Origin of the sequence: Bradyrhizobium sp. STM 3566 (assembly GCF_045571445.1) — a bacterium.
In the GTDB taxonomy this organism is placed as follows: Bacteria; Pseudomonadota; Alphaproteobacteria; order Rhizobiales; family Xanthobacteraceae; genus Bradyrhizobium; species Bradyrhizobium vignae.
Map to the genome: position 1 here is coordinate 7,374,818 of NZ_CP120692.1, position 225,687 is coordinate 7,600,504.

At 64.5% G+C, this 225,687-nt stretch carries 214 protein-coding genes, 2 tRNA genes, 1 other RNA gene, 7 pseudogenes and 1 riboswitch (1 of these 225 running past the window's edge); of the genes and pseudogenes, 84 read left to right on the forward strand and 140 right to left on the reverse strand.

Annotation, left to right across the window (positions count from 1 at the left end; genetic code table 11):
* Positions 1-811: 811 nt before the first annotated feature.
* On the reverse strand, positions 812-1,297 hold the full coding sequence (locus tag P6U27_RS35020) for a Crp/Fnr family transcriptional regulator (protein WP_129144600.1): 486 nt from the start codon (positions 1,295-1,297) through the stop codon (positions 812-814).
* Positions 1,298-1,409: 112 nt separating this feature from the next.
* On the opposite strand from P6U27_RS35020, the gene P6U27_RS35025 reads away from it, so the two are divergent.
* Positions 1,410-2,417: an LLM class flavin-dependent oxidoreductase gene (locus P6U27_RS35025; protein ID WP_209295492.1), complete on the forward strand. Its 1,008-nt coding sequence runs from the start codon at positions 1,410-1,412 to the stop codon at positions 2,415-2,417.
* Positions 2,418-2,583: 166 nt separating this feature from the next.
* On the opposite strand, the gene P6U27_RS35030 is transcribed toward P6U27_RS35025, so the two are convergent.
* The 6 genes from P6U27_RS35030 to P6U27_RS35055 are packed head-to-tail and all read right to left on the reverse strand — an operon-like array spanning position 2,584 to position 7,195.
* Positions 2,584-3,459, reverse strand: a complete 876-nt coding sequence (locus P6U27_RS35030; RefSeq protein ID WP_122405941.1) for an amidohydrolase — start codon at positions 3,457-3,459, stop codon at positions 2,584-2,586.
* 12 nt (positions 3,460-3,471) lie between these two features.
* Complete coding sequence (locus tag P6U27_RS35035; protein WP_129144597.1) at positions 3,472-3,867, reverse strand: RidA family protein; 396 nt, start codon at positions 3,865-3,867, stop codon at positions 3,472-3,474.
* 22 nt (positions 3,868-3,889) lie between these two features.
* Positions 3,890-4,693 carry a 2-oxo-hept-4-ene-1,7-dioate hydratase gene (hpaH, locus tag P6U27_RS35040; protein ID WP_209295491.1) on the reverse strand — a complete coding sequence of 268 codons (804 nt, stop codon included), beginning with the start codon at positions 4,691-4,693 and terminating at the stop codon, positions 3,890-3,892.
* 3 nt (positions 4,694-4,696) lie between these two features.
* The gene (locus P6U27_RS35045) at positions 4,697-5,557 is read right to left on the reverse strand and encodes a fumarylacetoacetate hydrolase family protein (protein ID WP_209295490.1); all 861 of its coding nucleotides are present in this window, start codon (positions 5,555-5,557) and stop codon (positions 4,697-4,699) included.
* Between the two features lie 51 nt (positions 5,558-5,608).
* Positions 5,609-6,226 (reverse strand): flavin reductase family protein, encoded by a 618-nt coding sequence (locus P6U27_RS35050; RefSeq protein ID WP_122405945.1) that lies wholly within the window; start codon positions 6,224-6,226, stop codon positions 5,609-5,611.
* 3 nt (positions 6,227-6,229) lie between these two features.
* Positions 6,230-7,195, reverse strand: a complete 966-nt coding sequence (locus P6U27_RS35055) for a tripartite tricarboxylate transporter substrate binding protein (protein WP_209295489.1) — start codon at positions 7,193-7,195, stop codon at positions 6,230-6,232.
* Positions 7,196-7,334: 139 nt separating this feature from the next.
* Here P6U27_RS35055 and P6U27_RS35060 point away from each other — a divergent pair, with 139 nt between their 5' ends.
* From P6U27_RS35060 to P6U27_RS35075, 4 genes are all read left to right on the forward strand, one after another.
* On the forward strand, positions 7,335-8,135 hold the full coding sequence (locus P6U27_RS35060; RefSeq protein ID WP_162500485.1) for an IclR family transcriptional regulator: 801 nt from the start codon (positions 7,335-7,337) through the stop codon (positions 8,133-8,135).
* Positions 8,136-8,373: 238 nt separating this feature from the next.
* Positions 8,374-9,669, forward strand: coding sequence for an O-acetylhomoserine aminocarboxypropyltransferase (locus P6U27_RS35065; protein WP_209295488.1), 1,296 nt, complete (start codon positions 8,374-8,376; stop codon positions 9,667-9,669).
* 4 nt (positions 9,670-9,673) lie between these two features.
* On the forward strand, positions 9,674-10,456 hold the full coding sequence (locus P6U27_RS35070; protein WP_209295487.1) for an alpha/beta fold hydrolase: 783 nt from the start codon (positions 9,674-9,676) through the stop codon (positions 10,454-10,456).
* A gap of 68 nt (positions 10,457-10,524) precedes the next feature.
* Positions 10,525-11,028, forward strand: coding sequence for a DUF6496 domain-containing protein (locus P6U27_RS35075; protein WP_122405950.1), 504 nt, complete (start codon positions 10,525-10,527; stop codon positions 11,026-11,028).
* A 14-nt stretch (positions 11,029-11,042) separates the two neighbouring features.
* Here the strand turns inward: P6U27_RS35075 and P6U27_RS35080 are convergent.
* A pseudogene (locus tag P6U27_RS35080) lies at positions 11,043-11,988 on the reverse strand (aliphatic sulfonate ABC transporter substrate-binding protein).
* A complete protein-coding gene (locus P6U27_RS35085; RefSeq protein WP_122406964.1) occupies positions 11,985-12,230 on the reverse strand; it encodes a hypothetical protein in 246 nt (81 codons plus the stop codon). Before P6U27_RS35085 ends, P6U27_RS35080 begins: the two are co-directional and overlap by 4 nt.
* 390 nt (positions 12,231-12,620) lie before the next feature.
* Between P6U27_RS35085 and P6U27_RS35090 the strand changes: the two genes are divergently transcribed.
* Complete coding sequence (locus P6U27_RS35090) at positions 12,621-13,352, forward strand: SDR family NAD(P)-dependent oxidoreductase (protein WP_407120672.1); 732 nt, start codon at positions 12,621-12,623, stop codon at positions 13,350-13,352.
* A gap of 172 nt (positions 13,353-13,524) precedes the next feature.
* Here the strand turns inward: P6U27_RS35090 and P6U27_RS35095 are convergent, their stop codons facing one another.
* The 9 genes from P6U27_RS35095 to phnG are packed head-to-tail and all read right to left on the reverse strand — an operon-like array spanning position 13,525 to position 20,499.
* On the reverse strand, positions 13,525-14,136 hold the full coding sequence (locus P6U27_RS35095) for a pyridoxamine 5'-phosphate oxidase family protein (RefSeq protein ID WP_122405951.1): 612 nt from the start codon (positions 14,134-14,136) through the stop codon (positions 13,525-13,527).
* A gap of 28 nt (positions 14,137-14,164) precedes the next feature.
* Entirely contained in the window at positions 14,165-14,758 is a 594-nt protein-coding gene (gene phnN, locus P6U27_RS35100; protein WP_209295485.1) for a phosphonate metabolism protein/1,5-bisphosphokinase (PRPP-forming) PhnN, read from the reverse strand.
* Positions 14,755-15,912: an alpha-D-ribose 1-methylphosphonate 5-triphosphate diphosphatase gene (locus P6U27_RS35105; protein WP_407120671.1), complete on the reverse strand. Its 1,158-nt coding sequence runs from the start codon at positions 15,910-15,912 to the stop codon at positions 14,755-14,757. Before P6U27_RS35105 ends, phnN begins: the two co-directional genes overlap by 4 nt.
* A 12-nt stretch (positions 15,913-15,924) precedes the next feature.
* Complete coding sequence (gene phnL / locus P6U27_RS35110) at positions 15,925-16,623, reverse strand: phosphonate C-P lyase system protein PhnL (RefSeq protein WP_164937042.1); 699 nt, start codon at positions 16,621-16,623, stop codon at positions 15,925-15,927.
* Between the two features lie 8 nt (positions 16,624-16,631).
* On the reverse strand, positions 16,632-17,429 hold the full coding sequence (gene phnK, locus P6U27_RS35115; protein WP_122405955.1) for a phosphonate C-P lyase system protein PhnK: 798 nt from the start codon (positions 17,427-17,429) through the stop codon (positions 16,632-16,634).
* Positions 17,422-18,318 carry an alpha-D-ribose 1-methylphosphonate 5-phosphate C-P-lyase PhnJ gene (locus tag P6U27_RS35120; RefSeq protein ID WP_407193446.1) on the reverse strand — a complete coding sequence of 299 codons (897 nt, stop codon included), beginning with the start codon at positions 18,316-18,318 and terminating at the stop codon, positions 17,422-17,424. Before P6U27_RS35120 ends, phnK begins: the two co-directional genes overlap by 8 nt.
* The gene (locus P6U27_RS35125) at positions 18,315-19,418 is read right to left on the reverse strand and encodes a carbon-phosphorus lyase complex subunit PhnI (protein ID WP_407193447.1); all 1,104 of its coding nucleotides are present in this window, start codon (positions 19,416-19,418) and stop codon (positions 18,315-18,317) included. The genes P6U27_RS35120 and P6U27_RS35125 overlap by 4 nt, the downstream gene beginning before the upstream one ends.
* Before the next feature lie 3 nt (positions 19,419-19,421).
* Positions 19,422-20,030: a phosphonate C-P lyase system protein PhnH gene (phnH, locus tag P6U27_RS35130; protein ID WP_209295481.1), complete on the reverse strand. Its 609-nt coding sequence runs from the start codon at positions 20,028-20,030 to the stop codon at positions 19,422-19,424.
* A gap of 4 nt (positions 20,031-20,034) precedes the next feature.
* Positions 20,035-20,499, reverse strand: a complete 465-nt coding sequence (phnG, locus tag P6U27_RS35135) for a phosphonate C-P lyase system protein PhnG (RefSeq protein ID WP_209295524.1) — start codon at positions 20,497-20,499, stop codon at positions 20,035-20,037.
* Positions 20,500-20,605: 106 nt separating this feature from the next.
* Here phnG and phnF point away from each other — a divergent pair, with 106 nt between their 5' ends.
* Positions 20,606-21,334, forward strand: coding sequence for a phosphonate metabolism transcriptional regulator PhnF (gene phnF, locus P6U27_RS35140; RefSeq protein ID WP_209295480.1), 729 nt, complete (start codon positions 20,606-20,608; stop codon positions 21,332-21,334).
* Positions 21,335-21,492: 158 nt separating this feature from the next.
* On the opposite strand, the gene phnE (P6U27_RS35145) is transcribed toward phnF, so the two are convergent.
* The 4 genes from phnE (P6U27_RS35145) to phnC all read right to left on the reverse strand — a co-directional run bounded on the left by phnE (P6U27_RS35145) (position 21,493) and on the right by phnC (position 25,099).
* The gene (phnE, locus tag P6U27_RS35145) at positions 21,493-22,341 is read right to left on the reverse strand and encodes a phosphonate ABC transporter, permease protein PhnE (protein WP_407193448.1); all 849 of its coding nucleotides are present in this window, start codon (positions 22,339-22,341) and stop codon (positions 21,493-21,495) included.
* Positions 22,338-23,222: a phosphonate ABC transporter, permease protein PhnE gene (phnE, locus tag P6U27_RS35150; protein ID WP_407120669.1), complete on the reverse strand. Its 885-nt coding sequence runs from the start codon at positions 23,220-23,222 to the stop codon at positions 22,338-22,340. The genes phnE (P6U27_RS35145) and phnE (P6U27_RS35150) overlap by 4 nt, the downstream gene beginning before the upstream one ends.
* Positions 23,223-23,293: 71 nt before the next feature.
* Positions 23,294-24,229: a phosphonate ABC transporter substrate-binding protein gene (gene phnD, locus P6U27_RS35155; protein WP_129144583.1), complete on the reverse strand. Its 936-nt coding sequence runs from the start codon at positions 24,227-24,229 to the stop codon at positions 23,294-23,296.
* 60 nt (positions 24,230-24,289) lie between these two features.
* A complete protein-coding gene (gene phnC / locus P6U27_RS35160) occupies positions 24,290-25,099 on the reverse strand; it encodes a phosphonate ABC transporter ATP-binding protein (RefSeq protein ID WP_407193449.1) in 810 nt (269 codons plus the stop codon).
* Positions 25,100-25,272: 173 nt separating this feature from the next.
* On the opposite strand from phnC, the gene P6U27_RS35165 reads away from it, so the two are divergent.
* Genes P6U27_RS35165 through P6U27_RS35175 form a run of 3 tightly spaced genes read left to right on the forward strand, consistent with a single transcriptional unit; the run spans position 25,273 to position 27,851 of the window.
* Positions 25,273-25,944 carry a chloramphenicol acetyltransferase gene (locus tag P6U27_RS35165; protein ID WP_407120666.1) on the forward strand — a complete coding sequence of 224 codons (672 nt, stop codon included), beginning with the start codon at positions 25,273-25,275 and terminating at the stop codon, positions 25,942-25,944.
* A complete protein-coding gene (locus tag P6U27_RS35170; RefSeq protein ID WP_407193450.1) occupies positions 25,941-27,134 on the forward strand; it encodes an alpha-D-ribose 1-methylphosphonate 5-triphosphate diphosphatase in 1,194 nt (397 codons plus the stop codon). Before P6U27_RS35165 ends, P6U27_RS35170 begins: the two co-directional genes overlap by 4 nt.
* Positions 27,135-27,152: 18 nt before the next feature.
* Positions 27,153-27,851: a DUF1045 domain-containing protein gene (locus P6U27_RS35175; protein ID WP_209295476.1), complete on the forward strand. Its 699-nt coding sequence runs from the start codon at positions 27,153-27,155 to the stop codon at positions 27,849-27,851.
* Between the two features lie 3 nt (positions 27,852-27,854).
* Here the strand turns inward: P6U27_RS35175 and P6U27_RS35180 are convergent, their stop codons facing one another.
* The 7 genes from P6U27_RS35180 to P6U27_RS35210 all read right to left on the reverse strand — a co-directional run bounded on the left by P6U27_RS35180 (position 27,855) and on the right by P6U27_RS35210 (position 35,499).
* Entirely contained in the window at positions 27,855-28,448 is a 594-nt protein-coding gene (locus P6U27_RS35180; RefSeq protein ID WP_209295475.1) for a hypothetical protein, read from the reverse strand.
* A gap of 83 nt (positions 28,449-28,531) precedes the next feature.
* On the reverse strand, positions 28,532-29,932 hold the full coding sequence (locus P6U27_RS35185; RefSeq protein WP_407193451.1) for a selenium-binding protein SBP56-related protein: 1,401 nt from the start codon (positions 29,930-29,932) through the stop codon (positions 28,532-28,534).
* Between the two features lie 394 nt (positions 29,933-30,326).
* Positions 30,327-31,265, reverse strand: coding sequence for a dihydrodipicolinate synthase family protein (locus P6U27_RS35190; protein ID WP_407193452.1), 939 nt, complete (start codon positions 31,263-31,265; stop codon positions 30,327-30,329).
* 125 nt (positions 31,266-31,390) lie between these two features.
* Positions 31,391-33,472, reverse strand: coding sequence for a methyl-accepting chemotaxis protein (locus P6U27_RS35195; protein WP_407193453.1), 2,082 nt, complete (start codon positions 33,470-33,472; stop codon positions 31,391-31,393).
* 118 nt (positions 33,473-33,590) lie between these two features.
* Positions 33,591-34,361, reverse strand: coding sequence for an enoyl-CoA hydratase (locus P6U27_RS35200; RefSeq protein WP_122405970.1), 771 nt, complete (start codon positions 34,359-34,361; stop codon positions 33,591-33,593).
* A gap of 13 nt (positions 34,362-34,374) precedes the next feature.
* Positions 34,375-34,839 carry a MarR family winged helix-turn-helix transcriptional regulator gene (locus tag P6U27_RS35205; protein ID WP_209295522.1) on the reverse strand — a complete coding sequence of 155 codons (465 nt, stop codon included), beginning with the start codon at positions 34,837-34,839 and terminating at the stop codon, positions 34,375-34,377.
* 48 nt (positions 34,840-34,887) lie between these two features.
* A complete protein-coding gene (locus P6U27_RS35210; RefSeq protein ID WP_312016188.1) occupies positions 34,888-35,499 on the reverse strand; it encodes a TetR/AcrR family transcriptional regulator in 612 nt (203 codons plus the stop codon).
* A gap of 141 nt (positions 35,500-35,640) precedes the next feature.
* On the opposite strand from P6U27_RS35210, the gene P6U27_RS35215 reads away from it, so the two are divergent.
* Together P6U27_RS35215 and P6U27_RS35220 are read left to right on the forward strand one after the other, a co-directional pair.
* Positions 35,641-36,891 (forward strand): HlyD family secretion protein, encoded by a 1,251-nt coding sequence (locus P6U27_RS35215; RefSeq protein WP_407193454.1) that lies wholly within the window; start codon positions 35,641-35,643, stop codon positions 36,889-36,891.
* Complete coding sequence (locus tag P6U27_RS35220; RefSeq protein ID WP_283811070.1) at positions 36,857-38,458, forward strand: DHA2 family efflux MFS transporter permease subunit; 1,602 nt, start codon at positions 36,857-36,859, stop codon at positions 38,456-38,458. Before P6U27_RS35215 ends, P6U27_RS35220 begins: the two co-directional genes overlap by 35 nt.
* A 39-nt stretch (positions 38,459-38,497) precedes the next feature.
* Here P6U27_RS35220 and P6U27_RS35225 read toward each other — a convergent pair whose 3' ends face one another.
* The 6 genes from P6U27_RS35225 to P6U27_RS35250 all read right to left on the reverse strand — a co-directional run bounded on the left by P6U27_RS35225 (position 38,498) and on the right by P6U27_RS35250 (position 47,526).
* Positions 38,498-40,159: a tannase/feruloyl esterase family alpha/beta hydrolase gene (locus tag P6U27_RS35225; protein WP_407193455.1), complete on the reverse strand. Its 1,662-nt coding sequence runs from the start codon at positions 40,157-40,159 to the stop codon at positions 38,498-38,500.
* A gap of 76 nt (positions 40,160-40,235) precedes the next feature.
* A complete protein-coding gene (gene serA, locus P6U27_RS35230; protein ID WP_209295470.1) occupies positions 40,236-41,480 on the reverse strand; it encodes a phosphoglycerate dehydrogenase in 1,245 nt (414 codons plus the stop codon).
* A gap of 125 nt (positions 41,481-41,605) precedes the next feature.
* Positions 41,606-42,838, reverse strand: coding sequence for a rhodanese-like domain-containing protein (locus tag P6U27_RS35235; protein ID WP_407193456.1), 1,233 nt, complete (start codon positions 42,836-42,838; stop codon positions 41,606-41,608).
* A 71-nt stretch (positions 42,839-42,909) separates the two neighbouring features.
* Positions 42,910-44,103, reverse strand: coding sequence for a PepSY domain-containing protein (locus tag P6U27_RS35240; RefSeq protein ID WP_209295521.1), 1,194 nt, complete (start codon positions 44,101-44,103; stop codon positions 42,910-42,912).
* Between the two features lie 5 nt (positions 44,104-44,108).
* Positions 44,109-46,430 (reverse strand): TonB-dependent siderophore receptor, encoded by a 2,322-nt coding sequence (locus P6U27_RS35245; RefSeq protein WP_407193457.1) that lies wholly within the window; start codon positions 46,428-46,430, stop codon positions 44,109-44,111.
* Between the two features lie 211 nt (positions 46,431-46,641).
* The gene (locus tag P6U27_RS35250) at positions 46,642-47,526 is read right to left on the reverse strand and encodes a dihydrodipicolinate synthase family protein (RefSeq protein WP_164937039.1); all 885 of its coding nucleotides are present in this window, start codon (positions 47,524-47,526) and stop codon (positions 46,642-46,644) included.
* A gap of 178 nt (positions 47,527-47,704) precedes the next feature.
* Between P6U27_RS35250 and P6U27_RS35255 the strand changes: the two genes are divergently transcribed.
* Together P6U27_RS35255 and P6U27_RS35260 are read left to right on the forward strand one after the other, a co-directional pair.
* Positions 47,705-49,117: an FAD-binding oxidoreductase gene (locus P6U27_RS35255; protein ID WP_129144570.1), complete on the forward strand. Its 1,413-nt coding sequence runs from the start codon at positions 47,705-47,707 to the stop codon at positions 49,115-49,117.
* A gap of 7 nt (positions 49,118-49,124) precedes the next feature.
* Positions 49,125-49,820 carry a GntR family transcriptional regulator gene (locus P6U27_RS35260; RefSeq protein WP_122405979.1) on the forward strand — a complete coding sequence of 232 codons (696 nt, stop codon included), beginning with the start codon at positions 49,125-49,127 and terminating at the stop codon, positions 49,818-49,820.
* 6 nt (positions 49,821-49,826) lie between these two features.
* Here P6U27_RS35260 and P6U27_RS35265 read toward each other — a convergent pair whose 3' ends face one another.
* Positions 49,827-50,111 (reverse strand): hypothetical protein, encoded by a 285-nt coding sequence (locus P6U27_RS35265; RefSeq protein WP_129144569.1) that lies wholly within the window; start codon positions 50,109-50,111, stop codon positions 49,827-49,829.
* Positions 50,112-50,212: 101 nt separating this feature from the next.
* Between P6U27_RS35265 and P6U27_RS35270 the strand changes: the two genes are divergently transcribed.
* From P6U27_RS35270 to P6U27_RS35285, 4 genes are all read left to right on the forward strand, one after another.
* Positions 50,213-52,234, forward strand: coding sequence for a YgiQ family radical SAM protein (locus P6U27_RS35270; protein WP_129144568.1), 2,022 nt, complete (start codon positions 50,213-50,215; stop codon positions 52,232-52,234).
* A gap of 776 nt (positions 52,235-53,010) precedes the next feature.
* Complete coding sequence (locus P6U27_RS35275; protein ID WP_129144567.1) at positions 53,011-54,153, forward strand: MBL fold metallo-hydrolase; 1,143 nt, start codon at positions 53,011-53,013, stop codon at positions 54,151-54,153.
* Positions 54,154-54,547: 394 nt separating this feature from the next.
* A complete protein-coding gene (locus tag P6U27_RS35280) occupies positions 54,548-55,138 on the forward strand; it encodes a PAS domain-containing protein (protein WP_164937038.1) in 591 nt (196 codons plus the stop codon).
* 352 nt (positions 55,139-55,490) lie between these two features.
* Entirely contained in the window at positions 55,491-55,712 is a 222-nt protein-coding gene (locus tag P6U27_RS35285; RefSeq protein ID WP_129144565.1) for a hypothetical protein, read from the forward strand.
* Between the two features lie 525 nt (positions 55,713-56,237).
* On the opposite strand, the gene P6U27_RS35290 is transcribed toward P6U27_RS35285, so the two are convergent.
* The 6 genes from P6U27_RS35290 to P6U27_RS35315 all read right to left on the reverse strand — a co-directional run bounded on the left by P6U27_RS35290 (position 56,238) and on the right by P6U27_RS35315 (position 60,615).
* Positions 56,238-56,537 carry a hypothetical protein gene (locus tag P6U27_RS35290; RefSeq protein WP_407193458.1) on the reverse strand — a complete coding sequence of 100 codons (300 nt, stop codon included), beginning with the start codon at positions 56,535-56,537 and terminating at the stop codon, positions 56,238-56,240.
* 160 nt (positions 56,538-56,697) lie between these two features.
* A complete protein-coding gene (locus tag P6U27_RS35295) occupies positions 56,698-56,913 on the reverse strand; it encodes a dodecin family protein (protein ID WP_122405984.1) in 216 nt (71 codons plus the stop codon).
* Between the two features lie 365 nt (positions 56,914-57,278).
* Positions 57,279-58,013, reverse strand: coding sequence for an adenylate/guanylate cyclase domain-containing protein (locus P6U27_RS35300; RefSeq protein WP_407193459.1), 735 nt, complete (start codon positions 58,011-58,013; stop codon positions 57,279-57,281).
* A gap of 127 nt (positions 58,014-58,140) precedes the next feature.
* On the reverse strand, positions 58,141-58,584 hold the full coding sequence (locus P6U27_RS35305; protein WP_407193460.1) for an alpha/beta fold hydrolase: 444 nt from the start codon (positions 58,582-58,584) through the stop codon (positions 58,141-58,143).
* A gap of 277 nt (positions 58,585-58,861) precedes the next feature.
* The gene (locus P6U27_RS35310) at positions 58,862-59,341 is read right to left on the reverse strand and encodes a DUF2269 domain-containing protein (protein WP_122405987.1); all 480 of its coding nucleotides are present in this window, start codon (positions 59,339-59,341) and stop codon (positions 58,862-58,864) included.
* Positions 59,341-60,615 carry an SDR family oxidoreductase gene (locus tag P6U27_RS35315; protein WP_129144563.1) on the reverse strand — a complete coding sequence of 425 codons (1,275 nt, stop codon included), beginning with the start codon at positions 60,613-60,615 and terminating at the stop codon, positions 59,341-59,343. Before P6U27_RS35315 ends, P6U27_RS35310 begins: the two co-directional genes overlap by 1 nt.
* A gap of 385 nt (positions 60,616-61,000) precedes the next feature.
* Between P6U27_RS35315 and P6U27_RS35320 the strand changes: the two genes are divergently transcribed.
* The gene (locus P6U27_RS35320) at positions 61,001-62,536 is read left to right on the forward strand and encodes a PAS domain S-box protein (protein WP_122406972.1); all 1,536 of its coding nucleotides are present in this window, start codon (positions 61,001-61,003) and stop codon (positions 62,534-62,536) included.
* Between the two features lie 341 nt (positions 62,537-62,877).
* Complete coding sequence (locus P6U27_RS35325; protein WP_122405989.1) at positions 62,878-63,900, forward strand: LLM class flavin-dependent oxidoreductase; 1,023 nt, start codon at positions 62,878-62,880, stop codon at positions 63,898-63,900.
* Positions 63,901-63,929: 29 nt separating this feature from the next.
* Here P6U27_RS35325 and P6U27_RS35330 read toward each other — a convergent pair whose 3' ends face one another.
* From P6U27_RS35330 to P6U27_RS35350, 5 genes are all read right to left on the reverse strand, one after another.
* The gene (locus tag P6U27_RS35330) at positions 63,930-65,249 is read right to left on the reverse strand and encodes an aminotransferase class V-fold PLP-dependent enzyme (RefSeq protein ID WP_129144561.1); all 1,320 of its coding nucleotides are present in this window, start codon (positions 65,247-65,249) and stop codon (positions 63,930-63,932) included.
* Between the two features lie 323 nt (positions 65,250-65,572).
* Complete coding sequence (locus tag P6U27_RS35335; protein WP_407193461.1) at positions 65,573-67,099, reverse strand: hypothetical protein; 1,527 nt, start codon at positions 67,097-67,099, stop codon at positions 65,573-65,575.
* A gap of 90 nt (positions 67,100-67,189) precedes the next feature.
* On the reverse strand, positions 67,190-68,344 hold the full coding sequence (locus tag P6U27_RS35340; RefSeq protein WP_244607834.1) for a glycoside hydrolase family 5 protein: 1,155 nt from the start codon (positions 68,342-68,344) through the stop codon (positions 67,190-67,192).
* Positions 68,341-70,482, reverse strand: a complete 2,142-nt coding sequence (locus tag P6U27_RS35345; RefSeq protein ID WP_129144559.1) for an exopolysaccharide transport family protein — start codon at positions 70,480-70,482, stop codon at positions 68,341-68,343. The genes P6U27_RS35340 and P6U27_RS35345 overlap by 4 nt, the downstream gene beginning before the upstream one ends.
* Before the next feature lie 35 nt (positions 70,483-70,517).
* Entirely contained in the window at positions 70,518-70,838 is a 321-nt protein-coding gene (locus tag P6U27_RS35350; RefSeq protein WP_244607835.1) for a hypothetical protein, read from the reverse strand.
* Positions 70,839-70,967: 129 nt separating this feature from the next.
* On the opposite strand from P6U27_RS35350, the gene P6U27_RS35355 reads away from it, so the two are divergent.
* Positions 70,968-71,294, forward strand: a complete 327-nt coding sequence (locus P6U27_RS35355) for a hypothetical protein (protein ID WP_122406974.1) — start codon at positions 70,968-70,970, stop codon at positions 71,292-71,294.
* 74 nt (positions 71,295-71,368) lie between these two features.
* Here P6U27_RS35355 and P6U27_RS35360 read toward each other — a convergent pair whose 3' ends face one another.
* Positions 71,369-72,250, reverse strand: a complete 882-nt coding sequence (locus tag P6U27_RS35360; RefSeq protein ID WP_129144558.1) for a LysR family transcriptional regulator — start codon at positions 72,248-72,250, stop codon at positions 71,369-71,371.
* A gap of 210 nt (positions 72,251-72,460) precedes the next feature.
* On the opposite strand from P6U27_RS35360, the gene P6U27_RS35365 reads away from it, so the two are divergent.
* On the forward strand, positions 72,461-72,997 hold the full coding sequence (locus P6U27_RS35365; protein ID WP_129144557.1) for a VOC family protein: 537 nt from the start codon (positions 72,461-72,463) through the stop codon (positions 72,995-72,997).
* Positions 72,998-73,260: 263 nt separating this feature from the next.
* On the opposite strand, the gene P6U27_RS35370 is transcribed toward P6U27_RS35365, so the two are convergent.
* Positions 73,261-73,794 carry a tripartite tricarboxylate transporter substrate-binding protein gene (locus tag P6U27_RS35370; RefSeq protein ID WP_407120655.1) on the reverse strand — a complete coding sequence of 178 codons (534 nt, stop codon included), beginning with the start codon at positions 73,792-73,794 and terminating at the stop codon, positions 73,261-73,263.
* 101 nt (positions 73,795-73,895) lie between these two features.
* Here P6U27_RS35370 and P6U27_RS35375 point away from each other — a divergent pair, with 101 nt between their 5' ends.
* The 3 genes from P6U27_RS35375 (at position 73,896) to rnk (ending at position 75,835) form a co-directional block, all read left to right on the forward strand.
* The gene (locus P6U27_RS35375) at positions 73,896-74,672 is read left to right on the forward strand and encodes an IclR family transcriptional regulator (protein WP_129144556.1); all 777 of its coding nucleotides are present in this window, start codon (positions 73,896-73,898) and stop codon (positions 74,670-74,672) included.
* Between the two features lie 254 nt (positions 74,673-74,926).
* Complete coding sequence (locus tag P6U27_RS35380) at positions 74,927-75,412, forward strand: GreA/GreB family elongation factor (protein ID WP_209295464.1); 486 nt, start codon at positions 74,927-74,929, stop codon at positions 75,410-75,412.
* 9 nt (positions 75,413-75,421) lie between these two features.
* On the forward strand, positions 75,422-75,835 hold the full coding sequence (gene rnk, locus P6U27_RS35385; protein ID WP_122405996.1) for a nucleoside diphosphate kinase regulator: 414 nt from the start codon (positions 75,422-75,424) through the stop codon (positions 75,833-75,835).
* A gap of 224 nt (positions 75,836-76,059) precedes the next feature.
* On the opposite strand, the gene queD is transcribed toward rnk, so the two are convergent.
* From queD to P6U27_RS35410, 5 genes are all read right to left on the reverse strand, one after another.
* Complete coding sequence (gene queD / locus P6U27_RS35390) at positions 76,060-76,416, reverse strand: 6-carboxytetrahydropterin synthase QueD (RefSeq protein WP_122405997.1); 357 nt, start codon at positions 76,414-76,416, stop codon at positions 76,060-76,062.
* A gap of 208 nt (positions 76,417-76,624) precedes the next feature.
* Complete coding sequence (locus P6U27_RS35395; RefSeq protein ID WP_407193462.1) at positions 76,625-76,975, reverse strand: hypothetical protein; 351 nt, start codon at positions 76,973-76,975, stop codon at positions 76,625-76,627.
* Complete coding sequence (locus P6U27_RS35400) at positions 76,976-77,350, reverse strand: hypothetical protein (protein WP_407193463.1); 375 nt, start codon at positions 77,348-77,350, stop codon at positions 76,976-76,978. It abuts the gene before it with no gap.
* Complete coding sequence (locus P6U27_RS35405) at positions 77,347-77,619, reverse strand: hypothetical protein (protein WP_407193464.1); 273 nt, start codon at positions 77,617-77,619, stop codon at positions 77,347-77,349. The genes P6U27_RS35400 and P6U27_RS35405 overlap by 4 nt, the downstream gene beginning before the upstream one ends.
* A complete protein-coding gene (locus P6U27_RS35410) occupies positions 77,582-78,718 on the reverse strand; it encodes a hypothetical protein (RefSeq protein WP_407193465.1) in 1,137 nt (378 codons plus the stop codon). The genes P6U27_RS35405 and P6U27_RS35410 overlap by 38 nt, the downstream gene beginning before the upstream one ends.
* A gap of 210 nt (positions 78,719-78,928) precedes the next feature.
* Between P6U27_RS35410 and P6U27_RS35415 the strand changes: the two genes are divergently transcribed.
* Positions 78,929-79,471 carry a recombinase family protein gene (locus P6U27_RS35415; protein WP_407193466.1) on the forward strand — a complete coding sequence of 181 codons (543 nt, stop codon included), beginning with the start codon at positions 78,929-78,931 and terminating at the stop codon, positions 79,469-79,471.
* A 132-nt stretch (positions 79,472-79,603) separates the two neighbouring features.
* On the opposite strand, the pseudogene P6U27_RS35420 reads toward P6U27_RS35415, so the two are convergent.
* The 12 genes and pseudogenes from P6U27_RS35420 to P6U27_RS35475 form a co-directional block, all read right to left on the reverse strand.
* Positions 79,604-80,092: pseudogene (locus P6U27_RS35420) on the reverse strand (IS5/IS1182 family transposase); the annotation flags it as partial.
* Between the two features lie 66 nt (positions 80,093-80,158).
* Positions 80,159-81,022, reverse strand: coding sequence for an IS21-like element helper ATPase IstB (gene istB, locus P6U27_RS35425; protein ID WP_407120139.1), 864 nt, complete (start codon positions 81,020-81,022; stop codon positions 80,159-80,161).
* A complete protein-coding gene (gene istA, locus P6U27_RS35430; RefSeq protein WP_122402137.1) occupies positions 81,019-82,278 on the reverse strand; it encodes an IS21 family transposase in 1,260 nt (419 codons plus the stop codon). The genes istB and istA overlap by 4 nt, the downstream gene beginning before the upstream one ends.
* Before the next feature lie 145 nt (positions 82,279-82,423).
* Positions 82,424-83,287 (reverse strand): annotated as a pseudogene (locus P6U27_RS35435) (IS5 family transposase); the annotation flags it as partial.
* 372 nt (positions 83,288-83,659) lie between these two features.
* Complete coding sequence (locus P6U27_RS35440) at positions 83,660-83,794, reverse strand: hypothetical protein (RefSeq protein ID WP_407193467.1); 135 nt, start codon at positions 83,792-83,794, stop codon at positions 83,660-83,662.
* A 71-nt stretch (positions 83,795-83,865) separates the two neighbouring features.
* Positions 83,866-84,036: a hypothetical protein gene (locus P6U27_RS35445; protein ID WP_407193468.1), complete on the reverse strand. Its 171-nt coding sequence runs from the start codon at positions 84,034-84,036 to the stop codon at positions 83,866-83,868.
* Positions 84,037-84,367: 331 nt separating this feature from the next.
* Positions 84,368-84,565, reverse strand: a complete 198-nt coding sequence (locus P6U27_RS35450) for a hypothetical protein (RefSeq protein ID WP_407120229.1) — start codon at positions 84,563-84,565, stop codon at positions 84,368-84,370.
* Positions 84,566-84,752: 187 nt separating this feature from the next.
* Entirely contained in the window at positions 84,753-86,603 is a 1,851-nt protein-coding gene (locus tag P6U27_RS35455; RefSeq protein WP_407193469.1) for a restriction endonuclease, read from the reverse strand.
* 452 nt (positions 86,604-87,055) lie between these two features.
* Positions 87,056-88,420, reverse strand: coding sequence for a hypothetical protein (locus P6U27_RS35460; protein WP_407193470.1), 1,365 nt, complete (start codon positions 88,418-88,420; stop codon positions 87,056-87,058).
* Positions 88,417-90,195, reverse strand: a complete 1,779-nt coding sequence (locus P6U27_RS35465; RefSeq protein WP_407193471.1) for a tyrosine-type recombinase/integrase — start codon at positions 90,193-90,195, stop codon at positions 88,417-88,419. The genes P6U27_RS35460 and P6U27_RS35465 overlap by 4 nt, the downstream gene beginning before the upstream one ends.
* A 169-nt stretch (positions 90,196-90,364) precedes the next feature.
* Positions 90,365-90,441 (reverse strand) — tRNA-Arg (locus P6U27_RS35470).
* A gap of 362 nt (positions 90,442-90,803) precedes the next feature.
* A complete protein-coding gene (locus tag P6U27_RS35475) occupies positions 90,804-92,303 on the reverse strand; it encodes a HAMP domain-containing sensor histidine kinase (protein WP_122405998.1) in 1,500 nt (499 codons plus the stop codon).
* Positions 92,304-92,652: 349 nt separating this feature from the next.
* Here P6U27_RS35475 and rpmH point away from each other — a divergent pair, with 349 nt between their 5' ends.
* The 11 genes and pseudogenes from rpmH to dapE all read left to right on the forward strand — a co-directional run bounded on the left by rpmH (position 92,653) and on the right by dapE (position 101,590).
* Complete coding sequence (rpmH, locus tag P6U27_RS35480; protein ID WP_008542748.1) at positions 92,653-92,787, forward strand: 50S ribosomal protein L34; 135 nt, start codon at positions 92,653-92,655, stop codon at positions 92,785-92,787.
* A gap of 26 nt (positions 92,788-92,813) precedes the next feature.
* Entirely contained in the window at positions 92,814-93,230 is a 417-nt protein-coding gene (rnpA, locus tag P6U27_RS35485; RefSeq protein ID WP_129144554.1) for a ribonuclease P protein component, read from the forward strand.
* 16 nt (positions 93,231-93,246) lie between these two features.
* The gene (gene yidC, locus P6U27_RS35490) at positions 93,247-95,103 is read left to right on the forward strand and encodes a membrane protein insertase YidC (protein ID WP_129144553.1); all 1,857 of its coding nucleotides are present in this window, start codon (positions 93,247-93,249) and stop codon (positions 95,101-95,103) included.
* A gap of 166 nt (positions 95,104-95,269) precedes the next feature.
* Positions 95,270-95,923: a ribosome biogenesis GTP-binding protein YihA/YsxC gene (yihA, locus tag P6U27_RS35495; RefSeq protein ID WP_122406001.1), complete on the forward strand. Its 654-nt coding sequence runs from the start codon at positions 95,270-95,272 to the stop codon at positions 95,921-95,923.
* Positions 95,923-96,288: a DUF423 domain-containing protein gene (locus tag P6U27_RS35500; protein ID WP_162500660.1), complete on the forward strand. Its 366-nt coding sequence runs from the start codon at positions 95,923-95,925 to the stop codon at positions 96,286-96,288. The genes yihA and P6U27_RS35500 overlap by 1 nt, the downstream gene beginning before the upstream one ends.
* A 226-nt stretch (positions 96,289-96,514) precedes the next feature.
* On the forward strand, positions 96,515-97,402 hold the full coding sequence (argB, locus tag P6U27_RS35505; RefSeq protein WP_122406003.1) for an acetylglutamate kinase: 888 nt from the start codon (positions 96,515-96,517) through the stop codon (positions 97,400-97,402).
* A 158-nt stretch (positions 97,403-97,560) separates the two neighbouring features.
* The gene (locus P6U27_RS35510) at positions 97,561-98,547 is read left to right on the forward strand and encodes a DUF1036 domain-containing protein (RefSeq protein ID WP_407194531.1); all 987 of its coding nucleotides are present in this window, start codon (positions 97,561-97,563) and stop codon (positions 98,545-98,547) included.
* Positions 98,548-98,561: 14 nt separating this feature from the next.
* Positions 98,562-99,254: a pyrimidine 5'-nucleotidase gene (locus tag P6U27_RS35515; protein ID WP_129144551.1), complete on the forward strand. Its 693-nt coding sequence runs from the start codon at positions 98,562-98,564 to the stop codon at positions 99,252-99,254.
* Positions 99,255-99,491: 237 nt separating this feature from the next.
* On the forward strand, positions 99,492-100,337 hold the full coding sequence (gene dapD / locus P6U27_RS35520; RefSeq protein ID WP_129144550.1) for a 2,3,4,5-tetrahydropyridine-2,6-dicarboxylate N-succinyltransferase: 846 nt from the start codon (positions 99,492-99,494) through the stop codon (positions 100,335-100,337).
* Positions 100,338-100,427 (forward strand): annotated as a pseudogene (locus P6U27_RS35525) (DUF805 domain-containing protein); the annotation flags it as partial. It abuts the gene before it with no gap.
* Positions 100,424-101,590 (forward strand): succinyl-diaminopimelate desuccinylase, encoded by a 1,167-nt coding sequence (gene dapE, locus P6U27_RS35530; protein ID WP_129144549.1) that lies wholly within the window; start codon positions 100,424-100,426, stop codon positions 101,588-101,590. The pseudogene P6U27_RS35525 and the gene dapE, both read left to right, overlap by 4 nt.
* 169 nt (positions 101,591-101,759) lie before the next feature.
* On the opposite strand, the gene truA is transcribed toward dapE, so the two are convergent.
* From truA to def, 3 genes are all read right to left on the reverse strand, one after another.
* Positions 101,760-102,497 carry a tRNA pseudouridine(38-40) synthase TruA gene (gene truA / locus P6U27_RS35535; protein ID WP_122406007.1) on the reverse strand — a complete coding sequence of 246 codons (738 nt, stop codon included), beginning with the start codon at positions 102,495-102,497 and terminating at the stop codon, positions 101,760-101,762.
* Positions 102,497-103,420 (reverse strand): methionyl-tRNA formyltransferase, encoded by a 924-nt coding sequence (gene fmt / locus P6U27_RS35540; protein ID WP_129144548.1) that lies wholly within the window; start codon positions 103,418-103,420, stop codon positions 102,497-102,499. Before fmt ends, truA begins: the two co-directional genes overlap by 1 nt.
* A 132-nt stretch (positions 103,421-103,552) precedes the next feature.
* Positions 103,553-104,080, reverse strand: coding sequence for a peptide deformylase (gene def, locus P6U27_RS35545; protein WP_122406009.1), 528 nt, complete (start codon positions 104,078-104,080; stop codon positions 103,553-103,555).
* Positions 104,081-104,250: 170 nt separating this feature from the next.
* Here def and P6U27_RS35550 point away from each other — a divergent pair, with 170 nt between their 5' ends.
* Positions 104,251-105,453: a DNA recombination protein RmuC gene (locus tag P6U27_RS35550; RefSeq protein ID WP_122406010.1), complete on the forward strand. Its 1,203-nt coding sequence runs from the start codon at positions 104,251-104,253 to the stop codon at positions 105,451-105,453.
* A 188-nt stretch (positions 105,454-105,641) separates the two neighbouring features.
* Positions 105,642-107,006: an AmpG family muropeptide MFS transporter gene (locus P6U27_RS35555; protein WP_129144546.1), complete on the forward strand. Its 1,365-nt coding sequence runs from the start codon at positions 105,642-105,644 to the stop codon at positions 107,004-107,006.
* A gap of 130 nt (positions 107,007-107,136) precedes the next feature.
* On the opposite strand, the gene P6U27_RS35560 is transcribed toward P6U27_RS35555, so the two are convergent.
* The 5 genes from P6U27_RS35560 to ffs all read right to left on the reverse strand — a co-directional run bounded on the left by P6U27_RS35560 (position 107,137) and on the right by ffs (position 110,619).
* Positions 107,137-107,571, reverse strand: a complete 435-nt coding sequence (locus P6U27_RS35560) for a hypothetical protein (protein WP_122406013.1) — start codon at positions 107,569-107,571, stop codon at positions 107,137-107,139.
* An 88-nt stretch (positions 107,572-107,659) separates the two neighbouring features.
* Positions 107,660-108,262, reverse strand: coding sequence for a recombination mediator RecR (gene recR, locus P6U27_RS35565; protein ID WP_129146171.1), 603 nt, complete (start codon positions 108,260-108,262; stop codon positions 107,660-107,662).
* Between the two features lies 1 nt (position 108,263).
* On the reverse strand, positions 108,264-108,584 hold the full coding sequence (locus tag P6U27_RS35570; protein ID WP_122406015.1) for a YbaB/EbfC family nucleoid-associated protein: 321 nt from the start codon (positions 108,582-108,584) through the stop codon (positions 108,264-108,266).
* A 25-nt stretch (positions 108,585-108,609) separates the two neighbouring features.
* Positions 108,610-110,430 carry a DNA polymerase III subunit gamma/tau gene (locus P6U27_RS35575; protein WP_407193472.1) on the reverse strand — a complete coding sequence of 607 codons (1,821 nt, stop codon included), beginning with the start codon at positions 110,428-110,430 and terminating at the stop codon, positions 108,610-108,612.
* Positions 110,431-110,522: 92 nt separating this feature from the next.
* Positions 110,523-110,619, reverse strand: an RNA gene (gene ffs / locus P6U27_RS35580) — signal recognition particle sRNA small type.
* 183 nt (positions 110,620-110,802) lie between these two features.
* Here ffs and P6U27_RS35585 point away from each other — a divergent pair.
* The 9 genes from P6U27_RS35585 (at position 110,803) to P6U27_RS35625 (ending at position 118,371) form a co-directional block, all read left to right on the forward strand.
* Complete coding sequence (locus P6U27_RS35585; RefSeq protein WP_129146173.1) at positions 110,803-111,648, forward strand: transporter substrate-binding domain-containing protein; 846 nt, start codon at positions 110,803-110,805, stop codon at positions 111,646-111,648.
* A 195-nt stretch (positions 111,649-111,843) separates the two neighbouring features.
* Entirely contained in the window at positions 111,844-112,506 is a 663-nt protein-coding gene (locus P6U27_RS35590) for an amino acid ABC transporter permease (protein ID WP_122406018.1), read from the forward strand.
* Entirely contained in the window at positions 112,503-113,297 is a 795-nt protein-coding gene (locus P6U27_RS35595; RefSeq protein WP_129146174.1) for an amino acid ABC transporter ATP-binding protein, read from the forward strand. Before P6U27_RS35590 ends, P6U27_RS35595 begins: the two co-directional genes overlap by 4 nt.
* Positions 113,297-114,052 (forward strand): SDR family NAD(P)-dependent oxidoreductase, encoded by a 756-nt coding sequence (locus P6U27_RS35600; RefSeq protein WP_129146175.1) that lies wholly within the window; start codon positions 113,297-113,299, stop codon positions 114,050-114,052. The genes P6U27_RS35595 and P6U27_RS35600 overlap by 1 nt, the downstream gene beginning before the upstream one ends.
* Complete coding sequence (locus P6U27_RS35605) at positions 114,049-115,176, forward strand: muconate cycloisomerase family protein (protein ID WP_122406021.1); 1,128 nt, start codon at positions 114,049-114,051, stop codon at positions 115,174-115,176. The genes P6U27_RS35600 and P6U27_RS35605 overlap by 4 nt, the downstream gene beginning before the upstream one ends.
* Before the next feature lie 288 nt (positions 115,177-115,464).
* Positions 115,465-115,884, forward strand: coding sequence for an HIT domain-containing protein (locus tag P6U27_RS35610; RefSeq protein WP_162500491.1), 420 nt, complete (start codon positions 115,465-115,467; stop codon positions 115,882-115,884).
* 11 nt (positions 115,885-115,895) lie between these two features.
* Complete coding sequence (gene nudC, locus P6U27_RS35615) at positions 115,896-116,834, forward strand: NAD(+) diphosphatase (RefSeq protein ID WP_129146176.1); 939 nt, start codon at positions 115,896-115,898, stop codon at positions 116,832-116,834.
* A gap of 6 nt (positions 116,835-116,840) precedes the next feature.
* Positions 116,841-117,794, forward strand: a complete 954-nt coding sequence (locus P6U27_RS35620; protein ID WP_122406024.1) for a sugar kinase — start codon at positions 116,841-116,843, stop codon at positions 117,792-117,794.
* A 67-nt stretch (positions 117,795-117,861) separates the two neighbouring features.
* Positions 117,862-118,371 carry an Lrp/AsnC family transcriptional regulator gene (locus P6U27_RS35625; protein ID WP_122406025.1) on the forward strand — a complete coding sequence of 170 codons (510 nt, stop codon included), beginning with the start codon at positions 117,862-117,864 and terminating at the stop codon, positions 118,369-118,371.
* 163 nt (positions 118,372-118,534) lie between these two features.
* On the opposite strand, the gene P6U27_RS35630 is transcribed toward P6U27_RS35625, so the two are convergent.
* The 4 genes from P6U27_RS35630 to P6U27_RS35645 form a co-directional block, all read right to left on the reverse strand.
* Positions 118,535-120,034, reverse strand: coding sequence for a phosphomannomutase/phosphoglucomutase (locus tag P6U27_RS35630; RefSeq protein WP_122406026.1), 1,500 nt, complete (start codon positions 120,032-120,034; stop codon positions 118,535-118,537).
* A gap of 190 nt (positions 120,035-120,224) precedes the next feature.
* The gene (locus P6U27_RS35635) at positions 120,225-120,737 is read right to left on the reverse strand and encodes a TIGR02281 family clan AA aspartic protease (RefSeq protein WP_164937256.1); all 513 of its coding nucleotides are present in this window, start codon (positions 120,735-120,737) and stop codon (positions 120,225-120,227) included.
* Positions 120,738-120,856: 119 nt separating this feature from the next.
* On the reverse strand, positions 120,857-123,331 hold the full coding sequence (gene hrpB / locus P6U27_RS35640; RefSeq protein ID WP_164937257.1) for an ATP-dependent helicase HrpB: 2,475 nt from the start codon (positions 123,329-123,331) through the stop codon (positions 120,857-120,859).
* A gap of 129 nt (positions 123,332-123,460) precedes the next feature.
* Positions 123,461-124,777: a UDP-glucose/GDP-mannose dehydrogenase family protein gene (locus P6U27_RS35645; protein ID WP_122406028.1), complete on the reverse strand. Its 1,317-nt coding sequence runs from the start codon at positions 124,775-124,777 to the stop codon at positions 123,461-123,463.
* Between the two features lie 193 nt (positions 124,778-124,970).
* Here P6U27_RS35645 and P6U27_RS35650 point away from each other — a divergent pair.
* The 3 genes and pseudogenes from P6U27_RS35650 to P6U27_RS35660 all read left to right on the forward strand — a co-directional run.
* Positions 124,971-126,029, forward strand: a pseudogene (locus tag P6U27_RS35650) (acyltransferase family protein); the annotation flags it as partial.
* Positions 126,030-126,230: 201 nt separating this feature from the next.
* Positions 126,231-129,323, forward strand: a complete 3,093-nt coding sequence (gene polA / locus P6U27_RS35655) for a DNA polymerase I (protein ID WP_129146179.1) — start codon at positions 126,231-126,233, stop codon at positions 129,321-129,323.
* A 221-nt stretch (positions 129,324-129,544) separates the two neighbouring features.
* Positions 129,545-130,180, forward strand: coding sequence for a LysE family translocator (locus P6U27_RS35660; RefSeq protein WP_122406030.1), 636 nt, complete (start codon positions 129,545-129,547; stop codon positions 130,178-130,180).
* 29 nt (positions 130,181-130,209) lie between these two features.
* Here P6U27_RS35660 and P6U27_RS35665 read toward each other — a convergent pair.
* Together P6U27_RS35665 and P6U27_RS35670 are read right to left on the reverse strand one after the other, a co-directional pair.
* Positions 130,210-131,291: pseudogene (locus P6U27_RS35665) on the reverse strand (ISAs1 family transposase).
* 116 nt (positions 131,292-131,407) lie between these two features.
* On the reverse strand, positions 131,408-132,034 hold the full coding sequence (locus P6U27_RS35670) for a glutathione S-transferase family protein (protein ID WP_129146441.1): 627 nt from the start codon (positions 132,032-132,034) through the stop codon (positions 131,408-131,410).
* 171 nt (positions 132,035-132,205) lie between these two features.
* On the opposite strand from P6U27_RS35670, the gene pyrE reads away from it, so the two are divergent.
* Both pyrE and P6U27_RS35680 read left to right on the forward strand, forming a co-directional pair.
* Positions 132,206-132,769, forward strand: a complete 564-nt coding sequence (gene pyrE, locus P6U27_RS35675; protein WP_028176382.1) for an orotate phosphoribosyltransferase — start codon at positions 132,206-132,208, stop codon at positions 132,767-132,769.
* 247 nt (positions 132,770-133,016) lie between these two features.
* Positions 133,017-133,799 (forward strand): DUF2865 domain-containing protein, encoded by a 783-nt coding sequence (locus tag P6U27_RS35680; RefSeq protein ID WP_129146440.1) that lies wholly within the window; start codon positions 133,017-133,019, stop codon positions 133,797-133,799.
* Between the two features lie 119 nt (positions 133,800-133,918).
* Here P6U27_RS35680 and P6U27_RS35685 read toward each other — a convergent pair whose 3' ends face one another.
* The 6 genes from P6U27_RS35685 to P6U27_RS35710 all read right to left on the reverse strand — a co-directional run bounded on the left by P6U27_RS35685 (position 133,919) and on the right by P6U27_RS35710 (position 139,818).
* Positions 133,919-134,350 carry a hypothetical protein gene (locus P6U27_RS35685; RefSeq protein ID WP_407193473.1) on the reverse strand — a complete coding sequence of 144 codons (432 nt, stop codon included), beginning with the start codon at positions 134,348-134,350 and terminating at the stop codon, positions 133,919-133,921.
* A 117-nt stretch (positions 134,351-134,467) separates the two neighbouring features.
* Positions 134,468-135,166, reverse strand: a complete 699-nt coding sequence (gene pdeM / locus P6U27_RS35690; protein ID WP_129145863.1) for a ligase-associated DNA damage response endonuclease PdeM — start codon at positions 135,164-135,166, stop codon at positions 134,468-134,470.
* Positions 135,167-135,317: 151 nt separating this feature from the next.
* The gene (locus P6U27_RS35695; RefSeq protein WP_209295260.1) at positions 135,318-137,894 is read right to left on the reverse strand and encodes a ligase-associated DNA damage response DEXH box helicase; all 2,577 of its coding nucleotides are present in this window, start codon (positions 137,892-137,894) and stop codon (positions 135,318-135,320) included.
* Positions 137,895-137,970: 76 nt separating this feature from the next.
* Positions 137,971-138,336: a nuclear transport factor 2 family protein gene (locus P6U27_RS35700; protein WP_122406037.1), complete on the reverse strand. Its 366-nt coding sequence runs from the start codon at positions 138,334-138,336 to the stop codon at positions 137,971-137,973.
* Between the two features lie 111 nt (positions 138,337-138,447).
* On the reverse strand, positions 138,448-138,798 hold the full coding sequence (locus P6U27_RS35705) for a RidA family protein (RefSeq protein ID WP_027575148.1): 351 nt from the start codon (positions 138,796-138,798) through the stop codon (positions 138,448-138,450).
* A 96-nt stretch (positions 138,799-138,894) separates the two neighbouring features.
* The gene (locus P6U27_RS35710; protein ID WP_129145882.1) at positions 138,895-139,818 is read right to left on the reverse strand and encodes a PHB depolymerase family esterase; all 924 of its coding nucleotides are present in this window, start codon (positions 139,816-139,818) and stop codon (positions 138,895-138,897) included.
* Positions 139,819-140,122: 304 nt separating this feature from the next.
* Here P6U27_RS35710 and P6U27_RS35715 point away from each other — a divergent pair.
* The 5 genes and pseudogenes from P6U27_RS35715 to P6U27_RS35735 form a co-directional block, all read left to right on the forward strand.
* Positions 140,123-140,323: pseudogene (locus P6U27_RS35715) on the forward strand (PAS domain-containing protein); the annotation flags it as partial.
* 277 nt (positions 140,324-140,600) lie between these two features.
* Positions 140,601-141,029: a PAS domain-containing protein gene (locus tag P6U27_RS35720; RefSeq protein ID WP_407194532.1), complete on the forward strand. Its 429-nt coding sequence runs from the start codon at positions 140,601-140,603 to the stop codon at positions 141,027-141,029.
* A 342-nt stretch (positions 141,030-141,371) separates the two neighbouring features.
* Positions 141,372-141,935, forward strand: a complete 564-nt coding sequence (locus tag P6U27_RS35725) for a hypothetical protein (RefSeq protein WP_407193474.1) — start codon at positions 141,372-141,374, stop codon at positions 141,933-141,935.
* Between the two features lie 22 nt (positions 141,936-141,957).
* Positions 141,958-143,625, forward strand: a complete 1,668-nt coding sequence (locus P6U27_RS35730; protein WP_407193475.1) for a methyl-accepting chemotaxis protein — start codon at positions 141,958-141,960, stop codon at positions 143,623-143,625.
* Positions 143,626-143,668: 43 nt separating this feature from the next.
* Positions 143,669-143,974 (forward strand): hypothetical protein, encoded by a 306-nt coding sequence (locus P6U27_RS35735; RefSeq protein WP_122406040.1) that lies wholly within the window; start codon positions 143,669-143,671, stop codon positions 143,972-143,974.
* 37 nt (positions 143,975-144,011) lie between these two features.
* On the opposite strand, the gene P6U27_RS35740 is transcribed toward P6U27_RS35735, so the two are convergent.
* A complete protein-coding gene (locus P6U27_RS35740; RefSeq protein ID WP_129145867.1) occupies positions 144,012-145,670 on the reverse strand; it encodes an FAD-binding dehydrogenase in 1,659 nt (552 codons plus the stop codon).
* Positions 145,671-145,935: 265 nt separating this feature from the next.
* Here P6U27_RS35740 and P6U27_RS35745 point away from each other — a divergent pair, with 265 nt between their 5' ends.
* From P6U27_RS35745 to P6U27_RS35765, 5 genes are all read left to right on the forward strand, one after another.
* Entirely contained in the window at positions 145,936-146,457 is a 522-nt protein-coding gene (locus tag P6U27_RS35745) for a hypothetical protein (RefSeq protein WP_162500495.1), read from the forward strand.
* 110 nt (positions 146,458-146,567) lie between these two features.
* Positions 146,568-146,762 (forward strand): hypothetical protein, encoded by a 195-nt coding sequence (locus P6U27_RS35750; protein WP_122406042.1) that lies wholly within the window; start codon positions 146,568-146,570, stop codon positions 146,760-146,762.
* A gap of 24 nt (positions 146,763-146,786) precedes the next feature.
* Positions 146,787-147,377: an SCO family protein gene (locus tag P6U27_RS35755; RefSeq protein WP_122406043.1), complete on the forward strand. Its 591-nt coding sequence runs from the start codon at positions 146,787-146,789 to the stop codon at positions 147,375-147,377.
* Positions 147,378-147,540: 163 nt separating this feature from the next.
* The gene (locus tag P6U27_RS35760) at positions 147,541-148,473 is read left to right on the forward strand and encodes a transporter substrate-binding domain-containing protein (RefSeq protein ID WP_129145870.1); all 933 of its coding nucleotides are present in this window, start codon (positions 147,541-147,543) and stop codon (positions 148,471-148,473) included.
* A gap of 184 nt (positions 148,474-148,657) precedes the next feature.
* Entirely contained in the window at positions 148,658-150,301 is a 1,644-nt protein-coding gene (locus P6U27_RS35765; protein ID WP_122406980.1) for a lysine--tRNA ligase, read from the forward strand.
* A gap of 111 nt (positions 150,302-150,412) precedes the next feature.
* Here the strand turns inward: P6U27_RS35765 and P6U27_RS35770 are convergent, their stop codons facing one another.
* The 3 genes from P6U27_RS35770 to P6U27_RS35780 form a co-directional block, all read right to left on the reverse strand.
* Positions 150,413-151,360, reverse strand: a complete 948-nt coding sequence (locus P6U27_RS35770) for a 2-dehydropantoate 2-reductase (RefSeq protein ID WP_129145871.1) — start codon at positions 151,358-151,360, stop codon at positions 150,413-150,415.
* A gap of 64 nt (positions 151,361-151,424) precedes the next feature.
* The gene (locus tag P6U27_RS35775) at positions 151,425-151,820 is read right to left on the reverse strand and encodes a helix-turn-helix domain-containing protein (RefSeq protein ID WP_376707290.1); all 396 of its coding nucleotides are present in this window, start codon (positions 151,818-151,820) and stop codon (positions 151,425-151,427) included.
* An 18-nt stretch (positions 151,821-151,838) separates the two neighbouring features.
* Entirely contained in the window at positions 151,839-152,495 is a 657-nt protein-coding gene (locus tag P6U27_RS35780; protein ID WP_122406045.1) for a helix-turn-helix transcriptional regulator, read from the reverse strand.
* 295 nt (positions 152,496-152,790) lie between these two features.
* Here P6U27_RS35780 and P6U27_RS35785 point away from each other — a divergent pair, with 295 nt between their 5' ends.
* Together P6U27_RS35785 and P6U27_RS35790 are read left to right on the forward strand one after the other, a co-directional pair.
* Positions 152,791-153,135, forward strand: a complete 345-nt coding sequence (locus P6U27_RS35785) for a DUF952 domain-containing protein (protein WP_122406046.1) — start codon at positions 152,791-152,793, stop codon at positions 153,133-153,135.
* The gene (locus P6U27_RS35790) at positions 153,132-154,229 is read left to right on the forward strand and encodes a quinone-dependent dihydroorotate dehydrogenase (RefSeq protein ID WP_122406047.1); all 1,098 of its coding nucleotides are present in this window, start codon (positions 153,132-153,134) and stop codon (positions 154,227-154,229) included. The genes P6U27_RS35785 and P6U27_RS35790 overlap by 4 nt, the downstream gene beginning before the upstream one ends.
* Before the next feature lie 130 nt (positions 154,230-154,359).
* Here P6U27_RS35790 and P6U27_RS35795 read toward each other — a convergent pair whose 3' ends face one another.
* The 5 genes from P6U27_RS35795 to P6U27_RS35815 form a co-directional block, all read right to left on the reverse strand.
* Positions 154,360-155,685 carry an MATE family efflux transporter gene (locus P6U27_RS35795; protein ID WP_122406048.1) on the reverse strand — a complete coding sequence of 442 codons (1,326 nt, stop codon included), beginning with the start codon at positions 155,683-155,685 and terminating at the stop codon, positions 154,360-154,362.
* 1 nt (position 155,686) lies between these two features.
* Positions 155,687-156,421: an MBL fold metallo-hydrolase gene (locus P6U27_RS35800; RefSeq protein ID WP_122406049.1), complete on the reverse strand. Its 735-nt coding sequence runs from the start codon at positions 156,419-156,421 to the stop codon at positions 155,687-155,689.
* A 26-nt stretch (positions 156,422-156,447) separates the two neighbouring features.
* The gene (locus tag P6U27_RS35805; RefSeq protein WP_122406050.1) at positions 156,448-156,753 is read right to left on the reverse strand and encodes a DUF6460 domain-containing protein; all 306 of its coding nucleotides are present in this window, start codon (positions 156,751-156,753) and stop codon (positions 156,448-156,450) included.
* 268 nt (positions 156,754-157,021) lie between these two features.
* A complete protein-coding gene (locus P6U27_RS35810; RefSeq protein ID WP_407193476.1) occupies positions 157,022-158,683 on the reverse strand; it encodes an ATP-dependent DNA ligase in 1,662 nt (553 codons plus the stop codon).
* Positions 158,680-159,717, reverse strand: a complete 1,038-nt coding sequence (locus tag P6U27_RS35815; protein WP_129145883.1) for a ligase-associated DNA damage response exonuclease — start codon at positions 159,715-159,717, stop codon at positions 158,680-158,682. Before P6U27_RS35815 ends, P6U27_RS35810 begins: the two co-directional genes overlap by 4 nt.
* A 195-nt stretch (positions 159,718-159,912) precedes the next feature.
* On the opposite strand from P6U27_RS35815, the gene P6U27_RS35820 reads away from it, so the two are divergent.
* Entirely contained in the window at positions 159,913-160,839 is a 927-nt protein-coding gene (locus P6U27_RS35820; protein ID WP_129145874.1) for a class I SAM-dependent methyltransferase, read from the forward strand.
* A gap of 116 nt (positions 160,840-160,955) precedes the next feature.
* Positions 160,956-162,185, forward strand: a complete 1,230-nt coding sequence (locus tag P6U27_RS35825) for an ABC transporter substrate-binding protein (RefSeq protein WP_122406054.1) — start codon at positions 160,956-160,958, stop codon at positions 162,183-162,185.
* A 223-nt stretch (positions 162,186-162,408) separates the two neighbouring features.
* Here P6U27_RS35825 and P6U27_RS35830 read toward each other — a convergent pair whose 3' ends face one another.
* From P6U27_RS35830 to P6U27_RS35880, 11 genes are all read right to left on the reverse strand, one after another.
* Positions 162,409-163,260 (reverse strand): amidohydrolase, encoded by an 852-nt coding sequence (locus P6U27_RS35830; RefSeq protein WP_122406055.1) that lies wholly within the window; start codon positions 163,258-163,260, stop codon positions 162,409-162,411.
* Between the two features lie 3 nt (positions 163,261-163,263).
* Complete coding sequence (locus P6U27_RS35835) at positions 163,264-164,241, reverse strand: aldo/keto reductase (RefSeq protein WP_122406056.1); 978 nt, start codon at positions 164,239-164,241, stop codon at positions 163,264-163,266.
* A gap of 105 nt (positions 164,242-164,346) precedes the next feature.
* A complete protein-coding gene (locus P6U27_RS35840; protein ID WP_407193477.1) occupies positions 164,347-165,279 on the reverse strand; it encodes a sugar-binding protein in 933 nt (310 codons plus the stop codon).
* Positions 165,280-165,372: 93 nt separating this feature from the next.
* Positions 165,373-166,455, reverse strand: a complete 1,083-nt coding sequence (locus P6U27_RS35845) for an ABC transporter permease (protein WP_162500497.1) — start codon at positions 166,453-166,455, stop codon at positions 165,373-165,375.
* On the reverse strand, positions 166,455-167,213 hold the full coding sequence (locus P6U27_RS35850; RefSeq protein ID WP_129145877.1) for an ATP-binding cassette domain-containing protein: 759 nt from the start codon (positions 167,211-167,213) through the stop codon (positions 166,455-166,457). The genes P6U27_RS35845 and P6U27_RS35850 overlap by 1 nt, the downstream gene beginning before the upstream one ends.
* 12 nt (positions 167,214-167,225) lie before the next feature.
* A complete protein-coding gene (gene xylA / locus P6U27_RS35855; RefSeq protein WP_129145878.1) occupies positions 167,226-168,548 on the reverse strand; it encodes a xylose isomerase in 1,323 nt (440 codons plus the stop codon).
* Positions 168,549-170,003, reverse strand: coding sequence for a xylulokinase (gene xylB, locus P6U27_RS35860; protein WP_129145879.1), 1,455 nt, complete (start codon positions 170,001-170,003; stop codon positions 168,549-168,551).
* Positions 170,004-170,085: 82 nt separating this feature from the next.
* Positions 170,086-171,141: a LacI family DNA-binding transcriptional regulator gene (locus tag P6U27_RS35865; RefSeq protein ID WP_129145880.1), complete on the reverse strand. Its 1,056-nt coding sequence runs from the start codon at positions 171,139-171,141 to the stop codon at positions 170,086-170,088.
* Positions 171,142-171,320: 179 nt separating this feature from the next.
* On the reverse strand, positions 171,321-171,794 hold the full coding sequence (locus P6U27_RS35870) for a GNAT family N-acetyltransferase (RefSeq protein WP_164937225.1): 474 nt from the start codon (positions 171,792-171,794) through the stop codon (positions 171,321-171,323).
* A 17-nt stretch (positions 171,795-171,811) separates the two neighbouring features.
* Positions 171,812-172,393, reverse strand: coding sequence for a helix-turn-helix domain-containing protein (locus P6U27_RS35875; RefSeq protein ID WP_407193478.1), 582 nt, complete (start codon positions 172,391-172,393; stop codon positions 171,812-171,814).
* Between the two features lie 174 nt (positions 172,394-172,567).
* Positions 172,568-172,641 (reverse strand) — tRNA-Gly (locus tag P6U27_RS35880).
* Between the two features lie 175 nt (positions 172,642-172,816).
* Between P6U27_RS35880 and P6U27_RS35885 the strand changes: the two genes are divergently transcribed.
* The 4 genes from P6U27_RS35885 (at position 172,817) to P6U27_RS35900 (ending at position 175,209) form a co-directional block, all read left to right on the forward strand.
* The gene (locus P6U27_RS35885; protein ID WP_407193479.1) at positions 172,817-173,395 is read left to right on the forward strand and encodes a methylated-DNA--[protein]-cysteine S-methyltransferase; all 579 of its coding nucleotides are present in this window, start codon (positions 172,817-172,819) and stop codon (positions 173,393-173,395) included.
* A 9-nt stretch (positions 173,396-173,404) separates the two neighbouring features.
* Complete coding sequence (locus P6U27_RS35890) at positions 173,405-174,244, forward strand: helix-turn-helix transcriptional regulator (RefSeq protein ID WP_122406066.1); 840 nt, start codon at positions 173,405-173,407, stop codon at positions 174,242-174,244.
* Between the two features lie 56 nt (positions 174,245-174,300).
* Positions 174,301-174,660 carry a VOC family protein gene (locus P6U27_RS35895; RefSeq protein ID WP_162500498.1) on the forward strand — a complete coding sequence of 120 codons (360 nt, stop codon included), beginning with the start codon at positions 174,301-174,303 and terminating at the stop codon, positions 174,658-174,660.
* 147 nt (positions 174,661-174,807) lie between these two features.
* The gene (locus P6U27_RS35900) at positions 174,808-175,209 is read left to right on the forward strand and encodes an SRPBCC family protein (RefSeq protein ID WP_122406070.1); all 402 of its coding nucleotides are present in this window, start codon (positions 174,808-174,810) and stop codon (positions 175,207-175,209) included.
* Positions 175,210-175,230: 21 nt separating this feature from the next.
* Here the strand turns inward: P6U27_RS35900 and P6U27_RS35905 are convergent, their stop codons facing one another.
* The 3 genes from P6U27_RS35905 to P6U27_RS35915 form a co-directional block, all read right to left on the reverse strand.
* Entirely contained in the window at positions 175,231-176,673 is a 1,443-nt protein-coding gene (locus P6U27_RS35905; protein ID WP_122406981.1) for an MATE family efflux transporter, read from the reverse strand.
* Positions 176,674-176,967: 294 nt separating this feature from the next.
* A complete protein-coding gene (locus P6U27_RS35910; RefSeq protein WP_122406071.1) occupies positions 176,968-177,381 on the reverse strand; it encodes a PAS domain S-box protein in 414 nt (137 codons plus the stop codon).
* Positions 177,382-177,484: 103 nt separating this feature from the next.
* Positions 177,485-178,621 (reverse strand): 2'-deoxycytidine 5'-triphosphate deaminase, encoded by a 1,137-nt coding sequence (locus tag P6U27_RS35915; protein WP_122406072.1) that lies wholly within the window; start codon positions 178,619-178,621, stop codon positions 177,485-177,487.
* Between the two features lie 80 nt (positions 178,622-178,701).
* A riboswitch (SAM riboswitch) is annotated at positions 178,702-178,781 on the forward strand.
* Positions 178,782-178,854: 73 nt separating this feature from the next.
* Between P6U27_RS35915 and P6U27_RS35920 the strand changes: the two genes are divergently transcribed.
* Entirely contained in the window at positions 178,855-180,042 is a 1,188-nt protein-coding gene (locus P6U27_RS35920) for an O-succinylhomoserine sulfhydrylase (RefSeq protein ID WP_162500500.1), read from the forward strand.
* A gap of 115 nt (positions 180,043-180,157) precedes the next feature.
* On the opposite strand, the gene P6U27_RS35925 is transcribed toward P6U27_RS35920, so the two are convergent.
* From P6U27_RS35925 to P6U27_RS35935, 3 genes are read right to left on the reverse strand one after another with little or no spacing between them, the layout of a single operon-like run.
* Complete coding sequence (locus P6U27_RS35925; protein ID WP_122406074.1) at positions 180,158-181,150, reverse strand: SGNH/GDSL hydrolase family protein; 993 nt, start codon at positions 181,148-181,150, stop codon at positions 180,158-180,160.
* 12 nt (positions 181,151-181,162) lie between these two features.
* Positions 181,163-181,942, reverse strand: a complete 780-nt coding sequence (locus P6U27_RS35930; RefSeq protein WP_122406075.1) for an SGNH/GDSL hydrolase family protein — start codon at positions 181,940-181,942, stop codon at positions 181,163-181,165.
* Positions 181,942-183,198 (reverse strand): OpgC domain-containing protein, encoded by a 1,257-nt coding sequence (locus P6U27_RS35935; protein WP_122406076.1) that lies wholly within the window; start codon positions 183,196-183,198, stop codon positions 181,942-181,944. Before P6U27_RS35935 ends, P6U27_RS35930 begins: the two co-directional genes overlap by 1 nt.
* A gap of 196 nt (positions 183,199-183,394) precedes the next feature.
* Here P6U27_RS35935 and apaG point away from each other — a divergent pair, with 196 nt between their 5' ends.
* Entirely contained in the window at positions 183,395-183,787 is a 393-nt protein-coding gene (gene apaG / locus P6U27_RS35940) for a Co2+/Mg2+ efflux protein ApaG (protein ID WP_025033430.1), read from the forward strand.
* 549 nt (positions 183,788-184,336) lie between these two features.
* Here apaG and P6U27_RS35945 read toward each other — a convergent pair.
* Positions 184,337-185,299, reverse strand: coding sequence for an IS110 family transposase (locus tag P6U27_RS35945; RefSeq protein WP_244607735.1), 963 nt, complete (start codon positions 185,297-185,299; stop codon positions 184,337-184,339).
* A 259-nt stretch (positions 185,300-185,558) separates the two neighbouring features.
* On the opposite strand from P6U27_RS35945, the gene P6U27_RS35950 reads away from it, so the two are divergent.
* Entirely contained in the window at positions 185,559-186,659 is a 1,101-nt protein-coding gene (locus P6U27_RS35950) for an IS4 family transposase (RefSeq protein WP_122402213.1), read from the forward strand.
* A 773-nt stretch (positions 186,660-187,432) separates the two neighbouring features.
* On the opposite strand, the gene P6U27_RS35955 is transcribed toward P6U27_RS35950, so the two are convergent.
* The 3 genes from P6U27_RS35955 to P6U27_RS35965 all read right to left on the reverse strand — a co-directional run bounded on the left by P6U27_RS35955 (position 187,433) and on the right by P6U27_RS35965 (position 190,820).
* Positions 187,433-188,440, reverse strand: coding sequence for an Hsp33 family molecular chaperone (locus P6U27_RS35955; protein ID WP_122406079.1), 1,008 nt, complete (start codon positions 188,438-188,440; stop codon positions 187,433-187,435).
* Positions 188,441-188,688: 248 nt separating this feature from the next.
* Positions 188,689-189,612 carry an ornithine carbamoyltransferase gene (gene argF / locus P6U27_RS35960; protein WP_122406080.1) on the reverse strand — a complete coding sequence of 308 codons (924 nt, stop codon included), beginning with the start codon at positions 189,610-189,612 and terminating at the stop codon, positions 188,689-188,691.
* Positions 189,612-190,820: an aspartate aminotransferase family protein gene (locus P6U27_RS35965; RefSeq protein ID WP_122406081.1), complete on the reverse strand. Its 1,209-nt coding sequence runs from the start codon at positions 190,818-190,820 to the stop codon at positions 189,612-189,614. The genes argF and P6U27_RS35965 overlap by 1 nt, the downstream gene beginning before the upstream one ends.
* A gap of 461 nt (positions 190,821-191,281) precedes the next feature.
* Between P6U27_RS35965 and P6U27_RS35970 the strand changes: the two genes are divergently transcribed.
* Entirely contained in the window at positions 191,282-191,794 is a 513-nt protein-coding gene (locus tag P6U27_RS35970; RefSeq protein WP_122406082.1) for a GcrA family cell cycle regulator, read from the forward strand.
* A 260-nt stretch (positions 191,795-192,054) separates the two neighbouring features.
* On the opposite strand, the gene phoB is transcribed toward P6U27_RS35970, so the two are convergent.
* The 10 genes from phoB to P6U27_RS36020 form a co-directional block, all read right to left on the reverse strand.
* A complete protein-coding gene (phoB, locus tag P6U27_RS35975; protein WP_008143479.1) occupies positions 192,055-192,762 on the reverse strand; it encodes a phosphate regulon transcriptional regulator PhoB in 708 nt (235 codons plus the stop codon).
* A gap of 15 nt (positions 192,763-192,777) precedes the next feature.
* Positions 192,778-193,494 carry a phosphate signaling complex protein PhoU gene (phoU, locus tag P6U27_RS35980; RefSeq protein ID WP_122406083.1) on the reverse strand — a complete coding sequence of 239 codons (717 nt, stop codon included), beginning with the start codon at positions 193,492-193,494 and terminating at the stop codon, positions 192,778-192,780.
* 11 nt (positions 193,495-193,505) lie between these two features.
* The gene (gene pstB / locus P6U27_RS35985) at positions 193,506-194,327 is read right to left on the reverse strand and encodes a phosphate ABC transporter ATP-binding protein PstB (protein WP_122406084.1); all 822 of its coding nucleotides are present in this window, start codon (positions 194,325-194,327) and stop codon (positions 193,506-193,508) included.
* The gene (pstA, locus tag P6U27_RS35990) at positions 194,324-195,169 is read right to left on the reverse strand and encodes a phosphate ABC transporter permease PstA (RefSeq protein ID WP_129145930.1); all 846 of its coding nucleotides are present in this window, start codon (positions 195,167-195,169) and stop codon (positions 194,324-194,326) included. Before pstA ends, pstB begins: the two co-directional genes overlap by 4 nt.
* Before the next feature lies 1 nt (position 195,170).
* Positions 195,171-196,160, reverse strand: coding sequence for a phosphate ABC transporter permease subunit PstC (pstC, locus tag P6U27_RS35995; RefSeq protein WP_164937228.1), 990 nt, complete (start codon positions 196,158-196,160; stop codon positions 195,171-195,173).
* 168 nt (positions 196,161-196,328) lie between these two features.
* Positions 196,329-197,342 carry a phosphate ABC transporter substrate-binding protein PstS gene (pstS, locus tag P6U27_RS36000; protein ID WP_407193480.1) on the reverse strand — a complete coding sequence of 338 codons (1,014 nt, stop codon included), beginning with the start codon at positions 197,340-197,342 and terminating at the stop codon, positions 196,329-196,331.
* A gap of 144 nt (positions 197,343-197,486) precedes the next feature.
* On the reverse strand, positions 197,487-198,785 hold the full coding sequence (locus P6U27_RS36005) for an ATP-binding protein (RefSeq protein ID WP_122406087.1): 1,299 nt from the start codon (positions 198,783-198,785) through the stop codon (positions 197,487-197,489).
* Between the two features lie 46 nt (positions 198,786-198,831).
* The gene (locus P6U27_RS36010; protein WP_122406088.1) at positions 198,832-199,887 is read right to left on the reverse strand and encodes a lysylphosphatidylglycerol synthase domain-containing protein; all 1,056 of its coding nucleotides are present in this window, start codon (positions 199,885-199,887) and stop codon (positions 198,832-198,834) included.
* 399 nt (positions 199,888-200,286) lie between these two features.
* On the reverse strand, positions 200,287-200,589 hold the full coding sequence (locus P6U27_RS36015) for a hypothetical protein (RefSeq protein WP_162500501.1): 303 nt from the start codon (positions 200,587-200,589) through the stop codon (positions 200,287-200,289).
* Positions 200,590-200,591: 2 nt separating this feature from the next.
* Entirely contained in the window at positions 200,592-201,986 is a 1,395-nt protein-coding gene (locus P6U27_RS36020) for an OmpA family protein (protein ID WP_407193481.1), read from the reverse strand.
* 165 nt (positions 201,987-202,151) lie between these two features.
* On the opposite strand from P6U27_RS36020, the gene P6U27_RS36025 reads away from it, so the two are divergent.
* Both P6U27_RS36025 and P6U27_RS36030 read left to right on the forward strand, forming a co-directional pair.
* Positions 202,152-203,210, forward strand: coding sequence for a polysaccharide deacetylase family protein (locus P6U27_RS36025; RefSeq protein WP_122406091.1), 1,059 nt, complete (start codon positions 202,152-202,154; stop codon positions 203,208-203,210).
* A gap of 182 nt (positions 203,211-203,392) precedes the next feature.
* Positions 203,393-204,193, forward strand: coding sequence for an SDR family oxidoreductase (locus tag P6U27_RS36030; protein WP_122406092.1), 801 nt, complete (start codon positions 203,393-203,395; stop codon positions 204,191-204,193).
* Between the two features lie 181 nt (positions 204,194-204,374).
* Here P6U27_RS36030 and boxB read toward each other — a convergent pair whose 3' ends face one another.
* The 4 genes from boxB to P6U27_RS36050 all read right to left on the reverse strand — a co-directional run bounded on the left by boxB (position 204,375) and on the right by P6U27_RS36050 (position 210,414).
* Positions 204,375-205,826 (reverse strand): benzoyl-CoA 2,3-epoxidase subunit BoxB, encoded by a 1,452-nt coding sequence (gene boxB / locus P6U27_RS36035; protein WP_122406093.1) that lies wholly within the window; start codon positions 205,824-205,826, stop codon positions 204,375-204,377.
* Between the two features lie 151 nt (positions 205,827-205,977).
* Positions 205,978-207,666, reverse strand: a complete 1,689-nt coding sequence (gene boxC, locus P6U27_RS36040) for a 2,3-epoxybenzoyl-CoA dihydrolase (protein WP_122406094.1) — start codon at positions 207,664-207,666, stop codon at positions 205,978-205,980.
* A gap of 137 nt (positions 207,667-207,803) precedes the next feature.
* Entirely contained in the window at positions 207,804-208,616 is an 813-nt protein-coding gene (locus P6U27_RS36045) for an alpha/beta fold hydrolase (protein WP_122406095.1), read from the reverse strand.
* Between the two features lie 256 nt (positions 208,617-208,872).
* Complete coding sequence (locus tag P6U27_RS36050; protein WP_407193482.1) at positions 208,873-210,414, reverse strand: benzoate-CoA ligase family protein; 1,542 nt, start codon at positions 210,412-210,414, stop codon at positions 208,873-208,875.
* 121 nt (positions 210,415-210,535) lie between these two features.
* On the opposite strand from P6U27_RS36050, the gene P6U27_RS36055 reads away from it, so the two are divergent.
* Positions 210,536-211,444 carry a helix-turn-helix transcriptional regulator gene (locus P6U27_RS36055; RefSeq protein ID WP_122406984.1) on the forward strand — a complete coding sequence of 303 codons (909 nt, stop codon included), beginning with the start codon at positions 210,536-210,538 and terminating at the stop codon, positions 211,442-211,444.
* Between the two features lie 2 nt (positions 211,445-211,446).
* The gene (locus P6U27_RS36060; protein WP_122406096.1) at positions 211,447-211,842 is read left to right on the forward strand and encodes a group II truncated hemoglobin; all 396 of its coding nucleotides are present in this window, start codon (positions 211,447-211,449) and stop codon (positions 211,840-211,842) included.
* A 166-nt stretch (positions 211,843-212,008) separates the two neighbouring features.
* Here the strand turns inward: P6U27_RS36060 and P6U27_RS36065 are convergent, their stop codons facing one another.
* Positions 212,009-212,341: a PRC-barrel domain-containing protein gene (locus P6U27_RS36065; protein WP_122406097.1), complete on the reverse strand. Its 333-nt coding sequence runs from the start codon at positions 212,339-212,341 to the stop codon at positions 212,009-212,011.
* A 64-nt stretch (positions 212,342-212,405) separates the two neighbouring features.
* Positions 212,406-213,191 carry an IclR family transcriptional regulator C-terminal domain-containing protein gene (locus P6U27_RS36070; RefSeq protein ID WP_407193483.1) on the reverse strand — a complete coding sequence of 262 codons (786 nt, stop codon included), beginning with the start codon at positions 213,189-213,191 and terminating at the stop codon, positions 212,406-212,408.
* Between the two features lie 109 nt (positions 213,192-213,300).
* Here P6U27_RS36070 and P6U27_RS36075 point away from each other — a divergent pair, with 109 nt between their 5' ends.
* Both P6U27_RS36075 and P6U27_RS36080 read left to right on the forward strand, forming a co-directional pair.
* Positions 213,301-214,659: an aromatic ring-hydroxylating dioxygenase subunit alpha gene (locus P6U27_RS36075; protein WP_122406099.1), complete on the forward strand. Its 1,359-nt coding sequence runs from the start codon at positions 213,301-213,303 to the stop codon at positions 214,657-214,659.
* A 145-nt stretch (positions 214,660-214,804) separates the two neighbouring features.
* Positions 214,805-216,241 carry a glutamine synthetase family protein gene (locus tag P6U27_RS36080; RefSeq protein WP_122406100.1) on the forward strand — a complete coding sequence of 479 codons (1,437 nt, stop codon included), beginning with the start codon at positions 214,805-214,807 and terminating at the stop codon, positions 216,239-216,241.
* Positions 216,242-216,671: 430 nt separating this feature from the next.
* On the opposite strand, the gene P6U27_RS36085 is transcribed toward P6U27_RS36080, so the two are convergent.
* From P6U27_RS36085 to P6U27_RS36115, 7 genes are all read right to left on the reverse strand, one after another.
* Positions 216,672-217,385 carry an ABC transporter ATP-binding protein gene (locus P6U27_RS36085; protein WP_122406101.1) on the reverse strand — a complete coding sequence of 238 codons (714 nt, stop codon included), beginning with the start codon at positions 217,383-217,385 and terminating at the stop codon, positions 216,672-216,674.
* Positions 217,378-218,145 (reverse strand): ABC transporter ATP-binding protein, encoded by a 768-nt coding sequence (locus P6U27_RS36090; RefSeq protein WP_122406102.1) that lies wholly within the window; start codon positions 218,143-218,145, stop codon positions 217,378-217,380. Before P6U27_RS36090 ends, P6U27_RS36085 begins: the two co-directional genes overlap by 8 nt.
* The gene (locus tag P6U27_RS36095; RefSeq protein ID WP_122406103.1) at positions 218,138-219,082 is read right to left on the reverse strand and encodes a branched-chain amino acid ABC transporter permease; all 945 of its coding nucleotides are present in this window, start codon (positions 219,080-219,082) and stop codon (positions 218,138-218,140) included. The genes P6U27_RS36090 and P6U27_RS36095 overlap by 8 nt, the downstream gene beginning before the upstream one ends.
* Positions 219,083-219,095: 13 nt before the next feature.
* Positions 219,096-220,013, reverse strand: a complete 918-nt coding sequence (locus tag P6U27_RS36100; RefSeq protein ID WP_122406104.1) for a branched-chain amino acid ABC transporter permease — start codon at positions 220,011-220,013, stop codon at positions 219,096-219,098.
* Positions 220,014-220,407: 394 nt separating this feature from the next.
* Positions 220,408-220,626 (reverse strand): hypothetical protein, encoded by a 219-nt coding sequence (locus P6U27_RS36105; protein WP_122406105.1) that lies wholly within the window; start codon positions 220,624-220,626, stop codon positions 220,408-220,410.
* Between the two features lies 1 nt (position 220,627).
* Positions 220,628-221,284, reverse strand: coding sequence for an acyl-homoserine-lactone synthase (locus P6U27_RS36110; protein ID WP_162500502.1), 657 nt, complete (start codon positions 221,282-221,284; stop codon positions 220,628-220,630).
* Positions 221,285-221,369: 85 nt separating this feature from the next.
* Positions 221,370-222,107 carry a LuxR family transcriptional regulator gene (locus tag P6U27_RS36115; protein WP_122406107.1) on the reverse strand — a complete coding sequence of 246 codons (738 nt, stop codon included), beginning with the start codon at positions 222,105-222,107 and terminating at the stop codon, positions 221,370-221,372.
* Positions 222,108-222,280: 173 nt separating this feature from the next.
* On the opposite strand from P6U27_RS36115, the gene P6U27_RS36120 reads away from it, so the two are divergent.
* Positions 222,281-222,457, forward strand: coding sequence for a hypothetical protein (locus tag P6U27_RS36120; RefSeq protein WP_122406108.1), 177 nt, complete (start codon positions 222,281-222,283; stop codon positions 222,455-222,457).
* 303 nt (positions 222,458-222,760) lie between these two features.
* Here the strand turns inward: P6U27_RS36120 and P6U27_RS36125 are convergent, their stop codons facing one another.
* Positions 222,761-223,843, reverse strand: coding sequence for an ISAs1 family transposase (locus tag P6U27_RS36125; RefSeq protein ID WP_122406031.1), 1,083 nt, complete (start codon positions 223,841-223,843; stop codon positions 222,761-222,763).
* Positions 223,844-224,066: 223 nt separating this feature from the next.
* Here P6U27_RS36125 and P6U27_RS36130 point away from each other — a divergent pair, with 223 nt between their 5' ends.
* Together P6U27_RS36130 and P6U27_RS36135 are read left to right on the forward strand one after the other, a co-directional pair.
* A complete protein-coding gene (locus tag P6U27_RS36130) occupies positions 224,067-225,005 on the forward strand; it encodes a LysR family transcriptional regulator (protein WP_122406985.1) in 939 nt (312 codons plus the stop codon).
* A gap of 132 nt (positions 225,006-225,137) precedes the next feature.
* Positions 225,138-225,687 carry the 5' portion of a shikimate dehydrogenase gene (locus tag P6U27_RS36135; protein WP_122406109.1) on the forward strand. The gene runs 329 nt beyond the window's last position, so 550 of the gene's 879 nt are visible here — the first part of the coding sequence; its start codon is at positions 225,138-225,140; its stop codon lies beyond the right edge, outside the window.

The window sequence follows — 225,687 nt, forward strand, 5'->3', positions numbered from 1 at the left end:
TTTCCTTGTCCCTCTTCTGTGAAGAGCCGTCGCCTTGCGAATTGGCGATACCTCCAGGCCCGGTTGAGCCTCGAAGCATCTCCGCAAGGCTTGACCGTAGCAACGACGGTCAGGACCACACGGTTTTGCCGTACGCGTCGGCCCGGCTTCGCTTTAGTAGCTTCGCCGGACACAGCGCCGTCCGTCCGCACGCTAGCCAGGACCTCACGAGGTTCATCTCGCCCTGCTCCCGCTTCGCGTGCCCGGCGCTGCCGCGTCCATCGCACCCCGATCCACGTTCGTTACGACGTACGATCGCCCCTCTTCGAGGACCGGGATGGCGGAATAGTGCAGCAAATCCGAATTTCGGTAAAGCGGAATATTTTTATGAAAAGGGGTTGACGGGTTTGGTTGCGAGGTGGGTATTTTGCCCGACGGGTCAGAAGCGTTGCGATCGATCGGCTTTCGGTTCCGCCTCTACGAAAAGGTGCGGTCACACTGTGCGTTGAACACCTAATTTCATGGTGATAGTCTTCTGGCTCGCGGCCTGTCCGGGAGGACACCATGGGATGGTTTGACCGGCTGTTTGGAAGGATGTCGAAGCCTGCGAGCCCCCTCTTTGCGAGATTTAGGCGGAAATCACGGGCACCGACCGACCCTGACCTTCTGAAAATCGCCAAAGACCGGAAGGGGCATGTCTCGCGGAGAGCCGTGAGAGACGAGTACAATCGGCTGGTCCTGGAGAAATACGCGCACGACAAGTCGTGATCGCTGAGTCCCATCGAGGCTTTGCTCAGTGGCGAAACATGATGGTTTCGCAACTGCTCTGTCCCTACGCAACATCATCGCCGTCATCCACCGACAGTGCCGCGAAACGATCGTCCGCCCGGCGCAGCCGCCGGCAAAGCTCGCGATTGATGTTCTGCAGGACGATCACATAGGCATGGATGTCGGCCTTGTAGCACGCGTAAAGCTTCTGGGCCGTGAGTTCGTACAGCACCGTCGTCGCCTCCGCGACCACCGTAGCGGAGCGGTTCTGCATCTCGATCAGCGTCATCTCGCCGAAGAAATCGCCTGGCTCCAGAACAGAGATCGGAATGACGATTCCCGAATTCGCCCGTTTGCTCACGGCCAGCCGGCCGGATCGGACGATGAACATCGAACGTCCCGGCTCGCCTTCGACAACGACAGTCGCGCCGGCATCGAAGCGGCGTTCGACGAGCATCGACATCAGGAAGTCGAGGCTTGGGTCGGAGAGACCGCCGAAGAAGGGCGTGGCGAGCAGGAACGCTTTCAGATCGGGAGCGCTGACAGCCATCCCGCAAAGCTACGCCTCATCATCATCTGCGACAAGCTACGCTAACATTCCCATGCGCGGCTCCTATATGTGAACCCCGGCGCACATCGCGCGCCCCTCACCGGTTCTCCACATGATCCCCTTCTCCATCCTCGACCTCGCACCGATCCGCCGGGGTGGCGATGCCGCCCAGGCGTTTCGCAATTCGCTCGATCTCGCGCAGCACGCCGAGAAATGGGGCTACAAACGCTTCTGGCTGGCCGAGCATCACAACATGACGGGGATCGCGAGCGCGGCGACCTCAGTGGTGATCGGGCATGTCGCGGGCGGGACCAAGACGATCCGCGTCGGCTCCGGCGGGATCATGCTGCCGAACCATTCGCCGCTGGTCATCGCCGAGCAGTTCGGCACGCTGGAATCGCTCTATCCGGGACGGATTGATCTGGGCCTCGGCCGCGCGCCGGGCACCGACCAGTTCACGGCAAGAGCGCTGCGGCGCGATCTCGCCACCACGTCCGAGAATTTTCCTCATGACGTGCTCGAGTTGCAGGCGCTGCTCGGTGACGTGCAGCCCGGCCAGACGATCCGCGCCGTGCCCGGCATGGGGACGAAGGTGCCGCTCTGGATCCTGGGATCGAGCACGTTTGGCGCGCAGCTTGCGGCGATGCTCGGCCTGCCCTTTGCGTTTGCCTCGCATTTCGCGCCGCAGATGATGATGCCGGCGCTGCGCGAATATCGCGCGCGGTTCGAACCTTCGGCGCAGCTCGACAAGCCCTATGCGATGATCGGCGTCAACGTGTTCGCGGCAGACACCGAGGCGGAGGCGCAGCGGATGTTCTCATCGTTGCAGCAGCAGTTCATCAATCTGCGCCGCGGCACGCCCGGGCCGCTGCCGCCGCCCGTCGACGACATGGACGCGCTGTGGTCGCCGGCCGAGAAGGCCGGTGTTGCGCAAGCACTGTCGTGCTCGGCGGTCGGCTCGCCCGATGTGGTGGAAGAGAGGTTGAAGACGCTGATCGCCGAGACCGGCGCGGACGAATTGATGACGACGGGGCAGATCTACGACCACGCCGCGCGGCTGCGCTCGTTCGAGATCGCAGCCGAGGTGCGGGATCGGCTGGCGGCGCAGCCGGCGGGGTGAGCGACGCACGTCGAGCCTTCTCGAAAGATCGTCATGCCCGGGCTTGTCCCGGGCATCCATGTCCTTGTGCCCGAGCCAACACGTGGATGGCCGGGACAAGCCCGGCCATGACGCTGTCGAGGCTTCAGCGCCCAGCCCTCTCAAGTCACCTTGAAGCCAGCCCCCTTCAATCCGCAAACCCGAACAACTTCGCCGGATTGTGCACCAGAATCTTCTCCAGCTCCGCCTGGTCCGCTGCGTAGCGGTACATCAGCTCCAACAGGTCGGCGTCGTTCGGCGGCTGCTTCACCGACACCGGATGCGGCCAGTCGCTGGCCCAGACGCAGCGGTCGGGCGCAGCCTCGATATAGGCGCGCGCGATCGGGATCACGTCGTCGTAGGGAGCCCCAGTCTTCGAGGTCTTCTCGCCGAGCGACAGCATGACCCAGAAATTGCCCTTCTGGAGCAGCTCCAGCATCTTGCGCAGATTCGGATCGTTCTTGCCGGCTTCCGGATCGGGACGCGCCATGTGGTCGATCAGCACGGGCACGTCGAGGTTCTCGTACTTGTCGACGCTGGACATGATGCCGTCCTTCTCCGGCTGGATCTTGACGTACCAGCCGAGCTCGCGGATGCGCGCGATGGCGCGGGCGAAATCGGCATCAGACAGCACCGCGCCGAGCTCCTGGCGGAAGCTGAAGCGCGCGCCGCGCACGCCTGAAGCGTGGAGCTTGGCCAGATAGGAATCACTCGCCTCCGCAAACACCAGCGCATTGGCGCAGCCTCGATAGTTCGGACCCATCGCCGCGAGGCCGTCGAGCACGACGGCATGGTCGGCGCCGTAGGTCGTGGTCTGGACGATGATGCCGCGCTCGATGCCGAGCGCCTTGTGCATGCGCAGCGCCGCTTCCCAGGTCGCGGTCGGCATCCGATACGCGGCGCCGGGACGCTCCGGGTATTTTTCGATCGGACCTAACACATGGAATTGGCTGTCGATGGTCTTCGGCGGCGGCGCCTTCAGCGGGCGGCGCGGATTGGGATCGAACGGCAGATAGGTCGGCATGCGCAAAACTCCTCAATCGAGCACGGCGGTGAAGTCGCACTGCACCAGCGCACCGCCGTCCATGTTGTCCATAGGCAGCGCGTGGCGCGCGGGCCGCGAATGCTCGTCCGGAAACATCTTGAGCCACTCGACATTGACCGGGCCGCGCTGCGAGCGATCCTTCAGCCACACCGTCATCTTGATGATGTCGGAGGTCGAGCCACCGGCCGCCTCCACCGTCGCCTTCATATGCGCGAACATGTTGGCGCATTGCGCCTCGAGGCTATCCGGCATCGCATTGGTCGCGGGATCGCGCCCCAAGATGACGCCCGACATCACGAGATTGCCGATGCGGCAGGCGTTCGGAATCGGATTGACGTGCTTGAAGCCGCCAATGTGGATGCTCTTGCGCCGCGTTTGACCATTCATGGTGCGCTCCCTGGTTGTTGATTCAGACGAACTGGCACGACACCGAGCCGAAGGCGCCGTAATCGGCATGAAACGTGTCGCCGCGGCGGATGTCGACCGGACGCGTGAACGATCCCGCCAGCACCACCTCGCCGGCGGCGAGATGCTCGTCATGCGGCGCGAGACGGTTGGCGAGCCAGGCGATGCCGTTGGCGGGGTGGTTGAGCACGCCGGCGGCAACGCCGGTCTCCTCGATCTCGCCGTTGCGGAACAGCAGTGCGCCGATCCAGCGCAGATCCGCATCCATCGGGCGGATCGGTCGGCCGCCGAGAACCAGCGCGGCGTTCGCGGCATTGTCCGAGATCGTGTCCATGACTTTTCGCGTCTTGCCGGTCTCGGGATCGACGCGATGCATGCGCGTCTCCAGAATTTCCAGCGCGGGTGTGACGTAGTCGGTGGCGTTGAGCACGTCGAAGATGCTGCAGTCGGGGCCACGCAGCGGCGCCTTCAGCACGAAGGCGAGCTCGACCTCGATGCGCGGCGCGTGGAAACGATCGAACGGAACGGGCGTGGCGTCGGCATAGAACATGTCGGCGAACAGCACGCCGTAGTCGGGCTCGGCGATGCCGACCGCGTTCTGCATGGCTTTCGAGGTCAGGCCGATCTTGTGCCCTTTGATGACGCGGCCGCGGCCGAGCTGAAGTTTTGTCCAGGCGCGCTGGATGGCGTAGGCGTCCTCGATGCCGAAGTCCGGATAGTCCTTCGAGAACATCGGGATCAGCGTCTTGCTGCGCTCGGCCTCGTCCAGCCGCCCGGCAAGGCGTTCGATCGTGGCGCTATCCAGCATGCTCTATTGCTCCGCGACGACGGTGTTGCGCAGCACGCCGATGCGGCTGGACTCGACCTCGACGACGTCGCCGATCTCGAGCCAGCGCGGCGGGTCGAAGCGCGCGCCCGCGCCGGTCGGCGTGCCCGTCACGATCATGTCGCCGGGCTTGAGCGTGGCGAAGGTGGAGAGATAGGAGATCAGGAAATCGAACGGGAACATCAGCCGTTCGGTGGTGTCCTGCTGCCGCACCTCGCCGTTGACGCGCGTGACGATGTCGTGAGGCCCGCGCGGATCGAGCTCGTCCGCCGTGACGATCCACGGGCCGATGCTGCCGGAGCGGTCAAAGTTCTTGCCCTGCGTGACGTTGAACTTGCCGTGGCGCAGCCAGTCGCGGACCGTGCCCTCGTTGCACAAGGTCATGCCGAAGATGTGCGACCACGCCTTTTCGCGCGGGATGTGACGGCCGCCCTGCCCGATCACGATGACGAGCTCGCCTTCGTAGTCGAGCTGGTCCGAGACTCCCGGTTTCTCGATCGGCTGCTCGGAGCCGGTCATCGAGGACATGCTGCGCACGAACAAGCTGGGATATTTGGGCAGGTCCGAATTGTCTTTATATTCTGCATTGCGCTCGGCGTAGTTGACGCCGATGCACCAGAGCTTCTCCGGCGCCAGCACCGGCGGCAACAGGACGAGCTCATCCAGCGCATAGTCCGGCTTCTGTCCGGCCACCGCCTCCTGCGCATCCGCGAGCGCATCGGCTGCGATCAGCGCTTTGACATCCGAGAAGTCGCGACCGATGCGGCTGGTCAGATCGACCACGCCGCCCTCCACGGCCGCGCCGTAGCGCAGCTCTCCGTCCAGGAGATAGCTCAGGAGACGCATTGTATTTCCTCCAATGATCTTGAGGCAGCTTGGCCGACGACTGGCCCGCGCTCAGTCCTTCGATTTGGGAGTCTGGAAGACGGTGTTGAGCGTGACGATCTCACCGAGGCGGGCGTACCGCGGGCCGCCGATACGTGCGATCGGGTCGAGCGCCTTGGTCTCGACCTTGCCGTCGTTCACGAGACCGTCGCGCAAATGGAACATCACGACCTCGCCGACGATGAGCCGGCTCTTGGCCTCGCCGAATTCGAGGCATTGCCGGAAGCGACACTCCATCGCGACCGGCGCGGCGGCAAGCCGCGGTACCTTGATGAGATCGCAAGGCAGTGTTTCGAGCCCGAGATGCTCGACCTCGCTGATCTCAGGCGGATGCTCGACGGAGCTGTCGTGCACCGCCGACATCAGCGGGGTGTCGGCGATATGAATCACATACTCCTCGGTATCGAGGATGTTGTGCGCTGTGTCCTTGTAGTCGGCGCCCTTGCGGCCGACGCTGATGGCGAGCATCGGCGGCTTCTGCGAGACGAAGGTGAAGGCGCTGAAGGGGGCGAGATTGAGCACACCGCTGCGCGACAGGCTCGTGACCCACGCGATCGGGCGCGGCACCACGATGCCGGTCATCAGCCGGTAGATGCGCTCGGCGCCGAGCTCGGTGGGGTCGATCCGCATCGGTCAATCCGCCCTGATATTGGCCTTGCGCACCACCGGAATCCACTTGGCGTCCTCGCGCTCGAGATAAGCCTTGAACTCGGTCGGCGTCATCGCGGTGGCTTCGCCGCCGAGTTTTTCGAATTTGTCGATCACCGCAGGGTCTTTGAGGATCGCGACGAGCGTTTCGTGCAGCTTGTCGACGATCGGCGCCGGCGTGCCTGCGGGCGCGAACAGGCCGGTAAACGTCTGGCCGTCGAAGTCCTTGTAGCCGAGCTCGGCGAAGGTCGGCACATCAGGCAGCGACTTCAGGCGATGCGGACTGGTGACGGCTAGCGCGCGGAACAGGCCGGCCTTGATGTGCTGCAAGCTGACCGTGAGCTGGTCGAACGCGAATTGCACCTGACCGCCGAGGAGGTCATTGATGGCGGGCGCGTTGCCGCGGTAGTGCGCCGTGACCCATTGCAGATCGAGGCTGGACTGCATCAGCTCGCTGAGCAGATGATTGGTGGTGCCGGGGCCCGGCGAGGCCATGGTCAGCTTGCCCGGCTCGCGCTTGGCGAGGTCGATGAATTCCTTGAACGTGTTGGCCTGCACCGACGGATGCACCTCGAGCACCAGCGGCGTCATCGAGATCGTCGAGATCGGGAGAAAATCCTTCTTCCAGTCGTAGGCGTCGCGCTTGTTGATCTCGGTCGCGAACAGCACCGGGCCGTTGGCTCCGACGAACAGGGTGTAGCCATCGGGCGCCGATTTCGCGAAGGCTTCGCCCGCGATCATGCCGCCGGCACCGGCCTTGTTCTCGATGACGAAGGGCTGGCCGAGCTTTTCCTGGAGCTTGTCGGCGATGATGCGTGCGGCGCTATCGACATTGCCGCCGGCGGGATAAGGCACGATCAGCTTGACGTTGCGCGCCGGCCATTGCTGGCCCGACGCCGGCGCAGCCAGCATCGCGGTGGCGGCAGCTATGGCAATCCAGATTGATCTCATGTTGACCTCCCGGCGGCGCTTCCAACTCACGTCGAATCCTTGATGTCGTGCAAGCAGCTCACAAGGCATTCCGATCGGAGCGCAATCTTCAGATGCGCGCTTGCCCTGTCGAGTGAATTGTGGCGTTCTTGTCCATAATATGGACAAGGGACGATCACCTAAATCCGTCCGCAGCGCCGTGGAACCGCGACAGGGCGCGCAGGCGATCCGGCGCGCGCTCGCGGTGCTGCGCATCCTTGCCGCAGGTCGTGAAGAAGGTGTGCCATTGGCCGAGGTGATCCGGGCGACGGGCCTCACCCGCCCGACCGTGCATCGCATCGTCCACGTGCTGATCGAGGAAGGCATCGTCGAGCGACATGGCAGGAGCGGCCGCTACGCGATCGGCAACCAGGTGCCGGAGCTGGCACTGGCACGACCGCGGCCGTCGCGGCTCTTGGTCGCCGCAAATCCGTCGCTGCAGCGCGCATCTGCCGAGATCGGCGACACGCTGTTCCTGACGGTGCGCACCGGGAACGACACGCTCTGCGTCGATCGCCGGATCGGCGTTTATCCGATCCAGGTGCTGTCGATCGAGGTCGGCGCGCGCCGGCCTCTCGGCGTTTCCAGCGCCGGCGTCGCCATCCTCGCCGCAATGCCGGCGCAGGAGGCGCGAAAGATCGTCGCGGCGAACGAGAAGCGGTTCGAGCCCTACCGGACCGACGTCGCGACGGTGCTCGGCGAGGTCACCGCTGCCAGGCGGCTGGGCTACGGCATGAGAGAGATCGGCCTGGTGCAGGGGACGAAATCGATCTCGACCTGGATCAAGACTCCCGACGGACAGCCCGCCGCGGCGATGACCGTCTCCGCCGTTCGGACGAGGCTCGGCCCGCGCCGCGAGCAGGAGGTCGCGGAGATATTGCTGCGGGAGGCGCGGATCATCGAGCAGGCGATCGGAGGCTGAAGCGCGGACGGGACCTGTTCGCGGGGAGAGGCCGGAACTTGCGGGAGCTTTCCGGGTGAGGGGGAGTCTCCGCGAGTCTAACTGCCACCGTCTTCGCGGAGAGAGCCCCTCACCCCAACCCTCTCCCCGTAAGAACGGGCGAGGGAGCGCACCGGCGTGCGGCGCTGTCAATGGCTGACTTCGTGCGTCGTTTTATGGCACAACGCCCGCCATCGCTGACCGACCAACGAGGCCACGCATGCCCGCGCCAAAGCCGCCTGCCTTCGAGACCCTGAGCCTGCATGCGGGCCAGCATCCGGATCCCGTGACCGGCGCCCGTGCGGTGCCGATCTACCAGACCACGTCCTACGTATTCCAGGATTCCGACCACGCCGCGGCGCTGTTCAACCTGGAGCGCGCCGGCCACATCTATACCCGCATCTCCAACCCCACCACCGGCGTCCTGGAGGAGCGGCTCGCGGCGCTTGAAGGCGGCGTCGGCGCGATCTGCACCGCGAGCGGTCAGGCGGCGATGCACCTGGCCATCGCGACGCTGCTGAGTGCCGGCGACCACATCGTGGCGTCGAGCTCGCTCTATGGCGGCACCATCAACCTGCTCGCGCACACGCTGCCGCGCTTCGGCATCACCACGACGTTTGTGAAACCACGCGATCTCGACGCGTTCCGCGCGGCGATCAGGCCGAACACGAAACTCGTGATCGGCGAGACCATCGGCAATCCCGGCCTCGAGGTGCTCGACATGCCCAAGGTGGCGGCGATCGCGCATGAGGCAAAGATCCCGCTGCTGATCGACAACACCTTCGCTACGCCCTATCTCAGCCGGCCGATCGAGTTAGGGGCCGACATCGTCATGCATTCGGCGACCAAATGGATCGGCGGCCACGGCATCGCGATCGGCGGCGCCATCGTCGATGGCGGCCGGTTCGACTGGCGCGCATCGGGCAAGTTCGGCGTGCTGACCGAGCCCTACGGCGGCTATCACGGCATCGTCTTCGACGAGCAGTTCGGCACGGCCGCCTTCATCATGCGCGCCCGCACGGAAGGCCTGCGCGATTTCGGCGCCTGCCTGTCGCCGACCAACGCGTTCCAGCTGCTGCAGGGCGTCGAGACGCTTCCGGTGCGCATGGACCGCCACATGCAGAACACTTATCTCGTGCTGGAAGCACTGAAGGCCAACAAGGCCGTCGACTGGGTGCTGCATCCGTCACTGGAGGACCACCCCGACTACCAGCTCGCCAAGACGCTGCTGCCGCGCGGCGCCGGCTCGATCGTGTCCTTCGGCATCAAGGGCGGGCGGCCGGCAGGCCGCAAGTTCATCGAATCGCTGCGCATGATCAGCCATCTCGCCAATGTCGGCGACGCCAAGACGCTGGTGATCCATCCCGCCTCGACCACGCATCAGCAGATGGACGCCGAGCAGCTCAAGGCCGCCGGCATCGGCGAGGAGCTGGTGCGCCTCTCGGTCGGCATCGAGACCGCAAGCGACATCATCGACGACCTCAACCAAGCGCTCCGCATCTCGCAAAAGGCCTGACACCATGAAGCTTTCCGTCAACGGCACCGAGGTATTCGTCGCAACCGGCGGCCGCGATTTCGACAAGTCCCTGCCCCCGGTCGTCTTCATCCATGGCGCCGGCTTCGATCATTCGACCTGGGCGCTGCATACGCGCTGGTTCGCCCATCATGGTTTTTCCGTTCTCGCGCCGGACCTCCCGGGCCACGGCCGCTCGGCCGGACCTTCGCTCGGCAGCATCGCGGAGATGGCCGACTGGACGGCGGCGCTGCTCGAAGCGGCGGGAGCCGCGAAGGCGCATCTGATCGGCCATTCCATGGGCTCGCTGATCTCGCTGGAGACCACCGCGCGGCATCCCGACAAGGTCTCCGCGCTGAGCCTGATCGGCACCGCCGCGACCATGACGGTCGGCCCGGATCTCTTGAAGGCGGCCGAAGCCAACTCGCAGGATGCCAACGACATGGTCTCGATCTGGGGCCTCGGCTTCAAGGCCGAGCTCGGCGGCAGCCTCGCGCCGGGCCTGTGGATGCATGGCGGTGCGCAGGCGGTGCTGAGGGCTTGCGAGCCGGGTGTCCTGTTCAAGGATCTGTCGGCCTGCAATGCCTACGCCAATGCTCTGACCGCTGCCGCAACCGTGAAGGTGCCGACGACGCTCATTCTTGGCGAGCGGGACATGATGACACCGGCCAAGGCCGGCAAGGCGCTCGCCGCCGCGATCCCGCACGCAAAGACCATCGTGGTGAAGGGCGCCGGCCACATGATCATGGCCGAGCGGCCGGATGAGTTGCTGGCCGCGCTGAGGAACTAAAACGGATCGATCTTCTCCCTTGCGCGTTGCGTCAGATATCCCTGCCAATCACGAAGGGGAACTCGACCATGCCAAGACAAGAAGTCATTCGCAAAGCCAGGCGGGACAAGCGTGCCGGCAAGTCGGCCAGCACGCAGGCCGGCGAATTCGTCAAGGACGAGATCGACAAAATTCGCAAGGGCAAGCACGGAGCGCGCTCGACCAAGCAGGCGATCGCGATCGGCCTGTCCGAAGCGCGTCGCGCCGGCGTCGATCTGCCGCCGCCGCGCAAAGGGCGCACCAAGAAGGCGACACGCCGCAGCGCCAAATATGCCTATGAGGTCGGCCAGGGCAAGCGCACCGCGAAACGCCGCCCGCGCGTGTCACGTGCCGTCGAAGGCGTGTTGAAGAAGGAGCCGCGGTCGACCGCATCGCGCGGCGCGCTGTCGAAGCAGGCCAAGCAGGCTGCAAGCCGGCGAACCGCAGCGTCCCGCTCGGCTGCCGCGCGGAAAGCGAGCCACACCAAGGGATCGAAGGTCCGCTCCGCCGCCGCCAAGAAGGCGGCACGCACCAGGGCGCGCCGCCGGAGTTGATCAGGCGCGCCGGTTCAGGAGCCCGGCGTCCATTTCCAGACGATGTCGGAGATGGTGACCGGCTTCGGGATCAGGCCGAGCTTTGCGAAACGATCAGCGACGGCCTGCTGGCTTGCGACAATTTCGGCATCCAGCGGCACGACGCGGAAGTTGGAGCGATCCACGAAACGCCTGACGGCCTCGATGTCGACGCCGGTCGCGTCCGCCTGCGCTTTGGCGACGTCCTCGTGGTGCTCGTTGGCCCAGACGCCTTCGGACGCGAAGGTCGTGTTGAGCTTCGCGACCAGCGCCGGATACTTCTCCACGAAATCGGTGTTGGCGATGTAGAACGCATTCGGCCTGTGTACGTCCTTGTCGAAGGCGATGACGCGCGCGTTCTCCTTCAATTCGGCAAGCGCCAGATACGGATCCCAGATCGACCAGGCATCGACCGACCCCTTGAAAGGCGGCCGTCGCATCGGCCGGCGCGAGCGGCGCCGGCGTGATGTCGGACCAGGACAGGCCGGCCTTTTCGAGCGCCGCAACGAGGAGATTATGCGCGCTCGATCCCTTGCCGAAGGCGATGCGCTTGCCTTTGAGATCGGCCAGCGAGTGAATCGGCGAATCCTTCGGCACGACAATCGCCTGGGTGTTGCCGTCCGATTTCACCGCGGCGACGTAGCGTATCTTGGCGCCGCCGGCCTGCGCGAAGATCGGCGGGGAGTCGCCGACATAGCCGAAATCGACGCTGCCGACATTGATGGCCTCCAGCAGCGGCGGACCGAACTGGAAATCGACCCACTTGATCTCGATGCCGAGCGGCTTGAAGGCGTTTTCGAGCGTCTGGCGCTGGCGCACCGCCGGGAAGAAGCCGCCCTTCTGCGTGCCGATGCGGATTTCCGCCGGCTTGTCCTCGGCGCGCGCGGCCAAGGCGGTCGCGAGCAGGAGCGTCGTTGCTAGGATGTTTCGTCGGGTGATCATAATGCGGCCCTTTCGGTGAGATCAGTTGGCGAAGGTTGCGAGCTCGCGCGACGGCTACGCTCGGACAACACGGCACGGGCGGCCCGCTCGGCCTCTCGCGCCGAGCGGAACTGGCGGCCCTCGAGGCTGTCGAACAGGCGCTCGGAGGAGAAGAAGCGGAAGCCGCGCTCATCTCTCGTGATGATACCGGCAGCGCGGTCGTGGATTTCGATGATGTAGGCGTTGGACTGGGCTTGGGACATGACTGCTCGCTCGCCGGAATTTCGGCGTTCCTCTTTTGCGTCTTTCGGTGTGCGGTGTTGCCAGGAGACGATCAGCAACAACAACAGGCGCCCGTTGCCACCGAGAAGCAGCACCGCGTCATGCATGCTTGCATGTCGTTCTGATTGCGCTGGCGATCGGTTGTCATGGTGCGGCTTGGGCTCGAGGAGCAGTCTTGACGCTCTGAATATCAAGCGGTTGGCGCGATTGGTCAATGAAATGGCTATCCATATTTGCGACACATGCGCTGGGGCGTTTCTCCCGCCGCAAGCACCGGCAGACGGATTCATCTCGCGATGAGTTCAACGCGCGTGAGCTGCAAGCATGATACGATCGATGCAAGGCAAGCGGATGATTGGGAGGTTCCAGGCATGGCGGATGCTCTGAAGGGGCGCACGGCGCTCGTGACCGGAGGCTCGCGCGGAATTGGCGCGGCCGTCTGCCGTGCGCTGGCCGAAGCAGGCGCGGCGGTGGCGATCAACTGCCGCGAAAGAATCGGCCAGGCCGAGCAACTGGCGAGCGAGATCGGCAAGCGGGGCGGCCGCGCCATCGTCATCGCCGCCGACGTCTCGCAGCGCGAAGCCGTGGCCGGCATGATCGAGCGCGTCACGGCCGGGCTTGGTCCGATCGACATCCTCGTCAACAATGCCGGCATCGCCATCACACGCAGCGTCGACGATCTCACCGAAGACGATTTCGACCGCACCATCCTGGTCAATCTGAAATCCGCCTTTCTGTGTACGCAGGCGGTGCTGCCGACGATGCGCGCGCGGAAATGGGGCCGTATCGTCAACATCTCATCGGGCGCGGCGCGCGGCGCCGGCGCGATCGGCCCGCATTACAATGCGTCCAAGGCCGGCATGGAGGGGCTGACGCGAGGCTATGCGGCGCGACTGGTGAAGGAAGGCATCACCGTCAATGCGGTGGCGCCCTCGCTGATCGAGACCGACATGATGAGCGGCCAACCCGGCCTCGTCAGCCGCATCCCGCTCGGCCGCTTCGGCACGGCGGAGGAAGTTGCGAAAGCCGTGATGCTGCTGGTCGACAACGCCTACATGACCGGGCAGACCGTCGCGCTGAGCGGCGGGATGGCGTTTAACTGAAGCGGAGCGACGGGCTTGCTTCCCCTCTCCCCGCTTGCGGGATCGGATTGCATCGAAGATGCAATCCGGGTGAGGGGATACAGGTCCCACGGCGATCTCACGTGCGGAGAGAGGCCCTCACCCCGCCCTCTCCCCCAAAAGAACGGGGCGAGGGAGACGAGAGAGCGGACGCTCACCACATCGTCGCGGCAGCGCGCTCCGGCCAGATGCGGTCGTACTCCGCGCCGCCGACCTTGTTGTCACTCATCTCGGCGAGAATCTGACCCGGCGTCGGCAGCGTCTTGGGATCGACGCGCTTGTCCGGATTCCAGAGATCGGAGCGGACGATGGCGCGGGCGCACTGGAAGTAGATTTCCTCCACGTTCATCACCATGACACTGCGCGGCGCCTTGCCATCAACCTTGAACGAGGCCAGCACGTCCGGATCGATCGACAGATGCGCGCGACCATTGGCGCGGACGGCATTGCCGGAGCCGGGGATCAGGAACATCAGCGACACCCTGGGATCGCGCACGATGTTGCGCAGGGAATCGACCCGGTTGTTGCCGCGGCGGTCCGGCAGCATCAGCGTCTTGGGATCGTGAATGCGGACGAAGCCGGGCAAGTCGCCGCGCGGCGAGCAATCGATGCCCTCCGGTCCGATGGTGGCGAGCGCGGCGAACGGTGCCTTCTCGATGAAGATGCGGTAGAGCGGCGTGACGTGGTCGGCGACTTTCACGGTCGAGGCGTCATTGGTGGCGCCGTAGATGGCCTCCAGCTGTTCGACCGTTTCGATCACCGTCATTCCACTCTCTCCTTGTTGTTACCCGCAACTAATCTTGCCAGCCTTCATTCCTGATCACGCGCACGAGCTGGCGGCCGTGGTAGTCCGCACTGCCGGCATTGAGGATGGTGACATCGGCCTGCGCCGACGAACCATCGACGCGCGACAACCGCTCGGCGATGTCGCCGTCGCTTTGCCGGGCGCGCGCTGCGAGCCGCTGCGCCAGCACATCGGGCGGCGCCGTGATCGCAACCACAACGACATTAGCATAGGCCTCGCGCAGCGCGGCGATCACGGTGCGTGAGACATTGACGACCACCGCGCGGCCTGCGCGGATGTCATCGTTGATTTCGAGCGGCAGCGCGTAGGCGTGCCCATGCGCCTCCCAGTGCACGGCGAAGTCGCCTTGCTCGCGCGCGCGGCGGAACTCGTCCTGGCTCACGGCGATATTGTCTTCATCGGACGACGATGCACGGGTCACGATGCGGCGCGGGAAGACGATTTCGGGATCATCGATGCAGGCCGCCTGCGCGAGGCGCAGCAGCGTATCCTTGCCGGCGCCGCTGGGGCCGACCACGAGCACGAGCCGGCCGGGGCCGATCGCACCCGCCTCCCCCTGCGCCGTGGTGACCATCTTGCTCATGCGACCCGGCTTCCCTCGCGCCAGACGCTGCGTACCACGGGAACGTGCCCTGCGACATGCACGCGGATCAAATCGGCACGCTTGCCGGTCGCGACCTCGCCGCGGTCGGTGAGGCCGACCGCCTCGGCGGGCGCCTTGGTCACGGTGCGAACCGCGGCCGGCAGGCTGATCGTGGGTACATGCTCGGGCAGTTGCAGCGCGGCCATGAGAAGGCTGGACGGAATGTAGTCCGACGATAGGATGTTGAGCAGGCCTTCGCGGGCGAGATCGACCGCGGCGATGTTGCCGGAATGCGAGCCGCCGCGCACGACGTTCGGCGCCCCCATCAGAATGTCGATGCCGGCCTGATGCAGGCCGCGCGCCGCCTCCAGCGTGGTCGGGAATTCGGCAACCGAAACACGATCCCGCACGGCGTCGGCGACGTTCTCCTCGGTGGTGTCGTCGTGGCTCGCCAGCGGAATGTTGTACTGATGCGCCAGCGCCACGATCTCGCGCATGTTGGCCGCTGCATATTTCTTCTGGTATTCGAAGCGCTTTGCGAACAGCTCGTCGAGCTCGGCATCGGTCTTGCCGCCGCCCTTGCCGCGATAATAGTCGCGCAGCTTGACCTCGTCGCGGAACTGGCGCTGGCCCGGCGTGTGGTCCATCAGCGACATCAGCTTGACGTCGGGACGGTCGATCAGCTCCCTGGCCTCCTCGACCACGCTCGGCATCGGGATTTCGCAGCGCAGATGCAGGAAGTGGTCGGCGCGCAGGAGGCTGGCCTCGCGCGCGGTCGTGATCGCGGCGGCAAGCACGCCGGCGCGGCCATCGACCTCCTCGGCGCCGTCCTCGCGCCAGACCCGGAGCGAATCGAACACGGTGGTGATGCCTGACGTCGCGAGCTGGCCGTCATAGGAGATGACCGCGGCGACCGGATTCCAGAACACCTTCGGCCGCGGCACGTAATGGGCTTCGAGATGGTCGGTATGGAGCTCGATCAGGCCGGGCATGATCAGGTCACCGCCGGCATCCTCGGCGCCGGCGGGCGCAGTCCCATCGCCGATCTCGGCAATGCGTCCGTCGGCAAGAGCCAGCCAGCCCTGCTCGATCACCCGGTCGGCCAGCACGATCCTGGCGTTGGCGATCAATGTGTCCTTCGGCTTGGCGTTCATTTCCCTCTTCCTTCAGGCCGCGGCGGCAAAGCTGGTGACGTCGACGATACGGTCGGCAATCAGATGACGGATTTCGTCGTCATGGACAATGGCGACCATGGCGACGCCCCCGCGCTTCTTCTCGGCAACCAGCTCAACCACGACAGCGCGGTTGGCGGCATCGAGCGAGGCGGTCGGCTCGTCGAGCAGCAGGATCGGCAGGTCCGAAATGAAGCCGCGCGCGATGTTGACGCGCTGCTGCTCGCCGCCGGAGAAGGTCGCGGGCGGAAGCTGCCAGAGGCGCTCGGGAATGTTCAGACGATGCAGCAGGCTGCCAGCGCGCTGCTGCGCTTCGGCCCGGCTCATGCCGTTGACGATCAGTGGCTCCGCGACGACGTCGATGGTGGCAACGCGCGGCACCGCGCGCAGGAACTGGCTGACATAGCCGATGGTGGAACGGCGGATGTTGAGAATCTGCCGCGGCTCGGCGGTGGCGAGATCAATCAGCGCGCCGCGATGGCGGATGCCGATGCGGCCGCTATCGCAGCGGTAATTGCCGAAGATCATTTTCAGGATCGACGATTTTCCGGCGCCTGACGGGCCTGACAGAACGACGCATTCGCCCGGATTGACGTGGAAGGTCACGCCGCGCACGACAGGCAGTTCGATGCCGCCCTGCAGGTGCATCGTGAACGTCTTTTGCGCATCGGTAACGTCGATCATGACGGTCATTGGAAAACTCATGGCGGCAGAATCGAGGAGACGAGGAGCTGGGTATAGGGCTCGCGCGGGTCGTCGAGCACCTGGTCGGTGAGACCGGTCTCGATGACGCGGCCGCCCTTCATCACCATCACGCGGTGCGACAGCAGGCGTGCGACCGCGAGATCATGGGTGACGATGATGACGGCGAGATGCAGCTCGGCAACGAGGCTGCGCAGGAGGTCGAGCAGGCGCGCCTGCACGGACACGTCGAGGCCGCCGGTCGGCTCGTCCATGAACACCAGGCGCGGCTCGGTGACGAGGTTGCGCGCGATCTGGAGCCGCTGGCGCATGCCGCCGGAATAGGTGCGCGGTGCATCGTCGATGCGCGCTGTGTCGATCTCGACGCGGGTGAGCCAGTCCGACGCGGTGTCGCGGATGCGGCCGTAGTGATTCCAGCCCACCGCCATCAGCCGCTCGCCGACATTGGCGCCGGCCGAGACCGCCATGCGCAGGCCCTGTGCTGGATCCTGATGCACAAAGCCCCAATCGGTGCGGAACAGGAAGCGACGCTCGGCCTCGCCCAGCGTCGAGAGATCGCGGGTGACACCGTCGCGCATCCGATACGAGACATGGCCGGAACCCGGCGCGAGCTGGCCGGACAGCATTTGCAGCAGCGTCGACTTGCCCGAGCCGGATTCACCGACGATCGCCAGCACCTCGCCGGGATAGAGCGAGAACGACACATCGCGGCAGGCGGCAATGCGGCCAAACGACTTGCTGAGGGACTCCGCGACCAGCAGCGGCTCGTCGTTCTCGACCAGATTCTGATCAGCCATTCGAGGCCTCCTGCGCCTTCTCCTTGTACGGCGCGGCGCTGAGGCTGCTGCGATGGCCGGCGGCCTGGCGGCCCTCGCAATAATCGGTGTCCGAGCAGACGAACATCCGCCCGCCCTGGTCGTCGGTGACGATCTCGTCAAGGTAGGAATTCTCCGCACCGCACAGTGCGCAGGGCGCGTTGAAGCGGTAGGGCTCGAACGGGTGGTCCTCGAAATCGAGCGAGACCACTTGCGTATAAGGCGGGATCGCGTAGATGCGCTTCTCGCGGCCGGCGCCGAACAATTGCAGCGCCGGGCAATTGTCCATCTTGGGATTGTCGAATTTCGGCGTCGGCGACGGGTCCATCACGTAGCGCGCGTTGACCTTGACCGGATAAGCGTAGGCGGTCGCGATGTGGCCGAAGCGGGCGATGTCCTCGTAGAGCTTCACATGCATCAGGCCGTATTCGGCGAGCGCATGCATGCGCCGCGTCTCGGTCTCGCGCGGTTCGAGGAAACGCAGGGGTTCCGGGATCGGCACCTGATAGACCAGAATCTGGTTTTCGTTCAGCGCCTTCTCCGGGATGCGGTGGCGGGTCTGGATCACCGTCGCTTCGTCCGTCGCCGTCGTCGTGGCAACACCGGCGGTCTTGGCGAAGAACTTGCGGATCGAGATCGCGTTGGTGGTGTCGTCGGAGCCCTGGTCGATCACTTTCAAGACGTCCTGCGGTCCAAGGATCGCTGCGGTCACCTGCACGCCGCCGGTGCCCCAGCCATAGGGCATCGGCATTTCGCGGCTGGCGAACGGCACCTGATAGCCGGGAATCGCGATCGCTTTCAGGATCGCGCGGCGGATCATCCGCTTGGTCTGCTCGTCGAGATAGGCGAAGTTGTAGGCGGGCGCGTTCATTCCGCGGCCTCCTTCATGGCATCTGGCGTATTGGCCTCGGCAAACTCCTGGCGCAGCTTGCGCAGGAGGCCGAGCTCGGACTGGAAGTCGACATAGTGCGGCAGCTTCAGATGCTCGACGAAGCCGGTGGCCTGGACGTTGTCCGAATGCGACATCACGAACTCTTCGTCCTGCGCCGGCGCACGCACCTCCTCGCCGAGCTCGCGGGCGCGCAACGCACGATCCACCAGCGCCATCGACATGGTCTTGCGCTCGCTCTGGCCGAAGGCGAGGCCGTAGCCGCGGGTGAAGCACGGCGCCTCCGTCGCAGACCCCTTGAACTGGTTGACCATCTGGCACTCGGTGAGTTCGATCGCGCCGAGCGGCACGGCGAAGCCGACCTCTTCCGCGAGAAATTCGACCTCGACCTCGCCGAAGCGGATCTCGCCGACAAAAGGATGGTTGCGGCCGTAGCCGCGCTGGGTGGAATAGCCCATCGCGAGGAGAAAGCCTTCGTCACCACGCGCGAGGTTCTGCAGGCGCAGGTCGCGGTCGGCCGGAAAATTCAGCGGCTCGCGGGTGAGATCGCCGACGCTGGCGCCGTCCTCGGCTTCGGGCGAGGATTCGATCAGCCCGTCGCGGCCCAGAATATCCGTCACGCGCGGCGTCGGCGCTGTGGATGCTTCGGCCGTCGACGGAACCTGCGGCACGACGCCTTGCGCGAGCGAGGGATCGAGCAGGCGGTGCGTGTAGTCGAAGGTGGGCCCGAGGATCTGGCCACCCGGAATGTCCTTGAAGGTCGCGGACACCCGCCGCTGCACCTGCATGGCGCCGGTGTCGACCGGCTCGCTGGTGCCGAAGCGCGGCAAGGTGGCGCGGAAGGCGCGAACCAGGAAGATCGCCTCGATCAGATCGCCGCGCGCCTGCTTGATCGCCAGCGCCGCGAGCTCGCGGTCATAAAGCGAGCCTTCGCTCAAGACGCGATCGACGGCGAGGCCAAGCTGCTCCGAGATCTGGTCCAGGGAGATTTCCGCAACGCTTTGATCGCCGCGCCGCTTATGTGCGAGCAGGCGATGGGCGTTCTCGATGGCGCGTTCGCCGCCTTTGACTGCGACATACATGCTTCAGATTCCCTTGCTCACGACGCGCGTGGTGCGGGGGATCGCGACCACGGCATCATCGGCGACCAGCACCATATCGATGCCGTGCGGAAACAGTGCTTCGTTCATACGCAGCCGCTCGAGCAGATCGAGAGGCTTGATCGACGCCTGCAGCGTCGCGACCCCACCGATGCCGGGGCCGCGCAGCTCGAAGCTGCGTCCCGAGTTCAGGCTGTCGACCTGAATGATCACCGTGGTCGAACGGTCCGGATACTCGCTGGTGCCGAGCGCGAATCGCTCGAGCGAAGGCAGCGCATCGCCATCACAGATCAGCGCAAAACTCGCGATCGAGGCGTCCTGCACGACCGGCGCACCGGTGTGGAACTTCAGCCACTTCGTCACATCCGAGTTCTCCGCCATTCCCGCGTCGAGCCAGAGCGGCGTATCGTGGTCGAACAGCGTCAGCGCGATCGCGGCGGTGCCGCGCATCATCGGCCCTGGCGCGCCGACCATCGGCACGATTTGCTGGACGGAGCCCGGCCGTGCCATGGCATCCATGACCGAGCGAAAGGTCGATTGCGCCGACAACACCTTGTCGGCGAAACCCGGCGGCAGCTCCGCAATCGTGGTCATGATCTCACCCCTCACCGCGCACCATGGTGTAGAAATCAACCTTCGTCGCGGCGGTCTCTTCCGCCGCCTGCTTGCGCTTGACCATAAGCTGCTCGCGCAACGGCGCGATAACGCCACGCTCGACGAGCCCGCCGAAATCGCGGGACTGCACCAGCGCATCGCACAGCGCGATCAGCCGCGCCTTCTCACCGTCGCGGCCGAGCGTGTAGCCGAAGCCGACCTCGCCGCTCGCAAGCCGCACCGCCGCGCGCGACACCGTGGCTTCACCGAGATTGAACGGCGCCCCGTCGCCGCCGATCCGGCCGCGCAGCATGACCAGCCCGTTTTCGGGCGCGCGCAGATCCTGATGGGCCGGGAGGGTGAAGTTGCGGAGGCGAGCGGCGATCTCGCCCGCCTCCGCGTGCGCCAGCACGGCCATGGCGGCCTTGCGCTGGGCTTGCTGGCTGTTGTGCTGCGTCACCTGGTCCACCGAACTTGCCGCATCTAAGTTGTCTATGATAATAGACAACTTCATACGGACGCGCCATGACTGTTTCGTGACAATGTTGTGATTTCTGGAGTAGGTTTCGCGCGACATGAGCATGCAGGACACAGCCTCCTCGGGAGTCGCGCTGTGGCGCCTCGTTGCCGACGGCATCGAGCGCGGCATCGCCGACGGCCGCTTTGCGGCCGGCGACAAATTGCCGGGCGAGATGGAGATCGCGGAAACCTATCGCGTCAACCGCCACACCGTGCGCCGCGCGCTGGCCGCGCTTGCCGAGCGCGGCCTGGTGCGCGCCGAGCGCGGCAGCGGAACCTATGTCGAGGCACAGAAGCTCGCCTATCCCCTGCGCTCGCGCACGCGCTTCTCAGAGATCGTCGGCGCGGGCGGACGCGAGCCGCATGGCCGGCTGATCGAGGCGACCGATGACGTCGCGACGCGCGAGCTCGCGCGGGAGCTGGGATTGAAGACCGGCGCGCCCCTGGTGCGGATCGAGGCGATCCGCCTCGCCGACCGTACGCCGATCTGCGTGTCCACGACCTGGCTGTCGGCCGAGCTGTTTCCGGACGCGGGCGCCGTGTTCGCGGCGACGCGCTCGATGACGAAATTGCTCGCGCATTACGGCATCCGCGATTATCGCCGCGGCGCGACCCGGATCACCGCCGGCATCGTCGACGCGACCGACGCCGCAAGACTCGATCTTGCGCTGGGACGGCCGATCCTGGTAGTCGATGCCACCGACCACGATCTCACGGGCAAGCCGCTGGTGACGAAGCATTCGCGCTTTGCCGCGGAGCGGGTCGAGTTTCTGGTGGAGTCGTAGGCCTCTTCCCCTCTCCCCTTGTGGGAGTGCCCACGATCTTTCTCGATCATCAGAAGCGGTGGGCACGCTACGCGTTGACCACCCTACGGCACTGAGGACACGTACCCCTCATCCGGCGCTTCGCGCCACCTTCTCCCACAAGGAAGGAAGAGAGCCGCCTACGCCACCGCCCGCCGGCCGATGATGGCAAACCGCAGCTTGCCCGAGATGAAATCGATTGCGGCGACGGCGACCAGGATCATCAGGATCAGGAACGACACTTTCTGCCACTCCAGCACGCGAATCTGCTCGGCGAGCTGGAGGCCGATGCCGCCGGCGCCGACGATGCCGATGATGGTGGCCGAGCGGGTGTTGGATTCGATGAAGTAGAGCACCTGGCCGGCGATGACGGGCAGGACCTGCGGCAACAGGCCGAAGCGGATCTCGTGCAGCGCGCTGCCGCCGGAGGCGCGGATGCCTTCGACCTGCCTCTGGTCGGCGCCCTCGATCGCCTCCGAGAACAGCTTTCCGAACGCACCGAAATCCGACACGGCGATCGCGAGCACGCCGGCGAACGGGCCGAGCCCGACCACGTTGATCCACACCAGCGCCCAGATCAACGTGTCGACGCCGCGGATCGAATCCAGGAAGCGGCGGACGGGAAAGCGCAGGATGTTCGACGGCACGACGTTGCGCGCCGCGAGCAGGCTGATTGGAAGCGCGAAGACCGCGGCGAGCGTGGTGCCGAGCAGCGCGATCGACAGCGTCTCGCCCAGCGCCTTCAGATAGACCGGCAGCGAAGAGCCGGGATCCGGCGGGATCATCATCAGGCTGATCCAGCCGAGCTGGCTGAGGCCGGCGAAGAAGCGCGACGGCGAGAAATCGAGATCGACGAGGCCGTAAGCGAGGATCGCCAACGCCGCGACGATCATCGCCGGCGTGGCGAGCCGCGCCGAGGCGGGCCGGTCGAACACGTCAGGGTAGCGCGCGCGAATTTGCGCGATATCGACCTGCTGCGGCTTCGTCACGTCCGCGCCTCCTCGCCGAACAGGCGGCCGCGCAGCCAGCCGGTGGTGATGTCGATGATGAAGACCGTGACGACGATGGTGAGCAGGATGGCGCTGACGTCGGAGTAATAGAACTTGCGGATGGCGACGACGAGCTCCTGGCCGATGCCGCCGGCGCCGACGAAGCCCATCACCGAGGCTTCGCGGACGTTGATCTCGAAGCGCAGCAGCGCATAGCTGGCATAGCCCGCCGTCACCTGCGGTACGACCGCAAAACGCATGCAGGAGAGCCAGCTCGCACCTGTCGAGCGAATGCCCTCCACCGGCTTCATGTCGGCATTCTCGACGATCTCCGAGAACAGTTTTCCCAGTGCGCCGGTGGAGTGGATTGCAATCGCCAGCACGCCCGCCATTGGCCCCAGGCCGAAGGCAATCACGAACACCAGCGCGAACACGATGCCGGGAACTGTGCGGGCGAATTCGAGCAGGCGCCGCACGACGAAGCGCAGCCAGGGCGCGGGCGAAGTGTTCTCGGCCGCGAAGAAGTTGAGGGCGAAGGCCAATGTCGCGCCGATCAGAGTTCCGACATAGCTGATGAGCAGGGTCTCACCCAGCATCTTCAGCCATTTGCGCCAGCCCCAGAACCACTCGCCGACATCGGTCCAGACCCGCTGGCCGCTGTCGAGCGTGAGGATGCGGTCGAAATAGCTGACGAAATTGCCGAAATAGGTGAACAGGGTATGCAAATTCACTTCGGCGCCGATCGCGGCGAGCACCAGCGCTGCGGCGAAGACCGCGGCCCCCAACAGGAGACGGAGCCGCCTGCGCGAGACCGCCTGGCGATAGGCGGCATTGAGCGCGGCAAGCTGCTGCTCGGGGAGGATCGAAACCGCTGTCGTCATCGGTCGAAACAGGTCCCGTCAAAGAAAGAGCCGGGTCCTAGGACCCGGCTCGGGTGCATCGTCCCGATGACTCAGGACGCCTTCTTCTTGCGGAGCGCATCGACGAACTTGATCAGCTCGATCGTGCCATCCCAGTCCTTGGTGGTGGCGGGATGAAAGCCCTTCTTCTGGCCGTCCGACAGGCGATCGAACGCGGCCTTGTCCTTGGCCGGCGCGTCGAAGAAAGCCTTGGCGATGGCGGCCTTGGCGTCATCAGGCAGGTCGGAATTGTAGGCATAGGGACCGTTGATGATCGGCGCCGACTTGTGGATGATGCGGAAATCGTCCTTCTTCATCGCCGAGCCGTCGGCGTTCTTCAGCATGCCCTTGGTCAGCATCTGCGCCAGCGTGGAATCGTCGTCGCTGGTCCACTGGTTGGCGGCGACGTCGACCGTGCCTTGCGCCAGCGCGAGCATCGCATTCTCGTGGCTGCCGGTGAAGACGACCTTGCCGAAATAGCCCTCGGCATCGTGGATGCCCATCTTGTCGAGCTCGAAGCGCGGCACGTTGTTGCCCGAGGTCGAGTTCGGGTCGACCAGGCCCAGGTTCTTGCCCTTGAGATCATCGACCTTCTTGTAGGAGCTGCTCGCCTTGACGAAGAACACCGAGTAATAGCCGGTCGAACCGTCGGCATTGATGTCGTTGGCGAACGCGTCGGTCTTGACGCCGGTCAGGCGGGCGCGGGCGAACGAGGCCGAGCCGTAGCTCGCGATGTGGATGTTGCCGGCGCGCTGGCCTTCGATCACAGCGGCGTAGTCGTTGGCGATGCGCAGCGTGACCTTCACGCCCAGCTGCTTCGAGAGGTATTCCACGAACGGGGTCCAGCGCTCGGTGACGCCGGAGGCGTTCTCGGCCGGCACGACCGCAAAGGTCAGTTCGGGATATTTGGCCTTCCAGTCGTTCGCCGAGGCGGACGCCGTGAACGCGAGCGCGGCGGCGCCGGCAAGGATCAGTCTGCGAGTGATCATGGTATCCTCTTCATCGGTTGAGGTCGGTTGACGCAAAGACTTGAACTAAACAGGCGAGGCTCAGGCCGCCGCGGCCGTCCCGAGCGCCGGAACGCCCCCGGGCGCCGGTACAGGCATGCCGCCCATGACGTCGGCGGCTTCGAGATCGTAGAGCTCGCGCGCCACGTGATCGGTCAGCGCGGACGGCGCACCATCGAACACCACGCGGCCCGCGGCCATGCCGATCAGGCGGTCGCAATAGGTGCGGGCGAGATCGAGCGAATGCAGGTTGCAGAGCACGGTGATGCCGAAATGCTTGTTGATGCGCAGCAGTGCATCCATGACGATCTTGGTGTTGCGCGGATCGAGCGAGGCGATCGGCTCGTCGGCGAGGATGATGTCGGGCTGCTGCACCAGCGCGCGGGCAATCGCGACGCGCTGCTGCTGACCGCCGGAGAGCTGGTCGGCGCGCTGGGCGGCGAGCGAGGCAATGTCGAACTGCTCGAGCGCGGACATCGCCAGCGCCTTGTCCTGCTCGGGCCAGGCCTGCGACAACGAGCGCCAGGCGGGCATCGCCGCAAGCCGCCCCATCAGGACGTTGGTCAGAACATCGAGCCGGCCGACCAGGTTGAACTGCTGGAAGATCATCGCCGAGCGCGCGCGCCACTGCCGCAGCTCCTTGCCGCGCAGCAAGGTGACGTCGACGCCGTCGAACAGGATGCGGCCCCCGGTCGGCGTCACCAGGCGGTTGATGGTCCGCAGCAATGTCGACTTGCCGGCGCCGGATCGCCCGATCACACCGACGAAGCCGCCGGGGGACACTTGAAACGAAGCGTCATCCACCGCGGCTTTTGCGCCGAAGCGACACGTCAGACCATCCACCACCAGCATGCAGGGACTCCAGAGTAGCTGGGCCAACCGCTAACGCCGGCGCTTAACACTTGTGTGACAGCGCCGTTGCGGTGCGGCGATCCTACACACCTCATCCGCTGTCATCTCGGCGTCATGATATCGTCATCAAGCCGCTCGAAGAGAGACGCCCGCCCTCGCACCTCGGATGCAACATGGCCGCGAAAGCCCTTTCGGTTCAGCCGACCATCGATCCCTCGGCCAAGCTGCACGAGACCAGGCTCGGCGCCTATACCGAGGTCGGCGCGCGCACGATCCTGCATGAAGTGGCGATGGGCGATTACTCCTATGTCGTGAACGATTCGCAGATCACCTACACGACGATCGGAAAGTTCTGCTCGATCGCGGCGATGACGCGCATCAACCCCGGCAACCATCCGATGCATCGCGCGACGCAGGCGCATTTCACCTATCGTTCGAGCGCTTATTTCGAAGGCGAGGGCGACGATGCCGAGTTCTTCGACTGGCGGCGCCAGCATCACGTTCATATCGGCCACGACGTCTGGATCGGCCATGGCGCCATCGTGCTGCCGGGCCGCAACATTGGTACCGGCGCGGTGATCGCAGCCGGCGCGATCGTCACCAAGGACGTGCCGGCCTACACCATCGTCGCCGGCAATCCGGCGCGGATCGTACGGCGGCGGTTCTCGGAGGAGATCGCGGGGCGCCTCGGGAAGCTCGCCTGGTGGGACTGGGATCACGACAAATTGCGCGAGGCGCTGCCCGATTTCCGCAAGCTCGGGATTGAAGATTTTCTTTCGGCATACGAAGCACGGGCGGGCTCTCTCACCAATTCTCCTGCCAGCAAACGAAGCGCAGTCGCGTGACAGACATATTCCTTGAAGGCGGCCGGGCCCTGATCGGCGCCGAGCTCATCGAAACCTCACTTCTCGTGTCCGGGACAGACATCGCGGAGGTGGGCGCTTCTCGCGGCCGGGCGGGGCTGGCGATTGATGCACGTAACCTGCTGTTGCTGCCCGGCATCGTCGACCTGCACGGCGATGCCTTCGAGCGACAGATGATGCCGCGCGCCGGCGTCGATTTTCCGATCGACGTCGCGCTCGCCGACAGCGACCGCCAGGCGATCAGCAACGGCATCACCACCGTGTTTCACGCCGCGACCTGCTCGTGGGAGCCGGGCCTGCGCTGCGCCGACAATGCGCGCGGCCTGATGGAGGCGATCGAGCGGCAGCGTCCGCAATTCGCCGCCGACACCCGCTTCCATCTGCGCCACGAGACCTACAATCTCGACGCGGAGGCCGAGATCGCCCAATGGCTCGCCGAAGGCCGGGTCGACCTGCTCGCCTTCAACGACCACATGGACGGCACCGTCGCCGACATGGCCAAACCGCGCAAGCGCAACCGGATGGTGGAGCGCACCGGCCTTTCGAGCGAAGAATTCGACCTTCTGGTCGAGCGCGTGATCTCGCGCGCCGACGAGGTGCCGGGTTCGGTGTCGCGCCTGGCCGCTTCTGCCCGCGCGGCGGAGGTGCGGATGCTCTCGCACGATGATGCGACGCCGGCGATGCGGCATGCGTTTCGCGAGCTCGGCGCGACAATCGCGGAGTTTCCGATCAACGAGGAGACGGCGCGGGCGGCAGCCAGCCACGGCGATGCCATCGTCTATGGCGCGCCGAACGTCGTGCGCGGCGGCAGTCACACCGGCTGGACCAGGGCATCCGACATGATTGCCAAGGGGCTCTGCTCGGTGCTGGCGTCAGACTATTATTATCCCGCACAGCTGCTCGCCGCATTCCGGCTCGCGGCAGATGGTGTGGTGCCGCTGGTACAGGCCTGGGATTTGGTCTCCGCCAGTCCTGCCCGCGCGACCGGCCTCACCGATCGCGGCACCCTCGCGGAGGGACGCCGCGCCGACATTCTCCTCGTCGACGACAGCGTCAAGCTGCGGCCGCGGCTGATCGCGGTGATCTCGGGCGGCAAGCTCGTGCATCTCACCGATGCGACACGGCTGCTCACCGCCGTGGCGGCGCCGCGCGAGGCTGTCGTCGCCGCGTAAAACCGCTATGCTGAGACGATGACAGGATTTCCCCGCTACGCGGTCTATTTTGCCGCAGGCGCCGACAGCGCCCTCTCCCGCTTCGGCGCCGAGCTGCTCGGCTACGATGCCTATACCGGCGACGAGCTGCCCTTCCCGCGCGAGGCGCTGCAAATTGCGCCGGACTGGCGTGACATCAGCGCAGATCCCCGCAAATACGGCTTTCATGCCACGCTGAAGGCGCCCATGGCTCTGGCCTTAAGCAAGACCGAAGCCGAGCTGATGGCTGCGTGTGCGGCCTTCGCCGGCAGGGCACGGCCGCTTCCGGTGATCCGTCCCGTCGTGGATGCCATCAGCGGCTTCATCGCCGTCATTCCGGCCGAGCCGGTCGATACGCTCCAGGACCTGGCAGCCGACAGCGTCCGCGATTTCGACGCTTTCCGTGCGCCGCTGACGCCGGAAGATCGCGCACGGCGCAAGCCCGAAAAGCTCGGCGAGCGACAGCGCGACTATCTCGACCGCTGGGGCTATCCTTACGTCATGGAAGAATTCCGCTTCCACATGACGCTGACGGGACGGCTCGATGCGGAGCGGCGCGGGCCGATTCTGCAAATGCTGCGGGGGCGGTTTGCGGCGTTGAAGCTCGATGCGCTTGAGATCGATCGCATCGCGCTGTTCAAGCAGGATGACGCAAAGGAAAGATTCCGCATCATCGGCGAATGGGCTCTGGCACGGTAGACCTCAGCGCCAGCTCGCAAGATTGAAGGCGAGCGCCACCGCGCCGACCAGAACGAGGCTGGTCGCCCAGACCGCATCCAGGTTGAACCAGCTTCGCGAGACGAACTTCAATCCCAGATAGCGGTAGACCAGCCACGCCAGACATCCGCCGGCGCTGATCATGGCGGCAACGTGCACCAGGGACACCAGCACCGCCATCCCGACACTCGCCTTCATCAACTCGCCCGCCGCCTCATGGCCGGCATCGAGCTCGAAGGCCTGGCAAAGCCCGAGATAGATCGGCACCAGCATCAAGGCGGCGCCGTGAGCAATGGCGACGGCAAACGACCAGAGCGCCAATTGCGTCGGTGGGATTCGTGCCAGCGCGCGGGGATGGCGCCCAACGATCAACCGATAGACGCCGAAGCCGATGACGAGAAGGCTCGCGACCAGCTGGATCGGACGCTGCCACTCCGCCAGCACGAGCAGGAACGCGAATGGCAGCAGCACGAGAAGCGTGGCCAGGAGATGCCCGGCCGACAAGGCCCACAAGGCGCGGAGGAGCGCGCGCGGGCTCTTGTCCATGAGCCCCGCCGAAACGGCGAGCGGCCATCCCATGCCAGGATTGATCCCGTGGTAGAGACCGCTCGCAACAAGAGCGAGCCACAGCCAGCCGAGTGCCGGGCTCGCGTGCCCCCAATCTAGACCGACGGATAGCAAAAGGAGTCCGTCGAACAATCGCCGCCCTCGAGCCTGATCTGGTGCGCACGATATCCGTCGGGGAAGCTCACGAAATAGTTCTTGTCGAGCTCGAGGCCGCCGTTGCGACCGACATTGGCCATGACCTCGACGCCCGGAACGCCATCGGGATAGAACTGGTCGTCCCAGGTGGAATAGAGCGAATTGGTCCAGTAGACGCGCTTGCCGTCGCGGCTGATCTCGACCATCTGCGGACCCGCCGCAAATGGCTTGCCGTTCGGATGGGGCGTGCGGCGCGCGATGCCGCCGATGTGGACGGAGCCCGCAAGCTTCGGCTGGCGCGGATCACTGACGTCATACTGGCGCATTTCACCCGTGCCCCAGCACGAGACGTAGAGAAACCGGTCGTCCATCGAGAGGTCGATGTCGGTCACCAGCGGCGGCACCGCGCCAAATCCCTGCAGCAGCGACGGGAGCTTCTCCTTGGGCGCGGGCTCGGGTGGGATCGTCGCCGTCTTCTCGGCATGGAATGTCCCGCCTTCGCGCCACCAGGTCCAGATCGATGCTTCAAGGTTGGTGGTGTCGACCACGACGCCAACGAAGCCGTACTCGCGAACCGGATCGTGCGCCGGTCGCACCTCCAGCGCCATCTGATGATTGGCGCCGAGGTCGATGGTCTGGACGTTGCGACGGGCGCGAAGATCCCAGAAGTGGAGACGATGGCCATATTTGTTCGACAGCAGATCTTCCGGGACGATCCCGTTCTCGAACTGCGGCGGCAATGCCCATTCGCTCGTCACCATGTAGTCGCGCGGCAGGTTCCACCAGAAATCATAATGCAGCGTCTGCGGACCGCGGTCGATCTCCCATCGCCCCAGGACCTCGAAGGTCTCGCAATCCATGATGAAAACGCCGGGAGGACCGTTGGTGCCGTCCTTGCCGCCGCCGCCCAGCGTGCTCACGTAAATGCCGTCCGGCCCGCAATGGATCGTGTGCGGCCGCGAGTAGCCGGTCTTCTTGAAGACCTCCTCCGGCTCGATGATCTTGTGGATCTTGGCCTTCGTCGGATCGGGCTTGGTATCGATGACGTAGATCCGCGACGAGCGGAGCCCTGGGATGATGAGATAGCGCCGCTCGATGAAGGCGTGTCCGGCGAGCGGCGACAGGGCGGAGGAGCAGGCATTCCAGCCAAAGTGATGAAACTCATCGCCCTTGTTGGGCATCGTGACGGTATGGACGATCTGGCTATAGGTCGGCGATCCCGGCTTGACGTCGATGACCGCGAGAGCATCCGGCTTCGAGAAATCCGGACTGAGCAGCAACGTGTAGGCAAAGTTCTCCGCAGGCGCTTCCATCGCAAGCTTGGGCGATGCGTGAAAGGTGGGATCCGGCCTCATCGTCATGGCACTGCCTCCCTGTTCTGTCGGTTCGCGCCAACTTGGCTCGGGATAACGGCATAATGAAGAGGTGTTCGGCGACGTTTCGAGATTGCTCCGCGGGGCCTGGTTGGCGGGCGTACAATATGCCATCGCGGAGCTGCGGGAAACGGCCCGGGGCCGCGCTAATTCGACGCCTTCAGCCCGGCGGAATACGGCCGGAGCTCGTAGCTCACATCCGGTGTCGTCCCGGCCTGGTGCGCAATTGCGCACGGGAGCCAGGACCCGTATCCGCAGCGAGAAGTTTGGCGCGAGCTGGTAACCCAAAGTCTTCGCCAAACCACTCCCTGTGGATATGGATCCCCGATCTGCGCGCGCTTCTTGCGCGCTTGTCCGGGACGACAATGAATGTCTGGCGCCGCTACTTCCCCCACCGCAGCGCCAGCGCGTCGCGTTCCTTGGCGAGTTCCAGCAGGCCGGCGCGCGTCGCCGGATGCAGCGGCTGCAAGGGATGCCGTACCATCTCGGATTTGATCACGCCGCCGGCCTGCATCATGACCTTGCAGGCGATCAGTCCGCATTGGCGGTTTTCGTAGTTGATCAGCGGCAGCCAGCGTTCGTAGGCGGCCTTCGCCTTCTCGCGATCGCCGGCGAAATAGGGATCGATGATCTGGCGGATGCCGTCGGGATAGCCGCCGCCGGTCATGGCGCCGGTGGCGCCGGCGTCGAGATCGGCCAGCAGCGTGATCGCCTCCTCGCCGTCCCAGGGACCTTCGATATCCTTGCCGCCGGCCTCGATCAGGCTGCGGAGCTTCGAAGCCGCGCCCGGCACCTCGATCTTGAAATAGCGGATGTTGGAGAATTCGCGCGACAGCCGCGCCAGCAGCTCGACCGAGAGCGGCGTGCCCGCCACCGGCGCATCCTGAATCATGATGGGAATGTCGATCGCGCCCGAGAGCACCTTGAAGAACTCGACGATGCCCTTCTCCGGCACGCGGAAGGTCGCGCCATGATAGGGCGGCATCACCATCACCATGGCGGCCCCCGCCGCTTCGGCCTGCTTGCTGCGCGCGGCGCACACGGCCGAGCTGAAATGCGTCGTGGTGACGATCACGGGGACCCGGCCAGCGACATGTTCCAGCACCGTATGCAGCACGGTCTCGCGCTCGGCATCGGTGAGCACGAACTGCTCGGAGAAATTGGCGAGGATGCAGAGACCGTGTGAGCCGGCATCGATCATGAAGTCGATGCAGCGGCGCTGGCCCTCGAGGTCGAGCTCGCCGCGCTCGTCGAAGATGGTGGGCGCGACCGGGAACACGCCGCGATACGGGCGCTGGGCCTTGTGGGGGGTGACCGGCATCGAACTCTCCATCCCTGATGTGTCTTACGTCCGTCGCCGCACTCGCGCGGCGTGGCTGACACATCTACCCGTCGCGCGGACCGGCGGCAATGCCCCGCACGACACCTGATGAAGAGACGACGAGATTATGCCGTCTTCACGGCTCCCAAGAAGCCTTCGACCGCGACGCGGAGACGATCGGCATCGGCCGACATCTTCTTGACGGAGTCCGACAGCACCGTGCCGGCGTTGCCGGTCTCCTGGTTGAGCCTCGCGACGCTGCCGATGGTGTCGGTGACCTCGCGGGTGCCCTGGGCTGCCTGCTGGAAATTTCGCGAGATCTCGGTGGTGGCCGCGCGCTGCTGCTCGACGGCGGCGGCGATTGCCGTCATCTTCTCGTCGATGCCACTGATGGCGCCGCCGATCGAGCGGATCGCGGTGACGGCCTGGCCGGTGGCCCCCTGGATCTCCTCGACCTGGCGCGAGATCTCTTCGGTCGCTGTGGCCGTCTGGGAGGCGAGGCTCTTGACCTCGCCGGCGACCACGGCGAAGCCGCGGCCGGCCTCGCCTGCGCGCGCAGCTTCAATGGTGGCGTTCAGCGCCAGAAGGTTGGTCTGGGCCGCGATGGCGTTGATCATCTTCACGACCTCGCCGATGCGGCTCGCGGTCTGATCGAGGATCTCGACGATGGCGTTGGTTTGCTCGGCCTGTGCCACGGCCTCGCGGGCCTCGCGTGCGCTCGACTGTACCTGTGCGGAGATCTCCCCGACGGATGCGGAAAGCTCCTCGGTCGCGGCCGCGATGGTCTCGAGGTTGTTGGTGGCTTGCTCGGCCGCGGACGAGACCGCGGCGGTCTGGCTGCTCGATTCCAGGACCAGCGAGCGTACGCCGGTCGCGGTCGCGTCGAGCTCCCGCGTCGAGGCCACGACGCTCTGGATGACCGCCTGCACGGTATCGTCGAAGCTGCGGCAGGCCGCATCGACGGTGCCGGAGCGGGCGAGCTGAAGCGCCTGCTGCGATTCGCGTTCCTGGCCCAGCCGTTCCGCGGTCGCCGCGCTCTCGCGCAGGCTTTCGAGCGCAGCAGCCATGGTGCCGAACTCGTCGGGATGCCGGGATTGCGGAACCGGTGTCGCATAGTCGCGGGCGCTGATGCGCGCGATCGCGTTGAGGATTGCGCGCACCGGCCGCATGAGGCGATTGCGCACCACGAACACGGCGGCCAGGATCACGGCCAGCGCGAGCAGGAACGCGAAAGACTGCACGATGAGATTGGTCAGGGCCTTCGCCTGCACGGCCTCGGCGTGCGCGATCGACAGGTCGAGCGCTTTGCTGGCGATCGCGACGATGGATGCGAAGGGTGACTGGCACAGCGCATTCCACTCCGCAGCGGGCATCGCGGGCTTGCCGCTGCCGTCGAAATTCCTGGTGATCTCTCCCATCTTCTTGAGCGCGCCGTCGGTCTTTGCCCGCGCCTCCTTCGCCGCCTCGACCAGATCTGCGGCCACGTCGGGCGCGGCCAGCAGTTCGTCCATGCCGGTCCAGCCGAAGGCAACGGTTCCGTTCCAGCCGGCCACCGTCTGCTTCTGGTTTTCGTCGAGCGGCTTGCTGGTGTTGACGTTCGGCCGCAGCGTCGAGCACGGGATGCCGTAGCGGTCGCGCACCTGCCAGGCGAGCCGGCGGACCTGAATCATGCGGGCGATGAACGGATCGTTAATCCAGGCGCGGTTCGACACCGCGGTGGAGACCAGGTTGGCGGTATCGATCACCTTGGTGATGGAATCGTACCAGATGCTGGTACGCTCCAGCTTGCGCTCGGCGCGCGGCTGCTTCGCCTCGTCGTAGAAAAGCTGGAATTTCGGTGCAGCCTCGCTCCAGCGCTGCTTCAGCGTGCTGGCGAGCTTGTCGCGCCGGGCGAATTCGACCGTCGCGAGCGCAGCGACAATCGCGTCATAGCCGGCGTGTTCGGCCTTATCGGCGGCATCGAGCTTGGCGCGTGGATCGTCCTCGCCAAGCAACGCACTCTGGGCGTCGCCGCGATTGTTGCGCAGCGCGACCACGCCATGGAAGATCGCCTTGTCGGCGGCGGCAAGCCGGGCCGTCTCGAGACTGTCGCTGTAGCGGCCGAATGCTCCGGCCATCTGGATCGCCGTGCTGGTGAGCGCGCCAGCCGCCAGCAGAGCCATCAAGACCAGGAGAAGCGTGCTTACCGATTTCTTAAGAATTGACATGGACCGAAGACCTGCTTGTCGCGAGCAGTCATCTTGCACGGCAACATGCCAAAATTTTCGTTAAGGTTTATCTCGAGTGATATGCGTCCCGGAGTTGCCGGCTTTTTAGGCCGCCGGCTCACGCCACCTTCGTGAAGTCCGGCGGCCGGCGCTCGGCAAACGCCGTAAACGCCTCGCGCGCCTCAGCGGTACGCAGGCGCTGCGCGAACTGCTCGCCCTCGGCCTGCATCTGCGCGACCAGTGCCTCGCCGTTGCGCATCAGCCGCTTGGTGGCGATGAGGGCACCGGCCGGTTGGCGGGCGAGACGCTGGGCGAGCGCGAGCGCCTCGGCATCGAGCTTGTCGAGCGGCACCACGCGGTTGGCGAGGCCCCATTCCAGCGCCGACTTGGCAGGAACGGCCTCACCGAGCGCGAACATCTCGTAGGCGCGGGCGTAGCCGATGCGTGCCGGCATCAACAGGCTGGACGCGGCCTCCGGCACCAGCGCGAGGCTGACGAACGGCGTCGACAATTGCGCGTCCTCGGCAAGCACGACGAGATCGCAATGCAGCAGCATCGTGGTGCCGACGCCAACGGCACGGCCCTGCACGGCCGCAACCAGCGGCCGCGTGCAGCGGGCCAGCGACTGGATGAAGCGCACGACGTTGCGGCTGCCTTCGGACTTGCCGGCGGCAACTGCGGCGAACTCGCCGACGTCGTTGCCGGCAGTGAACATGTCGCCCTCGCCGCGGATCAGGATCACGCGAGCGGACGGATCGAACTCGGCGGATTCGATTGCATCCGCCAGCTTGCCGTACATCGCATCGGTCAGCGCGTTCTTCTTGTCGGGACGCGCCAGCGTGAGGGTGAGAATTCGGTCGCTATTCTCGATCCGGACATGCTCGGTCATGGCTCTGCTCCTTCTATTCGTCTGAATGTCTTGCTTCTGAAGATCTTGGAAACTTGTCCTGAATGCTGGTCAGCCAGCGCGCGACGATGTCGATCTCCGCAGCCGTGAATCCGTCCGTCAGCGCCGCGTTGACTTCCGCCGCGGCAGCTTTCGCCTGCGCCAGCACGGTCCATCCCTTCGGGGTCAGCCACACGCGAAAGGCGCGTCCGTCCTCGCGATCGGCCCTGCGCTCGACCAGCCTTGCCGCAGCACTGCGATCAACCAGCCCGGAAATCCCGGCCGGCCCCATGTCGAGCGCCGCGCCCGCCTCGCCCATGAGAATGCCATCCTGCTTGCCGAGAATGAACAGCAGCCCGGCCTGCGCCGGCGTCACCTCATTTTGCGGTTGCGCCGCCATCCAGCGCTGCAAACGCCGCTGTGCGACGTTGAGCAGGTAGATCAGCCGGTGATGCCTCGCCTCTGGCGATTTATTTCGCATGCGAAACATATAGTCGAGCTCCGGCGGATTGTCAAAACCTGCCGTCGCTTAGTTGCCCAACGGCCCGCGACAGCCGTCGAGCAGAATTGCGGCGCATACCTTCGCCCGCTTCTCGATCTCCTTGCGTGAGGGCAATGTCAGGTTCGCATAGATCGCAGCACGCTGCGGCGCCGACACCATCATGCCGATCATCATCCCGGCGGCTTCATCGACGTTTTCGAGCGTGATGCGCTTCTTCTTAACTTGATCGCGGAGCCAGCCCGCGAGTGCCGCCGCCGTACGGGAGATGCCGTCCCTGTAGAAATTCGCGGCAAGGTCGGGAAACGTGGCCGACTGCTGCAGCACCATACGCTGCAGCGCCACGACCTCCGGATCGAGCGCGAGATCGGCACAGGCGACAAGCACGGCAGCCAGGCTCGTTTCGATGTCGGCCTGATTGTTGGCGTGAAGATTGACGTCGGAGAGCAACCGGTCGAGCCGATCTGCGCACATCGCCTCGAACAGCGCCGCCTTGCTCGGAAACAGCCGATAGAGAGTCTTGGTGGAGATGCCGGCGCCACGCGCCAGCTCTTCGGTGCTGGTTGCTGCGTAGCCGTCGACGGCGAAGGCGTGCCGTGCCGCCTCGATCACGATCCGCTTCGTCTCGTCGTCGCTGCGCACCGGCGGTCGCCCGCGCGGACGGCCTTCTGATGACGGGTTTGCCTGAGCCATGTTTTTAGATGATGCCTGTCATTCCATTGACTCTCCCCAAGCTAGTCCTATTTTGGAAATCGTCAAGTTTCCTAATTCAGGGACCCGGCCATGACCGTGCACACCAACCCGTCCAAGAGTGAAACCATCGTGGTGCCAACCAGCCCGCCCGAGGGCATCCTGCCCGCCGCGCCGACCCCCGCTCCGCGCCGAAAGCTGAACCTTCGCAAGCTGTTGCTGGTCGGCGTGGCCGCCATCGCGCTCGCCGGCGCGAGCTGGTACGGCTACGACTACTGGACCGTCGGCCGCTTCCTCGTCTCCACCGATGACGCCTATGTGAAGGCCGACAACACCACCATCGCGCCGAAGGTCAGCGGCTATCTCGACCGCGTCCTGGTCGCCGATAACGAGCATGTGAAGGCCGGCCAGATGCTGGCCCGGATCGACGACCGCGACTTCCGCGTCGCGCTTGATCAGGCCAAGGCCGACGTCGCCGCCGCGAACGCGACGGTGACCAGCAAGCAGGCCCAGCTCGAGGTTCAGGAAGCGGTGATCGCGGCCGCAAAGGCGACCATCGATGTCGACACCGCCGCGAAGATTTTCGCGCAGCAGGAGAACAAGCGCTACACCGATCTCGCCAGGACCGGTTACGGCAGCGTGCAGAATGCGCAGCAGGCGCAGGCGCGCGATGCCGGCGCGGACGCCGCGATCGCGCGCGACAACGCCAACCTCATCTCCGCACAGAAGCAGGTCGATCTGCTCAAGGCCGAGATCGTGCAAGCCAGGGCCGCCGCCGCGCGCGCAGCCGCAGTCCAGCAACAGGCCGAGCTCAATCTCGGCTACACCACGATCGTCTCGCCGATCGACGGCGTCGTCGGCAATCGCACCTTGCGCATCGGCCAGTATGTGCAGGCGGGCACGCAGTTGATGTCGATCGTGCCGGCCACGGGCGCCTATGTGGTCGCCAATTTCAAGGAGACGCAGCTCACCCACGTCCACGCCGGACAGAGCGTCGAGATCGAGGTCGACACGTTCCCGGGCCAGGTCGTGCATGGGCACGTCGATTCCATCGCGCCGGCCAGCGGCCAGGAGTTCGCGCTGCTGCCGCCCGACAACGCCACCGGCAACTTCACCAAGATCGTGCAGCGCATTCCCGTGAAGATCGCGCTGGACGCCGAGACCGCGCCTGCGATCGAGCTGCGGCCCGGCATGTCCGTGATCCCGACGATCGCAACGCGCTCGGCGCCGACCGCTCAGGCGGCAGCGACGCCCAAAGCAAAACCTGTTTCCGGAGGGTCGTGCCATGTCAAACAGCCTCTCAATATCGATGCCAGCACAAGCAATTCCGGCCGCGACGCCTGAGCGCGTCGCTGCCGACCCCAATCGGGCCAGCGCCACGATCTGGATCGCCGTGTTCGCGGCGATGATCGGCGCCTTCATGGCGATCCTGAACATCCAGATCACCAACGCCTCGCTGCTCAACATCGAAGGCGGCATCGGCACCGGCGCCGACAACGGATCCTGGATCTCGACGTCCTACCTGATCGGCGAGATCATCGTCATTCCGCTGACCGACTATCTGTCGCGGGTGTTCTCGTTCCGCAACATCATCCTGGGTTTCGCGAGCCTGTTTGCCGCCTTCTCGGTCGCCTGCGCCTTCACCCACGATCTGCCGTCGATGATCGCGATGCGAGGTCTTCAGGGCTTCTTCGGCGGCGTGCTGATTCCGATGGCTTTCACGCTGGTGTTCACCAAGCTGCCGAAGGGCCAGCAGCCGATCGGTCTTGCCATGTTCTCGCTCGCCGTGACGTTCGCACCCGCGATCGGCCCGACCATCGGCGGCTTTCTCACCGAGAATTACGGCTGGCAGACCATCTTCTTCGTCAACGTGCTGCCGACCGCGGTGATGGTGACCACGCTGTTCTTCACGCTGGAGCGCCGACCGCTCAACCTCACTCTGCTGCGCGAAGGCGACTGGTTCGGCATCGCCACCATGGCGATCGGCCTCGCTTCGCTGCAGGCCGTGCTGGAGGAAGGCAACAAGGACGACTGGTTCGGCTCACCCTTCATCGTGCGTCTCGCGGTCATTGCCGCGGTCAGCCTGTCGCTGTTCATCGTCAACGAGCTCGTGGTGGAGAAGCCGCTGCTGCGCCTGCGCCTGTTGACGCAGTGGAATTTCGGCATCGGCACGATCGCGGCTGTCTTCCTCGGCTTCGCGTTGTTCGGCTCGGTCTATCTCCTGCCCGCTTATCTCGGTCAGGTGCAGGGCTACAATGCCGAGCAGATCGGCAACGTGCTGGCCTGGACCGGCCTGCCGCAGCTCCTGCTGATTCCGCTGGTGCCGAAGCTGATGCAGCGGTTCGACGGCCGCTATGTCGCCACCGTCGGCCTGCTGCTATTCGCCGCGAGTTCCTTCATGAACATCCAGATGTCGCTCGATTATTCCGGCGATCAGTTCCTGGTGCCCAATATCGTGCGGGCGGTCGGCCAAGCGCTGACGCTGGCGCCGCTCTCGGCGCTCAGCCTCGGCAGCGTCGCGCCGCAGGATGCGGCGGCCGCCTCTGGCATCTCCAACATGATGCGCAACCTCGGCGGCGCCATCGGCACCGCGGTGCTCGCCACCATCGTCACCAAGCGCGAGCAATTCCACTCCAACATCATCGGCCATTCCGTCACGCTCGGCCGCGAGGAGGTCCGCAGCCGCATTGTGCAGATGACGGACTATTTCATGGCCCACGGCGTCCCCGATCCCAATGCCGCACGCGAGCAGGCCATCATCGCGCTCGGCAAGACGGTGAAACGCCAGGCGCTGGTGATGGGCTATTCCGACACCTTTGCGGTGATCGGCGTGGTGCTGGTGCTCGCCGCGATCGCGGTGCTTCTGACGCGGCGGGTAAGGGCGGCGGGTGCCGGTGGTGGCGCGCATTAGGCTTTTCACCTCTCCCCGCTTGCGAGGAGAGGTGAAAACTCACGGCGCGCAGGCAAAACTCGACGCGTCCGTCACCGGGCCGCTCTTGTAGTGCGGCCAGGCCGGCCAGCGGCACAGCGGCAACGAGCGGGTCACCGCAAAGGACGGCGCCTCGACCTTCTGCTCGCTGACTTCGAGGTCGCCGGGCGCCTTGCCGTTCTCGACCCAGTCGACCAGCACGCTCAGCATGTCGACATTGGCCGGCGCGCCGGAGCCGACATGATCGACGCCGGGCGCGGTGTAGAGCCGCGCGAATTCCGCCGTCTCTGCCTTGCCGATCTTGCGCTCGACGCTTTCGAAATAGCGGATGCCGGCATAGGGGCTCTGCGCATAGTCGGCCATGTGTTCGAGCATGATCAGCCGGCCGCCCCGCGCGCGAAAGCGGCTGAGATCGGGATCGGTCGAATCCATCAGCTTCGAGACCTCGAGCAGCCGCGCCTTGTGGTCCTCCACCTTGTAGGTGGTGACGTCGAGCTTCGGATCACGCGCGAACACATATTGAATGCCCCCGGCACCGTAGATCCAGGCGATGCCGTTGTTCGGCGCAGGCGGCTGCGCCGGCGGCGCGGTGCCGAGCCACCACGCAACCCAGCCGCCGGTCGGCCCGACCGCCGGCGTGTCCTCGCCCGACACGCCCCAACCCGGATAATCGTCGAGACCATTGGCGAGCACGAACGGAAATTTGTACGTGGCGTGCAGCGTGTTCACCGCCTTGATCTGCGCATCGGTGAGACACTGGTCGCCGCTCTGGCCCGCCGCACAGCGCAGCGTCTCGACCTTGAATGCCGCCTTGCAGGCGACGGGGTTCTGCACCAGCGCGTCGTCGGAGCCGTCGGCCTTGTCGCAGGCCGCGCGCACCGCATCGGCGACCAGCTTCACCTGCGCCGGATTGATCCAGCCCTCGCCCATGCTGACGAGGCCGGAGCGCGTGCCGGCATGCTGCAGGCCGACCCAGTTGATCACGGGCACGCGGGCGAAGATGCCGTCGAAATCGTCGGGGTAGCGTTGCGCCATGGTGAGGCCTTCGCGGCCGCCTTCGGACGAGCCTATGAAGTACATCTTCTCCGGCTTCTTGCCGTAAGCGCGCTGCATCAACGCGACGGCTGCATCGCGCACCGTCTTGTAGGCGCGATGGGCGAAATTCTCGAAAGCCTCGTCGTTCAGCGCGAACAGCTGCGGCGGCTCGCCCGGCTTGGATTCGTGGCCGGAGTCCGTGCCGTAGGTGACGAAGCCGCGCGCGAGCGGCGACGGCTTGTCGAAGGGATAGGCTGGCGGCAGCGCAAGCCCCGTGATCAGCACACCGTTGAAGCCGCCGCCGCCATATTGCAGCGAGCGGCCGTTCCATTCGACGGGAAGGTTGACCTGGAATTTGACCGGCGGCGCCTTGGGATCAACGGGGTCGATATGGCCAAGCACCTTGCAAAAGGCTGGATTGACGGGCGTGATGCGCCCGGACGGGGTCGGCCCACGTTCGGCGACGGCGAGCTGCGAGGGTGCCTGCAACGCTGCGGAATCGATCTTCACGGCGTCAGTGCCGCCATTGAGCCCCTTGCAGACGGTCTCCGCGTCCTTAGGCAATGTCGCGGCGAGCGCGGCGTTCGCGCTCAGCGCAGCTGCCGTCCCCACGAGCCATGCGCACAGCTTCGCCCTCGTCAGAGTCATCGTTTCCACCCAGCTGTTGTTCGATCTGTCAGGAGACCACATTGAATGCGACCTCCCGAGGGCCGTCAACAAGCCTCTAGTGCTCGAACACCAGCCGCGCGCCGACGGTGCCGTCGAGGGCGCGGATCTGCTGGAGGAGCTCGCCGGAGTCCTGACCACCGAGATCGGCGTCGAGCACGACATAGCCGAGGTCGCCGGCGGTCTCCAGATACTGCGCGGCTATATTGATGTCGCGCTGGAGGAAGACCTCGTTCAGCCGCCGCAGCATGCCCGGCACGTTGCGATGGACATGGCTGAAGCGCGCGCCGGAGGGACGAAGATGCAACTGCACTTCGGGGAAGTTCACCGCGCCCATGGTCGAGCCGGTGATGAAATAGTCGACCAGCTTGCGCGCCACCTCGCCGCCGATCCGCTCCTGCGCCTCTTCGGTCGAGCCGCCGATATGCGGCGTGAGGATGACGTTCTCCAGACCCTGCACCGGGCTCTTGAAGCGTTCGGCGTTCGACGAGGGCTCGACCGGAAACACGTCGATTGCCGCACCGGCAAGATGGCCGTCGCGCAAGGCGCGCGCGAGTGCGTCGAGATCGACCACAGTGCCGCGGCTGTTGTTGATCAGGAACGAGCCCGGTTTCATCGCCCGCAGCTCCTTCTCGCCTATCATGCCTGCAGTCTCCGGCGTCTCCGGCACGTGCAGGCTGACGATGTCGCTCTGCGCCAGCAACTCCTCCAGCCTCTCGACCGGCTCGGTGTTGCCGTGACGAAGCTTGTCGGTGCGGTCGAAATAGATCACACGCATGCCCATGGCTTCGGCCAGGGTCGAAAGCTGCGAGCCGATATTGCCGTAGCCGACAATGCCGAGCGTGCGGCCGCGCACCTCGCGGCTGCCGGTCGCCGACTTGTCCCAGCCCCCCGCATGGGCTGACACCGAGCGCGGAAAGATCCGCCGCAGCAGCATCACGATCTCGCCGATCACGAGCTCGGCGACGCTGCGCGTGTTGGAGAACGGCGCGTTGAACACCGGAATACCGCGCTTGCGCGCCGCCGAGAGATCGACCTGGTTGGTGCCGACGCTGAAGCAGCCGACCGCGAGAAGCTGGTCGGCGGCGGCGAGCACCTCATCGGTGATCTGGGTGCGCGAGCGGATGCCGAGCAGCGACACGCCCTTGAGAGTGCGCCGCAGGTCCTCGCCGTCCAGCGCCTTGGTCAGCCGCTCGACATTGCTGAAGCCCGCGCTCCGGAACAGGTCCACGGCGCTGTCATTGACGCCTTCGAGCAGCAGCGCCTTGGCGCTTCGCTCAGGGCTTTGGCCTGGGGCTGACATGGAATCTCCGTAAATAGCAGCTTTGCCGCAGCTCATAGACCGCGGGCGGTGCGCAGCACAATAGGGCTTGGACACGGGGAGAAGATGGCGAGGCGATGGGTGGGCTTGGCATCCCACCGACTCGGTCAAATCACGTAGAACCCGTGCGTGCCGTCGCGGCGGAGCTGCTCGACGAGGCCGTATTCCCAGTCGAGATAGGCCTGCATCGCGGCTTCGGCAACATCAGTGCCTTCGTAGGGGCGGCGGTAGCGGTGTGCCGGATCCGGCTTTGGCAAGAGTTGCGGCGGGCCGACCTCGAGCGCACCGTCATAGCCGCCTTCGAGCACATAGACTTCCCAGCCCATCTGCGCCAGCCAGGACGCCGTCATGTCGGCGCGGACGCATCTGTCGTCGGTCAGGAGGATGCGCGCACCGCGCACGGGCGCGGCCATGTCGGTTTCCTGGACGAGCTGGCCGCCGGGATAATGGCGGAAGCCGGGGAGATGGCCGGCTACATATTCCTCGGCATCGCGTACGTCGAAGCGATACAGCGTACGATGGGTCTGCGCGGCAAGCGCCGACATCTCGTTCGCTCCGATGTGGCGGACACCGGCGCGATAAGCGACATCGCGGGCATTGGCCGGGCCACCCTCGAACGGACCGATTGCGCCTCGCCTGTCGGCGCCGTGATCGAGCGCATGGCGCGCCAGCGTCCAGCCGATGGTGCCGTTGCGCAGCGCGCGGACCCTGTTGGGCACGCCGGCATTGATCAGCGACTGGGTGCCGATGATCGAGCGGGTGCGGCCCGCACAGTTGACGATGATCGTCGTCTCGGGATCGGGTGCGGCTCGTCCCGCCCGGAGCACCAGCTCCGCGCCGGGCACGCTGACCGAGCCCGGGATGTTCATGGTCGCATATTCGTCGAAACGGCGGACGTCGAGGATGGCGATGTTGGCCTTGTCGGCGATGAGCTTTGCGACCTCGTCGGCGCTCAGCGAGGGCGTGTGGCGGCGCGACTCCACCAGTTCGCCGAACGCTTTCGAGTAGGAATTGACGTCCTCGAACAGCTCAAAGCCCGCAGCGCGCCAGGCCGTCAGCCCGCCGTCGAGTGTGCTGATATTGGTGTAGCCGAGCGCCGCCAGGCGCTCGACTCCGGTCGCGACCAGCCCCTCCCCGTCATCATAGAGCACGATCGGCACATCCTTGCGCGGCAGCCGCACCTGCGCCTCGACCGCGATCCGGTCCGCCGCCATGTTGGCGGCGAACAGCGGATGGCCGGTCGCGAAGGCCGCCTCGCATCTGAGATCGAGCAGCGCGATTTCTTCGCGCAGGAGCAGTACGCGGCGGATATCGGCGGGAGTGACGGTCGGGAGCTTCATGGCGTGGACCCTGGGAAGGACAGGCCATGGGCTTTTGAACGATTGAGAGCGCGTTGGCTAGCCTTGCCGGCTCATTCGCCGGGAACGAGGCGCCCAAGCGGGCGCTGTGCCGGGCGCCGCAGCTTGCGGCGCGACAGATAGAGCAGGATGCCCGTGACCGAGAACAGCGGCATCAAGACTGCCGCAATCATGAAAACGAGCTTGCCCGGCCACCCCAGGATCGCGCCGCGATGGATGTCGTAGATCGCCGCGATGATCTTCTCGCCGAACCTCTTGTCGTCGTAGCGCTCGGCGGAGACCAGCTGCCCGGCAGCCGCATCGATGCGAAATTCGTCACGCGTGGCCTCGAGCGTGCGGTCCTTCCCCCACGACCGGATCCGAATCACGGTGCCTGGGCCGGCCGGCAGCGTCAGCAAGGCCCTGGAGAAGCGGTCCCCCTCCTCGCGCTGGAACGTCGTCCATGCCCGATCGAATCCGATCGGCTGAGCCGGCTCGGAACGGTCGGCCCCACGGGACGGTTTTGGTGGCATCTTGGGCGGCATCTTCGCAGCAGCAACCTGCGGACGCGACAACAGCCAGATGAGCCCATCCTTGTACCATTCGAAGGAGAACCACAGCCCGGTGAGCGTCATCGCCAGATAGACCGGAAGGACCCAGGTGCCGATCACCGCATGAAGCGAGCGGTGCAAGCCGCGGCCGCTGAGCCCGAGATTCGGCTTCAGCCACGTCTTGACGCTGCCGGCGCGACGCGGCCAGCGCAGCACGAGACCCGAAATCAGCATGACGACCAGACCGAGCGCGACGGTGCCGGTGATCGGGCGCCCCCAGCCCCTGGCGTCACCGGGGATCAGCAGCCAGCGGTGCAGCCTGCGCACGGTCGCGAAGAACGCCTCGCCACGTGGCAGGCCCAGCACACGCGCGTCGTAGGGATCGACATAGAGCGAGGCCGGCCGGCCGCCGTGTTCGTCGCGCGCGAAGCGGACATGGACGGCCGCCGCCGGATCGCTCGACAGCGTGACGGCCGAGACCTTGCCGACGTCTTGCGCTGCCTTCAGTCGCGCGATCAGGTCATCAGGCGTCAGCGGCGGCATCTCGCGCGGTATGACGCGCATGATGTCGGCGTTCAGATGATCGACGATCTCGTCCTCGAAACTCATGATCGCGCCGGTCAGCGCGATCAGGGCGAGCAGCAGCGCGAGCACGAGCCCCGCGATGGAATGGACCTGGAGCAGGACCGCCTTGATCGTGTGCCCACGCAGCCGCATCATCGCTAGAACTTCACAGTTGCCGACAGCGATACGCGTCTTGCATCGCCGATGGCGACGCCCAGATTGTTCTGAGCGGAGGCATAGTAGACGGTGTCGAACAGGTTCTTGACGTTGAGCTGATAGATGACCGGCAGTGCCTGGTGCTTCGTCTCATAAGTCGCGAAGATATCCGCGAGGACATAGGACGGCAGCACGAACGTGTTCGACGCATCGCCAGGCCGGTCGCCGAGATAGCGCGCGCCGCCGCCGAGCCTGAGCTGGCCAGGAAACACCGTGCCAAGATCGTAGACCAGATAGAGCGAAGCCGTGTTCATCGCAACGTTCTGCAACTGCTTGCCCGCATAGGTCGGATCCTCGGTCACACGCGCATCGGTGTAACCATAGCTTCCGATCATGCTCCAATCGTCGGAGAGCCGGCCGGTGACGTCGATCTCGAGGCCGCGCGAACGGACCTTGCCGGCCGCGGTGTACACGTTGAGACCGGCTACGGTGTTGAGCTGGCTGACCAGCACGTTCTGCTTCTCGATGTCGTAGACCGCGACCGTACCCGAGAGGCGCTTGTTGAGATCGAACTTGAGTCCGGTCTCGTACTGCGTGCCCTCTTCGGGCGCGATGTTCGATCCGAGCACGACGCCACCGCCATTGCTCAATGGAGCAATGGTCGAGTTCGGCTTCAGCGACTGGGTGTAGCTCGCGTAAAGCGAGATCTGTTCGGTGAGCTTGAAGATCGCGCCGCCGAGCGGGAGCACCGCATCCGCCGAAACGTTGGTGTTGGTCTTGAACGGCTTTCCGCGCCCGGCGAGCTGATCATAATCCATGTAGCGCACGCCGCCGACCAGCGCGAAACGCTCGGTCAAATTCAACGTGTCCTGGAAGAACAACGACCACTGGCCGAGCTTGTCGGTCTGGGCGCTGTCGCTATTCGAAACCGTCGTGCCCGGCCCGATCAGACCGTAGACCGGGTTGTAGACATTGAACGACGGGGCCGCCTGCCGGATCAGATTATCGCGGTAGATCGTGCGATACTGGCCGTCGCCGCCGAACAGCACCTCGTTGCGCATGTCGCCGAGCCAGAAGCCGCCCGAGATGTAGGATGTGCCGTAGCTCGAATTGCTGAGCGAACCCTGCGTGCCGTCATTGCTGCGCGTTTCGACGCCGGTCTTCGCGTTGACGCCGGTGACGCGGAGCTGGTTGGCGCTGAAGGTCTCGGTGTTGTAGCTGTAGCCGGCAAAAAGCTTCCAGTCCTGATTGAGGCGATGCTCGATGGAGGCCTGAATCAGGTCGGACGTCCCCCACATGTTGTTGTAGGGCTCGTCGAGCCGACGCGTCGCCGGGATCGCCAGCGGCGCGCCGTTGACGAAGGCCGTGCCGCGGTCGAACGGAGTGATGAACCCGCGATGCTCGTAGTTGAGCTGCACCGTGGTATTCTGGCCGTACCACGCGAGCGACGGTGCAATCAGCATCTCGCGATGGCGGCCGAAATTGCGCCAGTAATCCTCGCTGACGCCATAGCCGATGAAGCGGTAGGCAAGGCCATGATCGCCGATCGGGCCGGTGACGTCGAGCAGGCCGTCGGCGCCGGTTTTGGACGAATTGTAGGCTGAGCCGAGCAGTGTGACGGAGCCGTGCTGATAGAGTTCGGGGCGCTTGCTGATGGTGTTGACGATGCCGCCGGGATCCATGATGCCGTAGAGCAGCGAGGCCGGCCCCTTCAGCACTTCGACGCTCTCGACTGCGGGATTGAGACTGCGGCCCTGCACCAGCGGCATGCCGTTGCGCATGATCGAGCCGTCGCGATTGTCGCCGAAGCCGCGGCGGATCACGGCGTCCTGCGTGCCGGCGAGCGTGTTGGTCTGGGTGATGCCCGAGACGTTGATGAGCGCATCGTCGATGTTGCGCGGCAGCTGGTCCCTCAGCACCTGCTCGGGCACGATGTTGACGGCCTGCGAGGTGTCGAGCGGCGAGGCGCCGCTGCGCAGCGTGGTCGCGCTCGGCGTCGCGCGGTAGCCGAGCTTTGCGGCCTGCTGTGCGGCGGCCTCCGCGGCGGCACGCTCCGAGGGCGTCGGCGCTGCGGGGGCGGGATTATGATTGGGCTGGCGCGCGGCTTGCGTGCGGCGTGAAGACTGATCCGATGCGCGCGCTGACTTCGGCCGCTGTGCCGGCGCGTCCACGGTCACCGGCGGCAGAGCTGATTGCGCCTGCGCGGTCGTCGGGGTGGAGGGGCATTCGGCGAGCAGCACCGCTGCTCCGATGAGAAGACCTGCACGGCTCTTGCCGGCACGAATTCGATGGCCGCTGTCGCGACCACCCAGATGAGCACGCACGTTCGATTCACTTCCAGGTCAGACACCGCATTGAAGCTCGCGCGTCTAACAGCCGCCATGCGTGAAGAGAACCGTGAGCGGACTTGAATCGCTCTAGTGTTGAATCGTTCTAAGAATAGGCGGCGCTGAATGGCAATCGCCAATCGCCGTCACGCCGAGGGCAGGGCGCGGCACGCGCGTTCGCGGCCGCGCGGCGCGATCTTGCGCAGGCTCACGCGAGCGCAGGCGCGATCAACGCGTCGAGCTTCTGCTTGAACGCAGTGCCGTCGGACAACGCGCGGAGCGGCGGGCGCACGCGCAACCAGCCCCTATCGCCGGTCTGCACGGCGAGGATCGCCTTCAACGTCGCGACCAGAGACGGCGTCTTCACCACGACGTCGATCGCCGCCTGCATGCGCGCCTCGACATCCCTGCCATCGAGCATGCCCTTGACCAGCTCCGGCACGACATTGGCCATGCCGCAAATGGTGCCGGCGCCGCCCGCGGCGATCGCGCGGGCGATGTCGGCTTCGTTGCCGACGGTGATGGCGAGCTCGGGCGCGGCATTGCGGAACGCCTGGAACTGTTTGAAGTCGCCGCTGGAGTCTTTCAGGCCGGCGACAATCTTGCCGTAGCGCCGGCGCAGGCTGGCGGCAACTGTCGTCGGGATCGCGACGCCCGAGACCTGCGGGATGTGATAGAGCGAGGCGCGCAGCCGGTCGTCGGCGACACCATCGATGATCGCGGCAAAGGCATCCTCAATGCCTTCAGGCGTGACGTTGCGGTCGAAATAGGGCGGCAGCAGCAGCACGTGACGCAGGCCGAGGCCGAGCACGGCGCGCGTCAGAGCGATGCTGTCGGTGATGGCGGGGAAGCCGCCGCCGATTCCGATGCGCTCCGGCGCGACGCCGGCCTTGAGCATGGCTTCGATGGTTGCGACGCGCTCGCTGGCGTTGAATGAGGTGCCTTCGCCGGTGGTGCCGAACAGGACGACGCCTTCGACGCCCTTGCTGAAGAGGTGCTTGGCATGGCCGGCGAGCCGGGCGTGATCCACACTGCCATCGGCCGCCAGCGGCGTCGCCGACGCCACCCAGAACCCGCGAATTGCCTCCGTCATCACACCGCCCTTTGCTGCCGCCCCGAACTAAGCCGCTGATCCCCAATGATCTTCCGCGCTTCCGAAGCCCTGTTTTTACTTTACTTTTGATCTTGTACCTTACATACAAGGCGGCGTGCAAACCCTTTCCACCGTCACGGCGCGCATGAGGCGCAGCCGAATCCAGAGGAGGTCTCGCATGAACATGGTGACCCCCATTGAAGGCCCTGACCAAGTGTTCGGCGCGTTGCGCGACAGGCTCGGCGCGGCCGCGGTACTGACCGGCAGCGAGGTGCCGGCGCGCAATTGCAACGACTGGAGCGCGAGCCTGCCGCAAACCCCGCTTGCGGTGATCCGGCCGCTCGATGCGCAGGGCGTTGCCGATGCCATCGCGACCTGCCGGCAGGCGCGGCTCCCCTTCGTGCCGCAGGGCGGACTGACCGGCCTATGCCGCGGCGCCTCGCCCGAAGCGGGCTGGGTCGCGATCTCGCTGGAGCGCATGACCGGCATCGAGGAGATCGATCGCGCCTCCGCGACGATGACCGTGAAGGCAGGCACGCCGCTGGAGACGATCCAGAAGGCTGCGGACGAGGCCGGCTTCTTCTTTCCGCTCGATCTCGGCTCGCGCGGCTCGTGTGCGATCGGTGGCAATCTCTCGACCAATGCCGGCGGCAACCGCGTGATCCGCTACGGCATGACGCGCGAGCTGGTGCTTGGCCTGGAAGTGGTGCTGCCTGACGGCACCATCATCACCAATCTCAACAAGCTGATGAAGAACAACGCCGGTTACGATTTGAAGCATCTCTTCATCGGCTCGGAAGGCACGCTCGGCATCGTCACCCGTGTGGTGCTCAAGCTGTTTCCGAAGCCGCGTTCGACCATGGCCGCGCTCTGCGCGCTGAAGGATTATGCCGCGGTGATCGCGCTGCTGGATGCCGCGCGCTCGGGGCTCGGCCCGCTGCTGTCGGCCTTCGAGGTGATGTGGCCGGACTATTGGGACGTGATCACGATGCGCGCCGGCGTGAAGCCGCCGGTCGCAGCAGGTCACGGCCTTTACGTGCTGGTGGAAGCGCAGGGCACCGACGAGAGCATCGATGCGCCGCGCTTCCAAAGCTGGCTCGAAGAACTGATGGAGCGCGGGCTGCTCGCCGACGCCGCTGTCGCGCAATCGCTGGCGCAGACGCAAGCCTTCTGGCGCGTGCGCGACATCTGCGCGGAATTCGGCCAGGTGCTGGGCCCGCACATCTCCTACGACATCGGCCTTGCGGTCAAGCGCATGGACGAGTTCGTCACGCGCTGCAAGGCCGCGCTCGCGGACGGCATCAATGGCTGCGAGAGCGTCTATTACGGCCATATCGGCGACGGCAATCTGCATCTCGTCTCCTGGGTCACCGGCCTCTCCGTCGCGCAGCAGCCGAAGGAGGAGATGGACGCGATCATCTACGGTCTGGTGCGCGAGATGGGTGGCAGCGTCTCCGCCGAGCACGGCATCGGCACGCTGAAGAAGCAGTGGCTGGGCCATGCCAGGAGCGAGGCCGAGATCGCGCTGATGCGCACCCTGAAGGCTGCGCTCGATCCCGATCACCTGCTCAATCCCGGCAAGGTGATCTGAGGGCACCATGCGATCGCTCAAGCTCGATACGCCGAAATCGCTGGCGCTGCGCGTGATGCAGCGGCTGCGCCAGGCCATCATCGATGGCGAGTTCGCGCTCGGCGCCGCCATCTCCGAGGAGATGGTGGCAAGTTCCTTCGGCGTCAGCCGCACGCCGGTGCGCGAGGCGATGGGACAGTTGCAGGCGCAAGGCCTCGTCGTGATCCGGCCGCAGGTCGGCAGCTTCGTGTTCACGCCGAGCGCCGAGGACATCAATGCGCTCTGCACCTTCCGCATCGCGCTGGAGCCCAAGGCGGCCGAGCTCGCCTTCCGCCACGACCGCGACGGTACGATTGCGGCGATGAGCGCAGCGATCGCGGCGATGGAGCCCGCGGTCACGGCGAAGGACAACATCGCCTATGGCCGCGCCGATGCCGCCTTCCACGAGGCGCTGTTCGCCCATTGCGGCAACCGCTATCTCGCCGAATCCTATCAGCTCGTCTCTGGCCGCGTCGCCGCGCTCCGCACCAATTTGACCTCACCGATCGACGTGCGCACCCGCACGTCCTTCGACGAGCATCGCAAGCTGCTCGATTTGTTCGCACGCGGCGAATTCGCCGCCTTCGAAGACCTGATGACGACGCATATCACCAATTCGGGCGTGGTCTATGCCAAGGCATTGAAAGTAGAGGCGCTGAAGGTAGAGGCGCTGAAGGTCGGTTAAGCGCCACTACGTCCCATCCTTCGGTCCCGGCCTGTCCAGGAAATCCAGCGCGGTGTTGATCTGTTCGAGTTGATGCTCGATCCTGTCGCGGTCCTCGACGGCTTGCGCCTTCTCGAGTTCCTCAACGAGCTTCTGTTTCCGCGTCAGCAAGTTCTCTATGACCGTGCTCACAATTCCCCCATCGCCAGAGGCGATGTCACGAACGCCGAGATTGAGGGCGCACGCGACCCGGGCTCGTTTCGAACCCTCAAGCAGAATGTTCGCAGGCGCGGTTGGTTCCTCGGACCGCATCGGTCCGTCGCGTTGCGACCGGAACCCCTCGGCTGACCGTCGCACCCGGCGACACATCGATCGGTTGAATTCGTGGCCTCGGGGCCCTATGCGTAGGCGCCATGGACACCCAGATGATCACCGCCGAAAAACCGCTGATGGCCCGGGCGCAGCCGCGCAAGCCGGCGCCGTTCCTCCCGATGAGCCGCGCCGAGATGGATGCGTTCGGCTGGGATGCCTGCGACATCGTGCTGGTGACGGGGGATGCCTATGTCGACCATCCGAGTTTCGGCATGGCGATCATCGGCCGCCTGCTGGAGGCGCAGGGCTTTCGGGTCGGCATCATCGCGCAGCCGGACTGGCACTCGGCCGAGCCGTTCAAGGCACTCGGCAAGCCGCGGGTGTTCTTCGGCGTCACCGGCGGCAACATGGATTCCATGGTGAACCGCTACACCGCGGACCGGCGCCTCCGCAGCGACGATGCCTATACGGCCGGCGGCGAAGGCGGCAAGCGGCCGGACCGCTGCACCATCGTCTACGCCCAGCGCTGCCGCGAGGCGTTCAAGGACACCCCGATCGTGCTCGGCGGCATCGAAGCCTCGCTGCGCCGGATCGCGCATTACGATTACTGGTCCGACAAGGTGCGCCGCTCGGTGCTGGCCGACGCCAAGGCGGACCTCTTGCTCTACGGCAATGCCGAGCGCGCCGTCGTCGAGGTGGCGCATCGCCTCGCCGCCGGCGAAACGCCGCGCGAGCTGGACGACATCAGGGGCGTCGCGCTGTTCCGCAAGGTCCCCCAGGATTACGCCGAGCTGCACGCCGACGATCTCGATTCCGCCGACGAAGGCGCAACGCGCCAGAAGGGCTTGACCGTGATCCGGCTGCCCGCGCTGGAGCAGGTCGAGCAGGACCGCGAGGCCTATGCGCGCGCCTCGCGCGTGCTGCACCGGGAGAGCAATCCCGGCAACGCACGGCCGCTGGTGCAGCGTCATGGCGACCGCGATCTCTGGCTCAACCCGCCGCCGATCCCGCTCACCACCGAGGAGATGGACGCGGTCTACGACCTGCCTTACGCGCGCGCCCCGCACCCGTCCTACGGCGATGCCAGAATCCCCGCCTGGGAGATGATCAAATTCTCGGTGACGATCATGCGCGGCTGCTTCGGCGGCTGCACCTTCTGCTCGATCACCGAGCATGAGGGCCGCATCATCCAGAACCGCTCGGAAGGCTCGATCCTGCGCGAGATCGAACGCATCCGCGACAAGACGCCGGGCTTCACCGGCGTCATCTCCGACATCGGCGGCCCCACCGCCAACATGTACCGGATGGCGTGCAAGGACCCGAAGGTCGAGGCGGCGTGCCGGCGGCCGTCCTGCGTCTTCCCCGAGATCTGCCCGAACCTCAACACCTCGCATGACGATCTGATCCGGCTCTATCGCAAGGTGCGCGAGACCAAGGGCATCAAGAAGGTGATGGTCGCTTCCGGCGTGCGCTACGACCTTGCGGTCGAGAGCCCCGAATACATCAAGGAGCTCGTCACCCATCACGTCGGCGGCTATCTGAAGATCGCGCCCGAGCATACCGAGCGCGGCCCGCTCGACAAGATGATGAAGCCGGGCATCGGCGCTTACAACAAGTTCAAGCGGATGTTCGATGAAGCGGCCGAACGCGCCGGCAAGAAATATTATCTGATCCCCTACTTCATCGCGGCGCATCCGGGCACGACCGACGAGGACATGATGAACCTCGCGCTCTGGCTCAAGAAGAACCGCTATCGCGCCGACCAGGTGCAGACCTTCCTGCCCTCGCCGATGGCGACCGCCACGGCGATGTACCACACCGGCGTCAACCCCTTGCGCGGCGTGCGCCACGGCGGCAGCGACAAGGTCGAGGCGATCAAGGGTCTGCGCCAGCGCCGCCTGCACAAGGCCTTCCTGCGCTACCACGACCCCGACAATTGGCCGGTGCTGCGCGAGGCGCTGAAAGAGATGGGCCGCGCCGACCTGATCGGCTCGCAGCCCCACCAGCTCGTCCCCGCCCACCAGCCGCCCGGCACCGGCAAGGCCGCCGGCACGCGGCGGCCGGTGCGTCCGGGCGGCAAGACGCAGCGGTTCACGACCAAGGGGCTGAGGGTGATGAAGTAGCGGGCGAAGGCCGGATCAGGTCCGGTTCGGCGTGGCGCTTTCGCACCTCCAAACAAAAAGCTCGAAAACAACCCCATGCACAGTAGCCGGGGGCAGCAAAATCAACGGCTTACAGCGCGATGAAATGGGATGGATCGCCACCGCGCCTTCGCTCGTCGATCAAGCATGATCTTTTCGAAAGGCCGCTGCGCATTCTGCTGATTTTACGAAACTGTTGCACCGTCGGGCAAAACAGGAGCAGGATGGCAGCATCGGAAGAACCAGGATAGCGCGAGCCCCGCGCAGCTCCGTATCAAGAGTTTCCAAGGCTACGCGGAAGTCAGCCGCCTTCAGCGTGATAGGAGGCTCGCAATCCATTGCAGACTTGGCGGCTGCAGGTGAGATCGCCTTGCGAGACCGAATGAGAGCCGAGCACTCGCGGCGGAATGATTGATGCTTCGTCGAAGGCGCAGAGTACCGGTGGGGTGACTCCGGGCCGCACACGCTGAGCAAGCTGAGGTCGCCTGTAGCGCTAAGGCGAAGATCGAGATCGCGTCCGGCACGTCAGCAGTTAAGGCCATACCGGACGCGCCGAGGATGTAGCTAAGTCGACGCGATTGACCCGGAGCAGACCAATGCGACTCGCCACACTATCCCGCGCGGGATAGGATGCGTCCAATCCTCATGTGCGGGCTGCCAGGCGCTGGCGTGTTCGGCACCCCAACGCCTCCGCCCCGGAGCGCGGTTGCGCATGACGCCTTGCGGCAGCGAAGGCGACGCAAGGTGAGGATTTGACCATGTTAATTTGCTCGTGCAACGCAATTCATCGACGCGACGTCGTGTGCGGCGGCGGCGCGGCCCTGTTCAGCGCCATTGTGGCCACGCTGATCGGCAGCGGGAAGCCGGTGCGCGCAGAAACGATCACCGGCAAGGTTCCGGAGATCGAGCGCGTGGCAGTGCGCGTCGTCGTCGACAGCTACCAATTCGCTGTGGCACCGAGCCGGAAGATCGCCGATGTCGACATCGAGCACTTCGGCTGGGGCATCGGCGAAGGCAAGCCGCCCGGCAAGACGCTGATCAGTGAGTTCGGCCTGTCGATGCATGTCGAGTCGCGGCGTGGCGCCGAAACACGAAATATCCTGGTCGACTTCGGCTTCACCCCTGATGCGCTGGTGAATAATGCCCATCTCGTCGGCATCGATCCGGCTGCGCTCGACGCCCTTGTCTTGAGCCACGGTCACTACGATCATTTCGGCGGCCTCGCCGGCTTCCTGAAGCAGAACAACGGCAAGTTCAAAGCCAAGCTGCCGATTTACATCGGCGGCGAGGAGGCATTCTGCTCGCGGGAATGGACGGCTCCGCCGGTGCGCGGCGACTTCGGAGCCCTGGATCGAAAAGCACTCGAAGACGCCAATGTTGCGGTGACGTATGTAGAAGGGCCGGCATCGGTTGCCGACCACGGCTTCTCCACCGGCCCTATCGGTCAGACGAGCTTCGAGAAGCTGCTCTCGCCCAGCGCCATGAAGATCGGCGTGGACCACGGCATTGGATGCTATGCTGACAAGCTTCCGGAGGACGAACGGACGAAGGCTGTCATCCCGGACCAGTTCCGGCACGAGATCGCCACCGCGTTCAATTTGAAGGGTCGCGGGTTGATCGTATTGACCTCCTGCAGCCATCGGGGGGTCATCAACGCAATCAAACAAGCCCAAGCGGCTTCGGGTATTAGCAAGGTTCATGCGGTGATCGGCGGTTTCCACCTCGCACCCTACAAGGAGGACTATGTGCGCGAGACGATCGCAGCGCTGAAGGGTCTCGATATCGACTACGTCATTCCACTGCATTGCACTGGTGAGCCGTTCTACGAAATGGCAAAGGCCGAGATGCCGAACAAGCTCCTGCGCTCCTACACGGGCACACGCTTCATCTTCCATGCCTGAGCGATAAGGACACACGCAATCCTCGCGCGCTCGCCGAACGGGGAGCAATTGCTGGCCGCTCGCGGGTACTCAACATTGGCTCGCGCCCTGTGAGATAGCTTTTTGCATCGCAAAAGCCCAGCGTAGCCCGGCGCAAGGCCGCCGCCACTTCTAAAGCGCGATGAGATTTGGAATCGTCATCGCGCTTCAGGCTGTTGTTTTGCGCATGATCTTCCGGAAAACCGCTTCGCACTTTTCCGGATCATGCTTTAGGGAACGCCGCGCGGCGCAATGGTTCCACCCATTCACAAAGGGTTTGCGACGGCTTACTTTCCGAGCACGGCATTTTGCCCGGAAATCACGAGCCAAAGATATGAGAACTATGCAACCGAACTTCCGGTCCCCGGAAGCTTTGATGGCTGAAGCACAAGACGCGTGGCATCGGCTGTTCGAGCATTCCCCTGTCCCGGTACTGTTGCTCACGCCGGACTTGAAGATAGTGGATGCCAATGAGAGCTATCTTCGAGAGGTATTGCGTACGCGGGACGCGCTGGCTGGCCTGCACATGTTCGATGCATTTCCCGACAACCCGCATGTCGCACTCGCGGATGGGGTAAGTAATCTGGCCGCATCATTTGAGAAGGTGCTCCACGAAGGGCGCGGGCACGTGATGCCTCTGCAACGGTATGATATCCTACCAGACGGACGGCCTTGGCAGGTGCGCTATTGGCTTCCGAAAAACTGGCCTGTGGTGGATGAAAAGGGATCGATAGTCGCGCTCGTCCATCATGTAACCGACGCGACCGCAGCCGTTCTGATGCGAAAGACCAACGCGACCGCATCCGTTCGGACGAGCTCAGACGCACGTTTCTTAGACCTCTTGCAAAGAGCCGATAAGGCAATTTTGGAAGCGGGAGAGACCATAAGGAAAACGCAGGAAGCCATTTTGAGAGCCCGCGCCGAAATGGACTATGTGCGTTCTAGGAGGTTGTTGAAGCCAATATGATTTCGATTTGATCTGGTCAAACCGGGGCGATCTCCCGCCGGTCCAGTAATTTCCGTTATTGGCCCCCGCCCCCAGCTGCCCTTGTCGCCGGCGGTTCTGCGTCCTGGCAACGGGACCTGGTCGCGCTTCCGCCTGTCACAGGGAACGCCGGGATGGTGTTGCCAGGTCTCCGCTTTTTCCGTCTCTCGTCTCTCGACAAAGAGCACGATGCTCGTCACTTGGCGTCGGGACGCGCGGCTATTGTATTGCGCTGGGCCGCAAAGTGCTTTCGGAAAATCCTCGACCCCACATTCCAAAGACCCCGCAGCACGAGATCAAAAAACCATCACCTCAGCAGCCTGATGGCTTTCGGATGCAAGCAGCTGTCGATAGAAAAAGGAAGGCGCAGGAGCGGCAATCTTTTGAGCGGCAACAGCTATCAATTGCCAACAAACACGTAGCGAAAGCTGAACGCGTGATCGAAGAGCAAGTGGCCTTGACCGAGAACCTACGACGCGACGGTCAAGACACGAAGCTCGCGGAGGAAACGTTGCGGGTATTCGAGGCCAATCTCCAAGTAATGCGCGAACACTGAGAACTCATCGTTAGGGCCATCGAGGAGGCCGACGAGGGACTTCAAGGCAACCTCATCAATGGGCCGTCGGTGTTGGCTCCGCATGGGTAAAGAAGGAACCGATTCGGTCGGACCTTGTAAGGTCCAGTGATCAAGCCAGCCCGTTGTCGATCTGCTCAATCGTTCTGACGACTATCTCTCGATGCTCACGCAGTGTCTTTAGATTGTGCTCAAAGCCCGTGAGCATCTCCTCCGCAACTTTGGTGCCGTGACCGTTTCCTCCTCGTCTTCGTCGGGATCCCTGGGTGGCATCACGATGCGCGTCAGCATGAGTAGTGTCCGGCCGACCGCTGCAGTGGAAAATGCTTCGGAGGTGTGTTGCTTCATGTCCGTGTGCTCCTTGAAAAATATGCGCAGTCGCAAAGTCTTTGCCGGCAAACGCCGGTGCCAGGCGCGATCGTCGCCAACGCGATGCGGGTCAGGTTGACTGCGTCATGAGCGGGCGGCAGGCCATGCAGCAGGCAGCGTATTCGGCCACTTGATGCCTCAGGACCCATTAGGCTCTATGTTTACCAAAACCTCGCCGGCAGCGATTTCAGGAACTCCAAGATCGAGGTCAGGTAGACTGGCTTGAACAAATGCCAGTATTTTGGCGTTCGCTGCGTTGGCGCTTTCGCGGTCGTCAAATATCATCACGGCGATACCGACACCATCGCCCGCATCCAGCACATGATAAGATCTGAATCCGTGCGATTGCCTTAGGATCTCACCAACGCCGCTCTTAGCGCGACGAGCGGCGTCCGCTAGCGAACGAACCTTGCTGTACTTGCGAATGACCATGTACATGGAGTCACCACGTGCCATACGCCCCTTCGCATCAAACCATTTCGGTCTTAGTCGGACTAGTGCCAACTTCCGGGATGGGCCACGGCGTCCGGTTGGGCGGATCGCAATGCGCCTTTTCCAACGAGCCATCCTCGCCCGGGAAGGGGCGAGGTACTGAGGCTCAGGAGCCCTCGAACTTGAACGATACGTTGAGCTTGGCGCGATAGGCCTCGACTTTTCCCTTGTCATCCAGTTGCATATCGAGCTTGACGACCTCTGCAATGCGAAGATCCCGGAGAGATCTGGCAGCTTGGTCGACCGCATTAGCGGCCGCCTTCTCCCATGAGTCGGTGCTGGTACCGACCAGTTCTATGACCTTGTAGACGCTATCGGGCATGTTCGTCCTCCTAATCGGTAGGAGCAGGAAGTCTAGCACCAGGATCTCGACTCTGATACGTCTCGGGGATGCCGCGGAAAGGGTCCGATTGGCTGTCACTTTCCTGTTCGACCCAAAGAAGAACTCGGGTTGTCCTGTCGTGGATTACGTTCACATTTTCAGCCCGGACCAACGCGGCTGGATCCCGAGTGTAATTTTGCACGCCAACGTCGTCATTGCCGCTAAGGTTCTGATCCATGACGCGATGGCACCGCGGAAGCATCAGCAGCACGGCTGACTCTGGCGTGTGCCGAGACCTCACGGACTACCAACTCGAAGCGGTGCTTTTGAACCCATTGCAGACCATGTAACGCCGATAGGCGTCTCTATCGCTCCACTGCATAGATGCGCCACTCACCGGGGATACCCTTGAGTGAGCGGGTGCCCCGATCGTTGAAGCGCAAACCAGAGCCGGCCACCAGATCTTTGACTGTGCTCGAAACCAAAACCTCGCTGCCGGCGGCAAGCGCGGCGACCCGCGCGCCTATGTGAACAGCAATACCGCCAACATCACTACCGATCATTTCGCACTCGCCTGTATGAAGCCCAGCACGGACCTCGATCCCAAGCGGTCTCATTTCCTCGACAATAGCGCAAGCGCAGCGAACACCGCGGGCTGGGCCGTCAAAGGTGGCGAGAAAACCGTCTCCAGTCGTTTTCACTTCATGGCCTCGAAAGCGCGCGAGGTTGCGCCGGATCGTCGCATGATGGCCGTCGAGAAGGTCGCGCCAGCGTTGATCGCCAAGTGCAGCGGCTTTCTCGGTTGAGCCTACAATATCGGTGAAGAGAACCGTGGCGAGGACGCGGTCAACCGAGACCGGAGATCTTGAGCCAGTTAAGAATTCTTCGATCGCATCGAAAATTTCGTCTGCGTTTTCTCCCACGTAGAAGATGTGGTCGCTTCCGGGCAGCTCAAAAAGACGGGCTCCAGGAATGTGCGCCGCCACATCGCGCCCACCTTCTACACTAACAGTTTTGTCTCCAGTCCGGTGAATCACGAGGGTTGGTACTCGAACGGCCGGAAGAATGCCGCTGATTTCAATTTGACTGTTCATGCTCATGAGAGCCTTCACGGCGGCGGGGCTGGCACCAAGACGCTCGTTGCGGCCCCACCAGCGTTGAAAAGCGGCGTCGTTTGCGCGCGAAGGCGCGAATTTCTGCACGCTTCCGCCCGTACCCCATGCCTGCTCAACGTAGCCGAAGAACGCTTCGAGTGCCTCTTTGGTCGGAAACCAGTAGTGAAAAGCTGCCGTAAAGTATCAGCGCGCGACACCGGTCGGGATAGGTTGCGGCAAACAGGACCGACAGCGGCGCGCCTTCAGATATCCCAAAGAGTGCCGCTTGCTCCATGCCGGCGGCGTCCATGACGGCTCGAAGATCATCCATACGCTGGTCCAAGCCGGGGAGCTCTCCGCCGCGATCCGACATGCCGGTCCCGCGCTTGTCGAAAGTTACCACTCGGGCGTAGCTACCCAAACGGGTCAAAAAGCGAGCGAGATCGGGCTCGTCCCAATAATTCTCGACGTTCGACACGAACCCCGGAACCATAATCAGATTTACCGGGCCGCTGCCAAACAACTGGTAGGCGATGTGAACGTCACCGCTTTTGGCGTATTGCGTAGCCGGTTGCATTGGTGTCCTCACTGCTTGACCGGATTTACCCTGCCTATTCTGAAGCCTGACCCGACGATTGAAAAGCAGCAAGTCCGCAGTGTCGCCTGTTGGCCCGAATGCAAAGTTCGCGCGGCATTCCGCGTTGTCGGCTCAGGGAGTTAGACCGGAAATGACCGGCCAACCTCCGAACGGCGCTTGTGCCCCATCTCGGACATGACTCATTGCCCGGGCCGCCGGACCTCATCTTCGTTCCTCCGGCTGGTGGAACGCCTTCAATCCTAGAATGGCAGTCGATTTAATCCCAGTACGGAATAGCTGGGCGGGCGATCATCAGCCAGAAGATCACCAGAACGGCTGCGAACGCCGGGAATCCGAAGACGAACCACCAACGGAAGAGCTGATGATAACCGGCTGGCAGCTTGGTGCTGGTCGCGACCGCACCGACGGCAAGATCGCGCATTTGCATCTGCATCCACACCACCGGCAGCCAGAAGGCGCCGGTCACCAGATACAACGCGATGGACGCCGCGATCCAGCCATCCCGAAGCGAATACCCGCTCGACCATGCGAGCCATGTGCCAGTGATGGGCTGCAGGATCACGGCACTCGCCGTAAACAGAAAGTCGGCCAGCACGACGGTCCGCGCAACCCCGGCGATCTCGCGCGGGTCTCCGCGCAGATGTGCCACCAGCATGAAGAAGGCGATGCCGGCACCCGTGCCGAGCAAGACTGCAGCACCGATGATGTGCACCATCTTAACAAGGAGATAGAGCATCAGCGATCTTCCCGGATCGCCATGGCGACCAGATTGAGCATCAGCACCGGCCAGATCTTCAGCATTGGCCCAAGCGGCTCGGCCCACAGCCGCGGCACCAGCGCCGAGCCGATCACGACGTAGGTCAGCGAGATGATCAGTGCTGCCCACAGCCCATAGCGGCACAGAGGCCGCCAAAGAATAGCAAGGCCAATGACGATGTCGGCGAGCGCGCCTGCGAGGACGGTGAGGGCCGCGCCCTTTTCTGGGAGCCCGCCTTCCCGCAGCAACGAGATTCCGATTTCCCAGCCCGGGCCGAGCGAAATGATACCGGTGACGATCCAGAACAGGCTGAAGACGGCGAATATTGCCGGCTTGAGCGCATATAGCCGGGCAAACCAGCGTTCCTGCACCGAGGCGGGTTCGCGTGCGAGCGCGACTTCGAGATCGCGCGGTCTGATGCCGGTAAGCTGACGCCAGGGCTCGGGATCGCCGGTCGCGCCGCGTCGCATTTCTGCCTGCGCGGTCGTGTTGATGGGTGTTGCCCAACCCAGCATCTGCGCGACGTCACCCGCGCGATAGGCGGCCGAGGCCGCCCAAGCCGGCAGGTGCAGGCGGTAAGCGGGCCTCCAGCGCAGCCAGCCGCGAAACAGCGCCACCGCGTCACTGAAGGCCATCCGCGCTGGACCCGCCAGATCAAGTGCGAGGCGGGAGGGCGCGCCCGGTCGCAGGAAGAACACCACCGTCTCAACCACGTCGTCGAGATGCACGGGTTGAACAGCTGCGGTGTCGGGCATGACGGGCAGGATCGGGAGCGACGCCAGACCTCGCAACAGCGCGCTGCCACCATAGGCGGGCCGGCCCACGACGACGGAAGGCCGCAGTATGACCCAATCGAGATCCCTTGCCATCAAGGCGGCTTCGCCTTCCTGCTTGCTGCGGGAAAAATCGGTCAGGGCACCGCGATTGCTGCCGATTGCCGAGAAAAGGATGATGCGGCGCACGCCCGCGCCTTCACATGCCGCATAAAGCGCCGCGCTGCCGGCGACGTGAACGCCTTGAATGTCCTGTCCCTGCAAGGCTCCCGCCGCGTTGATGACGGCATCGATGCCTGCAAGAAGTCTCTTCCATCTCGACGGATCGGTGGTCCGAGCGACGTCCAGGGTGATATGGCGCGTGGCGGGCGCAGCCGCCGGATGGCGCGACACCAATGTGCATTCATGCCCTTCGGAGGACAGCCGCGCGTAGATTGCCGATCCAACAAGTCCTGTACCGCCAACGAGAAGGATGCGCATTGACTCGTCCTTGACCGGCAGCGGGGTAGCGCGAACCGCCGATCAAACTCTGAAGATGCAGACGAATAAAGCGGGGCTGGTGCGATCGTTCCTCGCAGTGGAACTGGTGAATTGAGGAGAGCGGCTGCTCATTTGGCATTTGATGGAACCGGAGTTCAGCGCGCGGGGTGGGCCGTCGCGGCGGCCAGGGACGGCCCGTATACGTCAGTATAATCGTCACGAGGCATATTCCTGGCCGATCATTGGGCGCTGCGAGGCCAGGTTCGGCCCGCCGTGCATTGGTAGCGATCGCCAGCGCTGTTTGCCACTCCGGGCAAGAGACGGGCCCGCACTCCGGTAGAAGAAGTGCCTCGACTGATCCATCGCTCGTGAGCAAGAGGTGATCATGCAACATCCGATTCAAGTGCCGTCGGTCGCGCTCGATTCGAATGAGCGCAAGCGCCCCGAGGAGGCGCTGCGCGAGAGCGAGGAGCGCTTTCGCACGCTGGTGCAATTCTCCTTCGATGTGTACTGGGAAACTGACGCGCAGCATCGCTTCATCCGCCAGGAGTTCGCTGAGACACTTGCCGAGCCGCCCGTCTCCGAAATCGGCAGGACACGATGGGAGGTCCCTTATCTGGAACCTGACGCAGAGGGCTGGCGCAAGCACCGGGAGATACTCGATGCCCACCTTCCGTTTCGCGATTTCGAGCTCGCGCGGCCGACGCCCGACGGCGGCAAGCGTTATGTGTCCGTCTCCGGGCTGCCCATCTTCGACGACACCGGGCACTTCATGGGCTACCGCGGTGTCGGGCGCCACATCACGGAGCGCAAGCGCGCCGAACAGGCGCTGATCGAGAGCGAGGCCCGTTTCCGTACCTTCGTGGACCACGCGACCGACATGTTCATGCTCCACAGCGAAGACGGTCGCGTTCTCGACGTGAATCGAAATGCCTGCGAAAGCCTCGGCTACGGCCGGGGCGAACTGGTCGGGGCAACTGCCTCCTTCTTCGATCTGCAGATGGATCAAGCGGCCTGGCGGATCAACCGCGACCGCCTCAAGGCCGGCGGCATCGCTACGCTCGAGAGTCGCTATTGCCGAAAGGACGGCACTGTGTTTCCCGTCGAAATCCGTATGCGGGAATTCTGCGAAGGCGGCCGGTCACAGATCATTTGTCTGAGCCGCGACATAACCGAACGCAAGCGAACCGCCGAGACGTTACGCGAGATGCAGGCTGAACTAACCCGCGCCAACCGCGCGGCGGCAATGGGCCAGGTCACGGCTTCGGTGACACACGAACTAAGCCAACCAATCACCGCGACGCTCTGCAACGCAGAAGCCGCACTCAGCTGGCTGGAAACGCAACCTCCGGATTTCGAAAAGGCACGGCAGGCGCTCGCATCCATCGTCGCGGAAGCCAACCGAGGCGGCGAGATCATCGGCTGGATCCGTTCCCTGATCAAGAAAACTCCGGCACCGAAGGAGAGCGTCGATATCAATGGTGCAATCCTGGACGTGATCACCATAGCCCGGAGCGAGCTGCTCAAGCATGATGTCTCGATCCAGACCGACCTCGCTCCGGGCTTGCCGCTCGTGAAAGGCTATCGCGTCCAGCTGCAGCAGGTCGTTCTGAATTTGATCCTCAACGCGATCGAGGCAATGAACTGCCTCGACGTTGGCGGACGGGAGCTGCGGATCAGCACGGCTGAAGATGCCTCGGGTCGCGTCGTCGTCGCCGTGCGGGATAACGGTCCCGGACTTGACGGGGCATTGGTTGACCGCCTGTTCGAGCCCTTCTACACCACCAAGCCGGATGGCACCGGCATGGGCTTGTCGATCTGCCAATCGATCATCGAGGCGCACGGAGGACGACTTTGGACGCGTGCGAATGAACCGCGGGGGGCCGCGTTTCTGTTTAGTCTGCCTTCGGAACAGGGGTGATCCACGTCGCTTTTCATGAGCGAGCGCTGCGCAGGCCGGAGCCCACGACCTCAAATCCATCCACGCCACGGACGCGTGGTCCTTCGATCACACCTGCCGGAGCAGCGCAACGGGATCGGCGAGTTCGTTCGCGTGTCAGAGCGGGGAGCGTCCGCCGTCGGCGCGAAGCGGACGTTCCGTTCGTCACGCACGTCTCAGAAAGGTGCGAAATGATGGCGCTGTCTGCTTAGGTCCGCTTCCCCCCAAGAAGCCGCCCTCGCGAGTCCACGCCTTTCCAGTCTGCCCAACTTTCCTCCGGGCGAGGTATCGCAAACTCCCGTGATCATGCTTACCTTGGCGCGATGAAAAAGATCGGATTCCTCTCCTTCGGGCACTGGACGCCCTCGCCGCAATCCCAGACGCGCTCGGCCAGCGATACGCTGCTGCAATCGATCGAGCTGGCCGTCGCCGCGGAACAGTTAGGGGCGGACGGCGCCTATTTCCGCGTGCATCACTTCGCGCGCCAGCTCGCCTCGCCCTTTCCGCTGCTCGCGGCCGTCGGCGCCAAGACCAGCAGGATCGAGATCGGCACGGCCGTGATCGACATGCGCTATGAGAACCCGCTCTACATGGTGGAGGACGCGGGAAGCGCCGACCTCATCGCCGGTGGCCGGCTGCAGCTCGGCATCAGCCGCGGCTCGCCCGAGCAGGTGATCGACGGCTGGCGCTACTTTGGTTATCGCCCGGCAGAGGGCCAGAGCGATGCCGACATGGGCCGGCGCCACGCCGAGGTCTTCCTCGACCTCCTGCGTGGCGAAGGTTTTGCCGAGCCCAATCCGCAGCCGATGTTCCCCAATCCGCCGGGGCTGCTGCGCCTGGAGCCGCATGCGCAGGGCTTGCGCGAACGGATCTGGTGGGGCGCCGGCTCGAACGCGACCGCCGTATGGGCGGCCAAGCTCGGCATGAACCTGCAGAGCTCGACGCTGAAGAACGACGAAACCGGCGAAGCTTTTCACGTGCAGCAGGCCGCGCAGATCCGCGCCTATCGTGCCGCGTGGAAGGAGGCGGGCCACGCCCGCGAGCCGCGCGTGTCCGTCAGCCGCAGCATCTTCGCGCTGATCGACGATCGCGACCGCGGCTATTTCGGCGGCGAGCGCGGAAGCGAAGACCAGATCGGCTTCATCGACCCGCGCACGCGCGCGATCTTCGGCCGAAGCTATGCGGCGGAGCCGGATGTGCTGATCGAGCAGTTGCGGCAGGACGAGGCGATCGCGGAAGCAGATACGCTGCTGCTGACGATTCCGAACCAGCTCGGGGTCGATTATTGCGCGCATGCGATCGAGGCGATCCTGACGCATGTGGCCCCGGCGCTGGGGTGGCGGTGAAATAACGGGAAGGATGCCCTTCCCCGCTCTCACCCCGTCTTCGTCCCCGTGATGACGGCCAGCGCCTCGACGAGGCGGTCGAGATCGGTCTCGTCGGTGAAGAGAGCCGGCGTCACACGGATGCACTGGCCCCTGGCGACGCCCGCCCGGCGCACCGTCATGATCTTGTGGCTGTCCCGGAGCTTCGCAACGATGGCCTCGTTGTCGGCCTTGCCAGTCTTGCCGGCAAGACGGAAGGACGTGATCGCGCCATATGAGCCGGCTTCATCCGGCGTCAGGATCTCGATGTCCTTGAATCCGCGGACGCGGCTCACCCAATGGTCGCGCAAATGGCGCAGGCGGGCTTGCTTCGCCGCCGCGCCGATCTGCTGATGCAGCGCCACGGCCGTGGGCACCGTCAGCACCGTGGCGAAATTGACCGTGCCGGTATGCACCCGCGAGCGGATGTCCTCTTGCGGAAAATCCTCGTCGCCCATGTCGCGATCGATGGCCGCGAGGCGATCCTTCCTGATGTAGAGGAAGCCGACGCCGAGCGGCGCGCCGATCCATTTGTGCAGATTGAAGCCGACGAAATCGGCCTCGAGCTCACTCACCCGGAAGTCGATCTGGCCCCAGGAATGGGCGGCGTCGACGATGGCGTCGATGCCCTTGGCCTTCGCCATGCGTGCGATCTCGGCGACCGGCATGACGAAGCCGGTGCGATGGCTGACATGGGTCAGCAGCAGAAGTCTCGTCTTCGGGTTCGCCTCGATGGCGCGGGCATAGGCGTCGAGCACCGCCTGGCGCGTCGCGGGCTCCGGCACGTCGAACTTGACCACGTCGACGCCGCGGCGCGCCTTCAGCGCGTTCATGGCATATTGCATCGAATCATAGTCGAGGTCGGCGTAGAGCACGGAATCGCCGGGCTTCAGCCTGTTGTAGCCGCCGATGAGGAGCTGCAGCGCTTCGGTCGCGCCGCGGGTGAGCGCGATCTCATCGGGCGCGGCATCGACCGCTTCCGCCACCTTGGCGCGCACGGCCTCGAAATCCGTACCCGCACGCAGCCGCGCATAATAGGTGTTCTGATAGTTGACCATGTCGGACTGGCGGATGAACTCGCGCCTCACCGGCTCGGCCATGATGCCCCAATAGCCGTTCTCCAAATTGACGACATCGGGCGTGACGGAATAGAGCCCCTTCACGGCCGCCCAATAGGCCTTGTCGGTGGCGACAGCGGCCGCCGGACCGGTCGGCTGCGCCGGAAGGCCCTCGGCGGCAAAAGCCGGTGCCGCAAGCGGCGCCACCGCTGCTGCCGCGAGGCCCTTGAGCATCGAGCGGCGGTCAGCCGAAATCGTCTTGATCAGTTGCATGTCAGCTCTCCCCAGAGCGTTTTCGAGCGACGTGGCGTCCGGCTCGCATCAAGAAAACGCGTCAAACGATCATCCAGGGCCCCGTTTCGATGTCAACGAAATGGAAGAGGCCCTGGCGCGCGGCGAAAAGAGCAACGGACGATGCAGCTAGGATGACCGGAGCATGACAATGCGATGATCGGGACGGCTCGGCCAATGTCGGGCTTCACTAAAGCGCGATGGAATCAGGATGAATCACCATCGCGCTTCAGGTTATTGTTTGAGCATGATCTGTTCGGAAAACCGCTGCACACTTTTCCGGATCATGCTTTGGGAGCGCCGAGCTATGTCACGGGCTGGTAGCGCGTGATCTGCTCGAGCCCGGCTTCCTCGCCGGCGACCGTCTGCATCCTCACATGGCTGCCGATGACGAGGCCAGCGAGCGAGAGCATCAGGCCCAGCGCGAGAGGCGCGAACAAGGCCTCTTCCTGAAACAATCCATTGAGCAGCACGACCATGACGCCGAAGCCGGCGAGGCCCTGTGTGAGATAGCCTGACGATGCGTAGAGGCGCCAGGCCTTGAGGGCCATCGCGGAATAGAAGGCCAGTGGCACGAAGGCCGCGATGCCCATCTGGTACAGGAGGACGCCGATCGCGCTTTCGACCGCGCCGTCAATCGTCCCGGCCGCCTGCGCGGCGCCCCAATCGATCGAAAAATAGCTCTCCGACAAATTGCCGCCGACGCCGAGACCCCGGCCGAGCGGTCTCTCCACAAATCCGTTCAAGCCGCCCATGAGACCGATGATGTGATAGTCGCCGATCTGCAGGCCGACGCGAATCGCGAGAATCGCGAACGCGATGAGGCCCAGGATGCCGAGCAACAGCGTCACCACGGCGCCGAGCAGGCGGGTCGACATCCAGGCCGCGGCCACGAAGATCACCACGATGAGCGCTCCCTTCACGCTGCAAAAGACCAGGAGCGGCAAGGCCGCGAGGGCGAGGAATGGACGTCCCACCGAGAACAGGAACAGGGCGAGAAAGCTGATCCCGTAGGCGAAGCTGATCGGATGCATGTTCGGGCCGTGGATACGCAGCATCTTCGACAGGCCGAATCCTTCGAGCAGAGGCGTGTTCAGGAAGTCGAAGCTGAAACGGTCCTTCAGGTCGACGGGCACGTTTCCGGTGGCGCGCATCTGGGCCTCCCAGACGCCCGAATGGGTCGCCTTGAGCTCGTCAAAGCCCCAGAAGGCATGACCGTTGGTGATGGCCAGCCAGACGTCCCGGAACGCGAGCTCGACGTAGCCGCACAGAATGAGGATGACCGCGAGCGTCACCAGGAACGGCGTGATGCGCACTTCATAGGTCGCCGCCGTCAGCAGCGAGACCTGAAACAGAAATAAAGGAAGCACGATGTTGCGCAGATAGACCGCGGCGGCCTGTCCGTTCTGGCCGAAGCCGATCGCGAAATACAGCGACACCACGGCGAGCGTGGCGACACCCCAGCGCATGATCCTGTTCACGTCGCTCGACTGCTTCCTCCGGCCCAGCACGTACAGAGCGAACGTCGCCAGCCACATGACGGAGCAGACGAGGAAATTGTATCCCTTGATGAAGTCGAGATCGGACGGGAGCGGGACCAGCGGCGACAGGATCGAGACGAACAGATTCTGGAAGAACAGGACGAAGATCGCGACGGCCGGCGCATAGGTCGGGACCGCAACGACGATGGCGATGCCGATGAGGACCTCGACGGTGATGGCCAGCGCCGGATTGGCGAGGTGCAGAACCGGCGCAAAGCCGATCGTTGCCGTGGCGATGCAGAAGGTCGGGACCAGCTCGCGCCAGGCCGGCGGCGATGGTCCGGCCTGCATACTCCGACCTTGCGGTGAGTACCCGGCGCTCATCAATCGTCCCTCATCATCGCGCAGGAGCACGGTAGCCGGGCGATGCGTAAAGTTTCGTTAACGATCGCGGCGCGCGGCGGGAGCTCGGGACGCGCCGAGCAGCGCCCGCATCACGTCGGGATCGGCCTTGCCGGTAGCGGCGTCGACCAGACCAAAACCCTGCGCCAGCTCCCAATGCGCCCAGCCCCAGCAATGCTCGCGGGCATAGGCCGTGACCTCCGCCAGCCAGCGCAACCGGCTCTCCCTGGGCGCAGCGGCTTTCAGCACGCCGAATTCGTTGACGATGATCGGCCGTGAGAATTGCTGCTGCCAGGCGAAGGCGGGCGCGAGCCAGCGATCGGCGCCCGGCTTGTCCTTGGCGGCCACAATCGCGGTGTCGAGTATGCCGAGCGCCTTGGTCGCGCTTCTGTCCTGCAAGTCCCGGCGAAGCGCCCGCACGGCCGGATCTGCGGCACTGATCGGGTACGGCAGGTCGCGGATGTCGTGCAGCGGATCCCGCTCATCCCAATGGCCCTGGTGGGTGAACACCATCGGATCGTAGAAGTGGATGGCGTAGACGACGTCGGGGTCTGCCAGCGGACGAAACCCCGCCAGCGAATCCGCGCGCTGCCAGTTGACCGGACCGACGATCAGGGTGGTGGCGGGGAGCAGCCGGCGGACGAAGGCGGCCAGCGCCTCGACCTCCCTTTGCCACCTCTCGGCTTCGACATCGGGCTCGTTGAGCAGCTCGGCGAAGACGCGATCGGCAGGATGGAATCGAATGACCTCTGCAAGAGCGCGCCAGGCCTCCTGCATCTCGCCCATCGCCGCAGCCGGATCATCCTTGTGCAGACGGTTGAAGCGCTCGCCGGGATGAAGATCGACGGACGTGGAGTAGCCGAGCGAGGCGAGCTGCTTCAACGCGCTGTCGAGCACGCGCAAGCTCGCCTCGCGCTCGGCCTTCGCGGCAAAGCGCGGCATCACCCGTTCCGCCGGCACCGGTAAGCGAACATGACTCATGCCCGCCCTGCGCAGCTGCTGCAGCAACGCGCGGCTTGGCGGCGCACCGTTGATCCAGCCGTCGGCATTGAAGCCACGCGACAGCGCAGCAAGCCTCTCCGGCGCGACCGTCGACGGCAAGGACACGCAATTGTCGGCGAAGACCGGCGGGCCGAATGAGATCGACAGCAGCATGGCCGCGATCAGCAGACGGCGGCGCGATGCTGTCGTCAAACCGCAAGACCCAATGCGCCCCCCTCGGGGTGAGGCGCCACCGCACCGGCGGGCACATGATTGACGACGAGGCCGGTCGGCACGGCCGCATATTTCGACAGCGCTGCGGTCACCCTGCGCATCGCGGACGAGCCGAGCTCGCCGGCGCGCGCCACCAGGACGATCAGGTCCGCGTGCGCGGCCAGGGCGATGGCGTCGGGCTGCAAGGCGAGATTGCTGGCGTGGACGATGATCAGGTCGAACTCCGAACGAATATCGTCCTCGGGCCTCGCATCGGGTTTGCGGCCGGCGCTCAGGAGCTCGTCGATCGACTGCAACCCCGCCGTGGTCGAGCCGTCGTGCCATTCGGTCACCGGCGGCTGGTGGCCTGCGAATTCCGGCTGGAGCCGGATCAGCACGCTCATCATGCCCCGATTCACGGCGGCGCGATTGAGGGAGCACGCAACCGTGTTGCCGCCTGCGCTCTTGCCGACCGACAACACCAGCGCGACCTTGCAGCCGCGCACCGGCACACGGTCGATGCGTTCGAGCAGCGGCCGCAGATGGAGGCTGAGATCGAGTTCGGCGGCCGTGGTGATCGGTCTTTGCCAGACAGTGTTGGTCCCGGCCCCTGGCGCCAGCTCGGGAATGCGGGCCCAGACAGGAAGGCTTGGCAGCGCCTCGGCCCGGTGCGCGGCGGCCGGACGCTGGACTTCCCGGACGAGCGCCTCCTCCGCTTCCACAGATCCAGGCGCCTGAACGGATTCGGGCTTTTCGGCCGACACGCTCGTCGTCACTGCGACGGCGGCGGTGGAGGTCAACAGCGAGCCGATCGCCAGTGCCGCGAGCAGCAAGGCGAGCGGCGGACGCGTCGAACGCAGCGGCGGAATGGCGATCGAAGCGATCTTGGTCTGGGACGCCTGCAACTGACGCTGCTCATTGGTGGTCTTGAACCGCGACAGGAACTGCTCGTAGATGTTCCTGTTGGCATCGGCGTCGCGCTGCAGCTCCTGCAGCTTCACCAGCGCCTGGCCGTCGACCAGCATCTTGGTCTCGACCGCCTTGAGCTGCTTTTCCAGCGCGTTCTGCTGCTCCAGCTGCGCCTCGTATTCGGATCTGGCCGTGTCGATGTTCTTCTTCCGCTCGATCTCGATCTGCCGGTTGATGTCCGCCAGCTGGCTGTAGGAGATCGCGAGATCGGGATGGCGGTCGCCATACACCGCCTTCTTCTGCGCGATCTGATCGTTCAGGGCCGAGCGCTGCGCGCGCAGCATGCTCAGGAGGTCCTGCTTCACCGGCCCTTCGACATTGGCCTTGACGTCGCGCTGCGCCTGCTCGTAGCGCGCCCTGGCCTCCTCGGTGCGCGCGCGGGCGGCGGAGACCTGCTGCGTGAGGTCGGTCACCCGCAATTGCTGCGTGGTGGATTCCTTGCCGGCATTGACGATGTTGTGCTCGAGACGGAAGGCAGCGACGGCGTCTTCCGACGCGCGCAGGCGCTCGCTCAGCGTCTTCAGCCGGTCCTTCAGCCAGTCGGCGGCCTCGTCCGTCGCCTCGGTGCGGACGCGGCCCTGGCTGGCAACGAACGCCTCGGCGATGGCATTGGCGTAATAGGCGGCCCGGTCCGGGCGGTTCGAGGTGAAGGAAATCGCAATGACGTAGGTGAGCCCGCGCCGGGTGATCTCGAGGCGGTTGCGGAATTTCTCGAGCAGGCGCGTCATGTCGGTATAGCCGCCCGCGACGTCCTCGTCGTCCGCGATCTTGAGCTGCTCGATCAAGGGGCGGAGAAATCCGTCGGATTTGGCGATCTCGATCTGGCTCTGAAGCGCCGCGGCATCCTGGCCGATGCCGGGCAGCACGTCCTGATCCGAGGTCACGCGCAGCTCGCGCGGATCGAGCACGACCAGAGCCGTCGCGGCGTAGCGGACCGGAAGGACCATCAGAACGACGACGCCGAGGGCGAACAGCGCGAGGGCCAGCGTCAGGATGCGCCGGCCGTTCTCGCGCAGAAAGGCGAGCGTGCCGGAGACCGTCAGCGATCCCTTGATCAGTGCCGGCCCGGTGCCGTCAGGCTTCGCCTTCGCAGCCCGCGGTGCTTCCCACGAAGCCGCTTGCTCCGTCGGGGCGATGCTTCGCGGAGATGCGCGGCTACCGAACGCCATGGGGTTGGACTCGAAATCAACTTGACTGTCAAAGCTCAGAGGCTTGTCACACCGTAAATATCCATGGTTAACCGCCGGTTACGGCCGCGCGAAGCCATCATGGCACGCGGCTCGGCCATGCCGGCGCCGGCCATCGCGGCAAATTGCACGATGTTCAATCCGACGCCGCCGGCCCCGAAAACGACGACGGCTTCGCCAATGGCGATCTGCGCATCGTTGTTGACGACACCGAGCGCGGTCGTCACCGCGCAGCCGAGCAGCGGCGCGCTGGTGCGATCGATCGAGGCGGGAACGGGCGTGACGCAATTCTCCGACACCACGGCATATTCGCGGCGGCGCCGCCAAGAACCGGCCACCGAGCGTGAAGACGCCGGTATACGCCGCGGCAACCGGGCACCACATGCCGAGCGGCTGGCGGCGGCCGCGACATGGAGACGCTGGAACGGGAGCGCGCAGCACGGCGTTCGCCCGCAAGGGAGTCGATCATGCCGACCAAACCGACCATCGCCCGCATCTGGCGCGGCCGCACCCGCCGCGACGCCGCCGACGCCTACCAGGCCTATCTGCAAGCGGAGGGCATTCCGCCGCTGCTGAAGACCGCGCTCGGTGTGCAGCAATTGCGCGAGGACCGCGGTGAGGAGACATGGTTCACGACCATCTCCTACTGGCCGGACATCGCAGCCATGACGGCTTTCACCAAGGGCGAGCCGACCAAGGTCCATCATCTCGCACGCGACGCGGAATTCCTGATCGAGCTGCCCGAACGCATCGAGATCCACCGCATTCTGATCGACGAACAGGGCCTGCGGTGAAGGCCGATCACCCGCGGCGAAGGCTCTGGGCAAGCACCGGCATTCCGATCGAAGCGATCAACGCGCCGCCGAGACTACGGATGCAGGCGCAGGCGGCTCACACTCGTGACTGCAAAGGTGATGAACCTTTTGACCCGCGCTGCCACGTATTTCTGCGCAGGGTAGGCGAAATAGAGTCCGGTCAGGGGCGAGCGAAGAGCTGGCAGCACGCGCACTAGCCGTTGTTGGTCTGCGAAAAAGGCCGGCAGGAATCCGATCCCCAGTCCCATCGCGACGAAGGTTCTTACCGTCAACAGGTCATCGCAGGTCAGGTCGCCCGATAGATCGATGCTGACCTTCCGCTTTCCCATCAGCATGGGCAGAGGACGGGCCCAAGGCTTGCCGAATCCAATCAGGTCGTGGTGTTTGAGATCATCCACATGACTGGGGACGCCGCGTCGGTCGAGATAGTGTTGGCTTGCAAACAGTCCCGACGGGCCCGTCACAAAAGACCTGGTCACCAGGCTGGAATCGCGCAGCGGGCCGACCCGGATGGCGAGATCGACGCCTTCGGCGATCATGTCGACGATCCGGTCCGTTACAATCAGCTCGATTTTCACCATCGGGAACGTTTCGCGAAACGTGCTGATGATGGGCGGCAGTAGACTTTGCGCGATGTCGACGGCCGCTGTGAGCCGAAGGAGGCCACTGAGGCTTCCCGCCTCCGACGTAATTGCAGCTTCGGCTGCCTCGATCTCACGAAGCCCGGCGCGGCACCGTTCAAAATAAGCCTGGCCCGCCGGCGTGACGCGGAGCTTGCGGGTCGTACGCCGGATCAGGCTGACACCGAGGCGCTGTTCGAGCGCCGCCACCTTTGCGCTCACCGTGCTGGCGGGCATGCGGAGCCTTCGGGCAGCGCCGGCAAAGCTGCCTGCCTCCAGCACCTGGACGAAGACACTGATCTCATCGATGCGCATTGCCGTTCATTATGCAGAATTATGGACAGTAATTCCAGATTATCCTGACTTGCCGCGAAACGGCTTCTGCGATCTGCTTCGATCGGGGAAGGCCCTAAACCGCGATGGGATCAGGATGAATCACCATCGCGCTTCAGGTTGTTGTTTGAGCATGATCCTTTCGGAAAACCGCTGCACACTTTTCCGGATCATGCTTTAAGGAGCTGAAGGATGACGGGACTGATCACGCCGGTGGCCGACAGCGAACCGATCGACCCGCGCGTCCGCGTCGGGCATGTTCATCTGAAGGTAGCGGACCTCGAGCGATCACTTGCGTTCTATTGCGGGGTGCTCGGCTTCGGCCTGCACGGACTGATTGGCAACGAAGCAGCGTTCCTCGCCGCCGGCGGCTATCATCACCACGTCGCGATCAACACCTGGGAGAGCCGGGGCGGTTCGCCGCCACCTGAAGGATCGACGGGCCTCCACCACGTTGCCTTTGTCTATCCGACGCGAGCCGCGCTCGGCGACGCACTCCGCCGCCTCCGAGCAGCGGCCGTCCAGCTCACCGGTGCGAGCGACCACGGTGGTTCGGAGGCGATCTATCTCCGCGACCCGGACGGCAATGGCGTCGAGCTCTACTGGGATCGACCTGAGGAAGAGTGGCCGCGCAATCCCGACGGCTCGTTGAAGATTGTCAGCAAGCCGCTCGATGTCGAAAAATTGGCGGCGGAGGGATCGTCCGAATCCCCGATCCAGCAAGGATAGATTGAGCCTCGTCATATCGGCTGATCGTCGACGTGACGGTCGCTTTCGTCATGGCCACAATCGCCCACGCGGACCCGGACGTCGCGAGGTCCCTCGTTCGGGATGTCGTGTCGAGCGCATCTTGAACTGGCGGTCCGCCGCAGTGCGCGAACGCGGCGCCCCTGCACAAGGCTTACGATCAGCTCGTCGGCGAAGGGCGGTGGCTTGCGCCCAAAGGCCCCGGAACCTTTCCGATCCGCTTCCCGGCGACGGAATCCCCTGGACTATTGCACCTCGATGTTCGCGTCCTTGACCAGCTTGCGCCAGCGGTCCTCCTCCTGCCCAACATAGCGATCGAGCTGTTCGGGAGCGCTGCCGACCATGATGAGACCTTCGTTGGCCTCCAGCTGCTTGAAGGCGCCGGACTGAACGGCCTTCGCGACCGCCTGGTTCAGGCGCGCAATCACCGGCGCGGGTGTCTTGGCCGGCGCGTACAGTCCATACCAGGACTCGGCGGCGTAGCCGGGCACTCCCGCCTCAGCAACGGTCGGCAATTGCGGGAACGCGGCTGAACGTTCAGCCGATGTGACGGCCAGCGCCCGGAGCTGCCCCGCAGCCACCAGCGAGGCCGCGCTGGCCACGGTTGTGAACATCACGTCGATCTGCCCGCCCAGGAGATCGCTGATCGCAGGCGCCGCGCCTGCGCGCATGTCGTCGCTCATGGCATTGCGCCGTTCCGGCCGGTTGAAGGCGATCGTCGCAACACCGGCCTCGACGGAAAATTCGATGAGCTGATAGGACATGAGCTGATAGGACATGGCAAGCTCCGTGGCTGGCGTCGGATCGATCACCGATAGCGGCTTGCACCCCCCGGACATCCCCTTAATTCCACTGAGTGGAAATGGCGGGGAGGATGGATGTGGCACAGATGCGCAGATATGCGGGCGGGGTTGATGGCAACCGGTCGCTCGAAAGGGGCATCGAGATCATCAGGGCTTTCCGGCCCGGCGTCGACACGCTGGGCAACGGCGAGATTGCGGAGCGAACCGGATTGCCGCGATCGACGGTCAGCCGGTTGACACGAACGCTGGTCAATTCCGGAATGCTCGACGAGGTCCGCAGCCAGCGGACCTACCGCCTTGCGGCGTCCGTCATCAGCATCGGCCATGCCATGCGCACGGGATCACCCGTGCTCAATGCGATCGGCCCGATGATGCGGGCGGAATCGGCCAAGCGCCGGCTGAACGTCGGGCTCGCGACGGCTGATAGAACCATGATGGTTTATCTGGAGTCGATCCGCTACAGCCCGCGCGCGGCGCTGCGCAACGTCGTCGCCGGCCAGCAGGTCCCGATGGAGCTGACCTCGCTCGGCCGCGCCTATCTCGCCGGCATTCCAGAGCCCGAGCGCGAGCGATTGCTGAAACTGTTCAGACGGCGCAGCGCTGCCGCGACCAAGGCGCTGCTTGCGGACATCAGGAGATCGATCAGCTCCGTCCAACGCGACGGCTATTGTGCGGTGTCGTGGCAGCCCGCCGTTCTTGCCGTCGCAACGCCCATCGTGCTGGACGGGCTTCCGGTCTACGCACTCAACATGAGCCTGCAGAACGTCGAGCGCTCCGACGCGCTGGCGAGCGAGCTTGGCGCGTACCTCAACGCGTTCGCGGCCAAGTGCATGGAGGTGCTGCGAAGCGGATGAAGTACATCGGCATCGGTGGGCGCATGCCGCGACTGGAACCTGCAATCGCTTGCGGCTGTGCGGTTTCGCCGCAATGTTTCCAGCGGAATGAATCACTATAGTGCGCATGTCATGGCATATGTCGTCGACATAGATGCGCGCACCGCGCGTTTTGGTCTTCACGCCGGCCGCCTCCAAGCAGGCGGTTAGCCGGACGGTGTTCGCGCCGTCCGGGCTCTTTTCCAGCTTTCGTGGCCTCCACCCGAGAGGTCGTATTGAAGCCGAAGGAGTGTGCCGTGCTCCCTCTTCCAAGAATCGCGCTCATCGCATCTGACTATCCGCGGCTCGAACAGCTTGCGCGCCGTGCCGCCGAAAAAGGGGACTTGGACGGCATCTTCCTCATGGGTGAGATCAACCGGGCCGAGATCGTGCCGGACGAGTCGGACGATCTCCGCTCGCTGGTGACCGTGGGATCGTGGGTCACCTATTGCACGAACCGGGGCGCTCCGCCCGGCACGGTGCAATTAATGTGGCCCGAGGAGTGCTCGTCGGATCCCGCCCGCATTTCAGTCCTGACACCCCTGGGGGCGGCTTTGATCGGACTGAAGGCAGGCGATCAAATGCCGTACGTCGTTGCCGGCTGCCTGAACGTCGTCAGGGTTCAGAACGTGACCCGATCAGGCCCGAACGTCGTGCCCCTCTTCCGGAGGGCTCGGCGAGGCGAGCCGTTCGATGACGATCCTGGACCAACTGCAGCATAGGAGAGTTCAATGCGCAACTTCGACGCCGGGACTCGGCGAGAACAGCCGGCGTTGCCGCCGATCAAGATCGCAGAAGCCGAATCGCGACGCCTCAGCGCGCTGGCGAATTCAACGATGGATCTGTTTCCCCGTGTCGCCCAATTCCTGGCGCGGGAGCTGGAACGTGCGACGGTCACGGAAGAGAACGACTTGCAAGGCGTGATCAGGATGGGGTCGAAAGTGACCTATCGCGATGACGAGACCGGCGCGAGGCGGGAGATCGTGCTCGTCTATCCGCACGAGGCGAATATCGAGCTCAACCGGATCTCGATCCTGACGCCCGTCGGAGCGGCGCTGATCGGCCTCTCGGCCGGACAGCGGATCGAATTCGAGACGCCCGACAAACGCACCAGAGGCCTGACCGTTCTCGCCGTCCACGAGTGAGGGGCTTCGTCCGACCCGATGGCGCCGTCTTGCTTCCATGACAGAATGGATTTTCGACGGCACGTCCCATCGGCCCCCGACGAGAGCCCTGAATAGAGTGGTCGCTCCGCAGGGAAGGCCAACGGGCCGCGGATCGCCAGGGTGCAGCAGCGCAAGAAGTGCAACCGCGCCATAACCGGCGAAGATGGGCACGACACCATAGTGAGGCCCGGGCAGGGCCGCCGTCACCGCCCCTGATATTCGGCCCAGCAGTCCGCCGTCTCGTAGACGCGGACCGCCCACAGCTGCCGTAGGCTCGGCTGCAACCGATCCCAGATCCAGACCGCGATATTCTCGGCGGTCGGGTTCGCGAGCCCATCGACCTCGTTCAGGCAGTGGTGGTCCAGCGCGGCCATGATGTCGGCGAAGCTTTTCTCGATATCGAAGAAGTCCGCGACGAAGCCGGTGTGCGGGTCCACCGGACCGTCCAACTGGACCTCGACCCGATAGGAATGACCATGCAGCCGGCTGCACCGGTGAGTCTCGGGCACGTTTGGCAGCCGATGCGCCGCTTCGAACTTGAACGCCTGCGATATCCTCATCCAGCTCCTCACACGGCGCGGCCATCCGGTCTCGAGCCGGTCTGGCGACCAGATGCTGCCTTGTCCTGACCTTCCGCCGAAGAATGGCGCGCCCGGAACGAGGCGACCAAAGCGCGGCTTCCACGTTGAAAAATCAACAGAAAAACGCGAGCTGCCTATGCCCTTCGTACCACCGCATGTGACCACCGGCAAGCCGCATCAGGTGAAGTTAGACCGACCAGATGCGTTCCGAGCCATCCCACCGATAGTATTTCCGTTCGAAGGCATTCATGGCCGCAGCTGTCTGGCTGAGTATGAGCACGACATCGCTGTTTTGCGGCAGATCGTCCTCGTTGAGTTCGTCGAGATAGCTACGGTTGGGCTCTCCGTCCAATAGCTGGTGGATGGCCTTCAGCAGCCTGTTCACCATCCGCGCTTTCGTTTGCCCAACTTGACCATCGGGCTTCTTCCGGGACAGTTCCTGAAACTCTTTGTACATAGCATCAAGGAGGGGGTTGAGCGTGGCATACTCGGCCACCTTGTCAGCGGTAGTCTTCGGCCAGTCGGATGAAAGCCCCATTCAGCGCACTCCCTTGGGTGCCACGGCAACAATGTCGGAAGTTGCATTATCGACCACCCAATACCACACGCCATTGAAGTGCCGTTTGATATTCTGCGCTTTAACCTTCTCCGCGCACTCGACAAACTGGCTCACGACGAAGCTGACGTCACTGTTTGAGGGGAGGTCGTCCGTATCAAATCTCTCGAAGCTCAACGTGGGCGCCGACGTCCCAAGCACCTGTTTGGCCGTTTCCAGCACCGAGTTTGCAAGCTCTACCTTGAACTTGCTAACCGGCTTATCTGGTTGTTTCTTGGACGCTGCGGTTGCCTCTTGATGCAGGGCCTCAAGTTGAGCGGCCATTTTCCTAAACTGCTCCACCTCCTCTGCGGTCATGTGGGGCACTCCCGTTTGAAAGTTAAATAGCTTCTTTTCAGCACGTCCAAAGGAGGCCGTCGTTTCTCCTCGAACAGGTCCACCATCACGGAGAGGTCTTCGTCCGTGATCGGAATGATGCAGCGCCGTTGGCCTGACCACAGATCAATGGTGTTCTTGCGCATTGCTCTCAGCAGGGGATTGCGCGTTACGAATACACCAAAACGCCCAAATTCATCCGACAGATAGCGGTTAAGCTGGTTGATGTGCTCCCGCTCGATTTGGCGCACATTCTTGATCTCGCAAACGAGCTGCCGCGTGCCGTAGTCCGCAAAAAATGTCGCTCAGGAAATCTACTTCGCGGTTCATATAGAAGATCAGGTCTCTAATTTGGGCGCCGCTGTCGGTACGAACCTGATCAGCCGCATAGTCAAGATGTGGATAGAACATGGTGGCGAGTAACTCGACAACTAGGTCCTCATACTTGCGATCAGAGTTTTGGTCCTTGCCACTGGGTAGCTTTTTTAAAGCCGCTAGTTTTCGCTTCGCGGAGATTAACGGGAGTTGCAAGAACAGAGGATCGACCGCACAATCCGCCGAGGTTCGCTCCTTGAACGCGATATACTCTTGAACAACGCCATAGTTATTTCTGTTGAAGTTCAATAGCGCGACGCGATCCCAAACCACCTTGTTGTGCTGATCATCCTTCGGGATATAGTTTTTGAAGTAGTCATCAAATCCAATCCAAGGCGAATGTCGCAGCCACCGCTTCGGCACGAGCAAAATGGGAGAGCCACTGGCCGGGTCTACCGGTAGCTCGATATCGTCAATCTGACTGAGTTTGTGTGACTGATGGTCGTAGACACTGGCCAATTTCGTCTTCGACCGAGGTATCCGCAGCTTGTCGCACTGCTCGATTGTGTAGTCGATCAAGAACGACTTGAGCAAGCTACAGGCGATGTCGCTCACTCTGTCCTTTGAAATACCATCTACAAACAGCTGGATTTCTTCGAAATGCGTGAACCCCGCCGAGTAGAGCGGGATCCTTTGAAACAGGCTCAGTATCTCTTGTGCGACGTCCAAACCGATACGTTTGCCCTTTTTCGTCGCAGCGCCGCCCAGTCCAACTTCTTCGCATTCGGACATCTGTTGGATGGTCTGAACAGCCAACTCCGCTTGCCCCCGTTGCGAGAGCATTCCCAGTCGGTTGAACGCGGCTATCATGGCGCCGTGAAGTGATTGATCCTGCAACGAGGGCGACTTCCAGAGCAGGAATGGATCGACGTAGAGGGGTAGGTCCTCTTCGAGGAAGGGAATGGCGAAATCAACGTTGGCTTGAGCAACGTCGACACCGTGGAACTCGGTAAGGCGAGGGCGAATGAGAGCCATTTGGGCACTGAAGTAGCGTGAACCCACAGTTCCGCGCAACTCCCAGTAGGTTTAGATCCCCAAGGGAGTATGCGGGTTCGGTGTGTCTCTGGGGTCTACCTGTGTGAGACAACGAGCTGAGACACATATCATGTCTCAATAGGGTTGACTTCTCAGTTGTGAGGCGACATTCTCTCATGGTCTGAACCCTAACGAGACAAAAGGCTCAGGATGACCGTCATCGGATACGCTCGCGTAAGCACCACCGATCAGAACCTCGACGTCCAAGAGAATGCCTTGCGGGCAGCAGGTTGCGACCTGATCCGCTCAGAGAAACGCAGCGGCACCACCACCACAGGCCGGGAGGAGCTTCGTACGGTGCTCGATTTCCTGCGCACGGGGGACGTCCTGATGGTCACCCGGATAGACCGGCTCGCGCGCAGCATCGGAGACCTGCAAGACATTGTGCGCACGGTGAAGGCGCGCGGCGCTTCTCTGAGAGCCACAGAGCAACCCATCGACACCAGCACAGCGGCGGGCAAGTGCTTCCTGGACATGCTCGGTGTGTTCGCCGAGTTTGAGACGAACCTCCGCAGAGAGCGGCAGCTTGAGGGCATCGCAGAGGCTAAGGCACGGGGAGTGTACCAAGGCCGTAAGCCTTCCATCGACGCTGCAAGAGTGAAGGCGCTGAAGGCTGAGGGCATGGGCGCGTCAGCCATAGCGAAGGCCCTTAAGATCGGTCGGGCGTCGGTTTACCGGGCTCTTGAGGACTGACGGGCACGGCGACGCCGGAGGCTTCCCTTGAGGCACCCCGTGGACGGTGTGGCGGTCGGCAAGTGGAGGGGGCACTGTTGAGGCCCCCAAAATGAGCCTCTCCGACAGCACTGGATCCTAATTCGTCGTCCGTTAAGAAGCCGATTGCAGCGGTGAGCGGTCGCTGATGGCTGCGATGAGGGTGGCCAGGAAGAGGCACCAAAGAACCCTCAGCCAGGCGAGGATGCGGCGGAAGTTGTGACCGACGGCAGAGAGGATGACGTTGGCGGCATCGCCGGCGCGGCCTTTGAGGTAGCAGCGGCCGAGGTGACCATCGGCCTTCAGGTGTCCGATGACGGGTTCGATGGCGGAGCGGCGGCGCAGCTCGCGCTTGATGATACCGAAGACGCCGCGCTTCTGGCCGGAGATGAAGACACGGCGCGGGTTCTGCGCGTCATGGCCGCGGTATCCCTTGTCGACATAGGCCCGCTCGATCGGACAGCCGGTGAGTGTCTCGGTGCGGTCGATGACGTCCCGCAGGGTGTGACCGTCGTACGGGTTATCGGGTAGCGCCCTGGCGTGCAGCACGAACAGGCCGCCGGGAGCACGGCGGTTGTTGGTGACGATGGAGGCTTTGACACCTGTCAACGGCGCACGGAATCTCCTCAGAAGTGGCGCCGCAAAATTCCCCAGTTGGCGGGATGGCGATCAGCCGTCGACGTGATCAGCACCTCCGTCTTTTGGTGGACGGCCCCGCCGTTTCAGGGTCGGGGGAATGGGGTTCGCGGTTGCCTGCGTTTTGTGTCGGATCGTCTCGGGGACGAGATCAGCATGTTCGCGTAGGCGATAGCTCGAGCCCTCGATTTGGATGACGACGGCGTGGTGAAGCAGGCGATCGAGCAGCGCGGTAGCGACGACGGAATCGCCGAAGATCTCTCCCCACTCGGCGAAGCCGCGGTTCGAGGTTAGGATCATAGCGCCTTTTTCATATCGGGCGTTGACGAGCTGGAAGAACAAGTTGCCGCCACCGGGAGTGACCGGGAGGTAGCCGATTTCATCGACGATGAGCAGCGCGAACCGGCAGTAGTAGCGGATCCGCTCGCGCAGAGCGCCGTCACGTTCGGCCTTGGCGAGCGAGGCGACGATATCGGCGAGGGAGCTGAAGTAGACGCTGCGCCCTGCCTTAACGGCCTCCACGCCGAGAGCGAGGCTCAAATGGGTCTTGCCGGTTCCTGGTGGCCCGATGAGATGGACCGCCTCGGCCCGATTAATGAACTGCAATCCGGCGAGCGCCAGGACGCGGTTTTTGTCGAGCGACGGTTGGAAGGCGAAGTCGAAGCCGGCGAGCGTCTTGATGGCCGACAACTTGGCCATTTGAACCGCCATTTTGATGCGACGGTTCTCGCGCATCGTGAGTTCTTCGGTGAGCAAGGCATCGATGGCGTCGAGGGCGCTAATTTCGCCGCGTTCGAGGCCGCGCAGGGTGACATCGAGGATTTCCAGGGCGCGCGGCATCTTCAGACTGACCAGGTTGGTCTTGACGCGCTCGATGACGGAGGAAGCACTCATCATACGATCTCCTGGGCTGCCAGGCGGCGACCGACGGCCGCGTAGAAGTCAAGCGAGCGACGAACGGCGTGGTCACCGGCGCGCGTGAGGGTGACGGGTTCTGCACTGCCTGGACGGCGTCGGCCGAAGCTGGCGAGCTTGCGATGTGCCGGATCGAGCCGCTTCTGGCCCCGACCTTCGAGCGGGGCATGACTTGCCACCAGCACGCTGCCCTCGAAGATGCGGATTTCGTCGGCGAGGACGTGGACGTCGAAGACCCGCCGCCGCGTCGTATCAGGCACGCTGTACAGATTGCCGCCGACGCTCACCATGCCTTCGTGCGAGGCCCGTCGCTCCAGATGCAACACCGCCCGGTAGGGCGCGCTCGGCAAGGCTTGCAGTGCCGCCTTTTCCTCGGCGAAGGCCTCATTGACGACCCGATGGGTCGTGGCATGCACCCGCGGATTGGCGACGGTATCCAGCCAATGGCGGAGCTGGCCGTTGAGGTCGTCCAGATTGCGGAAGACCCCGCCGAGGAAGAAGTCCTCGCGGATGTAGCGGAATGGCCGCTCGACCTTGCCTTTTGTCTTGGGCCGATAAGGCCGGCAAGCGCGCGGCTGGAAGCCATAATGGCGAGCGAGATCGACCAGCGCGCGGTTGTAGACCACGAGCCCCTCGGCGTCCTGGCCAAGGACAGCGGTCTTCATGCGGTCGTAGAGGATCTCGCGCGGAGCGCCGCCGATCGCTTCCAGAGCGGCGATATGGCAGCGAAGCACTGTTTGCAGGTCCTGATGGACAACGAACCGCGCCCAGATCAGTCGTGAGTAGCCGAGCACCATCGAGAACAGCCAGACGATGCGCTTGACTCCTGGCTCATCGACAAACTGGACCTCGAACCTGGCGAAGTCGACTTGCGCCTGCTCACCTGCTGGAGTTTCAAAACGCACTTCGAAGGCTGCCGGCTGGGCAGGCCGCAGCTCGCGCACGCGATCGCGTACGATGCTGTAGCCGCCGACGAAGCCGCGTTCCTTGAGCTCACGCCACAGCCGCACGGCGGTGAGCGCAGGATAGGCAGCCAGCCGCTCACGCAAATAAGCTTCGAAGTGGTCGACAATTCCGGGCCGCACCGCTCGCTTTTTGTAGACCGGCGGCTCCAATCCTTTGGCGATGTAGGCCCTGACTGTCTTTCGATCGACACCAAGTTGCCGGGCGATAGCGCTGACCGACAGACCTTGGCGATGCAAATCCAGGATCATGACAAGTTCCCCAAGTTTGAGCACCGCGCCCTCCCTTCCGCCTGCAGGAGGAACGTCGGCGATTCGACGCGACGGCCGACCGGCCAGGGCATGCCCTGGCCGGTCGGCCGTCGCGAAAACTGGGGAATTTTCAAATGCCATAAGTGGGGAGAATTACTCCGCCACTCACAACACCGAACTCGTAAGGCGCGGCTGCTTTGCCCTTGCCGATGCACTCGACCTCCGGAGCATGGAAGGAATACAGCTTCCAGCCGCGCTGGCGCTGCTGCTGCGAGCGGATCTGCGCGGCCCGGCTGAGCGGCAGGGCGAAGGCGTTCTCGAGCACGGCCTGAGCTTCGATCTTGCGGCGGATATCGCGGATGATCCGGCCCAACCGGCTGCGCAGGATGCGCAACTGCCGCTGATGCCGTTTGAATTGCTTGGCATGGGCGTAGCGGGAAGCCATCATGGCCGCGGTCTTGGCAATGCGAAGATAGGACTGCCGCAGCCTGATCCCGTGCTTCCTCGCCAGACGGTTGAGCCCCTTGATCGCCGCGTGCAGCAGCTTGGCATCGGTCGGGAAGGTGATGGCCTTTGGCTGCACCGTGGTATCGACTGTGACCCGCTTGAGGTCTTGGCCGCGTAACGCGCCGGCCTCGTGCGCCACCCGCAGGCTCTCGGCCAGCAGCAGTTCCAGCTTGTCGCCGAGCCGCTTGCGCCAGTGGCTCAGGTCCGAGCGCTCGTGCGGGAAGGCGTGCTGGAAGAACTCTTCGCCGGTGAAGTACTGGAAATATGGGTCGTGGACCCAGCGCTCGCAGACCCCCTCATCGGACAGGCCGTAAATGTGCTTGAGCAGCAGCAGCCCGATCACGAAGCGGGTCGCGATGCCGGGCCGGCCGTTCTCGCTGTAGAGCGGCGCGATCTCGCCGTCGATCCAGTCCCAATCGACCTTGCCAGCGAGCTGAACCAGCTCGTGCTTCATGTTGATGATCTGGTCCAGCCTGGCCCGGAACAGATCGCCCGATCCCGTCGTCCTGTGCTTCTTCGGTCGCATCGCCACCTCCGATGCGGCCACCGAATCATGTCTGGCGATTCGACGGAATCCTGAAAATGAAATTGCAAGGTTCCGATGCCCGAAGCATCAAAACCCTGCAATCCTAAAACACCCCGCAACCACAAATGCGATTCCAGCTCAATCGCTTAGCCGCTCTTCACGGATGACTAATTCGATCAGCCCAACCCGTCCGAGTTCAAACTGCTCGGCTTAAAGGGGCGGCCGCCGCCGAGGTCACGGCGGGAGAGTGTGCAACACGACAGAAAATGGCCGATGTCCGCTATGATCCGTTCACGACAAAACGCATGGCGCGGCGCGTGGTCGCGATGGGCCAGCAGCGGAAGTCAACGTAGGCCGCCAACTCAGGCGGCCTCAGTTCATCTTGCGGCGTAGCTTCTGGATGATCGCGCGCAGCTCGGCTGCGTACTCCTCAATGATGCGCCGTGCCTCGCCCAGCCGTGACGGCTTGGTCTCCTGCACCTCGCTCTGTTTGTCTGGCTCGGTCATGGCCCAGCGTCACCGGGGAGACGGCTGGACCGTTGCGCTAGATCAATGGAGGGGTGGTAACTGAGGCGGCCTTACTCGTCGTCCTGCATCGGGAACGGCTCGTGCGTTTTGCGGCCTAGGAAGGTGTCGGGGACCGCCTCTCTTAAGGCTTCGCGAGCGTCCTTCACTGCCTTTCGGGCCTGTGCCTTGTGCTCTGCGTCAATTTCATTGACCGGCCTGTAGATGCGATCACGATCAGCCATGGCTCGCCTCCATAGTTCTCCTAGGGAGAAACCACCGCAGGGCGAGATTGTTCAAAGTTGAACTTAGGACCGATTGATCTCATCGATGATGAGGTCGCGGTGCGCGATGTGCGAAGCTAGGCCAGCTCGGAACGTGGCTAACAGTTCTCGCGCAAGCTTGGTCTCGTAGCCGGCCCGATCCAAGAGAGCTATGCGCTCTTCCTGAGCCGCGATGTGTTGCTCGCCCTCAGCTACGTGCCGTTCGGCCTCTCGCAAGTGGCGCAGGTGCATCTCGCGATCCTTTCCAAAACCATACACGAGTTTGCGCGACCTGGTTTGACGAATATCAAACTCAATTCTCTTCCTGGGGGAACGGTTCTTGGGTTTTGCGGCCGAGGAACGTGTCCGGCTCAGGACACTGCTGAAGCACCTGTTGCGCCATTTCCACGACGGCCTTCGCGCGTTCGAATGCGAGGCGATCCTGCCGGCGTGACGGCCAATAGATCGGGGGAAGAAGGTCGGACTGCGAAGCCATGTCTGATGCTGCCATGCTGCGCTCCGGAGCGACGTATCTTTTGATCTAAAACGTAAATCGGACGCCCGAGTTCCCGGGTCCAAGTCTGTCAGGGTCATTCACGACCGCGCCCGAGAGGTAGACGTTCCTCCGATTTCCGCTATTGCTTCGCAGCAGAAGCCCCGCACACACCTTTGCGGAACTGTAGTGCCCTTGTGTCACATCAGGACTGGGGCGCTATCCTGAAACTGTAGCCGTGCTTGCCGAGCAGAGCCAAAAGATTTGGCCCGTCGATCAACGTGAGTGGCTTGTTCGCGGCCCATTCGTGCGCGTCCCGCCCAAAGTGACTTGTAGTCACGAGTATGCCCCGGTTGGCCCCTTCGTTCAGCACGGTACCGTAAAGCTCCCTCACGGCCGCGACGTCCACCGTGTTGGAATAGCGCTTGGCTTGCACCACGAACTTCCCACCGTGCAGCGGGTCTGAGTTGAAGATCACCGCGTCCACCCCTCTATCGCGGCTGGCTCTCGTAATCTTCACCTCTGCATTCTTGTCGGCATACTCCTTTGCCAATAGCTCACGAATGAGGTGCTCGAAATCCTGCCAGTCCATCGCTGCGAGGTTCTGCCCTTGGGCCATGCCGTCAAGCACGTCTCTCCCGGCAACAAACCTCTCGTCCTCCTTATCGAGCCGAATGGCTGGCTCAATGGGCACCACTTCGGCCACGTTGTACACATAGGCCCCCTTGAGTGCCCGGAAGGCTTCTAAGGCATCCGCCCGCTGCAGGTTGAACTCCATAATGTCTTGCTTTTGAACGGCAAGAGCTGCCACAAACGCATCCTTCAGCCTGCCCGAGGCCGGGTCGAAGAACCGCGACCAGCAGTTAACGGCTATCCTATCCACGTCATTCTGAAGGTCGTTGCGAGCGACGTGATGGGCAATCTGTAGCGCAATGGCCGGCACGTAGCGCCGAAGGACCGCCTCGGCGTCCCGCTTGGCCGGCGCGCGCTTGCTGTCTTGTCGCACCACCGAAACGTCAGGCAGCGATGGTACGCATTGGTTCACTTGAAGCACTCGGTCTTGCTGATCGTAAAGCACTTCCCACGGATAGTCGTCCGGGACTGGCAAAGTGATGTTGCACAGCGCAAGCTCAAAATGGCCGCGCACACCATCATTGCTTCGCCCGCGATAACGCTCATTGACCGCTCGGATGGGCTGAGTAGCCCTTTGGCAGTCCCTTTCGTAAGTCTCCTTTGCTTGCTCGTACTCTCGGCGGAGGGCCGCTTCAGCATCTCTCCACTTCAAGCTCAGATCAGCCAGGAAAATCTCCATCAGGTCGCGCGCTTCGGCAGCCGCTGAATACTTCTCGTGGAACGTGGTCTGGAGCTGCCGCGCTTGCGAGTTGAGCAACGTCACACGATGGATTTCCGTCTCATACGCCTTTGCCTGCAGCCCATCTTCAGTATCCACGTCCATTCCTTCGGACGTCACAAGCCGTACCGGAGTGTCCGGTGGAGCTGTGATGTTGGGGAAGTCCGGCTTTGGTGCTGGCGCATCGGTCTGCCCATAACGGAACACTGGCGGATCACACGGGAAGTCGCAGGCGGCCGCGGCCCGACCATAGACGTTGGTCATGTCGGCACCGCTCCCCATGAGGACGTCCGCTGACGTGAGGGTGACCTTACGGGGTTCTGTGTCCGAAAGGGAGGCCGGATGCGGTCGGGCAAGCTCGAACATATGTGCTGGGAAGTGATACCCACGAAACCGGGTATCCACCGTGCTCGGAAGAGCGGGCCGGTAGGCGCTTGCAGCGGCCACGTAGTCGTCCAGGAGAGCGAACGCGCGGCGAAAGGCGTCTGGGTTGGGTATGCCGACCACTCTGACGGGGTTCTCTGCGCGGTACGACTGGCCCCGCTCGTATTCCCGCTGGGCCACACGTTCAGCCCTCTTGCTGGCCAGAGCTTCAGCGGCGGCTTTGGAAGCGGCACCCAGACCTCTGAATAGCCCTTGAAGGACCAGAAAGGCACCGTAGCCCACCACGAGCAGGACCGCACCTGCGAGGATTAGATAGTTCATTCCCCCGAACTTCCCCAATAGTCGAAGGACTTCCGCACGAGCGCCGCCCTCCTACCGCTTTGTGATATTAGCGCCACAGCCGGAACTTGCGAGACTTTCGACCCGAAATCTAAGGTGCCATACCGCCGCAAGGCTTCTGGGAAGACGACCGAGCCGTGTTTGGGTGAGCCGCCCCCAAGAACCTGAAGAAGCCACAAGCATCTCCTAAGTCACCGCTGGGCCGAATAGGCCTATTGCTGCGATAGGGCGATGTAGGGCAAACGGAGAGGACCTCCCGTATCAAGACATGAACAATAATGGTCCCAGTGTACCTATGTGTCCCCTGCGTTTCGTCTCTCTCCTCCTCTCCCCTCTATCCTCTGTCTATTCTCCTATAATTATTCCTCCTCCTCCTCCCCTCCTTGTTGTCCTATGTCCCTCTTGGTCTCCTCTGTGTTCTCCCCTGTATCTTGTCATAAACTGTGAGGTGTATGGCCTTCAGGCTCGGGCCAGTTAGTCTTCAATTTAGGGGTCGCCTTCTGCTGGTCTTGAAACCTCCTCCTCAGCCTCTCGCTGGCCAATTCGGCCTTTGATACTGGAACGATCAGGCTGTCATGGACGACAAGGCTTGGAGTTTGGTGTTCGCGCATCAATTCCAACATGGTCGAGAACATCACCTCACTCTCAAGCCACATCAGGTCCGCCCAACTGTAGGTCCGGCCATTCAGCGGCTCGCCCCAGCTCTTCAGCACAGGGTACTTGGTGAATACTGCCTTGGAGATGTCGGCGACCCGGTGTTCCCGCAGGCTGGGATCATCTGCGATCATGTCCGCTGGCCATCGCTTGATTGGCCTTGCGCTGCCGAACGTCCCGACGAACCACTGCTTCACCGCCCCTCGGTGCTCCACCCCAAGCCCCGGCAGTAGGTAGGGGTCCTCTGTGAGATCCAGTTGGAGCCCATGGAGCGACAGGAAGATGGTGAGGTAGCTTCCGCTGATGTCGATTTCCGCCACCCGCTCGCCATTGATCGTCATCTTCTGACGACGTGTTGCGGACTGAGTTTGGTAATTTCCGGCGTGCTGGCTGTAGAGCCTGCCTCCTCTATTCCAGTCGAAGTCTGGATCATCACCGTTCTGGAAAATGCGGATGTAGCCTTCATGTATGCCGCCCCGGAGTGTTTGCTTGGCGAAGAACTCGTTCAGCTCTGACATGTCGTGCTCCATCGCCTCCACCGATGGTGTCCTTTCGAAGTCCATCGGCTTTCCGACAGCTTCAGTCGTGCGGTAGGACGTCTTGAGCTTACGCTTCCGTAGCTGCACGGGGTGCTTGGGAAGGTCGTACTCAAACTCGAAGTGATCGAGCACGGCAGCGGGTGGCACGCCATGCTCGGCGCAGAACCTGAGCAATTCCGGTGTTGCGCGGAAACGTGCAGCGTACTTCCCGGTGTCTTCGCGCTCATCCGAGACCTTGTGTCCCGCTACGTGCTGCAAGAAGCCCAGTCCTTCAAGCCCGTCGTACAACTGATAGAAGGCATGCCGTCCCACAGGAGCGCCTGTGAAGCGGGCTTTGTTCAGGGACTTGTACACCCAGCAGCCCTTGTGCTCCTCTGCCTCGAACGGACGCAAGAGGTCAGCCAGGAATGCTCCGGTGGCGTATTGGAGCTTGCCTGCAGTGTCCCTGCGTTTCCGTTCGCGTAACCCGGCTCGGATCGTGTGCTCCTCCACCATCGACGCGAGCTTCGCTACAAGGGCCTTGGCTTGCTCGGATGTTGGGTGTGCCCGTGTCGCGGCATAGGTAGCGGCTTGCAGCTCTTCTTGGTCAAAAGGTGAGGACGTCATTTTTCCTTTGTGGTTCCCGAATTGGTTGGTCTGTCCAGCGGCTTGATGCGCGATAGATCAAGGCCAGAATAGGCAACGCGGTTGATGGCATCCGACAACGCAGCAGCGCCAAACCGCGAGAGCATGGCATTGGCGCCATATCCCCAGCTCACCGAAGACGCTTGTGCGTGGCCGATCAGAGCCTCCCGCACCTCGTGATCGGCACGTCCGCGCCGCAGCGCGTCTTTCACCGTGTGTCTGAAGCTGTGAAATACTTTGGCCTTGTCCATGACGCCAGCTGCTCGCAAGTAGCGGCCGAACCACTGGGACCACGCGGGCACTCCAGCGCGGCCTCGGTCGGGAGACACTAAGGGGAACAGCCAGGCATCCGAACCATTCTCACGCCGCCGTGCCTCCACGTAGCTCAGGAAGCCCAAGCGGATGACTTCGGGATGCACGGGTACAACTCGTTCCGAGGCATCGGTCTTTACCCGCTTGCCTCGTGCCCGCTCTGTCACGAAGTAGACCAACGGCACTCCGGTTTCAGCGTCGACCTGCACATTGGCTGTGGTCAGACTTCCTAACTCCGCCTGTCGAGCGCCTGAGAAAAGGGCAAGCACAGGTAGCCAAAAACCAGCTTCCCCATGAGCACCTAAGGGGAATTGATGGTCCGTGAACACCGGGGTGTTGAACAGCTTCTGCAGCTCGGCAATCTCAAATGACGTGCGCTCGGAGCGCTCCTCTGGCAATCGCAGCTTGCTGAAGGGATCAGTCCACTGCACATCCTCTGGGAGTAAGCCGTTATCGCTTGCCCAGATGCAGATGGACTGGACACCGCCGAGTTGCTTGTTGATGGTGGCTGCGGTGATCCTTGGCGCCTCCGGGTGCTCACGTCCCCATGCGGCTTGCGCCGGAAGTGTGGCGCGCACCAAGTCTCCCGTGCGATGTCGAGGCACGTCCTGAAGCGCCTTGCGGTATTCCAGCGCATGCTTCTTCTTGATGGCCGCCACGGCCATGTTGCCGTGCAGCTCAACGAACATCTGCACACTGCGGCCAAACTCATCCACGGTGCGCTTGGGCCTTACCCGGTGCTTCTTCCAACCCTCCAGCGCCTGCTTCAGCGTCTCGCCGCCCTCGGCGTCTGCTCGAACGCTCGGCAGGCTCCGCAGTGGCGTGGCGACCGTCTGGCCCTCATCGCGCCTACTGATGTCCTCAAGGGCTCTGATGTACGAGTGTAAGCATGCGTTACCGAGCTTGATGTAGGCTGCGCTGTGTGGATCAACATCGACGTTGAACGCCCACATAACTTCCAGCACATGGTCTTGCACTGCCGAGATGTCGCCGATTGCGGCGCATTGCCGGAGCAGACGGAGGGTATCCAGCGCTGCTTCCTTGTTGTCCTCATAGACTTGGCGGTGAAGCCCGTACGCGGGCCATTCGTCGTGCGGGATACGCGGCGGGTCCAGATGTCCCTGCAGGCCCACCGCTTCCTCGTATTCGCGCTTCCGCTGCTCACGTCCTGTGGCTCGAAACTGAGCATCACGGGTTAACGTGTCAGCGTAGAGGTATTCCGCCATGCGCGTAACCTCGGTCTCGCTAAGGCTGGTTCGCTTAGCGAGCGGCGCTCCGCTCTCCTTGAGGCGCGCCGTGGCCCTCGCAATGATGCGGTCAAACTCCGCCAATACCGGCTTGGCCCTGATGTTGGCCTCTCGGAGGTCCTTGGTGCCGAGCGACCTCTTCAGGTGCTTCTGCACGGCCTTGCCGTTGTTCAGCTCCCGCGCGACGGCCGCCTGCAAGCCTGCAGGCTTCTCTGGCACGGTCTTCCGGGCACACCATGTCCCGTGTCTGTCCTTGATAACGCCCATCAACACGCGCACGATTTGACCCACCGCTTGTGACCACCACGCGGCAGCTAAGCGCTTGTATCTGCGCTACTAATTGATTTTCAATAGGAACTCGTGCAAGTGGCGCGCCCGGAACGATTCGAACGTCCGACCCTCAGATTCGTAGTCTGATGCTCTATCCAGCTGAGCTACGGGCGCGTTTTCGCAAACAGCGCGGGCATGACCCGCAAGCAGCCCCCCGGGCGGAGCCGGAGGGGGTGCGAAAGAGCGCTCTGACTAACCGCTCTTGCCGGCGTTGGCAAGGTCCGGGATGGGGAGATTTTGCAGGGCGATAACGGTTTGAATGTCATTCCGGGGCGATGCGCAGCATCGAACCCGGAATGTCGCGCAAAACCTCGGATTCCGGGTTCTCGCTACGCGCGCCCCGGAATGACGCGAGGCTGTAGGCCTCTGGCCGACCTAAAGCGCGATGAGATTTGGATGAATCGTCATCGCGCTTTAGCTTGTTGTTTACGCATGATCTTTCCGGAAAACCGCTTCGCACTTTTCCGGATCATGCTTTAGGCCCTCTGCCGCTCGTTGCGGATGGAGAGCAGTTCCACGGGACGGTCGGGGATGACGATGCGGAAGGTGGCGCCGATGGTGCCTTCGACCAGGTGGATGTCGCCGCCATGGGCGCGGACCAGCTCGGCGGCGATGGCAAGGCCAAGGCCGCTGCCGCCGGGGCGGCCGGAGGTCTGGAAGGCCTCGAACAGGTGCTCCCGAGTCTTCTGGGGAACGCCGGGACCGGTGTCGGAGACCTCGATAATGGCGACGGCGCCTTCGCGCTTTCCGGTGATCCGGATCTGCTGCACCCGGCCCTCACCCGAGGCATGGCTTTCGAGCGCCTGGGCGGCGTTGCGGACGAGGTTGAGCAATACGCGGAACAGCTGGTCGGGATCGGCATCGACCGCGAGCCCGCGCTCGATCGCAGCGACCCAGGCGATCGAGGCGTCGTTGGTGAGGCCTGCGGTCTCGCGCACCTCCATCACCACGGGCTCGATCAGGATCATGCGGCGGTCGGGCGCGGCCTCCTGGGCGCGGCCATAAGACAATGTCGATTGGCAGAAGGCGATGGCGCGCTCGAGCGAGCGCACGAGCTTGGGCGCAAAGCGCTGCACCCGCGGATCCGGCACGCTGGCGAGCTGGTCCGACAGCAGCTGGGCCGAGGCGAGCAGATTGCGCAGGTCGTGATTGATCTTGGAGACAGCAAGGCCGAGCGCCGCGAGCCGGCTCTTCTGGTTCAGCATCGACATCAGATCGCGCTGCATGTCCGACAATTCGCGCTCGGCCACCCCGATCTCATCGCTGCGCTGGCTCGGCACGATGATCCCGGCCGAACTCTCGGGGTTCTCGTGGAAGCCGACCAGGCTCGCGGTCAGCCGCCGCATCGGCCGCACGAAGAGATAATGGAGAGCGAGATAGACGAGGCCCGCGGTCAAGACCGCGATGATCAGCGCGACCACCACGACGTTGCGGGAGAAGCGGTACATCTGCCGCCGCAGCGGCAGCTCGTCGGTGACGATCTCGATGAACTGGGCATTGCCGACCCCGGGACCGACGACGCGGATGGCCTGGTTGCCGGTCTCCAGCATCATCCGGAACGAGCCGGTGATCGCCTCCCAGGCGGTCATGTCGCGCAGGTCGATGTCATGCTCGATGGCGGAGGGAATGTTGTCGCTGGCGAGCAACCGGCGCTGCTGGCCCATCTTGATGGCGACGGCGCGGGCATTGATGCTTTTCAGGATCTGACGCGACAGCGAATCAGGCACCATGCCGAGCGGTGCCGCATCCAGCACCAGCGCCGCCGTGTTGGCCGCCGCAACGCGGTCATTCAGCCGGTTGACCCAGAAATTGGCGATGGCGGGCACGTAGAGCAGCACGGCGGCGATCATCACCAGGGGAATGGTGAGCAGCAGCAGCTTGCCAGATAGCCCGAGCCCGCGCGAGCCGCGGGGCCGCATCGCCGGCTGGTCCGGCTGATCCAGATCCTGGATCGGCTGGCGATCTGTGGATGCCACGAAATTCGCCCCTGTTGGCCTTGGCTGATCGAGGATGCGACCCGTCCGCAGTGCGGTCAAATTACGGATCGCTAATCTACCGAGGTAGGATGTAGGCGCTGATATCGCGAGTCGCCACCTCAAGAGTTAAAAACCCCGCGCAAACAGCGATATTGACGAGAATCGCGCGCTTGTGCGGCGTTGACGAAAAGAAGGCGCTCCCTTATAAGCCGCGCGAATTGTCCGCGATGACCCGGTGCGACACCGGGAGCGGCTCTCTTGGGGCCGAAAAGGGCCCGTTTTGGGCCGCATCTTCCGGACTCTACCATCAATTCTACAGGCAAATTGCCCGGTCAGCGGAGAAAAACCCGTGAAGCGGACTTATCAACCCAGCAAACTGGTGCGCAAGCGCCGTCACGGCTTCCGCGCCCGCCTCGCCACTGCCGGCGGCCGCAAGGTTCTCGCCGCCCGCCGCGCCCGCGGCCGCAAGCGTCTGAGCGCCTGAGCCGGACCCCCTTTTGGGATTTCATCATGGATCGGCTGAGGCAGCGGGCGGATTTCCTCGCCGTTGCCAATGGCGCGCGGGTGAATAGTCCCGCGTTCGTCCTGCAGAGCCGCCGCCGCGATGATCTCGGTCCGATCCGGATCGGCTTCACCGTCACCAAAAAGAACGGCAACGCCCCCGAGCGCAATCGCATCCGGCGCCGGCTTCGCGAGTTGGTGAAGCGGCTCGATCCGGTGTCGATGCAGCCCCATCATGATTATGTCCTGGTCGGCCGAAGGGACGCGCTCTCGCGCGACTTCGCCACCATGCTCGACGATCTGCGCATAGCCTTCTCTAAGCCCGCGCGGCATACGGCCAAGGGGACAGACAAGGGCCCGAGCAAAGGTCCCGCGAAAGCACGTGGCCAGAGGCCAGGCGCCCCCGCCAGCCGCAAACCGGATTGATGACGAGACATTAGAGATGACCGACAATCGCAATACCATTCTCGCCGTCATTCTGTCGGGCCTCGTCCTGATCGCCTGGCAATATTTCTACAATGTGCCCCAGATGGAGAAGCAGCGCGCCCAGCAGCAGGCGCAGTCCGAGCTCCAGAAGGGCAGCACGCCGCAGCCGACGGCCTCCGCAACGCCCGGCGCCGCGCCGCAGCCCGGCAGCACGGCACAGCCGTCCACTCCGGCCGCGAACCAGCAGGCGCAGCCGGTCGTCAGCCGCGACGCCGCGATCGCCGCCAGCCCGCGCGTGAAGATCGACACGCCGCGCATCGCCGGCAGCATCTCGCTGAAGGGCGGCCGCATCGACGACATCGCGCTGGTGCAATTCCGCGAAACCGTCGACCCGAAATCGCCGCCGATCGTCCTCTATTCGCCCTCGGGCACCGCCGAGCCTTATTACGCCGAATTCGGCTGGGTGGCGGCGACGGGCGTCACGGCGAAGATGCCCGATGCCCAGACCGTCTGGCAGCAGGAGGGCAGCGGCAGCCTGACGCCGACGAGCCCGGTGGTGCTGAAATGGGACAATGGCGACGGCCTCACCTTCCGCCGCACCATTGCGGTCGACGACCATTATCTCTTCACGGTCAAGGACGAGGTGAGCAATGTCGGCAATGCGCCTGTCACGCTCTATCCGTTCGCGCTGATCTCGCGCCACGGCGCGCCGCAAGTTTCGGGCTATTACATCCTGCATGAAGGCCTGATCGGCTATCTCGGCGACCAGGGCTTGCAGGAATACGCTTACAAGAAGGTGGACGAAGCCAAGCAGGTGAACTTCAACAACGTCATCAACGGCTGGCTCGGCATCACCGACAAGTACTGGGCCTCGGCGCTGCTGCCCGACACCAACGCCAAGCTGCAGGCGCGATTCTCGTCGAACCCATCGGGCAATCTCCACACCTACCAGACCGACTATCTGCTCGATCCCGTCACCATCGCGATCGGCGGCACCGGGACCGCCAATGCGCGGCTGTTCGCCGGCGCCAAGGAAGCCGGCGTCGTCGGCGTGTTCCCGTTTGCGGGTCTCGGCGGCTACAACAAGGCGCTGGGGCTGAACCATTTCGATCTGTTGATCGACTGGGGCTGGTTCTACTTCATCACCAAGCCGATGTTCCTCGGCCTCGACTTCTTCTACCGCTTCTTCGGCAATTTCGGCATCTCGATCCTGCTCGTCACCGTGATCGTGAAGCTGCTGTTCTTCCCGCTGGCGAACAAGTCCTACGCCTCGATGGCGAAGATGAAGTCGATCCAGCCGCAGCTTCAGGCGCTCAAGGAGCGCTACCCTGATGACAAGGTGAAGCAGCAGCAGGAGATGATGGAAATCTACCGCAAGGAGAAGATCAACCCGGTCGCCGGCTGTCTTCCCGTGGTGATCCAGATCCCGGTGTTCTTCTCACTGTACAAGGTGCTGTTCGTCACCATCGAGATGCGGCACGCGCCGTTCATCGGCTGGATCAAGGACCTCTCCGCGCCGGATCCGACCAATTTGTTCAACCTGTTCGGACTGATCCCGTTCGATCCGACCACGATTCCGGTGTTCGGCCATTACCTCGCGCTCGGCATCTGGCCGATCATCATGGGCATCACGATGTGGTTCCAGATGAAGCTGAACCCGACGCCGCCGGATCCGACGCAGCAGATCATCTTCAACTGGATGCCGCTGATCTTCACCTTCATGCTGGCCGGTTTCCCGGCAGGCCTCGTGATCTACTGGGCCTGGAACAACCTGCTCTCGGTGATCCAGCAGAGCTACATCATGCGCCGCAACGGCGTGAAGGTGGAGCTGCTCGACAATCTCAAGGCGACGTTCGCGAGGAAGGCGACGTAATCGTCATTGCGGGCGCAAATGCCTCCACGTCGTCGTGCCCGGGCTTGTCCCGGGCATCCACGTTTAGGAGGGTGCTCGACAGCCAGACGTGGATGGCCGGGACATCTGAACGGGAAGACGCGCTTCGCGCTTTTGCCCGGCCACGACGAGAGGGTAGACCGAGCGGATGAACGACAAGACCGATGAGCGACTGATCGAAGCCGGGCGAAAACTATTCGCCCGCGACTGGCAGTTCATCTGGGCCTCGCCCTCGATCGAAACGCTGCCGCCGATGGCGGGGCTGGAGATCGCCTTTGCCGGCCGCTCCAATGTCGGCAAGTCCAGCCTGATCAACGCGCTCACCGGCCGCAACAACCTCGCGCGCACCTCGCATACGCCGGGCCGCACCCAGGAGCTGATCTTCTTCGAGGTCCCCGGCAAGACCGACCTGCGGCTCGTCGACATGCCCGGCTACGGCTACGCCAAGGCGCCCAAGAGCCAGGTCGCGTCCTGGACCGAGCTGATCCACAAATTCCTGCTGGGACGCGCGTCGCTGGCGCGCGTCTACGTGCTGATCGACGCACGGCACGGCCTCAAGGACGTCGATCTCGAAGTCCTCAAGACGCTCGATCGCTCCGCCGTCAGCTACCAGATCGTGCTGACCAAGGCCGACCAGGTGAAAGCCGCCGAGCTTCAAACGCGCATCGCCGAGACCGAGGCCGCGCTGGCCAAACACCCGGCCGCGTTCCCGACCGTGCTCGCGACCTCGTCACGCAGCTCGACCGGCATGGAGAGCTTGCGCGCCGCGATGGCGAAGCTGTTGGAAGAGCGGGCCCCGTGATGCTCGCGCACCGCCTGTTGCTTGGGCTTGCCGGTTTGACGGGCGCCGCCGGCGTTGCGCTGGCCGCCGCCTCCGCTCATGGCGCCGATGCCGGCCGGCTTGCCTCGGCGAGCGCCATGCTGCTGTTTCATGCAACGGCCATACTCGCGACCGTCGCCTTGCTCGCGCGCGGCCTTCTGCACGGCGGAATTGGACTCGTGGCGGCGTTCGGCTTCGTGATCGGGGCCGCGCTGTTCGCGGGCGATCTCACCTTGCGGCAATATGCCGGACACTCGCTGTTTCCGTACGCGGCGCCGACCGGGGGAACGGTGATGATCTTGAGCTGGCTGACGGTGACATTGGCGGCGCTGGTGCCTAGCAAGTGATGCTTTCTTCCTTCTCCCCTTGTGGGAGAAGGTGGCGCGAAGCGCCGGATGAGGGGTGTCTCTCCACAGGAGTGCTCGCGGAGAGAGGCCCCTCACCCGCCTCGCTTCGCAAGGCACCCTCTCCCACGAGGAGACCCACGAGGGGAGAGGGGAAGAACATCGCTTTGCGCTGCCCCCGCCAATCGGATAGAACGCGCACCGACCGACCCGCCAGCGAGACCGCGATATGACCGACATCTCCCCGCTCGACCAGGCCCGCATCCTGTCCGAAGCGCTGCCGCACATGCAGCAGTATGACGAGGAAACCATCGTCATCAAATATGGCGGCCATGCCATGGGCGATGAGGAGACTGCGAAGAACTTTGCCCGCGACATCGTGCTGCTCGAGCAGACCGCGATCAATCCTGTCGTGGTGCATGGCGGCGGGCCGCAGATCGCGACCATGCTCAAGCGCCTCGGCATCGTCTCGGAATTCGCCGCGGGTCTGCGCATCACCGATGCCGCGACCATCGAGATCGTCGAGATGGTGCTGGCGGGCTCGATCAACAAGCAGCTCGTCGGCTACATCAACGAGGCCGGCGGCAAGGCCGTCGGCCTCTGCGGCAAGGACGGCAACATGGTGAAGGCGTCGAAGACGACGCGCACCATCATGGATCCGGACTCGCATATCGAGAAGGCGGTCGATCTCGGCTTCGTCGGGGACCCCGAGAAGGTCGACCTCACGCTGCTCAACCAGCTGATCGGTTACGAGCTGATCCCGGTGCTGGCGCCGCTCGCGACGTCGCACGACGGCCAGACGCTGAACATCAACGCCGACACCTTTGCCGGCGCGGTCGCGGGCGCGCTGAAGGCCAAGCGCCTGTTGCTGCTCACCGACGTGCCTGGTGTGCTCGACAAGTCCAAGAAGCTCATTCCGGAGCTGTCGATCAAGGACGCGCGAAAGCTGATCGCCGACGGCACCATTTCGGGCGGCATGATCCCGAAGGTCGAGACCTGCATCTACGCGCTCGAACAGGGCGTGCAGGGCGTCGTCATCATCGACGGCAAGATGCAGCACGCGGTGCTGCTCGAGCTCTTCACCAACCAGGGCACGGGCACGCTGATCCACAAGTGATGCGGGAGCGGAAAAGGAAAGCCGTCATGGCCGGGCTCGTCCCGGCCATCCACGATCTTTCGTCCCGCGTCAACAACGTGGATGCCCGGGACAAGCCCGGGCGTGACGAGCGGAGAGAGCAGAGACAACACCACCGCTCGTCCCTCACCCGCTTCATGATGACGGTGCCGGCCGCGGTCGTGTCGTTCCTCTTCTCCTCCGCGCCGGCTTTGGCCGATCTCAAAATCTGCAACCGCATGTCCTATGTCGTCGAAGCCGCGATCGGCATCGACGACAAGGCGGCGACCGCGACGCGCGGCTGGTTCGGGATCGATCCCGCCGCCTGCCGCGTGGTGGTGCAGGGCACGCTGACCGCCGACCGCATCCTGCTCAACGCCCGCGCGCTCGGCGTCTACGGCGCCTCCCCGATCCCGCAAAGCGGCAGCGACATGCTCTGCGTGGCGCAGGACAATTTCGTCATCGCCGCGGCACGACAGTGCCGCAGCGGGCAGACGCAAGTCCCGTTCACGCAAGTGACGCCGACGCAAGGCGCGGACGGCAACCTCGTTGCCTACCTCGCCGAGGATTCCGAATATGACGACGAGCAGGCGCGCCTCGCCGGCATCCAGCGACTGCTGGTGATCGCCGGCTACGACGCAGCGCCGATCGACGGAGTCGACGGGCCGAAGACGCAAGCCGCGCTCGCCGCCTTCCTGAAGAGCCGCGGCCTGTCGTCGGACATCGTGGGCTCACAAACCTTCTTCAAGACCATGGTCGATGCGGTGCAGACGCCCTCCGCGACCGGGCTGACCTGGTGCAACGACACGCCGCACAAGGTGATGGCGGCGATCGCGACCGATGACGGCAAGTCCGTGACGAGCCGCGGCTGGTATCGCATCGATCCCAAGACCTGCCTGCACCCCGACGTGACCGGTCAGCCGAAGCAGATCTTCAGCTTCGCGGAAGCGGTCGATGCCGACAACCGCGTCGTCAAGCTCAAGGACCGGCCGCTGAACTGGGGCGGCGACAGGCAGCTCTGCACGCGCGAGACCAAGTTCGAGACCAGCGAGCAGACCGATTGCGGCGCGCGCGGTTTTACGCCGACGGGCTTTGGCACCGTCGACATGTCGAGCGGCGGCAAGACGCTGCGGTTCGCGGTGCCGTGATCGAGATGGTTGTCATGAAAACTCCCCGCAGCTTCGCGCATGTCGACACCTGGGTGTTCGATCTCGACAACACGCTCTATCCGCATCACGTCAATCTGTGGCAGCAGGTCGATGCGCGGATCGGGGAGTTCGTCTGCAACTGGCTGAACGTCGGCCCGGAGCAAGCGCGCAAGATCCAGAAGGATTATTACCTTCGCTTCGGCACCACGATGCGCGGCATGATGACGCTGCATGGCGTCCGCGCCGACGACTATCTCGCTTACGTCCACAAGATCGACCACTCGCCGCTCGAGCCGAACCCGGCTCTCGGCGCAGCCATCGCAAAGCTGCCGGGCCGGAAGCTTATCCTCACCAATGGCTCGGTCGACCATGTCGATGCGGTGCTGGCGCGGCTTGGCTTCGCCAGACATTTCGACGGCGTGTTCGACATCATCGCCGCCGAGTTCGAACCGAAACCGGCGCCGCAGACCTACCAGAAATTCCTCAGCCAGCATGCGGTCGAGCCGACCCGCGCCGCCATGTTCGAAGACCTCGCCCGCAACCTCACCGTCCCGCACCAGCTCGGCATGACCACGGTGCTGGTGGTGCCGGACGGGACGAAAGAAGTGGTGCGCGAGGACTGGGAGCTGGAGGGTCGGGACGCGGCCCATGTCGATCACGTCACGGATGATCTGGCGGGGTTTTTGGGCAGGCTGTCACCACAATAGCCGCCGCCGTCCCGAGCGAGCATAAGCGCAGACCCGGGCCCCATGACTACGGGATTTGGTCGCAGCGCGAGGTCGCAACTTCCGAGTCTTCGCCAAAAGCGCTCCCTGTGGTTACTGCGCGCGCCTGAGGGCGCGCTTGTGCGGGATGACGGGAGAGTATGCTTGACTCCACCCTTCCAAATCCCGAAAAAGCGCTCCAATCTCGTCAAAATTCCCGCGTCCCCAGAGGAAATCCCGATGTCCCTTGCAGCCCTCGAATCCACCATCAACAGCGCCTTCGAGGCGCGTGACGGCATCTCGACCACGACCAAGGGCGAGGTGCGCGAGGCCGTGGACCAGGCGCTGGAGACCCTGGACAAGGGCGAGGCGCGCGTTGCCGAGCGCGGCGCTGACGGCAAGTGGAAGGTCAATCAGTGGCTGAAGAAGGCCGTGCTGCTGTCGTTCCGCCTCAACGACATGGGCGTCATTCCCGGCGGCCCGGGCAAGGCGACCTGGTGGGACAAGGTGCCCTCGAAGTTCGAGGGCTGGGGCGAGAACCGTTTTCGCGATGCCGGATTTCGCGCGGTGCCGGGGGCAGTGGTGCGCCGCTCGGCCTTCATCGCCAAGAACGTCGTCTTGATGCCGTCCTTCGTCAATCTCGGCGCTTATGTCGATGAGAGCACGATGGTCGACACCTGGGCCACCGTCGGCTCCTGCGCGCAGATCGGCAAGCGCGTCCACATCTCCGGCGGCGCCGGCATCGGCGGCGTGCTCGAGCCGCTGCAGGCCGAACCTGTCATCATCGAGGACGACTGCTTCATCGGCGCGCGCTCCGAAGTCGCCGAAGGCGTGATCGTGCGCAAGGGCGCGGTGCTGGCGATGGGCGTGTTCCTGGGCGCCTCGACCAAGATCGTCGATCGCGAGACCGGCGAGGTCTTCATGGGCGAAGTGCCCGAATATTCGGTGGTGGTGCCCGGCGCGCTGCCCGGCAAGCCGATGAAGAACGGTCAGATCGGCCCGAGCACCGCCTGCGCCGTGATCGTCAAGCGCGTCGACGAGCGGACGCGGTCGAAGACGAGCATCAACGAGCTGCTGCGGGATTGATCGGAGGGCTGGGACCAGAGCCGCGAGATCGAAATTGTCCCGCCCAGCGCTAGCCCACCCGGCGGCATGCATGTTAAGCGGGGCGCATGACCGATGCTCTCTCCATTGCCCGTGACCTCATCCGCTGCCCCTCGGTGACACCGGCCGATGCCGGTGCGCTGGGGGTGCTCGAAAAAGCCCTCGGCGCCGCCGGCTTCACCTGCCACCGCGTGACCTTCAGCGAGGAAGGCACCGCCGACGTCGACAATCTCTATGCGCGGATCGGCACGGAAGGACCGCACATCACCTTTGCCGGCCACACCGACGTGGTGCCGCCGGGCGACGAGAGCGCCTGGAGTGTCGGCGCGTTCTCGGGCGAGGTGAAGGACGGCGTCCTGCACGGCCGCGGCGCGGTCGACATGAAGGGCGGTATTGCCTGCTCGGTCGCTGCAGCGCTGGAGCATCTCGCCGCCAATGGCGGCAAGCCGCGCAGCGACGGCAAGGGTTCGATCTCGTTCCTGATCACGGGCGATGAGGAAGACGTCTCCATCAACGGCACCATCAAGCTGCTCAAATGGGTCGCCGAGCGCGGCGAAAAATTCGATCATTGCGTGCTCGGCGAGCCCTCCAATGTCGAGACGCTCGGCGACACCATCAAGGTCGGCCGGCGCGGCTCGCAATCGGGCACACTTTACGTCGACGGCGTGCAGGGCCATGTCGCCTATCCGCACCGCGCCTCCAATCCGGTGCCGGATATCTCACGGCTGATCGTTGCGATCTCCGACGAGCCGCTCGACCACGGCAGCGCGCAATTCCAGGCCTCCAATCTGGAATTCGTCTCCGTCGATGTCGGCAACAAGGCCTTCAACGTCATCCCGGGCGAGGCCCGCGCGAAATTCAACATCCGCTACAACGACAACCACACCCAGGCGTCCTTGCGCGAATTGGTCGAGACGCGTCTCGCCAAAGCCTGCGGCAACCGCATCAAGGCCCGCATCGTCTGGGAGCCCTCGAACTCCAATGTGTTCGTGACCAAGCCGGGGCCGTTCACCGATCTTGCGGTGTCCGCGATCGAGGAGGTCACCGGTCGCAAGCCCGAGCTGTCGACCTCGGGCGGCACGTCGGATGCGCGCTTCATCTCCAGCTATTGCCCGGTGATCGAGTTCGGCCTGGTCGGGCAGACCATGCATCAGGTCGACGAGCGCGTGCCGGTGGCGGATCTGGAAAAGCTGACGAAGGTGTATCGCGGGATTTTGGCGAGGTATTTTGCTTGAGGCACGATATCGCCGAACATTCCGCCGTCATCGCCCGGCTTGACCGGGCGATCCAGTATTCCAGAGACGGCAGCGATTGAGCCGAGAGGCCGCGGCGTACTGGATGCCCCGGTCAAGCCGGGGCATGACACCGAGGGTTTGGCAAGAGCGTGCCCTGTGCGCCGCTCGCCTAATAGTCCACCTTCATCAGATACAGCCCCTCGGGCGGGGCGACGATGCCGCAGGCGGCGCGGTTGCGGGCTGCGAGTGCGGCGGAGAGATCGTCGGCGGTCCAGCGGCCTTCGCCGACCCAGACCAGCGAGCCCACCATCGAGCGCACCTGGCTGTGCAGGAACGAGCGCGCCGAGGTGATGACCGTGATCTCGCGGCCGTCGCGGATCACGTCGAGCTGGTCGAGCGTCTTCTCCGGCGATTTGGCCTGGCACTCGGTGTCGCGGAACGTGGTGAAATCGTGCTTGCCGAGCAGGCGCTGTGCCGCCGCATGCATCGCGTCGGCATCGAGCTTGCGCGGCACGCGCCAGGCGTGGCCGACGTCGAGCGCGAGATTGGCGCGGGTGTTGATGATGCGGTAGCGATAGTGGCGCTTGACGGCCGAAAAACGCGCCTCGAACGTATCAGGCACGATCTCGGCCTCGAGCACCGCAATCGGATGCGGGCGCAGATGCGCATTGAGGCCGTCGCGAAAACGGCCCGGCGGAAACTGCTTGTCGACGTCGACATGCGCGACCTGGCCACGGGCATGCACGCCGGCATCGGTGCGGCCGGCACCATGCACCCGCAAATCCGCGCCGGTCATCGCCTTCACGGCCGCCTGCAGCGCGCCCTGCACCGAGGGCAGCGTCTCCTGCACCTGCCAGCCGAAGAACGGCGCGCCGTCATATTCGATGGTGAGCTTGTAGCGGGGCATCAAGAAAACCGCATCGGCGGCTTGACCGGCACGCCGCGCAGGAACTCCGCGGCCTGCATGCGCGCCTTGCCCTCGCGCTGCAGCTCGATGATGCGGATGGCGCCGTCGCCGCAGGCGACGGTGAGGAGATCGTCGAGCACCTCGCCAGGGACGCCGGAGCCCTTTGCCAATTCGCAGCGCAGGATTTTAACGCGCGCATTCTCGAGCTCGGCCCAGGCGCCGGGGAACGGCGAGAGGCCATGGATGTGCCGAAGCACCGCGCGCGCCGGCTTGGTCCAATCGATCCGGGCCTCGGCCTTGTCGATCTTGGCGGCATAGGTGACGCCGTCCTTGCTCTGCTTCTTGAGCTGGAGGCCGCCGCGGTCGAGCGCGGCCATCGCGCGCACCATCAGGTCGGCTCCCAACCGGGACAGGCGATCGTGCAGGTCCTGCGCGGTCATACTGTCGGTGATTGCGATGCGCTCGGCCATGGCGACGTCGCCGGTGTCGAGGCCGACATCCATCTTCATCACCATCACACCGCTCTCGGCATCACCCGCCATGATCGCACGGTTGATGGGCGCGGCGCCGCGCCAGCGCGGCAGCAGCGAAGCATGCAGATTGTAGCAACCGAGCTCGGGCGCATCGAGGATCGCCTGCGGCAGGATCATGCCGTAGGCGACGACGACGGCCGCGTCGGCATCGAAGGCGCGGAACTCTTCCAGCGCCTCCGGCGTCTTCAGCGTTTTCGGCGTCAGCACGGGAACGCCGAGCTTTCGTGCAGCTTCCTCGACCGGCGTCGGCTGCAATTGCAGGCCGCGCCGCCCGCCCGGCTTCGGCGCGCGGGTGTAGACCGCCGCGATCTCATGGCCATGCGCGACGAGTTCGAGCAGCGTCGGCACGGAGAAGTCGGGCGTGCCCATGAAGATGAGGCGGAGGGGCATGTGGCTGCGTTCGGTGAGAGCTCTGGTTCTCCGTCATGTCCGGGCTTGTCCCGGGCATCCACGGTCTCGGCGACAAAGCAAGCAAGGCGTGGATGGCAGGGTCAAGCCCGGCCATGACGACGTGAGAGAGGCCTATTCCGCCGCGCGTTTGGCGGCTTTCTCGAACTTCTTCATGACGCGGTCGCGCTTCAGCTTCGACAGATAGTCGACGAACAGCACGCCGTTGAGATGGTCGATCTCGTGCTGGATGCAGGTTGCGTAGAGGCCTTCGGCGTCCTCCTCATGCACCTTGCCGTCGAGATCGGTGAAGCGCACGCGCACCTTCGCGGGGCGCTCGACCTCCTCGTAATATTCGGGGATCGACAGGCAGCCCTCCTCGTAAGTGGAGAGTTCCGCGGAGGAAGCGAGGATCTCGGGATTGATGAAGACGCGCGGCTCGTGCTTGGTCTCGCCGCTCTCGTCGCGCTTGGCGAGGTCCATGGTGATCAGACGCAAAGGCTGCGCGACCTGGATCGCAGCGAGGCCAATGCCGGGCGCGTCGTACATGGTCTCGAACATGTCGTCGGCAAGCTTGCGGATCTCGGCCGTGACCTTCTCGATCGGCTTGGAGACCAGGCGCAGCTGCTTGTCGGGCAGGATGATGATTTCTCGTAGGGCCATGGCGGCGATTTAAGCTGCGCGCCGGGTGCGGTCAATGCGGCCAGGAACCCCGTTAACCCTCCGCTGACCAAAAGCTTCAGGTTTCGTTGACCATAAAAGGTAGGGAGTTGTTAACCGCCGACGTTCCCTCTTCGTTCGTGCCCGACCGCGAATCGGCTAGAAGGGCTGGCATGAACGAGATCATTGTCATGCTCGGCGACTGGCCCGTGCGCACCGTCGATGCGCTGATCGGCTTCGGCGCCCTGGTCCTCATCCTGCTGGTTGTGATTGCGGTGGTGATCGCGCGCTCGGGGCGGCGCGGCGCGGAACTCGCGATGGCGCACGCGATCCGGGCCGACGAGCTCGAGGAGCGCCTCAGCGAGGTGCTGCGCGCCCAGAGCGAAGCCTCGGGCCGGGTCGACGCCATGACCCAGGCGCTGGCCGGCCGGCAGGCCGAGATGGCGCGCGCGGTCAACGAGCGGCTGGATTCGGTCACCCACCGCGTCGGCCAATCCATGGAACATTCGACCCGCAACACCATGGAGAGCCTGCGCGCGCTGCATGAGCGGCTCGGCATCATCGACAGCGCGCATAAGAACCTCACCGACCTCACCACCCAGGTGACCACCCTGCGCGACGTGCTCGCCAACAAGCAGTCGCGCGGCGCCTTCGGCCAGGCGCGGATGGAGGCGATCGTCCAGGACGGTCTCCCCAAGGGCTCCTACGAGTTCCAGTTCACGCTCTCGACCGGCAAGCGCCCGGACTGCGTCGTGTTCCTGCCCGACCAGCGCCCGCTCTGCATCGACGCGAAGTTTCCGCTGGAGGCGATGACGGCGCTGCACGACGCCCGCACCGACGAAGAGCGGCGCGTTGCTACGCAACGGTTGCGCGCCGACGTGATGAAGCATGTCAGCGATATCGCCGAAAAATATCTCGTCACCGGCGAGACCCAGGAGATGGCGCTGATGTTCGTGCCGTCGGAATCGGTCTATGCCGAGATCCATGACGGCTTCGACGACGTGATCCAGAAGGCCTATCGCGCCCGAATCGTGCTGGTGTCGCCCTCGCTCTTGATGCTCGCGATCCAGGTGATGCAGCAGATCATGAAGGATGCGCGCATGCGCGACGCCGCCGACCAGATCCGCACCGAGGTAATCAAGCTCGGCGACGACCTGGGCCGCCTGCGCGACCGCGTGCTGAAGCTGCAAAAACATTTTGCCGATGTGAACGAGGACGTCCGCCAGGTGCTGATCTCCGCCGACAAGATCGAAAAGCGCGCGGGGAGAATCGAGGAGCTCGATTTCAGCAAGAGCGATGCGGCGGCGGAGGGCCCGCGGCTGGTCGCGACGGCTGCGCCGGAACTGTTTCCGCGGAAGCTCCAGGCGGGGGAGTGAGATTAGGGCACACTGTCATGCCCCGCGAAGGCGGGGCATCCAGTACGCCGCGGCGGCTGTGATTGAACCGAGACGCTGGTGATTACTGGATCGTTTGCCTTCGCGGACGATGACACCGAGAGGGCGACGACAGCTCCTTTGTGGCGACAGGAACGACACCCGTCCCCAGAATCTGCTAACACCACCCCATGACCGCACCCGACGCGACTTCCCCTGCCGCGACTTCCGCACCCGCCATCTCCTGGCGCGACAGCCTTGCCGTTTACCTGCAGCCGCGGGTGCTGATCGTGCTGTTCCTCGGCTTCTCCTCGGGGCTGCCGCTGGCATTGTCAGGCTCGACGCTGCTGGTGTGGATGCGGGAGGCCGGGGTCGATCTCAAGACCATCGGGCTGTTCGCGCTGGTCGGCACGCCCTATACGCTGAAATTCCTGTGGGCGCCGCTGGTGGACGCGATGCATGTGCCATTGTTCACCCGCGTCTTCGGGCGGCGGCGCGGCTGGCTTGTATTCTCGCAGTTGCTGCTGATCGTCGCGATCCTGCTGCTGGCGATCACCGATCCGGCACGGTCGCCGTTCTACGTCGCGCTCGGCGCGCTGCTGGTGGCGACGACATCGTCGACGCAGGACATCGTGGTCGATGCCTTCCGCGTCGAGAGCCTGCCCGAGAGCGAGCAGGCCGCCGGCATGGCATCATACGTCGCTGCCTACCGCATCGGCATGCTGGTGTCGACCGCGGGCGCGCTGTTCATCGTCTCCGGCTTCGAGGGCACCGGCATCACCCGCACCTCGGCGTGGATGTGGGGCTATGTGGTGATGGCGGCAATGGTGCTGATCGGGACGATCACGGCGCTGATCGCGACCGAGCCCGAGCAATCGGTGCGCGCCGAAGCCGCGACCAAGGCCGAGACTGCGTTCGCGCGCGTGCTGCACGCGGCGATCGGCGCCTTCTCGGAATTCCTCTCGCGCAAGGATGCGCTCGCTGCGCTCGCCTTCGTGGTGCTGTTCAAGTTCACCGACGCCTTCTCGGGCACGATGACGGCGCCGTTCGTGATCGACCTCGGCTTCTCGCGCAACGACTATGCGGCGATCGTAAAGGGCGTCGGGCTCGCTGCGACGCTGATCGGCGGCTTTGCCGGCGGCTTCGTCGCGCGCCGCTACTCCCTGGCGACCTCGCTCTGGATCGGCGGCGTGGTGCAGGCGCTCGCCAATTTGTCCTTCTCCTGGCTCGCCGTGGTCGGCACCAATCAATGGGCGCTGGCGCTCGCCATCTGCGCCGAGAACTTCACCAGCGCGATCGGCACCGTGATCTTCGTCGCCTATCTTTCGGCGCTGTGCCAGAACCCGCTGCACACGGCGACGCAATATGCGCTGCTCACCGCGCTCGCGGCGGTGGGACGGACCTATCTGTCATCCGGCGCCGGCTTCGTGGCCGATACCACGGGCTGGGCGCTGTTCTTCGTGATCTGCGTGCTGGTGGCGATCCCGAGCCTGATCCTGCTGGCGTACCTGCAGAAGCGCGGGCATTTCGAGGCGCTGGGGCCGGTGCGGGTTTGACGCTCTACCCGCCGTCTTGCGAGCGAAGCGAAGCAATCCAGACTGCCGCGGTCGGAAGCAGTCTGGATTTGCTTCGTCGCAAGGGCTCCTCACAATGACGGCGGAGAGAGCGGTATGCGTCGCCCGCCCCCTACTGCTTCTTGATCAGGCTCCACTTCGTGATCACGGCCTCGCTCATCTGGCCGGCATCGCTGGCGCAGGCGATCTCGTCGACCTTGACCGAGATCTCCTTGCCGACGAACGACTTCAACTGCGCGGCCTGCGCGTCGCTGGAGGTGACGAGCTGGAAGGTTTCGGGTCCGGTCTCGAGATTGCAGAGCCCGTTCGGCGGCGGCAGGCGGCGCGGCTCGGAGGTGATCTGGTAGGTCGCAACGCGCTTGCCGTTCTTGGCGTCGCGCACCTTCATCGCGTTGAGCTCGCCGGAGAGCACGTCGCCGGTGTTGATCGGCTTGCCGGGCTTGGACGGCGGCGGCGCCTCGTCGCCCTGCTGCGCGGAGATGGCCGGGCTCACCAGCATCGTCATCATCGCGACCAAAGCCAAGCGTGTGGCGAAAAGTTTCGTCATGTCGTCCGTTCCGTAAAGTCTGGATGGAGATTCTTGTTTTGACGCGTTTTCTTCACGCGAACCGGTATCCACTTCGCTCGAAAACGCTTTAGAACAGGGTACGCTGCCGCATCGCAGCCGATAGCGTACCTTCATCGAGATAATCAAGCTCGCCACCGACAGGCACGCCATGGGCAAGCCGCGTCACCTTCACATTGGCGTCCTGAAGCAGGTCGGTGATGTAATGCGCCGTGGTCTGGCCGTCCACCGTCGCATTCAGCGCCAGGATGATCTCGTGCACCTGCGGGTCATGCGCGCGCGCCACCAGCGCGTCGATGCTGAGATCCTGCGGGCCGACGCCGTCGAGCGGCGACAATGTCGCGCCGAGTACATGATAGCGTCCCTGGGTCGCATTGGCCCGCTCCAGGGCCCAGAGGTCGGCGACGTCGGCGACGACGACGATGATGGAGGGATCGCGCTTCGGATCGGTGCAGACGGTGCAGGGGTTTTGCGTGTCGATGTTGCCGCAGGTCTTGCACACCTCGACCTTGTCGAGCGCGACCTGAAGGGCCGAGGACAACGGCATCATCAGCGCTTCGCGCTTCTTGATCAGGTGCAGCGCCGCGCGCCGGGCCGAGCGCGGACCAAGGCCCGGCAGCCGTGCGAGCAGCTGGACCAGCCGCTCGATCTCAGGACCTGCAACGGCGCCCATCTTACTGGCCGAACAGCCCCGGCGGCAGGCCGAGCCCGCCGGTGAGGGCCTGCATCTTCTCCTGCATGGCGGCCTCCGCCTTGCGGCGCGCATCACCAAAGGCGGTGACGAGCAGGTCTTCCAGCACCTCGCGTTCCTCCGCCTTCATCAGCGAGGGATCGATCTTGATGCCCTTCACGTCCATCTTGGCGGTCATGCGCACGGCGACGAGGCCACCGCCGGAGATGCCCTCGACCTCGACGTTGGCGAGCTGGTCCTGCATCTCCTGCATCTTGGATTGCAGCTGCGCCGCCTGCTTCATCATGCCGAGAAAATCAGCCATCGGTGCCTGTCCTTGAAAGATTGGCTCAGAGATCGTCGCCGTCGGAACCGACGAGCGGATCGTCACTGCCATAGTCCGCGTTAATATTGGATTCCGGCGTCTCGGGGGCAAGCCTCCGGACCTCGACGACCTTGGCGCCGGGGAAACGCGACAGCACCTCCTGCACACGCGGATCGGCTTCCGCGGTACGGGCATGCTCCTGCTTCGCGGCCTGGTTCACCGAGCGCAGCGTCGGCTGGCCCTGCTCGTTGGAAACGATCACGGTCCAGCGCCGGCCGGTCCAAAGCTCGAATTTTTTCGCGAGCTCCGAGATCATGGTCTTGGAGGCGTTGGGCTCGAGCGCGACTTCCAGCCGCCCCTCCTCGAAACGGACGAGGCGCATGTCGCCCTCGAGTGCGCCCTTGGTGAGGAGGTCGCGCTTCTGGCCCGCCAGCGCGACGAGCTGGGTGAAGCTGGTGATGCGCAGCTGCGGCGCTGCACCTTGCGGATCCGGCGCCGGCGCCGCCATCTGCGGCCGGGCAGCGCCGCCGCCGAACGAGGACGGCGAGGATGTCGGCATGCGCACGGGGGCCGCGGACGCAACCGGCGCGGAAGGCGCGCTGCGCGCCGCACTGCCGCCGCTCACGACCTGAGAGCCGCCGCCGTTCTGCTCCAGCATCCTGATCGCTTCGTCGGGCGTCGGCAGGTCGGCCACATAGGCGATGCGCACCAGAACCATTTCCGCCGCCGCAGCGGGGCGCGTTGCGGCCTGGACCTCGGCGATGCCCTTGAGCAGCATCTGCCACATCCGCGACAGCACGCGCATGGAAACCTTGGATGCGAAGTCCCGCGCGCGAACCCGCTCGGTCTCGCCATAGGCGACATTGTCGGCCGTCGCCGGCACGATCTTCACACGGGTGACGAAATTGACGAATTCGGCGAGGTCGGAGAGCACGACGATCGGGTCGGCGCCGACATCGTACTGGTCACGGAACTCCCTGAACGCGGCCGCGATGTCGCCGCGCACCAGCGAATCGAACAGGTCGATGACACGGGTGCGGTCGGCGAGGCCCAGCATCTGCCTGACCGCATCGGCCTTCACGGCGCCAGCCGCATGGGCGATCGCCTGATCCAGCAGCGATAGCGAATCGCGCACCGAGCCTTCGGCGGCGCGCGCGATGATGCCGAGCGCCTCGGGCTCGATCTCGACGCTCTCCCTGGCCGCAATGTTGGCAAGGTGCTTCATCAGCACGTCGGCCTCGACGCGGCGCAGGTCGAAGCGCTGGCAGCGCGACAGCACCGTGACCGGAACCTTGCGGATCTCGGTGGTCGCGAACACGAACTTGGCGTGCTCCGGCGGCTCCTCCAGCGTCTTCAGGAAGGCGTTGAACGCTGCCGTCGACAGCATGTGGACTTCGTCGATGATGTAGACCTTGTAGCGGGCGCTGGCGGGGGCATAGCGCACGCTGTCATTGATCTGGCGGACGTCGTCGACGCCGGTGTGCGAGGCGGCGTCCATCTCCAGCACGTCCATGTGCCGGCTTTCCATGATCGCCTGGCAATGCACACCCAACGTCGGCATGTGGATGGTCGGCCCCTGCACCGAACCATCCGACATCTCGTAGTTGAGCGCGCGGGCGAGGATGCGCGCGGTGGTGGTCTTGCCGACGCCGCGGACGCCGGTGAGAATCCAGGCCTGCGGGATGCGGCCGGTCTCGAACGCATTGGAGACGGTGCGGACCACGGCCTCCTGGCCGATCAGGTCGTCGAATGAAGAAGGGCGGTATTTGCGCGCCAGCACCCGGTAGGGCGCGTTGCCAGCCGGGCCGGCGCTATCAGGATTGGGAGGGGCGCCAGCGTCGGTCATCGGTCGATCCGCAATGAAATCTCTCTCGGCCGGCTTTTGCGGAAAGGAGCGCGCTGGCAGGGGACCCGCCGGCGCAATTCGCTCGGAAAAAGGTAGGAGACTGACGAGCGACCCGATCCGGACCTCGTTAGGGCTGCTTCCTTCCGGACCTGACCCGGTTGGCGAGTGGCTCGTCCACCGCCAATCTCCCGGTCCCTATTTGGGGCCAAAGGGATCGGAAAGCAAGCGGGTATCGGGTCGAACGGCGTGAGTTTGCCCAGCCTCCGGGCAATTCCCGGCCTGCCCAGCTGATAGGCTGTGCTTTCGCCGCCGGGACCACCTTGCTAAGAACGCTGCCGGAACTCCATCCAACCAGAAGAGCGATTGATCCCAATGGTTACACGTCGTGATGTTGCATCGATTGTCGGGCTTGGTGCGGTGACCGCCGCCGCGCTGGCTGCGCCGGCCGTGGCCCAGACCGCTGATCCGAACGAATCGACCTTCGCCCGCATCCGCCGGACCAAGAAGATGCGGATCGGCGCGGTCGGCGGCGGCGCGCCGTATTACATGAAGGACCTCGCGTCCGGCCAGTGGAAGGGCTTTTACATCGATATCGCCAAGGGCCTCGCCGACGATATGGAGGCCGAGCTCGAGATCACCGAGACCACCTGGGGCAATTCGGTGCTCGACCTGCAGGCCAACAAGATTGACATCTTCTTCGGCCTCAACCCGACCCCGAAACGCGCGCTCGTGGTCGACTTCTCGGTGCCGGTGTTCAACAACGCCTTCGCCATCCTCTGCAAGAAAGACTTCAAGCCGAAGAGCTGGGCCGAATTGAACTCGCCCGACATCAGGATCGCGGTCGACCAGGGCTCCTCGCACGACCAGGTCGTCAGCCGCCTGACGCCGAAGGCGCAGATCACGCGGCTGAAAACCGCGGACGATGCCACCGCCGCGCTGCAGACCGGCCGCGTCGACGCGCAGTGCCTGATCACCATGCTGTCGCTCACCGTGCTGAAGAAGAACCCCTCGCTCGGCCAGCTCGTGCTGCCGACGCCGATCTTCGCGACGACGTCGAATGCCGGCTTCCGCCGCGAGACTGACAAGACCTGGCGCGACTACGTCAACACCTGGATCGACTTCAACAAGGGCCTCGGCTTCATCCGCAACGCGATCATCACCAACATGGAGCTGGTGGGTGTGACGGAGGCGGACATTCCGCCGGGCGTGTCGCTGTAGCGCATGATTGGGCGCCGCTGCATCGGTAATCTCGCTGCGCCCCCTCTCCCGCCTACGTCGCTTGCGGGAGAGGGTTGGGGAGAGGGTGGCTCAGCTGGCAAGACTCCCCCAGAGGAAAGAACCCTCACCCGTGCCGCATCTGCGATGCGGCACGACCTCTCCCGCAAGCGGGAGAGGTGAAGCAAGAAAGCACGCATGTATCAGTGGGACTTCGGCATCCTCTGGAGCTATCGCTGGCTCTTTCTCAACGGGCTCGGCGTCACCGTCGGCTTTACCGTGGTCATCGTCGTTTGCGGGCTGCTATTCGGCCTGCTCGGCGCATTCGGCAGCCTGTCGCGCCTTCGGGTGCTGCGCCTTGCCGCGCTCGCCTTCATCGAGGCGTTCCGCTGCACGCCGATCCTGGTACAGCTGATATGGTTCTATTACGCGCTGCCGATCCTCGCCGGCGTCGAGATGACGCCGATCACGGCCTCGGCGCTGGCGCTGTCGCTGTATGGCGGCTCGTTCTATTCCGAGATCATTCGCGGCGGCATCGTCTCGATCGACCGCGGCCAGTCGGAGGCAGGCGCCGCGCTCGGCATGACGCCGAGCCAGACCATGCGGCGCATCGTGCTGCCGCAGGCGATCAAGCGCATGATCCCCGCGCTGATGAACCAGTCGATCATTCAGTTCAAGAACACTTCGCTGGTGTCGGTGCTGGCGGTGCCCGACCTCGTCTATCAGAGCCAGGTCGCGGCGCATGACAGCTACCGGCCGCTGGAAACCTACACTGCGGTTGCGGTCGCCTATGCGGCGATCCTGATTCCGCTGACCATCATCGTCCGGCGCGGCGAGAAGCGACTGGCGGTGAGCGAATGAGCGAGACGCCGAAAATCGAGATCCGGTCCTTGCGCAAGAGCTTCGGCAGCAACGAGGTTCTCAAGAACATCAATCTCGATGTCGCCAAGGGCGGTGTCGTCGCGCTGATCGGGCCGTCGGGCTCCGGCAAGTCGACACTGCTCCGCTGCATCAATCTCCTGGTCGTGCCCGACGGCGGCAGCGTCCGCGTCGGCGACACCCGATTTTCATTCGGTGATGGCACAAAACTCCCCGATGTGAAGACGCTCGCAAAGTTCCGCGCGACCACCGGCATGGTGTTCCAGCACTTCAACCTGTTCCCGCACATGACGACGCTGCAGAACGTGATGGAGGGACCGGTCACTGTGCGACGCATGGCCAGGGCGGACGCGGAGACGCTCGCGCGTGCACAGCTTGCAAAGGTGGGCCTGGCCGAGAAGGCCGACCAATATCCGGCGACACTCTCCGGCGGCCAGAAGCAGCGCGTTGCGATCGCGCGCGCGCTCGCGATGGAGCCTGACGTGATGCTGTTCGACGAGGCCACCTCGGCGCTCGACCCTGAATTGGTCGGCGAGGTCTTGAGCGTGATGCAGCGACTGGCGTCCGAGGGCATGACGATGGTCATCGTGACCCACGAGATCGCGTTTGCCCGCGAGGTCGCTGACCGCCTGATCTTCATGCGCGACGGAATCGTGATCGAGGAAGGCCCGGCGCGGCAGGTGATCGACAATCCGCAGGAGGCCGCGACACGCGCCTTCCTCGGCCATTTCCACCGCACCGGCGCCTTGCCGCCGGCAAATGCAGCATCGTGATGTCCGATATTGAACGCGTCTATCTCGTCACCGGCGCTGCCAGCGGCATCGGCCGCGCCACCGCAAAGCTGCTCGCAGCGCCCGGCATCGGGCTCGTGCTGCACACGCGATCGAACGAGGACGGACTCAAGGCTACCGCGGCGGCGGCGCAAGCCTGCGGTGCGGCCGTTGCAACATGCCTCGGTGATCTCGCCAATGAAGTCGCCCTGACGCGGGCATGCGCGACTGCGCATCTCGATTTCGGCCGGCTCGACGGATTGATCCTGATTGGAGGCCACGCCCGCCGCGGCAGCGCGATCGGCACGCCGGCCGATCAGTTCATGCAGGCGATGGACGAATCCGCTCTCGCCTTCACGCGTTTCGTGAAGCTTGCGATTCCGCAACTCCGTGCTGGGCGCGATGCGCGGATCGTCGCCGTGTCTTCCTTCGTTGCGCACGCGATCCGCCCCGAATTCGCGCCCTTTGCCGCGACCGCCGCGAGCCGCTCCGCGCTGGAAGCGCTGGTGCGGCTGACCGCGGTCGAGCTCGCTAGCGACGGCATCACCGTCAATGCGGTGGCGCCGGGCCTCATCGTCAAGGACAAGCCGAGCGAGAGCCGGCTGTCGCCCGAGCAGATCGCGGCGACCGAGGCGCTGATCCCGATGCGCCGGCGCGGGCGGCCAGAGGAGGTCGCCGAGATCATCGCCTTCCTGGCATCCCCGAAAGCATCCTACGTCACCGGCCAGGTCTGGCACGTCAATGGAGGCCTGACATGACCGAAGCGAGCATCGAACGTCTCAGGCTGTTCCTGATCGAGAGCCCGATCAAGATGGCGCGCCTGCAGGGCGTCGGCAACGTCAAGGGCACGGTGAAGCGCGTCTTGATCGAGCTGACGTCGAGCGACGGCGTGGTTGGCTGGGGCGAGGCGGCGCCGTGGGAGGTGTTCACGGGAACGCCGGAAGCTGCGTTCTCCGCGCTCGATATCTATCTACGCCCCATCGTGCTCGGCAAGCCGGTGCGCCGGATCCGCGCGCTGATGGCGGAGCTCGACCGCGCACTGGTCGGACATGCCGAAGCAAAAGTCGGCATCGAGATGGCGCTGCTCGACATCGTCGGCAAGTCGTCGGGACTCTCCGTTGCCGATCTCCTCGGCGGCCGCGTGCGTGACACCATTCCCCTCTCCTTCTCGATCGCTGATCCGGATTTCGTCGCCGACCTCGAGCGCATGCGAAAGATGGTTCCGGACGGCAATGTCATCTACAAGGTCAAGACCGGCGTGAAGCCGCATCGCGAGGATCTCGCGCATCTCGAAGCGATCCGGAAGGAGTTCGGCGACAAGGTCGATCTGCGCGTCGACTACAATCAGGCGTTGGCGCCGTTCGGCGCCATCAAGACCCTGCGCGATGTCGAGGAGTTCGCGCCGACCTTCATCGAGCAGCCGGTGCCGCGCAAATTTCTCGACGTGATGGCGCAGCTCACCGCGGCACTGGAGACGCCCGTGCTCGCCGACGAGAGCTGCTTCGACCGCCGCGACATGATGGAGGTGGTGCGCCGCGAGGCGGCCGACGCGGTCTCGATCAAGCTGATGAAGGCCGGCGGCCTGTTCGAGGCCCAGGCGATCATGGCGATCGCCGACATCGCGGGCCTGCCCGGCTATGGCGGCACGCTGTGGGAGGGCGGCATTGGGCTCGCCGCCGGCACGCAGCTGATTGCGGCAACGCCGGGCATCTCGCTCGGCTGCGAATTCTACATGCCGCATCACGTGCTGACCGACGACGTGCTGGAGGAGCGCGTCGCGAATCGCAACGGCCATGTCGTGGTGCCGGATGGACCGGGTCTCGGCATCCGCGTCAGCGAAGCCTCGATTCGCGCCAATGCGCGGGTGCTGGCGGAGGTGTAGTTCGCCGCTCGCGCTACAATCTCCGCCATCGTCCCGGGCAAGCGCCAGCGCAGACCCGGAACCCATAGCCACAGAATCGAATTTGGCGAAGGCTCGGAGCTGGCAGCGCGCATAACAACCACTCCCTGTGGTTATGGGCTCCGGATCTGCGCGCGCCTGAGGCGCGCTTGTCCGGGGCGACGACCGAGTATGCGGCTAGAGCGGAGCCCGGATCCTTCCCCTATCGGAATCGCTATCGTATGGTCGGACCCGATAAGCCCGATCCCATCGGGCCATCCGGAAACGCATATGCCCGAACCCGCCTGGTCGCTGCACTCCCGCCTGAAAGAGGACACCATCGACATCGGCGATCTGCCGCTGTCGAAGGTGCTGGTCATCAAGGACGCGCATTATCCATGGCTGCTGCTGGTGCCGCGGCGCGCCGACGCGGTCGAGATCATCGATCTCGACGAGGTGCAGCAGGCGCAGCTGATGACGGAGATCTCCCGCGTCTCGCGCGCGCTGAAGGAGATCACCAAATGCGACAAGCTCAACATCGCCGCGCTCGGCAATCTCGTGCCACAGCTGCACGTCCACATCATCGCGCGGCGGACCAGTGACGCGGCCTGGCCGCGACCGGTATGGGGCGTGATGCCGCCGCTGGCCCACGACGCCGCCGAGGTTCAGAATTTCATCAGCGCGCTTCGCCGCAAGATCTGGTTGGGTTGAAAGAACAAGAAATGTCAGCATTCGACGCGTTTCCGCTGGGGCAGCCGGCCTTCGTCACCAACATTCTCGACCGCGCCGCGCATCTGCGCCGCGATGACGAGAAGCTGTTCGCGCTGGAACAGAAGCCATCCTCGCGCGCCTATGTGGTCTATCGCGACTCGCTGCTGGTGAAGCGCGAGGGCGACAAGGTGCGCGCACTGCTCTCGATCGACGAGGCGCTGAAATGCGGCGCCAATCCCGGCACGATCTTTTTGGGCCTGCGCGACGCCGCGGCCGTGTTCGGCATGGGCCTGTCGCAGGCCGCCGCCGAGAAGCTGATCGGCCGCGAGGACTACACCGTGACCGAGCTGCGCGGCATGGCGATGCAAGGCGCGCTTCCGCCGCAGGAGCTGTCGGCGATCGCGATGGCGAAATCGATGGTGAGCTGGCATCAGCGCCACGGCTATTGTGCCAATTGCGGCACGCGTACCGCGATGAAGGAAGGCGGCTGGAAACGCGACTGCCCGGCCTGCAAGGCCGAGCATTTTCCGCGCACCGACCCGGTCGTGATCATGCTGGTCGCCTCCGGCGACAAATGCCTGCTCGGCCGCCAGAAGCATTTTCCGCCCGGCATGTATTCCTGCCTCGCCGGCTTCGTCGAGGCCGCCGAGACGATCGAGGACGCGGTACGTCGCGAGATCCTGGAAGAGTCCGGCATTCGCTGCACCGACGTGCAGTATTACATGACGCAGCCCTGGCCGTATCCGTCGTCGCTGATGATCGGCTGCAGCGCGCGGGCGCTGAACGAGGACGTCGTGGTCGACCGCATGGAGCTGGAGGACGCGCGCTGGTTCACGCGCGAGGAGGCGGCGAAGATGCTGACGCGGACGCATCCGGACGGGCTCGCCGGTCCGCATCCCTTCGCCATCGCCCATCATTTGCTCGGCCGCTGGGTACACGACAAGAGCTGACCGGCGATGTCGCTATCCGGGAGCGCGCCGCGCGTCGTCTGCATCGGCATTCCCGTGCGCGATCTCACCTTTCGCGTCGAGGCCGTGCCGGCGCGCGGCAGCAAGGCGAACGCCACGCATCTCGCGGAGATCTGCGGCGGCAATGCCCTCAACGCCGCCATCGCGATGGCACGACTTGGCGGCCGCGTCGCCTTTGCAGGTCCCATGGGCGATGCGCGGGAGACGTCGAGCGACTTCATTCTCGCGCAGATGGCGCAGGAGGGGATCGACACCACGCACATCGTGCGCATGCCGGGCCTGGCGACGCCGGTCTCCGCGATCATGATCGAGCCCTCGGGAGAGCGCACGCTCACGATCTATCGCGATCCCGGCCTGTGGCGCGTGAAGCTGCCCGACGCTGACGAGCTGCTGGGCGATTGCCGGGCGGTGCTGATCGAGAGTCGCTGCGGCACCTTCAGCATCGATCTCTGCACCGAGGCACAGCGGCGCGGCATTCCCATCATCGTTGGCGTCGACCGCGCGATGTCGTTGCAGGACGAGCTGCTCGCCGCCGCATCGCACCTGCTGTTCGCCAGCGAACAGGTGCAGGAGACGGCCGGCATCACCGGCGACGGCGAGGCGTTGAAGCGCCTCTCCGCCCTGACGCCGGCCTTCCTCGCCGCCACCCGCGGCCCGCATGGCACGATCTGGCTGGACGAGGCGGGCGCCCTTGAGGAGACTCCGGCCTTCCCGGTCCAGGCCGTCGATACGCTGGGCGCCGGCGACGTCTTCCATGGCGCATTCGCGCTTTGCCTCGCCGAGGGTAAGGGAGTGCGGGAAGCGCTGCGATTCGCCGCGGCCGCCGCAGCGCTGAAATGCACCCGCCATGGCGGCGGCCTCGCCGCCCCACAACGCCTTGAAGTTGAAGAGTTTTTACGTGAGCACCCCTGGAGCAATTCCACTGCCACGCGCAGATTATAGGCTTGCCGTGGAAGGATTTTCTCTATATCACGGGAATCTGCCCCTGAAATGGAACAAAGTTCTTCAAATGACTGATGTCGCCGTCCAGATCCCCGAGACCAGCCGCCGCCTCGATGCCATCGACCGCAAGATTCTGATGGTCCTCCAGGAAGATGCGTCCCTCTCCGTCGCCGAGATCGGCGACCGCGTTGGCCTGTCCTCGACCCCCTGCTGGAAGCGAATCCAGCGGCTGGAAGCCGACGGGGTCATCCTGAAGCGGGTCGCCCTCGTCGATCAGAACAAGATCGGGCTCGGCATCTCCGTGTTCGTGTCGGTCGAAAGCTCCGACCATTCCGACGCGTGGTTGAAGCGGTTCGCCGAAGCCGTCAGCGCCATGCCCGAGGTGATGGAGTTCTACCGCATGGCCGGCGACGTCGATTACATGCTGCGCGTCGTGGTCGCGGACATGCAGGCCTATGACGTGTTCTACAAGAAGCTGATCAGCGCCGTGCCGCTGAAGAACGTCACCTCGCGCTTCGCGATGGAGAAGATCAAGTCGGTCACCGCGCTGCCGATCCCGGCAGTGGTGGCGGCGTAGGTCGCACCACACAGACGCTGTCATCGCCCGGCGAAGACCGGGCGATCCACTATCCCAGAGACGGTCGTTGTTGAAGCGAGAGGCCGCGGCGTACTCGATGCCCCGATCAAGCCGGGGCATGACAGCGGAGAGAGAAGCGTGGATCGCTCCCCTCGAGCCCACCTCAGATCTTCTGATTGTACTCGCCGACTTCCGGATGCGTGCGCAGCACGCTGTTCACCATCTCGAACATGTCGTGCATGCGCTGCTCCGAGACCGGGCTCTCGACCACGACGACGAGCTCGGGCTTGTTGGAGGAGGCGCGCACCAGGCCCCAGCTGCCGTCCTCGACGGTGACGCGCACGCCGTTGACGGTGACGAGATCCCGGATCGCCTGGCCGCCGATCTTCGCACCCTCGGCCTGCAAGCCCTCGAAGTGCTTCACCACCTTGTCGATGACGCCGTATTTGACCTCGTCGGCGCAGTGCGGCGACATGGTCGGCGACGACCAGGTCTTCGGCAGCGCGTTCTTCAGGTCGGCCATCGACTTGCCGGGCGCGCGGTCGAGCATGTCGCAGATCGCGATCGCCGACACGAGGCCGTCGTCATAGCCGCGGCCGAACGGCTTGTTGAAGAAGAAGTGGCCGGACTTCTCGAAGCCCGCGAGCGCGCCCATCTCGTTGGTGCGGCGCTTCATGTAGGAGTGGCCGGTCTTCCAATAGGCGGTCCTGGCGCCCTGCTTCTGCAGCACGGGATCGGTGACGAACAGGCCGGTCGACTTCACGTCGACGACGAACTGGGCCTCCTTGTGGATCGCCGACATGTCGCGCGCCAGCATCACGCCGACCTTGTCGGCAAAGATCTCCTCGCCGGTATTGTCGACGACGCCGCAGCGGTCGCCGTCACCGTCGAAGCCGAGGCCGACATCGGCCTGGTGATGCAGCACCGCATCGCGGATCGCGTGCAGCATCTCCATGTCTTCCGGATTCGGATTGTATTTCGGGAAGGTGTGGTCGAGCTCGGTGTCGAGCGGAATCACCTCGCAGCCGATCGCCTCCAGCACCTGCGGCGCGAAGGCGCCGGCGGTGCCGTTGCCGCAGGCGGCGACGACCTTGAGCTTGCGCTTAAGCTTCGGGCGATTGGTGAGGTCGGCGATGTAGCGCGCCGGATAGTTCTCGTGGAATTGATAGGACCCGCCCGCCTTGTTCTTGAACTCGGCGTTGAGCACGATCTCCTTCAGCCGCGTCATCTCGTCGGGGCCGAAGGTCAGCGGGCGATTGGCGCCCATCTTCACGCCGGTCCAGCCATTGTCGTTGTGCGAGGCGGTCACCATGGCGACGCAGGGCACGTCGAGATCGAACTGCGCGAAATAGGCCATCGGCGTCACCGCAAGGCCGATGTCGTGCACCTTGCATCCCGCCGCCATCAGGCCGGTGATCAGTGCATATTTGATCGAGGCCGAATAGCCGCGAAAATCATGGCCGGTGACGATCTCCTGCCTGACACCGAGCTCGGCGATCAGCGCGCCCAAGCCCATGCCGAGCGCCTGCACACCCATCAGGTTGATTTCCTTCTGGAACAACCAGCGCGCGTCGTATTCGCGAAAGCCCGTCGGCTTCACCATCGGCTCGGATTCGAAGGCGTAGGTGTTGGGCAACAATACGGATTTCGGCTTCGGGAACATTGAGACGGTCTCGTAAGAAGGGGGCAGGATTTGCTGCAGCCTTAGCGAATGCAAGGCCGCAACGAAAGACGGGAATGAAGGCTTATGGCCGATAATTGCGGCAGTTTGGTAACGAAGCAACGTTACCGCGAGGGCAGGCAGAGCAGGAAATCTTTCTGAAATGAGCCGCCCTGATCGCAACAGACTCTGCCTATTGCTCCAGCACCATCTGGCCGTTGGCGTATTCGAAGCGCTTGAGGCGAGACAGGAAGGAGAGGCCGAGCAGGTTCTCCGACAGCGCCTCGTCCGGCAGCACCATGGCATCGACGTCGCGCACGATGAGGCCGCCGACCTCGAGCATCGCAATGCGGGTGCGCGCGGCCTTGATGGTGCCGTTGGCGGTGGAGACGGTGGCGCTGTACTCGCTGCGCGAGGGACGCAGACCAAAGCGGGCCGCCGAAGTCTCATTCAGCGCAACCACGGAGGCGCCGGTATCGATCATGAAGCCGATGCGCTGGCCGTCGATCCGGCCCTCGGTCTGGAAGTGTCCGCGCGCGTCGCGGGAAATGGCGAGGCTGCGGCCTCCAGCTGGCGCGGTCGCCGCAACCGCGACCGTGGTGCGCGGCACCGAGGTTGCTGAGGCGGAGCTCATCTTGTCCGCCATCTGGGCCATGAAGGTGCCGAGGCCGATCATGACGGCCGCGATGATCATAATGTTACGCATCACACCACTTCCGAGCCGGAAAGCTCGATTTCACCACGCCGCACGTCTGCCCGCGAGCGAAGGCACGCCGGGGCTCCTGTCATTTTGACGAAAAGGATGAGCGGAGGGTTAATACGATTTCACGTCCCGCGCGGCTTCGCCCGCCTTGTCGGCACTGCGCTCGCGGGATCGTCGGGCCAGGGGTGGCGCGGATAGCGGCCGCGCAGATCGGAGCGGACGGCGGCGTAGCTGCCGCGCCAGAAGCCGGGCAGATCGCGCGTCACCTGGACCGGGCGCTGCGCCGGCGACAGCAATTCCAGCACCAGCGGCACCTTGCCGGCGGCGATCGACGGATGGGTGTTGAGGCCGAACAATTCCTGGAGCCGCACCGCGATGGTCGGCCCCTGCTCGGCCTCGTAGTCGATCGCAAGCATGCTTCCGGTCGGCGCTTCGAAATGCGTCGGCGCCTCGCGGTCGAGCCGCGCGCGCATCTCCCATGGCAAGAGCGCCATCAGCGCGTCGGAGAGATCGCCCGCGGAGATATCCTTGAGTGCGACCTTGTCGTAGAGCGCCGGCACCAGCCAATCCTCACGTCGCGCGATCAACCCGCCGTCGGACAGATCGGGCCAGCTATCGCCCTCGGCCTTGCGCAGGAACATCACACGGTCACGCCACTGCCTGGCGGCCTTCGACCAGGGCAGCCGGTCGAGACCGGCGGCGATCAATCCATCGGCGAGAATGCGCGCGGTTTCCTCGGAAGGCGACAGTGCGAGGGTGGCTTCGGACAGCGTCATCGCGTGCAGCACGCGCTTGCGCCGCGCGCGTAGCGCCATTGCGCCGCGGTCGAAGGAGATCTCATCGGCGGTCTCGATATGCTCGGCGAAATGCCGCTCGATCTCGTCCTGGGTGATTTGCGCCGCGAGCAGGATGCGTCCGCTCGCCGCCGTCCCCGTCATCTCGCCGATCGCGATGTAGGGCGCGCGGGCGAGCGAGGAGGTCTGCTCGACGGCAGCGCCACGGCCGTTGGCCAGCACGAAGCTGCCGTTGCCGCGGTTGCGCGCGACGCGATCCGGGAATGCATAAGCGAGCATGAGGCCGGTCGAGAGATCCTCCTGCTGCGCCACCTTCTCCGACGCCGCGACCTGCGAGGCCCAGCGGCGCGCCAGATCGCGCGCGCTCGCAGCGCGCGGCGAGCGGTCACGGCGGAACTGGTCGCGGCGGTGCTCGAGATCGACGCTGTCGCCGCCAAGGCCGCGCTCGGTGATGATGGCGGCGATCTCGGCGGCAGCCTCGCCGCTGCCTACACGGTGCGAATCCACGATCATGCGCGCCAGCCGAGGCGGCAGCGCCAGCGAACGCAGGCTCTTGCCTTCCGCGGTAATGCGGCCGTCGCCGTCGAGTGCGTTGAGCTCGGTCAGCAGGCTCTTTGCTTCCTTCCAGGCCGGCTGCGGCGGCGGATCGAGGAACGCCAGGGCCGCAGGATCGCTGACGCCCCATTGCGCGAGATCGAGCACGAGCGAGGACAGGTCCGCGCTGAGGATTTCCGGCTGCGTGTAAGGCGCCAGCGAGGCGGTCTGCGGCTCGTCCCAGAGCCGGTAGCAGACACCGGGTTCGGTGCGGCCGGCGCGGCCGCGGCGCTGGTCCACCGCCGCGCGCGAGGCGCGCACGGTCTCGAGCCGCGTCAGGCCGATATCGGGCTCATAGCGCGGCACGCGAGCAAGACCGCAATCGACCACGATGCGCACGCCTTCGATGGTGAGCGAGGTCTCCGCGATCGAGGTCGCCAGCACCACTTTGCGTGTGCCCTTCGGCGCCGGCGCGATGGCGCGGTCCTGCACGGCGGCATCGAGCGCGCCGAATAGCGGCACGATCTCGATGCTAGCATCCTGCACGCGCTCGCCGAGAAAGGTCTGGGTGCGGCGGATCTCGGCGGCACCCGGCAGGAACGCCAGCACCGAGCCGCTATCGGCCCGGAGCGCGGAGGCGATCGCATCCGCCATCTGGCGCTCGATCGGCGCGTCCGCCTTGCGGCCGAGATAGCGCGTCTCGACCGGAAAGGCGCGTCCCTCGCTCTCGACGACGGGGGCATCTCCCAGCAGCTTGGCGACCCGCGCACCGTCGAGCGTTGCCGACATCACGAGGATGCGCAAGTCTTCGCGCAGGCCGGTTTGCGCATCACGCGCCAGTGCGAGGCCAAGATCGGCATCGAGCGAGCGCTCGTGGAATTCGTCGAACAGGACGGCGGCGACGCCGGAGAGTTCGGGGTCGTCGAGGATCTGGCGCGTGAAGATGCCCTCGGTCACCACCTCGATGCGCGTGGCGCGCGAGATCTTCGAGCCGAAGCGGACGCGATAGCCGACGGTCTCGCCAGCGCGCTCGCCGAGCGATTTGGCCATGCGATCGGCGCTGGCGCGCGCGGCGATGCGGCGCGGCTCCAGCACGATGATCTTCTTGTCCTTGGCCCAGGGCGCATCGAGCAAGGCTAGCGGCACGCGTGTGGTCTTGCCGGCGCCAGGCGGCGCCACCAGCACGGCGGCGTTATTGGCCTCCAGCGTGCACGACAAATCGTCGAGCACGGCATCGATCGGGAGGGGCGTGTCGAAGCTGCGGGGCAAGGAAGCATCCGGTCGTCATGCCCGGCCTTGTGCCGGACATCCACGTTCTTTCAGGCGAGAGTGAACAAGACGTGGATGGCCGGGACAAGCCCGGCCGTGACGGTTTCGTTCAACAAGGATGTGCAGCGATCAGCCCTGCACCGACGGCCGGCCGACGCTCTCATAAGTGAAGCCGGCGGCCTGCATGTCTTCGGGGCGGTAGATGTTGCGGAGGTCGACGACGACCGGCTGCGCCATGGTTGCTTTCAACCGGTCGAGATCGAGCGCGCGGAACTGCACCCATTCGGTCACGATGACGAGCGCGTCGGCGCCTTGCGCGCAGGAATAAGCGTCCTCGCAATAGGTGATATCGGGCAGCTCGCCCTTGGCCTGCTCCATGCCGACGGGATCGAACGCCTTCACCTTCGCACCCATGTCGATCAAGCCCGTTACCAGCGGGATCGACGGCGCGTCGCGCATGTCGTCGGTATCGGGCTTGAAGGTGAGGCCGAGCACGGCGATGGTCTTGCCGCGCAAGCCTCCGCCGAGCGCCTGGCTCACTTTCCGCGCCATCGCGCGCTTGCGATTCTCGTTCACGGCCAGCACCGATTCGACGATGCGCAAGGAGACGTCGTAATCCTGCGCGATCTTGATCAAGGCTTTGGTGTCCTTCGGGAAGCACGAGCCGCCGAAGCCGGGGCCGGCATGCAGGAACTTGGTGCCGATGCGGTTGTCGAGACCGATGCCGCGCGCGACCTCCTGGACGTTGGCGCCGGCCTTCTCGGAGAGATCGGCGATCTCGTTGATGAAGGTGATCTTGGTCGCCAGGAACGCGTTGGCGGCGTATTTGATCATCTCGGCGGTGCGGCGCGCGGTGAACATCAGCGGCGCCTGGTTCAGCGACAGTGGGCGATAGATGTCGCCCATCACCTTGCGGCCGCGCTCGTCGGAGGTGCCGACCACGATGCGGTCGGGGAACTTGAAATCGCGGATCGCCGCGCCCTCGCGCAGGAATTCGGGATTGGAGGCGACAACCACATCGGCCGCAGGGTTGGCTTCGCGGATGATGCGCTCGACCTCGTCGCCGGTGCCGACCGGCACGGTCGATTTCGTCACCACCACGGTAAAGCCGGTCAGCGATTGCGCGATCTCACGGGCGGCGGCGTAGACGTAGGAGAGGTCAGCGTGCCCATCGCCACGGCGTGAGGGCGTACCGACCGCGATGAACACGGCATCGGCATCGGCAACCGGCTTGGAAAGGTCGGTGGTGAAATCCAGCCGCTTGGCTTTGACATTGTTCGCCACCAGTTCGTCGAGCCCCGGCTCGTAGATCGGGATCTCGCCGCGATGGAGCGCGGCGATCTTCCTCTCGTCCTTGTCGACGCAGGTAACGTCGTGGCCGAAATCTGCAAAGCAGGCACCGGACACCAGTCCCACATAGCCCGTGCCGATCATCGCAATCCGCATGAAAAATCCTGTTCCAGCTTGGTTAACGGAAGCCCAATTCGAGGCGGTTTAGCATTTTCTCGAGGTCATGGAACAGTCCGCATGCAAAAACCGGCCCGCGATTTGAACCGGTAAAGAAGTCGGAAACCACTGGGCTCCAAACTGCCCCACGCCCACACAGGGACGGGCGGAACGCGCCTCGAAAAGGGACATCATGGCACGATCGGGCACAATCGCGGCGGCCGGGCTTTCCAAGGCGCCTTCGGCCCCGCGCGTCGACTGGGTCGACTATGCCAAGGGCATCTGCATCGTCATGGTCGTGATGATGCATTCGGTGCTGGGGGTCGAGCTCGCCGCCGGGCAGACCGGTTTCATGCATGTCGCCGTGGCCTTTGCAAAGCCGTTCCGGATGCCGGATTTCTTCCTGATCTCGGGCTTGTTCCTGTCTCTGGTGATTGATCGGGATTGGCGAACCTATCTCGACCGCAAGGTGGTGCATTTCGCCTATTTTTATGTCGTCTGGGTGACAATCCAGTTCGGCTTCAAGGCGCCGGCCTTTGCCGCGGAGACCGGCTGGCGCGCGGTCGGCCTGCTGTACCTCGAATCCTTCATCGAGCCGTTCGGCACGCTATGGTTCATCTATCTGTTGCCGATCTTCTTCGTCGTCACGAAACTGACACGCAAAGTCCCGCCGCTCGCGATCTGGCTCGTTGCCGCGGCGCTGGAGACCGCACGGATCACCACCGGCTGGACCGTCATCGACGAGTTCTGCGCGCGCTTCGTCTATTTCTATTCAGGTTATCTGTTCGCACCCTACGTGTTCGCCCTGTCGGATCGCGCGCGGACTCGTCCCGTGCTTGCGCTCGCGGCGCTCGCGACCTGGGGGCTGGTCAATGCCGGCCTGGTCGCATGGGGCGCCAGCGAATGGATGCTCGTCTCGCTCGTGCTCGGCTTTGCCGGCGCCTGCGCCATCATCACCACGGGCACGCTGCTTGCGCGGGTGCAGTGGCTCAACTTCCTCCGCTTCTGCGGCGAGCATTCGATCGTGATCTATCTCGCCTTCTTCCTGCCGATGGCGGCGACACGAACGCTGCTGCTGCGCACCGGCGTCATTGCCGACATCGGTACGGTGTCGCTGGTGGTCACCATCGCCGGCGTGCTCGGAGCGCTGGCGATGTGGCAGGTGGCGCTGCGCCTCAACGCGCGCTTCCTGTTCGAGCGGCCGGATGTATTCTGGATCGCGCCGAGGAAGGCGGGAGCGATGTTGCAGGCGGGCACGCTGTCGTCGCCCGGCTTGACCGCGCGACCCAGTATTCCAGAGGCAGCTGTTATCGACCGATAGGCCGCGGCGTACTGGATTCCCCGCCTTCGCTGGGAATGACAGCGGAGCATGGGGGAACGACAGTGGGGATAGCGCCCCAAAAATCCGCCTCCCAAGGCTGTCAAAGCCCGCAAAAATTCATACATTGCGGCCATGCCCAAAACAGCCCCGAAGACCACTGCCAAAGCTGACACCAAGGCCGCGCCCAAAGCTGCGGCCGACACCAAACCCGCTGCTGCCAAGACTGCTGCCAACACTGCTGCCAAACCGGTCGCGGCCAAGGCGGCCGGCAAGGGCGACCACGTCTTCCTGGTCGACGGTTCCTCCTACATCTTCCGCGCCTATCACGCGCTGCCGCCGCTGAACCGCAAGTCCGACGGTCTCCAGGTCAATGCCGTGCTCGGCTTCTGCAACATGCTGTGGAAGCTCCTGCGCGAGATGCCGGAAGACAACCGGCCGACGCATCTTGCCATCGTCTTCGACAAGTCGGAGATCACCTTCCGCAATAAGATCTATCCGGATTACAAGGCGCACCGGCCGCCCGCGCCTGACGATCTGATCCCGCAATTCGCGCTGATCCGCGAGGCCGTGCGCGCCTTCGACCTGCCGTGCCTGGAGCAGGTCGGCTTCGAGGCCGACGATCTCATTGCGACCTATGTGCGACAGGCCTGCGAGCGCGGCGCCAGCGCCACCATCGTGTCGTCCGACAAGGATCTGATGCAGCTCGTCACCGATTGCGTCACCATGTACGACACCATGAAGGACCGCCGCATCGGCATCCCCGAGGTGATCGAAAAGTTCGGCGTGCCGCCGAACAAGGTGGTCGAGGTGCAGGCTCTTGCCGGCGATTCCACCGACAATGTGCCCGGCGTGCCCGGCATCGGCGTCAAGACCGCGGCGCAGCTGATCATCGAGTATGGCGACCTCGACCAATTGTTGTTCCGCGCCGGCGAGATCAAGCAGCCCAAGCGGCGCGAGGCGCTGCTCGAGAACGCAGAGAAGGCACGCATCTCGCGGCAGCTCGTGCTGCTCGACGACAAAGTCGATCTCGATGTGCCGCTGGACGATCTCGCCGTCCACGAGCCCGACGCGCGCAAGCTGATCGCGTTCCTGAAGGCGATGGAGTTCACGACGCTGACGCGACGTGTCGCCGAATATTCGCAGATCGATCCTGCCAACGTCGATGCCGATCCCGGCTACGCAAAGGGCGCGAGCGTATTCTCGCCGCTGCCGCCCTCGGACGTCGTGCCCCTGCCGGGGAGCGGCACGCCGGCGCAGACCGCGCCGGTCGAGCGCAACAAGTCGGCGGGGAAGGAGGACAAGGCTGCGAGCCCGAAGGGTGCGCCGATCTCGCTCGCCGCCGCGCGCGAAGAGGCGCTGCGCAAGCTTCCGGTCGATCGCGGCAAATACCAGACCATCAAGACGCTGAAGGAGCTCGACGCCTTCATCGCGCGCATCCACGATGCCGGCCATGTCGCGATCGAGACGAGAGCCAACTCGATTGATCCGATGCAGGCCGATCTTTGCGGCATCGCGCTGGCACTGGCGCCGAACGAGGCCTGCTACGTGCCGCTGGCGCACAAGCAGTCCGTCGGCGGCGCCGGCCTGTTCGATGCCGGCCTCGCGCCGGACCAGGTCAAGCATGACGACGCGCTGCAAGCGCTGCGGCCGGTGCTGGAATCAGCCGGCATTCTCAAGATCGGCTTCGACGTCAAGTTCACCGCAGTGATGCTGGCGCAGCACGGCATCACCCTGCGCAACATCGACGATGCGCTGTTGATTTCCTACGTGCTCGATGCCGGCCGCGGCTCGCATGCGCTGGAATCGCTGTCCGAGCGCTGGTTCGGCCATGCCATGCTGAAGGAAAACGAGCTGCTCGGCAGCGGCAAGGGCAAGATCACCTTCGACCAGGTGCCGATCGACAAGGCCGCACCACTGTCGGCGGAAGCCGCCGACGTCGCCCTGCGCGTCTGGGGCGTGCTGAAGCCGCGCCTCGTCGCCGAGCACATGAGCGCGGTCTACGAGACCCTGGAACGGCCGCTGGTATCGGTGCTCGCACGCATGGAGCGGCGCGGCATCTCGATCGACCGCCAGGTCTTGTCGCGCCTCTCCGGCGACTTCGCCCAGACCGCGGCGCGGGTCGAGGCCGAGATCCAGGAGATCGCAGGCGAGCCGGTCAATGTCGGCAGCCCCAAGCAGATCGGTGACATCCTGTTCGGCAAGATGGGACTGCCCGGCGGCACCAAGACCAAGACCGGCGCGTGGTCGACCACCGCCCAGGTGCTCGATGAACTCGCTGAGCAGGGCCACGACTTCCCGAAGAAGATTTTGGAGTGGCGCCAGGTCTCCAAGCTGAAATCGACCTACACCGACGCGCTGCCGACCTATGTCAATCCGCAGACGCATCGCGTGCACACGACCTACGCGCTGGCCGCGACCACGACGGGACGATTGTCGTCGAACGAGCCGAATCTACAGAACATTCCGGTGCGCACCGAGGATGGCCGCAAGATCCGCCGCGCCTTCGTCGCGACGCCCGGACACAAGCTGGTGTCCGCCGACTATTCGCAGATCGAGCTGCGCCTGCTCGCCGAGATCGCCGACATTCCCGTGCTGAAACAGGCGTTTCGCGATGGGCTCGACATTCACGCGATGACGGCCTCAGAGATGTTCGGCGTGCCGATCAAGGGCATGCCGAGCGAGATCCGCCGCCGCGCCAAGGCGATCAATTTCGGCATCATCTACGGCATCTCCGCCTTCGGCCTTGCCAACCAGCTCGGCATCGCGCGCGAGGAGGCGTCCGCTTACATCAAGAAATATTTCGAGCGCTTCCCGGGCATCCGCGCCTACATGGACGAGACGCGCGATTTCTGCCGGAGCCACGGCTACGTCACCACGCTGTTCGGCCGCAAGTGCCACTACCCCGACATCAAGGCCTCGAACGCCTCGGTGCGCGCCTTCAACGAGCGCGCCGCGATCAACGCCCGGCTCCAGGGCACCGCCGCCGACATCATCCGCCGCGCCATGACGCGCGTCGAGGATGCACTCGCCGAGAAGCAGCTCTCCGCGCAGATGCTGCTCCAGGTGCATGACGAACTGATCTTCGAGGTGCCCGACGACGAGGTCGAGGCGACGCTCCCCGTCGTGCAGAAGGTCATGCAGGACGCGCCGTTCCCGGCCGTGCTGCTGTCAGTGCCGCTGCATGTCGATGCACGCGCGGCGAACAACTGGGACGAGGCGCATTGATTGCTGCTTTCGCCGGATGCTGCGCAACGCGCCGCCCTTCCGGCGTGGTGCGCTGCTGATCCGGGGGCCACGCCGCACCAGCTGGGGCGCCGCTCTCGGCGCAAACTTTCACGCTGCGCCGCGTCCGGGACACGGAATCTGAATTGTCCTCCGAGCAATTGCGCGATGGCCCGGCAAGGCCTCGCATATTAGAACCGTGCCATCTCCCGCACTGGTTCACCATGCCCCACACCTCCGCCCTGCTCGGCTTTGCCCTCGTCTGCCTCGGCCTCGTGCTCACGCCGGGACCGAACATGATCTATTTGATCTCGCGCTCGATCACGCAAGGGCCCGCGGCCGGTATCGTCTCGCTCGGCGGCGTCGCGCTCGGCTTCGTGTTCTACATGCTGTGCGCGGCGTTCGGCATCACGGCGCTGCTGCTCGCCATTCCCTTCGCCTATGACGCGCTGCGCTTTGCCGGTGCCGGATACCTGCTGTGGCTCGCCTGGCAGGCGGTGAAGCCGGGCGGGCGTTCGCCGTTCCAGGTGAGGAAGCTCGCGATCGACAGCCCGCGCAAATTGTTCGCGATGGGATTCGTCACCAACCTGCTCAATCCGAAAATCGCGATGCTGTATCTGGCATTGCTGCCGCAGTTCATCGATCCCGCCTCCGGCAGCGTGCTGACGCAATCGGTGGTGCTGGGCGCGATCCAGATCGCGATCAGCGTCAGCGTCAATGCGATGATCGCGCTCGCGGCCGGATCGATCGCGCTGTTCCTGGCGAACCGGCCGAGCTGGATGCTGGTGCAGCGCTGGCTGATGGGAACGGTGCTGGCCGGGCTCGCGGTGCGGATGGCGGTGGAAGCGAAGAAGGTGTGAGCTCTCTTACCCTCCCCTCCAGGGTAGGGCTATCGCATATGGGCGAGGGCGGAGAGAAGGAAGTCATTATTCCATCTGGCTTGGAGCATTTTGTGGCTGATGCGGGCAGGACCGGGCGTTGCCTGCAGGGTATTGATGGCCAGCTTGCGGATGAGGGCGAGATTTTCGGCGGCGTGTTCTTTGCGGCTGCGGCAGGCATCTTCGTCGAACAGAACGTCGAGAACCCAGTGCAGGTTGTTCTCGATGCTCCAGTGGGCACGCACGACCTCGAGCAGCTTTTTGGCCGACAGCAGGCGCGAGGCGAGGAAGTATCGGACCGTATGCTTGGCGGTCTTGCCAGAGTTTGCGCGCCAGCTGTCGATGCGACCGACTGCGGCGATAGCGGGGAAGTCGTATTGCTTCGCCAACTGAGGAGCCGGCGCGACGATGGCCTGCCGGCGCTCGGCGCGACCGTGGGCAGTGGCTCTTCGTTGACTCGCTCGCGCGGGCTTTCGGGCTGTATCGACCAACGTCTTGGCGGCCTTGAAGAGCCGGCCACGGTTACTCTTGATGGCCAACACGTAGTGCCCCTTCCGGTCGCGGATGGCCTGCGCGGTGTCGGGCCGGCAATGCAAGGCATCGGCGGTGACAAGAGCCCCGTCCAGATCGAGCAGGGCGAGAACTTCGAGAGCCCCGGCAACCTCGTTGCGGTTGGGAGCCTTTCTCTGGGCCAGCGCCATGCGAGTGCCTGCGGCCCAGACATTGACCATATGCAGCGGCGTGGCCTGCCGGCCCCGCGTGTAGGCCCCGCGCAGCGCCTTGCCGTCGATGCTGACCACCCCTTGATGCCGAAGCTCTTGCTGAATTTGCGCAAAACCGCTTCCAGCCCCTTCGGATCCAGCGCACGGAAGACGTTGCTGAACGTATCGTGGCTCGGAATGCCGTGCCTGAGCTCCAGGAAGCGCCGCAACAGCTCCTCGCGGCCTTGGCCAAAGAACTCGAACTCGGTGCAGGTCTTGGCGCCAGCCAGCGTCGCCGCCAAGGCGATGACGAGGATCTCCACAAGATCATGTCGGGTGTTGCTGGCGCGCGGGTCCTTGAGCGGTCGAAACAGGCGCTTGAGCTTGCGCATTCAGGTCTCCCTCTGGAATCGAGAGACACCCAAAGAATCCAGTTCCAACCGCTTGGCAACACCCTGCCAGCACCATATGCGATTCCCCTACCCTCCAGGGGAGGGTAAGCGGCAGCTCAATCCAGCTTCGCGTCCATGCCGCGCTTCACTCCCGGCCGGGCCATCAGAGCGTCGTACCAGCGCTCGACGTTGGGGAAGTCGGCCAGATCAACCTTGTGGCGAGGATGACGCCAGGCCCAGCCCAGGATGGCAAAATCGGCAACCGAGAGATCGCCCGCGACGAAGTCGCGACCGGCCAGGCGGCGGTCCAGCACCCCATAGAGCCGGCGCGTCTCCGCCATGAAGCGCTTCAGGCCGTAGGCGCGATCCTGCTCATTCTCCAATGCGATGAAATGGTGCACCTGGCCCGGCATCGGGCCGAAGCCACCCATCTGCCACATCAGCCATTCGTAGACGGGGATCCGCTGGCTAAGCGATTTCGGCAGGAATTTTCCGGTCTTTTCGCCGAGATAAAGCAGGATGGCGCCGGATTCGAAGATGCTGACCGGCTTGCCGTCGGGCCCCTCGGGGTCGACGATCGCGGGGATCTTGTTGTTGGGAGAGAGCTTGAGGAACTCGGGCGCCATCTGCTCGCCCTTGGTGATGTTCACCGGGATCACCTTGTAGGGGAGCCCCATCTCCTCCAGCGCGACCGAGATCTTGCGGCCGTTCGGCGTGTTCCAGGTGTAGAGCTCGATCGTCATTCCCGTTTCCTTCCCCTAGAGGCTTGCCCTCAACTACTCCAAAAGGTTGCGCCCTCACAACCGGCGGACCGGGATGGCCGATCCCTGTTGACGGGAGACGCCCCCTCTGGAATGTCGCGGCCGTCGCGGATAAATTCCGCCTCCACCAAAAACGCTGTTCGAGGGACCGCCGTGTCGAAATCCGCCTCCCGCGCCCGCCTGTTCGAAATCATCCGCCGGCGCTCCTTCGGCCGCGGCGAGGTGACGCTCGCGTCGGGCCGCAAGAGCGATTTCTATTTCAACCTCAAGCCGACCATGCTCGACCCCGAGGGCGCGACGCTGCTGGCCGAGTTGACCTATGAGGCGCTGAAGGACGACCAGCTCGATTTCATCGGCGGGCTCGAGATGGGCGCGGTGCCGCTCGCCGGCGCGCTGGCGCAGATCTCCTGGATCAAGGGGCATCCGATCGCGGCGTTCTTCGTGCGCAAAAAGCCGAAGGAGCACGGCGCCAAGCTCGCCATCGAAGGCCTGCCCAAAGGTGAGACGCTGGCGGGCAAGCGCGTGGTGATCGTCGAGGACGTCACCACGACCGGCGGTTCGGCGATGAAGGCGGTGGAATCCGTGCGCGAGGCCGGCGCCAATGTGGTGCTGGTGCTGACCATGGTCGACCGCGAGGAAGGCGCCACCGACACGTTCGGTGCGGCCGGCCTGCCGTTCCGCTCGCTGTACAAGGCGTCGGAGTTCTTGAAGGCCTAGGTGACGAAATCTCCTCCGCCTTCTTGCCCGGGTGTAGCCCGGAAGCAACCATCCATCGGAAGCTGTGCTCGGCCTTAAAGAGGTCACCGCCTCGACTTGAAACCGCCTCTGCTCAACGGCTCATTTACCATCCCATTTTATGGTGAATCATGTGCTGAGACCCGAAGGGTTCCAGCCGGTCAGTAGCGTCGGGTGGAGTAGGCGGTTGCGTACAATCTCGTCCCATGCGCGCCGGCGGCGTCGCGCGATGCCTGTGGCCGCCATCCTTGCCGCGCCGCTACTTGCGGCTCCGGCCCCGGTTTCGGCCGAAGGCCTGTTCGACTTCCTCTTCGGCGGAATGCAGCAGCAGCGGCCCCAGCGCGAGGTGCCGCAGCAAGCGAGTTCCTACACCGACCCCTTCACCGGCCAGCAAAATGCGGCGACCCCGCAATATGTGCCGCCGACCCGCTCGGCCGCGGCCGGCGGCTCGGGCCCGGCCTTCTGCGTGCGCAGTTGCGACGGAAAATATTTTCCGCTGATGCGCGGCCTCGCCTCGCCCGCACAGATGTGTCAGGCGTTCTGTCCCGCCAGCCCGACCAAGATCTATTTCGGCTCGTCGATCGATGGCGCCTATTCGCAGGCCGGCGAGCGCTACGCCGACAGCGAGAACGCGTTCGCCTATCGCAAGGCGCTGCGCGCCGACTGCACCTGCAACGGCCGCGAGCCCGCCGGCCTCGCCCCGGTCGATCTCGCGCTGGATTCATCGCTGAAAGCCGGCGACGTGATCGCCACCACCGACGGCCTCGTCGCCTACACCGGCATCCGCGTCGGCAACGACCAGGCTGCGGACTTCACCCCGGTTGCCTCCTACCCCGGCCTCACGGCCCAGGTCCGCGCGCGCCTCGGCGAGATGAAGGTGGCGCCGGTGCGGGCCGACACGGTGTCGGCAGATGCGCCGACGTCAACCGAGATCGTGCGCGAGGCGCTGCCGGATGTGTCGGTGCCGAAGACGACGGCGCAGAAGCCGGCGAAGCGGGCGGGGCTGGATTAGCCCTCACCTGCATCCGAGCCGTCATTGCTAGGAGCGCTTGCGACGAAGCAATCCAGGATCCCTCCGCGGAGAGATTCTGGATTGCCTCGCTGCGCTCGCAATGACGGAGTTTGCGGCACTCACCTCCCGATGATCACCCCGATCACGTTCGGTGCTGCCAGATATTTCTCCTCGATCGCCGCCCGCGCAGCGGCGCGGTTTTCCGGCGTCAGGAGGCCGCGCTTCTCGGCCAGAATCATCCAGCAAAAGCCCCACCAATCGGTCAGCATGCCCGCTTCGCCTATGAGGTCGTAACCCTGCTCGGCTGCGAAGGTGCGCGCATGCGCCTCGTCCAGCGTGTCGAGAAACAGATGGTCCTCGGTCGAGAACAGATCGTCGCTGATGTCGTCGATGGTGTAGCCCCAGATCGACTGGCACACCGCGTTGAACTCGCGATCGAACTGGTCGTCATCGACGGCGTAACTCCGTGCCGCCTGATGCAGCCGCGACAGCGAGCGCGCGAAATCGGCGATCCGGGTGAGGGCAAACTGGTCGAAGGCAATGGTGGACATGTAGTCCTCGCAAAGTCGGACAGACGCTAGATATTGTGTCGGCCATGCGCCGAATCACAATGATATATCAAAGACTTGCTAAAGTGTTCTTAATTTGTTCCGGACGCGACCCATTCCTCAATAGCAGCGCGAGGCCGCAACGGCGTGGACGCGGCGGTCGCCGAGGATATGGGCGACAAAGCCGTTCTCCGGAAAGATCCTGGCGAAGGCGGCGTCGCGGATGCTGAGGCCGCCGGCATAGGCGCCGAAAGCGGGCATTACGGCACGCATCCCATCGCTGGCGAAGCAGCGGCGCTCCATCGAGCGGCCGCGCGCGGAGACGCGCGCCTTGGGATGCAGATGGCCGGCGATCTCGCCGGCCGCCCCGGTCGGCTCGTGGCGAAAAGTGATGGGGCCGACCGCAACCTCGCCGGCGACGGTGCCGCCGAGATCGCGCGGCAGGATGGGATCATGATTACCCGAGATCCAGATCCAGTCGCGGCCGGTCTGGAGTGCGGCGACGGCGTCGCGGTCCTCCGCCGACAGCCGCTCATGCGCGGTGCGGTCGTGAAAACTGTCGCCAAGCGCGATGACGATGCGTGGATCATGGCGGGAGATGACAGCAGCGAGCCGGCCGAGCGTTGCGATGGTATCGTAAGGCGGCAGCAGCACGCCGCGCGTCGCGAAGCTCGAACCTTTCTCCAGATGCAGGTCGGAGACGACCAGCAGGCGCTGCTCTTCCCAGAACAGCGCCCCGGAGAGATCGGTGTGGAGTGCGATGCCGGCGACATCCAGTCTGCCTGTCGAAGTAATCGATAGCGCAACATGCTCCGTCATGGCCGGGCTTGTCCCGCCTGCGCCGCCGAAGCCGCTTCGGCGCGGCGAAGGCCCGGCAATCCACGTTCTTGCGGCAGCAAAGACGTGGATGCCCGGGTCAAGCCCGGGCATGACGATGTGGATGGGATTGCGCGCCTCACCGGCAAATTCTCTACGACATCGCTTCCTTAACGAGTTCGTCGGCGGCTTCCGCCAACAATTCGTCTGCAGCCTCGCCATAGACTGACTCGCGGCCGATTTCCAGCATCACGGGGACCGCCAGCGGAGAGACGTGGTCGAGTTCCCGGTGCGTGATGCGGCCCTGGATGCGTATCAGCATGTCGCCGAGGCGGCGCAGGTCGAGCAGGCCCGTGGCGGCATCGGCGCGTGCGGCTCGGAGCAGGACGTGATCGGCCTGGTGCTTGCGCAGCACGTCATAGACGAGATCGGTCGAGAACAGCACCTGGCGGCGGCTTTTCTCTTCGCCGGTGTGGCGCCGCGCGATCAGGCCGGAGATGATCGCGCAATTGCGGAACGTGCGCTTCATCAGCGCGGATTCGGCGAGCCAGGCTTCGAGATCGTCGCCGAGCATGTCGGGGGCGAACAGCGCATTGAGGTCGATCCGATTGTTGCGGATCATGAAGGAGAGGTCGCCAAGTCCCCAGATCGCCACCGCATATTCGTTGGCGACGAAGCCGAGCGGCCGCGCGCGGGCGCGCTCCAGCCGCCGCGTCAGCAGCATGCCGAGGGTCTGGTGCGCGAGGCGGCCTTCGAAAGGATAGCAGACGAGATAGTGCTTGTTGGCGCGCGGAAAGCTCTCGACCAGGAGCTCGCGCACTGCGGGCACGCGCGAAACATCCTTCTGCAGCGACAGCCAATCGCGCACCTGCTCCGGCAAGCCGCCCCATGCGCGGCCATCATCGAGCAGGCGGCGGACGCGCTCGGCGAGATAGGTCGACAACGGGAATTTGCCGCCCATATAGGAGGGCACTTTCGGATCCTTGTCGTACGCACGCGAGACATAGACCTGATCCTCGACCAGCGTCTCGTAGCGCACCACTTCGCCTGAGAACACGAAGGTGTCGCCGGGGCTGAGGCCCTCGATGAAGGCCTCCTCGATCTCACCGAGCAGCCTGCCGCCGCGCGCGATCACGCCGGTCGAGCCCGTACCGCCGCCGCGGGAGCGCACCAGGCGCACCTTCAGCATGTCGTCCTCGACGATGGTGCCGACATTCAGCCTGTAGCTCTGCCGCACCCTGGGATTGGCGACGCGCCAGCGGCCTTCCTTGTCCTGCTTGATGCGGGCGAAGCGCTCATAGGTCTTCAGCGCGTAGCCGCCGGAGGCGACGAAATCGACGACGTCGTCGAAATCCTGCCGCGACAGATCGGCGTAAGGCGCGGCGGTGCGCACTTCGTCGTAGAGCTCGTCGGAAAAGAACGGCTCGCCGCAGGCGCAGCCGAGCACGTGCTGCGCCAGCACGTCGAGTGCACCCGTGCGCAAGGGCGGCGTGTCCTGCGCATTCTCGGCGATCGCATCGATGGCGACGCGGCATTCCAGCACCTCGAAGCGGTTGGCCGGCACCAGCACGGCGCGGGAGGCTTCGTCGAGGCGATGATTGGCGCGGCCGATGCGCTGCATCAGGCGCGAAGAGCCCTTGGGCGCGCCGATATTGACCACCAGATCGACGTCGCCCCAGTCGACGCCGAGATCGAGCGAGGAGGTGCAGACCACGCCGCGCAGTCGACCCGCCGACATGGCGTCCTCGACCTTGCGGCGCTGTGCGACGTCGAGCGAGCCGTGATGCAGCGCGATGGCAAGGCCATCGTCGTTCATGCTCCAGAGATGCTGGAACAGCATCTCGGCCTGGCTGCGGGTGTTGACGAAGACCAGCGTGGTCTTGTTGGCCTTGATCAGCTCGTAGATCTCGGGGAGCGCGTGGCGCGCGCTGTGGCCGGCCCAGGGCAGCCGCTCGCGCGTATCGAGCATCTCGACCACGGGCGGCGCGGCACCGCCGGCCATGACGATATCGGCGGCGACTTCCCGGCCTTCGGGCTGCGGCACCAGGAAGCGCGCGAGCTGCTCCGGCTCGGCTACGGTTGCCGACAGGCCGATCGCGCGCATTTGCGGCGCGAGGCGCCACAGCCGCGCCAGCCCGAGCGAGAGCAGATCGCCGCGCTTGGACGTCACCAGCGCATGCAGCTCGTCGAGCACGATGCGCTTCAGGGAGGAAAACAGGAACGGTGCGTCGTCGGAGGAGAGCAGCAGCGCGAGCTGCTCGGGCGTTGTCAGCAACACGTCCGGCGGATAGCGCCGCTGCCGCTGGCGCCGCGACACCGGCGTGTCGCCGGTGCGGGTCTCGACCTTGATCGGCAGCGCCATCTCCGCGATCGGCCGCTCCAAATTGCGCGCGATGTCGACGGCGAGCGCCTTCAGCGGCGAAATGTACAGGGTGTGCAGGCCACCGCTGCGCTGCACGTTGCGCCCGGTGGAGACGAGACTCTTCTTCGCGCCCGCATCTCGTGTCGCGGGCTGCGCCGAAAGCTCCACCAGCGTCGGCAGAAACCCCGCAAGCGTCTTGCCGGCGCCGGTCGGCGCAATCAAGAGCGCCGAACGGTCGTCGCGCGCCTTCTCCAGCAGCGCCAATTGATGCGCGCGCGGCGACCAGCCGCGGGCTGCGAACCACGCCTGGAAGCGATCCGGCAGCAGCGCGGCCGGCTCGGCCGATGTTTGGAGAATACGGGGCGGCACGGCATGACAGGTAAGCCGCAGGAGCGGATTCGTCGAGGGGTGGCCCTTCCCGCCTGCGCGAGAAGGGCCAGAGGTCTCACGCCCCGGTCGGCACCTGGTCCAGAAATCCGGTCACGCTGCTGATGCGCCCGTCCCTCAGCACGGCAAAATCGGTGCCTTTGATCGGGCTGTCGGCGCCGTCAGGACCAAGTCCCCACGAGAAGCGGATGTGGTCGCCGTAGCCGTCGGGCTCGCCGATCAGCTTGAATTTGAAATCGGGAAAGCGCTGCTGCACGCCGGCGATCAGCGCCTCGATGCCGTCGCGGCCGTCACCCTTCATCACGGGATCGACATAGCGCGCATCCGTCGTCCAGCTTTCGCTGAGCAGTTCGCGGCGACGACCTGCCGTGCGTTCGTTCCAGAGCTCGACATAGCGGCAGGCGATGGTGTTGGGATCAGTCATGATGTGCTCCTTCGATGGCGCCGTATTGTCCGGCTGACCCGACTATCGAAGGTTCACGCGCGTTGATCGATTACCTCGGAGGTCATCAACGCGCGTGAAGTTCTCGCGACATCACTTCGCCGCGGTCACCATGATCTCGACCGTGTATTGCGGGGCCGCCAGCTTGGCCTCGACGGTGGCGCGCGCGGGGGTGTTGCCGGGCGACACCCAGGCGTCCCACACCGCGTTCATCTCGCCGAAGGTCTTCATGTCGGTGATGTAGATCGTGGCGGACAGCAGCTTCGATTTGTCGGTGCCGGCCTTGGCGAGGTGGCCGTCGATGGTCGCCAGGATGTCCTGGGTTTGCTTCGTGACGCTTTCGCCGGCCGCCTTGTTGGCGACGACGCCGGCGAGATAGACGGTGTTGCCGTGCACGACGACCTGGCTCATGCGCGGGCCGGTTTCAAAACGCTGAATGCTCATTGGGGATCTCCTGGTGGAATGGCGGCCCTGTCTAGCCCAGCGATTTGCGGCGAGCCACCCCTGACACGCATGCATTGCCTGGCACGCATGCGTCGTTCACGGAAACTGACTGAAGAACGTCCAGATCGTTTCGGCGCCGTCGATGTCGCCGTTTTGCGGTCCGAGCAGGCTCCTGGCGACCTTCGGGAAGCGGGCATCCGGAGCAAAGCCGGGCATGCGGTGGCCGCCATGGTTGATGCGATAGAGCACGACGTCGTGCCCAGTCGGGCAGCGCGAGCTGATCCGTGTCACTGTGGACTGGTCTGCGGGCGCCCTGTCGGGCAGGTCGGTCACCCCGGCATCATCGGTCTCGCAGCCATTGAGCCTGCGCCAGAACGCCAGCGTCTCCTCGGTCGACCAGAACCCGTCCGCGGCAAAATAGCTCGATCCGTGTCCGCCCTCGTAGGGCACCAGCGGGTCGGCCGTGCCGTTCATGAGCAGCATCGGCAGCGGTCGCGACGGATGGCAGGTGACGGCAGCCTCATCGGTGAGATTCATGATCACGCTCGCAGCGGCCGCGAACAGATCGGCCCGGGCGCAAGCGAGCGTCATTGCCATGGCGCCGCCATTGGAGATGCCGGTGACATAAACGCGCTTCGGGTCGGCCGTGCCGTCGGCCACCAGCTTCTCGACGAGTTTTGTGATGAACGCGACGTCGTCGGTGCCCTCGGGTGGGCCGCGCAGCGCGGGCCCCGCCTTGGTCCTCGCATCGGCCCAGGCGTGATTGAGTCCGTCCGGAAAGACAACGGCCAGACCCTCGCGCCTGGCAAGCTGCGGCCAGGCCGTCCGCGCGACCATGTCGGCGCCACGCTGCGTCTTACCATGCAGCACGATCACCAGCGGTGCGGGCTTTTTCGCCGGCAATTGCGCGGTGTAGGAGCGCTTCACGCCGTTAACATCGACGGTGTCCGCCCATGCAGGCGAGAAGCAGCAGATCACCGCCAACCAGAACAGGGCAACGTGCAAGGCGCGTCGTATCATCCAGGCCATGATCGGTATCATCGATGGCGTTTGGCCGGTTCGACGCCAACCAAGTTCAAGATTTCGGCGCGAACGTCGACCACATGTATATACCGCCTGATGGCATAAATATTATGCAGCAATCGCGAATTGAGCTGCGTGAACGAGCGATGTAATATAGACTGCAATTATTAGTTGAGACTTAATTTCACGACGGGGGGCTGAATTGCGCCACCTGGAGAGCTACCTCGACCCTTCGGAGATACTTCGTCTTTTTGAAGAAAAATTTGGGACCGGCGTCGGGCACTGCGATGCTGAAGGCCGGATGCAGTGGTCGCGTGGCTTTTACGGCCTGCTGGGACTCGATCCCCATACCGTCGCGCCCAGCTATGCGGAAATCGAGAGACGAATTCATCCGGAGGATCGCCGTCCGCAGCGCGATCCACGCGGATTCGCGTTCGACCGGTCTTTGCTCGACGGCGAGTTTCGCATCATCCGGCCGAATCGTGCGCTGCGCTGGCTCCGCATCCAGTCCGAGACTTTTTTGAACTCCGCCGGCGAGCCGGAATGCGTGGTCGGCGTTGCCATCGACATCACCGAACATCGCAGATCGCTGCAGCCTCTCAAGATGGATGCGGATCGCTACGCGGCGCTGACGCAGGTCGCAGGCGGACTGCTGTGGGTCGGCAGCCAGGATGGCCGGATTACCGCGCTTTTGAACGCGGAGAACCAGCCGGACGCACACCGGTTTTTCGGCAAAGGCTGGCTCGACCTGCTTCCCGAAGAGGAGCGCGAAAACGGCCTTGCGGATCTGGGCGGCCGCCGCCGAAACGGGACAGCCCTACGATGTCGAGCATCGACTGCGCCAGTCCGACGGCTCCTACCGCTGGTACCATTGCAGGGCTGTGCCGGTCCCGGACGCGGATGGCGGTATTCGGGAGTGGTTGGGAATCTCCACGGACGTGCACGAGGGGCGGCTCTCGGCCCAGCACGTCTCGACGTCGAGGTTGACCGGTGCGCAATTGCGCGCGGCCCGCGGCATGCTGAACTGGTCGGTGAAACAGCTCGCCGCGCGAACCGGCGTTTCTGCCGCCGTGATTCGCCGGCTTGAGGAGCAGAACGGTCTCTTGCGGCTGCCCGACGAGACATTGACGAGCCTTCGCGACACGCTCTCGTCCGCGGGCATCGAGTTCATCTTCGGAGCCGGAAAACCTGGCGTGAGGCCAAGATGATCGTCACGCCGCCAATCGCGGTGGCGATCGATATTTGCGCAGGCCGAATGAGATGCTTCGCACCTGTTTTGATGGTGGCGCAGCGCTCTGTCGATGGAGACGCAAAAAGCCGGCAAGCCCTGCGTCTTGCCGGCTGCGGAAGTAGCGCGCAATTTTTGCGCGTTGAGAGAGCTTGCGAACAAATTTTTCTTAATGCCGCAATAAGCAATTTTGGTCACCTTGTCGGCACACGTCCAAGTCAGAATCGAAAGGACGTGAAACTGACGGTAGTAGCGGGTAGCGGGGCGCTGCATCATCGTCCGGATTGCTCGAGCGGCGCGCGCTTCGATCTGTCCGGGATCATTGCCAGCCGAGCACGCCAATGCGCGGCACGATGGGGTATCGCCCAATCCGGTCACGTCAAACGACCGTGCCCGTCTGCGGCATCGTTCGCGCGGGAATTTTCATGCGACGTCTTTAGGCCTGAAGCCCATAACTTCGGAGTGTTTGCCAGTGTCCTATTTCAGATTGCGTATCGGTGGCCGGTTGATCGCCGGATTTGCTGCAGTCTGTGCCATCATCGCACTTTCCGTCGGCTACACCGTATTCGAAGTCGGGCGCATTTCCACGACGGTCAATCGCATGACGAATCTGCGCACGCCCGTCGCGCTGGCGAGCACCGAGCTGATCGGCAACCTCTATTCGACGCTCGCCACCTTGCGCGGCTATTTGCTCAGTGGGAATCCGCAAGGCAAGCTCGATCGCGCGTCGATGTGGAAGGAAATGGATAGGACAGTAGCCGCATTCGACGAGCAGGCGGCGCAGTTCACCAATCCGGAGAACCGGCAGAAGTGGGAGCAGGCCAAGCTGTTGCTCGCCGAGTCGCACGGCGCAGGACAAGGCCGAAGCGATCGCTTTCACCCCTGATGCCTATCCCGCGACCAAGCTCATGGTCATCGAGGCCAGCCCGCGCGCAGACATGATCTTCTCCGAGATCACGAAGATGATCGATCAGGAGGAGGCACAGGAAGCGACGCCGGAACGGAAGAAATTGCTCAAGGCAATGGCCGATGCGCGGGGCAATTTTGCCGCTGCCACGGCTCAGCTCCGGATGTACCTGCTTTCGGGCGAAAAGACCGACAAGGATAAATTCGTGAGGCCATGGGAAGCCTTTGAGAAAGGCTATGCCGGAGTCAATGCGCATAAGGATCTGCTCACCGCCTCGCAGCAGGCGTCCTTCGATAGGATCGCAAAGGCGAAAAGCGAGTTCGCGCCCCTCTATGAAAGGATCTTCGCGCTTCGCGAGTCTCCGGACTGGAACGCGCCGGTTCATCTGCTGGTGACCGAAGCCGCGCCGCGCGCCGCAAGGATTCTCGACCTGCTCGACGGACCCAAGGGCGTCGATGGCACCCGCTCGGGAGGCATCAAGTCCGATCAGAAACGGATGCTCGCCGAGGAGACGCTGGGCGTGCAGGAGAGCATCTCGCTGCTGAAGCTGGTCTTGTGGACGCTGTTGGCAGCGGGAGTCGGCCTTGGCGGGACAATCGCATTGTTCACGTCCCGCTCAATCGCCGCGCCGATCCGGGGGATGACCTTTGCCATGGGCAAGCTCGCCGGCGGCGACACCTCCACGAACGTTCCCTGCGTGGGCCGCACCGACGAGGTCGGCGAGATGGCCAATGCGGTCCAGGTGTTCAAAGACAACATGATCGAGGCCGACCGTCTGCGTGCCGAGCAGGCACAAATGGAGGCTCGCGCTGCCGCTCAGCGCAAGGCCGACATGCACAGGCTCGCGGGTCAGTTCGAAGACGCGGTCGGCGACATCGTGAACACGCTGTCGTCCTCGGCGACGGAGCTCGAAGCGGCGGCCCGGACCCTGAGCAAGGCAGCGGACAGCACCCAGGAGCTGTCGAGCGTCGTCTCTGCCGCCTCCGAGGAAGCCTCGACCAACGTTCAATCGGTTGCCTCCGCCACCGAAGAGATGAGCTCGTCAGTGACCGAAATCAGCCGCCAGGTGCAGGACGCCGCCAGAATTGCCGGCGCGGCGGTGGAGCAGGCGCAGAGGACCAATGATCGGGTCAACAAGCTGTCGCAGGCGGCCACCCGCATCGGCGACGTCGTCGAACTCATCAACACGATCGCCGGGCAGACCAATCTGCTCGCTCTGAACGCCACGATCGAAGCGGCGCGAGCCGGCGAAGCGGGGCGCGGCTTTGCTGTGGTTGCGTCCGAGGTCAAGGCGCTGGCCGAGCAGACAGCGAAGGCGACCGGAGAGATCGGTCATCAGATCGCCGACATTCAAGCCGCCACCCAGGAGTCGGTGGTCGCGATCAAGGAGATCAGCGGAACAATCGGCAGGATCTCGGAGATTTCTTCGGCGATCGCATCGGCAGTCGAAGAGCAGGGAGCGGCCACGCAGGAGATTGCCCGCAATATCCAGCAGGCGGCGCAAGGTACCAACCAGGTCGCAGCCAACATCGGCGATGTGAAGCACGGGGCAGCGGAGACTGGTTCGGCTTCGACCCAGGTGCTTGCCTCCGCGCAAATGCTGTCGAGGGACAGCGCACGATTGCACTCCGAGGTCGAGCAGTTCCTGACCACGGTTCGCGCGGCCTGACCCGAAGAGACCAAGACCCCGCCATGATGCATGAGGGAACGCGATGGCCGATCGAAACACGCAAGAAGCGCTAGCGGGGGCGGTCGATAACGTCATCGCGTTGCCGCTTCGCCAAACCAGCCTGGTCGCCGACATCATGAGAGACTGCGATTCGCTGCGGCAAGCCATCGTGACGATGCAGCAATGTCTCGGGGCGCTCGGCGACCTTATCCGAAATCTCGATGACAGGCCGGAGGAGGCCGAGCGACTTCGAGCCCACATGGCCGAGCTGAACGAGCTGTTGTCTCTGCGGCTCGATCAGCTCTCGCTGACCGAACGCCTGTTGCAGGAGATGGTTCGCCGCGGCTGAGGCCGGTGCGCCACCGTGCACCGGCCAGCCTTGTCAGTCACCCAACCGCCTTGGCGGCGGCACGGCCTGCATTGCGCCCGGAGAACAGGCAGCCGCCGAGGAAAGTGCCCTCGAGCGAGCGATAGCCATGCACGCCGCCACCACCGAAGCCGGCGGCTTCACCGACGGCGTAGAGGCCCGGAATGACCCTGCCCTCTTCCCCAAACACGCGGGAGTCGAGATCGGTCTCGAAGCCGCCCAGCGTCTTGCGGGTGAGGATGTTGAGCTTCACCGCGATCAGCGGCCCCTGCGCGGGATCCAGGATGCGATGCGGCGAGGCGGTGCGGATCAACTTGTCTCCGATATAGCGCCGCGCATTATGGATGTTCATGATCTGCGCATCCTTGACGTAAGGATTGGCGATCTCGCGGTCGCGCGCCTCGATCTGCATTTTGATGTGCTCGAGCTTGAGCAGATCGCTGCCGGCGAGCTCGTTCATGGCCGCAACAAGGTCCTCGAGCTTGTCCCGTACGATGAAGTCGACACCACGGCTTTTGAACGCCTCCACCGGCGCTGGCGCGCCCTTGTTGGTGGCGCGGCGCAAGGTCATGCGCCAGCTCTTGCCGGTCAGGTCCGGGTTCTGCTCCGAGCCCGACAGCGCAAATTCCTTCTTGATGATGCTCTGGGTCAGAATGAACCAGGAATAATCATAACCCGTCGACATGATGTATTTGAGCTGGCCGAGCGTGTCGGAGCCCGGGAACAGCGGCGCCGGCAATCGGGTACCGGTCGCGTCGAACCACATCGACGAGGGACCCGGCAGGATGCGGATGCCGTGGCGCGGCCAGATCGGCGACCAGTTCTGGATGCCCTCGACATAGTGCCACATGCGGTCGCGGTTGATCAGCCGCGCGCCGGTCTTTTCGGTGATGCCGATCATGCGGCCGTCGACATGCTCGGGCACGCCAGAGATCATGAACTTCGGGGGATCGCCGAGCCGCTTCGGCCAATTCTGCCGCACCAGCTCGTGATTGCCGCCGATGCCGCCGGAGGCGACGATCACGGCCTGCGCCTTCAGCGCAAACTGGCCGACGATGTTGCGCGAGGAACTCTTTCCGCGCTCGACATCGTCTGGCGCGAGCACGGCGCCACTGACGCCATCCACGGTACCATTGGTGACGGACAGCGCATCGACGCGATGGCGGAACCTGAAAATCAACCGGCCACTCTTCGTCGCCTCACGTGCGCGGCGCTCGAACGGCTCGACGATGCCGGGCCCGGTTCCCCAGGTGACGTGAAAGCGCGGTACCGAATTGCCGTGGCCCATTGCGTCGTAGCCGCCGCGCTCGGCCCAGCCGACCACGGGGAAGATGCGGTGGCCCATCGCGCGCAGCCAGCCGCGCTTCTCGCCGGCCGCGAACGCCACATAGGCCTCGGCCCATTGGCGCGGCCAGAAATCCTCGTCGCGGTCGAAGCCGGCGGTGCCGAGCCAGTCCTGCATCGCGAGCTCAAACGAGTCCTTGATGCCGAGCCGGCGCTGCTCCGGCGAATCGACCAGGAACAATCCGCCGAACGACCAGAACGCCTGACCGCCGAGCGATTGCTCGCCTTCCTGCTCGACGACGATCACGCGCTTGCCCGCGTCGGCGATTTCGGTGGCGGCAACGAGGCCCGACAGTCCCGCGCCGACCACGATGATGTCGGTTTCTTCAGCCATGTGTTTCCGCCTCCATGAGTTCCCCCCTGTAATTGCCCGGATTGAAGCCAGCGGTTGTAACTGAGATCAAGGGTATGGCGCGTAAGACCTCGTTAACGTGTTCCACTTTGGGATAGACACAGGCGGAGTGCAGCGCGGACGCAACACTGGATTTGAATTTGTTTTGCGCCGGGCGGCCTGCCTAGACAAAACCTTGGTTACAACAGACGCTAGCTGTGCATCACCACCTGACACGCAGATTCGAATACGACTGGGGCGGGGGACAATGAAGTTTCTGACGGGATTGCTTGCGGCGGTTCTCTTGATCGCGGGCATGGGGGCTTCTCACGCGGTGGTTCGGATCGCTGATGACCGCGGCGGCCGAATTGGAACCTACGTCGATAGATACCAGGATCTCAGGCAATCAGGCGAGACCGTCATCATCGACGGCCTCTGCGCTTCCGCCTGCACCATCGTCCTCGGCGCCATCCCACACAACCGGATCTGCGTGACCTCGCATGCGACGCTTGGCTTCCACGCCGCCTGGGATTTCGGCGCCAACGGCCGCGCCGTCACCAATCCTGAAGCAACCCAGATGCTCTATGCGATGTATCCCTCGCAGGTGAGGCGCTGGATCGGCCAGCGGGGCGGGCTTACCCCACGCATGCTCTTCCTGAGGGGCAAGCAGCTCGAGGCCATGTACCGGCCCTGTTATCTGGATGCGCAGGCCTCGACGGCCAAGCCGTCGCGCCGGTCGCTCCCACAAGCGGAGCAACTCGAATCCGCTCGGGGCCAGTTCCTCCACTGATCGTCGCAGCATGACGGCGTTCCTTTGCGCCGCTGACAGCGTCTTGCCCGCAGGCGGCGCAAGGCCTATCTGAAAGCCTGGGAACCGGGACCTTCGTCCCGATCGTTGTCATGGCTCAACCATTACATCCCGCGCATCCACTATCGGACAATTCGCCCACTGCCGGCCGGATGTCATCCGTGCTGCTGTGGGCCGGCGCGGCAATCGGCGGTCTCGTCCTGATTGGCGCGCTGGCGCTCTGGTTCCACTATGGCAGCCAGGTATTCTTCGAAATGCTCAGGACCGGCTTTGCCGCCTGCTTCTGACCTGCGACAGGAAGTTTTTCACCCATGAGCCCCGCCACCCGTCCGCTGGTGATCGCGACTGCCTTTGCCGCAAGCCTCATTGCCGGGCTCCTGATCATGTTCTGGGCCATGGGCGGGGTCAGCAAGGTGGCGCAGCCGGCGGCGATCGGCGGCCCGTTCCAGCTGACCGACCAGAACGGCAAAGCCGTCACGGACAAGAGCCTCAAGGGCAAGCCGACCCTGATCTTCTTCGGCTACACCCATTGCCCCGACGTCTGCCCAACCTCGCTGTTCGAGATCTCGGAAGTGCTGCGGGCGATGGGCAAGGACGCCGATAAGGTCAATGCCGTCTTCATCTCGGTCGATCCCGAGCGCGACACACCGGCGACGATGAAGGATTATCTGTCGAGCTTCGATCCCCACCTCGAGGGGCTGTCCGGCGATCCTGCCGAGACAGCCAAGGTGATCACCTCCTACCGGGTTTATGCCAAGAAGGTCCCGACCAAGGACGGCGACTACACCATGGACCACACTGCGCTGGTCTATCTGATGGATCGCGACGGCCGCTTCGTCTCGCCGTTCAATCTGAAGCGAACGCCGGAAGAGGCGGCAGCTGATTTGAAGCGGTATCTCTGAGGGCCTGATCCAACCGCAGCTGCTTCAAGTTCGTGGATGCCCGGGACAAGCCCGGGCATGACGACCAAGGGACCTTTACCGAGCCCACAATCGGCACTCGCCTTCGCAGCCGAATGGTCTATAAGGCCCTCCGATCCCAACGAAATTCATTGCTTTCCGGTCGATGGCTTCATCGCAACAGGCGAAATCGTTCAAATCTGCCCGTGGCTTGCTGATGGGGTTGGCCGCCGCCGCGTGCCTGCTCGCAGCCCAGCCTGCCGAGGCCCAGACGCCAGCCAAGCGGCCTCCGGCAGCGCCACAGACCCCCCCTCAGGCCGTCCCCCAAGCAGCCCCGCAGGCCGTGCCCGGCTTCTGGGACCCACGTCGGCGACCGGAGCGGCCGGACCTGTCGCGCCTGACCGTGATCCGCTTCCTGACCGAGACCGACTATCCGCCGTTCAACTTCACCGGCGCGGACGGCAATCCGGCCGGCTTCAATGTCGATCTCGCCCGCAGCCTGTGCGAGGAGATCAAGGTCACCTGCACGGTGCAGATGCGGCGTTTCGAGACGCTGGTCGATGCGCTCACCTCCAACCGGGGCGACGCCATCATCGCCTCGATGGCGGTGAGCCCGCAGCTGCGCGCCCGCGTCGACTTCACCGATCCCTATTACCGGGTGCCGGCGCGCTTCGTCTCGCGCAAGGATGCGGTGATGCCGGAGATCCGGCCCGAATATCTCGAGGGCAAGAAGGTCGGCGTGATCGCCGGCTCCGCGCATGAGGCTTATCTCAAGGCGATGTTCACCGATGCCGAGCTGCATGCCTATCCCGGTGACGACGCGATGCGCGCAGCTTTACGCAGAGGCGAGGTCGATTTCATCTTCGGCGACGCCATCTCGCTGGCGTTCTGGATCAACGGCACCGATTCCGGCGATTGCTGTGCCTTTTCCGGCGGCCCCTTCGTCGAGAGCCGTTTCTTCGGCGAAGGCATCGGCATCGCCGTGCGCAAGGGCAACGACGTGCTGCGCCAGGCCTTGAACTGGGCGATGTTCCGCGTCTGGGAAAAAGGCCGCTACACCGATCTGTGGCTGCGGTATTTCTCGGTGAGCCCGTTCTAGTTTCTTCGCTGATCTCTCCGCCGTCATTGCGAGGAGCCTTTGCGACGAAGCAAATCCAGACTGTTTTCCGCGGAAAGATTCTGGATTGCTTCGCTTCGCTCGCAATGACGGTGCAAGAGGCTACACCGCCCACAAATTGCATTCTGCCCGGAAATCGCTATTTTCCGCGGCCCGGAGGCCCCTGATGTCCGTTATCGATCTTGCCGCGAACCCGAGCGACCTGCGTGCGCTCGCCGAACAGTCCAACGCCTGGCCGTTCGAGCAGGCGAAGGCCATTGTCGCGCGGCTGAAGAAAAGCCCGAAGGACGAGGTGCTGTTCGAGACCGGCTACGGCCCGTCGGGCCTGCCGCATATCGGCACGTTCGGTGAGGTCGCGCGCACCTCGATGGTGCGCCATGCCTTCCGGGTGCTGACCGAGGACAAGATCAAGACGCGCCTCTTGGCATTCTCCGACGACATGGACGGATTTCGGAAAGTGCCCGACAACGTCCCCAACAAGGAGATGCTGGCGGAGCATCTCGGCAAGCCGCTGACGCGGGTGCCGGATCCGTTCTCCAACGAGTACCCGTCGTTCGGCGCGCACAATAACGCGCGCTTGCGCGCCTTCCTCGATCATTTCGGCTTCGACTACGAGTTCGCGAGCTCGACCGACTACTACACGTCCGGCCGCTTCGATGCGACGCTGCTGAAGATGCTCGCTGCCTACGACAAGATCATGGCGATCATCCTGCCGACGCTGGGGCCGGACCGCCGCGCGACGTACTCCCCGTTCCTGCCGATCAGCAAGACCACGGGCGTCGTGCTGCAGGTGCCGATGATCCGCCGCGACGTCGCGGCCGGCACCGTGACCTATGTCGATCCAGACACAAACGAGGAAGTCGAGACGACCGTCACCGGCGGCAACGTCAAATGTCAGTGGAAGGCCGACTGGGCGATGCGCTGGGTCGCGCTCGGCGTCGACTATGAGATGGCCGGCAAGGATCTCATCGATTCCGTGAAGCTCTCCGGCGCCATCGCGAAGGCGCTCGGCGGCACGCCGCCCGAGGGCTTCAACTACGAGCTCTTCCTCGACGAGAAGGGCCAGAAGATCTCGAAGTCGAAGGGCAATGGCCTCACCATCGACGAATGGCTGCGCTACGCCTCGCCGGAATCGCTGTCGCTGTTCATGTATCGCGAGCCGAAGGCGGCCAAGCGGCTGTATTTCGACGTCATCCCGCGCAATGTCGACGACTACCAGCAGTTCCTCGATGGCTTTCCGAAGCAGGACGGCAAGCAGCAGCTCGGCAATCCGGTCTGGCACATCCACAACGGCAAGCCGCCGAAGGGCGACATGCCCGTCACCTTCCAGCTGCTGCTCACCTTGGTGTCGTCGTCGAACGCGGAGAACGCCGAGACGCTGTGGGGTTTCATCGGCCGCTATCGTCCCGGCGTGACGCCGCAGACGCATCCGAAGCTGGATGCGATGGTCGGCTATGCCATCAACTACTACCGCGACTTCGTCGCGCCGACGAAACAGTTCCGCGAACCAACCGAGACCGAGCGCGCGGCATTGCAGGATCTGCGCGATGCGCTATCGCAATTGCCGCAGGACGCCACGGCCGAGGACATCCAGAACGTCGTCTATGAGATCGGCCGCCGCGAGCCGTTCCTCGATCAGATCAAGAAGGGCAAGGACGGCCGCCCGGGCGTCACGCTCGACTGGTTCAACATGCTCTATCAGGTGCTGCTCGGCCAGGAGAAGGGCCCGCGCTTCGGCTCCTTCGTCGCCGTGTACGGCGTGCAGAACGCGGTGAACATGATCGACGGCGCGCTGGCGCGGAGCGCGTAGATGCGGCCTGCCTCTACGGCATGATCCGGTGCATCTCGGGATAGCTCGTGAAATTGCTCTCGCTCACGTCGGCCGGATCGAATGCCGGAAGTCTCGGTTTCGATGGTGCGGTCACTTCGCTTTCTCCATCAGGCCAGGGATCGGCGCGGCATCGGCCGCGCGCATCAAGGTCAGCAGCACGCGGCAGAGCGGCGTTGCGATCTGGTGGCGCTCGCCGGCCGCGATCACCGCGCCGGTGAGCGCGTCCACCTCCGAGCGCCGCCCCGCCAGCCGGTCGAAATACATCGAGGTGCCGGCATCGGGCGGGAACGTCATCAGCATTGCCCGCAGCTTCAAGGCTTCGTCGTCTGCGAGCCGGGCGCCGTCGGCGCGCGCGACCGCGGCGGCTTCTTCCAGGGCGGAGAGCACCAGCGAGCCCATGTCCTCGCGCCTGAACACGCCCTGGCGCTGCAGCGTGAGCGCGGTGATCGGATTGGCGATCGCGTTGAGCAGCAGCTTGCGCCAGGCCATCGTCTTGAATTCGGGGCTGACCAGGATCTGCATTCCCGTGCCTTCGAGCAATTCCACGAAGGCACGGCCACCGGCATCATCGCTCACCGCAAAATCATGGTCGCTGGCGCGGCGGTAGCGCACGCGGTCGGGCGCAAGCCGCTCACCATTGTAATAGACGATGGTCGGCACGACGGTCGCCCCTCCGACGAATGGCGCAAGCCGTTCGGTGTGGCCCATGCCGTTCTGCAGGACCGCGACATGCGTGCTGGCGCCGCAGAGCCGCTGCAGCCAGGGCGAGCTCGAGGCGGTATCCTGCGCCTTGGTGCACAGCAGCACCCAGTCATGGATGTCGGCCTGTGCCGGATCCGTCAATATACGTGGCCGCGCTTCGATCGTGCGGTCGGGACGTTCCACCACCAGCCGCGCAATCCCGTGTCTGACGCAGGCGGTGACGTCGTGCCGGCCGGTCGCATCGAGCGCGCCGGCAATGACGCCGCCAATGCTGCCCAGGCCGACGACGGCGACCCGGCGGCGCCCGGTCGTTGCGGCATGATCGATCGTGGACATCGCGGAACCTCCAGGCATCGCTTAAAATGTATGTTCCCTGGGAGTATTTGCTGAAATTGCGGCGTCAGCCAGCCCGCGCGGCCTGTGCAAACTGCAGGGGCGTGATGCCGTAGCAGCGCCTGAAGTGCTTGTTGAGTGCGGCCTGATCGCAAAATCCCGCCGCCGGCGCGCTGTCCGCCAGCGAACGACCGTGTCTCAGGAGACGGCAAGCCGCGTTGAGCCCGATGTGCACGAGATAGGCGTGCGGGGTAAGGCCAACCGCGCTTGACCAGCTCGCCCGCCACGCAGGGCCCACCAGTTTCCAGCTGATCGGGCCTTCAATGCGTGACGGTGATTCATCATCTTCCCCCTCGAGACGAATTTGGTCGGCAATAGGGGGCGCAACCTGTGCGAGAGCGGCAGTGAGTCGCAAGGTTGCGGCAGACAAAACGCGGCCTGGCTGATGTCGTCGCCTGATCACGACGTCGGCGGGAAACAATCACTGGCTTGCCCACAGGATGCGCGCGATCCACGCGACATCGCCGGCCGCCATCGTGCGATCGGCCTGCGTCCCATCGAGCGGTTCGAGCTCCAGCGCCTTTGTGGTGCGGCGCTTCAGCGTCGCGACCGTCATCTCACCCGCTTTGCTCCTCACCACCACGCGATCGCCTTTGCGGATCGGCGCGCCGGGTGAGACCAGGACGATGTCGCCGTCGCGATAGACAGGCGCAAGTGCATGGCCGGAAATCTCCAGTGCAAACGTGTGGCGGTCCTCGGAGGTGGGAAGCGCGATTTCGGTCCAGCCCCTGCCGGATGGAAGGCCGGCCTCGTCGAAAGCGCCGCTCGTTCCGGCCTGCGCGAGGCCGAGCAGCGGCACCGAACGGCCGTCGCCGGCGCGGTCGTCCTCAATCAATTTCGCAAAGCTGTCGATCGAAGCGTCGGCGGCGGCCAGCGCCTTTGCGATCGATTCGGTCGAAGGCCAGCGCTCGCGGCCGTCAGCGGTAATGCGCTTGGACCTGTTGAAGGTGGTGGGATCGAGCCCGGCACGCTTGGCGAGGCCGGACGGCGACAATCCGGCGCGCGCCGCCAGCTGATCCAGCGCGGCCCAGATCTCGCCGTGAGTCAGCATCCTCTGCGCTTTGGCCTGTCTGACCATGGAAGGTCCAGCCCGTCGCAACTCAGGAAAACTGTCCTCAAATCAACCGGTTTTCCGTTTTTCGCGCAAGGGGCAGCGGGCGAAAGCGTTTTCAATCGAAATGGCTATCGGTTCGCGTCACGAAAACGCGTCAAAACAGGAATCCAGAGCGCCGTTTCCGATTTCATCGGACCGGAAAAGGCTCTAGATCTTGAGTTCGGAAGGGCCGGCCTTTACGGTCGCGCCCGGGTTTCGAAGACCCGCGAGAGACGAAAAAACCCAAAAGACTCAAAGAACAAACAAGGCTGCGTAAGCGGTGGTCAAGATCTACAAAATCTGTCCGGCCTCGGCCTGGCGCGAGGCGGAACGGCAGGGCGTCTACCGCGGCAGCGCGGATGACGCGCGCGACGGGTTCATCCATTTCTCGACCGCCGCCCAAGTTCCCGAAACCCTGCGCAAGCACTATTTCGGACAGCGCGCGCTGTTCCTGGTCGAGGTCGATGGCGATGCGCTGGGCAGCGAGCTGCGCTGGGAACGTTCGCGCAACGACGAGCTCTTTCCGCATCTCTATGGCGAGCTCGATCTCGGCGCGGTGATCGCGGTATTGAACCTCAACATGCGCTCCGACGGTGGTCACGATGTGCCGGAGCTCGCCCCGTGATCCGCGCGTTCGACGCCTTTTCGCTGCCGGTGCTGCGCTGGCTCGATCCCGAGGACGCGCATCGCCTGGCGATCCAGGGCCTGCGCTTCCTGCCACCGGTCAAGCCGCGTGCCGACGATCCCAAGCTCGCGGTGCGCGCCTTCGGGCTGAACTTTCCCAATCCGATCGGCATGGCCGCGGGCTTCGACAAGAGCGCCGAGGTACCGGACGCGCTGCTGCGGCTCGGATTTGGCTTCGTAGAGATCGGCTCGGTGACGCCGAAACCGCAAGAAGGCAATCCGCGGCCGCGGCTGTTCCGGCTCGAGCGCGACGAGGCGATCATCAACCGCATGGGTTTCAACAATGACGGCGCGGAGGCAGCCCTGCGCCGGCTTGCGGCGCGCGCGCAGCACGGCGGCATCGTCGGCGTCAATGTCGGCGCCAACAAGGATTCGCCGGACCGCGTCGCCGACTACGTCAAGCTGATCGAGACCTTTGCACCGGTCGCAAGCTATTTCACCGTCAACGTCTCTTCGCCGAACACGCCGGGCCTGCGCAATTTGCAGGAAGGCGCACTGCTCGACGACCTGCTCGTACGCGTGATCGACGCGCGCGAGCGGGTGCGTCAGAAGGCCGGCGACACGCCGGTGCTGCTCAAGATCGCGCCGGATTTGAGCCTTGCCCAGCTCGACGACGTGGTGCAGGTCGCGCGCTCGCGCCGGGTCGACGGCATGATCGTCTCGAACACCACGATCGCGCGGCCGAGCACGTTGCGTGAGGAGTCGCGGGCGAAGGAGCAAGGTGGCCTGTCCGGCCGACCGCTGTTCCGCCTGTCGACGCGGATGGTTGCGGAAACCTATGTGCGCGTCGAGGGCGCATTCCCGCTGATCGGCGTTGGCGGCGTCGACTCGGGCGGCGCCGCGCTGACCAAGATCCGTGCCGGCGCCAGCCTGATCCAGCTCTACTCATCGCTGGTCTATAAGGGTCTCGGCCTTGTCGACGAGATCAAGCGCGACCTGACCTCCACGCTGCTCCGGACGGGGCGGGATTCGCTGTCCGAGATCGTCGGCGCGGATGCGGCGACACTCACCGCGGAAGACTGGCCGAGGATGTGAGGCGGTCTCGTGCCCCGGACGCAGCGCAGCGCTCCTTCAGCGGTGCGCTGCAGAGCCGGGGCCCATACCTGCTGGGTCCCGGCTCTGCGTCGCGTCAATTTCATGCCGCGTCGCGTCCGGGACACGACGGCTAGATTTTCGAAAACGTCGCCCCGTAGAGCGCCGGATAGCGCGCGCCCTGCAAGCCGCCGCGGGCGACATAGAACGCGATCAGCGCGCTCCACAGGCCGGCATTGCCGAACGATTGCAGCGCCAGCCAGACGCCGAAAAAGATCGCCAGCGATAGCAGCATCAGATTGCGCATCTCGCGCGCCCAGGTCGCGCCGACATAGATGCCGTCGAAGCCGAAGGCGAACACACCGGGAATGGGCGCAAGCACGATGAACGGCAGGAAGTCGCGCGCGACGCGGCGAACATCCTCACTCGCCGTCATGACATTGATCAGCGCTGGCCCGAACAGCGCAAACAGCACCGCGACGACCAGCGCAAAGCCGAGGCCCCAGAGCAGCACCAGCCGCATCGAATCCGCAAAGCCTTTTGGATCGCGCGCGCCAAAGGTGCGGCCGCAGAGCTGCTGGGCTGCATTGGCGAGGCCGTCGAGAAAGAAGGCGCTGACCAGGAGGAAATTGTTGAGCACGGAGTTCGCCGCCAGCGTGACGTCGCCCGCGCGCGCGCCCTTGGCGGTGAAGAACAGGAACACGGCGATCAGCGCCGCGGTGCGGATCATGATGTCGGAATTCACCGCCAAGAGCCGCATCAGCTTGGCGCGATCGAACAGCGTTGCGCGAGGCACTTTGAAGCCGCCGGTCGCATAGCGACGGCAGACGATCACGCCCAGCACGAAGCCTGTCGTCTCCGACAGCAGCGCCGCGATCGCCGCGCCGGCGATGCCGGTGTCGTAAACCAGCACCAGCAGGATCGTCGCCACCATGTTGATGAGGTTGATGACGACCTGCAGCGCGAGCGCCGGATTGGCGCGGGCCTGCCCGACCAGCCAGCCCAGGATGACGTAATTGGCGAAGGCAAACGGCGAGGACCAGATCCGGATCATGAAGTAGGTCTTCGCAGCCTGCGTCACGCCCGCGCTGCCGCCCATCAGGTCGAACAGCAGGCCCCCCAGCGGCAGCTGCAGCGCAATCAGCGCCGCACCGATCAGGCCCGCGACGATGAAGCCGCGCACCAGGATCACGGTCTGCTCGCGCGTCTCGCCGGCGCCCAGCGCCTGCGCGGTGAACGCAAGCGTGCTCATGCGCAGGAAGCCGAACAGCCAGAACAGGCAGTCGAAGATGACGGAGGCCATCGCGACGCCGCCGAGCAGTGCGGCATCGTCGAGCCGGCCGATCGCGGTGGTCGAGACCACGCCGATCAGCGGCGTCGTGAGGTTCGCGACCATCGCGGGACCCGCGATGGCGAACACCTGGCGGGAGCCTATCCTGGGATGAACCGGTGCGTGCATGTCAGAACACGAGCACCATGCGGTCTTCGGCGGCGAGGTGTTCGATTTCATCCAGACGCGTCAGCATGTCGTCACTCATATGGGTGAGGACCAGCCGCTTGGCGCCGATTTCGGGCAAATGCTGTTCCAAAGTCTTCAGGCTGAGATGGTTCTTGACCACCTTCTCGTACATGTAGGCCTCAGCGATGAAAAGGTCCGCGCCATGCGCCAGCGGAATGAGCGTCTCCGTCCATTCGGTATCGGCGCTGTAGGCGAGCGTGCGGCCCTCGACCGCGACGCGATAGGCGAGGAATGGACCGCCGGATTCGCCGTGCACGACCGGATAGGGCGTCACCGTCACGGCGCCGAAGCTTCGGCTTTGCTCGGGTGCGAGTTCGACCACGTTCAGCTCGAAGCGCTGCTTGGTCTTGGAGGAATGCTCGAACAGGGCTTCCATCACTTGGGCAAGCCGCGACGCAATGCCTTGCGGACCCGCGATCGTCAGCGGCCGCGTCCGCCGTGAGAATTGCGCGTCGAGCAAGACAAACGGCAGCCCGGCAAAATGGTCGCCGTGGAAATGCGTGATCAGGATCAGGTCGATCTCGTTGCAATCGATCTCGAGCCGCTTCAGCGCCGGCAGCGCCGACGCGCCGCAATCAATCAGGAAGTTGGCTTCGCGTCCCGAGACATGGAAGCAGGTATTGAGCCTGCCACCGGAGCCGAAAGCGTCACCGCAGCCGACGAAACGCAGTTGCATCGGCTGCGCACTCCCTCAATCACACCTTACCGGCCGCGCGGCGCGCCGAACACGCGCGAGAGCAGCCAGATCGGAATCACGATGACCGCGCCGAGCAGGAAGTAGCGCCACAGCCAGTTCACGGCATCGAAGCCGAGATCCCAGAGACGCTGGAACAAGAGGCGGATGCTGTGGATGATGTTCCAGGGGTCGAAGCCGATCGCCGCCAGCACGACGCCGACCAGGATCGAGAGCAGCACCAGGCGGAACGCGACGGTCAGCGGCGAGCCGCCGAGAAAGCGGTGCAGGCCGTCGCTGCGGCCGGCCGGCAAATCTCTGACGTCTTGGACCATCACAAACTCCTGAAGGCGGATTCGACCCCATTATAAGGCACGGCGAGGCACATGGGGAACCCGCAACCGGGCGTCAATCGGGTTACGGGAGTTTAATTCGGGCAGTGCGCCGGGCCACCTCTCCGCGGGGCGATTGCGAGTGTTTCCCTGCGGCCATTCTTCGAGACGCCCGTTTTAGGCGGGCTCCTAGGATGAGGACGGAGTGCGGGGTAGCAGGACAAGGGGCGCAACCGACCGGGTGAGAAACGAGTCCCGGCCCAGCACAGTTTCATATCTCAATCTCCTCCGGCTCCGCCTTCAGCATCCGCTCCAGCGTCTCCAGCCGGTCGGCCTCGCGCGGCGGCTTGTCCCAGCGCAGGCGGCTGATGCGGGGGAAACGCATGGCGACGCCGGATTTGTGCCTGGGCGAGCGCTGCAATCCCTCGAAAGCGACTTCCAGCACCACACCCTTGTCGCCCTCGTGCACGACGTGGCGGACGGGACCGAATTTTTCGGTGGTGTTGCGGCGGACGAAGCGGTCGATCTGGAGCAGCTCCTCGTCGGTGAAGCCGAAATAGGCTTTTCCGACCGGGACCAGTTCCTCGCCATTCTCGGTCTCGGTCCAAACGCCGAAGGTGTAATCGGAATAATAGGACGAGCGCTTACCGTGGCCGCGCTGCGCATACATCAGCACGGCGTCGATGATGTGCGGATCGCGCTTCCACTTCCACCACTGCCCCTTCGGCCGTCCCGGCAGATAAGGCGCATCGCGCCGCTTCAGCATGACGCCCTCGATAGCGTCGGCATCCTCGCCGGCACCGGCGCTCGCGGGATTGGCACGTGCGGCGGTGAGCGCGTCCCAGCTTGCGAAGGGAACGGTGGGCGACAGATCGATACGGGCATCGTCGAGCTTCGCGACGAAGGTCTCCAGCCGTTCGCGCCGCTCCGCGAAAGGCAGCTCGCGCAGATCGTTCTCGTCGTCGCCGAGCAGATCATAGGCGCGCAAGTGAATCGGAAACTCCTTGATCAGTTTCGGCGAGACGACCTTGCGGTTGAGCCGCTGTTGCAGGACGTTGAAACTCTGCACGCGGCCCTCGCGCAGGATCAGAAGCTCGCCATCGATGGCGCCCGGCAGGTGCAGCGACGGCACGAGATCCGGAAAGCTGCCGGTGATGTCCTCGCCGGTGCGCGAATAGAGCCGCGCTGTGATGTGCCCCCGATCGTCGCGGCCGGCGACCGCCTGCACGCGGATGCCGTCCCATTTCCATTCGGCGATGTAGTCGGCGGGATCGAGCGCGGCGAAATCGCCTTCCTCGATCGCATGCGCGAGCATCACGGGCCGGAACGGCGCGGGATCGCGATTGACGGGTTTTTCGCCGCGTCCCTCCAGCCAGGCGAACAGGTCGAGATAGGGGGGACTAAGGCCGGGCCAGATCAGCTCGATATCGTGCGGGTCCTTGTCGCCGAGCGCGGCGGCCGCGGTCTTGGCCAGCCGCGCCGAGATGCCGATGCGCATCGCGCCAGTGACGAGCTTGAGCAGCGCCCAGCGGCCGGTCTCGTCGAGCTCGTCGAGCCAGCGCGCCAGCTGTGCCGGCATTTCGGTCTTGCCGAGCGTGCGCAGTGTGGTGACGACTTCGGTCAGTGTCGGAGGCGGCGGATTGTTGTGTGCCGCCAGCGCGGCCTTCGGCCACATCAGCGCCACCGTCTCCGAGAGATCGCCAACATAGTCGTAACTCAATCCGAACAGCACCGGATCGGCGCGCGCCGCGATCAGATCGCGGATCAGCCCAGGCTTGGCATGCTTGAAGCTGAGTGCGCCGGTCAGCGCCGCCAGCGCATAGCCGCGGTCGGGATCGCCGACTTCGCGGAAATAGCCGGTGATCAGCCGCAGCTTGTTGTTGCGGCCGGGCTCGTAGGCGAGGCGGTCCAGCAGCTCGGCGAAGCGGTTCATGCTTCGGCCTCGCCTTGAATGGGCGTCTCGCTCTCCTCCTCGTCGCCATAGCCGACGAGATCGAGCGGCCGCGCTTTCAGGCCCTTGCTCTGGCACCAATGCACCAGCGCATCTTCCTGGCCGTGGGTGACCCAGATCTCGCCGGCGCCAGTTGCGGCGATGGTCGCGGTAAGGCCGTCCCAATCGGCGTGGTCGGAGATCACCAGCGGCAATTCCACGCCGCGCTGCCGCGCCCGGGCACGCACGCGCATCCAGCCCGAGGCGAACGCCGTGACGGGATCGGGAAAGCGGCGCGTCCAGAGATCGGACGTTGCCGATGGTGGCGCCAGTGTAATGGTGCCGGCGAGCGCCGCCTTCTTCACGCCCTTCGCCGGCCGCAACTCGCCAAGTTCGATGCCGCGGCTCTGATAGTAATGCGTGATCGTCTCCATCGCGCCATGCAGGTAGATCGGCGCGTCATAGCCGGCCGCACGGAGCAGCGCGATCACCCGCTGTGCCTTGCCGAGCGAATAGGCACCGACAAGGTGTGCGCGCTCCGGAAACAATGCGACCGAGGCGAGCAGCTTCTTCACCTCGTCGCTCGCATCGCCGTGCCGGAACACCGGCAGCCCGAACGTCGCCTCGGTGATGAAGACGTCGCAGGGCACCAGCTCGAAGGGCGTGCAGGTCGGATCAGGCGCATCCTTGTAGTCACCGGAGGCAACGACGCAGGTGTCCTTAGCCGTCACCGCGACCTGCGCCGATCCCAGCACATGGCCGGCCGGGTGAAACTTGACGGTGACGTCGCCGAGCCGGATCTCCTCGCCATAGCGGATCGCTTGGGTCGACCCGGCAAAATTCTCTCCATAACGTAGGCGCATCATATCGAGCGTTTCCTGCGTCGCCAGCACCGCGCCATGGCCGGCGCGGGCATGGTCGGAATGCCCGTGGGTGATCACGGCCCGCTCCACGGGACGGACAGGGTCGATATGGAAGGCGCCGGGCTTGCAGCATAGGCCGGCAGCAGTTGGCAGCAGGATGTCTTGCGGACGCATGTGAGTGATATAGGAACGGGCCGCTCCAAATTGAGCGGTCATGCGCGGGCTTGCCGTCTCCGCTAGGCTTCGCCGGCCCGGTGATGTACAAGCCGCCGAAACCACTTGGTGAGGGCGGGACCCGCGCATCCATCTTCTAAAGAGTTCTCTTATTGATGGATTGCCGGGTCAAGCCCGGCAATGACGAGTAGTTCCATGCCCCTGCGCCTGTTCCTGACCTCCGGCGATCTCATGGCCGACCGCCGTTTCGAGTTCGCGCGCGACCTGCAGCTCAAGGGCGACCTGCCCGCCGCCGCGGATCTCCTGGAGCAGGCGATCGAGCTCGCGCCTGATTTCACCTCGGCCTGGTTCACGCTTGGCGAGATCCGTCAGCAGCTCGGCGAGCGCGACAAGGCCATCGCGGCCTTCCGTGAAGCGCGCCGAACCGATCCCGAAGACCAGCACGGCGCCGGCCTGCACCTGATGCGGCTCGGCGATGCGGAGATGGCGGAGATGCCGAAGGCCTATGTGCAGGCGCTGTTCGATCAATACGCGCCGCGCTTCGAGCACGCGCTGATCAACGATCTCGGCTATCGCGCGCCCGCGCTGATCTTCAAGGCGGTGCTGGCTGCGCGCGTCGCCGCCAAAAAGCCCGCCTACTTCAAGCGCACCATCGATCTCGGCTGCGGCACGGGTCTTGCGGCCGCCGCGTTCGCCAAGCAGGTCGACCATTTCATCGGCATCGACCTGTCGCCCGGCATGATCAAGGAGGCGCGCGCGACGAACCTCTATGCCGAGCTCGAAGTCGCCGACATGATCGAGGGGCTGCGCGGCAAGGCCGACGCAAGCGCGAACCTCGTCGTCGCCGCGGATGCGTTCGTCTATCTCTCCGATCTCGCACCGGTGCTGAGCGAGGCCAGGCGCGTGCTCGTGTCAGGCGGCGTGCTCGCCTTCACGCTGGAGACGCATGACGGCAGTGGCGTCGTGCTTGGCGAAGGCCTGCGCTATGCCCATTCCGCGGAATATGTGCGCGGTGCCATCGCCAAGGCGGATCTCAAGCTGCTGACTTTGGAGCCGGCCTCGCCGCGCAACGAGAACAACGAGCCGGTGCGCGGCCTCGTCGTCGTTGCCGAGAAAACTTGAGTCTAGGCGCTGGCGCCTAGCGATTTCGAGCGTCATTGCGTCGCAAAGCTGCGACTTCCCACTTGCGAGCCGAGCTGCGATGCCAGCACAATGCGCTCGCTAGGGAGAAACAAATAATGACGAAGAATCCATCGCGGCGCGATTTCAGCGCCGCTGCGCTCGCCACCATCGCCGCATCCGCATTGCCGGCGCCTTACGTCTGGGCTGCGGAGAAGAAATACGACGCGGGCGCCAGCGACACCGAGATCAAGATCGGGCAGACTGTGCCGCATTCCGGCCCCGGCTCGCTCTACGGCGTGCTCGGCCGCATCGGCGAGGCCTATTTCCAGATGCTGAACGAGAAGGGCGGCATCAACGGACGCAAGGTCAAGTTTCTCACCATGGACGATGCCTACAGCGCGCCGAAATGCGTCGAGGCGACGCGGCGGCTGGTCGAGCAGGAGGAGGTGCTGGCGCTCTACGGCTCGCTCGGCACCGCACCGCAGACCGCCGTGCACAAATACCTGAACTCCAAGGGCGTGCCGCAGCTGTTGCTCAACACCGGCGCCTCGAAGTGGAACAATCCGAAAGAGTTCAAATGGACGATGGCGGGCCTGCCGCTCTATCCGACCGAGGCGCGCATCCTGGCCCGGCACGTCGTCAGCGTGAAGCCGAATGCGAAGATCGGCATCCTCTACCAGAACGACGATTTCGGCCGCGACTTCCTGGGGCCGTTCAAGAAGGTGTTGGCCGATGCCGGCGGCACCGCGCAGGTGATCATGGAGCAGACCTACGATCTCACCGATCCGACCGTCGATTCCCAGCTCATCAATCTCTCGAAATCGGGCGCCGACGTCTTCTACAACATCTCCACCGGCAAGGCGTCGTCGCAGTCGATTCGTAAAGTCGCCGAGCTCGGCTGGAAGCCACTGCAGTTGTTGTCGGCCGGCTCGACTGGACGCTCGATCCTCAATGCCGCGGGGCTGGAGAACTGCACCGGCATCGTCGCCATCCGCTACAACAAGGAGGTCGGCCTGCCGAAATGGGAGAAGGACCCTGACGTGATGGCGTTCGAAGAGCTGCGCAAGAAGTACCTGCCGAGCATCGACCCCGACAATACCATCGCCTTCGCCGGCTACGGCCAAGCCGTGACCATGGGCGAGATCCTGCGCCGCTGCGGCGACGAGCTCACCCGCGCCAACGTGCTGAAGCAGGCATCGACGCTCGCGGGTTTCCACTCGCCCTATTTCCTCGATGGCGTCACCTACAGCTACACGCCCGAGAACTACACGCCGATGAAGACGCTGTTCATCTCCACCTTCACCGGCAAGGACTGGGATATCTCCGACAAGCCGATGTCGGAGTAGGGTCGGCGAATTCCGCTGCCCCTTACCTCCTCGTTCCCCGCAGGGCGATCATATTTGAGATAGGATTCCCTGCGGCCATCCTTCGAGACGCCCGCTTTGGGCGGGCTCCTCAGGATGAGGAACGGAGTGCGCGGTGGTTGCTTCCGGGACACGGATGCCGCTTAGCCTCATCCTGAGGAGGCGCGTCAGCGCCGTCTCGAGGGACGAGGCGCGCGCTCAGGCGCTAAACGCGCGAGACCAGCCGATATGCCCGCGCCGCATTCACACCAAACGCCTTGTCCCGCACCTGCGGGCCAAGCCGCGCCAGGCAGGCCTCCAGCGCGGTCTTGATCTCGCCATAGCTTCCCGCAAGCAGGCACACCGGCCAGTCGGAGCCGAAGATCAGCCTGTCCTCGCCGAAACATTTTGCGGAGTGGTCGACGAACGGAAACAGCCGTTCCGCATCCCAGTCACTCCAGACCGCTTCGGTCGCGAGCCCTGAGATCTTGCACCAGACATTGCCGCAAGCAGCTAACGCGGCAATGCGGTCGGCCCATTCGTCGCTTCCACCGTCCGCGATCGGTGGCTTGGCGGCGTGGTCGAGCACGAAGCGCGCGTGCGGAAAGGCCTGCGCGGTTGCGATCGCCGCCGGCAGCTCGCGGGCACGAACGAGGAAATCGTAAGCGAGCTCGCGGGCGAATACGGCCGTGAGGCCGCGCTGGACGTCCTCGCGGAGCAGCCAGTCGGGATCGGTCTCGTCGTGGACCTGGTGGCGGATACCGACCAGCTTGCCGCCGCCCGGCAAGGCGCGCAGCCCGTCGAGCGTTTCGCCGAGGTCGCCATCGGTCAGATCGGCCCAGCCGACGACACCAACCACAGACGGCGTCACATGCGCGATGCGCAAGAATTCCTCGGTCTCCCCCAGCGCGGAGCGGCACTGCACCACGATACTGGCGTCGACGCCGTTTGCTTTCAGCAATGGCGCGAGATCGGCAGGACCGAAAGCGCGACGGATCGGCGCCAGCTCGTCCGCCGCCATCCACGGATAATCGGCGCGCGCCGGATCCCAGAAATGCTGGTGGCCGTCGATGATCATGTCCTACGCCCCGCCGGGAAGTGGCGCCCGCGCATCGACGAGCTTTCGTGCACGCAACTCCTGCCAGAACGCGGCGGGCACCGCCCTCTCCGACATCGCGATGTTGTCGGCGACTTCCGCGGCGTTGCGCGCCCCCAGCACGGCGACCGTCACCGCCGGATGCGCCATGCAGAACCGCAGCGCGGCGGCTTTCAGCTCCGTGCCGTGCCTGCGGCAGAGTTCATCGAGCTCCAGCGCACGCGCGACGAGCGCCGCATCGGCATCCTGATAGTTGAACTTGGCGCCAGTTCGCGGATTGGCCAGAATGCCGCTGTTGTAGATGCCGCCGAGCAGGATGCCGATGTTCCTGGCCTGGCAGAGCGGAAACAGCGCCTCCAGCGCGCCCTGATCGAGCAGCGTGTAGCGCCCGGCGAGCAGGAAGCAGTCGACCGGCACGACCTCGGCGAAGCGAACCAGCATCTCCGATTGGTTCATGCCGGCGCCGATCGCCTTGACTGTGCCCTCACTGCGCAGGCGCTGCAGCGCGCGGAAGGCACCGGCGACGGCCTCGTCATAATGGTCGTCGGGGTCATGCACCAGCAGGACGTCGACGCGGTCGAGCCCAAGCCGCTCCAGGCTCTCCTCAACCGATCGCATCACGCCGTCATGGCTGAAATCGAACACCGGCCGCTCGCGCGGCGTGCCCTTGTAGTGCTCATCCTCGGCGGCGCCATCATCGGGCGCGCGCAGCAGACGGCCGACTTTTGTCGAGATGGCGTAGGTGTCCCGCTTCTGTTGCCGCAGGAATCCACCGAGCCGCCGCTCCGCGAGGCCGAACCCGTAGAGCGGCGCGGTATCGAAAAAGCGGACGCCGGCAGACCAGGCGCGCGCGATCGTTGCCTCCGCGTCGGCGTCACTGACTGGTGCGAACAATCCGCCGAGCGGGGCGGAACCGAGGCCGATCGAGGTGACATCGAGAGCGCCGAGCCGTGACCTTTTCATTCCCATTGCCTTCCAGGAGTCTTCTTCCAACCGCCAAATCATCTCCCCCGCTCGCGGGAACCGCAAGCGGGGGAGGCACGCAGGAGCACGGGGCTGGCGGAGCTCCTACTTCAGCATCTGCGCGACATTGTCCTTGGTCACGAGGTCGAGGCCGGTGTAGACGATCTCCGGCACCTTCTCGCCCTTCTTGATCGCGAGCAGCGTGTCCATCGCCTTCTCGCCCATCTCGAACGGACGCTGGCCGACCAGCGCATTGGCATAGCCGTCACGCAACAGCTCGAGCTGCATCTTCAGCGTGTCGGCGACGACCAGCGTGAACTTGCCGGAATCGATGTCCTTCTTGTTGCGGGAAGCGAAGGCCTTGAAGCCTTCGGGGGCGAACATCGGCCAGCCGCCGATGGGAACGATCGCGGCGAGGTCGGGCGTTGCCGTGCGCATGTCCGTCATCTGCTGGACCGCCAGCGCCGGATCGTCGTTGCAGAACGTCGGGGAACCCGCGACTTCGGTCCATTTCGAACCCTTCAGCGCCTCGCGAACGCCCTCGACGCGCTCGGCGAGGTTCTTGGCGCCGGGACCACCGGAGACCATGGCGTACTTTCCACCGTCGGGCCGCATCTTCAGCATTTGCTTGCCGAGGGCCAAGCCGAACTCCTTGTTGTTGGTGCCGATATAGGCGATCCGCTTGGAGCCTGGGGCATCCGCATCAAAAGTGATGACAGGAATGCCGGCGGCGGTTGCCGCCTCGATCGACTTGGTCATGGCCGCGACGTCGGCGACCGAGATCGCGAGGCCGTCGACCTTCTGGGTGATGAAGTCCTGGATGATCTGGGCCTGCGTCGCCGGCTCATGCTCCACCGGTCCCTTATAGATGCACTCGATGTTGCCGAGCTCCTTGGCGCGCTTCTGGCAGCCATCGCGCGCGAAGTCGAAGAACGGATTGTTCATCGCCTTGGGCACGATGACGAAGCGGTAGTTCGCAGCAAATGCCGGCGTCGCCATCAGCGCAACGGCGATTCCCGCAAGCAGAAGTTTCCTCATTATCTCCTCCACGCTCGTTTGGTGCCCATCCCCTCGAAAGTGCCCGGGAAGCGGACAGGCGGCATTTGGTTGCCTTCCCGGGATGACATGACGTCAGCTCATCCGCGAACGGATCCGGTCGACCAGCACGGCCAGAATGATGATCACGCCCACCAGCGTCTGCTGCCAGTAGGAGGAGACCTGTGCCAGCACGAGACCGTTGCGGATCACTTCCAGCAGCACGCAGCCGACGATGGCGCCAAGTGGGCCGCCGATGCCGCCGGCAAGGTTGGCGCCGCCGATCACGGCCGCAGCGATCACGTTGAGCTCGTAGGACGTCGCCATGTTGGCCGGCGCCGATCCCAGCCAACCGGAGATGATGATGCCCTGCAAGCCCGCGGCGAGCGCGCAGATCACATAGACCTCGATCTTCACCCGTACGACCGGAATGCCGGTGAGCTCCGCCGCCTTCTCGTTGCCGCCGAGCGCGAAGACATGGCGGCCGAACGAGGTGTGATGGAGCACCACCGCCATCGCCAGCGCGAGGATCACGAGATAGATGAAGGGCATGGGCACGCCGAGCACGTCGCCCGAGGTGAGCCCGTAGAAGTAGTCGGCGTCCGGGCCGCCCGGAAAACTGCCGCGACCATTGGAAACGACATAGCCGAGCCCGCGCACGATCGAGAGCATGCCGAGCGTGGTGACGAAGGGCGACAGGCCCAGCACGGCGATGCAGAAGCCGTTGACGAGACCCGCAATCAGCGCAACGCCGAGGCCCGCAGCCACGGAGATCAACAGGATCAGCCCGGGTACGTTAGCGACCACCGTCTTGCCGTCGGCGGCCATGTGCACGAACAGCGAGGCGCCGAGCCCGCCGGGCGTCGACAGCTCGGTCATGACCATCGAGGTGATCATGGCGGAGAAGCACATCATCGAGCCGACTGAGAGGTCGATGCCGCCGGTGATGATCACGAAGGTGACGCCGAGCGTGGCGATGGCGATGAAGGAAAAATTCTTCGCCACGTTCTGCATGTTGCCTTCGGTGAAGAAATAGGGGCTGGCGAAATGCATGATCACCAGCAGCACCGCCAGCGCGATCAGGACATAGCCGGTCTGGGAGGCGAAGATGCCGCGCTGCCACCATCTGATCCGGCCGACATTGGTGAAACTGATCGGTGATTCCAAGGGCACGGCCATCACGCCGCCTCCTTCGCGCCGGTGATGAGGGCGGTGACTTCCTCCGGTGAGGTCTCGTGGATCGGCTTGTCGGCCCGCTTCTCGCCGCGGCGCATGACGACGACGCGATCGCAGACCGCGAACACGTCGGGCATGCGGTGCGAGATCAGCATGACGGCGACCCCCTGCTCCTTCAGCCGGTGGATCAGGCCGAGCACCTGCTCGACCTGGCGCACCGAGATCGCCGCGGTCGGCTCGTCCATCATCACCAGCCGCGCGTTGGAGAGCCGTGTCCGCGCGATCGCGACCGCCTGGCGCTGGCCGCCCGACATCTGCTTGACGAGATCGTCGGGGCGCGTCTCGGAGCGCAGTTCGCCGAACAGCTCCAGTGCCCGCGCCGCCATCGCCTTGTGGTCGAGCAGCGCGATGGGTCCGAACTTGCGCTTCAGCTCGCGGCCGAGGAAGACGTTGGCGGCGGCGGTCAGATTGTCGGCGAGCGCGAGATCCTGGTAGACGACCTCGATGCCGACGGCGCGGGCATCGACCGGGCGGTTGAAGTGGACCGCGCTGCCCGTAAAGCGGATCTCGCCGTGAGTGGGGCGGAAATTGCCGGCGATGATCTTGACCAGCGTCGACTTGCCGGCGCCGTTGTCGCCCATCAGGCCGACCACCTCGCCGGGGAACACCTGCATGTCGACGCCGTGCAGCGCGCGGATCGCGCCGAACTCCTTGCCGATGCCGGTGAGTTCGAGGACCGGTGTCGCGTCAGCTCTCGTCATCAGCGGCCTTCCTCAGACATAGCGGTTGACCAGGGATTCCAGATATTCCTGCCGGCCGGAGCGGGGCTGCGGATCGAAGCCGGGAGACATCGCACGGTCGGCGAGATCGGCGAGCGAACGCTGACCGCCGAGAATGGCCCTGCCCTCAGGCCCAGCCCAGCCCTCATAGCGCCTGGCAAGCGGTGTGGTGAGCACGCCGGCGTCGAGCATGTCGGCGGCGGCGAGGAAGGCACGCGCGCAGGCATCCATCGAGCCGACATGGGCGTGGATGAGATCATCGGGGTCGATCGACTGGCGGCGGATCTTGGCGTCGAAGTTGAGCCCGCCCGTGGTGAAGCCGCCGCGGTTCAGGATCTCGTGGAACACCAAGGCGAGTTCCGGCACGTTCATCGCAAACTGGTCGGTGTCCCAGCCGAGCAGATCGTCGCCGCGGTTGATGTCGAGCGAGCCGAACACGCCGAGCGCCTCGGCCAGCGCGACCTCATGATGGATGGAGTGGCCGGCGAGGATGGCGTGGTTCTGCTCGATGTTGAGCTTGACATCGTTGAGGAGATCGAAACGTTCGAGAAAGCCGTAGCAGGTGGCGACGTCGAAATCATATTGATGCTTGGTCGGCTCCTTCGGCTTCGGCTCGATCAGGATTGGGCCCTTGAAACCGATCTTGTGCTTGTGCTCGACGACGAGCGAGACGAAACGGCCGAGCTGGTCGAGCTCGCGCTCGAGATCGGTGTTGAGCAGCGTCTCGTAGCCCTCACGTCCGCCCCACAACACATAGTTCTGGCCGCCGAGCCGGTGCGTCACCTCCAGTGCGGCCCGGACCTGGCCGGCGGCATAGGTGAAGATGTCGGGGTCCGGATTGGTCGCTGCGCCCGCCATGTAACGGCGATGCGTGAACAGGTTCGCGGTACCCCAGAGCAGGCGGACCTTTGCCGCGGCCATCTTCGCTTCGAAGATATCGGCGATCGCGTTGAGATTGGCAACGGACTCGCTGAGCGAAGCGCCTTCCGGCGCGGCGTCGACGTCGTGGAAGGTGAAGAAGGGTACGTCCAGCAGGCGGAACAGCTCGAAGGCGATATCGGCCTTGGCCCGCGCCATCGCCATCGGATCGGTGCCGTGGTGCCAGGGCCGCAAAAAGGTCTCACCGCCGAAGGGATCGCCGCCGGGCCAGCAGAACGAATGCCAGTAACAGACCGCAAAGCGCAAATGATCCTCGAGCTTGCGACCATGCACGAGGCGATCCTTGTCGTACCAGCGGAAGGCGGGCGCGCTTTCCGCATCCTTGCCAGCGAAGGCTATGGGTGCGCTTGCATCGAAGAATTTGGCTGACAGGTTCACTTAAACAGGCTCCTTCAATGCGGGATAAAGCGCGCGCCAGCGACGATAGGCCTCGTCATAGGCCGCTGTTACAGATGCACGGGGCGTGAAGCTCGCAAGCCGCCGCGGACGGGTGCAGACGTCCGCGGGATCTTCGCCGGTTACGGCGAGCCGGCCGAGCCGCGCGGCGCCGAGCGCGGCGCCGACCTCGCCTTCCTCGACCCGGTGGACGGGAATGCCGAGCACGTCGGCGCAGATCTGCGCCCACAGCGGCGAGCGCGAGCCGCCGCCGACGAGATCGACCTCGGCAATCCGCCCGCTCGCTGCGCTCAGCGCCGCCAGATTGTCGCGCGCGGCAAAGGCGACGCCTTCCAGCACGGCCTGCACGATCTGGCTCCGGCCGGTCGCGCCGCGCAAGCCGATGAAGGCGCCGCTGGCGGCGGCATCGTTGTGCGGCGTGCGCTCGCCGTCGAGATAGGGCAGGAATTTGATCGGGCTCGGGGCATCGACGCGCTCGCCGAGCGGCGCCAATAGCGTTGTGGCCGGCGTCTCCATCACGCCAGACAGCCACGCGAGCGAAGCCGCCGCCGACAGCATCACGCCCATCTGATGCCACAGGCCGGGCAGCGCGTGACAGAAAGCATGCACGGCCGATGTCGGCGCGGCGGCGAAGCGATCGGTGACGCGGAACAGGACACCCGACGTTCCCAGCGACAGGAAAGCATCGCCCGGCGCAATGGCGCCGAGTCCGATCGCGCTGGCCGCATTATCGCCGGCGCCGCCCGCGACCACGACATTCCCGGTCATGCCCCAGCGCCGCGCGTAGTCCGGCGCGAGCAATGCGCTCGCCGCGCTGCCCTCGACGAGGCGGGGCATGTGGTGCAGGTCGAGCCCGGTGGCATGCAGCAGCAACGCGGACCAGCGGCGCAGGCCGACGTCGAGCCACAGCGTGCCGGCAGCATCCGACATATCCTCGACCATCTCGCCGGTAAGGCGATAGCGCACATAGGCTTTCGGCAGCAGCACCTTTGCCATGCGGTCGAATATCTCCGGCTCATGCCGTGCCACCCACAGCAGCTTCGGCGCGGTGAAGCCCGGCATCGCGAGATTGCCGGCGATCGCATGCAGCGAGGGACAGCGCCGCTCCAGAGCTGCGCATTCGGCCTGCGAGCGACCGTCATTCCAGAGGATGGCCGGACGCAGCGGCTGGCCGTCCTCGCCAAGCAGCGTCGCGCCGTGCATCTGACCTGACAGCCCGATGCCGCGAACCTGCGCAACCTCGCGCGAATGGCGCGCGGCGAGATCGTCGATTGCGCCGATCGTCGCATCGACCCAGGCATCGGGGTCCTGCTCGGACCACAGCGGCGCGGGGTGCGACAGCGCAAGCTCGCGCGGCGCCGTCGCGACAACCGCGCCGGCTTCGCTCACGAGCACCGCTTTCACACCGGATGTGCCGATGTCGATTCCGAGATACACGTCACCCTCCCTTTCGCATGCTGCGGCGCGCGATCTTGCGTCGCCTTGCCCCGCAGCGGGCCTTTTCGAAATCCACCTGCCGCTAAGGCAGATTGTCCCGCATCACGATGTCGATCCTGATCTTCTCCTGTTCGCGCAAGATCGGCTCGCCGCGGGCGAGCGCCAGCAGCACGCGCACGGCGGCGCGCGCCTCATGTCCGGGGTTCTGCGAGATCGCGGCGTCCATCACGCCCTGCAGCAGCAATCGGCGCGTCAACGCGGTGACGTCGTGCCCGACGAACACCAGCTTGTCGCGACCAGCCTCGTTCAACGCCCTGTCGTTCAGCGCTTTGGCAACGCCCTGCGTGCCGGCGCCGACGTTATAAAGGCCGACGATGTCGGCATGCCTGCCGAGCAGCTGTGCCAGCAGCTGTTCCGAGCGGTCGTCCTCGTCGCGCCCTTCCAGCACCGGCAGCACGTCGAGGCCGGGGAATTCAGACGCCATCACCTGGTTGAAGCCGAAGATGCGCTCGGCGTGGTCGCGCAGGCCCTGCGAGCCCGCGACGATCGCGACCTTGCCGGACCGCCCGCCGACCAGGCGCCCGATCAGCGCGCCGGCGGTGCGGCCCGCAGCGATGTTGTCGATCCCGACATAATGGTGGCGGCGCGAGGACGGCACGTCGGAAACCAGCGTCACCACCTTGGCACCGGCATCGACGAGGTCGTTGATCGCGGCGCGGACACCGGGATGGTCCAGCGCCACCACGGCAACGCCGTCATATGCGCCCGACAGCGCCTCCAGCGAAGCGGCGAGCACGGAAGGATCGAACACGTCGGTCGGGACCATCTCGACGCTGAGGCGGCGGGCCGAGAGCCAGGCCGCCATCTCGCCGAGATAGGCTTCGATCTGCTGCATGAACGGGTTCGGCCCCGACGGCATCACGAAGGCGAAGCGGCGGGCGCGGCCGCGGGCGAGCTCGGCGGCGGCCACATGCGGCTGGAACGAATTGCGCTCAATGGCTTCCTTGACGCGGCGGACCGTATCCGGGCGCACCCCCGGCCTGTTGTGCAGGACGCGGTCAACCGTCGCGAGACTGACGCCGGCCTCGCGGGCGATGTCCTTCAGCGTCAGCGCAGACGGGGTGAGAGTCTCGGCCATGGCTGAAGGCTAGCAGAGGTGTTTTGAGGTGCGCAACTCATTTTGACCGAGCACCGGCCATCCCCGGTCGCCGCCAACTCGAGGAACAGCTCCTCGACCGGGCCCGCGATCTGGAGGAAGCCGCCCGGGACATCGCCCCCGAGCGCGCGCTCGACGAGATCGAGGAGACGGCTCCTGATCTACCGGCGCGCCGGCACCGACAGGTCAAGCGTCAGGAACAGACTGTTGGGATCCTCGACATAGCCGTCGAACGGGCCGCAGGCGATGAAGCCGTGCGCCTGATAGAGCGCGTGCGCCGGCTTGAAATAGTCCCAGGAGCCGGTCTCGAGGCTGAGACGCCTGATGCCGCGTGCACGAGCCTCAGTCACGATGTGGCGGAGCATCTGGCCGCCGAAGCCGCGTCGCCGCGTTGTCTGAAGCGTGTGCATCGACTTCACCTCGCCGTGGTCAGCCGAGAGCGTCTTCAACGCACCGGTGGCGACCAGCGTCTCGCCATCCCAGCCGGTCCAGAACGCGATCTCGGGCGCGCGAAGCCCCGCGAGATCGAGCGCATGGGCGCTGCCCGGCGCGGTCTGCGCCCGCGCGGCCGCAACGTGATGATCGAGCAGCGCGATGACGCGCGGATCATGGGTGTCGCCGGTGCGGATCTGCATCATCAGGATCTCCTGTCTCACATCTTGCCATAGGAGGCGCCGCGCCGCGTGATGATGATGTAGCGCGCGTCCTGCTTGGTTTCGTTCTCGAAGATCACGGCGCGCATCACGTCGAAATCCAGGCAATCGCCCTCACGCAGCCGCACCGCCTTGGCATCGATATGCACGGCGATGGCGCCCTCCAGCATCAACAGCTGCTGGGTGAAGGCGTTGCGGCCCCAGGGGCTGTACGGCACCCGCGCGCCAGCCGGCAGGTCGACGACGATGATCTCGATGCCGCTTGCCGCATCGGTCGGCGAGGCATGCCGCCTGCGATAGCCGCTCTCGGGATCGCGCCAGTGCGGCTGGTCGGCGAACCGCACCAGCCGCTCCGGTGGCTTCTCGGCCAGCGCGACGACATCGCTCAGCGACACGTCGAGCGCGGCGCAGAGCCTTCCGAGCAGCGCCGCCGTCGCACTGCTCTGCGCCCGCTCCACCCGCCCGATCATGGCCCGGCTGACGCCGGAGCGGCCCGCGAGTTCGTTCAGGGTCATCCCCGCCTGCGTCCGCAGCGTCTTCAGGCGGCGACCGATCGCGCGGTCGAGTTTCTGCTGGTCCATGACCTCCTCTTCGCATAACGCCCCGGCGCCAGGACCGTACGCGCGAAGACGACGGAGCTTAGCGCGCGAAAGGTCGAACGCCGGCAAATGGGGGGCTAATATATTGGAATCTCGCACCAGCGGGCGAAATCCGAAGCAATCGGGCCCGGCTTGAGATCACGATCGGTGAAACATTGGAGCGGGCGAAGGGAATCGAACCCTCGTATGCAGCTTGGGAAGCTGCCGTTCTACCATTGAACTACGCCCGCGGATGCGCGCCTTGCGCCGCTCCTGATTAGCCGAGACGGCGCCTCCCGCCAAGCGGTTTGGCGCGTCCGCCCGGACGGTTGTTAACGTCCTGGTAAGATTCCAGGTGCGCCGCATTGTGGCGGTGTTATGATCGATCTGTCGGGGGAGAAAACGTGCACTGAGTGGGGCGTGTGCATGGTGGGGCGCGCGTACGCGATATTCGACACGGCGCTGGGGCGCTGCGGCATCATTTGGAGCAGCAGCGGCGTGGTCGCCGTGCAATTGCCGGAGGCGCGGGAGATCGACACACGCCGCCGGATCTTCCAGGTCCATCCCGAGGCGCGCGAGCAGCGCCCGTCCGAGAACGCCGAGCTTGCGATCGAGTGCATCAAAGGCCTGCTGCGCGGCAGTGATCCTGATTTCTCCGACGTCAGCCTGGATGCCGGCGGGCTGCCCGGCTTCAACCGGCGGGTCTACGAGTTCGCCTGCACCATTCCACGCGGAGAAACGCGTACCTATCACGAGGTGGCCAAGGCGCTGGGCGCCTCCGGCGCGGCGCACTCGGTGGCGCAGGCGATCGCGAATAATCCCTTCATGCTGATCGTGCCTTGCCACCGGGTGCTGGAGGCCGGCAATTACACCGGCCGGCTCTCGCCCTATGGCGGCGTGATCTCCAAGCGACGGCTGCTGGCGCTCGAAGGCGCCCATCCCGTCGCCAGCAAGACGCTGTTCGAGGTGCTGCTGCCGGTTGCTCCGCCGCGCGCTGCTACCTAGATAGGCGGGATGGACGCGACCGCGCTGCTGACGACGCCATCGATGACGGTCTCCGAGTTTCGCTGCGATGCGGGACCGGACGACACGCCGTTTGCGGAATGCCGCACCGGCCATTCCATAGCCTATGTGCGCTCTGGCAGCTTCGGCTGCCATTGCCGCGCCGGCTTCTTCGAGCTGGTGGCGGGCTCGTTGCTGATCGGCGCGCCCGGCGAGGAATACACCTGCACGCATGAGCATGTCAGCGGCGACGTCTGCCTCGGCTTCTTCTTCAGCGAGGACCTGGTCGATGCCCTTGGGGGACGGCGCGAGACCTGGCAGATCGGCGCGACACCGCCGCTGCCCGAACTGATGGTGCTGGGCGAGCTGGCCCAGACGGCAGCAGATGGCAACAGCGACCTCGGCCTCGACGAGATCGGCCAGATCCTCGCCGGCCGTTTTGTCGACGTGGTCTCCGGCAAGGCCCGCAAGCCGGCCACGCCGACTGCGCGTGACCGCCGCCGCGCGGTGGAGGCCGCGCTGTGGATCGACGACAACTCGCATGCCGAGCTCGACCTCGAACAGGCAGCAAAGCAGGCCGGCCTCAGCCCGTTTCATTTCCTGCGGCTGTTCTCGAGCGTGCTCGGCGTCACCCCGCATCAATATCTGGTGCGCTCGCGGTTGCGGCACGCCGCGCGCAAGCTTGCCGACGACGACACCGCCGTCACCGACATCGCCTATGACGTCGGCTTCGGCGATCTCTCCAATTTCGTCCGCACCTTCCATCGCGCCGCCGGCGTGTCGCCAACCAAGTTCCGGCAGGCCTCGAAGGGGGAGCGCAAGATTCTCCAAGAGCAGCTTGCCCTCAACTGACTAGGGTCGTCTCCGGCGCGTGCCATTCGCGGCACGCTTCTACAATGGAGATGATCATGTACGACCACATCGGATTGCGCGTTGCCGACCTCGACGCCGCCACGCGCTTCTACACCGCAGTGCTGGCGCCGCTCGGTTATGTCGTCTGTTCCAGTGGCGACGGCTATGCCGGGTTCGGGCCGAAGGGCGAGCCAGCGCTGTGGCTGCACCTGAACAAGGGACGGAAGGCCGATGGTGCGCATATCGCGTTTCGCGCCAAGGACCACGACGCGGTCAAGGCGTTCCACAGCGAGGGGCTGAAGAGCGGCGGCCGAGACAATGGCGGCGCCGGGCCGCGCAGGGATTATGGCCCGACCTACTATGCGGCGTTTTTGATCGATCCCGACGGAAATAATGTCGAGGCGGTTTGTGTGTGAGCTCTAGCCAATTGCTTCGTCATTGCGAGGAGCTCTTGCGACGAAGCAAATCCAGACTGTCTCTGCGGAAATATCACTGGATTGCTTTCGCTGTGCTCGCAATGACGGTGTTTGCGGCAACGACCTTTCGAAATCAAGGACGCTTTCATGGTCTCCATCCACAACGACATTCCCCTCCCCGCCTCCGCGCGCGACGTCTGGGACGCGGTGCGCGATTTCGGCGCGCTGCATCACCGGCTGGTGCCGGGCTTCGTTACGGCCTGCACGCTCGACGGCGATGCGCGCATCGTCACCTTTGCCAACGGCTCCGTGGCGCGCGAGGTGCTGGTCGATTGCGACGATGCGCGGCAGCGTCTCGTCTATGCGATCAACAACGAGCGGCTGAAGCATTACAGCGCCTCGGTGCAGGTCATTGCCGACGGCGAAGCGAGGTGCCGCCTCGTCTGGATCATCGACATGCTGCCGAACGAGCTCGCGCCTTACGTTCAGGGGCAGACGAAGGAGGCCGTGGCCGCCATGCAAAGGGCATTTCCAGCTGCGGCGGCCTAGCCCCCCATCGCCGTCACAGCGCTAGTCGGCAGCCGAAAGCGCCGGCCTGATCGCAGCTTTGGTCGCGCGTGGCCCCCAGCGCGTCAGCACCACGCTGGAGCACGACAGCAGGCCGAGCACGACCATCGAGCTCGCGGCCAGCCAGAAAAAGCTTTGCACGCTAGCGTCGTGCGTCGACAGCCACCAGCCGACGCCTGCGATGTAGATCAGCCGTGCCGTCTGCGCCAGCACCGGCCCGATCACCTTGGCCGCGCCTTGCGAGGAGAAATACATTGTCGTGGCAAGGCCAAAAAACGCGTAGAACGGCCCGACCGTCGAGAGATATTGATGGCTTGCCGCGCGCACGGCCACGCTGTCGGTGAAGATGTTGACCCAGAGATCTGGGAAGATCGCAACGAGGCACGCCGGCGCGCCGACCGCGGCGAAAGCGGCAGCACTGGCGGTCCAAGCGATGCGCCGGGCCCGCGCGATGCGGCCGGCGCCGATCGCCATGCCGACCATCGGCACACAGGCGATGCCGAACGAGAAAGCGATCGAGGTCAGCAGGAATTCGAGCCGCGCGCCGATGCCGTAACCGGCGAGGATCGCGGTGCCGAACTTCGCCAGCATGTGGGTGAAGATCGAGATCGTCAGCACCGATTGCAGCGGCGAGAAGCAGGCGATGGCGCCGACCTTCAGGATGTCGAAGAACATCGCCCGTTGGATACGAAGGCCTCGAAGCTTCGGCGCGACCCGCGCGCGGCCGGAGAACAGGTACCAGCCCATGATGCAGATGTTCATGGTGTAGGCAATCAGCGCGCCGGCCGCGACGCCGCGCATGCCGAGCTGCGGCACCGGGCCAAGCCCGAGGCCGAGCGTGCCGCCGAGCACGATCTGCCAGGCCGCGGAGTTGAGGATCAGGAACGACGGCAGCTTCATGTTGCCGGTGCCGCGCAAGATGCCCGCCATGGTGTTGAGCAGCCAGGGCAGCACAGCGCCGCCGAAAAACACCTGCGTGTAGGCGATCGCATGCGCCAGCACATTGCCGCGGCCGCCGAGCATTTCGAGCAGCCTGGGCCCGAAGATCAGCATGCCCAGCATGAAGACGAGACCGAAGCTGATGCCGATCAGCATCGCATGCACGGCGAGCGTGCCGGCACGCTCACGGTCGCCGGCGCCGAGCGCACGTGCGATGGCGGACGCCACAGCGCCGCCCATCGCGCCGCCGGACATGGTCATGGTCAGGATCACTGTCGGAAACACCAGCGCCATCGCCGCCAGCGCCTCGACGCCGAGCCGGCCCACGTAGGAGGTCTCGGCAATCACCACGCAGATGCCGGCCGACAGGCCGATCACGTTCGGCCAGGCGAGGGAGAGCAGCGTGCGCAGGATCGGCCCGTCGGTCAGCGCGCTCTTGACCTGCCGCGGAGGCGGCGGCAACGGGCGCTCGTGATCATCGACCGGAATCTCGGCGATGTCGGACATGTCCTCTCCCGGGCGCGAGCGCCATTTGCGGCGCGGCAATGAACAGGTGTGCCAATCAATTTCTTCGCGCGCAGGGCGCGGCAGGGGCTTGTTAGCACGGCGATTGCCGATTCCTCCTGCGCAGGGCGCAGGCGTGCCTTGCGGGAGCGCATTTCGATGAATGGAATTCGGCTCTCTCGTCTCCCTCTCCCCGTTCTTACGGGGCTTACGGGGAGAGGGAGGGGTGAGGCTCTGTCCGCGCAATCGGTGACGGCTATGCAGGGTGCCCTGCCACGGCGGCCCGGCAATTCCGCATCACGAATTTTGCGCAAGCCTGGCGGCCCGCTCGCTCTCGACGCGTTCGGTGACATCGCGTGCCATGGCGACCGATCCCCGCACTGTGCCATCAGTGTCCCGCACCAGCGCGAAGGTCATCTCGATGTAGAGCTTGCCCCCGCTCTTGTGCAGCGCGCGGGTCAGCGTCGGTTTGCCCGCAAGCTTCATCGTCCCGCTCGCGAGCGCGGCCTCGAAGCCTTTCCAGTGCGCCGCGCGCAGATGTTCGGGAATGATCAGATCGAGGTTCTGGCCGAGCGCTTCATCGGCGGAGAAGCCGAACAGGGCGGTCGATGCGCGATTCCAGCGCGTGATCGTGCCGGAGCGATCGGAATAGATCAGCGCGTCCGCGACGTCGTTGAGGATGTTTGCGTCGAGTTGGGATGGATCGGTCATGCCGAGACCTTATAGCCCTGATGGAGCGAAGCTAATCCGGGATCGCGCCACAAGTGAGGCCTTCTCGGAACGCGCTTGCGCTCGCCCGGACTACAGGATCGGGCTACACCCGAAAATGCTTCGATAGTTTGAGCCCCTGCGCCTGGTAGTTCGAACCGATGCGCTGGCCGTACATCGCGTCGGGACGCGCCAGCATCTTCTCGTAGACGAGGCGGCCGACGATCTGGCCGTGCTCGAGGATGAACGGCACCTCGCGCGAGCGCACTTCCAGCACGGCGCGCGCTCCTAGCCCGCCCGCACCGGCATAGCCGAAGCCGGGATCGAAGAATCCGGCATAGTGCACGCGGAATTCGCCGACCAAGGGATCGAACGGCACCATCTCCGCGGCGTAGTCGGGCGGCACCTGCACGGCTTCCTTGGAAGCGAGGATGTAGAACTCGCCGGGATCGAGGATCAGGCTGCCATCGGGGCGGGCCGAGATCGGCTCCCAGAAATCTTCCACCGCATAGCCGGAGCGACGGTCGACGTCGACGACGCCGGTGTGGCGCTTGGCGCGGTAGCCGACGAAGCCATTTGCCTTCTCGCCGGACAGATCCACCGAGACCGCAACGCCGCCCGAGAGATCGGCGTCGTCGATGTCGACAAGGCGCTCGGCCGCATGCAACGCGTCGAGCTCGTCGGCATTGAGGATGGCGTCACCGGTGCGGAAGCGGACTTGGGAGAGGCGCGAGCCCTCGCGCACCAGCACCGGAAACGTCTTCGGGCTGATCTCGGCGTAGAGCGGACCGTGATAGCCGGCCCCGATCATGTCGAAGCGGCGGGTGCCATCGGCAATCACGCGGGTGAAGACGTCGAGCCGGCCGGTCGAGCTCTTCGGGTTCGCAGCCGCGACGATCTCGGGCGGCAGCGCGAGGCTTTCGAGCAGCGGCACGATGTAGACGCAGTTGGTCTCCAGCACCGCGCCGTCAGCGAGGCTGAACTCGTGCAGCTTCAACTCGTCGATACGCTCCGCGACCGTGGCGCCGGGCCCCGGCAGGAAGCTGGCGCGAACGCGATAGGCGATGTCGCCAAGGCGCAGATCGAGGCTCGCCGGCTGGATCTGGCTCTCCACGAAGTCGTATGCGGGCAGGATGAGGCCTTCTTCCGCCATCGCCGCGATCATGCGGTCGGGCAGGATACCGTTGGCGTCGGCGGCGACCGTGAACGTCAACCGGGGGTCCTCATCAGGGGTCAAACGCATTCCGAAATGCGGGACATACCAGCCTTTTACGGCTAGCCGATGGACGCCTTGACGGAAAGGGGATTGCGGAATATGAGCATCACTTATCCCGTGGTGATTTGAGCCGGCCGGCTTGCAGCCACGTTAAATAAATCGCTAAACAGGCCGGGGACCTCTGTGATCCCGGCCAGTGGAGATATCCAGGCCGGTTTTTTTATGACCATTTTCGCCCAATGGTCATGTCGGAGGACCCTATGTCGAAGTCGCCTGCCAACTACCGCCCCGAAACCCGCCTGGTCCATTCCGGGACGCTGCGCTCGCAATATGGCGAGACGTCGGAGGCGCTGTTCCTGACGCAAGGCTATGTCTACGCCAGCGCGGAGGAGTGCGAGGCGCGGTTCAAGGGCGAGGATCCCGGCTTCATCTATTCGCGCTACTCCAACCCGACCATCGCGATGTTCGAGCGTCGCATGATCGAGCTCGAAGGCGCCGAGGCCGCGCGTTCGGCGGCGACCGGCATGGCGGCGGTGACGACCGCGATCCTGGCGCCACTGAAGGCCGGCGATCACGTGGTCGCTTCGCGCGCCCTGTTCGGCTCGTGCCTTTATGTCATCCAGGACCTGTTGCCGCGCTACGGCATCGAGACCACGCTGGTCGACGGGCTCGATCTCGACCAGTGGCAGCGCGCATTGAAGCCCAACACCAAGACGTTCTTCCTGGAGAGCCCGACCAACCCGACGCTGGACGTGCTCGACATTCCCGCGATCGCCGAGATCGCGCACAAGGGCGGCGCGCGGCTCGTGGTCGACAACGTGTTCGCGACCCCGATCTGGCAGAGCCCGCTCGCGCTGGGAGCCGACGTCGTCGTCTATTCCGCGACCAAGCATATCGACGGCCAGGGCCGGTGCCTCGGCGGCATCATCCTGTCCTCGGAAGCCTTCATCGCCGAGCACATCCACAATTTCATGCGCCAGACCGGCCCCTCGATCTCGCCGTTCAACGCCTGGGTCCTGCTCAAGGGCCTGGAGACGCTGGGCGTGCGCGTGCGCGCGCAGACCGACACGGCGGCGCGTATCGCCGAGGTGCTGGCAAGCCATCCCAAGATCTCGCGGCTGGTCTATCCCGGCCGCGCCGATCATCCGCAGGCGGCGCTGGTGAGGAAGCAGATGCGCGGCGGCTCGACGCTGGTCGGCTTCGAGGTCAAGGGCGGCAAGCAGGCCGCATTCCGCGTGCTCAACGAGCTGAAGCTTGCGAAGATCTCCAACAATCTCGGCGATGCCAAGAGCCTCGTCACGCATCCGGCGACCACGACGCATCAACGCCTGAAGCCGGAAGACCGCGCCGCGCTCGGCATCAGCGAGGGTTTCATCCGCTTCTCCGCGGGGCTGGAGCATGCGGACGATCTGATCGAGGATTTGACGGCGGCGCTGGAGAAGGCGTGAGGGAAGCGAAGGTCTCGTAGGATTGGCAAAGCGAAGCGTGCCCACCATTCTCGACTACAATGACGAGATGGTGGGCACGGCGCGGTGCGCCTTTGCCCAGCCTACGGCAGCGTGCCTACATCGGCCGGTACGTCCTCACGTCCGCGGGCACGTTCACACCGATCCTGATCTGGCCGACCGAACGAATGATGTCATCGCCGAGCAGCTGGGCGAAGCAGGCGTAGCCCCAATCGTTCATGTGCAGGCCGTCGGCGATCACGAAGCTCTCGACCGGGATCGATTGGTTCTCGTGCCAGTCGCGCATCACCTCGAAGCGCGGGAAGATGCCGACGTGACGGAGCTCGGCGACCTTGCCGAGCAGCTTCACCATCTTGCCGGCGCTCTCCTTACGCTGGTTGATGGCCGGCGAATATTGCGGATCGACCAGCACGATGTCGGCGCCACCGGCGGCCTGAATGCGGCTGATGCCGTCCTCGACTATCTTCGCGGTCTCGGCGGGATCGAGATTGCGCAGCACGGCGTTGGTGCCGACCTGCCAGATCACCAGATCCGGATGCACGTCGATCACCTGCGTCTGCAGGCGTTTCATCATCTCGGGTGCATCCTCGCCACCGACGCCGGCATTGACGACGGTGATGTCGGCGGTCGGATAATGCCGGCGCAGCTGCGCGGCGAGACGATTCGGATAATTGAATTCCGGCGAGCTCGCGCCGAATCCCGCGGTCGACGACGAGCCGAACGCGACGATGACGACGGGCTGGCCGGCGACGAGCTTGCTTGCGACATGCGGCAGCGAGCCCATGGCCTTCGAGCCGCCCTTCGGCGGCAGGCAGGGCACGCGGCTGAAGATGTCGGCGGCAGACTTTGCGACCTCCTTCACCTTGTCGATGGCGCGCGACGTGACCCCGCGCTGCTCGGACGACCTTGCGGCGACGGTGGTCTGGGAAGGCGAAGCGGACGCGGGATCAGCCGGCTGCGCGGGTGCGGGTGTCGCCTGTGCGGACTGCGATTGTGCACGTGACTGCGAGGCCGGCGTCAGCAACAACAGCACTGCGGCTGCGGGCGCGGCCAGCCATGACGTCAGGCAAAAAGGGCGGAGAGAACTCATTAACGCTAGACCTCAATTCTGCTGCTGGGCCGGCTCCAGATGAGCGGCGTCGATCACGAATTGTGCCAACGCCCGGCCAAGGCAATCATGGACCTGCTTCGCCAGCTCAGGCCCGTGGGACGGGCTGAACAGGTCGAACTGGCCCTGATCATTCCACTGCCGCATGATCGCGAAACGATCGAACAGCGGGATGTCGTGCTCCTGCGCCACCACGCGCATGTTATCGAGAAAAGGCTGCGCCGAGATCATGGTTTCGGTGCGCGGGCTGTACTGCAAATTCATCAAGACGACGTCAGCCCCTGTCTTTTGCAGCGCAACAACCCCGTCGGTCACCGCGCTACGAAATTCATCGGGATCGATGGATCGAATAGCATCCACGGTCCCGGTCTGCCAGATCACCAAAGTAGGCTTTCTTGCTTCCAGCAGCTTAACGAAGGTGGAGGCGGTCTCCTCTGCCGTCTTCTTGCTCTGTATTTCTACGGAGACGTGCACGACCTCGGACGGTGGCAGCTTCTCCTTCAGGATCGCCTCCATGCGCGCCGGGTATGAGCTGCTCTCCGACGACGGAATCGTGGTCGAGCGGCTGCCGATGACCAGGATGTCGAGCGGCTTGCCGGCCTTGACGGCGTCGGCAACCTTGGGCAGCTGGCTTTCGCTGGTCAGCAGATAGGGCGGCAATTCGCAGGCTGCGGGCGCATGGGAAGCGACAGGCGCAGCATCGCCCGCACGCGCCACAGGCGCGGCGAGGCCACCGCATAGCAGGATCAGGCTCAGGAGAACCTTCGCCTTCATCAGCCCCCTCCCGCCAGATCGGCGTTGCCGACGGCGTTTTTGGTTTTCGCACCGCTCTTGTCAGCCACGCGCTTGTACCACGAAATCACCCAGGCCACGCCCCACATGATCAGGATCCCGGAGAGACTAATCAGCGCATGCATGGCTGCGCCGCCGGAGACTTCGGCGAGAATAAAATGGCCGGCGAAGGCCAGGAACACCCCGAGACAGAAGATCTCGAGGGAATGCTGACCACATAGAATCAATGGTCGCAGCCAGCGCGATTTCAAGCCCGGCCAATCCCGGGGCAGGAAGCGCACGGTGAGCGCGGCGAGCGCCAGGAAATGCGTGAAGCGCAGCACGTCGAGGTCGGTCTTGTCGATCGGATACATCCACTGCTCGATCCGCTTCGGCATGAACTGTGAGAGCTGCGGCACGTACCAGGTCAGCGTCACGTAGAACGCCGCGACGAGATAGGCGATCGAGATCCACATGGTCACCGGCGAGGCCAGGATACGCGACATGCGGCGCGCACCTCCGAGCGCGCACCATGCACCGAAGACGAAGAGCAATTGCCATGCCAGGGGATTGAAGGCCCAGAAGCCGTTCGGATAGGCCGAGAAGTAGAGGTCGTATTCCCACGTCACGGCATAGAGCACCACCGAGAGGCCGAGCGTGACGTCTGGCTTCCACTTCATCGACCACAGGATCAAGGGTAGCGCCAGCATCAGCACGATATAAAGCGGCAGCACGTCCATGTTGACGGGGCGGAAGCGCAAGAGCAGCGCCTGCACGATGGTGACGTCGGGCTGCTTGAGGAAGTCCATGATGCCCATCTCTTCGGTGTAGAGGGGGTTCTCGAATCTGGTCGCCACGTAGGAGATTTCGGCGAGGAAGATCGTGAACAGGAAGACGTGGGCGACATAGATCTGCCAGACCCGGCGCAGGATGCGCGCGGTGGCGATGACGAATCCGCCCTCCAACATCGCCCTGCCGTAGACGAAGGCCGCGGTATAGCCCGAGATGAAGATGAAGATCTCGGTGGCGTCGCTGAAGCCGTAATTGCGGATGGTAAACCAGGTGAGCAGGCTCGTCGGCAGATGGTCGATGAAGATCAGCCACAGCGCGAGGCCGCGGAACAGATCGAGCCGGAGCTCGCGCTCGCCGACGGCGGGCAGCGTGATGGCCGGCGCGGCGGCGCGCGGCTTGGCCTCTGCGGGTTTGACTTCCGCGGTTCCCGAGATCGTCGATCCCGTCACTTGGTCGGCAATGGTCATCGGGGGCCTAACAACCCTTCCGCAAATCGCGACGTTGAAGGAGTTTAATGGTCCGGCTGTCGTCTCGCAAAGCGGCCGGATCACATAAGGGTGTCTCGCTTGGGAGCGTCCTTCCCCTCGAATTCTGGCGGGACGATGTCGCCAAAGCCACCCGCGGCGTTTGGTTCCCCGGCCGGATTTCGGTATGATGGCAGCCATGTACCGCGCCGTGACCCGCCAGATCGAAGTGACCGTCGAGCCGAACTTTGTTCCGGAGCAGTCGTCGGCCGACCGCTCGCGCTACTTCTGGTCCTATACCATCGTCATCACCAATTCGGGCGAGGAGACCGTGCAGCTCAAGACGCGGCACTGGATCATCACCGATGCCTCCGGCCGCCAGCAGGAGGTGAAGGGCGAGGGCGTGGTCGGCGAGCAGCCGATCCTGGCCCCCGGCGAGCGCTTCGAATACACCTCCGGCGTGCCGCTCTCGACCGCCTCGGGCTTCATGACCGGCCGCTACCAGATGGTCAGCGAAACCGGCGAGCGGTTCGAGATCGACGTGCCGACATTCTCGCTGGACAGCCCGGACAGCAAGCGGGTTTTGAATTAACGGCGCATCGTTCACCTCGTCCCGGACAGGCTGTCGCGCGGAAGCGCTGCGGCGCCGAGCCGGGACCCCGGGCAACAGGGCGCGGTGCGGCGACATGAGCCCCGGCTCTGCAGCGCATCACTCCGGACGATACTTTGCATTGCCGGGCACGCTGCGCTGCGTCCGGGGCACGCGAGAGGCGTGTGGTACACGCTCTCCCCTCCTCGTCATTGCGAGGAGCCCTTGCGACGAAGCAATCCTGAATCCCGCCGCGGAAAGATTCTGGATTGCTTCGCTGCGCTCGCAATGACGGAGTGTGAGGTGACAGCGTGTGCGTGGCTGCAGACATGCCTTCGCGTCCTCGCGGCGCAATTCGCCCGAGCTTTGCTTGATCGCTCCACCCTCTAAGCCAAGCAACTGTGGCGAAGTAGCCCGGCGATCGGCCGGCCTCAAGGCTGGCGCTGGCGCGCCCCCGCCTGCGGCGGCTGACGGCCTTGACCCCGTCCGCTCACCGGTCTGTTGGCTTTGCATGCGCTCGGCCGAGGTCCGAGCGCGAGATAGGCGCGCTCGTCAGGCCACCCTGTATTTCTTCGGATCCCACGTCTCGCCGCGCGCGATCATGGTGTTGAGGATGATGATCAGCTTGCGCATGCAGGCGACGATCGCGACCTTTGGCGGCTTGCCCTTGGCAATCAGCCGTTCGTAGAAGGCCTTGAACACCGGATTGTTCAGCGTTGCGGCACCGACACAGGGCATGTAGAGGGCATTTCGCACCCAGCGGCGGCCACCCTTGATGCAGCGTTCACCTCGACGTTTGCCGCTATCATCGTCATAAGGAGCAACGCCCATCAACGCGGCGGCAACTTCGTCGCTCACCTGCCCCAGCTCCGGTAGTCCTCCAAGCAGCGCCATTGCGGTCCCCTCAGCAAAGCCTGGTACGCTCTGGATGATCTCGGCACGTTTGGCAAAGTCCGGCGTTGTCTTGATCGTCGCCGCGATCGCGGTCTCGAGCGCGGCGATTTCGTCAGCCAGCTTCTTAAGAAGACGCGCGCGAGCCTTCTGAACAAGGGCCGGCGCCTCATGCTCCTTCTGCATTTCCAGGCGAGCCCTGACGTCAAGCAGGCCTTGGCGTCCCTTCACCAGTGCCTTCATCTCCTCGTGAGCGGGATTGTCGACTTGGCTGGGAGCCTCGCCGAATGTCTCGGCGAACCAGGAGATCATCTCCGCGTCGATCTTGTCATTTTTCGCAAGGCGTCCCGCCGATTCCGCAAAGTGGCGAACCCGTTTGGGATCGACGATCCGTACTTCCAGCCCTGCTTGGCGCAACGCCTTGGCCCATACCCGCTCGTAGCCGCCGCTTGCCTCCATCACTGCCTTGCCGACCTGATGCTTGCGAAGCCATGCAATCAAGCTCCGTCGCCCCGCCGCGGTTGTTGGGCAAGTCTTCCGCTCCGTTACGGTCCGAATGCACGCATCAATCTTGTCTTTAGCGACATCGATGCCGACGACAACCAGATCGTCTTGTGTCATCATCCACTCCCTTCCTTGCCTGGTACGGGCTCGCAGCCCTTGCAACTGTTCGGGTTCAGGAAGACACCGGAGCTGTCCCTTGCTCTTTAGCAGGCTCTGTCGCCTTTGGGCGCAACGGGCTCAGTTCCGGCAACGGGCGGTTCTGATCCAACCGCCCGTTGCCACATTCTGGCAGATTTCGGGGACACAAGGGCGCAGGGAAGACCGCATAGGCGTTAAGTTTGTTCTTGAGTGTTGGAATCACACGTGATTCCAAGGCGGGATGGCAGACGAATCGCTTCTGAACGAGGACTGGACGAGAGTGGTTACGCAGCTCGGCGGGGCTGCGCAGCTTGAAATAAGTGCGCGCCAGACGAAGGCTTTCGTGCGGCGGCGCCAAATTCCAGATGCGGTGGCGTTACTTCGGCTGATGCTGGCCTATTGTCTGGGTGAAAGAGGGTTGAGATCGACAGCCGCGTGGGCCGCTTCTGTTGGCCTTGCCGACCTCAGCAGCGTGGCGTTGTTCTATCGCCTGCGTCAATGTGGCGATTGGTTTGCAGTGCTGGTGGAGGGCTTGCTCGCTGCGGCAGCCCCGAAAGCGAGCCGAGGCCGCCTGATCCGCATTATCGATGCGACGACAGTGCCTCAGGCAGGACCGGCTGCGCGCAGGAACAGTGAGCTTTGGCGCGTTCATAGTGCATTCGATCTGCCATATGAGCGCTTTGGTCACTTCGAGCTGACAGATCAGCAAGAAGGCGAAACGTTTGACCGGATACCGGTGGTCAAGAACGAGATCCGCATTGCTGACCGCGCTTATCTACAACCTGACCGCATCGCCGCTGTGCGCGACGCCGGGGCAGACGTTTTGATCCGAGCGGGCTGGAAGAACGCACGTTGGCTTGATGCCAAAGGCCTTCCGTTCGATCTGATGGCCCAATTGCGTGCGGCGAAGGCGCACGGACTGATCGATCGGAGGATTTGGATCAAACGCAAGGACGGTGCGCCTCTGGCTATGCGTCTGGTCGCAGTCAAGAAGCCCGCCGGTGCAGTCGCGGCTTCGCGCCGTAAAGCCCGGCGCGACGCACAAGACGAAAACCGCGTCATCTCCAAAGAAACTCTGGAAGCCGCGGATTGGGTCATTCTGGTCACGTCGCTCGCGCGGGACGAGTTCTCCACCAAGGATGTACTCGCGCTCTATCGACTGCGATGGCGCATCGAACTTGGCTTCAAGCGACTGAAGAGTCTGATTGGTCTCAAGACGCCACCTGGAACCGATCCGCGCTCCGCCAAGCCCTACTTGCTGGCACACCTCTTGATCATCCTGCTGCTCGAGCCGCTTGCCCGCGACTTCGAGGACTCTCCCCGCTGGACGCAGGCCGCCTGACGGCACCTGGCGCTTGGCGTGTTTTGCAACAACTCGTTGCATCCTTGCTACAAGCGATCATTCCACAACCAACCATCCGTTGCTTTCGCCGCAGAAAGCGAGCGCTTGGGCGGCACCTGCGCGAGCCTCCTCGAAAACGTCCGTATCAATCGATGCTCGCGCTACCTTAACGCCTATGGGGAAGACCGGGTGCTGACCTCGCACCCGCGGTCTGCTGCGCGAAAGGATCGCGCAAAAAGACCGCACAGCAGCATACAGGTGGAGCCAATCACTCGGCCTTCCCTGCGCGATGGTCGGACGGCTTATGCCGCGCTCTCCTGGGAGCCGAATTCCTTCTGGCCTCCCTCGCGCTCGCGGAATTCACCAGCACCGCGCCGGTTGACGCGACTGCCGCCTCCGCAAGAGCTTGACCGTAGCAACGACGGCCAGGACCACACGGTTTTGCCGTACGCACGGTTCGTTGGCGCCACAGGGTTCGACGGCGTTGTGCACGTTGCCACCGAAATGCTGACGCGACGAACCTGACAGCGCCGCTCGTCCGCACGAAGCCTCGGGCTCACGGAGAGCAATCCGCCCTGCCCTTGACATCTCGTACACGACGCTGCTGCGTCCACCGCAAGCCCGGCTCGCGACAATGACGACCTCATGATCGCCCCTCGAGAATGAGCCGGGATGGGCGATACATACGCCAATTCCGAATTTCGGTAAAGCGGAATATCTTTGCGTGACGGGATTGACAGAGGGCGACACAGGCTACGGGCTACGGACGCCGTCTACGCGCCCCCCACGCCCGCCTCGTGCGGCGTGAACTGGTACACCGACGAGCAGAACTCGCAGGTGACGACGACCTTGTCGTCCTTGACCATGGCGGCGCGGTCGTCGGGCGAGAAGCTCTTGAGCATCGAGGCGACAGCATCGCGCGAGCAGGAGCACCGCGCATCGAGAACCTGCGGATTGAACACGCGCACGCCGCGCTCGTGGAAGAGGCGGAACAGCAGCCGCTCGCCCGAGAGCTCGGGATCGATCAGCTCGACGTCCTCGACGGTCTCGATCAGCGAGCGCGCCTCGACCCAAGCGTCGTCCTCAGTGACGCTGTGCGCCTCGGTGCCTTCGGGCGCATCGCCGGGATGCAGATCGGCCTGACGTGCGCGCTCCGGCGCCTTGGGCAGAAACTGCATCAGCATGCCGCCGGCGCGCCAGCGATGCTTGCCGCCGTCGCTACTGCGCCACTCCTCGCCGACCGCGAGACGCACGCGCGTCGGGATCTGCTCGGAACGCAGGAAATATTCGTGGGCAGCGTCTTCGAGGCTGCCGCCGTCGAGCGCGACCAACCCCTGGTAACGACTCATGTCGGGGCCCTGGTCGATGGTCATGGCGAGATGGCCGCGGCCGAGCAGCGCGCCGGAATCCTTCGCCGTGCCCAAGCGCGAGGCATCGAAGCGGGCATAGGCGCGCAGATGGTCCGGCGACTTGTAGTCCACCACCAGGAACGACACCGGGCCGTCGGTCTGGGCCTGAAGAATGAAGCGGCCCTCGAATTTGAGCGCCGAGCCGAGCAGCGTCGTCAGCACGATGGCCTCGCCGAGCAGCTTGCCGACCGGCGCCGGATAGTCGTGCTTGGTGAGAATGTCGTCCAGCGTCGGACCAAGCCGCACCAGACGCCCGCGCACGTCGAGCGCGTCGACCTCGTAAGGCAGCACGGCGTCGTCGATTGGAACCGCCGATGGTGCGCGAACCGGGCCTTCAGGCCCGGTTTTCATGTCAGGGGATTGGGAAACCATGGCGCTTTATCTGGGGTCAGAGAGTGGGAAATGGAAGGGGGGTGAAGAGCCCCAAACTCAGTGTCGTCCCGGGCAAGCGCAAGCGCAGATCCGGCATCCATAACCAGAGGATTGGATGATAGCGCGAGCCGAGAACTCCGAGTCCTCGCGGATCGGGGCTCCGCTCTAGACAACGCTGCGCGTCGTCGGGCGCTGCGCTTGTCCGGGACGACGAATAGTATTTGCGGCCGGCGAAACGCCAACCCCCGCTACTTCACCGCGTCGAAGCACCAGGCCAGAATGCCTTTCTGGGCGTGCAGGCGGTTTTCGGCCTCGTCGAACACGACCGATTGCGGGCCATCGATCACCTCGTCGGTGACCTCCTCGCCGCGATGGGCGGGCAGGCAGTGCATGAACAGCGCGTCGGGCTTGGCGAGCGACATCAGCTTGGCATTGACCTGGTAGGGCTTGAGAACGTTGTGGCGGTGCTCACCCTCCTTGTCGCCCATCGACACCCAGGTGTCGGTGACGACGCAATCGGCGCCGCGCACCGCGGCTTCCGGATCGTTGCCGAGCACGATCGGCGCGCCAGTCGCCTTGATCCAGTCGCGCATCGCCTTTTTCGGCGCGAGCTCCGGAGGCGTTGCGACGTTGAGCTGGAATTTGAAACGCTCGGCGGCATGGGCCCAGGACGCCAGCACGTTGTTGTCGTCGCCGGTCCAGGCCACGGTCTTGCCCTCGATCGGGCCGCGATGCTCCTCATAAGTCATGAGGTCGGCCATCACCTGGCACGGATGCGAGCGCCGCGTCAGGCCGTTGATGACGGGCACGGTGGCGTTGGCCGCAAGCTCCAGCAGCGCATCGTGATTGAGGATGCGGATCATGATGGCGTCGACATAGCGCGACAGCACGCGCGCGGTGTCGGCGATGGTCTCGCCGCGGCCGAGCTGCATCTCGGCGCCGGTGAGCATGATCGCCTCGCCGCCGAGCTGGCGCATGCCGACGTCGAACGAGACGCGGGTGCGGGTCGAGGGACGCTCGAAAATCATCGCCAGCGTCTTGCCTTCGAGCGGTCTCACCGGCTGATGCGCCTTCTGCTTCGCCTTCATGGCGGAAGAGGCGGCGAGCATGCTCTTGAGCTCCGACAGCGGCAGCTCGTTGATATCCAGAAAGTGCTTCGGCGACTTGCTCATCAACTTGCCACCCGCTTGGTCTGACTGGACGAGATCGCAGCGCAGGCGCGCTCCAACCGTCCGACGCTGTCCTCGATCTCCGCCTCGGTGACGATCAAGGGTGGCAGGAAGCGCACGACATTGTCGCCAGCCCCGACCGTGAGCAGTTTTTGGCCGCGCAGCGCCGCGACGAGATCGCCCGAGGGCACCACGGCCTTGATGCCGATCAGGAGGCCCTCGCCACGCACCTCGCTGACGACATCGGGATGACGGTCGATCACGGAGGCGAGCTTCTGCTTGAGCAGCAGCGACATCTTCTGCACGTGATCGAAGAAGCCGGGCTTGAGCATGACGTCGAGCACGGCGTTCGCAGCCGAGATCGCGAGCGGATTGCCGCCGAAGGTCGAGCCGTGCGAGCCGGGCCCCATGCCAGCGGCCGCCTCCGCGGTCGCCAGCACCGCGCCGATCGGGAAGCCGCCGCCGAGCGCCTTGGCGAGCGACATCACGTCGGGCGTGACGCCGGTGCGCCGATAGGCGAAGAGATCGCCGGTGCGGCCCATGCCGGTCTGCACCTCATCGAAGGCGAGCAATATGCCGTGCTCGTTGCAGAGCTCGCGCAGCGCCTTCAGGAAGCCGGGAGGCGCAGAACGAACGCCACCCTCGCCCTGGATCGGCTCGATCAGGATGCCGGCGGTGTGCGGGCCGATCGCCTTCCTCACGGCGTCGAGGTCGCCATGTGGCACTTGGTCGAACCCGTCCATCGGCGGACCGAAGCCCTCGAGATATTTTGCAGATCCGGTGGCGGCGAGCGTCGCCAGCGTGCGGCCGTGGAAGGCGCCCTCGAAGGTGATGATGCGGTAGCGATCCGGATGTCCCTCGGAGAAGTGATGATGGCGCACCAGCTTGATCACGCCTTCCAGTGCCTCGGCGCCGGAATTGCAGAAGAACACGAAGTCCGCGAAGCTTTCCTTGCACAGACGCGCCGCGAGCTTCTCGCCGTCCGGGCTCTGGAACAGGTTCGACATGTGCCAGAGCTTCGTCGCCTGCTCCTGCAACGCCTTGACCAGCGCGGGATGGACATGGCCGAGCGCATTCACCGCCACGCCCGAGGTGAAATCGAGATAGCGGTCGCCATTGGCCGCGATCAGCCAGCAGCCTTCGCCGCGCTCGAAACCGAGGTCGGCCCTGGCGAAAACGGGAAGCAAATGCGGCGCGGCGCTGTCAGTCATGACGTCACTTGAATGTTGCGGACGGTGTGAGACGTGCATTGCGCAACGCACCATCAACCGGCCCCGGAAAACGAAACGTGCCGCCTTTTAAGGGCGGCACGTGAGACTATCTTATGCCTGGCAAGACGGGTGTCAATGCCGCCCGGAAAGCCTCGCGAAACGCTGAATCCGTAGTCTTGCGGTGCCGATTTTGCGGGGTTTTCACCACGGAACATGTGGAAGCGAGTCGGCGGACTCTTGCGCGGGAGTCACGCCATATTGTAGCGTTTGGACTGTCAGATACGACATCTCGTGCAGCGGTTCTGATCCCAAGAGTCCTCATGTACCGGCGTAAACGTTCGGGCGTCCTTGAGCGCGCCCGGCGAGCCTTAAGGGATTCGGGCGGCACGGGTTTTTCAAGGCTTTAGGCATTCGCTGCGAAGGCCAGAGGTTGGCAGGCGCGCAGCGAGGGAAAGGGTGCAATGACGGTTTTGACCTGGTCCGATGATCGCGTCGAGCAGCTGAAAAAGCTCTGGGAGGCCGGACTTTCGGCCAGCCAGATCGCGGCGGAGCTCGGCAATGTGACCCGCAATGCCGTGATCGGCAAAGTGCATCGGCTCGGTCTGTCCGGCCGCGCCAAGAGCCCTTCATCGGCAGCGCCCCGGCCGCGCAAGGCGCGGCCCGCGCAGCACATGATGCGGGTGACCCGCCCCGTCGCACGCGGCAACACCGCGCTGGCGCAGGCCTTCGAGGTCGAGGTGGAGGCCGAACCTGTCACCTACGACAACGTGGTGCCGATGAGCCAGCGGCTGTCGCTGCTGGAATTGAACGAGGCGACCTGCCACTGGCCGGTCGGCGATCCCTCGAGCCCGGATTTCTTCTTCTGCGGCGGCAAGGCGCTCTCCGGCCTGCCCTACTGCGCACAGCATTCGCGCGTGGCCTATCAACCCACAGCGGATCGTCGCCGCGCGCCGGCGAAGCCGGGCACGCGGTGAGTTTGTTGATCTAGCTGATTGCAACGACGGCGCCGTCACACGCTGACGGCTCAACATACCCGAAGTCGTCCCGGCAAGCGCGCCACAAGCGCGCGCAGATCCGGGACCAATAGCCACCGCAAGACGTGGTTACGGGGACTCCGAGTTACCCTTTCGCAAAACAATCACGTCCTGTCGTTATGGGTCCCGAATCTGCGCGCGCCTGTCCGGGACGACACTGAGGCTATGGCAGCAGCCCGCTAAAGCAACGCCAGCAAACCCTACGTCTGCTCTGCCTTCGCGAAACGATCGTCCAGCGCATAGCCGGCGCCGCGAACGGTGCGGATCGGGTCCTGCTCGCGGCCGAGATTGAGCAGCTTGCGCAGGCGGCCGATATGGACGTCGACGGTGCGCTCGTCGATGTAGATGTCGCGGCCCCAGACACTGTCGAGCAGCTGCTCGCGCGAGAACACGCGGCCGGGATGCTCCAGGAAGAACTCCAAGAGGCGATATTCGGTCGGGCCGAGATCGATCGGCCGGCCCGAACGCGCTACGCGGCGCTTGTCGCGATCGAGCTCGATATCGCCATAGGCGAGCACGGTGGCGAGCCGCTCGGGGCTCGCGCGCCGCAAGAGGCCCTTCACGCGCGCGAGCAGCTCCGGCACCGAGAACGGCTTGACGATGTAGTCGTCGGCACCGGTCGCAAGTCCACGCACCCGCTCGCTTTCCTCGCCGCGCGCCGTGAGCATGATGATCGGCAGCTGCTTGGTCTCGGGACGGGTACGAAGCCGCCGGCACAGCTCGATGCCTGACAGGCCCGGCAGCATCCAGTCGAGCACGATCAGATCGGGAATGTGCTCCTTGAGGCGGGTGTCGGCGTCATCGCCGCGCATCACCGTCTCGACGTCATAGCCGTCGCCTTCGAGGTTGTAGCGGAGAAGCTCGGTGAGAGCTTCCTCGTCCTCAACCACCATAATGCGTGCGCCCATGTTGTCGTCGCTCCCTTAGGTATTCGGCACCGTCGTGGCGAAGGTCGTCATGTCGCCCTTCGGCCGCTTGTCGGTGATCGCCTGGCCCTCGATCATGTAGAACACGGTCTCGGCGATGTTGGTGGCGTGATCGCCGATCCGCTCGATGTTCTTGGCGCAGAACATCAGGTGGATGCAGAACGAGATGTTGCGCGGGTCCTCCATCATATAGGTGAGGAGTTCGCGGAACAGCGAGGTGCAGATGGCGTCGACCTCCTCGTCGCCCTTCCACACCGCCATCGCCGCCGGCAGATCGTGCGCGGCATAGGCGTCCAGCACCGACTTGACCTGCTGCTGCACGAGATCGGTCATGTGTTCCAGGCCGCGGAACAGCTTGAGCGGATGGAAATCCGTCTCCAGCGCGGCGACGCGCTTGCCCATGTTCTTGGCGAGGTCGCCGATGCGCTCCAGATCGGTCGCGACGCGCATGGCGCCGACGATCTCGCGCAGATCCACCGCCATCGGCTGGCGGCGGGCGATGGTGAGCACGGCACGCTCCTCGATGCGTTTCTGCAGCGCGTCGAGCTCGGCATCGGTGGTGACGACGCGCTGCCCGAGCGTGACGTCGCGGCGGATCAGCGCGTCGACGGAATCGACGATCATGCGCTCGGCGATGCCGCCCATCTCGGCGACCAGGCGGGTGAGCTCCTGGAGGTCGGTGTCGAAGGCCTTTGCGGTATGTTCAGAACCCATGTTCCGTCTCCTCAGCCGAACCGGCCGGTAATGTAATCCTGCGTGCGCCGGTCGCTCGGCGACGTGAATATCTTGCTGGTGTCGTCGAACTCGATCAACTCGCCGAGATACATGAAGGCCGTCTTGTCGGAGACGCGCGCCGCCTGCTGCATGTTGTGGGTGACGATCGCGATCGTGTAGTTCTCGGACAGTTCCTGGATCAGCTCCTCGACCTTGGCGGTCGAGATCGGGTCGAGCGCCGAGCAGGGCTCGTCGAACAGGATCACCTCGGGCCGCACTGCGACGGTGCGGGCGATGCAGAGGCGCTGCTGCTGGCCGCCGGAGAGCGACAGGCCGGAGGCATTGAGCTTGTCCTTGACCTCGTTCCACAGCGCGCCGCCGCGCAGCGCCTTCTCGACGCGGTCATCCATCTCAGACTTCGAGATCTTCTCATACAGACGAATGCCGAAGGCGATGTTCTCATAGATCGTCATCGGGAACGGTGTCGGCTTCTGGAACACCATGCCGACCCGCGCCCGCAGCAGGTTGAGATCCAGCTTGGGGTCGAGGATGTTGGTGTGGTCGAGCAGCAGCTGGCCGGTGGCGCGCTGGCCCGGATAGAGATCGTACATCCTGTTGAAGATGCGCAGCAGGGTCGACTTGCCGCACCCAGACGGGCCGATGAACGCCGTGACACGGTTGGTGCCGAGCGCCAGGTTGATGTTCTTCAGCGCGTGGTGCTCGCCGTAGTAGAAATTCAGGTTGCGCGCGGTGACCTTGGCGGGCGCCTCGGGCAGCAGCTGCGAGCCGGGATGAACGGTCGGCGCGCTCACGGAAACAGACATTTCACTCATTTTGCAGTCCTCTCGGCGCCGATGATGCGCGCGCCAATGTTCAGGGCAAGCACGGTCAGGGTGATCAGCAGCGCGCCGCTCCAGGCGAGCTGCTTCCAGTAGGCGTAGGGGCTCTGCACGAAGTTGTTGATGGTGACCGGCAGGTTGGCCATCGTCTTGTTCAGGCCAAGGCTGAAGAACTGGTTCGACAGCGCAGTGAACAACAGCGGCGCGGTCTCGCCGGCGACGCGGGCCGTGGCGAGCAGCACGCCGGTGATGAGGCCGGAGCGCGCGGCGCGATAGGCGATCCGCTTGATCACCAGCGAGCGCGGCAGGCCCAGTGCGCTGGCGGCTTCGCGCAGCGGGTTCGGCACCAGCAGCAACATGTCTTCCGTGGTGCGCACCACGACCGGGATCACGATGACGGCGAGCGCGAGGCTGCCTGCGATCGCCGAGAAGCCGCGCATCGGCACCACCACCGCGCCGTAGATGAACAGGCCGATGATGATCGAGGGCGCCGACAAGAGGATGTCGTTGATGAAGCGGATCACCGAGGTCAGCTTGTCGTTGCGGCCGTATTCGGCAAGATAGGTGCCGGCGAACAGGCCGAGCGGCGCGCCGATGCCGACGCCGAGCACGGTCATGATCAGCGAGCCGACGATGGCGTTGAGCAGGCCGCCCTCGGTCGAGCCCGGCGGCGGCGTATTCTCGGTGAAGACCTGCAGGTTCAGGCCGGCCAGACCGTTGTAGAGCAGCGTGATCAGGATCAGCGCGAGCCAGGTGACACCGAAGGCGGCGGCGCCGATGCAGAGCCCGCGGATGACGATGTCCTTGCGGCGGCGGCGTGAATAGATCGGATTCATGTCACTTCCCCGCCTTCTTTTCCAGACGCAGCAGCATCAGCCGCGCGGCCGCGAGCACGAAGAACGTCAGCACGAACAGGAGCAAGCCGAGCAGGATCAGGCCGGACTGATGCAGGCCGTCGCTCTCGGCGAACTCGGAGGCGATCGCTGCCGAGATCGTGGTGCCCGGGGCGAAGATCGACGAGGAGATCCGGAACGAGTTGCCGATGATGAAGGTCACCGCCATGGTCTCGCCGAGCGCGCGGCCCAGCGCCAGCATGACGCCGCCGATGATGCCGACGCGGGTGTAGGGGATCACGACGCTGCGGACGACTTCCCAGGTGGTGCAGCCGACGCCATAGGCGGCTTCCTTCAAGACCGGCGGCACAGTCTTGAACACGTCGACCGAGATCGAGGTGATGAAAGGCAGCACCATGATGGCGAGGATCAGCGCGGCGTTGAACAGGCTGAGATAGGACGGAGGACCTGCGAAGATCGCGCCCAGCACGGGAACACCGTCGAACACCCGGATCATGAAGGGCTGGAAGGTGTTGGCCAGGAACGGGCCCAGCACGAAGAAGCCCCACATGCCGTAGATGATCGAGGGAATGCCGGCGAGCAGCTCGACCGCCATGCCGATCGGGCGGCGCAGCCATTGCGGGCAGAGCTCGGTGAGGAAGATGGCAATGCCGAGACCGACGGGAATCGCGATCAGCATCGCGATGAAGGAGGTGACGAGCGTACCGTACATCGGCCCGAGCGCGCCGAGCACGGGCGGATCGGCCGACGGCGCCCAGCGCTGCGTCCACAGGAAGGAGATGCCGTATTCCTTCATCGCCGGGAACGCACCGACGATCAGCGAGATGATGATGCCGCCGAGGATCAGCAGCACCGAGATGGCGGACAACCGCGTGATCCAGTAGAAGGTGACGTCGCCGAGCTTGAACGCGCTCAAGGCCTTGGCGCGGTCATACGGTCCGGCGTCGTCGATTACATCGCTCTGAACGGCCATCTCTGCCACGCCGATCCCCTGTACCAAAGAATACACGTTTTATTGGGTCTCGTGCCCCGGACGCGGTGCGAAGTGCCGCGCCGCGTCCAGGGCCCAGTTCTTGTGGGTCCCGGCGCTGCGGAGCAGCACTTGCGTGCTGCACCGCGTCCGGGACGCGAGAGGAGAGCCTCAGCTCTTGATCTCGGCAGCCCAGGTCTTCTCGATCAGCTGGACGACGCTGTCCGGCATCGGGATGTAGTCGAGCTCCTCGGCCGCCTTGCCGCCGTTCTTGAACGCCCAGCGGAAGAACTTGATGGCTTCCTGCGAGGCCGCCTTGTCGGTGGCTTCCTTGTGCATGAGGATGAAGGTCGCTGCGGTGATCGGCCAGGACTTGTCGCCGGGCTGATCGGTCAGGATGACGTAGTAGCCGGGCGCCTTGGCCCAGTCGGCGTTGGAGGCGGCCGCCTGGAAGGCTTCGACGGTCGGCTGCACCGGCTTGCCGGCCTTGTTGACGAGACCGGTGTAGGTCAGCTTGTTCTGCTTGGCATAGGCATACTCGACATAGCCGATCGAGTTCTTGGTCTGGCTGATGTTGCCCGACACGCCTTCGTTGCCCTTGGCGCCGACGCCGACCGGCCACTCGACCGCGGTGCCCTCGCCGACCTTGCTCTTCCAATCCGCGCTGGCCTTGGAGAGATAGTTGGTGAAGTTGAAGGTGGTGCCCGAGCCGTCCGAGCGGCGGACCACGGTGATCGGCTCCGACGGCAGCTTCACGTTCGGATTGAGCTTCTTGATCGCGGCGTCGTCCCACTTGGTGATCTTGCCGAGATAGATATTGGCCAGGATTTCGCCATCGAACACCATCTCGCCGGGCTTCACGCCCTCGATGTTGACGACGGGAACGATGGCGCCCATCACCATCGGCCACTGGACGAGGCCGTCCTTCTCGAGCTGCTCGGCCTTGAGCGGCGCGTCGCTGGCGCCGAAGGTCACGGTCTTGGCCTGGATCTGCTTGATGCCGCCGCCCGAGCCGATCGACTGGTAGTTCAGACCGTTGCCGGTCTCTTTTTTGTAGGCGTCAGCCCATTTCGAATAGATCGGGAACGGGAACGTCGCGCCGGCACCGGTGATATCGGCCGCAAAGGCTGCCGTCGTCGATGCGGCGACCAAGCCGGCAGCGACGACCGTTTTGAGGAAATTCATGCTGGTCTCCATACAGGGGAGCGAAGCGCCATCCGCGCCCGATCGCGCTCCCCGCACCGCCCCTTTAGGAACGGTCGGCTGTGCTTTTACGAAGGTTTCGTGACAGTTGGATGACACAATCAAGCGATTGAAATCGCTAGAATTTCAGGCCTGCACCGAAGTCCTCGCCTGGGGAAAACAGGCCGTGAAAGTGGCGCCCTGCCTAGGCACGCTTTCGATCAGAAGCCGGCCGCGGTGGCGGTTAAGAATATGTTTCACCAGCGATAATCCGAGCCCGGTGCCGCCTTGCGAGCGGCTGTCGCCGACGTCGACCCGGTAGAAGCGCTCGGTCAACCGCGGCAGGTGCTCCGGCGCAATGCCCGGGCCGAAATCGCGGACCATGACGCGGATTTCCTGACCTCCGTCAGCGGCCGCGCTTGATGTCAGCGACACGATGACGCGTCCGCCCGAGGCCCCGTATTTGAGCGCGTTCTCGATCAGGTTCTCGAACAGGCGGAGTAGCTCCTCGCGGTCGCCCGCGATCATCACCGGCGGCTCCGGCAGATGGATCTCGACCTCGACCTGGCGCTCACGTGCCAGTGGCTCGAGCCCGTCGGCGACCTGGCGGATGATCGGCACGAGATCGACCAGGGTGTCGGGGCGGACATGGGCCGACAACTCGACCCGCGACAACGACAGGAGATCGTCGATCAGGCGCGCCATGCGGGTGGCCTGGTTGTGCATGATGCCGAGGAAGCGTTCCCGCGCCTTCGGATCGTCCTTGGCCTGGCCCTGCAGGGTGTCGATGAAGCCCGACAGCGCGGCTAGCGGCGTGCGCAGCTCGTGGCTGGCATTGGCGACGAAGTCGGCGCGCATTTCCTCGACCCGGCGCAGCGGCGTCTGATCGTGGAAGGTCATCAGCATGCACTTGTCGGCGCCCCCGAAGCTGGTCGGCACTGGCACCGGCGTGATCATGAGCTCCATCCATCGATCGACCGGAACATGGTCGAGATAGGTCGCGCGCCGCGGCTCCGTGGTCGCGATCGCCTCGCGCAGCGCCGTGATGATCTCCGGCGAGCGCAGCGCGAACTGGGCGAGCTCGTTCCGGCGCAGCGCCGGCGCGAGCTGGGCGGCGGCGGCGTTGAGGTGGATGACGCGGCCGGCGCGGTCGAGCAGCACCGCCGGATCGGGCATGCCGGCGACCACGGCGGCCACCGCCGCGCTCTCGACCGGGTTGATGCGGCTGACGTCGTCGCGGGAAGCGGCAGGATCGTGCAGCCGCCACGGGATCAGGGCAGCCGCCGCGATGCAGAGGAACACGATTGCGGCGTGCAGCGCCGACAATTCGCCGAGCGAGACCACGACGGACAGCGCCAGCGCCGCGGCGATCAGGATAATGGTCGAGTGCCGCAGCCGATCGGACCAGGGCTGGGCGGAGGGAGAAGATGGGGCATCGATCGCCACGGGACGGGCTTCTCCTGGAGGACTTGTCCTAAGGACTTGGCACCGTTCAGGCGCCGCTGTCGCTGCGCTCTCTCACATAGGCGGCTTCAGGCGCCGGGCCGGGGTCCAGCTTGAGCGCCGCCTGTTGCAGGCGCTTCGATCGCGCGCCGATGATAACTTCTCGAAACGTCAGCAAGATTACAGATAAGACGAAGGGAGACAGATAATAGAGGACGCGGAACAACAGCATGCCGCCGAGCAGCTCCTCCCGGTCCATCTGCCAGAGGCCGACCAGCATGGCGGCATCGAACACGCCGAGGCCGCCGGGCGAATGGCTGGCGAAGCCGAGCAGGGTCGCCGAGACGAAGATCACCGCGACCACGACGAAACCGAGATTGGGCTCGTCCGGGACCAGCACGTACATCGCCAGCGCGCAGAAACCGAGATCGACGATGCCGATCACGATCTGGAGCAGCGTCAGCGGCCCGCCCGGCAGCACCACGGTCCACGGGCCGCGGCCGACCACCCGCGGCTGGGTCCAGACCCAGACCACGTAGCCGACCAGGGCGACGATGATCATCAGCGCCAGCGTCCGGTTCAGCCAGGGCGGCAGCTGGTCGATCGAGGCGGCGGCCTCCGGATGGTAGGAGATGCCGAGGCCGAGCACGGCGGCATTGCCCAGCCAGAAGGTCAGGCCGGCGAGGAAGCAGATTTTTGCGACGTCGATCGCGTTCAGCCCATAGGCCGAATAGATGCGGTAGCGCACCGCGCCGCCGGTGAAGACGGACGCGCCGACATTGTGGCCGATCGAATAGCTGGTGAAGGCCGCGAGCGCGTTGATGCGATAGGGCACATGGGCATGGCCGATCGCGCGCACCGCGAACAGGTCGTAGAAGGTCAGGGTGAAATAGCCCGCGGCGACGAACAGCGCCGCCATCGCGATCTGCCTCGGCTCGGTGCTCTTGATCGCCTCGAGGACCTCGTTGAAATCGATGCCCCTCAGCATGTGATAGAGCACATAGCAAGCGATACCGATGACCGCGATGCTGATCACAACTCCAAGCTTATGCAGGATTTGCTTCTGGCGCAGAAACGTCATCGCCCTGCGTATGGGTTCCAGCATCTAGACCTCGAACAACGCTTCAGCGGCCAGGACGGCCGGAGAACAGGCGAACGACGCACAGGCACGCGGCGGCCCTTCACCGCCGGCTCCGGCATCGCGCATGCCCCCTCCCCCTCCACTAGCGCGTTTTCGGGCGAAGTGGAATTCGCCAATTCGAACAAAAACACGTGCCTTCAATATTTTAGGCAGGGTTACGGCTCCTGGGGCACGGCTTGGCGCTTTCGGCGGCAAGGCTCGACGCGAATCTCCATGGCAATCTTGCGCAGACGCCATGAAGTTTTGATGATTTCGGCCGCGCAATGTTCCGTCACGAGTTAAGCCGACGTCAATCTATGGGGCACGCCCGCCCGCTGAAGAGGATGATCGACGCGGCTGGTCACGTCAGGGTGCACGGCAACATCACGGAGTGGCCGGCGGCACGGTGCGCGAGACCACCCGGTCGCGCAACCAGGCGCCGATGGTGCAGCCGACGAGGTAGCAGGCGAACAAGACCAGCCCGAGATCGAGCCAGTAGCCGAAACGGCCGGGGACCACATGGGTGAATGAGGCAGCGACCAGGCCCGCAACCAGCGCCGCGAGCCAGCGCGCCGTCACCTTCGAGGTGCCGTTGCCGCGCTGGACCACCGAGATCCAGCCCATGCAAAAGCCCAGCAGCAGCGAGCCGATCAGCCAGCCCAGATGGAACGAGACGAGATAAGGCATCGTCACCTCACCAGAAATTCGATGCGGCGGTTCTGCGCCTTGCCTTCATCGGTGTCGTTGCCGGCGACGGGCTGCGTGCTGCCATGGCCGACCGCGGTGAAGCGGCTGGCGGGCAGGCCGGCCTTGACCAGATAATCGATCACCGCCTGCGCGCGCTTTTCCGAGAGCGCCTGGTTGAAGGAGTCCCCGCCGTCGGCGTCGGTGTGTCCGACGACCTCGATATTGGTGGTGGGGCAGCGCAGCGCGGTCTCGATGAGACGATCGAGGATGCCGGCCGAGTCAGGATCGATCTCCGCGCGCTTGGTCGCGAAGCGGATCTTGCCCTTGGTCAGGAGTTCCGAGAACAATTGCTGGCACACGGTGCCGTCGACGGGGCCTGCCGCCGGCTTCACGGTGATCTCCGGCTTGTACTGCCAGTTTTTCGGGAAGTCCTTGCCGAGGCCTGCGCGGATGTCGTTGGCGGCTCCTTCGTAAAGCGCATCGCCCGACAGCTTCACCTCGCGGTCGGAGACGACGAGCGTGCCGGTCGACAGCCGCGACAGCGCGCCGAGCGCTGCGACGACTGCCGTGCTGAAGGCGCCGGGTGCGCCGATGCTGGCCTTGAGATTGTCGACGACCTTCTCGGTGAAGAACTTTCGCGACGCGCTGGTGGCGATCGCCGCGTGGACGTTGTTGTCGGGAACGTAGCCGGTCAGCGTCACCGTCGCTGCCACCGGATCCTTGTAGGCCTGGAAGATATAGGGCGGCGCCTTGATCTCGTTGGCGGCAATCGAAAAACCCTCCGGCAGGTTCTTCAGCGCCGCTGCGATCGATTCGCGGCCGCCGAGCTCGCGCGCCATGCCCGACAGATTGACCTTGGTGTCCGTGATCGTGATCTTGCCGTCCTTGAGCTTGCCGATCTGATCCAGCAACAGCATCGCGGCGGCCTCGAACCGAGGCGGCGCGCCGCGGGCCAGCCCCATCTGGTCGGCCACCTCGACGCCGCCGACCTCCTTGCGGGCAGCCTCGGTCAGCCGCGCCTTCATCGACGGCAAGGGCGCGGAGCCCGACAGCGTCACCCGCACCACGTCGCGCTCGGCGTTCCAGACGAAGGGCTTGGCCTCGGGAACAAGGCGCGTCCGGTCGTCGACCAGCCGCACGCCCGGGACGGTTTCGACCGCCATCACGGCGTCGCGGCGCCCCTCCTCGGAAAAGGCATCCGCGGCAAGGCTGACGTCGCGGCCATCGACCGCGATCCGGGTCTTGTCCAGAACGGTATCCTTCAGCGCAGCCGAACTGCGGGCCGAAAGATCGGCCTCGACCGGTAAGGTATTATTCCAGGCCGCAAATCCCCACATGATGGCCAGGGGGATCAGCCCCGGCCACCATTTGCTGGCCCAACTGAAAAGCTTCTGCATTCGACGACCCGAACTCTGGAAACGGAGACAAAACAAACCCTTGGCAGGCTGTCAAACCGGAAATGGCGCCGTACCGAAGGCCCCGGCCGGACAATCGGAATAACTTTTTCTTCAAGGGTTCTTCCGTAAGTTGAAACCGGAATGCCAGAGTCCCCCCAGCCGGTCATGAAACAATTGCGTAACAACGTCATCCGGGCCGGGCTGGGAGCACTCTATTTCAGCGGGGCACACCACCTGCTGCGCCCGCTTTTGTCCGGCGTCGGCGCCATATTCATGCTGCACCATGTGCGGCCGGCCCGTGAGGCCGCGTTCCAGCCGAACAGGCATCTCGAAGTCACCCCCGAATTCCTCCGTGCGACGCTGCGCCATTTGCGCTCGCGCGACATCGACATCGTCAGCATGGACGAACTGCATGAGCGGCTGGTGCAGGGCCGGTTCGACCGCCGCTTCGCCGCCTTCACCCTCGACGACGGCTATCGCGACAATCTGGACTACGCATTGCCGGTGCTGCGCGAATTTGACGCGCCGCTGGCGGTCTATGTCGCGAGCGATTTTGCCGAGGGCACCGGACGATTGTGGTGGACAGCACTGGAGGCCGTGATCGCCAAAGCCGAGCAGATCGAGGTCAAAATCGGCCATTCCGCGCTGCGGCTCGATGCGACGACGATTGCGGCGAAGCAGGCGGCGTTCGACCGCCTGCACGACTGGCTGCGTGCGCTGCCGGGCGAGCACGACCTGGCGCGCGAGATCGGGGCGCTGTGCACGACATACGACGTCGACATGGCAGCGCTGTGCCGCAGCCTGTGCCTGTCCTGGGCCGAGGTGAAGACATTTGCCGCCGATCCGCTGGTCACGATCGGCGCGCATAGCGTCAGCCATTGCAACCTCGCCAAGCAGGCGGAAGACATCGCCGCGCAGGAGATGGCCGTGAGCCGCGCGCGGATCGAGCAGGCGCTGGAGCGCCCCGTGTTGCATCTCGCTTATCCCTATGGCGACCGCGACGCCGCGGGGACGCGCGAATTCGCCCTTGCCGCATCCGCCGGCTTCAAGACCGCGGTGACGACGCGGCCCGGCATGCTGTTCGCGGAGAATGCCGGCCACATGACCGCGCTGCCCCGCGTCTCACTCAATGGCAACTACCAGGACACGCGGATCCTGCCGGTGCTGACCTCGGGCGCCGCGACCGCGATGTGGAATGGCTTTCGCCGGATCGCGGCGGCTTGATTCGTCCGCATAGTCAGACCTCATCCTGAGGGCGCTCCGAAGGAGCGCGTCTCGAAGGATGGGCCGCCCGCATCCTTCGAGACGCGCTGACGCGCTCCTTCGGGATGAGGGCGGAGTTGGCGGCCCTTCCTTGACTCCCCTCCCGGCCCCGCTCACAACGAGCGCCAACCAAGGGAGGTACCATGTTCAACGATCTGTTCTCGCTCAAAGGCCGTGTCGCGCTGGTGACCGGCGGCTCGCGCGGCATCGGCAAGATGATCGCGGCGGGATTCCTCAGCGCCGGCGCGGCAAAGGTCTACATCACCGCGCGCAAGGCCGGCCCGTGCGAGGCGACCGCGCAAGAGCTCACCGCGCAATATGACGGCGAATGCATCGCGCTGCCGATCGACATCTCCACCGTCGAAGGCTGCAACAGGCTCGCCGGCGAAATCATCAGGCTGGAGCCGAAGCTCGACATTCTCGTCAACAATGCCGGCGCCGCCTGGGGCGCGGAGTTCGACGAATTCCCCGAAAGCGGCTGGGACAAGGTCATGGACCTCAACGTCAAGTCGCTGTTCTTCCTGACCAAGGCGCTGGCGAAGCCGCTCCGCGCGGCCGCGAGCGCGGAGCGGCCGGCGAAGGTGATCAACATCGCCTCCGTCGATGGCATCTTCGTCAATCCGAGCGAGACGTATTCCTACGCTGCCAGCAAGGCGGCCGTGATCCATCTGACTCGGCGCATGGCGACGAAGCTGATCAAGGACAACATCAACGTCACCGCGATCGCGCCGGGCGCGTTCAAGTCCGACATGAACCGCGCCGCGCGCGACCATGCCGACGAGGTCGCAAAGCGCATTCCGGCGCGGCGGATCGGCAGCGACGAGGACATGGCCGGCGTCGCGATCTATCTCGCCTCGCGCGCCGGCGATTATGTGGTCGGCAACACCATCGCGGTCGACGGCGGAGTGGTGTACGCGAACGCAGGGCTGGAGATCGCAGGGTAGGCGGGAAGGACTTCGGCAAAGGCCGCGCCTTACACACTCTGTCATGCCCCGCGAAGGCGGGGCATCCAGTACGCCGCGGCCTATCGGCTCAATCACTGCTGCCGCGGAGTACTGGATCACCCGCTTTCGCGGGTGATGACAGTCTTCGTATGGTGCGACGGACGCGCCTCGCGAGCAGCCGTTACGACTCGATCTTCACGTACTCGAAATCGCCGGGCTTGTTGTCGATGCCGACCTTGGGCGGCGAGATCCAGGAGGCGAACTGGCCGATCTCGGTGACGGGCTGCATCAGCGAGGTGATGAAGTCGCCGTCGCTCGCCGAGGGCAGCCATTCATCCCGACGCTTCGCCCAGGTGGCCTCGTCGATCAAGATGCCGTCGGGCGTCGCGTGCACGTCTTTGAACTCGCCGATGTGGCGATGGAAGGCGACGTTGGGCAGCGTCAGCTTGAAGTCGTAGCCCGCGGTCGAGATCACCTTGTTCCAGCGCAGCATGCCCTTGATGCAATCCTGGGTGTAATCGTCGCGCAGGCGCATGTTGAGCGCGGTCAGCGCCGGCTCGTCGACCAGCTTGGCCTCGCCGTTGATCAGCTTGAGCACCGGATAGGTGGAATTCTTGAGCTGGTGATCGTCGTCGATCTGGGTCTCGTGATAGCGGCCCTTGATGCCGGCGTTGAAGGCGTTGGCCGCGTTGGTCGAGACCTCCGAGCCGAACAGGTCGAGCGACAGCGTGTAGTGCAGGTTCAGCTTCTTCTGGATGGTCGGCAGATCGATCACGCCGAGCGCGCGCACCTTGGCGATGTCGGTGGGATCGCTGATGCCGGCTTGCTTCATCGCATCGCAGGTGCGCTGCACGACGCGGGTGATGCCGGTCTCGCCGACGAACATGTGATGCGCCTCTTCCGTCAGCATGAAGCGGCAGGTGCGCGACAAGGGATCGAAGCCCGACTGCGCCAGCGAGTGCAGCTGCATCTTGCCATCGCGGTCGGTGAAATAGGTGAACATGAAGAAGGACAGCCAGTCCGGCGTCGCCTCGTTGAAGGCGCCCAGCATGCGCGGCGCATCGGCATCGCCCGAGCGGCGGCGCAGCAGATCATCGGCTTCTTCACGTCCGTCGCGGCCGAAATACTTTTGCAGCAGGTAGACCATCGCCCAGAGATGGCGGCCTTCCTCGACATTGACCTGGAACAAATTGCGCATGTCGTAGAGCGAGGGCGCTGTCTTGCCGAGATGGCGCTGCTGCTCGACGGAGGCGGGCTCGGTGTCGCCCTGGATCACGATCAGGCGGCGCAGCATGGCGCGATGCTCGCCCGGGACTTCCTGCCAGGCCGGCTCGCCATAATGCTCGCCGAACGGAACGACGCGATTCTCTTCCTGCGGAGCAAGGAGAATGCCCCAGCGATATTCGGGCATGCGCACGTAGTCGAACTTGGCCCAGCCGCGCGGATCGACCGAATAGGCCGTGCGCAAATAGACCAGCGATTCCTGGAAGCCCTCAGGGCCCATGTCGCTCCACCAGTCCATGTAACCGGGATGCCAGCCTTCCAGCGCCTTGAGCACCTGGCGGTCTTCGGCGAGGTTCACGTTGTTGGGAATCTTGGTCGAGTAGTCGACGTTCATGATGTTCATGTTCATGGCCGTGCTCCTTGCGATCTCTTCCCGTCATGCCCGGCCTTGTGCCGGGCATCCACGTTCTTGCTTCTTTGAGCCAAGGACGTGGATGGCCGGGACATTTGTGCAAAGACGCGCTTCGCGCTTCTGCCCGGCCATGACGCAGTGAAAGTCATCAAACCCGCGTCATATCGAATTTCGGCTTCTGCCCGCTGCCGTAGCGGCGCAGCGCGCCTTCCTCGCCGACCGCGTTGGGGCGCTGGAAGATCCAGTTCTGCCAGGCGGTGAGGCGCGCGAAGATTTTCGATTCCATCGTCTCGGGACCGACGAAGCGGAGGCTCGCTTCCATGCCGGTGAGACTGTCGGGCGAGAAGCTGGCGCGCTCCTCGAGGAAGACGCGGACCTCGTCATCCCAGTCGATGTCGTCGAGCGCGAAGGTGACGAGGCCGAGCTCTTCCGCCTGCTCGGCGTCGAGCGCGGTGCCGAGCGTTGCTTCCGCGCGCTCCACATCGGACGGATCGGCCTGGAAGCGTGATTGAAGCCGCGTCAGCCCATGGCTCATCGGATAGGGACCGAAGTTCATCGCCGAGAGCTCGATCGACGGCGGCGGGCGGTTGTCGCCCTGGCGCGTGCCGATCAGCATGTAGGAGCGGTCGGCGGCGAAGACGAGCTCGGCGAGCGTGCCGGCAAAGCAGGAGCCGGGCTCGACCAGCGTCACCAGCGTACGCGAGGTGACGTCGATGCGCTTCAGCACGCGCTTCCAGTAGTGCCTGATCTCGTTGACCAGCCAGTGCGCCTTGTTGGCTTCGAGGAAGGCATCGCAAGCGAGCACATGGGCGCGGTCGCCATGGCTCTTGAACACCAGCATGGCGATCTCGAGCTCGTTGATGCGCAGATGCAGAATCGCGTCATCGAGCTCGCGCGCGACCTGGAGCGGCCAGAACGAAGCCCCCTGCGCCATCATGGCGTCGATGTCGGCCGGCGGCGCGGTCTCCGGTGCCTTGATCGAGATGGTCGCGATGCGAGCAGTGCGATCGATGTCGACGGTGACGAAGCCGTAACGGATGCTGTTGTCGTCGATGATGCGCTTGAGCGGCGTCAGCGCAATGCCCTTGCCGCTGCCGGTGCGTTTCGAAGCGGCCGCAAATTCCCTGGCGCGCTCGGCGATCCTGGCTTCCAGCTTCGAGTTCGGCGCGATCTCGTCGACGAGGCGCCACTGCACGGCGCGCTTGCCTTTCACGCCTTCCTCGATGGTGCAGAAGACATCGGCGTGGTCGCGGCGCACCTTGCGCTTGTCGACCACGCGAGTGAGGCCGCCGGTGCCGGGCAGCACCGCGAGCAGCGGCACTTCGGGCAGCGCGACAGCCGACGAGCCGTCATCGGCGAGGATGATGTGGTCGGTCGCAAGCGCCAGCTCATAGCCGCCGCCGGCGGCCGAGCCGTTCACCACCGTGATGAAGCGCTGGCCGGAATTCTCCGAGGAGTCTTCCATGCCGTTACGGGTCTCGTTGGTGAACTTGCAGAAGTTGACCTTGTGGGCGTGCGTCGAGCCCGCGAGCATGCGGATGTTGGCGCCGGCACAGAACACGCGGTTCTTGGCCGAGCGCATGATGACGACCTTCACCCCGGGATGCTCGAAGCGCAGGCGCTGGATCGCGTCCGCAAGCTCGATGTCGACGCCGAGGTCGTAGGAATTGAGCTTGAGCAGGTAGCCCTCGAACAGGCCGCCATTTTCGTCGACGTCCATGGTCAGCGTCGCGACGTCGCCATCGACCGTGAGCTTCCAGTGCTTGTAGCGGGACGGTTCGGTCTGGAAATCGATGAACGTCGCGCCGCCTGCGAGGCGCCGATCTTCCCCGGCCATTGGTCATCCCTGAGCTTGATTATGGGTTTTGGTTTGAGCGTTAGATGCACAATAATGCATCTTATCGGACAAGTCTAGACCGAATCTAGGCCTTATATGCACTTTGCTTCATCTGACGCGACACCCCCAGATGCGCTTCACGCCGCCTGAAGTCCCGGATCATCCCGCAAGGCCGCCCTTGCGAACTGCGCGATCGCGTCGAGCGTGGGCCCCGGCACCTCGCGATGCGGGGAATGCGCTGCGCCCGCAATGATCGTCAGGTCGACCGGGCAATAACATTCCTCCTGCGCGATCTCGGCTTGGCGCAAGGTCCCGTATTGGTCGTCGACGCCCTGCACGACCATGATGGGCACGCGGATATAGGCGAGATATTCGGAGATATCCCAATCGCGGAATTTTGGATCGAGCCAGGCGCCGTTCCAGCCGTAGAAGGCGTTGTCGACGTCCTTGTGCCAGCGCGCCAGCTTTGTCTTGAGATCCGTGGTCTCGAACGTCGTCTTGATCGCGGCAATGGATTTGATCGAGATGTCCTCGACGATGAAATGCGGAGCGATCAGCACCAGACCGCTCAGGCGATGATCCTGATGCGCCCCGGCATAGATGGTGGCGATCGAAGCACCGTCGGAATGGCCGAGCAGGAGGCCACGCTTGAACCCGATCGCATCGAGCAGCTTCGGCAGCACGTCCAGCGCCTCGCGCTGCATGTAATCGAGCGGCCGCGGCAACGCGACCGGACTGGACTGCCCGTAACCGGCGCGTGAGTAAACGAAGATGCCAGCGCCGGTCGCCTGCTGCAGCTTCTCCGGGAAATCGCCCCAGAGGCCTGCCGACCCGAGGCCTTCATGCAGCATGACGATGGTGGGGGCGTCAGACGATTGCGGCGCAAGCCATTTGTATTCGAGGCTGGCGCCATCGATACTGAGGAAGCCGGTGGGGGTGAGGTTGGTCATGGTCCAATTCCCATTCCTAGCCAATACCGAGATGCCCACCCTCCCCTGGAGGGGGAGGGTCGATTCACAGCGAGCGCAGCGAGATGTGAAGCGGGGTGGGGTGACAGCCTCTCCGCGGGTGCGGTGCCCGTTGAGAGATCACCCCACCCCGTCACGCGTCTCGCTACGCTCGATCGCGTGCCGACCCACGGGCGAGCTACGCTCGTCCCGGACCCCTCCAGGGGAGGGTAAGCGAGCGCGTTCGCCGCCAACTCACTCAATGTGCCCCTTCCCGCAGCTTGAATCGCTGGATCTTTCCGGTCGCGGTCTTCGGCAGCGAGTCCACCACTTCGATCCAGCGCGGATATTTCCACGGACCGATCTTCTGCTTGACGTGCTCCTTGAGCATCTCCTGCAAGTCCGTCGTCGTTGCGCCCGGTCGCAGCACGACGAAGGCCTTCGGCTTCAACAGGCCTTCCGGATCGGCCTCAGGCACGACGGCCGCTTCCAGCACCGCCGGATGCGTGATCAGCGCGCTCTCGACCTCGAAAGGCGAGACCCAGATGCCGGAGACCTTGAACATGTCGTCGGCGCGGCCGCAGAAGGTGTAGCGGCCATCCGCGTCACGAACATATTTGTCGCCGGTGCGGGTCCACGGCCCTTCAAATGTGCGGCGGCTCTTGTGGCGCTGATTCCAATAACCCTCGCCAGCGGAAGGCGCATCGACCAGCAATTCGCCGACCTCGCCGTCGGCGACGTCCTGGCCGGCCTCGTTGACGAGCCGCACTGCATAGCCCGGCACCGGCTTACCTGACGTGCCGTATTTGATGTCGCCGGGCGCATTCGACAGGAAGATGTGCAGCAGCTCGGTCGAGCCGACGCCGTCGAGGATATCGACGCCGAAGCGCGCCTTCCAGCTGATGCCGACGGATTCCGGCAGCGCCTCGCCGGCGGAGGTGCAGATGCGCAGGGCCTTGCCGCCACGCTCGGCCTTCACGGTCTCGTCGTTGAGCATGGCCGCGAACAGGGTTGGCACGCCGTAGAAGATCGACGGGTTGTAGCGGTTCATCAGGTCGAACATGCGCGCCGGCGTCGGCCGCTCGCTGTTGAGGATCACGCTGGCGCCGACCGACATCGGGAAGGTCAGGGCATTGCCGAGGCCATAGGCGAAGAACAGTTTTGCCGCGGAGAGACACACGTCGCTTTCGCGGATGCCGAGCACCTGTTTCGCATAGGTGTCCGCCGTCGCCTGCAAATTCGAATGCAGATGGCGCACGCCCTTGGGCATGCCGGTCGAGCCGGACGAGTACAGCCAGAAAGCCGGTTCGTCCGCATGCGTCGCGGCGGTGGTGAACTGATCGCTCTCGCCTGAGAGCTCCTCGGCGAGCTGCTTGTGGCCGTTCTGCTTGGCGCCGGAGACCACGACATACTCGAGATCGGGCATGCGGCCGACCACGTCCTTGATGACGGGATAGAGCGCTTCGGACACGAACAGCACCCGCGCGCGGCAGTCGGCGAGGATGTAGGCGTATTGGTCCGCGGTCAGCAGCGTGTTGAGCGGCACCGGCACGATGCCGGCGCGGATCGCGCCCAGGAACACGATCGGGAAATCGACCGTATCGAGCATGATCATCGCCACGCGCTCCTCGCGGCGGACGCCGAGCCGGCGCAGCATGTTGGCGGCGCGCCGGGTTTGTTGCTGGAGCTCGCCATAGGTGAGCCGCGAGACGGTGTCGTCGAAGGCAAGCTTGCTGCCGCGGCCCTCCTCGACGTTTCGGTCGAGCAGCCAGGTCACCGTGTTATAGGATCCCTCGCTCACGGACATCTCCCCCGAATTTAGAATTATAATTCATAGAAAGACATCACGACGGCTTGCTGTCAATGCCAGCAGGCACTATGTTTCATTAAAACGCGCCGCAGGACACCTGTAAAGAAGGCTCATGACCGAAAGTCCCGACGCCGAATCCCGCTTCCTCGAACAGCTCGGCCAGCGCGTACGCACCATGCGCGCACTGCGCGGCATGTCGCGCAAAGTGCTCGCCAAGGTATCTGGGATTTCGGAGCGCTACATTGCGCAGCTCGAAAGCGGCAAGGGCAACGTCTCCATCGTGCTGCTGCGCCGCGTCTCCGACGCGATGGGCGCACACCTCGAAGACCTGCTGCCGAGCGCCGATCCGACGCCGGACTGGCAGATGTTTCGCGACCTCCTGCGCAAGGCGACCCCCAGCCAGATCGCGCAGGCCAAAGATCTGCTCACCGGGGGCAGCGCCTCCGCGCCGCGGCGCGCGCCATTCTGCGGCATCGCGCTGATCGGCTTGCGTGGCGCCGGCAAGTCCACACTCGGCAGGATGCTGGCGAAGAAGATCGGCTGGAGCTTCGTCGAGCTCAACAAGGAGGTCGAGCAGCAGAACGGGCTCTCGGTCGCCGAGATCATCGCGCTCTACGGCCAGGAAGGCTTTCGCCGCATGGAGCAGGCGGCGCTGCAGCAGCTGCTCGCGCGCAACGAGCTGATGGTGCTGGCGACCGGCGGCGGCATCGTCTCGGAGCCTTTGACCTTCGACCAGGTCCTGACCTCGTTCTACACGATCTGGCTGAAGGCCGAGCCCCAAGAGCACATGGCGCGCGTGCGCCGCCAGGGCGACCTGCGCCCGATGGCGGATGATCGCTCGGCGATGGCGGAGCTGCGCAACATCCTGCTCAGCCGCGAGCCGCTCTATTCGCGCGCAACCGCGGTGGTGGATACGGCAGGATTGTCGGTGGATGACGCCGCAGCAAGGCTGATCGATGCGGTGCGGCCGGTGCTGCAGAACGAAGCCCGCAGCTTCGGGCTGCGCAGTGTGGCGCTGTAGGGATGACCGACACTGACATCACAATTTCCATGTTCGAGCGGATCGGCGGCAGCGCCACGATCGATCGTCTGGTCGACCGCTTCTACGACCGCATGGACACGCTGCCGGAGGCGCAGGTGATCCGCGCCATGCATGCGGCCGATCTCGGCCTGATCAGGGACGTGCTGAAACGCTATCTCACCGAATGGACAGGCGGCCCGCGGCTTTACTCCGTCGAGAAGGGCCATCCGCGGCTGCGCCAGCGCCATTTCGGTTTCGCCATCGGCGATGCCGAGCGCGACGCGTGGATGCTCTGCATGCGCGGCGCGCTGGAAGAAGCGGTGACAGACAGCGCGGCGCGGCGGGATCTCGATCAGGCGCTGTCCGGTCTTGCCGATTGGATGCGCAACCGGCCGTGACGTAGCCTGGGTGAGCGAAGCGACGTCCGGGGTCTTAGCTTCCCGGGTATCGCTTCGCGACGCCGCTAAAGCATGATCCGGAAAAGTGCGAAGCGGTTTTCCGGAAAGATCATGCGTAAACAACAAGCTGAAGCGCGATGACGATTCATCCAAATCTCATCGCGCTTTAGACCGACCAGTAATGCGGATGCGGATACGGCCGTGAGCGGTCGCCCCAGTCGAACGCCTCGCCGTCGAACTCGCACGGGCCGCTGCTGAGCTCCTCCAGCGTCGAGTCGATCTGGAACGCCTGCCGTCCCGGATCGTATTTCAGCGCGCTCCACTGCAGCGGATAATGATGATGGGTGCCGAGCAGCCCGCCGGTCTTGATCACGGCATAGGCGACCATTCCGCTCATCTTGTCGAGCATCAGCCGTTCGATCGTGCCGAGCTTCGTGCCGTCGCGTCCGTAGACGGCAACGTGCTCCACGCGATCACTGGGAACCATGGTATGGTGCATGGGCTCCTCCCTGTTCTCTTGTGCTGGCGACGATTATAGCACCGGTTTCGAGGCGAGGGAGGAACTACAGAAGCTGCGAGCGCACGGCCTCGGCGCCTTCGCGCAACAGCGGCAGGAAGCGGTCGATCAGTTCCTGCGCCGGCACGCGATCGACATGCGCGCCCATGTTGATGGCCGCGACGATCACGCCGTCGTAGCGGCGGACGGCGACCGAGATCGAGCGGAAATGCGGCTCGGCCTCGCGGTCGACCAGCGAATAACCCTGCGCGCGGTCGGCCGTGATGCGCGCGAGCAGCACCTTCGGGTCGGTCACCGTCTGCGGCGTCAGCGCCTCGCGCTTCATCGCATTCAGGCGCGCGGCGAGATCGGTATCGCCGAACTGCCCCAGCATGGCGCGGCCGACCGAGGTGCAGAAGGCCGGCAGGCGATAGCCGATCTCCAATCCGCCCGAGAACACCCGCGTCGGGCCGCCGCGGGCGATGAACACGACATCGTCACCATCGAGCACCGCCAGCGAGGAGATTTCCTGCGCCGCGGTCGCGATGCGGTCGAGCACGGGTTGAAGTACGGCAATGATCTGGCTCGAGCGCAAATATGATGCGGCCAACGTCAGCACATGCGGAGTCAGCGAGAACAACTTGCCATCGCCGGAGACGTAACCGCCGCGCTGAAGCGTGAACAGCATGCGCCGTGCGGTGGCGCGCGGCAGATCGGCGGCGCGGGCGAGATCGCTCAGCGTCATCGGGCCGGCCGTGGTGCCGAAGCACTGCAGCAGCCGCAGGCCGCGATCGAGGGCCTCGACGAAGTCCGTCGCGCGCTCGTCGCTCTCGCTGCGCTTCAGCTTGGGCATGGCTTCGGGACAATCCTGCAAAATAGTGCTTGCTGCCGCTCCAAGGCATGGCATAATTCGCCCATTCGTTCAATAGGCGAACAATCGCCTCCACAAGGATGCACGCGCCATGATGAGCCAGGAGCAGAACGACCTGATCACCCGCACCGGGCCGAAGGACCCCTGCGGCAAGCTGATGCGGAGCTACTGGCAGCCGGCGGCGCTGGTGGATGAGCTGGAAGGCGCGCGGCCGATCCGTCCCGTCAGGCTGCTCGGCGAGAACCTGGTGCTGTTTCGCGACGAGAGCGGACGCTATGGGCTGATCGACCGCCACTGCGCGCATCGCGGCGCCGACCTCGCCTTCGGGCGTTTGGAGCATGGCGGCCTGCGCTGTGCTTTCCATGGCTGGCTATTCGACGCCACCGGCCAGTGCATCGAGACGCCGGCCGAGCCGAAGGATTCAAAACTCTGCCAGAACATCCGCCAGCGCTCCTATCCCGTGGTGGAGAAGAGCGGCATCCTCTGGGCTTATCTCGGCGAGAGTGCGCCGCCCGCATTCCCGGAGATCGACTGCTTCATCGCGCCGGGCAGCCATACGTTCGCGTTCAAGGGGCACATGGCCTGCAACTGGCTGCAGGCGCTGGAGGTCGGCATCGATCCCGCCCACGCCTCCTACCTGCACCGCTTCTTCGAGGACGAGGACACCTCGACCGCCTACGGCAAGCAATTCCGCGGCGCCTCGGCCGGCTCCGACCTGCCGATGACGAAGATCCTGCGCGAATACGACCGCCCGATCATCAATGTCGAGCACACCGAATATGGCCTGCGGCTGATCGCGCTGCGCGAGATCGACGCGGAACGGACGCATGTGCGCGTCACCAACCAGCTGTTCCCGCACGGCTTCGTCATCCCCATGAGCACGGAGATGACGATCACGCAGTGGCACGTGCCCGTCGATGACGAGAACTGCTACTGGTACGCGATCTTCACCAGCTACACGAACCCGGTCGACGAGAAGAAAATGCGCGACCAGCGGCTCGAGCTCTATGAGCTGCCCGACTACAAATCGCGCAAGAACCGCAGCAACGATTACGGTTTCGATCCGCACGAGCAGCAGACCGCGACCTATACCGGCATGGGCAACGACATCAACGTGCACGACCAATGGGCGGTGGAATCGATGGGCGCGATTCAGGACCGCACCAAGGAGCATCTCGGACAGTCCGACAAGGCGATCGTGCAGTACCGCCGCCTGCTGCGGCAGGAGATCGAGAAGGTCCAGAACGGCGAGAAGCCGATGCTGTTCCTGGACGAGGCCAACGCACGCAGCATCCAGGGACCGGCGACGATGGACGGCATCGGGCCGACGCGGGGCTGGGAGACCTACTGGATGGAAGTCGACGTCAAGCGCCGCCGCGGCGCGCCCTGGACGGCGCCGGTGCCGAAGGAGATCGAAGGCAAGGTGCATCGGCTGACGGCGGCGGAGTGACGTCTATTCCCGTCATTGCGAGCCAAGCGAAGCAATCCAGTCTGTCACCGCCGGCGCATTGCTGGATTGCTTCGTCGCAAGAGCTCCTCGCAATGACGGAGAATGTGGCGCATGCTTCGAGCCTCACGACTGAAGGAGTAGCAAAGTGACTTTCGTCGCGCGCCATGCGCTGTGGTCGGATGAGCAGAAAGATGCGGCAACGCGCATGCGCCGTATCGCCGAGGAAAAGAACCTCGAGGTCATCCGCCTCGCCTTCCCCGACCAGCACGGCATTTTGCGCGGCAAGACCGTCGTCGCCGCCGAGGCGATCGCCTCGCTCGAAAGCGGCTGCTCCATCACCACGACGATGCTCGCCAAGGACACCTCGCACCGCACGGTGTTTCCGGTGTTCACGTCAGGCGGCGGCTTCGGCATGAAGGAGATGGAGGGCGCGGCCGATGTGCTGATGGTCGCCGATCCCACCACGTTTCGCGTGCTGCCATGGGCCCCGGCGACGGGCTGGGTGCTGTGCGACCTCTATTTCAACGACGGCCGCCCAGTGCCGTTCGCAACCCGCCGGCTCTACAAGAGCGTGCTCGATGAGCTCGGCACGCGTGGTTACGACTTCATCGCGGGCCTCGAAGTGGAATTTCACATCTTCAGGCTCGACGATCCGCACATGCGCGCGGAGGATGCCGGCCAGCCGGGCACACCGCCATCGGTGAGCCTGCTCAGCCACGGCTATCAATATCTCACCGAGCAGCGCTTCGATCAGATGGAGCCGGTGCTGGAGATCTTGCGGCGTGACATCGTCGCGCTTGAGCTGCCCTTGCGCTCGGTCGAGGTCGAGTTCGGACCCAGCCAGTGCGAGTTCACCTTCCAGCCGAGGAAAGGGCTGGAGCCCGCCGACAACATGGTGCTGTTCCGCTCTGCCGTGAAGCAGATCGCGCGACGCCATGGCTATCACGCCACCTTCATGTGCCGCCCAAAACTGCCGAACGTGTTCGCCAGCGGCTGGCACCTGCATCAGTCGATCGTCTCGCGCACGAGCGGCGAGAACCAATTCATGGCGAATGCGGAGGGCGAGCCGCTCAGCGCGTTCGGCCGGGCCTATCTCGCCGGCCTGCTCGACCACGCGCGCGCATCGACCGTGTTCACGACCCCGACCATCAACGGCTACAAGCGCTATCGGTCCTATTCGCTGGCCCCGGACCGCGCGATCTGGGGCCGCGACAATCGCGGCGTGATGATCCGCGTGCTCGGAGGCGCCGGCGATGCCGCAACGCGCCTGGAGAACCGCATCGGCGAGCCCGCCGCCAATCCCTATCTCTACATGGCCTCGCAGATTCTCTCAGGCCTCGACGGCGTCGACCGCAAGCTCGATCCCGGCCCCTCGGCCGACACGCCCTACGAGACCAAAGCGCCGCCATTGCCGAAAAGCTTGCGCGATGCAGTCGCCGCGCTGAAGGACGACCCGTTCTTCCGCGAGAAGCTCGGGGCTGAATTCGTCGACTACTACGCCCACATCAAGAACGCCGAGATCGATCGCTTCCTGTCTGAAGTGACCGACTGGGAGCATCGCGAATATTTCGAGATGTTTTGAGGACGATCCGCCTCACGCTTCCGTGAGACGACTTCGTCTCCCCTGTTCCGACGACATCCCGCAGCGGTCCGACGAAGCCATTTTCCGTCTCCCTCGAAAAACGGCGGAAAGACACCGTGCCTAGACTGCCGCTCCATGATCAACAGCGGAGTTCGATCATGTGGGATCAATTGTTCAGCCTGATCTATCGCCTGTCATGCCGGTCCACCCTGATCGAGATCGGCACGCATCGGCTGGCGCGTTAGCCGCCACTGAGTGCGTCGATCGAGGCTCGCGTGATCCACGAGCTGCACCGCCACGGGATTTGTTGGCAAGGGCGCACCGCCCTTTCCTGTGTCATTGCGAGCGAAGCGAAGCAATCCAGAATCTTTCCGCAGCGGCAATCTGGATTGCTTCGCTGCGCTCGCAATGACGGGGAGAGAGCGGCGCCTCAAATCCCCAGATATTTGTGCTGCAAATCCGGCGCCGCCATCAGCTCGTTCGATGTGCCGCTCCATACGGTTCTGCCGCGCTCGATGATGTAGTGGCGATCGCAGATGCGGGCGAGATGGTCGACGTTCTTGTCGACGACCAGGATCGACTGTCCCCGGTTCTTGAGCAGCGACAGGCAATTCCAGATCTCCTCGCGGATCAGGGGCGCGAGGCCCTCGGTCGCTTCGTCCAGAATCAGAAGCTTCGGGTTGGTCATCAGCGCGCGGCCGATCGCGAGCATCTGCTGCTCGCCGCCGGAAAGCTGGTTGCCCATGTTGGCGGCGCGTTCGGCCAGACGCGGGAACAGCACGTAGATCGCGGCGAGCGTCCAGGGATTGCTGCTGCCGAAACGATCAGCCGCGGCGGCGACGAGGTTTTCGCGCACGGTGAGGTTCGGGAAGATCTGACGTCCCTCGGGAACGAGGCCGACGCCGAGCTTGGCAATTCTGTAGGACGGAAGCTGCCGCACTTCGGCGCCCGCGAAGCGAATGGTCCCGGCGCGTGCCGGGGTCAGTCCCATGATGGAGCGGATGGTCGTGGTCTTGCCCATGCCGTTGCGGCCCATCAGCGAGACCATCTCGCCCGGCTTGATCGACAGCGACAGGCCGAACAGCACCTGGGAGAGGCCGTAGCAGGTCTCGATGCCGTCGATCTCGAGCAGCGTGTCAGCCATGATGCGTCACCACATGCTGATCGCCGAGATAGGCGCGCTTGACGTCCTCGTTCTGGCGGATCGCGGCCGGATCGCCGGAGGCGATGACGCGGCCATAGACCAGCACCGAGATGCGGTCGGCGAGCGCGAACACCGCCGGCATGTCGTGCTCGACCAGCACGATCGAGACTTCTTTGCGCAGCTCCTGGAGCAGTTTGACCATGCCTTGGGATTCGGTGACGCCGAGGCCGGCCATGGGCTCGTCGAGCAGTAGCAATTTCGGCTTACTGGCGAGCGCGACCGCAAGCTCGATCTGGCGCCGCTCGCCATGGCTGAGCTTCGACACCAGCACATCGGCGCGATGGGCGAGACCGACGCGGTCGAGCGCGGCATGGGCGGCATCGCGCAGGCCCGTCTCCTTGCGCGCGTTGGCGAAGAAGCGGAACGAGGTGCCGGCATGCGCCTGCGCCGCGAGCGCGACATTGTCCGCGGCGGTGAAGTCGAGCAGCAGCGAAGTGATCTGGAACGAGCGCGCAAGGCCGAGCGCGCAGCGGCGATAGGCTGGCAAATAGGTGATGTCGCGCCCGGCCAGCGAGACGCTGCCGGAATGCGGCGCGAGATGCCCGGTGAGCTGGCTGATTAGCGTGGTCTTGCCGGCGCCGTTCGGACCGATGATGGCATGCAGCTCGCCGCTGGCGACGTCGAGCGAGACATTGTCGGTCGCGATGATGCCGCCGAAGCGGCGCACCAGCTTTTCGACGCGGAGCAGGGGTTCAGCCACGGCCAGCCCTCCCGAGCACGCCCATGATGCCGCCGCGGCCGAACAGAACGATGAGCAGCAACAGCGGACCCATGATCAGCGCCCAATATTCGGTGATCTGCGACAGGAACTCTTCCAGCAGCAGATAGACCACCGCGCCCATCACAGGGCCGAACAGCGTGCCCATGCCGCCCAGGATCACCATCACCATGAGGTCGCCGGAACGCGTCCAGTACATCACGGCCGGGCTGACGAAATCGGTGTTGTTGGCGAGCAGCGCGCCGGCAAGGCCGCACATCGTGCCTGATATGACGAAGCAGACCAGCTGGTAGCGCTTGGCCGGAAAGCCGATCGCCTGCATGCGCTGCTCGTTGGAGCGCAGGCCCTGCACGACGAGGCCGAAGCGCGAATTGACGATGCGCCAGATCAGGAAGATGACGCCGAACAGGCAGGCGAGGCAGAGATAATAGAACTGCGTGCGGTTCGACAGGTCGATCAGCCCCGAGAAGTCGCTGCGCTTGTAGATGGTCAGGCCGTCATCACCACCGTAGCGCGCCAGCCCCGAGGCGACGTAATAGGCCATCTGCGCGAAGGCGAGCGTGATCATGATGAAATAGACGCCGCGGGTGCGCAAAGAGAGCGCGCCGATCACGAGCGCATAGATCGCGGAGGCCGCGAGCGCCACCGGAAACTGAATGAAGCCGGAACCCACGCCTTCCTGCGCAAGCATGCCGACGGCGTAGCCGCCGATGCCGAGATAGGCGGCATGACCAAAGCTCATCATGCCGCCAAAGCCCATGATGAGGTTGAGGCTCGCCGCCGCCAGCGCCAGGATGACGATGCGGGTGAACAGCGTCAGGATGAAGATGTTGCCGGACAGAGACGAATAGAGCGGCAGCAGCACGAGGCCCGCCAGCATCAGGGCCGTGACGGCCTTGCTCACGCTCAGACCTTTCATCGACGCAAGCTCTTCATCTGCGATGGGCCGGAAACAGCCCCTCCGGCCGCACCACCAGCACGATCGCCATCAAGAGATAGATCAGCATGGAGGACAGCGCCGGCGCGGCGGTGGAGGCGGCGGCGCCGCTCAGCACCTGGCGCAACAAGTTCGGCAGGAAGGCACGGCCGAGCGTGTCGATCATGCCGACGAAGATCGCGGCGAGGAACGCGCCGCGGATCGAGCCGATGCCGCCGATCACGATGATGACGAAGGCGAGGATCAGGATGTTCTCACCCATGCCGATCTGCACGGTGAGGATCGGCGCCTGCATCAGGCCGGCGAGGCCCGCGAGCGCAGCCCCCAAGCCGAACACCAGCGTGTAGAGCAACTTGATGTTGATGCCGAGCGCGCCGATCATCTCGCGGTTGGAGGCGCCGGCACGGATCAGCATGCCGATGCGGGTACGCATCACGCCGAGATAGAGCAGCAGCGCAACCAGCAGCGCCACCACGATGATGGCGAGGCGATAGGCCGGATAGTGAATGCCGGGCAGGATCGGCACCGGCACCGTGAGCCAGGCGGGCAAAGGCAGCGCCAGGCCTGCCGGGCCCCAGATCAGCCGCACGGCCTCGTTGAAGAACAGGATCAGGCCGAAGGTTGCGAGCACATGGTCGAGATGATCGCGGCCATAAAGATGCCGCAGCGCCGTCACCTCCAGCACGATACCGAGTACCAGCGTAGCCCCTAACGCCATCAGCGCGCCGAGCACGAAGCTGCCGGTCCAGGCCGCAAAGGTCGCGGCAAAGTACGCGCCCATCATGTAGAGCGAGCCGTGCGCGAGGTTGACGAGATCCATGATCCCGAACACCAGCGTCAGGCCCGCGGCGAGCAGGAACAGCAGCAGGCCGAACTGCAATCCGTTCAAGAACTGTTCGACGACGAGCAGCATCAAGACTCTTTCAGGCGCGCGTAGCGTCGCGCCGATGTTCGAACACGGTCGCCATCAGTGAAAGAGCTCCCCCCTGCCTCTTCAAGGCCGAAAAATGGGTAATGGCAGTATCGTTCCGAGGCAAGAGCGATTCGACACCAAACATGCACTTTGTTGCATGCCGACGCATGCGATCGAAATCGATCGCGCAAGAATGCTGCCGTGCCGGCTGGGGCAACCTGCCGCACCCAAACCAACACCCTCTCGCCGGCGGACCGAAGAGAGGGTGCAAGTTCGTCGGAAGGCAGGGAAGTCTAACGCGCGATGAGATTTGGATGAATCGTCATCGCGCTTTAGCTTGTTGTTTACGCATGATCTTTCCGGAAAACCGCTTCGCACTTTTCCGGATCATGCTTTAGTGCGACGTCATCTGCCGGGGGAGGTCGTCGGGCTCGGCGAGCACGCTGTTGGCCGTCGAGGCCTCCAGCGCTGCCATCCGGAACAGATAGGCGAGCGTCGCCAATCCAGAATCGTCCGCCATCTGCGCCAGCTCGAGCGCCATGTCGGACATGTAGCAGAGGTTCTCGTCCTTCGTTTGCGCCATGATCTGGCTGTCCCGCATCATGTTCGACATCTCAGGCGCTCTTTCGTTGCGCGGCGCAGCCGCAGAGGTTGGCACGGGCGATGCAGTCGATACGCGGACCGTCCTGCTGGACGACGCTCGTCATCCCGATACGGTCACGCACGATATCAAGCGACTCCTGCCGAATATCGATCGTTGCGGCCATGGTCCAGGAATTCTCGACCAGCGCCGGTAATCCCAGCGGCGTCACGACGAATCCGATGTCATGGAAGCGCGGTAGCCACCAGGTCTCCATGACGAGACAGAGCCGCTCGAGGCCCTGATCGAGACAGAACTCCTGCGCTGCCGCCATCAATTGCAGATTGAACACGCCGTCGCGGCGCTCGCGCGAAACGAAGAAGCGCGACCACTCCCAGACCAGCGGGTCCGATGGGCAACCGCGCACCGCGGCGAGATGCGGGAAGACCTCGCCCATCATCGTCGGCTTGGTGGTCGGATACAGGCGGGAGCCGCCGAGCACCCGGCCACTTTCGAGAGCCAGAAGGTAGACCGCGTCCTCATTGTCGTAGGTATCGATCTCGCGACCGTCGGGCTTGCGCAGTGCCTCCCAATTCCGCTCCTCGACAAAGATCTCGTGACGGACCCGAAAATGCTGTTCCAGGACACCCTCGTAGAGGTGCCGATTGACGGCAGAAATCACATGAATCATGAACTCCCCCATGGCTCGAAATGGGGGAAGCCTCAGCGAAAAAGGCAAAGCCGACTATTGGGAAATTTCCCAGTAGGCGACGATTTCAAGGAGTGATGATTCTGTGGCGGATCGCGATTGCGACCGCATGCGTCCGGTTGACGGCGCCGAGCTTGCGCGCGGCAGTTGCAAGGTGCTCTTCCGCCGTGCGTTGCGTGATGTTGAGGATCTCGCCGATCTCCCAGGCGGACTTGCCTTGGGAGGCCCAGGCGAGCACCTCGCGCTCGCGGGGGGTGAGCCGGGTCGACGGATGCGGCGCCGGATCAAGCAGACGGCGAATGTGATCAAAGCCGTACATCGCGATCAGATGCAGCGCCGGCTTGCTGCGGGCGTTGAGATCGAGATGGACGCCACCGAGCGAGACGCCGGCCTCATAACCGGTCAAGCCGTGGATCGGCACCACGAAGCCGCGCGACATGCGGAAATCGGCGGCGCGCCGCATCACCTCCACCGCGCCCGGCTCTAGCTCCGGATCATACGGCGCTTCAGACCACTCGAAAGGGTTCACCGTCTGCCGGCATTTGCGGATCACGGGATCGACGCGATCGTAGCTCCTTTGGGTGTAGAGGCTGAACCACTCCGCCGGCCACTTCTTGGCGAGCACCATCTGGGAGAAGCGCTGATCGGGATTGGGCAGGCCCGTTACGATGATGTGTTCGAAGCCGTACCGAGCGAAGGCGGTCGAGAGCGCATCCACGGCGTCCGGAATCTTCGTGTAGGCGCTAAGCCCCTCGATGAAGTCGAGCGCCTCCCGGCCATAATCCACGGCATCTGCGGCAGACATCAGTGCGTTTCCTGACCCTGGCCTCCCATATAGCATGTACATGTATTTGGGGGCTGCCCCAATTTCGCTGCTCCGTAGTTTGCCGGTGTTCCGTCTGCTGCGAAGATTTAATCTACTTGTGGAGGAAGTGAGGTCCAGTTACACCTGAACGCGTCCGAAGCGGGAAAACCACCATGGAAGACGAGGACATCGCCCTCAACAGCGTGCTCGGCCTGGAATTGAACCGCGTGTTTTTCGCCGTCCGCGAAACGGCCAACAAGCAGAAGATCATCGAGTTTGCGCGCGAGGTGCTGCAAAGCGAGCGCGCGGAGCTAGCCGAGAGCGTGTTGCCGGAAGGGCCGGCGAGCTAGAGCGCCGTTGCAACAGAAAGAGCAACAGATCGCGCCAGGAGGACGCCTCTCCATCTGAACGCGCGGATTTCGGTCGAAACGCTTTGACCGGGAAATTACTCCGCCATCGTCAGCCACGAGTCAGCGTCGCTCTTACCCTCCCCTGGAGGGTCCCTGGAGGGGGAGGGTCGGCTCATATTGAGCGCAGCGAAATATGAGACGGGGTGGGGTGACGGTCCCTCCGCGACGAACAGTGCCCGAGTGGAGAGATCACCCCACCCCGCTCGCGCTGCGCGCGATCGACCCTCCCCCTCCAGGGTAGGGCTATCGCATATGGGCGAGGGCGGAGAGAAGGAAGTCATTATTCCATCTGGCTTGGAGCATTTTGTGGCTGATGCGGGCAGGACCGGGCGTTGCCTGCAGGGTATTGATGGCCAGCTTGCGGATGAGGGCGAGATTTTCGGCGGCGTGATCTTTGCGGCTGCGGCAGGCATCTTCGTCGAACAGAACGTCGAGAACCCAGTGCAGGTTGTTCTCGATGCTCCAGTGGGCACGCACGACCTCGAGCAGCTTTTTGGCCGACAGCAGGCGCGAGGCGAGGAAGTATCGGACCGTATGCTTGGCGGTCTTGCCAGAGTTTGCGCGCCAGCTGTCGATGCGACCGACTGCGGCGATAGCGGGGAAGTCGTATTGCTTCGCCAACTGAGGAGCCGGCGCGACGATGGCCTGCCGGCGCTCGGCGCGACCGTGGGCAGTGGCTCTTCGTTGACTCGCTCGCGCGGGCTTTCGGGCTGTATCGACCAACGTCTTGGCGGCCTTGAAGAGCCGGCCACGGTTACTCTTGATGGCCAACACGTAGTGCCCCTTCCGGTCGCGGATGGCCTGCGCGGTGTCGGGCCGGCAATGCAAGGCATCGGCGGTGACAAGAGCCCCGTCCAGATCGAGCAGCGCGAGAACTTCGAGAGCCCCGGCAACCTCGTTGCGGTTGGGAGCCTTTCTCTGAGCCAGCGCCATGCGAGTGCCTGCGGCCCAGACATTGACCATATGCAGCGGCGTGGCCTGCCGGCCCCGCGTGTAGGCCCCGCGCAGCGCCTTGCCGTCGATGCTGACCACCCCCTTGATGCCGAAGCTCTTGCTGAACTTGCGCAAAACCGCTTCCAGCCCCTTCGGGTCCAGCGCACGGAAGACATTGCTGAACGTATCGTGGCTCGGAATGCCGTGCCTGAGCTCCAGGAAGCGCCGCAACAGCTCCTCGCGGCCTTGGCCAAAGAACTCGAACTCGGTGCAGGTCTTGGCGCCAGCCAGCGTCGCCGCCAAGGCGATGACGAGGATCTCCACAAGATCATGTCGGGTGTTGCTGGCGCGCGGGTCCTTGAGCGATCGAAACAGGCGCTTGAGCTTGCGCATTCAGGTCTCCCTCTGGAATCGAGAGACACCCAAAGAATCCAGTTCCAACCGCTTGGCAACACCCTGCCAGCACCATATGCGATTCCCCTACCCTCCAGGGGAGGGTAGGGCAGCCCGCCAGCCTCCGTCCACATCGCACACACTTGCCGCTGGATGACATCGCATTTCTCGTGAGATGATCGCCGCCACGATCTCTTGTCGATGCCAGGGACATTTCAACGCCATGATGACGCTGCGCCAGGTTGAAGTGATCCGTGCCGTGATGGTGACGGGCACCATCGGCGGTGCGGCAAAGCTGCTCAACGTCTCGGCGCCCGGGATCAGCCGCCTCGTCAAATACACCGAGCGGTCGCTCGGCATCCGCTTCTTTCAGCGCCAGAACGGGCGCTACTTCCCGACGCCGGAAGCCGAGAACATCTTCGAGCAGATCAACGGCGTCTATAAGAAGGTCGACGACCTCTCCGAGATCATCTCCAAGATCGGCCGCGGCGGCCTCTCGGAGCTGCGCATCGGCTCGGTGCCGAGCATCTCACAGGTAATGGTGCCGCGCGCCATCGAGCGTGTCCGCCGCCGCTATCCCGATCTCGGCATCGACATCAACATCCTCAAGCTCGAGGAGGCCATCGACTACCTGATGCTCGGCCGCGGCGAGTGCGTGGCGATGAGCTACCGGCTGGAGCATTCCGGGCTCGACTTCATGCCGCTTGCCTCGGGCGAGCTCTATTGCATCGTGCCGGCGGGTCACGAGCTCGCCGGCCGCAAGCAGGTTTCCGCCGCCGAGATCACCCGCTATCCGCTGATCGGCATCGATCCCAACGACCCTTACGGCCGGATCATGGCCGAGATCTTCGCGCGCAACCGGCTCGACTACAACATCACCATCCGTGCGCGCTTCGGCACCACGGTCTGCGCGCTGGTGAAGGCGGGGCTCGGCATCGCCATCATCGACCAGTTCACGGTCGCCCATGGCGGCTATCCCGGGATCGAGCTTCTGAAGATCACCGAGCCGACGCGGTTCGACACCTACATCGCAGTCAAGCGCGGCACGCCGCTGTCGCTGCATGCGGAGTACTTCATCGAAGCCCTGCGCACCGAGATGCGCGCGGTCGAGCCGTCCCGTGGCAATGGCAAGGGCACCCTGGCACGCGGGCGAAAGAAATAACATCATGTTCGGTTTGTCGGATAAAAGGGTAATTGTGTTAGGCGGGGGAAAGACTATCGTCGCAGCTGGAATTGCGCAGGTTTCCCCGCTAATGGCCGGGACCGGACGCTCCCAACGAGACGATAGGGAACCATGTCGAAGCGCGGATACGCCGCCAGCAAGAAGCTTCTCACAGGCCTGATCGGCGCCCCGATCGCGCATTCCGCGTCCCCCGCCATGCACGAGCGCGCCGCCGAGGCGCTTGGCCTGCGCGGCCATTACCAGCTCATCGAGGTCGCCGGCGCCGACGCGGCCGAGCTGCGCCTGATGCTCGAAGGCGTAAGGCGGCTCGGCTTTGCCGGCGTCAACGTCACTTACCCTTACAAGGAAGCAGTGGTCCCGCTGCTCGACGCGCTGGCGCCGGGCGCGGCCAGCATGGGGGCGGTCAACACCGTCGTGGTCAGGGATGGCCGGCTGACCGGGCACAACACCGACACCACCGGCTTTGCGCGGGCCGTGGCGCCGTTGCTGGCCCCGTCCGGCAACGCCGTCGCCGTGATCGGCGCCGGCGGCGTCGGCAAGGCGATCGCCTTTGCGCTCGCGAGCCTGAAAGTGGCCGACATCCGCATTTTCGACAGCGAGCCGGCACGCGCGGAGAAACTCGCCTCGCTGCTTGCCAGACAGAGCGGCGCGAGGGTGGCTG

Excerpts from the sequence above, each read along its gene's own strand:
- P6U27_RS35020 (WP_129144600.1), bottom strand. The coding sequence starts at position 1,297 with ATGGCTGTCAGCGCTCCCGATCTGAAAGCGTTCCTGCTCGCCACGCCC.
- P6U27_RS35025 (WP_209295492.1), top strand. The coding sequence starts at position 1,410 with ATGATCCCCTTCTCCATCCTCGACCTCGCACCGATCCGCCGGGGTGGC.
- P6U27_RS35030 (WP_122405941.1), bottom strand. The coding sequence starts at position 3,459 with ATGCCGACCTATCTGCCGTTCGATCCCAATCCGCGCCGCCCGCTGAAG.
- P6U27_RS35035 (WP_129144597.1), bottom strand. The coding sequence starts at position 3,867 with ATGAATGGTCAAACGCGGCGCAAGAGCATCCACATTGGCGGCTTCAAG.
- hpaH (WP_209295491.1), bottom strand. The coding sequence starts at position 4,693 with ATGCTGGATAGCGCCACGATCGAACGCCTTGCCGGGCGGCTGGACGAG.
- P6U27_RS35045 (WP_209295490.1), bottom strand. The coding sequence starts at position 5,557 with ATGCGTCTCCTGAGCTATCTCCTGGACGGAGAGCTGCGCTACGGCGCG.
- P6U27_RS35050 (WP_122405945.1), bottom strand. The coding sequence starts at position 6,226 with ATGCGGATCGACCCCACCGAGCTCGGCGCCGAGCGCATCTACCGGCTG.
- P6U27_RS35055 (WP_209295489.1), bottom strand. The coding sequence starts at position 7,195 with ATGAGATCAATCTGGATTGCCATAGCTGCCGCCACCGCGATGCTGGCT.
- P6U27_RS35060 (WP_162500485.1), top strand. The coding sequence starts at position 7,335 with ATGGACAAGGGACGATCACCTAAATCCGTCCGCAGCGCCGTGGAACCG.
- P6U27_RS35065 (WP_209295488.1), top strand. The coding sequence starts at position 8,374 with ATGCCCGCGCCAAAGCCGCCTGCCTTCGAGACCCTGAGCCTGCATGCG.
- P6U27_RS35070 (WP_209295487.1), top strand. The coding sequence starts at position 9,674 with ATGAAGCTTTCCGTCAACGGCACCGAGGTATTCGTCGCAACCGGCGGC.
- P6U27_RS35075 (WP_122405950.1), top strand. The coding sequence starts at position 10,525 with ATGCCAAGACAAGAAGTCATTCGCAAAGCCAGGCGGGACAAGCGTGCC.
- P6U27_RS35085 (WP_122406964.1), bottom strand. The coding sequence starts at position 12,230 with ATGTCCCAAGCCCAGTCCAACGCCTACATCATCGAAATCCACGACCGC.
- P6U27_RS35090 (WP_407120672.1), top strand. The coding sequence starts at position 12,621 with ATGGCGGATGCTCTGAAGGGGCGCACGGCGCTCGTGACCGGAGGCTCG.
- P6U27_RS35095 (WP_122405951.1), bottom strand. The coding sequence starts at position 14,136 with ATGACGGTGATCGAAACGGTCGAACAGCTGGAGGCCATCTACGGCGCC.
- phnN (WP_209295485.1), bottom strand. The coding sequence starts at position 14,758 with ATGAGCAAGATGGTCACCACGGCGCAGGGGGAGGCGGGTGCGATCGGC.
- P6U27_RS35105 (WP_407120671.1), bottom strand. The coding sequence starts at position 15,912 with ATGAACGCCAAGCCGAAGGACACATTGATCGCCAACGCCAGGATCGTG.
- phnL (WP_164937042.1), bottom strand. The coding sequence starts at position 16,623 with ATGACCGTCATGATCGACGTTACCGATGCGCAAAAGACGTTCACGATG.
- phnK (WP_122405955.1), bottom strand. The coding sequence starts at position 17,429 with ATGGCTGATCAGAATCTGGTCGAGAACGACGAGCCGCTGCTGGTCGCG.
- P6U27_RS35120 (WP_407193446.1), bottom strand. The coding sequence starts at position 18,318 with ATGAACGCGCCCGCCTACAACTTCGCCTATCTCGACGAGCAGACCAAG.
- P6U27_RS35125 (WP_407193447.1), bottom strand. The coding sequence starts at position 19,418 with ATGTATGTCGCAGTCAAAGGCGGCGAACGCGCCATCGAGAACGCCCAT.
- phnH (WP_209295481.1), bottom strand. The coding sequence starts at position 20,030 with ATGACCACGATTGCGGAGCTGCCGCCGGGTTTCGCCGACAAGGTGTTG.
- phnF (WP_209295480.1), top strand. The coding sequence starts at position 20,606 with ATGAGCATGCAGGACACAGCCTCCTCGGGAGTCGCGCTGTGGCGCCTC.
- phnE (WP_407120669.1), bottom strand. The coding sequence starts at position 23,222 with ATGACGACAGCGGTTTCGATCCTCCCCGAGCAGCAGCTTGCCGCGCTC.
- phnD (WP_129144583.1), bottom strand. The coding sequence starts at position 24,229 with ATGATCACTCGCAGACTGATCCTTGCCGGCGCCGCCGCGCTCGCGTTC.
- phnC (WP_407193449.1), bottom strand. The coding sequence starts at position 25,099 with ATGCTGGTGGTGGATGGTCTGACGTGTCGCTTCGGCGCAAAAGCCGCG.
- P6U27_RS35165 (WP_407120666.1), top strand. The coding sequence starts at position 25,273 with ATGGCCGCGAAAGCCCTTTCGGTTCAGCCGACCATCGATCCCTCGGCC.
- P6U27_RS35175 (WP_209295476.1), top strand. The coding sequence starts at position 27,153 with ATGACAGGATTTCCCCGCTACGCGGTCTATTTTGCCGCAGGCGCCGAC.
- P6U27_RS35180 (WP_209295475.1), bottom strand. The coding sequence starts at position 28,448 with ATGGGATGGCCGCTCGCCGTTTCGGCGGGGCTCATGGACAAGAGCCCG.
- P6U27_RS35185 (WP_407193451.1), bottom strand. The coding sequence starts at position 29,932 with ATGACGATGAGGCCGGATCCCACCTTTCACGCATCGCCCAAGCTTGCG.
- P6U27_RS35190 (WP_407193452.1), bottom strand. The coding sequence starts at position 31,265 with ATGCCGGTCACCCCCCACAAGGCCCAGCGCCCGTATCGCGGCGTGTTC.
- P6U27_RS35195 (WP_407193453.1), bottom strand. The coding sequence starts at position 33,472 with ATGTCAATTCTTAAGAAATCGGTAAGCACGCTTCTCCTGGTCTTGATG.
- P6U27_RS35200 (WP_122405970.1), bottom strand. The coding sequence starts at position 34,361 with ATGACCGAGCATGTCCGGATCGAGAATAGCGACCGAATTCTCACCCTC.
- P6U27_RS35205 (WP_209295522.1), bottom strand. The coding sequence starts at position 34,839 with ATGCGAAATAAATCGCCAGAGGCGAGGCATCACCGGCTGATCTACCTG.
- P6U27_RS35215 (WP_407193454.1), top strand. The coding sequence starts at position 35,641 with ATGACCGTGCACACCAACCCGTCCAAGAGTGAAACCATCGTGGTGCCA.
- P6U27_RS35220 (WP_283811070.1), top strand. The coding sequence starts at position 36,857 with ATGCCAGCACAAGCAATTCCGGCCGCGACGCCTGAGCGCGTCGCTGCC.
- P6U27_RS35225 (WP_407193455.1), bottom strand. The coding sequence starts at position 40,159 with ATGACTCTGACGAGGGCGAAGCTGTGCGCATGGCTCGTGGGGACGGCA.
- serA (WP_209295470.1), bottom strand. The coding sequence starts at position 41,480 with ATGTCAGCCCCAGGCCAAAGCCCTGAGCGAAGCGCCAAGGCGCTGCTG.
- P6U27_RS35235 (WP_407193456.1), bottom strand. The coding sequence starts at position 42,838 with ATGAAGCTCCCGACCGTCACTCCCGCCGATATCCGCCGCGTACTGCTC.
- P6U27_RS35240 (WP_209295521.1), bottom strand. The coding sequence starts at position 44,103 with ATGCGGCTGCGTGGGCACACGATCAAGGCGGTCCTGCTCCAGGTCCAT.
- P6U27_RS35250 (WP_164937039.1), bottom strand. The coding sequence starts at position 47,526 with ATGACGGAGGCAATTCGCGGGTTCTGGGTGGCGTCGGCGACGCCGCTG.
- P6U27_RS35255 (WP_129144570.1), top strand. The coding sequence starts at position 47,705 with ATGAACATGGTGACCCCCATTGAAGGCCCTGACCAAGTGTTCGGCGCG.
- P6U27_RS35260 (WP_122405979.1), top strand. The coding sequence starts at position 49,125 with ATGCGATCGCTCAAGCTCGATACGCCGAAATCGCTGGCGCTGCGCGTG.
- P6U27_RS35265 (WP_129144569.1), bottom strand. The coding sequence starts at position 50,111 with ATGCGGTCCGAGGAACCAACCGCGCCTGCGAACATTCTGCTTGAGGGT.
- P6U27_RS35270 (WP_129144568.1), top strand. The coding sequence starts at position 50,213 with ATGGACACCCAGATGATCACCGCCGAAAAACCGCTGATGGCCCGGGCG.
- P6U27_RS35275 (WP_129144567.1), top strand. The coding sequence starts at position 53,011 with ATGTTAATTTGCTCGTGCAACGCAATTCATCGACGCGACGTCGTGTGC.
- P6U27_RS35280 (WP_164937038.1), top strand. The coding sequence starts at position 54,548 with ATGGCTGAAGCACAAGACGCGTGGCATCGGCTGTTCGAGCATTCCCCT.
- P6U27_RS35285 (WP_129144565.1), top strand. The coding sequence starts at position 55,491 with ATGCAAGCAGCTGTCGATAGAAAAAGGAAGGCGCAGGAGCGGCAATCT.
- P6U27_RS35290 (WP_407193458.1), bottom strand. The coding sequence starts at position 56,537 with ATGTACATGGTCATTCGCAAGTACAGCAAGGTTCGTTCGCTAGCGGAC.
- P6U27_RS35295 (WP_122405984.1), bottom strand. The coding sequence starts at position 56,913 with ATGCCCGATAGCGTCTACAAGGTCATAGAACTGGTCGGTACCAGCACC.
- P6U27_RS35300 (WP_407193459.1), bottom strand. The coding sequence starts at position 58,013 with ATGAGCATGAACAGTCAAATTGAAATCAGCGGCATTCTTCCGGCCGTT.
- P6U27_RS35305 (WP_407193460.1), bottom strand. The coding sequence starts at position 58,584 with ATGCAACCGGCTACGCAATACGCCAAAAGCGGTGACGTTCACATCGCC.
- P6U27_RS35310 (WP_122405987.1), bottom strand. The coding sequence starts at position 59,341 with ATGCTCTATCTCCTTGTTAAGATGGTGCACATCATCGGTGCTGCAGTC.
- P6U27_RS35315 (WP_129144563.1), bottom strand. The coding sequence starts at position 60,615 with ATGCGCATCCTTCTCGTTGGCGGTACAGGACTTGTTGGATCGGCAATC.
- P6U27_RS35320 (WP_122406972.1), top strand. The coding sequence starts at position 61,001 with ATGCAACATCCGATTCAAGTGCCGTCGGTCGCGCTCGATTCGAATGAG.
- P6U27_RS35325 (WP_122405989.1), top strand. The coding sequence starts at position 62,878 with ATGAAAAAGATCGGATTCCTCTCCTTCGGGCACTGGACGCCCTCGCCG.
- P6U27_RS35330 (WP_129144561.1), bottom strand. The coding sequence starts at position 65,249 with ATGCAACTGATCAAGACGATTTCGGCTGACCGCCGCTCGATGCTCAAG.
- P6U27_RS35335 (WP_407193461.1), bottom strand. The coding sequence starts at position 67,099 with ATGCAGGCCGGACCATCGCCGCCGGCCTGGCGCGAGCTGGTCCCGACC.
- P6U27_RS35345 (WP_129144559.1), bottom strand. The coding sequence starts at position 70,482 with ATGGCGTTCGGTAGCCGCGCATCTCCGCGAAGCATCGCCCCGACGGAG.
- P6U27_RS35355 (WP_122406974.1), top strand. The coding sequence starts at position 70,968 with ATGCCGACCAAACCGACCATCGCCCGCATCTGGCGCGGCCGCACCCGC.
- P6U27_RS35360 (WP_129144558.1), bottom strand. The coding sequence starts at position 72,250 with ATGCGCATCGATGAGATCAGTGTCTTCGTCCAGGTGCTGGAGGCAGGC.
- P6U27_RS35365 (WP_129144557.1), top strand. The coding sequence starts at position 72,461 with ATGACGGGACTGATCACGCCGGTGGCCGACAGCGAACCGATCGACCCG.
- P6U27_RS35370 (WP_407120655.1), bottom strand. The coding sequence starts at position 73,794 with ATGTCCTATCAGCTCATGTCCTATCAGCTCATCGAATTTTCCGTCGAG.
- rnk (WP_122405996.1), top strand. The coding sequence starts at position 75,422 with ATGCGCAACTTCGACGCCGGGACTCGGCGAGAACAGCCGGCGTTGCCG.
- queD (WP_122405997.1), bottom strand. The coding sequence starts at position 76,416 with ATGAGGATATCGCAGGCGTTCAAGTTCGAAGCGGCGCATCGGCTGCCA.
- P6U27_RS35395 (WP_407193462.1), bottom strand. The coding sequence starts at position 76,975 with ATGGGGCTTTCATCCGACTGGCCGAAGACTACCGCTGACAAGGTGGCC.
- P6U27_RS35400 (WP_407193463.1), bottom strand. The coding sequence starts at position 77,350 with ATGACCGCAGAGGAGGTGGAGCAGTTTAGGAAAATGGCCGCTCAACTT.
- P6U27_RS35410 (WP_407193465.1), bottom strand. The coding sequence starts at position 78,718 with ATGGCTCTCATTCGCCCTCGCCTTACCGAGTTCCACGGTGTCGACGTT.
- P6U27_RS35415 (WP_407193466.1), top strand. The coding sequence starts at position 78,929 with ATGACCGTCATCGGATACGCTCGCGTAAGCACCACCGATCAGAACCTC.
- istB (WP_407120139.1), bottom strand. The coding sequence starts at position 81,022 with ATGATGAGTGCTTCCTCCGTCATCGAGCGCGTCAAGACCAACCTGGTC.
- P6U27_RS35440 (WP_407193467.1), bottom strand. The coding sequence starts at position 83,794 with ATGACCGAGCCAGACAAACAGAGCGAGGTGCAGGAGACCAAGCCGTCA.
- P6U27_RS35445 (WP_407193468.1), bottom strand. The coding sequence starts at position 84,036 with ATGGCTGATCGTGATCGCATCTACAGGCCGGTCAATGAAATTGACGCA.
- P6U27_RS35450 (WP_407120229.1), bottom strand. The coding sequence starts at position 84,565 with ATGGCAGCATCAGACATGGCTTCGCAGTCCGACCTTCTTCCCCCGATC.
- P6U27_RS35455 (WP_407193469.1), bottom strand. The coding sequence starts at position 86,603 with ATGAACTATCTAATCCTCGCAGGTGCGGTCCTGCTCGTGGTGGGCTAC.
- P6U27_RS35460 (WP_407193470.1), bottom strand. The coding sequence starts at position 88,420 with ATGACGTCCTCACCTTTTGACCAAGAAGAGCTGCAAGCCGCTACCTAT.
- rnpA (WP_129144554.1), top strand. The coding sequence starts at position 92,814 with ATGGATCGGCTGAGGCAGCGGGCGGATTTCCTCGCCGTTGCCAATGGC.
- yidC (WP_129144553.1), top strand. The coding sequence starts at position 93,247 with ATGACCGACAATCGCAATACCATTCTCGCCGTCATTCTGTCGGGCCTC.
- yihA (WP_122406001.1), top strand. The coding sequence starts at position 95,270 with ATGAACGACAAGACCGATGAGCGACTGATCGAAGCCGGGCGAAAACTA.
- P6U27_RS35500 (WP_162500660.1), top strand. The coding sequence starts at position 95,923 with ATGCTCGCGCACCGCCTGTTGCTTGGGCTTGCCGGTTTGACGGGCGCC.
- argB (WP_122406003.1), top strand. The coding sequence starts at position 96,515 with ATGACCGACATCTCCCCGCTCGACCAGGCCCGCATCCTGTCCGAAGCG.
- P6U27_RS35510 (WP_407194531.1), top strand. The coding sequence starts at position 97,561 with ATGACGGTGCCGGCCGCGGTCGTGTCGTTCCTCTTCTCCTCCGCGCCG.
- P6U27_RS35515 (WP_129144551.1), top strand. The coding sequence starts at position 98,562 with ATGAAAACTCCCCGCAGCTTCGCGCATGTCGACACCTGGGTGTTCGAT.
- dapD (WP_129144550.1), top strand. The coding sequence starts at position 99,492 with ATGTCCCTTGCAGCCCTCGAATCCACCATCAACAGCGCCTTCGAGGCG.
- dapE (WP_129144549.1), top strand. The coding sequence starts at position 100,424 with ATGACCGATGCTCTCTCCATTGCCCGTGACCTCATCCGCTGCCCCTCG.
- truA (WP_122406007.1), bottom strand. The coding sequence starts at position 102,497 with ATGCCCCGCTACAAGCTCACCATCGAATATGACGGCGCGCCGTTCTTC.
- fmt (WP_129144548.1), bottom strand. The coding sequence starts at position 103,420 with ATGCCCCTCCGCCTCATCTTCATGGGCACGCCCGACTTCTCCGTGCCG.
- def (WP_122406009.1), bottom strand. The coding sequence starts at position 104,080 with ATGGCCCTACGAGAAATCATCATCCTGCCCGACAAGCAGCTGCGCCTG.
- P6U27_RS35550 (WP_122406010.1), top strand. The coding sequence starts at position 104,251 with ATGAACGAGATCATTGTCATGCTCGGCGACTGGCCCGTGCGCACCGTC.
- P6U27_RS35555 (WP_129144546.1), top strand. The coding sequence starts at position 105,642 with ATGACCGCACCCGACGCGACTTCCCCTGCCGCGACTTCCGCACCCGCC.
- P6U27_RS35560 (WP_122406013.1), bottom strand. The coding sequence starts at position 107,571 with ATGACGAAACTTTTCGCCACACGCTTGGCTTTGGTCGCGATGATGACG.
- recR (WP_129146171.1), bottom strand. The coding sequence starts at position 108,262 with ATGGGCGCCGTTGCAGGTCCTGAGATCGAGCGGCTGGTCCAGCTGCTC.
- P6U27_RS35570 (WP_122406015.1), bottom strand. The coding sequence starts at position 108,584 with ATGGCTGATTTTCTCGGCATGATGAAGCAGGCGGCGCAGCTGCAATCC.
- P6U27_RS35575 (WP_407193472.1), bottom strand. The coding sequence starts at position 110,430 with ATGACCGACGCTGGCGCCCCTCCCAATCCTGATAGCGCCGGCCCGGCT.
- P6U27_RS35585 (WP_129146173.1), top strand. The coding sequence starts at position 110,803 with ATGGTTACACGTCGTGATGTTGCATCGATTGTCGGGCTTGGTGCGGTG.
- P6U27_RS35590 (WP_122406018.1), top strand. The coding sequence starts at position 111,844 with ATGTATCAGTGGGACTTCGGCATCCTCTGGAGCTATCGCTGGCTCTTT.
- P6U27_RS35595 (WP_129146174.1), top strand. The coding sequence starts at position 112,503 with ATGAGCGAGACGCCGAAAATCGAGATCCGGTCCTTGCGCAAGAGCTTC.
- P6U27_RS35600 (WP_129146175.1), top strand. The coding sequence starts at position 113,297 with ATGTCCGATATTGAACGCGTCTATCTCGTCACCGGCGCTGCCAGCGGC.
- P6U27_RS35605 (WP_122406021.1), top strand. The coding sequence starts at position 114,049 with ATGACCGAAGCGAGCATCGAACGTCTCAGGCTGTTCCTGATCGAGAGC.
- P6U27_RS35610 (WP_162500491.1), top strand. The coding sequence starts at position 115,465 with ATGCCCGAACCCGCCTGGTCGCTGCACTCCCGCCTGAAAGAGGACACC.
- nudC (WP_129146176.1), top strand. The coding sequence starts at position 115,896 with ATGTCAGCATTCGACGCGTTTCCGCTGGGGCAGCCGGCCTTCGTCACC.
- P6U27_RS35620 (WP_122406024.1), top strand. The coding sequence starts at position 116,841 with ATGTCGCTATCCGGGAGCGCGCCGCGCGTCGTCTGCATCGGCATTCCC.
- P6U27_RS35625 (WP_122406025.1), top strand. The coding sequence starts at position 117,862 with ATGACTGATGTCGCCGTCCAGATCCCCGAGACCAGCCGCCGCCTCGAT.
- P6U27_RS35630 (WP_122406026.1), bottom strand. The coding sequence starts at position 120,034 with ATGTTCCCGAAGCCGAAATCCGTATTGTTGCCCAACACCTACGCCTTC.
- P6U27_RS35635 (WP_164937256.1), bottom strand. The coding sequence starts at position 120,737 with ATGCGTAACATTATGATCATCGCGGCCGTCATGATCGGCCTCGGCACC.
- P6U27_RS35645 (WP_122406028.1), bottom strand. The coding sequence starts at position 124,777 with ATGCGGATTGCGATGATCGGCACGGGCTATGTGGGACTGGTGTCCGGT.
- polA (WP_129146179.1), top strand. The coding sequence starts at position 126,231 with ATGCCCAAAACAGCCCCGAAGACCACTGCCAAAGCTGACACCAAGGCC.
- P6U27_RS35660 (WP_122406030.1), top strand. The coding sequence starts at position 129,545 with ATGCCCCACACCTCCGCCCTGCTCGGCTTTGCCCTCGTCTGCCTCGGC.
- P6U27_RS35670 (WP_129146441.1), bottom strand. The coding sequence starts at position 132,034 with ATGACGATCGAGCTCTACACCTGGAACACGCCGAACGGCCGCAAGATC.
- P6U27_RS35680 (WP_129146440.1), top strand. The coding sequence starts at position 133,017 with ATGCCTGTGGCCGCCATCCTTGCCGCGCCGCTACTTGCGGCTCCGGCC.
- P6U27_RS35685 (WP_407193473.1), bottom strand. The coding sequence starts at position 134,350 with ATGTCCACCATTGCCTTCGACCAGTTTGCCCTCACCCGGATCGCCGAT.
- pdeM (WP_129145863.1), bottom strand. The coding sequence starts at position 135,166 with ATGACGGAGCATGTTGCGCTATCGATTACTTCGACAGGCAGACTGGAT.
- P6U27_RS35700 (WP_122406037.1), bottom strand. The coding sequence starts at position 138,336 with ATGACTGATCCCAACACCATCGCCTGCCGCTATGTCGAGCTCTGGAAC.
- P6U27_RS35705 (WP_027575148.1), bottom strand. The coding sequence starts at position 138,798 with ATGAGCATTCAGCGTTTTGAAACCGGCCCGCGCATGAGCCAGGTCGTC.
- P6U27_RS35710 (WP_129145882.1), bottom strand. The coding sequence starts at position 139,818 with ATGATACGACGCGCCTTGCACGTTGCCCTGTTCTGGTTGGCGGTGATC.
- P6U27_RS35730 (WP_407193475.1), top strand. The coding sequence starts at position 141,958 with ATGGTCATCGAGGCCAGCCCGCGCGCAGACATGATCTTCTCCGAGATC.
- P6U27_RS35735 (WP_122406040.1), top strand. The coding sequence starts at position 143,669 with ATGGCCGATCGAAACACGCAAGAAGCGCTAGCGGGGGCGGTCGATAAC.
- P6U27_RS35740 (WP_129145867.1), bottom strand. The coding sequence starts at position 145,670 with ATGGCTGAAGAAACCGACATCATCGTGGTCGGCGCGGGACTGTCGGGC.
- P6U27_RS35745 (WP_162500495.1), top strand. The coding sequence starts at position 145,936 with ATGAAGTTTCTGACGGGATTGCTTGCGGCGGTTCTCTTGATCGCGGGC.
- P6U27_RS35750 (WP_122406042.1), top strand. The coding sequence starts at position 146,568 with ATGGCTCAACCATTACATCCCGCGCATCCACTATCGGACAATTCGCCC.
- P6U27_RS35755 (WP_122406043.1), top strand. The coding sequence starts at position 146,787 with ATGAGCCCCGCCACCCGTCCGCTGGTGATCGCGACTGCCTTTGCCGCA.
- P6U27_RS35760 (WP_129145870.1), top strand. The coding sequence starts at position 147,541 with ATGGCTTCATCGCAACAGGCGAAATCGTTCAAATCTGCCCGTGGCTTG.
- P6U27_RS35765 (WP_122406980.1), top strand. The coding sequence starts at position 148,658 with ATGTCCGTTATCGATCTTGCCGCGAACCCGAGCGACCTGCGTGCGCTC.
- P6U27_RS35770 (WP_129145871.1), bottom strand. The coding sequence starts at position 151,360 with ATGTCCACGATCGATCATGCCGCAACGACCGGGCGCCGCCGGGTCGCC.
- P6U27_RS35780 (WP_122406045.1), bottom strand. The coding sequence starts at position 152,495 with ATGGTCAGACAGGCCAAAGCGCAGAGGATGCTGACTCACGGCGAGATC.
- P6U27_RS35795 (WP_122406048.1), bottom strand. The coding sequence starts at position 155,685 with ATGCACGCACCGGTTCATCCCAGGATAGGCTCCCGCCAGGTGTTCGCC.
- P6U27_RS35800 (WP_122406049.1), bottom strand. The coding sequence starts at position 156,421 with ATGCAACTGCGTTTCGTCGGCTGCGGTGACGCTTTCGGCTCCGGTGGC.
- P6U27_RS35805 (WP_122406050.1), bottom strand. The coding sequence starts at position 156,753 with ATGGTCCAAGACGTCAGAGATTTGCCGGCCGGCCGCAGCGACGGCCTG.
- P6U27_RS35810 (WP_407193476.1), bottom strand. The coding sequence starts at position 158,683 with ATGAACCGCTTCGCCGAGCTGCTGGACCGCCTCGCCTACGAGCCCGGC.
- P6U27_RS35815 (WP_129145883.1), bottom strand. The coding sequence starts at position 159,717 with ATGCGTCCGCAAGACATCCTGCTGCCAACTGCTGCCGGCCTATGCTGC.
- P6U27_RS35820 (WP_129145874.1), top strand. The coding sequence starts at position 159,913 with ATGCCCCTGCGCCTGTTCCTGACCTCCGGCGATCTCATGGCCGACCGC.
- P6U27_RS35825 (WP_122406054.1), top strand. The coding sequence starts at position 160,956 with ATGACGAAGAATCCATCGCGGCGCGATTTCAGCGCCGCTGCGCTCGCC.
- P6U27_RS35830 (WP_122406055.1), bottom strand. The coding sequence starts at position 163,260 with ATGATCATCGACGGCCACCAGCATTTCTGGGATCCGGCGCGCGCCGAT.
- P6U27_RS35835 (WP_122406056.1), bottom strand. The coding sequence starts at position 164,241 with ATGAAAAGGTCACGGCTCGGCGCTCTCGATGTCACCTCGATCGGCCTC.
- P6U27_RS35840 (WP_407193477.1), bottom strand. The coding sequence starts at position 165,279 with ATGAGGAAACTTCTGCTTGCGGGAATCGCCGTTGCGCTGATGGCGACG.
- P6U27_RS35845 (WP_162500497.1), bottom strand. The coding sequence starts at position 166,455 with ATGGCCGTGCCCTTGGAATCACCGATCAGTTTCACCAATGTCGGCCGG.
- P6U27_RS35850 (WP_129145877.1), bottom strand. The coding sequence starts at position 167,213 with ATGACGAGAGCTGACGCGACACCGGTCCTCGAACTCACCGGCATCGGC.
- P6U27_RS35865 (WP_129145880.1), bottom strand. The coding sequence starts at position 171,141 with ATGGCCGAGACTCTCACCCCGTCTGCGCTGACGCTGAAGGACATCGCC.
- P6U27_RS35870 (WP_164937225.1), bottom strand. The coding sequence starts at position 171,794 with ATGCAGATCCGCACCGGCGACACCCATGATCCGCGCGTCATCGCGCTG.
- P6U27_RS35875 (WP_407193478.1), bottom strand. The coding sequence starts at position 172,393 with ATGGACCAGCAGAAACTCGACCGCGCGATCGGTCGCCGCCTGAAGACG.
- P6U27_RS35885 (WP_407193479.1), top strand. The coding sequence starts at position 172,817 with ATGGTGGGGCGCGCGTACGCGATATTCGACACGGCGCTGGGGCGCTGC.
- P6U27_RS35890 (WP_122406066.1), top strand. The coding sequence starts at position 173,405 with ATGGACGCGACCGCGCTGCTGACGACGCCATCGATGACGGTCTCCGAG.
- P6U27_RS35895 (WP_162500498.1), top strand. The coding sequence starts at position 174,301 with ATGTACGACCACATCGGATTGCGCGTTGCCGACCTCGACGCCGCCACG.
- P6U27_RS35900 (WP_122406070.1), top strand. The coding sequence starts at position 174,808 with ATGGTCTCCATCCACAACGACATTCCCCTCCCCGCCTCCGCGCGCGAC.
- P6U27_RS35905 (WP_122406981.1), bottom strand. The coding sequence starts at position 176,673 with ATGTCCGACATCGCCGAGATTCCGGTCGATGATCACGAGCGCCCGTTG.
- P6U27_RS35910 (WP_122406071.1), bottom strand. The coding sequence starts at position 177,381 with ATGACCGATCCATCCCAACTCGACGCAAACATCCTCAACGACGTCGCG.
- P6U27_RS35915 (WP_122406072.1), bottom strand. The coding sequence starts at position 178,621 with ATGCGTTTGACCCCTGATGAGGACCCCCGGTTGACGTTCACGGTCGCC.
- P6U27_RS35920 (WP_162500500.1), top strand. The coding sequence starts at position 178,855 with ATGTCGAAGTCGCCTGCCAACTACCGCCCCGAAACCCGCCTGGTCCAT.
- P6U27_RS35925 (WP_122406074.1), bottom strand. The coding sequence starts at position 181,150 with ATGAGTTCTCTCCGCCCTTTTTGCCTGACGTCATGGCTGGCCGCGCCC.
- P6U27_RS35930 (WP_122406075.1), bottom strand. The coding sequence starts at position 181,942 with ATGAAGGCGAAGGTTCTCCTGAGCCTGATCCTGCTATGCGGTGGCCTC.
- P6U27_RS35935 (WP_122406076.1), bottom strand. The coding sequence starts at position 183,198 with ATGACCATTGCCGACCAAGTGACGGGATCGACGATCTCGGGAACCGCG.
- apaG (WP_025033430.1), top strand. The coding sequence starts at position 183,395 with ATGTACCGCGCCGTGACCCGCCAGATCGAAGTGACCGTCGAGCCGAAC.
- P6U27_RS35945 (WP_244607735.1), bottom strand. The coding sequence starts at position 185,299 with ATGATGACACAAGACGATCTGGTTGTCGTCGGCATCGATGTCGCTAAA.
- P6U27_RS35950 (WP_122402213.1), top strand. The coding sequence starts at position 185,559 with ATGGCAGACGAATCGCTTCTGAACGAGGACTGGACGAGAGTGGTTACG.
- P6U27_RS35955 (WP_122406079.1), bottom strand. The coding sequence starts at position 188,440 with ATGGTTTCCCAATCCCCTGACATGAAAACCGGGCCTGAAGGCCCGGTT.
- argF (WP_122406080.1), bottom strand. The coding sequence starts at position 189,612 with ATGAGCAAGTCGCCGAAGCACTTTCTGGATATCAACGAGCTGCCGCTG.
- P6U27_RS35965 (WP_122406081.1), bottom strand. The coding sequence starts at position 190,820 with ATGACTGACAGCGCCGCGCCGCATTTGCTTCCCGTTTTCGCCAGGGCC.
- P6U27_RS35970 (WP_122406082.1), top strand. The coding sequence starts at position 191,282 with ATGACGGTTTTGACCTGGTCCGATGATCGCGTCGAGCAGCTGAAAAAG.
- phoB (WP_008143479.1), bottom strand. The coding sequence starts at position 192,762 with ATGGGCGCACGCATTATGGTGGTTGAGGACGAGGAAGCTCTCACCGAG.
- phoU (WP_122406083.1), bottom strand. The coding sequence starts at position 193,494 with ATGGGTTCTGAACATACCGCAAAGGCCTTCGACACCGACCTCCAGGAG.
- pstB (WP_122406084.1), bottom strand. The coding sequence starts at position 194,327 with ATGAGTGAAATGTCTGTTTCCGTGAGCGCGCCGACCGTTCATCCCGGC.
- pstA (WP_129145930.1), bottom strand. The coding sequence starts at position 195,169 with ATGAATCCGATCTATTCACGCCGCCGCCGCAAGGACATCGTCATCCGC.
- pstC (WP_164937228.1), bottom strand. The coding sequence starts at position 196,160 with ATGGCCGTTCAGAGCGATGTAATCGACGACGCCGGACCGTATGACCGC.
- pstS (WP_407193480.1), bottom strand. The coding sequence starts at position 197,342 with ATGAATTTCCTCAAAACGGTCGTCGCTGCCGGCTTGGTCGCCGCATCG.
- P6U27_RS36010 (WP_122406088.1), bottom strand. The coding sequence starts at position 199,887 with ATGCTGGAACCCATACGCAGGGCGATGACGTTTCTGCGCCAGAAGCAA.
- P6U27_RS36015 (WP_162500501.1), bottom strand. The coding sequence starts at position 200,589 with ATGCCTTATCTCGTCTCGTTCCATCTGGGCTGGCTGATCGGCTCGCTG.
- P6U27_RS36020 (WP_407193481.1), bottom strand. The coding sequence starts at position 201,986 with ATGCAGAAGCTTTTCAGTTGGGCCAGCAAATGGTGGCCGGGGCTGATC.
- P6U27_RS36025 (WP_122406091.1), top strand. The coding sequence starts at position 202,152 with ATGAAACAATTGCGTAACAACGTCATCCGGGCCGGGCTGGGAGCACTC.
- P6U27_RS36030 (WP_122406092.1), top strand. The coding sequence starts at position 203,393 with ATGTTCAACGATCTGTTCTCGCTCAAAGGCCGTGTCGCGCTGGTGACC.
- boxB (WP_122406093.1), bottom strand. The coding sequence starts at position 205,826 with ATGAACATGAACATCATGAACGTCGACTACTCGACCAAGATTCCCAAC.
- boxC (WP_122406094.1), bottom strand. The coding sequence starts at position 207,666 with ATGGCCGGGGAAGATCGGCGCCTCGCAGGCGGCGCGACGTTCATCGAT.
- P6U27_RS36045 (WP_122406095.1), bottom strand. The coding sequence starts at position 208,616 with ATGACCAACCTCACCCCCACCGGCTTCCTCAGTATCGATGGCGCCAGC.
- P6U27_RS36055 (WP_122406984.1), top strand. The coding sequence starts at position 210,536 with ATGACCGAAAGTCCCGACGCCGAATCCCGCTTCCTCGAACAGCTCGGC.
- P6U27_RS36060 (WP_122406096.1), top strand. The coding sequence starts at position 211,447 with ATGACCGACACTGACATCACAATTTCCATGTTCGAGCGGATCGGCGGC.
- P6U27_RS36065 (WP_122406097.1), bottom strand. The coding sequence starts at position 212,341 with ATGCACCATACCATGGTTCCCAGTGATCGCGTGGAGCACGTTGCCGTC.
- P6U27_RS36070 (WP_407193483.1), bottom strand. The coding sequence starts at position 213,191 with ATGCCCAAGCTGAAGCGCAGCGAGAGCGACGAGCGCGCGACGGACTTC.
- P6U27_RS36075 (WP_122406099.1), top strand. The coding sequence starts at position 213,301 with ATGATGAGCCAGGAGCAGAACGACCTGATCACCCGCACCGGGCCGAAG.
- P6U27_RS36085 (WP_122406101.1), bottom strand. The coding sequence starts at position 217,385 with ATGGCTGACACGCTGCTCGAGATCGACGGCATCGAGACCTGCTACGGC.
- P6U27_RS36095 (WP_122406103.1), bottom strand. The coding sequence starts at position 219,082 with ATGAAAGGTCTGAGCGTGAGCAAGGCCGTCACGGCCCTGATGCTGGCG.
- P6U27_RS36100 (WP_122406104.1), bottom strand. The coding sequence starts at position 220,013 with ATGCTGCTCGTCGTCGAACAGTTCTTGAACGGATTGCAGTTCGGCCTG.
- P6U27_RS36105 (WP_122406105.1), bottom strand. The coding sequence starts at position 220,626 with ATGTCGAACATGATGCGGGACAGCCAGATCATGGCGCAAACGAAGGAC.
- P6U27_RS36110 (WP_162500502.1), bottom strand. The coding sequence starts at position 221,284 with ATGATTCATGTGATTTCTGCCGTCAATCGGCACCTCTACGAGGGTGTC.
- P6U27_RS36115 (WP_122406107.1), bottom strand. The coding sequence starts at position 222,107 with ATGTCTGCCGCAGATGCCGTGGATTATGGCCGGGAGGCGCTCGACTTC.
- P6U27_RS36120 (WP_122406108.1), top strand. The coding sequence starts at position 222,281 with ATGGAAGACGAGGACATCGCCCTCAACAGCGTGCTCGGCCTGGAATTG.
- P6U27_RS36125 (WP_122406031.1), bottom strand. The coding sequence starts at position 223,843 with ATGCGCAAGCTCAAGCGCCTGTTTCGATCGCTCAAGGACCCGCGCGCC.
- P6U27_RS36130 (WP_122406985.1), top strand. The coding sequence starts at position 224,067 with ATGATGACGCTGCGCCAGGTTGAAGTGATCCGTGCCGTGATGGTGACG.